A 230,686-nucleotide genomic window follows, 5' to 3' on the forward strand; every position below is an offset into this window, starting at 1 on the left:
TTTGGGATAGTGGAAGATAGGAAACGGCGGACACATCAAGAGCGACAAAATCGGCGCTTTTTCCCTGTTCAACGCCATTTCGCGACGCCAATGCCCTGGCGCCGCCTTCGAGCGCCTGCAGGAAGAGTTTTTCACCCGTGGAGCAACCGGGATCGGCGACGACATTGCGCGCGCGAAGCGAGAGGCGCTGCGAATATTCGAGGGTTCGCAACTCTTCCGGCACGGAAATCAGGATATTGGAGTCCGATCCGACACCGTAATGGCCGCCTTCAGCGAGAAAGGCCGGGGCCGGGAAGATGCCGTCACCAAGATTGGCCTCGGTGATCGGGCAGAGCCCGGCAACAGCCCCGCTTTTCGCCATACATCTCGTTTCGGTGTCCGTCATATGCGTTGAATGGATCAGGCACCAGCGACCATCGACCGGCGCATTGTCCAGCAGCCATTCCACCGGCCGGGCGCCGGAAAAGGCGAGCGAATCCTCCACTTCCTTGGTCTGTTCCGCCACATGAATATGGATCGGTCCACCCTTTGCCAGCGGCTCGATGGCCGCAAGCTCGGCGCCGGTCACGGCGCGCAGGCTATGGGGCGCGATACCGAGGACGGCGCCCGGCAGCCTGTCAACCACCGCCTGCGCGCCCTGTATCAGCTTTCCGTAACTGTCGAGCGAATGAATGAAGCGTTTCTGCCCGTCGATCGGCGCCTGACCGCCGAAACCGGAATGGGCGTAAAAGACCGGCAGTAACGTGAGACCGATGCCCGTTTGTGAAGCGGCCGCGCCGATACGCTCGGCCATTTCGGCGATATTGCCGTAATGCGAGCCGTCCCTGTCATTATGCAGGTAGTGGAACTCACCGACCCGGCCGAAACCCGCCTCGAGCATTTCCATATATAGCTGAGCGGCAACCGCCTCGACATGGTCAGGCGTCATCGAGAGCGCGAATTTATACATGACCGTGCGCCAGCTCCAGAAACTGTCGTCACCGGGACCGCGAATTTCGGCAAGTCCGGCCATGGCGCGCTGAAAGGCGTGGCTGTGGAGATTGGGCATGGCCGGAACGATGACGGCGTGGCGCTCATCCTGCGGCTGCGGGGAAACGCCGGTTTCGACGGATGAAGTGACGCCGTCATCGCAGATGATGCGAACATCCTTCGCCCATCCACCAGCCAGAAGCGCCGCGCCCGCGTGAATTGCCGTCATGCCACCGTCTCCTTTGGTTCTTCCGGCAAGGCCATTTCAAACCCGAAATTGCAGCTTGCCAAGCCGATTATTATGTATATACATTTAACTCACAAAGGAAAGGCGAAAAGCAATGCCAGGGAACAATTCTGCGAAGGGAACGGCGACGGGGAACGCCACGGCTTTGTGGCGCAACGCCCGGCTGGCGACCCTCAATCCCGCCATGGATGGCATCGGCGCTGTCGAAAACGCCGTTATTGCCGTGCGTAACGGCCGCATTGCCTTTGCCGGCCCCGAAAGCGATTTGCCCGATGACCTCTCGACAGCCGATGAGACGACCGATTGCGGCGGCCGCTGGATCACACCCGCCTTGATTGACTGCCACACCCATCTCGTCTTTGGCGGCAATCGCGCCATGGAATTCGAAATGCGGCTGAATGGCGCCACCTATGAAGAGATCGCCAAAGCGGGCGGCGGGATCGTTTCTTCGGTGCGCGACACGCGCGCGCTCTCGGTCGAGGCTCTGGTGGCGCAGGCTCTGCCGCGTCTCGACACGCTTCTTTCCGAAGGTGTTTCCACCATCGAAATCAAATCCGGTTACGGTCTCGACATCGAAACCGAGCTGAAAATGCTGCGCGTCGCCCGTAGACTCGAGACGCTGCGGCCCGTGCGCATCGTCACCAGCTACCTCGCCGCACACGCGACACCCGCGGACTATAAGGGCCGCAACGCCGATTACATCACCGACGTCGTTCTCCCCGGGATGGAAAAAGCCCATGCTGAAGGCCTGGCGGATGCGGTGGACGGTTTTTGCGAAGGCATCGCCTTCTCCGTAGAAGAGATCGACCGGGTTTTTGCGGCAGCAAAGCAGCGGGGGCTCCCCGTCAAACTTCATGCCGAACAGCTTTCCAATCTCGGCGGCGCAGAGCTTGCGGCCTCCTACAACGCGCTTTCGGCCGATCATCTGGAATATCTCGACGAGACCGGTGCGAAGGCGCTGGCAAAAGCCGGAACCGTCGCCGTGCTTCTGCCCGGCGCCTTTTATGCGCTCAGGGAGAAGCAACTGCCGCCGGTTCAGGCATTGCGCGATGCCGGAGCCGAGATCGCGCTCGCAACGGATTGCAACCCCGGCACCTCGCCGCTCACCTCGCTGCTGCTGACCATGAATATGGGCGCCACGCTTTTCCGCATGACCGTGGAGGAGTGCCTGACGGCAACGACACGCAATGCGGCAAAGGCGCTCGGACTGCTTGCGGAAACCGGCACGCTGGAAGCCGGAAAATCCGCCGATTTCGCCATCTGGGATATCGAGCGCCCGGCCGAGCTTGTCTATCGCATCGGCTTCAACCCGCTCCATGCCCGTATTTTCAAGGGACAGAAGGTTTCTCCATGACCATGAAGACCATCACGCTTCATCCCGGCGCCGTGACGCTTGCCGATCTTGCCGCCATCTACTGGGAAAACGGCACGGCAAAGCTCGACCGTTCCTTCGATGCCGGCATTGAAAAGGCGGCTGGCCGCATCGCCGAAATCGCCGCCGGCAATGCGCCGGTCTACGGCATCAATACCGGTTTCGGCAAACTCGCTTCCATCAAAATCGACGCCGCCGATGTGGCGACATTGCAGCGCAATCTCATCCTGTCGCATTGCTGCGGGGTCGGCGTGCCGCTGCCTGAAAATGTCGTGCGGTTGATCATGGCGTTGAAGCTGGTTTCGCTCGGCCGCGGCGCATCCGGCGTGCGGCTGGAACTGGTTCGGCTGATCGAGGCCATGCTGGAAAAGGGTGTCATCCCCGTCATTCCCGAAAAGGGTTCGGTCGGCGCTTCCGGTGATCTCGCGCCGCTCGCCCATATGGCCGCCGTGATGATGGGGGAAGGCGAGGCCTTTTATGAGGGTGCGCCGCTGCCCGCCGGCGAGGCGCTCGCCAAAGCCGGGCTGACGCCGGTGGTGCTTGCGGCGAAAGAGGGGTTGGCGCTGATCAATGGCACGCAGACTTCGACAGCTCTGGCGCTGGCCGGGCTGTTCCGCGCCCATCGTGCCGCACAGGCGGCGCTCATTACCGGTGCACTTTCGACGGACGCCGCCATGGGCTCATCCGCGCCCTTCCATCCCGATATTCACAGCCTGCGCGGCCACAAGGGCCAGATCGATGCGGGAGCGGCGCTTCGTAACCTGCTGGAAGGTTCGGAAATCCGCGTCAGCCATATCGAGGGCGACGAGCGCGTGCAGGATCCCTATTGCATTCGCTGCCAGCCGCAGGTCGACGGCGCCTGCCTCGATCTTCTGCGCCAGGTGGCGCGCACGCTGGAAATCGAAGCCAACGCGGTGACCGACAATCCCTTGGTGCTCTCGGATAATTCCGTCGTTTCCGGCGGCAATTTCCATGCCGAGCCGGTCGCCTTCGCCGCCGATCAGACGGCGCTTGCCATTTGTGAGATCGGCGCGATCGCCCAGCGGCGTGTAGCGCTGCTGGTCGATCCGGCGCTTTCTTATGGCCTGCCGGCTTTCCTTTCGAAAAAACCGGGCCTGAACTCCGGCCTGATGATCGCCGAAGTCACCTCCGCCGCGCTGATGAGCGAGAACAAACAAATGGCGCATCCGGCCTCCGTCGATTCGACGCCGACCTCGGCCAATCAGGAAGACCATGTCTCCATGGCCTGCCATGGCGCGCGCCGCCTGTTGCCGATGACCGACAATCTCTTTGCCATCCTTGGGATCGAGGCGCTCTCGGCCGTTCAGGGTGTGGAACTGCGCGGACCGCTGAAAACCAGTCCTGAATTGCAAAAGGTGATTGCTGTGCTGCGTGTTGTAGTCCCGTCGCTGGAAGAGGACCGCTATATGGCGCCGGATTTGAAGGCTGCGGCGGAGCTGATTGCCTCCGGCGCGCTGGTCTCGACGATTTCGGGCGGCATTCTGCCGAAGCTGGAGGCTTGAGATGATGGGCATATTTTCCTCCTCCAACTCCGTCGGTGCCTTGGGGCTACCCCCCTCTGCCCTGCCGGGCATCTCCCCCTCAAGGGGGGAGATCAGATGCCGCGCCCGCTCGCTCCTTGGGCATGGTGCTATCCGCTTGCCGATCTCCCCCCTTGAGGGGGAGATGCCCGGCAGGGCAGAGGGGGGTAGCCCCACGACAGAGAGGCGCGATCGATGAACACGCCCTTCATGCTTCACCAGGGCACATCGCCGGTCATTCTGGCTTTTCCGCATACCGGAACCGAGGTTCCGCCCGCGATATGGGATCGCCTCGATGACAACGGGAGGATTCTCGCCGATACCGATTGGCATATCCATACGCTTTATGCCGGTCTGCTGGACAATGCGACAACCGTACGGGCTACATTCCACCGCTACGTGATCGATGCAAACCGCGATCCGGCAGGCGTCAGCCTTTATCCGGGACAGAACACGACCGGCCTTGTCCCGGAAACGGATTTCGACGGAAAGCCCATCTGGAAAGAGGGAGCGGAACCGAACGAAGCCGACATCGCCCATCGACTGGAGACCTTCCACGCGCCCTATCACGCAGCCCTTGCGGCGGAAATCGAACGGGTGAAATCCATCCATGGCATCGCCATTCTCTATGACTGCCATTCGATCCGCTCGCATATCCCCTTCCTGTTCGAGGGAAAGCTGCCGGATTTCAACATCGGCACGGATATGGGCAAGACCTGCGATCCGGCCATCGAGAAAATCGCCGTCGAGGTGACCGCCGCGGCGCAGGGCTATGACAGCATTCAGAACGGCCGCTTTAAAGGTGGCTGGACAACGCGGCATTACGGAAAACCGCAGACCGGCGTGCATGCCATTCAGATGGAGCTGGCGCAGTCCACCCATCTTCAAAACGAGCACCCGCCTTTTGCCTATGACACAGGCAAAGCCGAACGGCTTCGCACCCATCTCAAGACCATTCTCACGCGCATGGAAAAATTTGCGCTCGACACGAAATGATAAGGGGAAAGCACATGAACAATCCGCGCCACAATATTCGCGACGTCCGCGCACCGCAGGGCACTGAACTCAATGCCAAAAGCTGGATGACGGAAGCGCCGTTGCGCATGCTAATGAACAATCTCGATCCTGATGTCGCCGAACGGCCGCACGAACTGGTGGTTTATGGCGGCATTGGCCGCGCCGCGCGCACCTGGGACGATTTCGACCGCATCGTCGCGACGCTGAAAGACCTGAACGAGGATGAAACCCTCATCGTGCAGTCCGGCAAGCCGGTCGGCGTGTTCCGCACCCACAAGGATGCGCCGCGGGTCCTGATCGCCAATTCCAATCTCGTGCCGCATTGGGCGAACTGGGATCATTTCAACGAGCTGGATAAGAAAGGCCTTGCGATGTACGGCCAGATGACGGCCGGTTCGTGGATTTATATCGGCACGCAGGGCATCGTGCAGGGCACTTATGAGACCTTCGTCGAGGCCGGCCGCCAGCATTACGGCGGCAACCTCAAGGGCAAATGGATCCTCACCGGCGGTCTCGGCGGCATGGGCGGCGCGCAGCCGCTGGCCGCTGTCATGGCGGGCGCCTGCTGCCTTGCGGTCGAATGCGACGAGACCCGCGTCGATTTCCGCCTGCGTACCCGTTATGTCGATGCGAAGGCGCATACGCTGGATGAAGCTCTCGCCCTGATCGACCAATGGACCAAGGCGGGCGAGGCGAAGTCCGTCGGCCTGATCGGCAATGCCGCGGAGATCTTCCCGGAACTCTTCCGTCGCGGCGTCCGCCCCGATATCGTCACCGACCAGACCTCGGCGCACGATCCGGTCCATGGTTATCTGCCGGCCGGATGGACCGTTGCCGAATGGCGCGCCAAGCAGGAAAGCGGCCCCAAGGCCGTTGCCGCCGCCGCCCGTGCGTCGATGAAAGTGCATGTGCAGGCCATGGTCGATTTCTGGAACGCCGGCGTTCCGACGCTCGACTACGGCAATAACATCCGCCAGGTCGCCAAGGATGAGGGACTGGAAAACGCCTTCGCCTTTCCGGGCTTCGTGCCGGCCTATATCCGCCCGCTTTTTTGCCGGGGCATCGGCCCGTTCCGCTGGGCGGCACTGTCCGGCGATCCGGAAGACATCTACAAGACCGACGCCAAGGTGAAGGAGCTGCTGCCCGACAACAAGCACCTGCACAACTGGCTGGATATGGCGCGCGAGCGCATCGGGTTTCAGGGCCTGCCGGCACGTATTTGCTGGGTCGGCCTTGGTGATCGCCATCGTCTTGGGCTGGCCTTCAACGAAATGGTCAGGAACGGTGAACTGAAGGCGCCTGTTGTCATCGGCCGCGACCATCTCGACAGCGGCTCCGTCGCCTCGCCCAACCGCGAGACCGAGGCAATGAAAGACGGCTCGGATGCCGTTTCCGACTGGCCGCTCCTCAACGCGCTGCTCAACACCGCATCCGGGGCCACCTGGGTTTCCCTGCATCACGGCGGCGGTGTGGGCATGGGCTTCTCGCAGCATTCCGGCATGGTTATCTGCGCCGATGGCACCGACGATGCCGCTCGCCGGCTGGAGCGCGTGCTGTGGAATGACCCGGCAACCGGCGTCATGCGCCACGCCGATGCCGGTTACGACATCGCTGTTGAATGCGCCAAAGAGCAGGGCCTGCGCCTGCCCGGCATCCTCGGCAATTGATTATCGCGCCGCGCGGTCCGTCGCCGCGCGGCTTTCCACCCTTTCCGCAGCAGAGGCGGACGTCATTATCCAAGCCGCTCCTTCATCTGAAACTTCCGGCATCTGAAACTTCCGGCTCGATTTTCTCGTTGTTAGCTGTTGATCAGGCATACGGATCATTCTCGCGCCGATAATGACACGGCAAGCTTTGATGGAGTGTGGACGACAGCATGGCACCACGGCGTATTTCACTTGCCCTCAGCTTTTTGATCGGTGCAATTTCTCCCGCTTTTTCTTTGACCGTCCCTGCAGCCGCCCAAGGCCGAAACGCCGTGCCGGTGAGAATCGATGTCGGCGGATACAAGCTCAACAGCCTGTTGATCGAACCACAAAAACAAGCAGACCTGCCGCCGATCGTTTTCCTGCATGGCGCGAGCGCAAGTCTTTATGACCCGCTGTTTTCCTTTGAGGACAAACTCCGCGGCCGGGCAAGACTGCTATTCATCGACAGGCCGGGCCATGGCGGCTCCGATATTGGCGGCAAGGACAACATACTGCCAGATGGACAGGCCGATGCCGTGGCTCAGTTGATGAAAAAGCGCGGCGTCCGCAAGGCCATCATCGTCGGCCACTCCTTTGGCGGCGCCATCACCGCGGCATTTGCGCTTCGCCACCCGGAGATGGTGTCGGGCCTGGTGTTTCTCTCTCCTGCGGTTTACCCGTGGCCGGGAGGCATTGCCTGGTACTATACGGCAGCAAGCGCCCCGGTGACCGGCCCGCTTTTTTCGACCTTCGTCGCGCCCCCCTTAGGTCTTCTTGCGCTTGATCAGGCGACGCATGGGGTTTTTGCACCCAATAATCGTCCCCCTGGCTATGTGGAAACAACGCGCGCATGGGCGGCTTTGAGACCGCAGGCTTTTCGCCATAACGCGCGGGAAGTCGCCGCGCTGAACGCATGGGCGCGGAGCACCGCGCCGAATTACTCCAAAATCAAAGCGCCGACCGTCATTATAACCGGCGACACGGACACTGTTGTATCGCCAGAGATTCATTCTCTCCAGCTTGCACGCGATATCCACAGGTCGACCTTGATCGTTGTGAAGAATCTTGGACACAAGTCGGACTATATTGCGCGTGATCTGGTTGTCGAAGCGATCGAGAAACTTGCCGGGAAAAGAGCTGATCTCCGCGCTGCACAAAAAGAGCTCGAACATCGTATCGCCGACGACGGTGGCAAATAGCGCCATCCTATTCAGCCAGATGCCCAGGGAATGAAAAAATGAGATATCTACAGAAGAGCACCTACACATCAATGCCTTGGAAAAATGGCGGCGGCATAACGACTGAGATCATCGTCCATCCCGCAAACGCCTCGATGGCGGATTTCGACTGGCGCATGAGCATGGCTGACGTAGCGCAGGACGGCCCCTTTTCCATATTTCCCGGAATTGACCGCACCCTCTGCATCCTGGAAGGGGCCGGTATGAGCCTCAGTATCGACGAACGCGAACCGGTGGTGTTGGCGATGGATAGCGATCCCCTGCCCTTCGCTGCCGATGTTCCGGTCAACGCCGTTTTAACGGGTGGTCCCATCGTTGATCTCAATGTCATGTCCCGTCGCGGACACTACGCGCATCGCGTCGAGAGACATCGCGGCGCACTCACTGTTCGTTCAGCGGCGTCAACGATGACGATCATTTTTGCAACAGACCCTGTCACTGTCTCATCGGGCGGCGAAATCATGCATTTACAGCGACGCGACAGCCTCCTGCTTGAGCGCGGTGCCGGTTTTACCGCGCAGGCCATTGAAAAAGATGGTCGTTTCTTTGTCGTGACGTTCGATCAGGTCTAAGCCCGCCTCTTCTCAATCCAGACCCAGCGGATCGGCCACCCGGGGCCAGAGTTCAAGGCTCGCCTTGCGATAGGGCGTTTTAGCGGGATCGGTGGGATAGGACGTCGGAGCCGCGATATAAACGATCTCGGAGGCGACCGGCGCAAAACCCGCATGGAAGTGGTTGGTCGATTTGACCAGCAGCACATCTTTTTTCGCAAAATCGATGCCGAGATTGGAAAAGATATCCGGCTCATAAGTCTGCGTCCGGCTGGTAATGAGGATGATATCGATGTCAGTGCCGAGCGGCCGGACGACTGCCGCCCGACCCAGCGTCACCCTGCTATTGCGGAAACTCTGCCAGCCGGCCTCGGCCGTGCGCATCACCTTGATGCGAAAATCGAGCGGCTCCCCACCTTCCGGGCTGGACTTGCCGCCGATGCGCAGATCGATCTCGGCGCCCTCACCCGCGGCGTGACAGAAAGATACCGCAATCGGATCCCAGATCGTCGCGACGGCAAAATTGTCCATGCCGCGCACCACCATGCGCCGTAAAATATGAGTGGCGTCGCCGGCGACACCGCCGCCGGGATTATCCCATATATCTGATACAACGACCGGCTTTCCCGGATTGTTGCTCCGAATGGTGAGAACGAGGTCGAGACCCGATTCCGTATCCAGCATCGGCATCGCGGTCAGCTTGCGCATGGCATAAAGCTCATGGCCGAGTTTTTCGGCCAGCGCATCGCCCTTCGCCTTGTCATTGTCGGTGACGACGACGATCCGCGTTCCCATATCCGGCACGTCGCCAGCCATGAAACCGTGAATGACGGAAATCGACAGGATGCCGTCCTTGCCCTCCATCGCCTTCAATCGGTCGACATAAGAACGCATCGGCTCCCGACTGGTCGGATATATGGTAATCATGCGGCAATCGAAGGTGGAGATGACCGGGCTGATCTCGCCGCGAAGCGTGCGCAGCGCTATTTCCACGACATGCTCGCCGCGCTCTTCGAAATCCGTATGCGGAAATTCCAGAAACGTCGCCATGATATCGAGATTCTTGACCCGAAGCGCCGTCAGATGACTATGGGGATCAAATTCCGCCGCGACCAACACGTCCGGCCCGACCATGGCCCGGACGCGCGACAGGAAATCCCCTTCCGGGTCGTCATAACCCTGCGCCACCATGGCGCCGTGCAGCCCAAACACCACCGCATCCACCGGCAGGGCAGCAGCAAGCTCGGCAAGAATGGTATCCCGCAGCGTTTCATAGGTCTGGCGCTGGATCAGGCCCGCCGGTTCCGCCCAGCAGGACGTCCCTTCGATCACCGTAAACCCTTCCGCCTTGCCGCGGCGGCGCAGGATAGGTACCGGCGACGAGCAGAGCGTCGGCGTTTCCGGATGCTCGCCCGGGCCGGCATAAAAAGCGGCGCGAAATGCATCCATATCTGTTGGAACGGGCGAAAACGTATTGGTTTCGGTGGCGAGCGACGCCGTGAAGATGCGCATGTCTTTCGATTCTCGTTGTCGGTATCCGCATTCGCGCAGCTTCCGATTCATAATTTAATTAGCCGGGTAATTTTACCAGACTGTTCCCCGTGCCGCCACCTGCTCTACCCGGGTTACAACGCCGTCTCGATGGAACACCATGCGGTCGAAAAGATTGCTGACGACGCAAGTGTGGTTCGGTACGACCTGGACCACATCACCGATTTCGGGCGTGGCCCCGGTGCAGCCGGACAAATCAACAACCGCATGTTCTTCCGAAAGCGAGATGATTTTTGCGCCCTCGTAACCCTCGAGCAGCCCATAATCATTGAAACCCAGAAGATCCGAGGTCAGGGCCTTGGAGCCGCTATCCAGCACGGCCCGGTCGGCCGTCGGTTTTGAGACGACGGTCGCCAGAACATGCATGGCGAGATCGCCAGCGCTGCAATGCCCTGCACGCAGCATCGAACGGTCATTATAGACATAGGTGCCGGCCCGATGTTCGGTGGCGGAGGCTACAAGATGGGCGGAATAGAAATCCGGCGAGCCGCCGCTGGATCGCACCGGGCAATCTATGCCCTTTGTGGCGAGCAACGCCATGGTCTCGCGAATGAACTTCTCCACCGTCTCGGCGCCACCCGGTGCCGGATAGGTCAAAATGCCCCTGAATATGAGGCCCGATGCCGCGACGATCTGTTCCGCAAGCGCCAAGGCCGCTTCCGGCGTCTGCACACCGCAGCGCTTGCCGCCCGTGTCGCACTCAACCAGAACGGCGAGCGGCCTTGCCGCATCAAATGTATCGGCAAGGCCGGCAATCGTTACGGCGCTATCGGCCACGACGCTCAGCCTGCCGATGCGTGCATTTAGCGCCTTTAACCGCGAAAGCTTTGCCGCACCGAGAATATTGTAGGTGATCAGGATGTCCTCGAAACCGGCATCCGCGAAAACCTCCGCCTCGCTGACCTTCTGGCAGTTGATGCCGATCGCACCTGCCTGAAGCTGCTGTTTGGCAATGGCGGGTATCTTGTGCGTCTTGATATGCGGCCGGAAGGCTTTACCGTGCGCATCCAGATAGGATTGTGCCCTGAGGATATTGGCGGCGAGCCTGTCCTCATCAATGACGGGCATGGGCGTCGAAATCGCATTGAGGGCTGTGCCCGCATCAGGCCAGGGATAGCTCATTATCTACTCGCAGAGTTCAAAAAATCAGGGGCTTAAGCCAGTGGCTTATAAGCGATAACGTCCATTTCCACCTTGGCATCCACCATCAGCGGCGATTGCACGGTCGAACGCGCCGGTGGATGATCGATGAAATATTTCTGGAAAACGGCGTTGAAGCTCGAGAAATCACGGGCATCGTCCAGCCAGACATTGACCTTGACCACATCGGCCAGCGTACAGCCGGCGAGCGCCAGAACATCCCTGATATTCGCGACGACCTGCTCGGTCTGCGCCACGATACCGCCGGTTACGACCTCGCCATCGACGGTCGGCACCTGGCCCGAGACGTAAACGAAATCGCCGGCCCGCACGGCTTTGGCGAAGGGTCGACGCTGTCCACCAGCCTGATTATCCGCCGTCTCGTATCTTACCAGCGTTTGATTTTCCACGCGTCCTCGCAAATTATTTTCATAGAGATCCAATACAATGAACTTTATAGCCGGTTTTTCGACTTATTTCCACAGGAGATGTAAATTATTTAGCAAATGGGCGTTCTCATACGCTATCCTGCACCGACGCCGGGCTCTCATTTGCAGTCATGAAATTCGATGGTTTGCCTGCTACAGGCGGGCTCCATTTCAAGCGAATGCTACCTTCTACGGCAGCGCGCAGCCTGCCTGATGTCTTCGCGTGCCGCTCTCTATTCCATGACCGATATCTTGCAAGTATCCATAATCACGAAAAGTTTGCCGCGGCTAACATGGTGCGAGATACATTCGGCCGCCGCCGGCGCCTATATGTTTACGCTGACCCTTAAGCCACTCAACCCCGCGCGGAAATTCGATCAATTGTTGAGGCCGACTCTTTCGGTCACGATCTGCGCAATCTTTTGCGCTTGCACGCGAATATCCGGAACAGCAGTTATCTCCCAGAAGCGGCCCGCCGTCAGCGCACCGGCAGCGAAAAGACCGGGCCAGCCTTCCCCATCCTTGCGCAACAAACGGGACTGCTCATCCACCTCGACGCCCAATCCGAAGGAATCGAGCAAAAGGACCCCATCATCACGCATGGTTTCGAGAAGCCGCGAATGGCCGATACCTGCCCGCTCCATTCCCGTGCAGTTAACGACCCAATCGACGCGCAGCTCTTTCAGTATCTGCGTATGCCTGCGGCGATAACGCACCACCATGCCCTCTTCCTGTTCGTCGATGGAACGAAGATAGCCGGCATGGATTTCCAGAACGCCGTCCGAAAGCAGTTTTGCGAAAGCATCGGAAACCTCGGGCGCGATGCGGTGCCGGTGGATATTCCACCATGGCAAAGCATGTCGAAGAAAGCGACTACGCTGCGCAGGGGTAAGGCTCTGCCAAAGCATCTGCGTTTTTGGCCGCAAACCATCCATCACGGCGCGCCACGGCGTCCCTTCTCTCACCAGCCCGCGCAGGGTCTGCAATATTGCGCTGATTTCCATCGCACAGTGGGGCAGGTTCGGATCCGCCGGAGGCGTTGGTGGGCTGATATGTGGGTGCGGCACCAGTCCGCGACGGGACAGGACATGGATTGGCCCCAGATGCCCCTTCCCGCGCAGGGTCAGGACCTGATCGATCATCGTCAGGCCCGAACCCAGAATACAGATGCGATCACCGGCTTTCACTTTGGACAGCCATCCCGGCTGCCAGCAATGGCTGATGATACGGTGCGTCTCACCTTCATCTTTCGCGACAGTTTGCACCGGCAAACTTGCTGAGCCCAAGCCGAGACATAAAATTACATTCTTCGCATGCAGCTGCCCGTCATTTTCCAGAACAAAAGAAAAGCCACTAGCACCATCGGGCCGACAGGCCGAAGCCTTGGCTCTGATGAAATCCACCCTCGCCCGTTGCTCCCTGCTTCTCAACAAGTTTGCCAACCTGTCTCGGAGATAAAGGCCATAGTCACCGCGCGAGGCGAAAGCCAAGGGGTCTGTGGCGATGCCGTTCTCCGTCAGCCAGCCGACGAAGTCATCAGGCCGATCGGGAAAAACACTCATTCTTCCTGCCGGCACATTCAGCCGGTGATAGGGCAGTTCCGTGCGATAAGCGGTACCGCGCCCGAAATCTGATTCATCACCGACGATGGCAATCGAAGCCTCTGCCGGCAAGGACGATAAAAGATGGGCGGCGGTACAGATTGCCGAGAAACCCGATCCGACAAGAGCGACATCATAAGACATGCATTCCTCCAACCTGCGACAGCTTAAGACAGCCGGGCAGTGCCCGGCAGAACAATACCCTAGTCAACAAGTAGAGATTAAACGTCTGCCAATGTCCACCCCACACTTTCCGCCATTATGATTCTCGAGCCGGCAGCAAGTCGAACCCGAAGTTAGCCGCGGCAAACTTTAAAAAGGACACGTAGACACTTCCGGAATGGCTTCATTTTCGCTCCTCCATTTGCTCACAAAAGAGGAGTTAGCCGCGGCTAACCGTCAAACCGTCACAAAAAGCAAATGTGATTCTTCCACAATGCTTTAGCGGCGGTTCTGCACCTGAGAAAAAAGCCTATTGCGCCAAAAAGAGAATCGGCGCTTATATCTCAGTTGCGGAAAAAACCGCCTTTTTCGAAAAAAACCGCTACTGCAATTTCGAGCGAAAGAAGACCGATGACACAGAGTGCCGATTTAAGACGTGCCGCGGGAGCGCCCGACCTGACGAGTCTTATACAACAGCATTCGGCTGCGTTGTCAGCCCAATTGCAGGCTCATAATGCAAATACATTTTCCCCGCACACCGAAAAGAGCATGCGGCATTTTTCTCCTGCGGAAACCGCGCGGTTGATCGGCATTGGCGAGGCCTATCTTCGCCAGATCGCCGCCGAACGTCCGGAGCTTGATGCCGCCCAGGCTTCCGGCCGTCGTTCCTATTCGGTCGAGGATATGGACGAAATCAGGAAATTCCTGGATCAGGGCGCCCGTGGCACCCGCCGTTATCTGCCGCACCGCCGGGAAGGCGAAGAGTTGCAGGTCATCGCGGTCATGAACTTCAAGGGCGGCTCTGGGAAAACCACGACCTCGGCGCACCTGGCACAATATCTGGCGCTGCGCGGTTACCGCGTTCTCGCCATCGATCTCGATCCGCAGGCCAGTCTCTCCGCCCTCTTCGGCCACCAGCCTGAAATCGATGTCGGACCGAATGAAACGCTCTATGGTGCGATCCGTTACGACGACGAGCGTCGGCCGATCGCCGAGATCGTTCGCGGCACCTATATTCCCAATCTCCATATCGTTCCCGGTAATCTGGAACTGATGGAGTTTGAACATGATACGCCGCGCGCGCTGATGCGCCGCGCCCCGGGTGATACGCTGTTTTTCGCCCGCATCGGTCAAGCCATCGCCCAGGCGCAGAATTTCTACGATGTCGTCGTCATCGATTGCCCGCCGCAGCTCGGTTATTTGACGCTTTCGGCGCTGACCGCTGCCACATCTGTTCTCGTTACCGTTCACCCACAAATGCTGGATGTGATGTCGATGAATCAGTTTCTTGCCATGACCGGCGATCTTCTCGCCGAAATCGGCAGGGCCGGCGCGCGTTCGGATTACAACTGGATGCGGTACCTGATCACCCGCTTCGAACCCAGCGACGGGCCACAGAACCAGATGGTCGCCTTCCTGCGCTCCATCTTCGGCGAAAACGTCCTCATCCACCCCATGCTGAAAAGCACGGCGGTTTCGGATGCCGGATTGACCAACCAGACACTTTTCGAAGTGGAAAGAACCCAGTTCACCCGGTCCACCTATGACCGTGCGCTGGAAGCCATGAACAACGTAAACGCTGAAATCGAAGGACTGATTAAAAAAGCGTGGGGTAGGGCAGCATGAGCAGAAAACAGATCTTCGCCAACCTTGGCACTCCCGCCGCCGACAGCAATGAGACTGGCTCCGAGCGGTCGCGTCCGCGTATCAGGCCCATCCTCGGCTCTCCGGACCTTGTCACGGATGTTCTGAATTCCCCTGTTGGTATGATCGGCCAGTCGCTCAGCGAAGTATCGGAACGCGCCAAGCGGGCGGAAGAGATCGAAAGGCAGCTCGCGGAAGGTCTGACGATCGTTTCCCTGAACCCTGCCGATATCGATCCATCCTTCATACCGGATCGCATGCCAGCCTCCGAAGAAGCGGATGCGGGCCTTGTCGAGGCTATTCGCGAACAGGGCCAGCAGGTTCCCATTCTGGTGCGCCCGCATCCTGATTTTCAGGGCCGTTATCAGGTTGCTTTCGGCCATCGCCGTCTGCGTGCCGTGTCGAACCTTGGTATTCCAGTCAAGGCAGTCGTTCGTGACCTCAGTGACGAGCAGCTGGTTGTCGCCCAGGGTCAGGAAAACAACGAGCGCCGCGACCTCACCTATATTGAGAAGGCGCGGTTTGCCCAGAAACTGCAGATACGGTTCCCGCGCGATACGATCATGGCCGCCATGTCTCTCCACAAGGGCGATCTCTCCAATATGCTGTCGGTTGTCGGCCGCATTCCGGAAGATCTCGTCGATCTCATCGGTCCGGCTCCAGGCGTTGGCCGTCGCAACTGGATGGATCTTGCCGATCAGCTTTCCTCCTCTCAGGTGAAGGAAGCGGCTCGCGCCTATGTGAAGGATGCGTCCGTCGCTGCCCTGACATCGGAAGAGCGGTTCAAATCGCTGCTGGATTTCCTGAAGCCCAAGGCACAGGCCAAAAAAGCCGGCGTCTGGTCATCAGAAACCGGGGGACGACTGGCAAAGGTGGTCGAGAGCGACCGCAAGCTGGATATCTCTATCGACAAGAACGAAGCGCCGGAGTTTGCCGAATTCGTTCTCGAACATCTTCAAACGCTGTTTGCCGAATACCGGTCCAAGCAGTGAGTTTTAACGCGAACCACTAACAGGAGACGCATCACAAAAGAAAAAAGCCCCCGAACGTTGCCGCACGGAAGCCTTTCTTTGATCTAAGCAACCAAAGAATCTCATTTCCGCGAATCATAGTCAAGAGTCTTGGCATCGAATTTTTCGGTGAGCGATTTTCTTTTGCCTTGTGAAAGGTGAAAGACATGGACAGCACATGTGTAACGACGCCCTTTGGGCGGCGAGCGATGTCGTTTGGCGTCCTCGCAACTCAGTTTGCCGCGCAGAAGACCAGAAAGGTCGAAGCCGTCGACAAATGGAAACTTTATCGTTCGGTCTGTGAAGCCCGGCCCTTGCTCGGTGTGACCGATCGCTCCCTTGCGGTTTTGAACGCGCTTTTGAGTTTTTATCCAAAGAATGAGCTTTCCAGCGAAGCCAGTCTGGTGGTGTTCCCATCAAACACACAATTGTCTCTGCGCGCGCACGGCATGGCCGAACAGACATTGCGCCGGCATCTTTCGGCACTTGTCGAGGCCGGTCTCATCATTCGCAAGGATAGCCCGAACGGAAAACGTTACGCCCGCAAACATAGGGGAGGCGAGATCAGCGAAGCCTATGGCTTTTCACTGGCTCCGCTTCTTGCCCGCAGAACTGAAATCGAGGAACTGGCCGAGCGCATCATCAGCGAAAGGCTCGATCTTCAGCGCCTTCGAGAGAGCATCAGCCTTTGCCGCCGCGATATCCAGAAACTTTGCGAAATGATCGCAGCGCGTGGTGATGTCAAAACCTTCGACGGGTTTCAGACCCGATACAATGCCATTGCAAACTCTCTTGGTCGCAATTCTAAGGCCGCGGAACTCAAGGAAATCGCCGGATTCCTGGCCTCTTTGCGTGCAGAAGTGACCAACTATCTGGAAAATATTGAAAAATCGGAAAAATCGGGCGGCAATGACTGTCAAAATGAGCGCCTCATAAAGAATTCAGAATCCGAATCCATATCTGAACGGCAGGATTTGCGTGAGGCGGTTACCGTTGCACCTGCCAGCACCGCCATCGCTCAACCGGCATATGTGGCACCCATCAGTGCGAAACCTGTACCGCCATCACCAAAGGCTGTTCTTCATAAGCAATTTTTTGTTCCTGATATTGTTTTGGTTTTGAAGGCTTGCCCTGACATTTCGCTCTACGCACCGGGTGGAGCCATCACCGGCTGGCGCGATCTCGAAGTCGCGACCTCCGTGATCAAAACCATGTTCAACGTCAGCCAGTCCGCCTATCAGGAAGCGCTCACCACCTTCGGACGACAGGGAACAGCGGCCATCCTTGCCTGCCTGCTGCAGAAAGCGGACCAGATAAGCTCGCTCGGCGGATATCTGCGCAATCTGACGCGTAAGGCCCAGGAAGGTTGTTTCGATATGCAGACCATGCTTCTGGCGCAACTGCGTGGGCGTCAAGACAAGATGGAGGTGGGCATGGCGGGTTAGCTTGCGGAAAAACCGGTCCGACGGTACATTAACGCTGCTTCAGCAATTACCGCGAGATTCGCTTAAGGCGGCTAATATCTAGCGTCAAGCGGGCTTCCTATGGTTAATGCAAAGTAATGAAAGTTAAGTGCCAATTAGCTTTCGTTTACGTTTTTCAATGATTGGTTTCAATCGCTTGAGTCTGCGTTGTTTTTCCAGCAATTGAGCCGTCAACGGCTGAAAAAAGCAGTGTGCGTCTTAAACAGCCATCTGAAATTCGTATATGAAGCCGGTTGAAACGCGGATCCGGCGCCATCTGCAACAGGATTTGATCGTCGGAAAACAGCCCTTCAATAGGAAGGCAATCTATTCATCGTCCCAGCGGGCTGGTTGAACCTTCTGCAAGGTTTCGCGTTTGCCTCGACTGTTTCGAAGGATTGCTGAGGTGATGATTTTTCCGGATGATGTCGAACTGGCTATTGCTCTTTACATGGCGGACCACGCTTTGCCACGGCATAGGGCCATTGAAAAACTCGTGAGAGCTGAGCTTGAAAAAACTGGCCATCTGCCGGGTGGCGAGGGCCGGCCACCGGAAATCATCGACGGCCGACCGAGCGCTGACTATGTCCAATATAGATCCTATCTTGAGGGAGACGGCTGAGAGGCGGCGGAACCAAAGCAGCGGCCGGCTGTTTACGCGCAAATAAATGTGCCCGGATATTTGCCCATGCGTCTCAGATCATCTCTTCTCGTCCCTGCTTTCGCCCTTGCGACGGCTATGCCAGTAAAGGCCCAGCCAATTGAGGTCAGCACGCTCGAAGCGTCGAAAACTCAGAGCAGCCAGATCGTTGCCCCGGTAACTGCCCCGAACTACATCACCGATGTTTCGGGAAAGAAAATCCGTCTGGTGGGACCGCGTTTTTATCCCGACAGTGCGCGGGCGCTCGAATTTCCGGGACGAGGGGTGCAGTCCTTCTCACCAGCAAGCGAAGAAGCGCTGTCGCAACGATGAGGGATGGTGGTGAGGAAATGGTTCTCACCGACCGGTATCAGATGGTTGGGGCGGAATGAACACGGGAAACAAGACGTCCAGAGGCAAACCGGGGGCTGACAGCTGGATAAAGCAGGAGGGGGAGGATGCCGAAAAGGCGAGCTTTCCCGAACTATTCTTCGATCTCGTTTTTGTCTTTGCGCTCATCCAGCTTTCCCACGCACTTGCCAAGGATTTTGGGCCGACAGCGGCGCTTGAGGCCGGCATCCTGATCCTGTCGCTGTGGTGGTTATGGATACACACCACCTGGATCACCAATCTCCTGAATACGGAAAAGGAGCCGGTCCGGCTGCTTTTGTTCGTCCTGATGTTCGGCGGGGTTCTGCTGGCCATTGCCTTGCCGAAGGCCTTTGCGGAACAGGGTCTCGTCTTTGCGCTGATCTACAGCGCCATGCAGGTGGGCAGGAGCCTTTTTGCGCTCTACGCCTTCAAGGGTGAAGATCGGCAGTCCTTTCTGGTATTGGTGCGAGTGACGATCTGGCTCACCCTATCAAGCCTGTTCTGGCTGGCTGGCGGTCTGGTCGATCTGGCCGACCGTATTCTGCTCTGGGGCATCGCCCTTGCCATCGAATATGCCGGTCCCGCCTGCCGTTACGTCGTACCGGGCGTGGCCTCGAGCAGTGAGGACAGGCTTCATGTTTCCGGCGAACATCTGGCGGAACGCTGCGCGCTCTTTGTCATCATCTGCCTGGGGGAAACAATCCTCACCACGGGCCGCACGGCGACCGAATATATGAATTCGGCTTTGACCTTTCTCGTCTTCTGCTCGGCCTTCGTTAGCACCGTGGTGATGTGGTGGATCTATTTTCACCACGGGCAGGAAGAGGCTTCCCGAAAGGCCGAGAATGCCGAGGAAAAAACGAAGATCGCGCAGAATCTTTTCAACTATGGGCATCTGCCCATCGTCGCCGGCATCATCCTGACGGCAGTGGGAGAGGATTTCAGCCTTTCCCATGCCCGTGAGGGTGCAACGATGCGGGAGGCGATCGCTATTCTCGGCGGCCCGGTTCTGTTTTTGGCCGGCAATATTGGCGTCAAGATCGCCGCCGCCTATCAGCGACCCGTTTCGCATTTCGCCGGCGTTGCGGCGCTGTGCCTGCTTTTGCCGGTGCCGGGCATTCCGCTCTTCGTGCTGCAACTGGCCAGCACGGGAATTCTGCTCGCCGTTGCCCTATGGGAATATCTGGCGCTGAAAAGAGCGGTGGCCAATGCCTGATCAGATCAGGCGTGGGCCAGATTGCGCGCCCTGTCATTCCAGAGCTGCAGGCTACGGGCATAAGCCTCCTCGAAGGACAGGGCCATATCGTTGACCAGCATCAGCGCGATGGCGGCCGTGGAAATGATGATGGTTTCCGCCCGCTCGTCCCTGGCCGCACCTGTCCAGACGGCGCGCCAATATTCGAAGGTGGTGAACATGGTCGGCATTTCGGCAGGCGGGGTTTCGCGGGCGGGAATGAGCCATTCGACATCCCTGCCTTTTGAAAGGCCGAAAATCCGGGTGGTGCGGAACGGTGTGAATTGCGCAAAATCCCGGGTATTGCCGAGAATGGCGAGGTTCTCCACCGAAAGCAGCCGCGCGGTATCGCGGTGGAGTTCCTGATAGGAGGGGCGGGCCACGCCGATCATGGTGCTTTTGGCGCGAAGCGGATTGAGAAGATGGACGACCGTGTTGAGCGGCAGGCGCATTTCCAGAATGCCATGCAAGCCAAGCAAGCTCTGGAATTGCGGAGATAAGCCGCCGATTGGCAGATAGGCGATGCGCTGCGAGGATGTGGCCTCCATCGCGTCGGAAAGAGAATGGCAAAGGGGAATGCCGCAGGCCCGTGCGGCGAGTTCCAGCTTGCCGCCATTGTCTCCCTCACCGACATGGCCGTGCAACAGGACACTATGGCCCGCCATCGAAACCAGACGGGCGGAATGCAGGAACCACGGCGCATCGCGATGTTTTGGCGACATATAGGCCGGCCAATCGAGATCGACGGATGCGGGGCGCTGCCGGTCTCTCTCGATATGCTGCCACATGGCTTCGATGAAACCCGCAAGTTCCGCCGCGGTCACGCCGCGATAATGCATGGTGGCGAGCAGCGCGCCGACCTGTATGGGGTCGGCTTCGCCCTCAAGAATGATCGACAGCGCATCCATCGCCTCCCCCTGGGCGAGCGGACGGCTGTTGCCGATGCCCATTGCCGAGGTTGCGATATATTTTGCGAGCCGGTGCCGCGGATCGGCATTGTGGCCGATGCGGGCGAGACGGTCGGCAATGTGTTCCGGTGTCGGCTGGCCTTCCAGAACAACGCTGGGACGAAGCGAAAGCGGTGGCGCTTTCATCAGCAGCGGTTGTTCCCAACCGCTTTTATCCGGGGCGGCTGGTCTTTCCGGTTTCTGCTGCGAATAATCCATCAGATTTTCGGCTTCCGCCGCCAGCGAGCGAATGCGCAGCCGCATGTTTTCAGCAAAGGGGGTGGGGCGCAGGCCTTGGCCGGTGCGCAGGAAAAGCTGGTCGCCATATTTTTCCCTGAGCTGCTGCAATATCCGGCTCATGGACGAGGTCGGCAGTCCCATGCCGGCCGCAGCCCGGCTGACGCTGCCTTCCCGCAACAACGCATCGAAAGCGACAAGTAATTTCAGCTGTCCAAGCCTGTCGGGCTTTGCCGTTGAGACTGGTTCTGCTTTTCTCTTGCCGGTTGTCATCTTGGGTTTTTTTACTCCGCCGAAGCATCCGGGGAGCCCTCTTTGCAATTTCTGGAATTTAGAACTGTTCGAAAACAAACGCGTTGCGCCCGCTCCCCCTCCTAAATAAGTGGTGCTTAATTCTCAAGTTAAATGCGGGGGCGTAACATGGAATTGAAGTACCGCGGCCAGAACAGGACTGCGACAATAATAAAGGCCGGCGTTTCGGCAGCAATGGCGGGAACGGCGTTGGGTTTTGCCGTGCCGGCTTTCGCGCAGCAGGCCTCCGAGGGAAACACGGTTCTTCAGCAGATCGTTGTCACCGCATCCGGCTTCGAGCAGAATGTGAAGGACGCACCTGCCAGCATCACGGTTGTTACGCGCGAGGATCTGGAAAAGGGGTCTTATCGCGATCTGACTGATGCCCTGCGGGAAGTGCAGGGTGTGTCCGTCACCGGCATCGCCAATGAAAAGGATGTTTTTATTCGTGGCCTGCCCGGCGCTTACACGCTGATCCTCGTTGACGGCAAAAGGCAGAGCACGCGCGATGCACGCACCAATGGCAATTCCGGTTTCGAACAGAGTTTCGTGCCGCCGGTCTCGGCAATCGAACGCATCGAAGTGGTGCGCGGTCCAATGTCCTCGCTTTATGGTTCGGATGCCATGGGCGGCGTCATCAACATCATCACCCGCAAGGTCGGTGATGTCTGGTCCGGTTCCGTCACCACCGAGGGCACGGTCCAGCAGCATTCCAAGTTCGGCAACAGCGGTCAGGTCTCCTGGTATGCCAACGGGCCGATCCTGAAGGATCAGCTTGGTCTGCAGCTCTGGGGCAGGGGTTTTACGCGCGGCGAAGACCGTATTCTGAACGGCACCACGGGCGCCAAGGAATATGATTTCAACGGCCGCCTGACATTTACGCCGAATGAAGATCACGACATCTATCTAGAAGGCGGCAAGACCCGCCTGCGCCGCGACGCTGAACCCGGCGATACGCTGGCTGCGACGGATGCCAATGGCACCTACAACACCAATACCCGGGATCACTGGTCGCTTTCGCATACTGGCCGCTGGGGACCGACCACGTCCGAATTCTCGTTCCAGCAGGAATGGGCCGAGCGTACAAATTTCACCAGAAACACCCGTACCGGCAGGGTAACCGAAAATCCGCGCTCACCGGAAATCCGTAACACCGTTCTCGACGGCAAGTTCACCACGCCGTTCGAACTATTCGGCAACCACACGCTGGTGACCGGCGGGCAATATTTCGAGGCGCGGCTGACCGACCAGAATCCGGGCCGCCGCATCGACCGCGACGAAACCTTCTCCGCAACGCAGTGGGCGCTTTTCCTCGAAGATGAATGGCGCATCGTCGATAATTTTGCGCTGACGGGCGGCCTTCGTCTCGATAATCACGAGAAATACGGCAATCATTTCAGCCCGCGGCTTTATGGCGTCTGGAGCGCCACCGAAGAGCTGACCATCAAGGGTGGGGTTTCCACCGGTTTCCGTGCCCCGGAAATCCGCCAGATCGCGCCGGGTTACGCCTATACTACCGGTGGCGGCGGTTGCAGCTATGGCCCGAGCGGCACCTGCGGCGTGATCATCGGTGATCCCAATCTGGAAGCGGAAAAAAGCACGAGTTACGAAATAGCTGCCCTCTGGGACAATGGCGACATTGCCCTCGGCGCCACCTATTTCTACACCGATTTCAAGGACAAGATTTCCAATGCGCTGGTGCTCAATCCGGATGGAACGCCGGCCCGCTGGAGCGAGGACCGTAACTATCGTCTCTGGTACAACTACAACATCGACGATGCGATCATTCAGGGCGTGGAGCTGACTGCGACTTGGTATGCGACATCGGAACTGACGCTGCGGGGTAATTACACCTATACACATTCCGAACAGAAGACCGGCGATTATGAAGGTTTCCCGCTGGCGCGGACGCCCGAACATATGGCCAATCTGCGCGGCGACTGGGTAACCCCGATCGATGGGCTGGAAGCCTGGGTTTCACTGAATTACCGCGGATCGGAAATTAATGCCGGCCCGCGTATCGGCGCCAACGGCACGCCGGTGACGATCAACGGCCAGTCCGGCCGTAAATACGATGCCTACACCACGCTGGATATCGGCGCGAAATATGCGGTTGCCGAGAATGTCGACCTCAATGCCGCCGTCTATAATGTCTTCGACAAGGACGTCGGCACCGATGATTTCAACACGGTCATGGAAGGCCGTCGTTTCTGGATCAGCATGACGGCAAAATTCTGACTGAGCCTTAGTGACTGAGCCCCTTAGTAGCGGAATTTCAGCGCGCCCGCCGGGCGCCTCTTTTTTTGCCCATTCGCCTATTGACCTCAACTATAGTTGAGGAATTATACCGGCTGCTCTTCGACGCTTTTCCGCATTTTCCGAGCGGAAATCATTCCGGAAGCAGGAGCCAGAATGGAAAATACCATCTTCAAACACAGCCTGTCGGTGGGGGATGTTGCGCGCCGCAGCGGTATTGCTGTTTCCACCATCCATTTTTACGAGGCGAAGGGGCTTATCGAAGGCTGGCGCACCGCCGGCAACCAGCGTCGTTATCATCGCGCCGTCCTGCGGCGCATCGCCATCATCCGCATCGCGCAACGCGCCGGCATCCAGCTCAGCATCATCAGGGAGGCGATGGCTGATCTGCCGCAGGACCGCGTGGCGACGACGGCGGACTGGCGCAGGTTCTCCCAGTCCTGGCGGGAAATGCTCCAGACGCGTATCAACAATCTGGTCATGCTAAGGGATCAGTTGACCGGCTGCATCGGTTGCGGCTGCCTGTCGCTGGATGATTGTCCGCTGCGTAATCCGAATGATGTTCTGGCCGATGACGGCGCTGGCCCGCGCCGCCTCGTCTCCGCTGAATAAGCGGCTGAGCCGCCCCTTATTCGGAATCGGCGGGAACCCAGACGCTGACGCTGCCGCCATTTGTCGGGAAGGTGCCTTTGCCGCTCTCATCGAGGGTGATGTGTTCCTCCCGGTGACCGAGAAAATCGCGCCAGACCGATCCCGCACGCTCGGGGCCGAGGTCAGCCTGTTTTTCACCCGGTTCGCCATTCGACATCACCACCACGCAGCCCGGCGCATCGGCAGTGCCGTGGCGGATAAAGGCGATGCAGCTCGCATCGTCAAAAATATCCGTCTGGGGACCGTTGGCAAAGCGGCTGCGGGCCTCGATGAGCTTTGGCAAGCATTCGATGGCGGGTATATCGATCTTATACTCGTTGCCGTCATTGCCGGTGTCGGTGTAGCTCGTGCCGAACAGATCGGGATAAAAGACGCAGGGAACGCCCTCTTCGCGCAGCAGGATGATCGCGTAGGCGAGAGGTTTGAACCATGGCTCGACCGGCGCTTCCAGCGATTGCAGCGGCTGCGTGTCATGATTGTCGACCAGCGTGACGGCATGATCCGGAACGGCCGATACAAGCGAGCCGTCGAAGATGCTGCGCATGTCGAAATCGCCGCCCTGTTTTGAGGCGTCATGGAAACTGTGGTGGAGCGCGACGTCAAAGAGCATCAGCTGCTTGTCGACCAGCTCGAGATAACTTTTCAGCGCCTCCAGATCGGGGTGCCAATATTCCGCCACGACGAAAAGATCGGGATCGACGGTCTCGCGCATATGGCCCACCCAATCGCGGAAGAACCATGCCGGAATATGTTTGGCAGCATCCAGGCGGAAGCCGTCCACCTGCACCTGCTCGGAGAGCCAGCGGCCCCAATATTTGAGTTCCTCGTAAACCGCCCGGTTTCTGAACTCGACATCAGCACCCATCAGATAGTCGAAATTGCCGTTTTCCTGATCGACTTCCTCATTCCATTCACCATCGCCATATTCATTGACGAGGCGGAATATGCCGTCTTCGGTCGGCTCCTCAATGTGGTCGACGCCGCTGAAACACTTGAGGTCCCAGATGAATTTGGAATGTTTGCCGTTGCGGCCGGGAAAGGTGAAGCGCGTATAGGCGAGCGCCGGGAAATCCTCATCGTCGATATCGGTGCGATCGTCTGGATTGACGCGGCGAACCCGCACCTTTTCCTTCTCGTCGGCACCCATCTTGTGATTGAGAACCACGTCATGGATGACGCGGATCCCATTGTCTTTCAGCGTCTTGCCCGCATGTTCGAGCGCGCCACGATCACCATATTTGGTGGCGACGGTGCCCTTCTGGTCGAATTCGCCGAGATCAAAAAGGTCGTAAGTGTCGTATCCCACCGAATAACCGCCGGCGGCGCCCTTGTAGGCCGGCGGCAGCCAGACGTCGGTGATGCCCATTTTGGCAAGGCTTTCGGCCTTTTCGGCCACCTCGCTCCACAATTTCCCTCCGTCCGGATAATACCAATGGAAGAATTGAAGCAAGGTGCGTCCGGCCATATTTCCCTCACGATGGTTAGCAGGTCGCGCCATAAACGGCCCGGCGGCGAAAGGGTTCCGCCGCCGGTGCCGCGCGATCTGCGATTGTGAGGCCGGCGCGCCGGCTGTATATTAGCCGGCTATATCGATAAGGGTTGCTCCCGCCTGCAGATAATCGCCTTCCTTGACGATCAAGCGGACCTTTCCGGCCCTGGTGGCGACAATCTGCGTCTCCATCTTCATGGCTTCCATGACGGCCAGAAGATCACCTTCGGAAACCGTGTCTCCGTCCTTCACCTTGAAAGATTGCAGGGTGCCGGAAACGGGGGCGGTCATTTCGCCTTCCTTTTTCTCGACCGCAGCACTGGGAGCGGATGCATTGCCACCGCTGACAGTGCCGAGGCTGGAGAGCAGAATGCTGGGCAGGCCAACCGAAACACGCTTGCCGTCTATCTCGAGATAGGTGCGGGTGATAGAAGGGTCGTCGGCCGGTGCCGGTCGCTCCATCGCATCGGGCATGGCGGCGAAATCGGTTTCGATCCAGCGGGTGTGAACCTTGAACCCGTCAGTACCGATGAAATCATCCGTCTCGATCGCGGCGCGGTGGAATGGCAGAACGGTGGCAATGCCCTCGATGCGGAATTCCCTAAGCGCACGGCGGGCACGGCGCAGGACCTGATCGCGGTCGACGCCGGTGACGATGAGTTTTGCCATCAGCGAATCGAACACGCCGGGAACGCTGGAGCCGCTGACGACGCCGCTATCCATGCGAATGCCGGGGCCGGAAGGCGCATCGAAAACAGAGATCAAGCCTGGTGTCGGCAGGAAGCCGCGGCCCGGATCTTCGGCATTGATACGGAACTCCATCGAATGGCCACGCGGCTCCGGCGTTTCGAGCACACGAAGCTTGTGCCCTTCGGCAATACGAAACTGCTCGATGACGAGATCAATGCCGGTGGTTTCCTCGGTAACGGGATGTTCCACCTGCAGGCGGGTATTGACCTCAAGGAAGGAAATCGTGCCATCGACACCGAGCAGGAATTCGACGGTGCCGGCGCCGGAATAACCGGCTGCAGCGCAGATCGCCTTGGCGGCATCATGGATCTTCTGCCGTTGTTCATCCGACAGGAAGGGGGCGGGTGCTTCTTCGATCAGCTTCTGGTTCCGGCGTTGCAGCGAGCAATCGCGGGTGCCGAGCACCAGCACATTGCCGTGCTTGTCAGCAATAACCTGCGCCTCGATATGACGCGGCCGATCGAGGAAACGTTCCAGAAAACACTCGCCGCGGCCGAAGGCGACGGTCGCCTCGCGCACGGCGGATTCATAGAGCTCTGCGATCTCTTCCATCTTCCACGCGACTTTCAGGCCGCGTCCACCGCCGCCATGGGCCGCCTTGATGGCGACGGGCAGGCCGTGCTGTTCGGCAAAGGCGGTGACTTCGGCGGCGGAAGAAACGGGGCCATCGCTGCCGGCAACCAGCGGTGCGCCAACACCGGTGGCGATGCGCCGCGCCATGACCTTGTCGCCCAATGCCTCGATGACATCAGGGTCGGGACCGATCCAGATCAGTCCGGCATCGATGACAGCCTGGGCAAATTCGGCGCGTTCGGACAGGAAACCATAACCGGGATGCACGGCATCAGCACCGGCGCGTTTGGCAATCGCGATCAGCTTGCTGATATCGAGATAGGTCTCGGCGGGACGCACGCCCTCCAGCGCATAGGCTTCATCCGCCAGCCGGACGAAAAGCGCGTCCTGATCGGGGTCGGCATAAACGGCGACCGATTGCAGGCCGTAATCGCGACAGGCCCGGATGATGCGCACCGCGATCTCGCCGCGATTGGCAATCAGCACTTTTTTCATCGATCTTCTCCTCCGAATTCTGTGTTTTTGGCCGCGATTTCGGCAAAGGGGCCGATCGGGCGGAATTTGATTTTAGCGTTGACCGGGATTTGCCCGGCAAGATCGAGATGATATTCCGCTACCGCGCCGATGACGGGATAACCGCCGGTCAGCGGGTGATCGGCAAGGAAAAGAACCGGCTGACCGCTATGGGGAATCTGGATCGCGCCCGTTGCCGTGCCTTCGCTCGGCAACTCGGCGCTGTCCTTGCGTTCCACTGGCACGTCACCGGCAAGGCGGATGCCAACGCGGTTCGATTGCGGGGTGACCTGCCAGAGCTGGCCGGTCAGCGTCTCGATACCCTTTTGCGTAAACCAGTCAGCTCGGGGGCCGAGGACGACGTCCAGTGTCACGACCTCGCCGGTTGCCGGCGGCTCAAAAGCCGGAATCTCGCTGATCGAAACGCTGGAAAGACCGGCCTTTTCGCTCTTAAGCGGCAGAACGGCACCGGCACCCACGGGATCGGGGCCGACGACAGCCAGCGTATCCGTCGCAAAACTGCCGAGCACCGGCTCGATATCGAAGCCGCCACGGACGGCAAGATAACAGCGCATGCCCTTCGGCGGCTGGCCGAAAGTGACGACATCACCAGCCTCAAGGGAGACCGGTCCATCAGTCTTTGCGACGAAGCTGCGATCCACCGTCTTGATCGTGACGGGGCAGGGGGCGCCGGTTATGCCGATGACGGCGCGGCTTGTGCTTTTAAAAGAGAAGCCGCCGAGCGTCAGTTCAAGGCACGGCGTGTTGGCCGGATTGCCGACGATGCGGTTTGCGCCGTTGAACGCGCCGCGATCCAGCGCGCCGGAGGCGGAAACGCCTTGTCCGGTCTGGCCGAAACGGCCGAGATTCTGAAAGATGGCGGGCATCGGTGCGGCAAGCACCTCGAAATGCGGGCCGTCCTTTTTCGGTTCTTTTTTCGCCGGTGCCGGTGCCGGGATATCGACCGTTCTGCCGGCCTTGTCCATGTCGAAGAAACGCACCCGGTAGCCCGGCTGGAACAACGCGCCGGGATCGCGGTCAATATCCCACATCTTCACCGGCGTGGTGCCGATGATCTGCCAGCCGCCGGGGCTGTTTTGCGGATAGACACCGCTGAAGGCGCCGGCCAGCGCCACGGAGCCGGCTGGAATGCGGGTGCGCGGGCTTTGCCGGCGCGGCACATGCAATGCCGGATCGCCGCCGACCAGATAACCGAAACCGGGGGCGAAGCCGCAGAAGGCCACGGTAAATTCGCTTTCGGTATGGCGACGGATGACCTCTTCGACGCTCATGCCAGTTAATTCGGCGACGTCTGCAAGATCCTCGCCATCATAATGGACGGGGATCTCCACAAGGTTGTCCGAAGGCGCGATCTTTGCCGAGAGATCGCGGCTTGCCAGCCGCGCGGCCAGTGCTTGGACATTGATCTTCTCAGGGCGGAATCGGATCATCAGGGTACGGGCAGCCGGCACCGTTTCTTCGATGCCCTCGACGGGATCACTCTGAAGCGAGGCGAACAGCGCCAGCGTTTCATCGAGATCGGCGAGTTCGACAAGAATGGTGGTGAGGCTGACGGGAAGAAAACGCATTATATCCTCACGCGTGATAGGCGGTGTCGGGGATATCGGTGATGAACATGTGGCCCGGCGCATGGGTAATGGCAAAGGGTGCGCCGGATGCCATCACGGCGGCCTGTGGAGTGACGCCGCAGGCCCAGAACACCGGCACCTCGCCCGGCTCGATCCGGACCGCATCGCCAAAATCAGGCTTGGATAGATCGGAAATGCCGATCTGTTCCGGTGCGCCGACATGCACGGGCGCGCCATGCACTGCCGGAAAACGCCCGGAAATCGTGGCAGCATCGGCCACGCGCGATGCCGGGATAGGCCGCATGGAAACGACCATGTTGCCCTTCAACCGTCCGGCCGGGCGGCAAGGCCGGTTGGTCAGATACATCGGCACATTGCTCTTGTCGGTCATGTGGCGGATTTCGATGCCCGCCTCCACCATCGGCGTCTCGAAGGTAAAGCTGCAGCCGATGAGGAAGGCAACGAGATCGTCACGCTCCGCCCAGGCGGCCGTCGCATCCGCGGTTTCCTCGGCAAGCTTGCCGTCCCGCCAGATGCGGTAAAGCGGCAGATCGGTCCTCAGATCGGCACCGGGCGCCAGAAGCGTGGTGGGAGAGCCGGGATCGGAGACATCAAGCACCGGGCAGGGTTTTGGATTACGCTGCGCATAAAGCAGGAAATCGAAGGCCCAGTCACGCGGCAGCACGATCATGTTCGCCTGCGTGAAGCCGGGTGCAATGCCTGACGTGGGGGCGACAAGGCCATCGCGATATGTCGCACGGGCCTTTCGTGCGGCCTCGGCATCGGTGTGGTTGAGATAGGATGTTGGTATCGTCATCGGCTACCCTTTCAGCGATCGGATGCGAAGGAGCGGATTGCGATACCGTCAGCTTCGAAACGGCGGCGGATTTCCTGGGCGATGGCGACCGCACCGGGGCTGTCGCCATGCACGCAGATGGATTGCGCCTCGATTTTTATGATGCTGCCATCGATAGCCTCCAGCGTGCCTTCGCGGGCAAGCTGCACCATGCGCTCGGCGATTTTTGCTGCATCATGCAGCACGGCACCGGCTTCGCGGCGGGAGACGAGCTGGCCTTCACGCGTATAGGCGCGGTCGGCAAAGGCTTCGGCAACGACGGCAAGACCTGCCTTGCGGGCAAGATCGAGGATGGGCGCGTTGGCAAGGCCCATCAGTACCAATGATGAATCGATGGCCTTGATGCCGTCGATGACGGCCTGCCCCTGTTTCGCGTCATTGGCGATGCGATTGTAAAGTGCGCCATGTGGCTTCACGTAACGCACCGTGGTGCCGGCAGCGGCGGCAACGCCTTTCAGCGCGCCGATCTGGTAAATGACATCGGCGATCAGTTCTTCCGAGGTCGCGTCCAGATCGCGGCGACCGAAGCCGACGCGGTCCGGATAGGAAACATGGGCGCCGACGACCACGCCTTTTTCGGCAGCGGCCTTGACGGTGCGGTAAATGCCGGCCGGGTCGCCTGCGTGAAATCCGCAGGCGATGTTGGCGCTGGAGACGATGGCAAGCATTGCCTCGTCATCCCCCATGCGCCACGCGCCGTAACTTTCGCCAAGATCACTGTTGAGATCGATAGCGGCCATGTTTGCCTCCCTTTAGAGCATTTCCAGCAAAAGTGCGTAGCGGTTCTGCGTCCGGAAAATGCGTAATAACAGATATGTAGAGCGTTTCCGCTTTTCTGCGAAATGCGGAAACGCTGTAGTTTATTACAGGCCGAGCAGGCCGAAGATGGTGCCGGCGGACTTGTAGCCCATGTACCATGTCAGTGCGCAGGTCAGAACGCCAAGCCCGAGCAGAATGCGCGAGTAGCGATGGCCCCCCATCAGGTCTTCGCGTTTCCACGCGGCAAACAGGAAAATGCTGAGGCCGATGGGCAGGATAAGACCGTTCAGACCGCCGACGAAGACCAGCATGGCCGCGGGCGGGGTGGTGATCAACAGGTAGCAGACGAGCGAGACGGCGATGAAAACGACGGTCGCCATATTGCGGGCGCGCTCGCTCATGTCCTGCTTGAAGACGGGCAGGAACGAGACGGAGGTATAGGCCGCGCCGATGACGCTGGTGATGGCCGCAGCCCAGAAGATGATGCCGAAGAGGCGGAAGCCGAGATCGCCCGCGGCCGACCGGAAAGCCTGTGCGGCGGGATTGGCGGCCTGGCCCGATGTATCGATGACGACGCCGCTGGCGACGACACCGAGAATGGCGAGGAACAGCACATAGCGCATGATGCCGGTGACGGCGATGCCGGTCAGCGCGGCGCGGTTGACGGCGGGCAGGTTTTCAATGCCGACCATTCCACGGTCAAGCAGGCGGTGCGCACCGGAATAGGTGATGTAGCCGCCAACGGTGCCGCCGACGATGGTGGTGATGGTCGCGAAATTGATCGTATCCGGCAGGAAGGTCTGGCGGAAGGCATCACCCACCGGCGGTGCCGAAACGAATGCCACATAGAGCGTCAGCACGATCATCAGGATGCCGGCGAAGATAATGAACCGGTCGACTGCCAGCCCTGCGCGCTTCGAAACGAAGATGGCGATGGAGAATATCGCGCTGATGGCGCCGCCTATTTTCGGGTCCAGCCCGAAAATGGCGTTCAGGCCAAGCCCGGTGCCGCCGATATTGCCGATGTTGAAGAACAGGCCGCCGATGATGACGAGAATGGCCAGGAAATAACCGGCCCCGGGAATGGCGGCATTGGCGATATCGGATGCGCGCATACGCGTCAGCGTTACAATGCGCCAGATATTCAGCTGCACGACGAAGTCGATGAGGATGGAGGCGAGAATGCCAAAGGCAAAGGCTGCGCCAAGCTGGGTGGTGAATGTCGCCGTCTGAGTTATGAAGCCGGGACCGATGGCGGATGTCGCCATCAGGAAGATCGCTCCCAGAAGAGATGCGCGTTTTGACATTTTGAGATCGGCAGTCGGGGTGAGCTTTTTCTGCTCCATGGATTTTCTCCGCTTCACTCGCTATCCGCCCCTCGCGGATGCTTTATGCGAAGAAGTTTGTCCTGTTCCGTGAAATTGTCAATATTGTTCAACAATAAATAATAATCGTTCTCTTATTTTGTTCATTTGTTGGACGTTATGCGCATGAATTCATCACGTTTTTTTCGTGCTTTGCTAATGCTTTGTGCTATGGGCAGAACATGCCGTGTCCGAACATGCCTGTCACGGAATTCCCGATGCTGCATTGCTCTTCAGAAAGGAGCGCCATGACGGAAACGATAGAGGGTCTGCCGCTTGCGGATCGATTGGCCAAGGGTATTCGCACCCTGCTGATATCAGGTGAGCTGGCGCCGGGGCAGCGCCTTTCCGAGGCAGCCTTCAGCGAACGTTTCGACGTCTCCCGCAACTCCCTGCGCGAAGCCTTCCGGCTTCTGACCAAGGATGGGTTGCTGCGCCATGAAGCCAATCGCGGCGTGTTCGTCGCCGTGCCCACCATGTCTTCGGTCATCGATATCTATCGCGTGCGGCGCATGGTGGAATGTGGTGCGCTGCGTCAGGCCTGGCACAAGCATCCCGCCATCAAGGCGATGCGCGCAGCCGTCGAGGATGCCAAGATCAGGCGTGAAGAGGCCGACTGGCTGGGCGTGGGCAGCGCCAACATGAAATTTCATGCAGCGGTTGTCGATCTTCAGGACAGCGCCAGGATCAGCGATTTTTACGAACGTATCGCCGCGGAACTCAGGCTTTGTTTCGGCCTCCTAAAAGACCCCGAACAGCTTCATTCCCCTTTTGTCGACATGAACAGCAAGATCCTGTCGTTGATGGAGGAGGGCAAGGCGCAGGAAGCGGGCAACGAGATGGAACTCTATCTCAATCTTTCCGAGCGCACCGTCCTGAAGGCGCTTGAACGCGCCGTCGAACACACATCCTGACATGACAGTCGGCAGGCGGGAAAACACCCCTTGCCGCTCCGCGCCATTTTTGCCGGGTCAGGCAATTGCCAAGTTTGCTGCGCTGCGTCATCAATGCTGACATGACGCTTCGCGACCTCACCATTCTTGTCATAGACGAAAACGCAATCCGCGCCTCCATCATCGAGGAAGGGCTGCGCGAGGCCGGCTACCAGCGCGTCACCGTCATCCATGAAGTGAACGGGGTGGCGCGCACCATCGAGACGCTGCAGCCCGACGTTATCTTCATCGACCTTGAAAATCCCAACCGTGACATGATGGAGCATCTGTTCCAGCTCACCCGCACGGTGGGACGACCCATCGCGATGTTTGTCGATCGTTCCGATACGGCCTCCATCGAGGCGGCCGTCGAGGCAGGCGTTTCCGCCTATGTTGTCGACGGGCTGAAGAAAGAGCGGGTGAAACCCATTCTCGATATGGCGGTCAGCCGCTTCAACGCCTTCAGCCGCCTGCAGCGGGAACTCGCCGATGCCAAATCGGCGCTGGAGGAGCGCAAGGTCATCGAGCGGGCCAAGGGCATTCTGATGAAGATGCGCGGTCTTTCCGAAGAGGAGGCCTTTGCGCTTCTGCGGCAGACGGCGATGAACGAGAAAAAGAAGATTTCCGAGATCGCGCAAAGCGTGGTCACCGCGGCGGGTCTGTTGATGTAACGACACCGCCGGCCGGACAGTGTGGAGTGTAAGATATGGCGGCACCGGAAAAAACCGCAGGATCGAAGGGCGAAGCAACGCAAATGCGCGACGCACCCGCACTGGTGGGCAGCGACCGGCAGAAGATTCTGCGTGCGGGCTTCATTCCGCTTGTCGATGCATCCGTGCTGATTGCCGCTGCCGAATTTGGTTTTGCCGACCGCGAAGGGCTGGTGCTCGATCTCGTGAAGGACGTCTCCTGGGCGAATGTGCGTGACCGGCTGGCCTTCCGGCAATTCGATATCGCCCATATGCTGTCGCCGATGCCGGTTGCCTCCATGCTCGGACTGGGTTCCAATCCGTCACCGACGATAACACCCTTCTCGCTCGGACGCGGCGGCAATGCGATTACGCTTTCGACCCGGCTTTTTGCGCGGATGAAGGCATTGACAGGGCTTTCGGAGACGGCGGGTGCACTCGAAAATGCCAGGGCCCTGAAGCTTGTGCTTGACGATATGCGGGCGCGCGGCGAAGCGCCGCCGACGCTCGGCATGACCTATCCGTTTTCCTCGCACAACTACGAATTTCGCTATTGGCTCGCCGCCGGCGGTATTCATCCCGATCATGACGTCAAGCTGGTGGTGGTGCCGCCGCCCATGACCTCGGATGCCCTGGCCGCAGGCGCCATCGATGGCTTCTGCGTCGGTGCGCCATGGAACATCGTCGCCGCCGAGCGCGGTGTCGGCAGGATCGTCGCCGCCAAGCAGGATTTGTGGCCTTCCGCACCCGAAAAAGTGATCGGCATGCGGCCCGAATGGGCGGAAAGCCAGCAGGAAACGGTCGGGCGCCTGCTGACGGCACTCGATGCCGCCGCAAGCTGGTGTGATCTCGCGGATAATCACGACGCGCTGAGTGGCGCACTGGCGGATCCACGTTATATCGGCGCGCCGCAAAGCATCATCCGCCGCGTGCTTGCGGGAGAATTCAGCATCGACAGCCAGGGCAACCGCCGGGTCATCGACAAATATTTCACCTTCCATGGCGACCACGCCAATTATCCGCGTCAGAGCCAGGCCTTGTGGATTTACAGCCAGATGATCCGCTGGGGGCAGGCGGAATTGTCTGAGACCGGCGTGAACGCCGCTCTCTCCGCCTATCGGCCGGATATTTATCGGGCGGCCTTAGGCGACGGGAAAGCGCCTGGTGGTGCCGATATCCGCATCGAGGGGCGGGACGAGGGAGACCGTTTCGTGGATGGCGTCGTGTTCGACCCTGCCGATATCGCCGGTTATGTGAACAGCTTTGCCGTGCGCACATCTGTACCCATTTCCGCTCCTTCGGGTGAGGCATGATTGGCCTTGCGCCTTTCAGACTGCGCAAAATTCAAGCGCGAATTTTTCCGCTCTGCACAAAAGAAAGACGAAGAAACGGCTGATTAAAATTTAATCGGGCGCTTTATTTTTGTGAATTAGTTTTTATTTTCAATAGTTTATATTTGTTTTTGTTAACTGGCACGCCTCTTGCGTCCTATTTTTTGCACCGGTCAACGGCGATCGGAGCAAGCAAGGCGCGGCATAGGCGCTTTCAGAGACATAGACGTCGCAAGGTTTTGCTGCCCGGAACAACTCCTGTTCCGAAGGCGCAAACACCGAGCGGCGTTTTTTTTATTTTCAGGTTTTTTCGCAAGCGAAGACGTCATCCAAAGCGGTGGCTCAATAAGGGGAACATGCGAATGAAGAAGATATTTTCCGGCACCGTCAGCCGCCGCACGATACTGAAGACGACAGCCACCGCAGCTCTCGTCACTGCCGTTCGCACCGCGTTTCCGTCAGGCGCTTTCGCGGCCACCGCAGAGCCGGAAGTGAAGGGTGCAAAACTCGGTTTCATCGCGCTCACCGACGCCGCGCCGCTCATCATTGCGGCCGAGAAGGGACTTTTCGCCAAGCACGGCATGCCTGAGGTCGAGGTTCTGAAACAGGCCTCCTGGGGGGCGACGCGCGACAATCTCGTGCTCGGCGGCGCCTCGAACGGCATCGATGGCGCGCATATCCTGACGCCGATGCCCTATCTCATGCATACCGGCAAGGTGACGCAGAACAACGTGCCGGTGCCGATGACGATCCTCGCACGCCTTAATCTCGACAGCCAAGGCATTTCCGTCGCCAAGGAATATGCAGAGACCGGCGTCCAGCTCGATGCCTCCAAGCTGAAGGCGGCTTTCGAGAAAAAGAAGGCCGAAGGCAAGGAAATCAAGGCCGCCATGACCTTCCCCGGCGGCACGCATGATCTCTGGATCCGCTACTGGTTGGCTGCCGGCGGCATCGATCCGGACAAGGACGTCTCCACCATCGTCGTTCCGCCGCCGCAAATGGTCGCAAACATGAAGGTCGGCAATATGGACGTCTTCTGCGTGGGCGAGCCGTGGAACGAGCAGCTCGTTAATCAGGGCATCGGCTTTACTGCCTGTACCACCGGGGAACTCTGGAAAGGGCATCCGGAAAAGGCGCTCGGCATGCGCGCCGACTGGGTGGAAAAGAACCCCAACGCCACCAAGGCCTTGCTGATGGCCGTGATGGAAGCGCAGCAATGGTGCGACGAGATGGCGAACAAGGAGGAGATGTCCACCATTCTCGGTAAACGCCAGTGGTTCAACGTGCCGCCGAAGGATGTTCTCGGTCGCCTCAAGGGCAATATCAATTACGGCAACGGCCGGGTGCTGGAAAACACCGGCCTGCAGATGAAGTTCTGGCAGGAGCACGCCTCCTATCCCTTCCACAGCCACGACAGCTGGTTCATCACTGAAAACATCCGCTGGGGCAAATTTGCGCCGGATACTGACGTGAAGGCGCTGGTTGCGAAGGTGAACCGCGAGGATATCTGGCGCGCAGCGGCGAAGGATCTCGGCGTTGCCGATCTTCCCGCCTCCACCTCGCGCGGCAAGGAAACCTTCTTCGACGGCAAGGTCTTCGATCCCGAAAACCCGTCCGCCTATCTCGAAAGCCTTTCCATCAAGGCGGCCTCCTGAGGAGGAGACCGGGTGTCGCCCCTCATCCGCCAGTGCCCGCCTTTCGGCGGCCGAGACTGAAGACCGGATGAGGGGTGAGCCCAGACCGCAACCGACATCAAGAGGAAATGCCCATGTCCGCATTGGCCCGAAAATTCAACGAAGAGCCGCAGCAGCCGGCGGTGCAGAAGGCAAACGTCGTGGCACTTTCGCCCAAACATCTGCCGCGGATCGATCTGCGCAAATGGGGTGCTGCGGTGGCCCTCTACACCATACCACCGCTTGTCGTCCTTGCCGTCCTGCTCGGCGTCTGGCAGCTGCTCTGTTCCGCCCCCGGCTCATCGCTGCCGCCGCCTAGCCAGGTCTTTGAGGAAAGCTACGATCTTATCGTATCGCCGTTTTTCCATAATGGTTCGCAGGATATCGGCCTTGGCCTGCGTGTGCTGGTCTCGCTGGAACGGGTGGCTTACGGTTTCGGTCTTGCCGCTATCGCGGGCATCATCCTTGGCGCTGTGATCGGCCAATCGGTCTGGGCGATGCGCGGTCTCGACCCGATCTTTCAGGTACTGCGCACCGTGCCGCCGCTGGCCTGGCTGCCGCTGTCGCTCGCTGCCTTTCAGGACAGCAATCCGTCGGCCATTTTCGTGATCTTCATTACTTCGATCTGGCCGGTCATCATCAATACGGCGGTCGGCGTGCGCAACATCCCGCAGGATTATCGCAATGTCGCGAAGGTGCTGCGGCTGAACCAGATCGAATTCTTCTTCAAGATCATGCTGCCATCGGCAGCGCCCTATATCTTCACCGGCCTGCGCATCGGCATCGGCCTCTCCTGGCTCGCCATTGTGGCTGCCGAAATGCTGACCGGTGGCGTCGGCATCGGCTTCTTCATCTGGGATGCGTGGAATTCCTCGCGCCTGCCCGACATCATCGTAGCGCTCGCTTACATCGGCGTTGTCGGCTTCATGCTCGACAAGCTGGTAGCGGCGCTCGGCAAGGTCATCACCCGCGGCGCTGCGGCCAACTAAAAGGGCGACCATCATGAACGCTTATCTGAAGCTCGATCATATCGACAAATATTTCGACAAGGGCGGTTCGCGCGCCGAGGTGCTTAAAGGCATCAACCTGACCATCGAGAAAGGCGAATTCGTCTCCGTCATCGGCCATTCCGGCTGTGGCAAGTCCACCATGCTCAACCTCATCGCCGGGCTGACGAAGGTTTCGGCCGGTGCCGTTCTGCTCGAAAACCGTGAGGTTAACGAGCCGGGTCCGGAGCGCGCCGTCGTGTTCCAGAACCACAGCCTGCTGCCGTGGCTTTCGGTTTACGAAAACGTCAATCTTGCCGTCGACAAAGTCTTCCGCAACACCAAGACGCGGAGTGAGCGGCACGACTGGGTCATGCGCAATCTCGACCTCGTGCAGATGGCCCACGCCAAGGACAAGAAACCGTCCGAAATTTCCGGCGGCATGAAGCAGCGTGTCGGCATTGCCCGCGCGCTCGCTATGGAGCCGAAAATCTTGCTGCTGGACGAGCCTTTCGGGGCGCTCGACGCCCTGACCCGCGCCCATCTTCAGGATGCGGTGATGGAAATCCACGCCCGGCTTGGCAATACCATGGTGATGATCACCCATGATGTGGACGAGGCGGTGCTGCTTTCCGACCGCATCGTGATGATGACCAACGGTCCCGCCGCCCACATTGGCGAAGTGCTTGACGTGCCGCTGCCGCGCCCGCGCAACCGCATCGAGCTTGCATCCGACAAGATCTACCTCAAATGCCGCGAGGCCGTGCTGAAGTTCCTTTACGAACGTCACCGCTTCGTCGAAGCCGCGGAGTAATCACCATGACGCAAAAACTCGTCATCATCGGTAATGGCATGGCGCCGGGGCGCATGCTGGAAAACCTGTTCGAAACCGCACCCGGCCTCTACGACGTCACCATTTTCAACGCCGAACCGCGCGTCAATTACGACCGCATCATGCTCTCGCCGGTGCTCTCGGGCGAAAAGAGCTATGAAGACATCGTTATCCATAATGACGAATGGTATGCCGCTAACAATGTGACGCTGCACAAGGGCGCGAAAGTTACCGGCATCGACCGGGACAACAAGACCGTCACCAGCGAAAACGGCATCACGGCTTCCTACGACAGACTGGTGATCGCCACCGGCTCTCTTCCCTTCATCATCCCCGTTCCTGGCCATCAGTTGCCGGGCGTGCTTGCCTATCGCGATCTCGATGACGTGACAAAGATGCTCGAAATCGCAGAGGGGAAAGGCCGCGCCATCGTCATCGGCGCGGGCCTTCTTGGGCTGGAAGCGGCTTATGGCCTCAAGCGTCAGGGCATGGAGGTCACCGTCATCCACCTGATGCCGACGATCATGGAGCGCCAGCTCGATCCGGCAGCCGCCTATCTTCTCGAAAAGGCTCTGAACGAGCGCGGCATCGACATCATCACCAAGGCCAATACCAAATGCATTCTTGGTGAGGAGAAGGTCGAGGGCATCGAGCTGGAAGACGGCCGCGTTATCAAGGGCGATATGGTGGTGATGGCGGTCGGCATTCGCCCCGCCTCCGGCCTCGCAAAGGAAGCCGGCATCGCCGTCAATCGCGGCATCGTCGTGGATGACGGCATGATGACCTCGGACGCCTCGATCTACGCGCTTGGCGAATGCGCCGAGCATCGTGGCATGTGCTACGGGCTGGTTGCGCCGCTCTATGAATCGGCGCGGGTGCTGGCTGACCGGCTGTGCGGTGGTTCGGCGGAATATCACGGCTCCGTCACCAACACGAAGCTGAAGGTCACCGGCATCAATCTGTTTTCCGCCGGTGATTTCGCGGAGGGCGACGACCGCGAGGAAATCGTGCTGCGCGACGCCACCGCTGGCGTCTACAAGCGCCTGATCCTCAAGGAAAACCGCATCATCGGCGCGGTTCTCTACGGTGAGACGGCTGATGGCTCGTGGTTCTTCGACCTGATGAAGAAATCGACCGATATTTCCGCCATGCGCGAAACCCTGATTTTCGGCCAGGCCTATCAGGGAGGGTCTCCGCTGGACCCTATGGCGGCCGTTGCAGCCTTGCCGGATGATGCGGAAATCTGCGGCTGCAACGGCGTTTGCAAGGGTAAGATCACCTCGGCCATCACCTCCAAGGGGCTGACCTCGCTGGATGATGTGCGCGCCCACACCAAGGCGTCCGCCTCCTGCGGCAATTGCACCGGCCTTGTCGAGCAGTTGATGACGCTGACGCTCGGCGATACCTACAACCCCGCCGCCGTGCAGCCCATGTGCAAATGCACCGATCTCGGCCACGACGATGTGCGTCGTCTCATCAAGGCCAAGGGCTTAAAGACCATTCCCGCCGTGATGCAGGAACTGGAATGGAAAACCTCCTGCGGCTGCGCCAAGTGCCGTCCGGCACTCAATTATTACCTCGTCTGCGATTTCCCGGACGAATATGCCGACGACTACCAGTCCCGTTACATCAACGAGCGCGTTCACGCCAATATCCAGAAGGACGGCACCTATTCGGTCGTTCCGCGCATGTGGGGCGGCGTCACGAACGCCGACGAGCTTCGCGCCATCGCCGATGTCGTCGACAAGTTCGAGATTCCCCTGGTGAAAGTCACCGGCGGCCAGCGCATCGACCTTCTCGGCATCGAAAAGGAGGATCTGCCAGCTGTCTGGGCTGATCTGGGCAAGGCCGGCTTCATCTCCGGTCAGGCTTATGCCAAGGGGTTGCGTACAGTGAAGACCTGCGTCGGCGAACAATGGTGCCGGTTCGGCACGCAGGATTCCACCGGGCTTGGCATCCGCATCGAAAAATTCATGTGGGGCTCGTGGACGCCGGCCAAGCTGAAGCTCGCGGTTTCCGGCTGTCCGCGCAACTGCGCCGAGGCCACCTGTAAGGATATTGGTGTCATCTGCGTCGATTCCGGTTTTGAGATCCACTTCGCCGGTGCCGCCGGTCTCGATATCAAGGGCACGGAAGTGCTGGGGCTCGTCCACACCGAGGATGAGGCGCTGGAGCATATCGTCGCGTTGACCCAGATGTACCGTGAGCAGGCGCGGTATCTTGAGCGCATCTACAAATGGGCCAAGCGCATCGGTTACGACGAGGTTCGCCGCCAGATCATGGGCGATACTGACAAGCGCAGGGCCTATTTCGAGCGCTTCGTCTTCAGCCAGAAATTCGCGCAGGTCGATCCCTGGTCGGAACGTGTGTCCGGCCACGACAAGCACGAGTTCAGGCCCATGGCGGCAATCGGTTTCAGCGAGGCAGCGGAATGAGAACGATGGACAGCAACTGGATCGATATTGGCGATATTTCCGACATCCCGCTGCGCGGTGCGCGCTGCGTAAAAACGCCGATGGGCAAGATTGCGGTGTTCCGCACGGCAGAAAATCAGGTCTTCGCGATTGAGGATCATTGCCCGCACAAGGGCGGGCCGCTCTCCCAGGGCATCGTGCATGGGGCGTCGGTGACGTGTCCGCTGCACAATTGGGTCATCTCGCTGGAAACCGGCAAGGCGCTGGGGGCGGATGAGGGGGAGGTGCGGACGATTCCCGTGCGTAATCTGGATGGGCGGCTGTCCATCGCGCTTGAAACTCTGATGATTGCGGCGGAGTGAATTGTAATGGCGGCGAAGATACCCCCCTCTGTCCTGCCGGACATCTCCCCCACAAGGGGGGAGATCGACAAGCGGAAGTCTCCTCGTTTCCCGTCCACCGGCGACGACGCCAGTTGTGAAGGGAAGTTTGTGCCGCGATTGATCTCCCTCCTTGTGGGGGAGATGCCCGGCAGGGCAGAGGGGGGTAAGCGTCATACGCCGAGAGGGCAACTCGATGCCCGCTGAAACCAAAACCACCTGTCCCTATTGCGGCGTCGGCTGCGGCGTCATCGCAACTGTTGCCGATGCCGGCATCATTTCCGTCAAAGGCGATCCGGACCATCCCGCCAATTTTGGCCGACTATGCTCCAAAGGCTCGGCTCTCGCCGAAACCATCGATCTCGACGGCCGCCTCCTCTACCCGGAAATTGCCGGCAAACGGGCGGCATGGGACGAGGCGCTCGATCTCGTCGCTTCCCGGTTTTCCGAGGCCATCGCAAAGCACGGCCCGGACTCGGTCGCCTTTTACGTTTCCGGCCAGTTACTGACGGAAGATTATTACCTCGCGAACAAGCTGATGAAAGGTTTCATCGGCTCGGCCAATATCGACACCAATTCAAGGCTCTGCATGTCGTCCTCCGTCGCCGGCCACCGCCGCGCCTTCGGCGCGGATACGGTGCCGGGAACCTACGAGGATATGGAGCTTGCCGATCTGGTGATCCTCACCGGTTCCAACCTCGCCTGGTGCCATCCCGTTCTTTATCAAAGGCTGGCGGCGGCGAAGGCGGCGCGGCCGGGGATGAAGGTCGTCGTCATCGATCCGCGCCGGACGATGAGCGCTGATATTGCCGATATGCACCTTGCAATCCGCCCGGATGGCGATGTGGCGCTGTTTACCGGCCTGCTGGCGCATCTTTTCGCCAGCAGCGCAATAGACCGCGGCTACGTTGAAAACCACACGGCCGGTTTCGAGGCCGCCACGCAGGCCGCAAGTGAGCATAGCCTGCCGGAAATTGCCGAGGCCACCGGCCTGACCATCGCCGAACTGATTCCCTTTTATGAATTGTTCGAGCGCACGGAAAAAACCGTCACCTGTTACAGCCAGGGCGTCAACCAGTCGGAGAGCGGCACCGACAAGGTCAACGCCATCATCAATTGCCACCTCGCCACCGGTCGTATCGGCAGGCCGGGCATGGGGCCGTTTTCGCTGACTGGTCAGCCGAACGCCATGGGCGGGCGCGAGGTTGGCGGGCTGGCAAACATGCTGGCCGCCCATATGTCCATCGAAAGTGCTGAAGATCGCGACCGCGTGCAGCGCTTCTGGGCCTCGCCCGCCATCGCGCAGAAACCCGGTCTCAAGGCGGTGGATATGTTCCGGGCGGTGGCTGATGGCCGCATCAAGGCGCTGTGGATCATGGCCACAAACCCAGTCGTATCCATGCCGGATGCCGGTGCCGTCGAGGCGGCGATCAAGGCCTGTCCTTTCGTCGTCGTCTCCGATGTCATGGCCAATACAGACACGGCCCGCCATGCTCATGTTCTTCTGCCCTCGCTCGGTTGGGGCGAAAAGGACGGTACCGTTACCAATTCCGAACGACGCATTTCCCGTCAGCGCAGCTTTCTCGATGCACCCGGCGAAGCGAAAGCCGACTGGTGGCAGATGGCGGAAGTGGCCCGACGCATGGGCTTCGACGCTGCTTTTGCTTACCAGCAGCCCTCGGAGATTTTTGCAGAACATGCGGCCCTTTCGGGTTTCGAGAATGCGGGGCGTCGTGATTTTGATATCGGCGGAAGCGAACGCGATTCCTACGAGACGATGACACCCTTCCAGTGGCCGAAAGCCGGGGCCGGCGAGGCCGAGGTGACCCGCTTTTTCGCGAATGGCCGGTTTTATCATGCCGATGGCAAGGCACGCTTCATCGCCACCGCCCTGCCGGAGACGGACAGAACATCGGCGCACTATCCGCTGACGCTAAATACCGGCCGCATTCGCGATCAATGGCACACGATGACGCGCACCGGCAAAAGCGCGCGTCTCACCGCCCATATTGCCGAACCTTTTGCAGAAATTCACCCGCGCGACGCAAAGGCACTAGGAATAAAAAGCGCCGATCTGGTGGAGTTGGAAAGCCCGCACGGCAAGGTGCTGTTGCGGGCCCTGATCAGTGAAAGGCAGGCGCGCGGGTCGGTTTTCGCGCCGATGCACTGGAACGATCAGTTCGCCCCGCGGGCGCGGATCGACGTCATTGTCGCGCCGGTCACGGACCCGCATTCCGGCCAGCCCGCTTCGAAAAACGTGGGCGTGAGGGCAAGGCGTTTCGAGGCGAGCGCCTACGGTTTTGCCATCTCCAATACCCGGCCGGCTGCACCGGACTGCTCCTACTGGGCGATCGCCAAGGCCGAGGGAGGCTATCGCATGGAGCTTGCCTTCGCGGAAGCGCCTGAAGACTGGACGCTCTGGGCGCGGCGGGTCTTCGGCATCGATGTCCGGATCGAGCCGCTGGGGTATAGCGACCGGCAGACGGGGGATCTGCGCCTTGCCTTTTTCGACGGCGATACGCTGCTTGCAGCGCTGTTCATCGCGCGGGAGCCGGTGGCGGTCGCCCGCAACTGGGCGATATCGCAGCTTTCCGAACGGCATGAGGATTTGCGCATGCGTTTTGCGCTGGTCGCCGGTCGTCCGGGGGCCGGGCGGGCCGATCCGGGCGCCACGGTCTGCTCTTGCTTTAATGTCGGGGTGAACCAGATCACCGCTGCCATTCGTGATGGTTGCCACAGCGTCGAAGCCATCGGCAAGACGCTGAATGCCGGAACCAATTGCGGCTCCTGCCGCGCCGAAATCAGGGGAATCATCGATGGATGCCTTAAAACCGCAGCGGAATGAACCGGCCCGTATGGAGAGGCTCGCCAAATTGCCGGTCTTCTGGAGGCTCGAGGGTAAGCGCGTCGTTCTGGCAGGCGGATCGGACGGAGCAGCTTGGAAGGCGGAACTGTTGTTGGCCTGCGGGGCGCAGCTTGATCTTTATTGCGAGGAAAGCGGGCTTTCGGAAAGCCTCGCGACGCTCGTCGCAAAAAGCCCGATGCTGACATGGCATGACCGTTGCTGGGATGCAGATATTTTCAAAGGGGCGGAACTGGCGCTGGCAGATTGCGAAACTGAAGAGGAAGCCGGAAGATTTTATCATGCCGCGCGGGCAGCAGGCGTGCCGGTCAATGTCATCGACAAGCCGGAATTCTGCCAGTTCCAGTTCGGCTCCATCGTCAATCGCTCACCGGTGGTGGTGTCGATCTCCACCGATGGTGCCGCGCCCATTCTGGCGCAGGCCATCCGCCGGCGCATTGAGACATTGCTGCCGCTTTCGCTCAAGGATTGGGGTGCGCTTGCCCAGACAATTCGAGAGCGTGTTAATCTGCGGCTTGCGCCTGGTGCGGCACGGCGCTCCTTCTGGGAAAAATTCGTCGACCGGGCTTTTACCGAAAAACTGGACGAGGATAGCGAAGAACGGCTGCTCACGGATATCGGCGCGCAGCCCGTCCGGGCAGAATCGGGACGTGGTTTTGTGACGCTGGTGGGCGCGGGACCGGGCGATGCTGAGCTTTTGACCCTGAAAGCGGTGCGTGCCCTGCAGGCGGCCGATGTCATCCTGTTCGACGATCTCGTCTCGGCGGAGGTGCTGGAACTGGCGCGGCGGGAGGCCAAGCGCATGCTGGTCGGCAAGCGCGGCGGTCGCGAAAGCTGCAAACAGGAAGACATCAACGACATGATGATCCGCTTCGCCAAGGCCGGTAAACGGGTGGTGCGGCTGAAATCCGGCGATCCGATGATTTTCGGACGTGCCGGCGAGGAGATCGCGGCGCTGGAAACCGAAAATATCCCGGTCGAGGTTGTGCCTGGCATCACCGCCGCAAGCGCCATGGCCTCACGTCTCGGCGTTTCCCTGACCCATCGTGACCATGCCCAATCCGTTCGGTTCGTCACCGGACATTCGCGGCAGGGAAAGCTGCCGGAAAATATCGACTGGCAGTCCCTGTCGAACCCTTCGGTGACCACGGTGTTTTACATGGGCGGGCGAACCGCCGCGGACATCCAGTCTTGCCTGCTCGCCCACGGCATGCCCGCCTCGACCCCCGTGGTTGTGATGATTTCCGTCAGCCGGGTGAATGAACAACCCTGGTGCGGTTCGCTCGCGCAACTGGCTGCTGCAGTCGAGAGGCTGGGCGTGAAAGAACCCGTGCTGATCGGTGTCGGGGATGCGTTCCGTTCCGCTTCTGTCAACCGCGGAGAACAGACCCCTGCTGCGCCTTTTCAAAAAGCCGGCTAATAAACTTTTTGATCAGGCCCCTGCATTCTTCAGGAAAATCCGCAAAGTGGTGGCTAACGCCGCTATAAAACCCTCCCTTGACATTGGTTTTTCGTTCGCTCTTCAATAAAACGAAAAAATTGGAAGAGGAGGGAAGCTGAAATGCTGCTCACACCGCGTCAGGATGAAATCGTTGCGCTGGCGAAAGCGAACGGCCGGGTGCTGGTCGACGAACTGGCGGCGCGGTTTTCGGTGACCCCCCAGACGATCCGCAAAGACCTCAACGATCTCTGCGATACACGGGTGCTGACCCGCATTCATGGCGGCGCGCTTTTTCCGAGCGGCAATGAAAACGTCAAATACGAGGCGCGGCGGGCGATTGCTTCTGTCGAAAAACAGGCGATCGGGGCCGCTGCCGCGGCCCTCATTCCCAACAATTCTTCGCTTTTCATCAATATCGGCACGACTACCGAAGCGGTGGGTGAAGCGCTGGCGGATCATCATGAATTGATGGTGATCACCAATAATATAAACGTCGCCAACAGGTTAAGGGTGTTCCCGGGCATTGAGGTGGTGATTGCCGGCGGCGTGGTGCGTGGCTCCGATGGCGGTATCGTCGGTGAGGCGGCAGTGGATTTTATCCGTCAGTTCAAGGTCGATTTCGCCGTAATCGGTGTTTCGGCCATCGATGAGGACGGGGCTCTGCTGGACTTCGACTTCCGGGAGGTCAAGGTGGCGCAGGCGATCATCTCCAATGCCCGCCATGTCATTCTGGTTTCGGATTCACTGAAATTCGAACGCACGGCCCCGGTGCGCATCGGCCATCTTTCGCAGGTTCATACCTTCATCACCGATCATTGTCCGATTGATTCCATCCGCAGCATCTGTGCCGATCATGATGTCCGGCTAATCGAAACCGAGGCCCGTGACGCCTGATCGAGCGGCGTCGGAATTTCGTTTGACATTCGTTTTGTCTTCGAATTAGATAGCTGTGCTTTCAATATATCGATGGGGAGAGCGTCGATGAAAGCGCGGGAGGGTGCATGTCTGACGAGGCAATTCACGATATTTTCGTGATCGGCGGCGGTATCAATGGCTGCGGCATTGCGCGCGACGCCGTCGGCAGAGGCTATTCCGTCGCACTTGCGGAAATGAACGATTTCGCCTCCGGCACGTCATCGGCTGCCACGAAGCTCATCCACGGCGGTTTGCGGTATCTCGAACATTATGAATTCCGCCTCGTGCGAGAGGCCTTGATGGAACGCGAGGTGCTGTGGGCCATGGCGCCGCATATCATCTGGCCCATGCGTTTCGTGCTGCCGTTTCAGAAGGGCGGGGTGCGCCCGGCCTGGCTCGTGCGTCTCGGGCTTTTCCTTTACGATCATCTCGGCGGCCGCAAGCTTTTGCCGGCCACCCGTTCGCTCGACCTGCGCCGCGATCCCGCCGGAAAACCGCTAAAGCCGATTTTTGCCCGCGCCTTCGAATATTCCGATGGCTGGGTGGATGATGCCCGTCTGGTGGTGTTGAACGCCCGCGATGCGGCCGATCGTGGCGCCGTGATCCTTAACCGCACGCAGGTGGTTTCCGCGCGGCGCGAAGGTGCCTTCTGGCGGGTTGAAACGAAAAATGCCGCCGGCGAAAGCAAGACCTACCGGGCGCGCATGCTGGTAAATGCCGCAGGCCCGTGGGTAGACAAGGTTCTGGCTGCGACATTTGGCAAGAACAATGTTCATAATGTCCGCCTCGTGCAGGGCAGCCACATCATCGTGCGCAAGAAGTTTGCCGATCCGCGCGCCTATTTTTTCCAGAATCCGGACGGCCGCATCATCTTCGCCATCCCCTATGAGCAGGATTTTACCCTGATCGGCACGACGGATCGCGACTATACCGCCGATCCCCGGGCTGTTAAGATCAGCGATGAGGAAATCAGCTATCTCTGCAATGCCGCGAGTGAATATTTCGCTGAACCGGTAAAGCCCGCCGATATCGTCTGGACCTATTCCGGTGTGCGGCCGCTTTTTGATGACGGCGCATCGAAGGCACAGGAAGCGACCCGCGATTATGTGCTGAAAACCGAAGGGGCGGAAGGTGAAGCGCCGCTCCTCAATATCTTCGGCGGCAAGCTCACCACCTATCGGCGGCTTGCCGAACATGCTCTTGAAAAAATCGGCGATGCGCTGGGTGAAAAGGGCACGCCCTGGACAGCGGATTCGCATTTGCCGGGCGGAAATTTCGGTGCCGAGGCCTATGCGGAAGAGGTCAAGGCCTTACGGTCGCGCTATCCCTTCCTCGATAGGCGTCATGCCGAGCGGCTGGTTCGTTGTTATGGAACGGATGCGGTGGCCATAATTGGCGCAGCTGCGGATATGGCGGCGTTGGGTCGGCATTTCGGCGGCACGCTTTACGAGGCCGAGGTTCGTTGGCTGATGGCGCGGGAGTGGGCGCTGACGGCGGAAGATATTCTCTGGCGCCGCACCAAGCAGGGGCTTTTCCTGACGCCTGAAGAGGCGCGCGGGCTGGAGGGTTATATCGAAGGCATTGCAGGTGGACGCTTGAAGGCAATCTGACGATCCGATCGAAAAGCGGAGGAGGCTTTGGATCACCATGCTTGAATTGCGAAACGTCTCGAAGATGGTGGGTGGTGACTATCATATTCACCCGACCGATCTGACGTTGCAGCGCGGAAGCCTGAACGTCCTGCTTGGACCGACGCTTTCGGGCAAGACGACGCTGATGCGGCTGATGGCCGGGCTGGACAAGCCGAGCGGCGGCTCGATCCTCTTTAATGGCGAGGATGTGACCGGCTGGCCGGTACAGAAGCGCAACGTCGCCATGGTCTACCAGCAGTTCATCAATTATCCGGCGCTCTCCGTTTATGAAAACATCGCTTCGCCGATGCGGGTTGCCGGCAAGGACCAGTCGACCATCGACCGGGAGGTGAGAAAGGCCGCCGAGCTTCTGAGGCTGACGCCCTATCTCGACCGGACGCCGCTCAATCTTTCCGGCGGCCAGCAGCAGCGCACGGCGCTTGCCCGCGCCATCGTCAAGAACGCCAATCTGGTGCTGCTCGATGAGCCGCTGGCCAATCTCGACTACAAGCTGCGCGAGGAACTGCGCGAGGAGTTGCCGCGCATCTTTGCCGAGTCCGGTGCGATCTTTGTTTATGCCACGACGGAACCTTCGGAGGCGCTGCTTCTGGGTGGCAATACGGCGACGCTCAACGAAGGAAGGGTGACGCAGTTCAACCGCACGATCGAGGTTTACCGGCAGCCGGTGGATATCGTGACCGCGGAAATCTTTGCCGATCCGCCGCTCAACACCATCGAGGTCATCAAGACGGGTAACGCTTTCACGCGCGCCGACAAGGCGGTGGTTGCGGTGCCGGCGCATCTTGCCGCCGTGCCGGATGGACCTCTGACCATTGCCTTCCAGCCGCATCATCTTTTCCCGTATGCGAAGGGTGAGGCGCGGCAATCCATCCGGGCGCGGACGCTGATTTCGGAAATCGCGGGCTCGGAGAGTTTCGTGCATGTGGAATTTTCCGGCCGGCGCTGGGTCATGCTGGCACATGGTATCCACGACATCGAACCCGACAGGGATATCGAGCTGTTTCTCGATACAAAACACCTGATGGCCTTTGACGCGAATGGTCGCGCCATCGGCAAAGCGGCCTGAGGGGGAGATCGGTCATGGCACGCATCACGCTCGATCATATCCGCCACGCCTATAATGCCAAGGCGCAGGCTGCCGGCGATTATGCGCTGAAAGAGGTGCATCACGAATGGGAGGATGGCGGCGCCTATGCGCTGCTCGGACCTTCCGGCTGCGGCAAGACCACGCTGCTCAACATTATTTCCGGCCTGCTGCGCCCCTCCGAAGGCCGCATCGCCTTTGATGGAACCGACGTGACCGATTTTGCGACTGAAGATCGCAACATCGCTCAGGTCTTCCAGTTCCCAGTCGTTTACGACACGATGACGGTCTACGACAATCTCGCCTTTCCGCTGCGTAACCGGCAGGTGCCGGAAGCCGAAGTGGATCGTCGGGTGCGAGAAATTCTCGAAATGACCGACCTCTCCGGCATGGCCAAACGCCATGCGCGCGGATTGACGGCAGACCAGAAGCAGAAGATTTCGCTGGCGCGCGGTCTCGTGCGCTCCGACGTCAACGCCATACTTTTCGACGAGCCGCTGACGGTCATCGATCCGCACATGAAATGGGTTCTGCGCTCGCAGCTAAAGCGCCTGCACCGTCAGTCCGGTTTCACCATGGTTTATGTCACGCATGACCAGACCGAGGCACTGACCTTCGCCGACAAGGTGGTGGTCATGTATGACGGGCAGATCGTTCAGATCGGCACGCCCGCCGAGCTTTTCGAGCGGCCGGGACACACATTCGTCGGTTATTTCATCGGCTCGCCGGGCATGAATGTATTGCCCGCCAACATCGAGGGGACGACGGCTGTGGTCGGCGGTCTTGGTGTGCCGCTGGCAGGCGCGCCGAAGGTCGATGGAGCGCAACGCATCGAGATCGGCATCCGCCCGGAATTCATCCGGCTGGAGCGCGGCGGCATGCCGATCAGCATCGACAAGATCGAGGATATCGGCCGGCAGAAGATCGTCCGCGCCCGGTTTGCGGGCCAGAAGCTGGCAATCGTTGTCGCCGAAGACGAGGAGATTCCGGCGGAAGCGGGTGTGCGTTTCGACCCGGCTGCGGTCGGCGTTTTCGCCGATTCCTGGCGCGTGAAGATGGGAGCCTGACGATGGAAAAAAGCTGGAACAATAAGGCGTGGTTCATGGTGCTGCCGGTGCTGGTGCTGGTCGCCTTTTCCGCCGTCATTCCGCTGATGACCGTCGTGAATTATTCTGTGCAGGATACCTTCGGCAACAACCAGTTCTTTTGGGCGGGAACACAATGGTTTCAGGAAATTCTCAGCTCCGACCGCTTCTGGAACGCGCTCGGACGCAATCTGGTCTTTTCCGGCGTCATCCTGGCAATCGAAATTCCGCTCGGCATCTTCATCGCACTCAAAATGCCGAAATCCGGCATCGGCGTGCCGATCTGCCTCGTCACCATGGCGTTACCGCTGCTGGTGCCGTGGAATGTGGTGGGCACGATCTGGCAGGTCTTCGGCCGCAGCGATATCGGGCTGCTCGGCTATTATGCCAATCAGCTCGCGCTTGACTATAACTATGTCAATGATCCCGTCGATGCCTGGATTACGGTCGTTATCATGGATGTCTGGCACTGGACGAGCCTTGTCGTGCTCCTGTGCTACGCCAGCCTCGTTTCCATTCCGGATGCCTATTATCAGGCGGCACGGATCGACGGCGCATCACGTTTCGCGGTGTTCCGGTTCATTCAGTTGCCGAAGATGAAGCGGGTGCTGCTGATCGCCTTCCTGCTGCGCTTCATGGACAGTTTCATGATCTATACCGAGCCCTTCGTCGTCACCGGCGGCGGCCCGGGTAACTCCACCACCTTCCTGTCCATCGATCTCGTGAAGATGGCGCTCGGCCAGTTCGACCTCGGCCCGGCGGCGGCCATGTCGCTGATCTACTTCCTCATCATCCTGCTGTTGTCCTGGGTGTTCTACACCGTGATGACCAGCCACGACGCGGAGACTTGAGACATGAGCGCCTCCAATGTCACCACCGGCGTGGAACGAAATGGCTTCGGCACTGGCTCAGCGGTGTCGGTAAGGCCCAGCTTTGCCGGAACAGCACGATCACGCCGCCACCATGGGCCGTCCAGGTTTTCTTGGCTGGTGCCGACGATCTACATCATCCTTCTGCTGGTTCCGATCTATTGGCTTATCAATATGAGCTTCAAGACGAACGCGGAAATCGTCTCGTCGATGACGCTTTATCCGCACCAGCCGACGTTGCAGAACTATCGCACGATCTTCACCGATTCATCCTGGTATTCGGGTTACATCAACTCGATCATCTACGTCGTCATGAACATGGTGATTTCCGTCGCGGCGGCGCTTCCGGCAGCCTATGCCTTCTCGCGTTACCGTTTCCTGGGCGACAAACACCTGTTCTTCTGGCTTTTGACCAACCGCATGGCGCCGCCCGCCGTCTTCGCGCTGCCGTTCTTCCAGCTCTATTCGGCTTTCGGGCTGATCGACACGCATATCGCGGTCGCGCTGGCGCATTGCCTATTCAACGTGCCCTTGGCGGTGTGGATCCTCGAGGGTTTCATGTCCGGCGTGCCGAAGGAAATCGACGAAACCGCCTATATTGACGGCTATTCCTTCCCGAAATTTTTCGTGAAGATCTTCATGCCGCTCATCGCCTCCGGCATCGGTGTTGCCTGCTTCTTCAGCTTCATGTTCTCATGGGTCGAACTTCTGATCGCCCGCACGCTGACGACGACGGACGCCAAGCCGATTGCTGCGACGATGACACGCACCGTCTCCGCCGCCGGCATGGACTGGGGCCTGCTTGCCGCTGCCGGTGTGCTGACGCTGATACCGGGTGCGCTGGTGATCTGGTTCGTGCGCAATTACATCGCCAAGGGCTTTGCGCTGGGGAGGGTTTGACCATGATGAAGATGCCCGATTTTACCTGGATGGCGTGGACCTGGCAGACGGCGGCTTTTTTCGCTGCCATCGCTGTGCTGCTGGTTGGCATGTGGGTCTGGGAACGTCTCTCGCCCGGCGGCAATCCCCGCTTCGGCCTGTTGCGGTTCGAAACGACGCGCGGCGACAGGCTGTTCATTTCGCTGCTCGGCAGTGCCTTCATTCATCTCGCATGGCTCGGGCTGGTCGGCCCGAACCTGTGGTGGGCTCTCGCTCTATCCTTGGTCTACGCCATCGGCGTTTTCCGTTTTGTCTAGAGCGGGATGGCGAAAAGTGTGAGCGGTTTTCGCCTGAAATCCCGCTCTAACTTTATGATGTAGATCAGGATTCAGATTTTAGGTCGATCTGACCTAAAATCATCCTGATCTAGAGCAGAAAAAAGGTGCGGCGGAGGAAAACCGCACCCGCAGACTTCATGCAATCGCAACCCTTGGGAGGACTGATATGCGACGGCATCTGATGACGACGACGGCAGCCATGCTGCTGGCAATGACGGGTTCCGCTTTCGCCGGAATGGAGGAGGCAAAACAGTTTCTGGACAAGGAAATCGGCGACATGTCGTCGCTTTCCCGTGCGGAGCAGGAAAAGGAACTGCAATGGTTTGTCGATGCGGCGAAACCCTTTTCGGGCATGGAAATCAAGGTGGTTTCCGAATCCCTGACAACGCATGAATATGAATCCAAGGTTCTGGCTCCGGCCTTTACCGCCATTACCGGCATCAAGGTCACGCATGACATCATCCAGGAAGGTGACGTCGTCGAAAAAATCCAGACCCAGATGCAGACCGGCCAGAACCTTTATGACGGCTGGGTCAACGACAGCGACCTTATCGGCACCCATTGGCGTTACCAGCAGGTGCGCAACCTGACGGACTTCATGGCCAATGAGGGCAAGGACGTCACCAATCCCGGTCTCGACCTCAAGGATTTCATCGGCAGCGCCTTTACGACGGCACCGGACAAAAAGCTCTACCAGCTTCCCGACCAGCAATTCGCAAACCTCTACTGGTTTCGTTACGACTGGTTCAACGACGACAAGAACAAGGCCGATTTCAAAGCCAAATACGGCTACGACCTCGGTGTGCCCGTCAACTGGTCTGCCTATGAGGATATCGCGGAATTCTTCACCGGCCGTGATGTCGGCGGCAAGAAGGTCTTCGGCCATATGGACTACGGCAAGAAGGACCCGTCGCTCGGCTGGCGCTTCACCGATGCCTGGCTTTCCATGGCCGGCAACGGCGACAAGGGTCTGCCAAACGGCCTGCCTGTTGATGAATGGGGCATCAAGGTCAATGACAAGTCGCAGCCGGTCGGCTCGTGCGTCGCACGCGGCGGCGATACCAACGGTCCCGCTTCGGTCTATTCCATCGAGAAATATCTCGAATGGCTGAAGAAATACGCGCCGCCGGAAGCACAGGGCATGACCTTCTCCGAGTCAGGTCCGGTGCCGGCGCAGGGCAACGTCGCCCAGCAGATATTCTGGTACACGGCCTTCACTGCCGATATGGCCAAGCCCGGCTTGCCTGTCGTGAACGAGGACGGTTCGCCGAAATGGCGCGTCGCACCTTCCCCGCATGGCGTCTACTGGAAGGACGGCATGAAGCTCGGTTATCAGGATGTGGGTTCGTGGACACTGATGAAATCCACCCCCGACGACCGCGCCAAGGCCGCATGGCTTTATGCGCAGTTCGTGACCTCCAAGACAGTGGATGTGAAGAAGAGCCACGTCGGTCTCACCTTCATTCGTGACACCACCATCCATCACAAGAGCTTCACGGACCGGGCTTCCAAGCTCGGTGGTTTGATCGAGTTCTACCGTTCGCCGGCTCGCGTGCAGTGGTCACCGACCGGCACCAACGTTCCTGATTATCCGAAGCTGGCACAGCTATGGTGGCAGGCAATCGGCGATGCGTCGTCGGGTGCCAAAACCGCTCAGGCTGCAATGGACTCACTCTGCGCCGAGCAGGAAAAGGTCATGGCCCGTATCGAGCGCGCCGGTGTGCAGGGCGATATCGGCCCGAAACTGGCGGAAGAACATGATATCGACTACTGGAACAAGGACGCCGTTTCGAAGGGCAATCTGGCGCCACAGCTGAAGATTGCCAACGAAAAGGAAAAGCCGGTCACCGTCAATTACGACGAACTGGTCAAAAGCTGGCAGAAGTAATTTCTGCATCAAATCTGAACAAACCGGGGCGGCTTTGCCGCCCCGTCATTGCGTCTGAAAGGGAGTGACATAATGGGCGGTTATATTCTGGCGATCGATCAGGGAACTACATCGACGAGGTCGATGGTCTTTGATCGCGACATGCGGGTCATCGGTGTCGGCCAGCGAGAATTTCCGCAGCATTTCCCGGCCTCCGGCTGGGTCGAACACGATGCCGAAGATATCTGGAAAAGCGTGCTCGAAACCATCCGGCTGGCGCCTGCCGATGCCGGCATCGCCGCATCCGATATTGCAGCAATCGGCATCACAAACCAGCGTGAAACAACCGTGCTGTGGGACCGCAACACCGGCGAGGCCGTGCATCGCGCCGTGGTCTGGCAGGATCGTCGCGCCGCGCCGGTCTGCGAGGACCTGAAGCGCCGAGGGCTGGAGCCGCTGTTTTCGAAAAAGACCGGACTGCTGCTCGATCCCTATTTTTCCGGCACCAAGCTGAAATGGCTTCTCGATAGCGTCAGCGGCCTTCGCGAAAAAGCCGTGAAGGGAGAAATCTGCTTCGGCACCGTCGACAGTTTCCTGATCTATCGCCTGACTGGCGGCCGGCGTCATGTGACTGACGCCACTAATGCCTCCCGTACCTTGATCTACAACATCGAAGACAACGCCTGGGATGACGAATTGCTGTCTATCCTCGACATTCCCCGCGCCATGCTGCCGGAGGTGCTGGACTGCGCTGCCGATTTCGGCGTGACGGATAAGGCGCTTCTCGGTGCGGAAATTCCAATCCTCGGTGTGGCCGGCGATCAGCAGGCCGCCGTTATCGGCAATGCCTGCTTCGAGCCGGGCATGATGAAATCTACCTATGGCACGGGCTGCTTTGCCCTTCTCAATACCGGCACAGACCGGGTGGCATCCACCAACCGGTTGCTGACAACGATTGCTTACCGCCTCGATGGCGTGACGACCTATGCGCTTGAAGGTTCGATTTTCATCGCCGGTGCCGCCGTGCAATGGCTGCGTGACGAGCTTGGTTTCATTTCGGTCGCGTCGGAAGTCAGCGCGCTCGCCGAAAAGGCCGATCCCAAGCAGCGGGTTTATCTCGTGCCGGCCTTTACCGGCCTTGGCGCGCCGTATTGGGATGCCGAGGCTCGCGGGGCGATTTTCGGCCTGACGCGCGGTACGGGACCTGCGGAATTTGCCCGCGCGGCGCTCGAAAGCGTTGCCTACCAGACTTTCGATCTTCTGGACGCCATGCGCAAGGACTGGGCGGGTGACAATGGCAAGACGGTGCTGAGGGTCGATGGCGGCATGGTCGCTTCCGATTGGACCATGCAGCGGCTGGCGGATATTCTTGCCGCCCCGGTCGATCGTCCGGTCTTTCTGGAAACGACCATTCTCGGCGCAGCCTGGCTTGCGGCCTCCCGCGCCGGCATCTGGCCGGACCGCAAGGCCTTTGCCGACCACTGGCGCCGTGACCGCCGCTTCAGCCCCGACATGGAAGAAAGCGAGCGGAAGAACGCGATCGCGGGCTGGCGTGACAGCGTTGGCCGTTGCCTCTCGAAACGGGACAATTGAGACGCGTTAGACGAAGCTGCCGGGTGCGATGCTCTTGCTGGACACGAGATCGGAAAGGGCGCGCACCAGCTTCGTATCCGTACCCTTGCTCGGCTGAAGCACGAATTCCACATCCTCAAGCGCCGGCAGCACGCCGGCGGCAATTTCCTTGAGGCCGGCCGGCGCCATGCTGCGGGGCTGCACCAGAATGCCCATGCCCGCTCTTGCCGCTGCGGTCAGTCCACTCAGACTGCCGCAGGTGCAGACGATCCGCCAGGCGAGACCGGCCCGGTCGAGCGCTTCCTGCGCCGCCTTTCTGGTAATGCTCGGCGGTGGAAAGGCGATGAGCGGCAGGGCATCCGGCTGGTTCAGCATGCGTTCCGGGTCGCGCGCCAGCCACACCAGCGGTTCGCGGTAGAGAAAATGGCCGAGCTTATCGCCGAGACGGCGTTTGGCCAGCACCACATCCAGCTCGCCATTATCCTGCATCTGGTAAAGCACGCCGCTCAGCGAAACCGTCAGCTCCAGATCCACCAGCGGATAAAGGCGGATGAATTCCTCCAGAATGGCTGTCAGCCTGCTGGCGACGAAATCTTCAGACACACCAAGCCTCAGCCGTCCGCGCAGGCGGTTTTCGCTGAACAGCGATGAAACCTTGCTGTCGATATCAAGCATGTTGCGGGCGTAACCCAAAAGGGCCTCACCCTCGCCGGTCAGTTTCACCTGATGGGTGCTGCGCGCGATCAGCCGGCGGCCAAGCGCGGCCTCAAGCCTTTGGATATGCTGGCTGACGGTGGATTGGCCAATGCCGAGCCGCTCGGCAGCAAGCGTGAAACTGCCGGTTTGCTGAAGCATGACGAAGCTGGCAAGATGTTGAAGGTTCAGCATTATCTCAAATCATGATAACTGTTAATCTTTGCATCGGAAATCATGATGAGCGATAGTAACGCGCGTTTCAAGCAAAACCGATGCCGGAAAGACCTCTTATGACCCGCTTTTTGCCCGACCGTTTTACCATGATGCTGGTGGCCACCGTGATTTTGGCTTCCATCCTGCCGATCAGTGGTGAGCCGGCGGTGTATTTCGGACTTGCGACAAAACTCGCGATCGCTTTGCTGTTTTTCCTGCACGGCGCGCGGCTTTCGCGGGATGTGGTGATTGCGGGCATCCTGCACTGGCGGCTGCATCTGGTGATCCTTCTCGTCACCTTTGGCCTTTTTCCGCTTCTCGGTGTGGCGATCGGCTTTATTCCCGAAAGCATCCTGCCGGCCCCGCTTTATATGGGTGTGCTGTTTCTCTGTGTGCTGCCGTCAACAGTGCAGTCCTCCATCGCCTTTACCTCCATGGCAGGCGGGAATGTTCCGGCGGCGATCTGTTCGGCCTCGGCTTCAAATATTTTCGGCATGTTCCTGACACCATTGCTCGTCGGCCTGCTGTTTACGGTCGGCGGCCATGGCGGCGGATTTTCGCTGGATGCATTCCTGCAAATCTTCCTGCAGCTGCTTTTGCCCTTCATTATTGGCCAGGCGCTGCAGCCGTGGATCGGCGAGTGGATCCGGGCGCGCAAGAAGCTTTTGTCGCCCGTCGATCGCGGTTCGATCCTGATGGTTGTCTACCTGGCGTTTTCCGATGCCGTCATCGAGGGTATCTGGCACACGTTTTCTCTCCGGGATATCGGCGTGGTCATCCTCATCAACATCGTGCTGCTGGCGATTGTTCTCTGCGTGACGATGTTCGGCAGCCGTCTGCTCGGTTTCGACAAGGCGGATGAAATCACCATCACGTTCTGCGGCTCGAAGAAGAGCCTTGCCAGCGGTGTGCCCATGGCAGGTGCCATTTTCGCCGGCCAGAGCATTGGCGCGATCGTTCTGCCGATCATGCTCTTCCACCAGATCCAGCTGATGGTCTGCGCGGTGCTGGCCCAACGTTATGCCCGCAAGGCGCATGAAAAGGCAGCAATCGCGGAAACGGCGGCTGCGGAAGGCGCGGCGGCATCTGCTCGCTGATATCAGCTCCGCAAACAAAACGGCCCCGTAAAGGGGCCGTTCGTTTTACATGTCAGAAAGCTTAGTTGACCTGAGCCGGGGTAATCTGGGCTTCGATCGTCTTCGGCGCCTCGGCGCTGTCGGACGAGATCGCGATGCGGCGCGGTTTCATGGCTTCCGGAATATTGCGGACGAGGTCGATGTGAAGCAGGCCGTTCTTCAAGGAAGCGGTCTGGACTTCGACGTGATCAGCAAGCTGGAAGCGGCGCTCGAAAGCGCGGGTAGCGATACCGCGATACAGGAATTCGCCTTCGGTCGTTTTTTCGTCCGTGGCCTTCTCGGCCTTCACCGTCAGTGCATTGGCGCGGGATTCGATGCTGAGTTCGGTTTCATCGAAACCGGCAACCGCCATGGTGATCCGATAGGTGTTTTCACCTGTTCGTTCGATATTATAGGGCGGATAGGACTGGGCCTGTTCAGGCTGGCCGAGGCCGTCGAGCATCGAGAAAAGACGGTCGAAGCCGACGGTGGAACGATAGAGGGGGGAAAAATCAACGTGACGCATGGTGTCCTCCTTGAGAAGCGACTGTTTGCGGTTAAGTCCGGCATCCCATTCTGGCGATGGCAGGACATTTGGCGCGGTCCCGTTCTGGCGACCGCATGAAGAAAATGGGAATGGTCATGCGCGGCTTCAAGGGGGCACGAAAAGACGAAGGCAACATGAACCATGGCTGAACATCCGGTTCCGGCATCGTTCAGTTTGAGAGCCATAAAACTGCGGTCATCGGAGACATTCTCCGTCGGCAGAAGCAATAACGTCCCTTCTTCTTCTGTCTTATTCGCCGGAACCGCGACTGCTTTAACCGACGGTTCCGGCAATTTTTTCTTTGACCTTCCCGCGCCGCCGACCTATCCCGAAAGGGCAGAAAAGCCGGAAAAGACCGATGATCGAAGCCACATTGCGCGCCAGCGAAGACAACCCGGTTCCTGGCAACCACACCGTCGGATATTTTACCGGCCATGGCGGCAAACAGCTTCGTTATGCGATCTTTCGCGCCACCCGCTCCATTGCCCGCGGAACAGTGGTTCTGCTTCACGGCAGGAACGAATGTATCGAGAAATATTTCGAAACGGTCGCCGATCTGACGGCCATGGGCTTCTGGGTCGCGACATTCGACACGCGCGGGCAGGGCGGTTCCGAAAGGCTCCTGAAAAAGCCGGGCGTCGGACATGTGCGGCGCTTTTCCGATTATCAGCGCGATATCAGTCTGTTTCTCGAGCAGATGGTATTACCAGATACGCGGCTGCCCTTCTTCATGATCGCCCATTCCACCGGCGCGCTTGCGGCCCTTGCGGCGGCGCCCGGCCTGTCGAACCGGATCGACCGTCTGGCGCTGTGTTCGCCCTTCATCGAGCTGGATAGTCAGCAATCGGTTCCACGCTCCGTCATCCGGCTGGTTGCGACGGCCTTGAGTCTTGTCGGCCTGGGCAGAATTCAGTTGGGCAGAGACCAGCGCGAGCGGGATTTCGATGGCAATCCATTGACCTCGGACGCGAGGCGTTTTGCCAGGAATCTCGCTTTGCACCGGCAGTTTCCAGAACTGTTCATCGGCGCGCCGACGGCGCGCTGGGTCTATGAAGCGCTGAGGACCATGGGCCGCGTAACCCGTCAGGATCACCTGACGAACATCACCGTTCCGACCCTCATTCTGGCGCCGATGCTGGATACGATCACGCCCTATAAGGCGCAGGAAGAGCTTTCGCGCAATTTCCGGGCAGCACAGCTTCTTCCGATAACCGGCGCGCGCCACGAATTGCTGCATGAGCGCGACGTTTTCCGCAAACAGGCGCTGGCGGCCATCGACGCGTTTTTCGCGCCGGAGTGATGGCCGCTTGAGCCAAGCTGCCTAGAGTTTTGAGAGAATGGCAAGGGCTTCTTCGTGCACGGCCCTGGAGCCAGCTGCCACAATCCGACCGCCATTTTCCGGGCGCCCACCATCCCAGGTAGTCATGATGCCGCCGGCCTGTTCGATCACCGGGATCAACGCACCGACATCATAGGGCTTCAGTCCGGATTCGATCACCAGATCGACATGGCCAGCCGCGAGCAGGCAATAGGCGTAACAATCCACGCCGTAACGGAAAAGGCGGACCTGATCCTGCACCTTTTCATAAAGGGGCTTTTCTTCCGCGGTGAAGATATGCGGGGTGGTGGTGAACAGCACCGCATCCGAGAGAGACGCGCAATCACGCGTGCGGATTTTCTTTTCACCGTCGGGTCCGAAATACCAGGCGGCTTTGCCATCGGCGAAATAACGCTCTTTCGTAAAGGGCTGGTCCATGATGCCCATCGTGGCGCGGCCGGACGACTGGAAGCCGATCAGCGTGCCCCAGACCGGTACGCCGGAAATGAAGGCGCGGGTACCGTCGATCGGGTCGATGACCCAGATATGGTCGCGGTCAAGACCGACATTGCCGTGTTCTTCGCCAAGAATGCCGTGCTGCGGAAACCGTTCTTCGATGAGCGCGCGGATCGCGGTTTCCGCTGCCTGATCGCCTTCCGTCACCGGATCATAACCACCATCCTGCTTATTGGTGACGGCAATGCCCGTGCGGAAGCGGGGAAGCGTCTCGGCGCTGGCGGCATCGGCAAGTTTGAAGAAGAAATCCCGGTCGGGCAGCATGCGAAACCTCATCGCTTGGAACGTGGTCTGAATTCTGTGGGCAATGCATAGACTGGAATCGCATCAGCCGTCCACTCATACGGATACCGGAGCCCGCGTTTCCATATTTTCGGCATAAGCCTAAAAAATATGCAAAAAATAAAATGATTGACAATTGTGCAGTTAATGCGTAGCGTGACCCTGCAGTCTTTGACTGTAAATACCCTCCTTGGGTGTTTCCTCCCTAGACTTGACCGCGCTCAGGCGCGGTTTTTTTTGCCCGGCGCGCGGCCAGACAATCCAGGGAAGGTATTGAAATCGCGGATAATTCGGGGTGCTATTCGGCGGCGAGCGAGGTTTCGATCGCGTATTCTGAAACGAAGGCGCCGAGCTGGCGCATGAAGATTTCAAGCGATGCCTGAATGGCGGGAAAATCGGCTTTTTTCAAAAGCGTCTTTTCATCCACGTAAAGCGCCCGGTTGACCTCGATCTGCAACGCATGCAGCGAACGGATCGGCCGACCATAATGTTCGGTTATGAAGCCGCCGGCATAGGGTTTGTTGCAGACGGCGACGAAACCCAGTTCCTCCAGAAAATGCAGGGCGGCGCGGGATACTTCCTGGGAAGCGCTGGTGCCGTAGCGATCGCCGATGATCACATCGGGCTTCAGGTTCGATCCGGCGACGCGGATATTGCCGGGCATGGAATGGCAGTCGATCAGCACCGCCATGCCGAAATGCGCGTGGGTGCGCGAAAGCAGCCGGCGCAGGCAGGCGTGATACGGCTTGTAGATCGTCTCGATCCGCGCCAACGCCTCGTCCACCGGCAGGCGGTGTGCATAGATATCCATATTCTCCGCAACGATACGCGGCACGGTTCCAAGACCGCCGGCAACACGCATGGAGCCGATATTGGCATAAGGCGGCAACGTGCCCTCGAACATGCGGGGATCGAGCTCATAAGGCTCGCGATTGACGTCGAGATAAGCCCGTGGAAAATTCGCTTTCAGGAGCGGCGCACCGATCTCGGGGGCTGCGGCGAACAGCTCGTCGACGAAATGATCTTCGGAGCGGCGAATCTCATGCGAATCGAGCCGTGCCGATTCCAGGAAGGAGATGGGATAGCACCGGCCGCTATGCGGGGAATTATAGACAAATGGCAGGGTCTGAACGGCAGGTTCCGTTACTTCGAACAGCTCGTATTCACCCGTGACCCAGTCCATTCAGTACCATTTACCATGTCGCAAACTATCAGGGTGTTCATGTTGCCAGTTACGGTGCGGCAAGTCCATACTATCGCCCAAGCAGCGCTATACCGATTCACGCGTTCACAGGATATTTACCGTGAAAATCCTATAATCGGGCTAGGATATTCCAAACATTGAGCAGTTACGGTCACTTATGATGAATCAGAAAATTCTTCTTGCTGAAGACGACAATGATATGCGCCGCTTTCTCGTGAAAGCGCTGGAAAAAGCCGGTTACAAGGTTTCTTCCTTCGACAATGGCGCCAGCGCCTATGACCGGCTTCGCGAAGAGCCTTTTTCGCTGCTGCTGACCGATATCGTCATGCCTGAAATGGATGGCATCGAGCTTGCGCGGCGCGCCACCGAACTCGACCCGGACCTGAAGGTGATGTTCATCACCGGCTTCGCAGCCGTTGCGCTCAACGCCGATTCGAAGGCTCCAAAGGATGCCAAGGTGCTTTCCAAGCCGTTCCATCTGCGCGATCTCGTGGATGAAGTGAACAAACTCCTTGTGGCATAAGGCCTCTCAAAAAACCTTCACAAAACCGAAAAAAAGCAGTTGACGCATGAACCGGTTTTGTGGTCTATCCGCCGCCACGGAGGGCGTGTAGCTCAGCGGGAGAGCACTACGTTGACATCGTAGGGGTCACAGGTTCAATCCCTGTCACGCCCACCATCCGAATTCAAGAAAAGGGTTTCTGAGCAATCAGAAACCCTTTCTTCGTTTCTGGTTCAGCCATAACCCAGACTTTCATATCCCCCCTGAGCTATTCAAGTCACCGATTGCGCATATCGTCATTTCCCCCGGCCAGTGTTGTGGCGGGTAGCTGGTTGCGTTCCGTGTTGTGCCGCAATAAATTTCATAAATCAAAATAAAATTCAAAGCTGTTGACGCGGCCGGTTTTTCAGGCTACCTCAAGTGACATGCAATAAATTACAAACGTCAAAATTTATTGCGATTAAGTCTTTATCCTTGGGAGGGGATTATGTTGGCTTTTCTGAAATCGACTGCTGCTGCGGGAGTTCTGGCCGTGGCGATGAGCGCTGCTGCAACAGCGCCGGCCACCGCTGCAGGTAAATTCGCCTGCGAGCCGGGTGAGACCTATGTGATGAATGTCATGGTTTCCAGCCACCCCTATTGGGTGCCGGTTTTCGAGGGGTTCAAGCAGGCCGCCAAGGCGCTGGGCTGCGAGGCCGTCTTCACCGGTACGCCGGAATATGACATCACCAAGCAGATCGCGTCCTTCGAGCAGGAACTGGTGAAGAAACCGAAAGGCATTCTGCTGCACCCGATGCAGGCCGATCCCTTCATCGAGCCCATCAACAAGGCCATTGCATCAGGTGTTTCCGTGACGACTTTCGCGGCGGATTCTCCGAAGTCGAAGCGCACTGCCTATATCACTTCTGATAATGTTGCCGAGGCGAAATTTGCGGCCGATGAAATCGTCAAGAAGCTCGGCGAAAAGGGTGAATATGCCGTTCTGGAAAATCCGGGCCAGAGCAATCACGATCTGCGCGTCACCGCCCTCGTCGATTATATGGGGCGCACCTATCCTCAGATGAAGTTGGTCGGCCGGCAGGCGACGAACCAGGACGCCAACGTCGCCTATCAGGCGGTCGGCGCTCTCCTGCAGGCAAACCCTAATCTGGGCGCGCTCTGGATTCCCGAGGCCGGCTCCGCCGAAGGTGCGACGACTGCGGTTCTGGAAGCGAAAAAGAAGGTCCTGATCCTGCACGCGGATATTACGCCGGCAACGCTGGAACACATCAAGCAGGGCAATATCTATATGTCCATCAATCCCAACCAGGGGGTTCAGGGCTTCATGGGTTTCATGAACACGTTTCTGGGCGCCCATTCGGACCTGATCGATCCGTTCAACGACTATAAGGTCTCCGGCTTCAACCCGATGCAGGTACCGTCGATGGATAATGGTTTCGCCGTCATCACCAAGGCGAACGCCGCTTCCTTCGATCTCAATGAGTATATGAAAGGACGCTGAGGCGTCGCTCTTAAAAAACCGGCGAGGTTTTGGCTTCGCCGGTCACGAGGGAAGCAGGTTCGGGAGGGCGTTATGGGTGAGGTCATTCTCAGCATGACGAATATTCACAAGGCGTTCGGCCCTGTGCGGGCATTGCGGAGTGCCGCACTCGAACTGCGGCGCGGCGAAATCCACGCGCTTGCCGGTGAAAACGGTGCGGGTAAGTCGACGCTGATGCACATTATCGACGGCATTCTGCAGCCGGATGGCGGTGAAATCCTGCTGGATGGCAAACCGGTTCGCATATCTTCGCCGAATGCGGCGAACAGGCTGGGCATCGGTTTCGTGCATCAGGAGATCGCGCTCTGCCCGGAGATTTCGGTCGCTGAAAATATGTACATGTCGGAGACCGGCCAGAGCCGTTCCTGGTTCATGAATTATCGCGATCTGGAAAAACGGGCGGCAACGGTGCTGCGGGAGATCGGCGATATCGATCCCACCCACCGCGCCGGCGACCTGTCGATTTCGCAGCAGCAGATCGTCGAGATCGCCAAGGCGCTGACGCTCGATTGCCGTATCCTGATCCTCGATGAGCCGACGGCGGCGCTGACCGAGACCGAGGCCCAGACACTTTTCAAGATCATGCGTCGGCTGGCGGCGCGCGGCATCGCCATCATCTATATCTCCCACCGTATGGCGGAGATTTTCGAACATTGCGACCGCATCACGGTCATGCGCGACGGTTGCCATATCAGGACGGAAAATATTGCCGACATTTCCCCGGAAGAGGTCGTCAACAGCATGGTGGGCCGGGTGCTCGACAAGCTCTATCCACCGAAACTGGCGGATGATGAAAAATCCAATGAGGTCATTCTTTCGGTTCGGGGACTGAACGAAGGAAAGCGTGTTTTCGACGTCGGTTTCGATCTGCGTCGCGGCGAAATCCTAGGGTTTGCCGGGCTGATCGGCGCGGGCCGCAGCGAGATTGCGCGGGCCGTCTGCCGGCTGGAAGGAAAACCGAAAGGCGAGGTTGTGCTGCGCGGCCGGTTGCTGAAGCTCAGGGATTATCGCGACAGCATCCGCGAGGGGATCGTTTATCTCTCCGAGGATCGCAAGGGCGACGGATTGTTCCTCAACATGTCCATCGCTGCCAATGTCTCGGCGCTCGATATTGGCAGGATATCAAACGGCATGGGTTTCATCGAGCGGCGCAAGGAAATGAAGCGTGCCGATGAGCTGGGACGCCGGCTGAAACTGCGGGCGAACAGCGTCGGTGACGCGGTGTCAACCTTGAGCGGCGGTAACCAGCAGAAGGTAGCGCTGGCCAAGATGCTGTCGGTGGAACCCCAGATCATCTTTCTGGATGAGCCAACCCGCGGGGTGGATGTGGGCGCCAAGGCGGAAATTCACCGCCAGATCCGGGAGCTGGCGCGGGAAGGGGTTGGCGTGGTCGTCATCTCCTCGGAGCTGCCGGAACTCATCGGTGTCAGCGATCGTGTGCTTGTCGTGCGCGAGGGTCGCATCACCGGCGAGGTCGAGAGGGACGACATGACGGAGGAAAAGATCATGCAGCTCGCATCGATCACCATCATGCAGAATGTGGCGGAAGCCTGAAGGAGCGGGAAAATGGCAACATCGGAAACACCTTCAAGCCTTGCCGAGACGGCGGTTCGCCGCACGGCATGGTGGGAGCCGGCGATCAAGGCGCGCGAAACCGGGCTGATCGTCATCATTCTCGCCCTTTTTGTGGTGATGTCGTTCATATCGCCCTACTTCCTGACGGTGGACAATCTGCGGGCCATGGCCATGGTCTTCGCCATCGAAAGCATCGTCGTGGTGGGCATGACGATCCTGCTGATCTCGGGTGGTATCGATCTTTCCGTTGGTTCCGTTACGGCACTTGCGATGGTGGCGGCCGGCTGGCTGTTCCTCAACGGTGTCGATCCCTGGGTCGCGGCAGGTCTTGCAATCTGCCTCACGACATTGGTCGGCATGGCAATGGGATTTTTGACCACCGTCGTCGGCCTGCATCATTTCATCGTTTCACTTGGCGTCATGGTGATTGCGCGCGGTGTTTGCCTCCTGGCAACCGGCGGCCGGCCGCTGGGGCTCTATTCCCTGCCGCCGGAATTCAAGTTCATCGGCCAGGGTGCGCTTGGCGGCATTCCGCTGGTGCTCATCATCTTCTTGGTTGTGGTTGTTGTCTTCGACCTGCTGCTGCGGCGCACGACCGCCTTCCGCAAGGTGTTCTATACCGGCAGCAATCCCAAGGCAGCGGCCTATTCCGGCATTCGCGTCGGCCGGGTGGTGTTTGCCACGACCACGCTTTGCTCGATGTTGTGCGGCGTTGCCGGCGTCATCTACATGGCCCGCTTCGGGTCCGCCCAGCCGAGCTTCGGCGTCGGCATGGAGCTGAATGTCATTGCAGCGGCAGTTATCGGCGGCGCGAGCCTTTCCGGTGGCTCTGGCACCATTCTGGGTGCCATCCTCGGGGCGATCCTTTTGTCCGTCGTTTCCAGTTCGCTTGCCTTGCTCAACGTGTCTGTCTACTGGCAGGACATCATCAGGGGAAGCATACTGCTGGCTGCGGTCCTGTTCGACCACTATCTGGTCAGGCGCCGCCGTTGAGCGCCCTTCGTGCACCCGAGGGTAACTGGAGAAAGACGATCATGCTGGATATCAAGGACGACTTCGACCAACAGCGGCAGATGTATTCCGTCCTGGTGCTGCATTTCATCGAGGGGGTGAAGCAGTCGGAGATCGCCGAGCGGATGAATCTTTCCCATACCAAGGTGAACCGCATGATCGCGGCGGGCCGCAAGGCGGGCATGGTGAAGATCACCATCGCCAGTCCCTATCAGCGGCTGGTGGACCTCGAAAACGAGATCAGCCGCCGTTTTGGCCTCACGCAGTCGGTGGTGACGCCAACGGTCTCCGACAATCCGGAAACCGTCTTGCAGATGGTTGGCCGGGTGGCCGCGAACCATTTACTGGAGACAATCCGGGATGGCGACGTGATCGCGATTACCGGCGGCAAGGCGGTCAGCGCCGTCGTTGATAATCTGGAGGCGGAGCGGCGCTTCGACGTGCGGGTGGTGCCGCTGACCGGCGGCGTGCAGGGCAAGCATTATACCGATGTCAATCATCTCGCCACGCAGCTTGCGGAAAAGCTCGGCGGTAGCGCCTCGCTCCTGCATGCGCCGCTGTTTGCCGAGGATGAAGAGCAGCGCGATCTGCTGATGAATGTCGCGTCGATCCGCGAGGTTTTCGACTTAGCGCGGCAGGCGCAGGTCGCACTGGTCGGTATTGGTTCGGTGGAGGCGCCTGGCTCTGGGTATTACGATCTTCTGCCGGATGCGGCCCGTGGCGGGCAGGCGCTGATGGATGTGGGCATTGCCGGTGAATTCCTCGCCCATCTCACCATGGCGGACGGGCAACTGGCGCGGATCGATCTCAACTCACGCGTGGTGGCGCTGGACCCCAGGCAACTTGCCCGGTGCCCAAACATCATTGGCGTGGCGGCTGGCGCCATCAAGGCCGGACCGGTGGCGGCCACGCTTGCCGGCCGTTATCTGACCTCGCTCGTCGTGGATGAGGCGATTGCCAGTTATTTATTGAATCAAGGGGAAGGGGAAACGTCGTGACGGAGAACGCAATATTGACCCGGACGATCGGCGGCAGCGGCATCAGCGCATCCGCCGTGGGGTTGGGCACCTGGGCCATCGGCGGATGGATGTGGGGCGGCACCGATGAGCGGCAATCCATCGCCGCCATCCAGGCCTCCATTGATGCCGGCATTTCCCTGATCGATACCGCCCCGGCCTATGGCATGGGGCTTGCGGAAACCATCGTTGGCAAGGCGATTGCCGGCCGGCGCGACAAGGTGGTGCTGGTCACCAAATGTGGTCTCGTCTGGCATGTGAACGAGGGCGCCTATTTCTTCCATCAGGACGGCAAGCCCGTTCACCGTTATCTCGGCGCTGCGTCGATCCGTTACGAGGTCGAAGAAAGCCTGAAGCGGCTCGGAACCGATTACATCGACCATTACGTCACCCATTGGCAGGACGCCACGACGCCCGTTGCCGAGACGGTCGAGGCTTTGGTGCGGCTGAAGGAAGAGGGGAAAATCCGTTCCATTGGCGCCAGCAATGTCTCGCCTGATGATCTGGAGGCCTATATTGCCACCGGCGCGCTGGATGCCATTCAGGAAGAATATTCCATGGTGAAGCGTGATATCGAGAAGACGCTTCTGCCGCTTTGCCGGAAGAATTCTGTCTCCGTCCTCAGCTATTCGTCGTTGGCACTCGGCCTTCTCTCGGGCAAGGTCGGGCCAGAACGGGTGTTTGCAGAGGATGATCAGCGCCATGGCAATCCCCGTTTCAGCCAGGCGAACCGTCAGAAGATCGCGCGGTTGATGGCAGTGCTGGAACAGCTGGCGGCGGCGCATGGAGCTTCGGTCGCGCAGGTGGTGATTGCCTGGACGGTTGCCCAGCCGGGCATAACATTCTCGCTTTGCGGCGCGCGCGATCCGGCGCAGGCGGTGGAAAATGCCGCCGCCGCTCGCCTGCGGCTTACGGAAAGTGAACTGGCCCTCATCAGTGCTGGCGTTACCGAATATCTTGTCGGGCTCGATGGCTAAAACATCCCGGTAAGGCGGGGCTCCTGGCGAACAGCACACAATTTTCGCCTCCCGTCTTTCCCGTCGCATTAAACGATCAACACCATTGGGACGCTGGTCATTAGCCGGCGAACGGTATTGCTATGCCCAGTTTTCGCGAGGACGCTCTTCGCAGTATCCGGCACGACGGTGATTTCGACGCCGTCGTCATCGGTGGCGGTATCAACGGCATTGCCGCCTATCGCGATCTCGCCCTGCAGGGGTTGCGGGTGCTGCTGGTCGAGCGCAATGATTTTTCCTCCGGCTGCAGCGCAGCGCCGTCGCGCATGATCCATGGCGGCCTGCGTTATCTCGAAAATGGTGAATTCGGCCTCGTGGCGGAATCCTTACGCGAGCGCGATGCGCTTTTGACGCTTGCGCCGCATATGGTGCAGCCGCTGCCGACGACGATCCCGATTTTTTCGATGTTCAGCGGCCTGTCCAACGCGGCGGTGACGTTTTTCGGCTCCGGCGGCAAACCCGCTAGCCGGGGAGCACTCGCCATCAAGGCGGGCCTTACCCTCTATGACTTCGTTACCCGCAAGAACCGCATCCTGCCCCGCCACGAGTTTCGCGGCGCGGGCAAGACGCTGAAACGCTGGCCGTGCCTGACGCCCGACATCAGATATTCGGCCACCTATTACGATGCGTGGATAAGCCAGCCGGAGCGGCTGGCCCTGGAACTACTGATCGATACCTCGGCCGACGCGCCGCAAAGTATCGCGCTCAACTATGCGGAGCTTATCCGCAACGGCGACGACTATCATCTCCGGGCAGAGGAAACGGACGAAACACTGCCCATCCGGCCGCGCATCATCGTGAATGCCACGGGCGCATGGATCGACGAAACGATCGGCACGCTTTCCGCCGGCCCGGCCGCGGAAAAGCAGAAACCAACGGTCTCCGGCACCAAGGGGTCACATCTCATCATTGCCAATGACACGCTCCTCAAAGCGTTGAACGGCCACATGATTTTCTTTGAGAACGCGGATAACCGCGTCTGCATTCTCTTTCCTTATCTCGGCCGGGTTCTCGCGGGGTCGACCGACATCAAGGTGGATCGCCCCGAGCGGGTGCGATGCGAGCCCGATGAGCGGGATTACATTCTGGACGCGATCAGGCAGGTCTTTCCGGACATCACCGTCGATCATTCAGACATTGTCTTTAGTTTCAGCGGCATACGCCCGCTGCCGCGCAGCGATGCCGCTTTTACCGGGAGAATTTCCCGCAGCCATTTTATCCACCGTGTCGCCGGCGATCCGCCGCAGCTTTGCATGATCGGCGGCAAGTGGACGACCTTCAGGGCCTTCGGCGAACAGGTGAGCGATGAGGTTCTGGCCTTTCTAGGGCGCAAGCGACTGACCGGCACGATGAACCGCCCGATCGGCGGCGGCAGGAATTTTCCCACTGGTGCAGGACGCCTGTCCGCTTTGCTGTCGGAACAGTTTTCAATCGACCGGCGCCGGGCGGAGCATCTGGCCCTGGCTTATGGCTCCCGTGCCTTCGAATTGATGGGCTTTTGCCGGGGACGACCGGATGACGCGCCGCTTTCGCAAAAGTCGCCGATAACGGCCGCTGAAATCCTCTGGCTGATCCGCTGCGAACATGTGCGGCACCTGACGGACCTCATTCTGCGGCGCACGACACTCGCCATCGCCGGTCTCATCGATGCCGATCTTATAGACGCCATCCTCGGCGTCGCCGCGCGCGAATTGGGCTGGACACCCACCCGGGCCGCCGTGGAACGGCAGCAGCTCACCCAGGAGCTGGAAACTTTTTACGGGGTCACCCCGGCAATGCTTCAAAACAGATGCAAGGAGAATGCATGATGATGCGGATTTCGAAAAAGGCACGCATGAACCGGCTATTCCGCAATGGCGGCTGCCTTGATGTGGCGATCGATCACGGAGTTTGCAACGAGCCGAGCTTCCTTGTCGGGCTGGAGGATATGGCGCAGACGGTCGAGAAGCTAGTGGAGGCTGGTCCCGATGCGATCCAGATGACCTACGGGCAGGCAGATCTGCTGCAGCAGAGATCGGAGCGCGACAAGCCGGCTCTCGTCATGCGGATTGACATGGGAAATCCCTATAATTCCACCCGTCACAGAACCATGTGGTCGCAGCTCCAGAATTATCATGATCCGATCATCGGCGCGCTGGAAATGGATGCGGCCTGCGTCGTCGTCAATCTGTTCATGCTGCCCGACGAGCCGGAACTGTTTCGCCAATGCGTCGAGAATATCAGCCGGGTGCGGGCCGACTGTCATCGTTTCGGCATGCCGCTGATGATCGAACCGCTGGTGATGTTGCCCAACGATGTGCGCGGTGGTTACCAGGTGGATGGCGACGCAGAGAAGATCGTCACGCTGGTACGCCTTGCCTCGGAAATGGGAGCCGATATCATCAAGGCTGACCCGACCAGCAACCCGCAGGATTTTCACAGGGTGATCGAGGCGGCGCGCTGCCCGGTGCTGGTGCGGGGCGGGGGACGTGAGGACTTGCGCAATGTGCTGGCAAAATCGGCGGCCTTGATGGCCGAAGGTGCAAACGGCATGGTCTATGGCCGCAACATCTACCAGCATGACAATCCCAAGGCCGTGGTGGCGGCCTTGATGGCCATCATCCATCAGGGTGCGAGCGGCGAAGAGGCATGGGATATCTATAATCGTGGCTGAGAAAAATCTTATATTGGGTCTCGATGTCGGCAACACGGTCATCAAGGCCGTCTTGTTCGACACGACGGGACGACAGATCGCCGAGCACGCCATAGACGGGCATTCGACATACCCACAGCCCGGCTATGTGGAGCGCGATCTCGAGGAGTTGTGGCGCAACGGCTGTGAGGCGATCCGCCAGCTTCTGGTCAAATCGGCGGTCGATCCCCACAGCATTGCGGGTGTGGGCTGTGCCGGCCATGGCAATGGTCTCTATCTTCTGGATAAAGAACAGCAGCCGCTGCTCGGCATCCAGTCGCTCGATAGCCGCGCCGCCGATATTGCGGCCGAGCTTGACCGGAAAAGCGGAGACCTGCTGCAGGCGCGTTGCCTGCAGCGCCCTTGGCCCGCGCAGACGCCCACGCTTCTCGCCTGGGTGAAACGGCATGCGCCCGATCTCTATGCGCAGACTGGCACCGTGCTGTTCTGCAAGGACTTCGTCAATTTCCGCCTGACAGGCTGCCTTGCCAACGATATTTCCGACCTCAGCGGCGCGGGGCTGCTTGCCCTGCCGGAAGTGCTGCTCGACCGCGAGCTTCTGTCACTCTATGGCCTTGAGGATGCCTTCGCGTTCTTCCCCCGTTGCGTGGAATCGGCTGACATTGTCGGCCAGGTGACGCGGGAGGCTGCCGGCCTGACCGGGCTTTCGGAAGGCACGCCGGTCATTGGCGGCTTCTTCGATGTCGTTTCGAGTGCCATGGGTTCGGGAGTCATCAATGCGGGTGAAGCCTCCGTCATTGCCGGTACCTGGAGCATCAATCAGGTGTTTGCGGACAAACCGGTCGTCAGCCCCGATGTCTTCATGGTCACGACCTTCGGCCGCGACCGCTATGTCAATATCGAGTCCAGCGCCACCTCCGCCGCCAATCTGGAATGGTACGTGCATCGTGTCCGCGCCGACCATGGCGACCATGCCTTTGAGCGCTGCAACGAACTGGTCGGTTCCGTGACGCCGCGCGCAGACGATCCATTTTTTCACCCGTTCATCTTTGGCTCACGGCTCGGAGCGGAGTTTCGTGGCGGGTTTTATGGTCTCGCCGGCTGGCATGGTGAAGGCCACATGGTGCGCGCCCTGTTCGAGGGCGTGTGTTTCGAGCACCGCCGCCACATCGGCGTCCTGAGAGAGGCGGGGCTGCCGGTCGAAAGCGCGGTCATGTCCGGCGGCGGTTCCCGCAGTCAGCACTGGCCGCAGATCATGGCGGATGTTCTGGAGATTCCCCTTCGCGTCGCCGAGGCCCGGGAAACGGGCGCGCTCGGTGCGGCGATCGGTGCAGCCGTGGCGACGGGGCTCTACCCGAACTACGAGGAGGCCGTTGCTGCGATGACGCGGGTTCAGAATTCCTATCAGCCGGATACGGCGCGGGTCTCGCACTACAGGCGGCGTTACGGACTCTATCAGGAATTGACCGGACAGTTGCGGAGCTTCTGGAGCGCGTTGCGGTTACCGCAATAACGAGATTCGGCATCATCGGGACGATCGGCGTGATACCCTTCCAGAGGAATTTGCTGGCGCTCAACGCTGGGGTAGAAACGGCGCGGGCCGACGAGGCCGGCAACGGTTTTGCCGCCGGGGCGCAGGGGGCGTGATTGCGGATACATATCACCGCTTGAGGGAGAAATCTCGCGAGAGTGCCCTATATGCTGCATGCTGCCCGGCCGCCTCCGAGCCAATGACTGGTCCATTCGGGCGGCTATCACCTCTGGAGGGTCATTCGGGGCGTGGCCGGATAAAGCGCTGTTCCAAAACCTCGCTTCCCCATTGGCTGCCCGGATATTCCTCGGTGCATGTGAATCCATGGGTTTCGTAAAGATGCCGTGCGGCCAAAAGGCCGTTGAATGTCCACAGATGGGTTTCGGCAAAGCCCGCCTGGTCGGCGAAGGCGAGGGCGGTTGCGAGTAGCCTGCGTCCGACACCGCCGCCACGGATGCCGTCGTCGACGATGAACCAGCGCAGATGGGCAATATCCGCTCCAAGATCTTCACCGTCGATGGCGACGGAACCGATGATTTCCTGTCCGCGCATGGCGACCCAAATCGCATTTCTCGGGTTTTCAAGCCGGTTGCAGAAAGCTGCGAGGCCTTCGGCCACGACGGATTCAAAACGCTGGCCGAAGCCGGATGTCCGCGCATAATAAAGCGCGTGCATCTGCGTGATACGGGCAATAATGCCAGGCCTGTATCCCTGTTTGATGTCGACGGTGGAAGCAGGCGTGCCGGTCCTCGCTCCCAGCGCACCGGCATAAAGACGAAGCCCTTCGAGAATGGTGTGAGCATCCGTCGCCGTCAGTTGCGCCAGAGCGCCCGATACTTGACGGTTCGCAAAGCCATTGATGGCACTGACCTTCTCCCGGCCCTGTCCCGTGAGACGCAGCCGCTTGATGCGGCTATCCACATCGTCCGTTTGTTCGACAATATCGCCGGACAGGATGAGCTTGCGCAACATGCGGCTGACGCTCGATTTCTCAAGCCGCAACAGCTTTCCAAGATCCTTTGCCGTGATGCCGGGGCATACCTCGATCTCGATCAGCGCATGCACCGACGAGGGTGGCAAATCGGTACCGGCAAAATCACCCCCCATGAAACCAAGCTCGCGGACAAGCTGGCGTGAGGTGGAGCGAATATCGTTTATGGGGGGAAATTGTTCGGTCAAGTTCGATCCATTATGGTTGCATCTTGCAACTATAACCATATTGCACCTGGCTTGCCAAGATTGCGGCCGGCGTAAAAAGCTGGCCTTCTGCGCAAAAGCGGGCAATCTGCTCGCCAGGAGACTGACAATGGGGGCGAAACCGTCCTTGTTAGTAAGGTGGGTATTCTCCGAGGTCGTGCGTGGAGCTCTCCCGCGGTATTCGCGAGTGTTTATTATCCGGTTATGGAGAAGACATGCCCGATACGCCTCGATTTTTCCGCTACGCGGTTTTGGCCGCCATGTTTCCCATCGCGGTTCTGGGCCAGGTGGGAACACCGAATGAATATCGGGCGATCGGTATCGATGCCGTCGATTGCGACGGGCCGATATCCGTCCTGATTGCCGCCGCGCCGGCATTTGTCGCCTATGCGATCATCGGCTGGATGTTCATTTCCGGGGCCAAGCACCACCGCTCGCATGTCGCAGCGGTTTTCTGCGGCCTTGTCTGCCTGGCCCTCGCTTGGAATATCAGCATGGCGCTTCGGGAGAATCAAAGGAACGCGGCGGAGACGGTGTGCGGTTCCAGCAGTCGATTATGACCGAACGCCGCCCTTTGCCGTTCGGTGTACTTAGTGGAAGCGCAGATTTCGCCGCGTGAGCTGATCGACTGTGGTGCAGCCCATGAGTTTCATGCCGCGCTCGATTTCGATCCGCATTGTTTCCAGCGCCCGTTCCACACCCGGCTGCCCGGCGGCGGCAAGCGGGAAAAGGTAATAACGGCCAAGGCCCACGGCTTTTGCGCCGAGGGATAGTGCTTTCAGAACGTGGGTGCCACGCTGAACGCCGCCGTCCATCATCACGTCGATCCGGTCGCCGACCGCATCGACAATTTCGGCCAACTGGTCGAAGGCGCTGCGGGAGCCATCGAGCTGACGGCCACCGTGATTGGAAAGCACGATACCGCTGCAGCCAATCTCGACCGCGCGGCGGGCGTCGTCCACGGACATGATCCCCTTCAGGCAGAAAGGCCCACCCCATTCGCGCACCATCAGCGCCACATCGTCCCAATTCATCGAAGGGTCGAGCATCTCGGTGAAATAACGGCTGATGGAAAGGGCGCCGCCGTCCATTTTAATATGGTCGTCGAGCTGCGGCAGGCTGAAGCGCTCATGCGTGAGGTAATTGATACCCCAGGCGGGCTTCATGGCAAATTGCGCGATACCGGAAAGATTGAGCTTGAAGGGAATGGCAAAGCCGGTGCGCTTGTCACGTTCACGGTTCCCGCCGGTGATGCTGTCCACCGTTAGCATCATGGTCTCGACCCCGGCGCTTTTCGCCCGGGCCATCATATCGCGGTTGAGGCCGCGATCTTTGTGGAAATAGAATTGATAGACCTGCGGGCCACCGCTGATCCGGCGTGCTTCCTCGAGGCTGGTGGTGCCGAGTGAGGAGACGCCGAACATGGTGCCGAATTTCCCCGCGGCGGCCGCGACCGCCTTCTCACCCTGATGGTGAAAGAGGCGTTGCAGCGCTGTTGGGGAACAATAGACCGGCATCGCGAGCTTCTGCCCCATGACCGTGACCGACATATCCACATTGGCCACACCCTGCAGCACATCGGGAACGAGATCGCAGTTTTCGAAGGCGGCCGTGTTTCGACGATAGGTCACCTCGTCATCGGCCGCCCCATCTATGTAATTGAAGATCGGTCCGGGAAGGCGCTGTTTGGCCATGCGTCGGAAATCGTGGAAATTATAGCAGTCTTTGAGTTGCATCTGTCGCTCGGCCGGTCCGCTTTGAAAGCTCGAAAAAGATGGATTGAAACCTATACCGGGGATTGCGGCCGGGCAATTCTATCACCGGCGATTTTCTCCGTTCTCAGCTACGAAACTGCACCGGCAAGCTGCTCCGTGGAGACGGCGTGCAGGGCTTTGCCGGTATCGACAAAACTCTCGATATTGCCGATCGTCGTGTCCGCAATGTTCTTCAGCGCTTCCTGCGTGAAGAAACCCTGATGGCCGGTGACAAGAACATTGGGGAAAGTCAGCAGTCGCGCGAAGACATCGTCGCGCAGCACGTCATTGGAAAGATCTTCAAAAAAGAGATCGGCTTCCTCTTCATAGACATCGATGCCGAGAGAGCCGATCGTGCCGTCCTTCAGACCCGTGATCGCGGCCGGAGTGTCGATGATGGCGCCGCGGCTGGTATTGATGAGCATCACGCCCTTTTTCAAAAGCGGCAACGTCTCCCTGCGAATGAGGTGCCGGGTCGCGCGCGTGAGCGGACACATCAGCGCGACAATATCCGATGTACGGAACAGCTCTTCCCGCGTCCCATAGGTCATGCCCAGCGCCTCGCAATCGGGATTGGGATGAAGATCGTGACCGATGAGACGGCAGCCGAAGCCGGCCGCAATGCGTGCAAAAATCGCGCCGATCTTGCCCGTACCGACGATGCCCATCGTCTTGCCATGCAGATCGAAGCCGAGCAGGCCATCAAGGGCGAAATTTCCTTCGCGGACGCGGTTATAGGCGCGGTGAATCCTGCGGTTGAGCGACAGGATGAGCGCCATCGTATGTTCGGCGACCGCATAAGGCGAATAGGCCGGCACGCGGGCAATGGTGAGACCAAGCTTTTCGGCAGCAGCGAGATCGACCTGATTGAACCCGGCGCAGCGAAGAGCAACGAGCTTCACGCCCATCCCAGCCAGTTTCTCGAGCACTGGCCGCGACAGATCGTCATTAACGAAGGCGCAGATCGCCACCGCTCCATCCGCCAAAGCGACCGTTTCAGGTGACAGGCGGGCTTCGCAATATTGCAGGTCCGTGCCCGGCCTGGCGGCCTCGTCAAGAAACTGCCTGTCATAGGGTTTGGCGCTATAGACCACGATCCGCATCTGTCTCTCCAGTTTCGAAACGAAAGCTGCCGTTACAGGGCGATGTGTCCTGCATGCACCTTAGCTGCGAAGGCCCGGTGCTTCCTGTCCGGTGCTTTCGACATATTCGGTATATCCGCCACCAAACTGATGGATACCATCAGGCGTCAGTTCGAGCACTCGGTTCGAGAGCGCGGCCAGGAAATGGCGATCGTGCGAAACGAACAGCATCGTGCCTTCATAATCGGACAGGGCCTTGATCAGCATTTCCTTGGTGTCGAGATCAAGATGGTTCGTCGGTTCGTCCAGCACCAGGAAATTCGGCGGATCGAACAGCATGGCCGCCATGACGAGGCGGGCTTTTTCACCACCGGAAAGAACACGGCAGCGTTTTTCCACGTCATCGCCCGAGAAACCGAAACAGCCGGAAAGGGCGCGCAGCGGTGCCTGCCCCGCCTTCGGAAAACGCTCCTCCAGCCATTCCAGAATGGTGCTGTCACCGTCAAGAACATCCATGGCGTGCTGGGCGAAATAACCAAGCTTGACGCTGGCGCCGAGGGTGACATTTCCGGAATCCGGCGCGGTCGTGCCGGTCACCAGTTTCAGCAAGGTCGATTTTCCGGCGCCGTTGACGCCCATGATGCACCAGCGTTCCTTGCGGCGTACCATGAAGTCCAGTTCGCCATAAATCGTGCGGCTGCCATAGGCCTTGTTGACTTTCTTCAGCGCGACGACGTCTTCCCCCGATCGGGGTGCCGGGGCGAACTCGAAAGCCACCGTCTGGCGCCGTTTCGGCGGCTCGACACGGTCGATCTTTTCAAGTTTCTTGACGCGGCTCTGCACCTGCGAGGCATGCGAGGCGCGCGCCTTGAAACGTTCGATGAACTTGATTTCCTTGGCGAGCATGGCCTGCTGGCGCTCGAATTGCGCCTGCTGCTGCTTTTCGTTCTGTGCCCGCTGCTGTTCGTAAAAACCGTAGTCGCCGGAATAGGTGGTGAGGCTGCCGGCATCGATCTCGATGATCTTGGTAACGATGCGGTTCATGAATTCGCGGTCATGCGAGGTCATGAGCAATGCGCCGTCATAATTCTTCAGGAAGTCTTCGAGCCAGATCAGGCTTTCGAGATCGAGATGGTTCGACGGTTCGTCGAGCAGCATCAAATCCGGGCGCATCAACAGGATGCGGGCGAGCGCCACGCGCATCTTCCAGCCGCCGGACAGTTTCGAAACATCGCCGTCCATCATTTCCTGGCTGAAGCTCAGCCCGTCCAGCACCTCACGGGCGCGGCCTTCCAGCGCGTAACCGTCCAGCTCTTCGTATCGCGCCTGCACTTCGCCGTAACGTTCGATGATGGCGTCCATCTCGTCCATCCGGTCGGGATCGGACATGGCGGCTTCCAACTCGCGAAGTTCCGCTGCCACTTCGCTGACCGGGCCTGCACCCTCCATGACTTCGGCCACGGCGGAGTGGCCGGACATTTCACCGACATCCTGATCGAAATAACCGACCGTCATGCCCTTTTCGACGACGACCTGTCCTTCATCGGGCTGGTCTTCCCCAGTTATCATCCGGAACAGCGTGGTCTTGCCGGCGCCGTTCGGGCCGACAAGGCCAATCTTTTCCCCACGATTGAGCGCGGCGGAGGCCTCGATATAGAGAATGCGGTGACTGTTCGACTTGCTGATATTTTCGATGCGGATCATGACAGGGCCTGTGAATGGAGCGGCCCTCCTATGCCACGGGCCGCTGCCGCTGTCACCTGCCGTGCTTGTCCTGCCAGCCATGCAGGGAGGACAAGCTTCGCTCCGAAGCCAGACAATCAGGGGAAAGGACGGTTCAGGCCTTTGCCGTCAGTTGGTGAGCGTGGCTATGCTGCCGGCGGCCTTGCGCGCGATTTCACCAAAGGCGGTGACGATCTGCTCCATATTCTCGGGCGCGTAATAATTATCGGCGCTGGAAGCGCAATATTGCAGCAGTGACTTGCCCTTGTCCGGGGCCATGAAGGCGACGCTGAAAATCTTGATGCCGTCTTTCTTGGCAGTCTCGCAGGTGGTGCGCACCGACTGGTCGATGCTGGAATTCCACGCGGCGCTATTTCCCGTCATTTCACCGTCGGTCATGAGGACGATATAGCGTTCGAAGGATTCACTGCCTTTCTCTTTGTGGTATTTCGCTTCGTCAGGATTGGCTTTTTTAAGGGCGTTGTAAGCGGCATTAAGGCTGCTGCGGGCATCCGTACCACCAGAGGGAAACTCCGGGATCTGTTTGTCGACATAGCTGGCAACGCCGCTCGTACCCCAGCCAATCGACTGAGCCGCATAGGTCTCGTGCGTATAGACCGAGGCACCCGTGCGAACGAGGTCGGAACCGCCGTTTGCGGTATAGGTCGGATCTGCCTTGTTCAACGTTGCGACGAGGAACCCGACGGCGGTCTTGAGCGATGCGGCCTTGTTGACATAGCAGGGCGATGTCTTGGCCAGGTTGGGATATTTGATCCAATTATCAGTCGTATAGTTCTGGCAAGAGGTCTTGGTCGTATCGACCGTATCCGTCTTGAAGGACATCGATCCCGAGCGGTCGAGCGCGAGATACATGGAGATAGGTGCGCCCTTGTTAATGGTGCTTTTTGCGGTGCCGGTCACCGAAAGGTCGAGTGTTTTTGCCCCGATAAAACCGAGCATCGGATTCAGCTGTATCTGGTGTTTGATCGTGGTTTCAACGGCGTAGGTCTTGCCGCGTGCATTTTCCGTAGCCGTGACACGGGTTGGAGAATTCTTCTCCAGTTCGATTTTCTCTTCCGCGGTCAGGTTCTTTTCCATCTGGGCCGCGATGAAGTTCTTGGCAATTTCCTTGATCTGTTCGTCGCTGAGCTTGCCCTCTCTCAGACGCGCTTCGGTGGCTGCCGCGAGTGCTGCAGAATCCGCAGTATTCTGCATATCCGCTTTTACCTGCATGACATTCGCAAGCTCCATGCCGGCACCGGCGACACCCAGCAACACAGGCAGCAATATGGCCGTCATCATGCCGAAATTACCGCTGGTATCGGCAAGGAAACGACGCTTGGATTTGTGAGGTGCGGGCACGGTCATTGGAGGCTCACCGATTAGAATATTCTATTGAGCGCAGGAAACCCGCAAACGATGTAAAATCCGCTAACGCGATCGGTTCAATTTTACGCAGCGTTCAAATTGACGCAGTTTTCGAAGTATTTTCAAGAATTGTTTGGCGCGGGGGTCGCAATAATACACATCGTGTCATTATTGGACAGGAATGACGTCGACGGCCTGTTTTATCTGCTGGTTGCCGTAACTCTTCAAGACGCCGATAACAGGCGCGACATCGGAATAGTCCCGCCCATAACCAACGACGATGTGGTCACTTCCGGCGACGATATTGTTTGTTGGGTCGAGTTCCAGATAACCGGTTGCCTCGCCGCACCAGATACGGACCCAGGCATGCATGGCATCGGCCCCTTCCAGCCGCTCCTTGCCTGGCGGGGGAATGGTGCGCAGGAAGCCGCTGACGTAACCGGCGGGAATGCCGAGGCTGCGCAGCGCCATGATCATGATATGTGAAAAATCCTGGCACACGCCGCTCTTCAGCTTGAAAGCTTCCGAGGGTGTCGTATCCACTGTCGTCGCCTCGCCATCATAGGTGAAATCCCCATGGATGCGTTTGCACGTCGCCAATGCGATTTCGCGAATGGTCATTCCCGGCTTCAGCAACTCCCGGGCATAGGCCGATATCGCCGCGTCCGAGCCTATTCTGGGACTGGTACCGACGAAATGGTGCGGCGACTGGAAATCGAGCGACCAGACCTCGGCAAGTTCCTGCGGCAGGCGGGAAAGCTCGGGCGAAAAATCGGCCGTCAGCGCCGGTGCCTCCACCATCACGCGTGCCTGCATGCGGATGTCGAGTTTCTCATGCGGCGCGCGCAGATGCACCGAGGTGGCCGACTGATGAAAGAAGTCCTCGAAACCGACCCGTTCTTCGGGCGTGGGTGAAACGTCGATGGAACCGGCAACAAGCCGCTGCCGGCCGGGAATGGAGAGCGGCAGAACGCGGATGATGTGGCGCGCGCCGTGGGCCGGCGTGTCGTAGGTGTAACCCATATGCAGGGAAAGATCGTAAAGCATAGGATTATCCAAGATAGGTGCGGGCCAGAACATCGGAAAGATGTTCCATGTCGGTTTCCAGCTGGCGATAGATTGCGCCGTTCATGTTTTCCGGCGTCATCACGGCGAGCCCGGAATGCAGACGCATCGCCTCGCGATAGAAGGGCGACATCTGGCCGTTGACGAAGGCATTCGGAAGCTGCTCCACTTCGGTGCGGATTTCGTTCAGCTGAAACAGGATCGAGCGGGGATTGAGCGGATCGAGTGCCAGGAGATCGGTTACGGTCAGACCCGCTGTATTGACGTTGTAGCGGCGGCGATGGGTCATGACGCTGTCGCCGATTTCAAGCAGCATGTCATAGGAACCATCGGGCGCATCCGGCCCGGTCATATGGCCGAGAAGCCGCGTCATATGCAGGCCGCGTTCGAGATAACGGCCGATCGACAGGAAACGCCAACCGGTGAAGCGATACATGTTTTCGTGCACAAGACCGGCAAAACCGGCAAGCTTGCGCAACAGGATCGTCATGGCATGGGTGGCGTCATCACCCGGCGCCACCTTGGCATGGAAACGGCGGGCGGTCTTGGCAAGATCGTTCAGCGCCAGCCATCCGTCCGGCGAAAAGCGGTCGCGAATGTTGCTGGCGGAATAGAGCGCGCTGTTGATGTTGTTGAGCAGGCTTTCCGGCACGGCATCGTTCATCTCAACGTCGAGCGCTTCGAGATAACCCGTCACATGGGCGAGCAGCGGCTGGCGCGGATCGGCGGATTCCGCATAACGTCCGTGCCAGGCACGCAGGATGCGCAGCGCGCCTTCCGAACGTTCGATATAACGCCCGAGCCAGAAGAGATTGTCTGCAGCCCTGCTGGGCAGGCTGCCCGGCATGTTGCGGATAAAGCTTTCTTCCGCCGGCAGAAGCGTGGTGCGTTCCACGGGTTTGTCGCTGACGATCCAGACATCCGCCGCGCTGCCGCCAGATTGCATGGCGATGGCGGACACATCGTCACCGCTGCCGATGCGGGCAAAACCGCCCGGCATGATCTGCCAGCCATCCTGGGTACGGGCGGCAAATACACGAAGGCTCATCGGCCGTGGCACGAGCTTGTTGTCGATATAGGCCGGGGTGGTTGAAAGCTTCACCACTTCCTGGCCCACCAGCCTGTGGCCGTCGGAGGCAAGCCAGTCGCTGATCGATTCCTTTGCCGTTTCGCGCAACGAGGAGCCGAGCACGGATTGGCCGTTATCATCAAAGAAAGGCAGCCGCGAATAGGCCGGGCCGATGACCATGCCTTCAATATTGCCGGCAACGTGGCGGCGTTCGGATTCCTGTCCGCACCACCAGGTGGCGATGGAGGGCAGTTTCAGTTCCTCGCCCAAAATGTGGCGGCAGACGCGTGGCATGAAGGCGAGCAGCGCCCGCGTTTCGAGAATGCCGCTGCCAAGCGCGTTGACGACGGTGAGCGCCTCATTGCGCAGCGCCTGCACCATGCCGGGCGTGCCGATATGGGAGTGCTGGTTGAGTTCCAGCGGATCGGAATAGGAGGCGTCGAGACGTCGCCACAACACGCCGATCGGTTTCAGTCCGGCCACGGTTCTGACCATGACGCGGCCGTTGACGACGGTCAGGTCCTCGCCTTCCAGCAACATGAAACCGAGATAACGGGCGATATAGGCGTGTTCGAAATAGGTCTCGTTGGCGGGTCCGGGCGTCAGAACGGCGATCCGTTCGTCGGGATGCTTCCTGTGCGCCTGCAGTGCATCGCGGAAAGCGCCGAAAAACGAGGCGAGACGATGGACATGGGTTTCCGCGTAGATATCGGACAGCGCACGGGTGGTGGCTACCCGGTTTTCAAGCGCAAAACCCGCGCCGGAAGGTGCCTGGGTGCGGTCGGCCAGCACCCACCAGTTGCCGTCGGGTCCGCGGCCGATTTCAAACGAACAGAAATGCAGATAATGCCCACTTGCCGGCTTCACGCCGACCATTGGTCGCAGATATTCCGGATTGGAGGCGATCAGCGCCGGCGGCACGTAACCTTCCTTCACCAGCCGGTTCTCGCCGTAAAAATCGGCAACCATGGCTTCGAGAAGATTGGCGCGCTGTTTCAGCCCTTCGGAAAGAACCGTCCATTCCCGGTCGTCGATCAGGACAGGAATATGTGAGATCGGCCAGTTTCTTTCGCTGCTGCCCTTGCCGTAGTCGCGGTAGAACACGCCGGCATCGCGCAGATAACGGTCGGTGCGGGCAAAACGCTCGTGCAGTTCCCGCTCCGACATGCGTGACAGGGCGGCTAGCAGGGTCTTCCAGACCGGCCTCACCTCACCGTTGGTATCGAGCATTTCGTCGGCAACGCCAGGCAAGGTAGAGTAATCCAGCCCGCGCGGTCGCGCGGTCGTTTCCGTCTTGCGTTCCGTTGCCGGGGCTTTGGACAATTTACACTCCGTATGGCCGGCGCAGATCGAGCGTCAGCGGAAATTCTGGCGACACGGTTTCCGCCATCAGCGGATATTGCCCGGCCGTATGTCCCCATGGTTCGAAACGGGCAAGGCGGCGAGCCTCGGCCTCGTTGCCGTTGACAGGAAACGTCTCGTAATTGCGCCCGCCCGGATGAGCAACATGATAGATGCATCCGCCGATCGATCGCCTCGACCATGTATCATAAATGTCAAAGGTCAAGGGTGAATTGACGGGCAGGACGGGATGCAGACCGGAAGAGGGCTGCCACGCCTTGAAGCGCACGCCGGCGACCGCGACACTGCGGTTTTCCGTTGGCGTCAGCGGCACGGCACGGCCGTTGCAGGCGACGTTGTAACGAGAAGGGTTGGAGGTTTCCAGCCGCACCTGCAGGCGCTCCACGGAGGAATCGACAAAACGCACGGTGCCGCCGATTGCGCCCTGTTCACCCATCACATGCCAAGGTTCCAGCGCCTGACGCAGCTCAAGCTTCGCACCCTCATATTCCACTTCGCCGAAGAAGGGGAAACGGAATTCCTGCTGGGCTGTGAACCATTCCGGTTTCACGTCGAAGCCGTTTTCCCTGAGGTCGGCGAGCACATCCTGGAAATCCGTCCAGATATAATGCGGCAGCATGAAACGGTCCGCGAGCGCGGTGCCCCAGCGCACGAATTTGCCGGCGGCCGGATTTTTCCAGAAGCGGGCGATCAGCGCGCGCACCAGCAATTGCTGGGCGAGCGACATGCGCGCATTCGGCGGCATTTCGAAACCACGGAACTCAACCAGGCCGAGACGACCGGTCGGCCCATCAGGCGAAAACAGCTTGTCGATGCAAATCTCGGCGCGGTGCGTATTGCCCGTTACATCCGTCAGCAGATTGCGGAACAGCCGGTCGACCAGCCATGGCAAAGGCGGAACGCCGTCGCCGGGGGCGGGCACCTGCGCCAGCGCAATTTCCAGCTCGTAGAGACTGTCGTGGCGGGCTTCGTCGATGCGCGGCGCCTGGCTTGTCGGGCCGATGAACAGACCGGAGAAGAGGTAGGAGAGCGACGGATGCCGCTGCCAGTGCAGCACGAGGCTTTTGAGAAGATCGGGCCGGCGCAGGAAGGGGCTGTCATTCGGGTTCGCGCCGCCCACCACCACATGGTTACCGCCGCCGGTGCCGGTGTGGCGGCCGTCGATCATGAATTTGTCGGCGCCGAGACGCGTCTGGCGCGCCTCCTCATAAACTGCCGTGGTGATATCGACGCAATCCTTCCAGCTTGCGGCGGGGTGGATGTTGACCTCGATCACACCGGGATCGGGCGCGACGCGGATGACATTGATACGTTCGTCATGCGGCGGCGCATAACCCTCGATATGGACTGGCAGTCCAAGTTCGGTTGCAGCCGCTTCCGCTGCCGCGATCAGTTCGAGATAATCCTCGATGCGCTCCACCGGCGGCATGAAAACGCAAAGTCTTCCGTCACGCGGTTCCACCGACAGGGCGGTGCGCACCGCGCCGCCGATTTCACCCAGCGTCTGCTCGATGCGTTCCTGCCCGGCTCCTTCGTTCGCATGGAACGAGGCTTCGGGCATGGCGCGGCCGGAGGGCGTTAAGACATCTGGAAGCGGCCCTCTGGGGATCGAAGGGTCGGCCTCATGGATATAGGGGTAGGCCGATGGTGGCACATAGGGCAGGGTGCCGAGCGGCAGGCGGTAACCGACCGGGCTGTCGCCCGGAACGAGGAAAATCTTGCCGCGCCGCGTATTCCATTTTTCGCTGATCCAGCGTTCGCCGGCGGCGCGCGCATTCCATGCCTGTACCGGCAGGATGTAGCCGGTAGGCGTCGTCAAACCGCGTTCGAAGACGCGGGCGATGCGGTTGCGCTCTTCCGGGTCTTTCAGTCTGGAATTGGACGGGTCGACATTATCGGGCAAGCTGCCTTCCTTGATGATCCATTCTGCAGGATCCTCATAGGCTGGCAGCACCAGATCAGGCTCAATGCCAAGCTGTGTGGCGATACCGCCCAACAGCTTCTGCGCATCCTCGGCCTTGACGCCGGTATCTGCGCCTTCCTCGGCTATCAGCGCCGGGTTCTGCCAGATCGGCAGGCCGTCCTTTCGCCAGTAGAGCGAAAAGGTCCAGCGCGGCAGGGTTTCACCTGGATACCATTTGCCCTGACCGTAATGCAGAAAGCCGCCGGGGGCGAAACGCTCGCGCAGACGGCGGATCAATTTGTCCGCCTTCTCTCGTTTCGTCGGCCCGACCGCGCCGGTGTTCCATTCATCGGCCTCGAAATCGTCGATGGAAACGAAAGTCGGCTCGCCGCCCATGGTCAGGCGGACGTCCTGCGCGTTCAGAACCCCGTCGACCTTTTCACCGAGTGCGTTGAGGTTCTCCCAGCTTTCATCCGAAAAGGGTTTGGTGATACGCGGTGTCTCGGCAACACGCCGGACCTGCATGTCGAAGGCGAATTCCGTATTGGCATGGCCGAAATAACCGCCCGAAATCGGTGCGGCATTGCGATAATGCGGTGTCGCCGCCAGCGGAATATGGCTTTCACCCGTCAGGAGCCCGGAGGTCGGGTCAAGACCGATCCAGCCGGCGCCGGGCATGTAAAACTCGGCCCAGGCATGCAGATCGGTAAAATCCACCTCGGTACCCGAGGGGCCGTCGAGCGCCTTGAGGTCGGGTGTCAGCTGGATGAGGTATCCCGACACGAAACGGGCAGCAAGGCCGAGATGCCGCAGCACCTGCACCAGCAGCCAGCTGGTGTCGCGGCACGATCCCTTGCCGGAAGCGAGCGTCTCCTCTGGCGTCTGGACGCCCGGCTCCATGCGGATGACGTAACCGATTTCCTGCTGCAGGCGGGCATTGAGACCAACGACCATGTCCACCGTCGGCTGCTCCGGGGTTCGGTCGACGGTGGCCATGAAGGCGGCGAGCAGAGGGCCGGTCGGCTCCGGCTTCGTGTAGATGGAGAGATCATCGCGCAATTCCTGCGGATAATCGAAGGGCCATTTTGTCGCCTCTTCCTCCACGAAGAAGTCGAATGGATTGTAAACGGTCATATCGGCGACAAGATCGACCTCGATCTTGAACTCCGTTGCCGGCTCGGGAAAAACGAAGCGGGCGAGGTAATTGCCGTAGGGATCCTGCTGAAGGTTCACGAAGTGATTGGAGGGTGAAACCTTGAGCGAATGGCTGATGACGTGGGTTCTGGAGTGCGAGGCGGGCTTTAATCTGATGATTTGTGGTCCAAGGCGAACCGGATTGTCATATTTATAATGCGTCAGATGATAGATGCTCGCTTTGATCGCCATTAATCTGCCTTGCCCGGTTTTCCGGTTTATGCGGTTGTCCGCCCCTCTGAAATTAACGGGATTTTGTGCAATGCAGGAAAAGAAAGCAAGGATCATTTCCGGGGGTAGAACATTGTTGGTTGAGGCCGCGCTGTCTGCCGCAGAAAGAATGGTCCGGGCTTATCAATCATCGCCGCTGAGATTTCGCCGGGATTGTGGACAAGGTCGAACGGCGTGTTATTGCTTGGCATCGCAAGGCGCAGAATCGCGACCCGCTTTCTTTGCCGATTGACGTTTCGGAATGGAATGAATGGCAACAACGGTGACCGACGACCAGCGCAAGAGCGCGGCGAACCTTTCGGGTTTCGATCTCGATTTTCCGGCGCAGCTGCGGATGATGGGGAGTGCCTTCTGGACATCGCCGGTGCGCAACCGGCTGATCTTGCTGTCGATTGCGCTGCTCACGGTGATATTGCTCACCGCCTACGGGCAGATCAGGCTCAATGAATGGAATGCGCCGTTTTACAACGCGCTTGAGCGGCGCGATCTCGATGCCTTCATTCATCAGCTCGAAGTTTTCGCAATCATCGCCGGGCTGCTGCTTCTCCTCAACGTCATCCAGACATGGCTCAACCAGATGACGGCGCTGAACATGCGCGAGGGTCTGGCCAAGGATATGGTCGATCAATGGCTGAAACCGGGTCGCGCCGCGCGTCTGGCCGGTTTCGGCACGATTTCGATCAATCCGGATCAGCGCCTGCATGACGATGTCCGCAATCTTGCGGAAAGCAGCACGGCGCTTTCGATCGGTCTGGTGAATGCGACTATTATTCTCGTCAGCTTTATTGGCGTCCTCTGGTCGCTCTCGGCCGGTTTTGCCATCACCATCAGCGGCGATACCTATGCGATCCCAGGCTATATGGTCTGGGCGGCGATCTTCTACGCCGGGTCCGCCTCGCTGCTCAGCAACCTCGTTGGTTACCGGTTGGTGGGGCTGAATGCCGAGCGTTATTCCAAAGAGGCGGAATTGCGCTTTTCCCTGATGCGGGCCAGCGAAAATCTTGCCGCCATTGCGCTTGCTCGCGGCGAAAAGAATGAACGGCGGCGGATCGGCATCGATATCGATGCGGTGCTCGGCGTCATTCGCGGGCTTGCCATGGCGCTGACGCATCTCACATGGGTATCGGCGGGTTACGGTTGGCTAGCGGTGGTGGCGCCGATCCTGATTGCCGCGCCGGTCTATTTTTCCGGCAACCTCACCTTCGGCGGGCTTATGATGGCCGTTGGCGCTTTCAACCAGGTCAATACGGCGCTGCGCTGGTATATTGACAATTTCGGCCCTATCGCCAGCTGGAAGGCGACCTTGCAGCGCGTTTCGGTGTTTCGCAATGCGCTTATCCAGATGGACAGCGTGGAGCAGCACGGCCTAGCGATCGACCTGCAGCGCAGCGTGGAGAATGAAAAAATCCGCCTGCAATCGGTGATCATCTGCCGTGATGCGGGCGGGCAGGATGTGGAACGCGGCTTCCGGCTGCGGGAGAACGAGGTCGGGATCGGGCCTGGCGAACGGCTGATGATCAACGGCGAACAGGGTGTGAACCGGCGGCTGCTGTTTGCCGCCATGGCGGGCCTGTGGCCCTGGGGGCAGGGCAGGATCGAGATGCCCGAACAATCCGACACGCTGTTCATTGCCCAGCACGGTTATCTGCCGGCGGGTTCGCTGCGCGAAATCCTGGCCTATCCGCGTGCGCCCCAGCGTTTCACCGATGCGGATTACGTCGCGGCACTGACCGCATGCGGGCTCGGGGAAATGACTTCCCGTCTCGACGAAAACATCCGCTGGGACAAGAAACTCGATTCGGATGAGCAGGCCAGCATCCGCATTGCCAATGCCCTGCTTTTGAAGCCGAAATTCGTTGTGATCGACGATTTGCTGGAAGGTCTGGAAAAACAGACGCAGGATACGTTGGCGCAGGTTCTGAACGGGATGGAAGGCGCGGCGATCATCTATATCGGCCGGTCGGAGACTTTTCTTTCAGTCCTTGCTCCGGCTGTGGCCCATCTTGACCACGCCTCCCAGAAGGAAACCAGCCCGAAACAAGACGGCACGTCGCAATAAGTCGCGAGGCCACGGGTCGGCTCATGGCTGCTGATCAGAGCCGCAAATGCCATTTTTCTGAGTTAAGCCGCGGCTGTTTGTCGAGGCTTACCGTGGTTGTCGGCTCCGTCTGCGGTCGTAGCGCAAGGGTGCCTGTCGCCAGGCTGATGGCGAGGATGCCGGCGACCGCCAGGACAATCTGGTCGTAGCGCCGCTGTATCGTGTTATTTCCACTCCAGTCATAGGCCATTTGCACGCCCCCGCGTTTTTTGGAATCGTGCCCCATCATGGTTAACCGAAGCTTACGATGGCTCTGTTATTCCTTGCTGTTTTGGAGGGGCTGCCGCGACAAATCGGCTATTGGCTGAAAGGACGGGGTTGTTTAAGTCCGGCAGCGGGAGGTTTGTGAAAGGAATTCAAGACATGGATCAGCAACCGCCCGCCGATATGGAACTCACGCTCAGAACGCTTGCCATGCCCGCCGATGCCAATCCGGCCGGCGATATTTTCGGCGGCTGGGTCATGTCGCAGATGGACCTTGCCGCTTTCGTCCGCGCCAATGATGTGGCCGGTGGCCGCACCGTGACCGTGGCAGTCCATGAAATAGTCTTCAAGAAGCCGGTCAAGATCGGCGATACGCTGTGTGTCTACACGCGGATCGAAAAGATCGGCCGCACGTCCGTCACGCTGAAGATTGAGGCATGGACCCGCAGGCACTATCAGGATTCACGCGACAAGGTCACGGAAGCCGTCTTCATCATGGTTGCCGTGGATGAGAATGGCGAGCCACGCCCGGTGCGCAAGGAGGCGTGAAGCCCCCGTTCTTTTCAAAGCAAATTCTCAAGCGCCGGCTAAAACACCGAAGAGCATGGCGCTTTTGCCTTCTCGCGAACGGATAATCATTCACTCAATACTTTAGAAATATCCAATTTATTTATCAATTTTTGCGATCAAGATGTGGAATAGGACGGGGATCAGGCTTTGACCATTCCAGGTGTTGTTATTATCGGCGGCGCTCACGGCACGCTTGCCCTTGCCCGCAGCCTCGGTGTCCTGAATGTGCCCGTCTATTATCTCACCCATGATTCACCGCTGCCGGGCTGGTCGCGCTTCGTGCGGGAAACAATCCGCTGGGCCGGTCCGCATGATGACGGGGCGATGGCATTTCTGCGTGAAATGGCTGAAAAACCGGGCCTGAAGGGCTGTCTGCTGGTGCCATCGGGCGATGGTGAGGTTCAGCTTGTTTCGCAGCATCGCGAGGAGCTTTCGGCGCTTTACAAAATCATTCTGCCGGAGTGGACGAACCTGCAGTGGCTGTGTGAAAAACCGCTGCTCTATAAACGTGCGGCGGAACTCGGCGTCAGCATCCCCCGAACCTATGCGCTGACATCGGCTGCCGATATCGACGGGCTGGATGTGATGTTTCCCGTCATTCTCAAGCCGCATATGGGGGGCGGCAACACTTCGATCGCCCGGGCGAAAGTTATCCGCGCCGATGACCGAGAGGAGTTGAAAGCGGCTTTCGTCGATGCGAGTGAAGAGATCGGTCCTGACAATGTCGTCGTTCAGGAACTCATTCCGGGTGGAGGCGAAAGCCAGTTTTCCTATGCGGCCCTGTGGCTGAACGGTGAACCTATCGCCGAATTTACCGCGCGGCGCGCAAGGCAATATCCCGTTGATTTCGGTTATACCAGCACCCGTGTCGAGGTCGTTGATAACCGCCAAGCGATCGAGGCGGCCCGGAAAATATTGAAATCGGCGGGCCACAGCGGGCTGGTCGAAGTGGAATTCAAACTTGACGGCAGGGATGGGGCGCTGAAACTCCTCGATGTCAATCCACGCCCTTGGTCGTGGTTCGGCCTTTGTTCGGCTGCCGGCATCGATCTTGGCGGCCTATTGTGGCGGGTGGCCAATGACATGCCCACCGGGCAGGCGGTCATCGCGCGGCAAGGTACGTCCTGGTCCTATCTTGTCCGCGATGCCGTTGCCGCTTTCACGTTAACACGAAGAGGGCAGGCGAGACTTGGCGATTATCTCGCCTCCCTTGGCAGGATCCGCAGCTGGGCCGCTTTTGCACCGAACGATCCCTTGCCGGGCATGATCGATCTGCCGCTGACGGCCTTGCGGGTGTTGAAAAAACGCATCCTTCCCGCCCTGGCGTCAGGACAATCGGCAAGGGCCATGTTGCCGCCGGTCAAACGCTTTGTGAAATATGGGGCCATAAGGGCGGGGCTGGAGGTGAGTTCTCTTCCTCCTGTCCGCTCGGCATTTCCATCACTTGCCGGGCGTGGCGTGATCTTCACGCTTCACCATGTGCGCCCGGGGCAGGCGGTTTCGGCTTTTGCGCCGAATGTGCAATTGTCCGTCACGCCGCAATTTCTGGAAGAGGCCATAAAGGCCGCGCTCGAATCCGGTCTCGTGCCCGTTCATCTGCATGATCTGCCGGCTCTGCTTGCCGACACCAGCGAAGTCAGGTCGTTTTGTGCTTTTACGCTCGATGACGGCTATCGCAACAATGCCGAACATGCTGCGCCGATCTTCCGCAAATACGCCGTTCCCTACACAATTTTCATCACGCCGGGTTTTATCGAGCGGAGCCGCAGTGTGTGGTGGGAAACGGCGGCGGCTCTGACGAAGAAGGTCACATCGTTCGAATTTGATTTTGGTGCAGGGCCGGAGCAGGTGGAATGTGCCACGCCGTCACAGAAGGTGGAGGCGTTCGCCCGGCTTGAAAACTTCGTCCAGGAATCCCCGGAAGATGAAGCGGTGGAAAGGATCGATCGCGTCGCGAGGCAGTATGGCATCGACCCCATCGCGATCGTGGATGACCTCGTCATGGATGCGGCCGAACTCACGACGCTGTCGAACGATCCGCTCGTGCATTTTGGCGCGCATACTATGACGCATGTGAATATGCGCAAGATCGATGCAACACGCCTCGTCCATGAGATCGAGGAATCGACACGCCGGGTAGAGGCTTATGTCGGCCAGCGGCCGCAATCCTTCTCTTATCCCTATGGCTGGGTCAGGGCCGTGGGTGAGCGCGAAGCGAAAGCGGTGTCGGAGGCGGGCTTTTCCGTGGCGGTCACCACGCAGGCCGGTGTTCTCGGTCCACATAGCCTCGAAAAGCCGGCGCAGCTGCCGCGCGTTTCGTTGAACGGGCGCTTTCAGAAAAAGCGTTTCGTCAAGGCGCTCATCTCGGGCCTGCCTTTCCGGTTTATCTAGCGGCTATATCTCCCTTTCTTCTATTGCCGGCCCTGAGGCGATGAGTGGCTTTGGCAGGACTTCGCCATGCGTATGGTATTTTTTATTCACATTCTTTTATCTATTGATTCCTGCGGCGCTTTAAGCGGCATGTGAACATGCCGTAAGAACGCGGCGTGCAACGTGTAATGCCAATGCGCGTCACCCGAAAAATACTCACTCAACAACCAGACTCCCAAGCCGTCTTCCTGACCTCGTGCATGACGAATAATTTGTGACATAAACACCAAATTCCGCTTGTCAGTCTGGCCATTGATGTTTATGAGGAGCGCGCAACGCAAGCGTTCGCGCATGCGGAGAGGTGGCAGAGTGGTCGAATGCACCGCACTCGAAATGCGGCATACCTGCAAGGGTATCGTGGGTTCGAATCCCACCCTCTCCGCCATTCTGAACCGTTGAATTTCTCCTTTAAAATGGGCTCGTGACTGGGTTTTGTACCTCACGTTGTACCAGGAAATTCGATGTATTTGACGAGATCGGGCAGTCGCTTCCGCTTTCAGATACGCGTTCCCTCTGATTTGACAGACAAGCTGGGTAAGACACCAATTCGCCTTGCGTTGGGTTGCGTCGGTGTCAGTCGAGCACAAAAGATCGCGCGTTTACTCGCTGGTCAGGCGGAACAGTTATTCATCGCCGTTCGAAGCAATGAATTGAGCGGGATGAAAATGGTGGACTTGCGCGGTCTCATAATCGAGCAGCTCGTGGAAATGCTTACCGCTACCGTTGATGAAGCGGTGGAAACGCTCGCTCTCCAGGAAAATGTTCGTCAAAAGGAACTGAAAGCCTTCAGGCTGAGGCATCAGAAGGAGTCGTTCCAGCGCGAAAAGGAAATCGAAGCCAAATTGAAAATAGTCGGCGAGCAAATCCGAGAGGTCCAGGAGCGGGCTCGGACGATTGAGGCTGGCGGCATAAAGGACGTGAGAGCTGAGCTTGATGGCCTTGCAAAGATGGTTGCTCTATCGCTCGATGGGGGACCTGCGCGGCCCCTACTCTCGGATGCATTGGAAGAATGGACGAACGACATTCGATACCACGAGGGTATCGATGCCAAGAAGGTTCGAACAGACCAGAATCGAATAACTGACTTCAAGGATTTTGCCGGAGACAGGCCGGTCAATAAGTATGAATTTTTCGATTTTCAGAAATTTGCGAACCTCCTTTCGCGCGTTCCATCAAATTATTCCAAGATTCCTGAGTTGCGCGGTAAGACTAGGCAAGAAGCGGCAGATTATAATGCGCAGCTTGATCCAGACAAACGATTAGACACGCTGGTTGGAAAAAGTATCGAAGATAATTACCTGTCTCCGCTTAGGATGTTCTTCCGGGATATGGCAGCACAGCATCAGTTTCGTTCGCCTTTAACCGATGTAATTATTCGTATACCGCGCGATGCAAAGGAATCTACAGATCGACTTCCTTTCGAGGTGGATGATTTGAACAAGTGGTTCGTACATGCGGTCAAGCAAAAACGCGCGGACGAGAAATGGCTGCCACTCCTGGGCGCGATTACCGGTGCCCGCGTAGGCGAACTCATTTTCCTTCAAGGGAAGGATTTGTATCCGATGATGGGGCCGAGTGGGGAGCGGTACTGGGTCGTCGATCTCAGGACCGACTTGACGGGGGAGAATGGGGCTAAGGAAAAGCGCCAGATAAAGAACAAGCCGAGCCGTCGACTCATCGCGTTGCACGAAATATTTGAGCAGACCGGGTTCATCGACTATGTCCGCAGCCGAGACGCCTCAGACTATGTTTTTCCAGCCGCATTCTATCATGGGAAAGACCGCGTAGAGGACCCCGCTGATGCAGCTAGCAAGCGTATGAATCGCATGCTGAAGAAGGTGGGAATTCACAAGACGCTCGAAAATACGTTCCACAGCACTCGACACAACGCGAAAGATGCCATGCGTCTCGCTCACGTTGATGAGCGCACCCATGACCTGCAAAGTGGTCACAGGCTTAAAACGGTGTCGCGTAGATATGGCAAGAAGCACCTGAAGACAGAGGAAATCGAAGTCCTTCGGGCAATGCCATTGCCGACCGGTCTTGACTTGAGTCCGTATCTTAAGGCTTTCCAAAAGGCTTGACTGTGGCCACACCTGCGGTGACGCTATTCCATCGCGTTACAAAAACCACAGTACATGAGCCAGAAAAAACGACATTCGAAGCAGGCGGAAGGAAGACGTCCGGCAAACCACATCCTTGTCCGACAGCTTGCAGATCGCCTCGAAGGCTTGGGCTTCAAGCCGTTCAGGTCGGAAGCGGAACGGTATCTGATCACAGTACCCCAAGACGGTGCCAGGCCGGAACTCCTGGAGATCGGTAGAGCGTCTAAAGGGGGGCGCATCTTTCGAAACAACGCCGTTGGCCGGGACATCGAACTGGTCAGCCAGTTCGGCGAATTTGCCAAAGAAGATGGGCTTCGAGATTGCCACTTCTGGAACATCTCCCTGACAGGCTGCAAAGCCAGAGTGTCCGAGCTTGTCACTGATGTCGAACGCTTCAATGCCGATATCAATCAGCACTTCAGTGAGCTGCGCAAAAAGCACCATTTTGAGTTATTGGCGCTAGCTTTGCATTTTCGATATGACGAAAATCAAAAAGCCATCGACTTGCATGCACATTTCGTCTGCCGATTGCCTCCTGGTGATCTGAGCGCAGCGCAGGCGTATTTGAGACGAAAGTTTTCTTTGCCCTACGTCGAAACGGACCCGATTGAAAACGCGGAAGCGGTTCTAAACTACATGTTGTGTGGAATATTCGACAATCACGAAATGGTTGATTGGCCGGATGAAGCGCTGGCTGCGGTCTGGGAGATGACGCAACAAAAACGCTACCGTTATCTTCGCGTTGGCGGAAGCTTTGCACGCTGGCGCAAGGAAAGGGCTGCCGGGAATGACAATGTTTCAGGCTATCAGAGACCCCGGAAGCCTAGCTACGTCCTCGCGCCTGGGCAGAGCCGCTTCTTAGCGCGTGTCACGGCAAAGATAAGAGGCAAGCGGGTTTCAGCCCTCCTGTACGAACGTCCTATCGACGATCAATACTGCCCTGCCGCCGATAGGGTGTATTCTACAGCGAGTCGCCGCGTAACTCAGGACCCGGGACAAGTTTCGATTGTGAGCGTCCGGCGGACGCATTTTCGGCTGTGGAGAGATGGATGCTATAGGCCGCGTTTCATCTCATCGACCATGATGCGGTCGATTATCTCAGGATCGCATTGTGTCTCGATGAGGAACTCGCGGATACCGCCGTCCCACGTCCTGATGTCGGCGAGCAGGCTTTGAAGCTCTTCGATGCCGTTCGGGGTCAGACCCTTCGTGCCATCCTCACTGCCATCACTGACGTAAACCAGTTCGCCTTCGGAGATGTTGTCGAAGTTTGCGGTGATTTCCTCGATCAGTTCGAGGTTCTCGCTGATCATGCCGGCGACTTGGCTGAGTGTGTAGATAAACCTTGAGCGAGCCATCAGACAGCCTCGTGTCGAGCTTTTGCCGACGCCCAGTTCCAGGGCAGCAGGTCTTCAAGTCGATCCTTGGGGTGATCCCGGATCCGGGTCAGGACGTCTGTCAGGTAGACCTCCGGATTATGGCCGTGCAGTTTGCCCGTCTCGATGATGGTCAGAATGTTGGCGATGCGCTCACCGCCCTTATCCGAGCCGGCAAACATCCAGTTCTTCCGGCCAATTCCAAGCGGTCTCATGGCTCTTTCGGCGATGTTGTTGTCGATTTCGACCCGGCCATCGTCGATGTAGACGCTCAAGGCTGCCCATCGCGACAGGGCGTATCGCATCGCCTCGGCAAGCTTCTGCTTCTGCGGCAAAGTTGAGAGTGTCGCCTCGATCCAGGCCTTGAGTTCGTCCAGAACGGGTCTCGCGTGGTGTTGGCGCAGGGTACGACGCTCATCAGCCGACATGCCGCGGATCCGGTTCTCGATATCGTAGAGCGCTCCAATGCGCGACAGCGCTTCCTCCGCGATCGGTGACGACTTCAGCTTGATCACATCATGGAACTTGCGGCGCACATGCGCCATGCAGGCGGCCTCAACGATCTGGTTGCCGTAGAGTTTTTTGTAGCCCCCATAGCCGTCGGCATGCATGACGCCGCTGAAGCTTGCCAGGTGGTCAGCCGGATGCGCCCCCTTGCGGTCAGGGCTATAGTAATAGGCGATGGCTGCGGGAGTGGCGGATTGATAGCCACTGCCGTCGAAGACGTAGACCCAGACCCTGCCGGTTTTTGTCTTGCCCCGTCCGGGGTCGAGAACATCGACCGGGGTATCGTCCGTATGTATTCGGTCGAGTGCTGCGATATGGGCCCTGATCAACAAGATGATGGGTGTCAGCAAAGCGGATACGCGGCCGACCCAGTCGGCCATCACGGAGCGCGATATGTCTATTCCCAGCCGATCATACATCTCTGAGAGACGGTAAAGCGGAATGTGATCATCGAACTTGGAGACCATGATATGGGCGAGCAGTCCCGGCCCGGGCTTGCCGCGCTCGATCGGCAAGGTCGGCATCTCGCCAGCCACCGTCGTATCGCATTCCCGGCAGATCATGCGCTTTTCCACATGCCGGACAATCTTGACCGACGCCGGCACGTGTTCCAGCACCTGAACCACCCTGTCGGGCGCCTTCAGGAACGAGGTGCCACCGCAGGTCGGGCAATTACAGGGAGCCTCATAGATCAGCTCTTCGGTGGCGAGACCATCGGGCAATGGTTTGCGCTTCGGCTTGTCCGGCGCGTCGTCCAAATCCGGCAAGGGTGTTTTCCCGGCGCGCAGTTCAGCCTCGGCACGGGAAGCCTCAATCTCCTCCAGCATCAGTTCGAACTGCTCTATCTTCCGGTCGATCTTTTCCGAAGAGGCGCCATGCTGCCGATGTCGGAGAAGCTCCAGTTGCGCGCGAAGAAGCCCTATGATGGAGTCTCGCTTGATGACCTCGGCTTCCTGGCTCTCAAGCTTTGCCGCCTGTTCGGCGACCAGTGCGCGCAAAGCAGTGAGTTCGTCCTGACTGTCCAGCGGCGCTGTTTCCATATCCGCGAATCTAGCCGATTTGCCTCTGACGCGCCAGCGTTAAGCCTCGGATGCCCTTGCAAAATATAGCTTTTATCCCGTTCGGCCAGGAGCGGACGTCCATGCCGGGCGGCGCCAATCAATCCCCTCGATGAGCATGGAAAGCTGCGCCTGCGTCAGGTGCGCGACACCTTCTTTCGCTGTCGGCCAGGGAAAGTATCCACGCTCCAAAATCTTGTAGAACAGGCAGAACCCCTGGCCGTCCCACCAGAGAAGCTTGATCCGGTCAGCGCGCTTTCCGCGGAAGCCGAAGATCGCGCCCGAGCCCGGCGCCTCCTTCACCACCGTCTCGACCAGCGCGGACAGACCATCAATGCCACGCCGCATATCGGTCACTCCGCAGGCCAGATAGACCCTTACATTGCCCGATGGCCCGATCATGCCGCCTCCACGCAAGCGACCAGCGGACCGAGCAGCTTCAACTCAACGTCAGCAGGAACCTTCAGGCACCGACCGTTCCGCAGCAATATCTCAACGATCGCCGGCCTCGCTACCGTGGTAGACGCCTGACTTACGCCAGCCTCCTCCATGATTTCCACTGGAAGGAACACCGTCGGTCGATCAACATAGTTGAACGACTTCCGCCACAAGCGAATCTGGCCTGGATGAATGTCGTGCCGACGCGCCACATCGCCAATGCGAGCACCGGGTTCATCAGCTTGCGCCAGTATCCTCAGCTTCGCCTCGTCCGACCAGCGCCGCCTGCGCTCGGTACCGGACATGATCTCCATGCGAGCCATGAAACCTCTTTGTTCTGGTATTAATGTCAGCACTAATGCTGGTTCGAATGCCAGAACATCGCCTGATTTGCCCGATCAGCAAAAACAGCTCACCGGACGCTTACTTTCGATTTCGCCTTCGCTGACTACAGTTGTGCACCATCCGGATGAGAGGACACCTCTGCAAGCGTTAGACGACGTTCTCAGGCGCGTTACCGAAAGAATTAGATCGAAATTAAACCGGCTCAAGAACGCTGCTGTCTCCCGGATACGGACATGGCTGCACTAGGTCGCGGTCACCTTCAAGGAATTTTCAGTACACGATTGCCATCCGGGCGAAGCTCCCCCGATGGGGATACATGTCGGTAGAGGGTTTGCCTGGTAATCTGAAGCTCGTCGCAGAGATCACCTACAACCGTTCCAGGCTTGCCCATAGCGGCTTGAGCCAGGCGGAGCTTTGCAGGCGTCATCTTCGGCTTCCGCCCCCCAATACGACCGCGAGCCCTGGCGGACTTCAGACCGGCAATGGTCCGTTCCCGAATTAGCTCCCTTTCGAATTCCGCCAGTCCACCAAATATGGCAAAAAGCAACTTCCCTTGTGCCGATGAGGTGTCGATGGGTGTTTCGCCGGACAAGACACGGAAACCAACGCCGCGTTTCGACAAGTCATCGACAGTGTCCACGAGATGGCGAAGATCGCGCCCCAGACGGTCGAGCTTCCAAATCACAAGCGTATCGCCAGGACGGAGCGATTTGAGGCAGGAATTTAATCCTGGACGATCATCCCGTTTTCCCGATGCAAAATCCTCATAAACCATCGATGGATTGACACCAGCACTGAGCAATGCGTCCTTCTGCAGGTCGAGCACCTGAGTGCCGTCCGCTTTCGAAACCCGAACGTATCCAATCAGTTCACCCATATCATTTCCTGTCACTAAAACGGTCGTTTAAGTAACAATGATGATGCAGCGTTTTACGGGCGGCAACCTTGTAACCTTTCGCGTCACTTTTTTAATGTCACTATTACGCAAAGAAATAACATACGTTACGACGATGTCATGTATCAAATTGGTTTCAACCCGGTAACAAACTCAAGCCTAGTTCGTTGAGAAATCCGTTGTGTTTGCTCCGTGCGGCACTGATTTCCATTTCAATGGCTTCCAGCTTTTCGTGAACTTCCTCAAGAGCGATTTGCTCCTCAGCCGCTGTCATGCTGACATATCGCGATATATTGAGGTTGTAGCCGTGGTCCTCTCGGATCGTTTCGATTGGCACTCGCTTTGAATAACGATCCTCTTCTTTCCGGAACTTATATGTCTCTACGATCTTTTCGATATGCTTCGGTAAGAGCTGGTTCTGCCGTTTGCCCTTTTCGAAATTCTCGTCGCTGGTTGCGTTGATAAACAGCACGTCATCTGGCTTTTTGCACTTCTTTAGAACGAGAATGCAAACGGGAATGCCAGTGGAATAAAACAGGTTGGCGGGTAGGCCGATGACAGTGTCGATGTGGCCGTCATCCAGGAGCTTTTTGCGGATGTTCGCTTCTGCACCTCCTCGGAACAAAACACCGTGCGGAAGTATGATGGCCATTGTTCCCTGATCGCTCAGATAATGGAAACCATGCAGGAGGAAGGCAAAGTCTGCAGCCGATTTTGGCGCGAGCCCATGGGACTTAAAGCGGACATCGTCCGCGACCGCGTCAGAAGGCTCCCAGCGATAACTGAATGGAGGATTGGCAACTATAGCGTCAAAGTAGGGTTTCTTTGCGGGGTTTGCCTCTCGCAGTTTGTCCCAATCATTGAGTAGCGTGTCCCCATGGAAAATTTCGAACTCGGAATCCTTTACCCCGTGAAGCAGCATGTTCATGCGGGCGAGGTTATAGGTGGTAATGTTCTTTTCCTGGCCGAAAATCCGTCCGATGGTGCCGCCATCTTTGGTTATCCGATTCCGCACATTCAGCAACAACGATCCTGAACCGCAAGCGAAGTCGAAAACACTGTCCAGGTGCTTCTTTTTGCCAAGGGCGGGGTCCTGGCCGTCTAGCGTCACAATTGCCGAAAGGATGTCAGAGACCTGCTGCGGCGTGTAAAACTCTCCAGCCTTTTTGCCCGAACCCGCAGCAAACTGGCCGATCAGGTATTCATATGCATCGCCAAGGGTGTCTTGTTGCGACGAAAATCTTGAAAGGCCATCCGCTATTTTGGAAATGATCTCGTGGAGCTTCTTGTTGCGGTCGGTGTAAACTTTGCCGAGCTTGTCCGACGCGAGATTGATCTCCGAAAACAATCCCTGAAAGTTCTGACCGAACGACTCTTCTTCGATGTGGGTGAACGCCTTTTGGAGCGTATGCAGCAGCTCATCGTCCTGCCGACGCGCCATGTCAGCTATGTTGCCCCAGAGGTAATCAGGTTCGATTACATAATGCACCCGGCGACGCATGAGGTTCTCAAACTCATCGACATCGTCAGGATTTTCCTCGTACCAGCGTTGCAGCGGCGTTATGTGACCGTTCGGCCCAGGATACTCTTTTCCCAATTCCTTCTTGGCTGCGGCCTCGTAATTGTCGGAGAGATAGCGCAAGAAGAGGAAGGAAAGCATATAATCGCGAAAATCGTCGGCATTCATTGCGCCGCGCAACTTGTCAGCAATAGCCCAAAGAATTTTGCCAAGTTCTTTTTGTTGTTCTTCGGTCACTTCGCGGCCTCCTGCTGTCCTGTTATCTCTGGCAGTTCAAACCGATAGCGGTCGATGAATTCAGAGTAGATTTTTTTGAACAATTCTTTCGTATCAGCCACCATCTCACGCGGCTCATAAATAGAATATTTTCCGTGGCTCAAAAGGTTCAGTGCACGCGCGTAAAGCACTTCGTCGTCCAGCCCATGAATGCAGCTTGAAAAATCCTTCGAGCCGAAGAAAAGGGCTGTTTTCTCCATGATGCTCCGCAGCATATTGAAATGGTACGTGTATATCTGGTCGGCTTCGACGGCATTTTTCAATTCCCCCAGTGTTGCAACGTGGTGGAAGAACGGAGTCTCGTCGGTTCCCCTCAGCGTGTATGTGTCAACGCCAGTTGGACGATGGTAAAAGTGAACCTTCGTGCTTTGATGCTTTAGCTCGTTCACCATCACATTGAAAAATAGGCCATGATGGGTGGAGACGACTGCCTTAATCTTACCTTTGCCGCTCTTCAAGAGCTGCGCCAGATCGTTAGCTACTGCAATAGCGTTGTTGTCGTCCAATGAGGAAATTGGATCGTCAATATAGAGGTTCTTCACCCAGGAATAGGAAACATGCCCATCGATCACCAGCTCACAAATGGCAAGGAACATGCACCAAATGAAAAGATTTTGCTCACCGCGAGAAACCTTGATGTTATCTTCTCGGTCTCGCGAAAATCGGACCTGCCATTTTTCATAATCAATCCTGAAGTCAAAGTCGGCGTATCGTTCCAGGTATGCAAAAATCTTCTCCTCCAGGGCAAGTTCCTTGAATCCTGAAAAGAACGCTGACCCTGAGTTGATTATCAAGTGCCGATCAGCATCGCCCTGAAGGTCATTATGCCAGTAAAACAAATCTTCAGTGAAAGCGTTGAAATAAAGAGTATCCTTTCCTGTGGCCATCTTTTTTGCGGTCTCTTTAAACTCCATCGAGAGCCGCGTTTTTCCTGTGCCATTGTAAGCAAAAAGCAGAACGTAATCGAAATCTTTCAAATCGCTTCGAATCCGGGTCACGACGTGGCTAAGTGCCGCGTAATCGTAGACTTTGGGCTTGTTAGCCATGATCCACCTCAGAGACCGCAGGGAACAGACGTTGTATCAACCCCTTTTTGTGCATACGCAGATTTTTAAGCTTTTGTCTCTGTTGTAAAATCAGTTCGTCAGCGAGAGAAAGACAATCCGCAATGCATCGTTGCTCCTCGTAAGAGGGCAAACCAATTGGCATGTCCGTGATCATCGCCATCCTCACGGAGTCGACCGAGTTTTTTGCGCTTAATTGGCTTACTCTGGAATAGAAATAATTGGAGAAGTATAAGTATACATACTTCGGTAATACGTTTTTATTGAAATCGCAGATACAGTATACTCTTTGATGGAAGTCGAATTTCCCGTTGATATAATGGAAATTCTTCCCGACTCCTACTCCGTCTCCTGAAGTCAGGATTGCCTCTCCGTCATACGAAAAGGTATCAATACGCTCTACAGTTTGCGACCTTACAAAGAATGGATATGCGCCGCCCTCTTTTTTGTTTTGTGTATCCTTCCCCCCTGTTGTCACTCGCGCCACTTTGCCAATCGTTGAGGTAACCCAGCTGTCTGCGAAACCAGGAAAACGTCGCCCAGGCACAGTTTCGCCTTCAACGGGGAAAAGCTCCTGCATCAGCCCTTTTTTGTGGCGTTGCAGGACCTTTAGCTTCTGCCCTTCCGCTTCTATCAGCTGATCGAGCGACGACAAACAATCTGCGATTTTTCGCTGTTCATCTTTATCTGATGGGTAGCTGACTCTGACGGAGGCCAGTCTACTCGCCGAGATGCCGAGCACCTTAGCTCCTTGAGCCTCGTTCTTGATCTGAGTTCGGGGTGAACTGGATTGAAATAGATGTCCGGCGAAGCCAACCAGCAGCTTCTTGCTCTTCTGCCGTGCTGGAGTTGCCCCTTAAAAACCGGACAGGATCAGGTTTCGGTTTGACGGTTTAAGAACTCACGAGGCGAGCAATAACCCAATGCCTTATGCGGGTGAAGGGTGTTGTAGTGTTCGAACCATGAGGGCAGTTGCGCGATGACGGTCATGGCGTCCGGCAAGGGGTTCACCGAGACGTAATCGCGCTTGAAGGTTTTGACGAAGGCTTCGGCCATTCCGTTGGATTGGGGGCTTCGAACGGGCGTTGAACACGGCTCCATGCCGATATCGATGAGCAGCGATCTGGTGTCCTTTGCGATGAAGCAGGAGCCGTTGTCCGTCAGCCATTCGATTGGCTTTGGAAGGGTGTTGATGAGACCGAAACGGTTCTCAACAGCCGTGATGACAAGGTCCTGGACGTCCTCGCTCTTGATGCCCCCGGTTGTCGCGACATGGGCGATGGCCTCGCGATCACAGCAATCGAGAGCGAAAGCAACGCGCACCTTCTCCTTGTTTTCGCAGCCGATTTCAAACCCGTCTGAACACCAGCGCAGATTGGATTGCTCGACGGCGACACGGCCATCGTGGCGACGAGTGTCACTTGCACCGGTGTGGCGCTGAAGAAGCATGCCGTGGACCTTCATCACCCGGTAGACGCGTTTGGCATTTGGCCATGGACGGTTTTCGCTGCGGGCTTTACGGCGCAGGATCGCGTGAACCCGGCGGTATCCGTAGGTCGGCATGTCATCGATGATCGACTTGATCTCTTCCAACAGTTTCTGATCAGCGAGCGGCGGCCGCCCTCTGGCTCGAGAAGGACGTTGCCTCACACGTTCCGCTATGTTGGATCGGGCGACACCCAGGGTCTCGCACACCGCCGTCATCGCGAACCGTCCTTCGGCAACGAGAGCGAGCGCAACAGGTGTTTTTTTGACCCTGATGCTATCTCAAGCGCTTCCTTGAGGATTTCGCCTTCCATCGTCTTTTTGCCGAGGAGGCGCTGCAGTTCTTTTACCTGGTTCTGAAGCGCTCTGTATTCGGATGCCGGGACGACCTCTTCCTGCGATGCCGTCGCCGTCAGCGCACCTTGCGCCGCCAATTTACGCCAGGCGAACAACTGGTTCGGCTGAATGCCATGCCGTCGAGCAACGATGCTAACCGTGACGTCAGGCTCGTAGGTCTCCTGGACTATCGCGAGCTTCTCCGCTGTCGACCAGCGACGGCGGCGCTCAGGGCCGGACAGCACTTCTATCTTAGGTATGTGACTGGTCATAATGGGCACATTACTCCTAACACTTAACAAGTGGGAGATCGTGTCCGGAGATTTAGGGGGCCACTACACGTGCGTGGAGCGTATGCAGTCCCGCAACGAGCTTTTGGCCGTCGACATTTACAATCTCGATGCTTTTACCGACATCGTCTAAGTCCTCAGAGGCGTCGGCAAATATGACATCGCCTTCAACGCAGAGTTTGCCCTCCTTCTGCACGTTTTCAGGTTCGCTGATGAATGGGACATTCTCATTCCTAATGTCGAAAAGGGCCCTGAACTTCGTGTGTATGTCGCCATAATGGATATTTTTGACTGTTCCATACTCATAGTTGAGCTTGTCTCTAGACAGAGAATTAGTCGTGACAAAACCGTACAGCTCACCAAAGATATTTTCAGCCCAGTTTCCTGAATTACGAAATTCTGGAAAACGCAGCTGCGGTTGCAAACTGATCTGCTTGGAATTATTGCTCATAGGCATTCAGTCCCGCTATTTCGCGCCCACCGCTCAATTTGTTGAGCAAGGGAGACAAGTCCTCCACCAGCTCCAGCTCTTTTCTATTCTTCGCTTTCCAGCTCAATTCCAACGGTTCAAGAAGCTCGCTCAGCTGCTCGCCATCAAAAATCATCCGGCGCAAAATCCCGTCCACAAAGGCTTGCAAGGGAGCAGTTGCAAGCCCATGCTTTTCAGCAAGTGCAGCAAGTTCCCTGGTCTTCTTTGCTTCCTTGAATCTCCCGTAACCCTCGCGAATTTCCTTCTCACTCAGGCCTTCGCCTTCTGTCAGGGTAAAGATATAATCTTTGATATCCTCACGCTCGTCCATGAACTTGGCGTCGGACGCAATGAGGCCAATGAGCTGCTCTCGGCTCATGCTGGTTCGACTCGGTTCCTGGGCCGAATACTTTGCGATGAGTGCAATAATGTAGTCGTAGTCGATTATTGCTGACGCAAAGAGAACAAATTCAAAATCCAACTGCTGGACGTCTGGCGTGGCATTCCCACCAGCCTTGTCCTGCACAGCTTTGAGTTGTTGCGCAGTGGTGATATAAACTCCCTTGAACCCCTGTAACCTTTCCTTCGTAATCACATTCTCAACTTTTTGCTTCTGATCCTCGTTCAGGTCGGTATATTGATCAAGCTGGGTTTTGAGGCGCTGCACTTCTTTGAACAGGTTGACGAACTGACCACGCGCGGCATCACCCTTCAGGTTTGCGACCTGTTCGGGCTTGGCGTCTAGTCCCTGCGATTTCATGAAATTGCCGAGTTCTTCAACGGCCCTACTAAGCTTCCCGATCACAACGGGCGCTTGATCCACCAACCATATTTCCTTGGCTCGGTCAGACTGATCCCCCGAGAACAGGGCAATGGCATCATTCACCGCGTCCTGCTGTTGCCGGAAATCGAGAATGTTGCCGTAAGGTTTTGTGTCATTAAGAACGCGATTGGTGCGTGAGAACGCCTGAATCAAGCCGTGATACTTGAGGTTCTTATCAACATACAGGGTATTCAGGAATTTAGAATCGAAGCCAGTCAGCAACATGTCAACGACGATGACGATGTCAATTTTTTCCGCATGCTTCAAATCCTGGTTAGGGTATTGCTGATCCTTAATGCGCTTCTGAACATCCTGATAATAAAGATCGAATTCGCCAATGCGGTGGTTGGTGTTGTAGTGTCTGTTGTAATCGGTGAGGATGTCGCTAAGTGCCGCCTTCTTCTCATCCGGCGCAACCGAGTTGTCCTCCTTTTCCTGTGGCAAATCTTCTTGAATCTGCTTTATGTCCGGGCTGCCTTCAGCGGGCGGGGAGAAGACGCAGGCGATATTGAGCGGCTGAAAAGCCGGGTTTGCCGAAGACTTGTCTTTCTGAATGCTTTTGAACAGCTTGTGATATTCGATTGCGTCATTGATCGAAGCGGTAGCCAGAATGGCATTGAACTTGCGCCCGTTGGTGGCGGCATCGTGCTTGTTCAAGATGGCTTCTACGATTGCCTTTTTCGCCAAGGCTTCCCCCGGCTTTGGCTTGCCCTTTCCATCCGGCTTGTAATAGTCGATATGAAATTTCAAGACGTTGCGATCATCAATCGCGTCTGTGATCGTGTAGGCGTGGAGCTGGCTCTGAAAGATATCAGCCGTGGTCTTATAGGTGGCCTGACCGCCTTCGATTTGCTGATAGCTGGCATTTTGCTCGAAGATCGGTGTTCCAGTGAAGCCGAATAGCTGTGCGTTCGGAAAGAATTCCTTGATGGCTCTATGGTTTTCGCCAAATTGTGAGCGGTGGCACTCGTCGAAAATAAAGGCGATGCGCTTGTCGCGGAGCGGCTCAAGACGTTCTTTATAGTTCTGCCTGTTGGTTCCATCCAGAGCCAGGCCGAGTTTTTGGATCGTGGTGACAATCACCTTGTCGGCATAGTCGCTGGAAAGGAGGCGCGTCACCAGCGTCGACGTATCTGTGTTCTCCTCAACGCAACCTTGTTGGAAACGGTTAAACTCTTCGCGGGTTTGCCGGTCAAGGTCTTTACGGTCCACGACAAAAAGACATTTCTCAATGTCCGGATTGTCTTTGAGCAAGGTCGACGCCTTGAACGAAGTCAGCGTTTTACCGCTGCCCGTGGTATGCCAGACATAACCATTTCCTGTCTGCTGGTGAATGCACTCCACAATCGCCTTCACCGCGTAAATCTGGTAAGGACGCATCATTAATAGCTTCTGCTCGCTGGCGACCAGAACCATGTAGCGGCTTATCATCTCTCCCAGGGTGCACTTCGCAAGGAATTTCTCGGCGAAATCGTCGAGCTGTCCGATTTTTTTATTTCTCTCGTCGGCGAATTGATAGACTGGCAGGAAACGCTCGTCCGCATCAAAGCTGAAGTGACGATTATTGTTGTTTGCGAAATACCAGGTTTCAGAGCGGTTGCTGACGATGAACAACTGGATGAAGCACATCAGCGTCTTACCGTACCCGTTCCCGGGAACGTTTTTATAATCGACGATCTGCTGCATTGCCTTCCGAGGAGTGATTTGCAGAGATTTAAGCTCAACCTGAACGACAGGGACGCCGTTGATCAACAGGAGGACGTCATATCGATGATGGCTGTTCTCAGTGTTGATACGGAGCTGGTTGACGACTTCATAGGTGTTTTTGCACCAGTCCTTGATATTCACCAGGGTGTAATTAAGCGGTGTGCCGTCGTCCCGTTCAAGGCTGTTCCGTTCTCGGAGTGTCCGAGCAGCTGTATAAACGTCAGGCGTGATAATGGTTTCAAGGAGTCTAGAAAATTCGCTCTCGGACAGCTTAACCTTGTTCAGCGCCTCAAATTGTTGCCGGAAATTGGTTTTTAGCGCGTCGAGATCGCGGATGTCTGCCCGGTATGCGTATTTAAGGTCGGCGAGTTTGCCGATCAAAATTTGTTCGATCTGTTGCTCGTTCATGAACGACTTGCCTCATTTCCTTCCCGCTGAACGATCCACTTTTCCAGTGCGCTCTTGCGAAAACGCCATGAGCCACCGACTTTGAAGCCAGGAAGTTCACCCTTGGCCGCCAACGCATAAGTGGTTTTCTCCCTGAGCCTCAGATACTCAGCGACTTCCCTGATCGTGATTATGTCATCGTCCATGACTTAAGCCTCAACTTTGAGTCGCGAACGTAACATGAAGGATGTCGGAAAAAACAGGAAAAAGCAGGAAATGAAATTGGCTATTGCCAGCGAGGAAAATCTGCCGAACACTTCTATGTGGCCACCTAATTTCGAGTGACCTGCGGTTGCCAGCCATGCCGTCGTGTGCACGACGGCAGTAGGCCAGGGGGCTTCGCCCCCGTGGACCCCCAGAAGTTTTAGGCAGTGTAAAATGAAAGAAGCGTTCGTAAAAATCCGGATTTCCAATACCGACAAATTGCGGCTGGAGCATTTTGCGGACGTTGCCGGTAAATCTATCTCCCAAATTGTCCGTTCCGCCATAGAAGAAACGATACAAGGCCGCGTTGCCGGTCATCAGCGCCGCGAGGCAATTGCCAAACTTCGCCGTTCAATAAATCAGATGCTTCAGGCGTTCGCCGGTAAACCAATCGACGTCGCAGCGCTTAAAGAGATCGCAGCGCAGGTACGGTTGGACGCGAACAGGGTCCTGACATGATCTGTGCCATGATTATCAAAATCTGTGCCATGATTATCAAAGCCGTCCGTTTTCGGACAACGTCGAGTTTGAACAAGCTGATCAGCCATCTCCAAAACGGGGATGACAACGACGCAGTTGAATTTCTGCGCGGCACTGCAACGGATATCGCCGACATGCATCGAGACGCTCTGACGAAGCGCTCCAAATACTCTATCCGACACTGGATCATCGCCCCGCGTGAAGCGACGTCTCGGATACAGATGCGCGAGGTCTTGACGATGATTGCCGAAGAATTTGGCTTCAACCCTGAGCGAGCGGTGATCATCGAGCATAGGAAACCGCGTGCGACAGCGGAGGCGCATTCTGCACACTGGCATGTACTTGTCGGTGAGATTGATCCTGCTTCCGGAAAGGTTCTGAAGTGCTCGTTTGATCGTATTATCCACGAGCTTATTGCCCGATGGTCCGAATATAAATTCGGGCACCGGTTCATTTCTGGAGCGCATACGAAAGCGGTTGTCGCGGGTCTGCGAGAGCGCGGCGCTATTGAGGTAGCAGAGAGTATTGACGCCCAACTTGGTGGAGTGGAACGCCCTCCAAGAGAAGCCTTTACAAATGCGCAACATCAGGCTGCGAAGCGAGTTGGAAACGATGTTCCAGCTATTAGGCAGGCTGTGCAGCACGCCTTGGCTACAGCGTCCAAAAGAACCGAGCTGGAGGCCACCTTGGCCGCGTCAGAGCTGAAGGTCATGCCTGGAGAGAAGCCTTCCACATGGATCGTGACCGACATGGGCGGACAGTTCATCGGCTCCCTTGCACGATTGGCTGGAAGGAAAAAAACTGAAATCAACAACATAATGAAAGTGGTGGACGATGAGCCAGCCAACGACAAACCCGACAATCGAACAAGCGATTCTCGCCGAAGCGAGAGCCATCCGCAGCCTGCTTCAACCGTCAAGCAATCAGCAGATGCCCGGTCCAGACATGCTGATCCAGATACAGGTGAAAATCCTGGAAGCTCTCGAAAACGTGTCGAACCAGATCGAACTGCTAAACCAGAGACTGAATTGCCCGACGCTGTCATCTCCAGCCCCATAGGCTGGCTCACTCGCCTCAATAGCTACAAGGGTCAGCTTTCTCTGCTGATGGGCAAGGTCAACGTTTTGGCCATGACACCGGAGGAACGCATTGCTGTGTCCCTTTGGGAGATTGAGGAACAGGCGAGAGCTGATCTCAATCGCCGAATTCCCGACCTCAAAGCTTCCGAAAAGACGACGCGCATGCGTGGCGAAGTTGCTGACCTGGAGACGAGCGTCGGAAAAAAATGGGACATACTTTTCGATGCCGAGCGACGACTTGCGAAGGCCCCTCGTCCGCGATGGTGGCACTACCTATTAGGAATTTCTTTTATCTTTGAGCGGCAGCAGCGGCAATGCATGTCAGCGGTTCAGCAAGCCTCCGAGGTGTTGCAAACTTGTAACCGCGACCTTGAGGCGTTGAAAACAAAGCTGGTTCGTCAGGAATTTCAGGACAAACAGAAGCATGCCAATCTTGTGCGCGACATAGCTCAGCGAAAGCAGGCTGCTGGCCCACTACTTGAACAAGTTGCTGCTGCAACTGGGATTATCCGCGTGCATCCAGCCATGGCATTTTGTGGTCTCAAATTCATCCTCACCCATGCGCGTTTAAGGGTCGATGAACTGAAGCGGATCAAAGCGAAGGCCGAGAATGACCTGGACAATGGCGGCTTCGGGTATGGCCTATAGTCGGAAATCGACTGCTGCATCAGTGGCATAAAAAGTCTTGTGCTGCTACCAGAACGGCCTGAAAGCGAAAACCTAGCTGGGGCTACTGGCGTTGGGACATGTTGTTTACAGGGTGTCAACTCCGTAGTTGTTCAACCGTATGGGACGGGGCGGACTTTCCCGACTAATCCGAGGCCTTCCTCCGTAACGTTCAACATCGATAGAAGCATGACGCAGAGCGGATCATACCCAGTATGTTGACATTGGGTTCGAAAATGTGTACCCAAAACCGTACCAGGCGTACCCCTTGTTTCAAGGTTTATCAATAGGTTATGGCCAACTTGGTAGAGGGTCCCACCCTCTCCGCCATTCGGCCGAAACTCCTTTAATGCCACTAGCATCGAAATTAGCTAAGGCCCCATGATCGGGTCGGCAGTAACAAGACCGACGCCACCTGTGATAGAGGGAATGCTGCGGACGCTGGCCTGAATACGGTCGCGTTCCTCGGCGCCTGGATTTCAAGATCCTATCTCACGGCGAACCGGTTTGAGCTTTCGGCAGGCGTGGGGACGAGATGGCGAGCGGTATCGCGGTCGCAACTACCGGCACGATCAGTGCTGACCAGGCTGCCCCATAACCAAAACTATCGACCAGGAGCCCGAACAGGTAGGGCCCAATAGCCATGACAGCCAGACAGATCGTGGATGCGAAGGCGATTGTCGATGCTATCGAGCCTTTCGGCGCGCTCTCGGCGATCTGCAGAAGGTAAAGCGGAAACCAGCCGATCCCGAATATCCCCAATATGATAAGCACGAGCAGGATAACCGGTGACGGCGTGCCGATGGGAAGAAGCGCGAGCAGTGCTGCGGCGCTGGCAGCAATCACGGATACCAGTCCAAACGATTGGCCGCGAAGACCGGGCCGAAAGCGATCGCTGAGCCAGGGCAGGAGAATGCGGCCGGGAATGCCCGCAAGCTGTGTTGCGGCAAACATCGAAGAGGCGACGAAGAGGCCAAGCCCCAGGCCGTCCGCCATGAAGCCGATGACGTGTGCGGTCAGGGTGAATTGAAACGCCGACATGGCAATACCAAGCCGCAAAACGGGCCAGAAGCTGCGATCCTGCCCGACGATGCGGGCGAGTTTTGCCAAGGGGAGCGGACGCTCTGTTTTGGCCGCAACGTCGCCTGCCTCGCGGTATAGCCCCCAGAAAAGTGCTGCGCCGACGATGGAAACACCGGCGCACAGCCATGCAGCCGCATGCCACCCGTAACGAACTGCCATGAACGGCAGGAGGGCCGCTGCGATCATCGTTCCGAAGGGAACCGCGGCCTGCCGAAACCCTGTGGCTATTCCACGTTTGGCGGGCGGGAACCAGCGCATGATTGCCCGCGTGCCGCCCGGTTGGACAGCTGCATAGGTGCCGCCCAGAAATGCGATGCAAACAAGCAGCGCGGGCAGACTGTTTGCGAATGTTGCCGCGCAGGCCATGGCGATCGCCATACCGAGCATGGCAATGCCGACGATACGGCGCTCGCCGTGAATGTCGATGGCACGGCCGAGCGTGAACATCGTTGCGATCTGGACACCGTTCATGACGGTTACGGCAAGTGACGCGGATGCGAGCGACACGCCGAATGCTTCCCGCCAGAAGGGTACGAGAATGTAAATTCCCTGCGATACGAACGAGCCTGCGGTCTGCGTTCCGACCGCCACGGCAAGCACTGCCCATATGCGGGGATCGGCGGCGGGGGCAGGGCCAGGCGACGATGAAGAAATCTGTGACGACACGAAAAACTCCTATCAAGATTTTCGTGCAATAGCCGTCTTGAAGGGTCGATAGAATTAGGGGCTTGCAAGTTTCAGCGATAACAGTTTGTTATGAGTGCCATGCGCTCATTGGATCCCGAGGCCGTCGAGGCTTTTCTTCTCGTTGCCGAACTGCAGTCGTTCACGCAGGTTGCAGGCGTGATGAATACATCGCAGGCGGCAATATCCCTCCGTTTGCGCCGGCTTGAGGACATGCTGAGACATCGCCTGGTCGAACGGACTCCGCGCCGCGTGCGTTTGACGGCAGCAGGCGAACGCTTTCTGGAACCCGCGCGCGCCTATGTCGCTGCCGGCCGCCGTGCGCTTGATGTCTTTGGTCAGGAGCCGACGCGGCTGGCGATCGGTGTCACGCATCATCTGATCGGTGCCGACCTACCGCGGATACTTCGAGTGGTCAGCGAGCGCGTGACGAGCGTTACGCTTCATCTTCGCACCGCCGGCACCAGAACGCTGCTTGAACTCTATGATGCCGGAGAACTCGATGCGATCGTCGTGTTGCGGCACGATGATATCCGCCGGGATGGAGAGCCGTTGTTTCAGGAAAGCTTTGGTTGGTATGGCAGTGCGGATTTCGATCTGCGTTCAGACGTTCCCGTGCCTCTTGTGCTTCAGCCGGAACCTTGCAATTTGCGAGCCACGGCCCTTCGGGCGCTGGAGAGCGCTGATATCGCCTGGCGCGAGGTGTTCGTCGGCACCGGGGCAACGGCGGTGGGAGCTGCAGTCGAAGCCGGAATTGGTGTCGGGCTTCTGGCACAAAGTGCTGCTCCCGCCGGTGTGCGGCAAGTCAGGAGCCGCTCGCTCCCCGAACTTCCGAAACTGGATGTCGTGATGATTTCCACGGTCACCGGCGACCACGCGAATGCCGTGCTTCGACGGATCACAGGGGCATTTCGTCCCTCGTGAAGCGGTGGGTGTTTTGCGGCCCGAGGCGAAAAGTCTTCGATTGAAACACAAGGACATCCTTGTCGTTCATTCAGCATCCTCTTGGAGAGACTTCTCGAAGTCCACGCTGCTATCCGTTCCTCTTGGTGACGGATAGGAGAACCGGCCGAACTCGCTGTATCCCTGGCTTCTCCAGAAGCGAAGGGTGTCAGGTGTTTCTGCATCGGCATGAAGATAGGACGTGATGTAGCCCAGTTCGCGTGCTCTAGTCTCAAGAGCTGCCACGACCGACGACCCCATTCCTTTCCGCCGAGCGCCTGGCTCCAGATAGACCCGGGCGATCTGACACACCCCGTCCGCGTCGCGGTAGCGATCTCGCAACCGGTCTCTCGTGGACGGCTTTTTTTCCAGACCGTAGAGACCTCCAGAGGCGATGATGTGTCCTGCGTCGTCCCGGACGATAAGAAAACCTCCTCGCTCCCCGTTCGAAAACCAGTTTTCGGGAGCTGCTTTCAACAGTGAGTCCAGATCCGAGTGCCAGGCTGGCGTGTAACCGATCCCGTAGAATTCATTGATCATCCGTAGACAGAAAGCGCGCGCTTCCGCTTTTATCTCACTTGCAGTGTCATCTGCCAGCCATGCCGACGATGAGTTCTCAACATGCATATAGGTGCTTCCTCCTGCCAGGGCTGGCGAACTGATCGAAAATCGGCGCGTCAGGCTAATGTTTGACGCGACGTCTCGAGAAACCCGGCGATGAAATCGACAGTATCGTCACCATCTCTTAAACCGAGATGGATGCTTTTCTGGATACCGCTCTGACCGATGCGGACGGCGCGGACACCGAGTGTCGCCGCTTCCCGTCGCACCAGCCAATCGGGAATGGCGCTAACCCCGCGGCCTGCCGCCACGAGCTGGAGCATCATTTCCGTCGTTTCGATATTTCGGTGATGACGCGGGCGGCAATTGGCAGGCACCAGGAATTGCGTGAACACATCCAGCCGCTCAGGCGGTACCGGATAGGTGAATAGCGTCTCATCCAGCAGATCCGCAGGTTCGGCATGGCGTTTCAACGCCAGCGGATGATCGACTGGCACCGCGAGCACCAGTTCGTAGTCGAACACCGGCAAATAGTGGACCCCGGCCATCTCAATCGGATCCGGTGTGATCAGGATATCGATTTCATATCCAGCCAGTGCCGCCACGCCGCCGAAAGCGAACGAGGTCGTAAGTTCCAAGCCCACATCCGGCCATTCCATGAGGTAGGGTTTTGTAACACTCATCAGCCACTGGTAGCATGGATGGCACTCCATGCCGATCTTGAGCGAGCCTCGCTGCCCGTGGCGATAATCCGACAGAACATTCTCAGCCCTCTCGATCTGGGGCAGAACGCGCTGTGCCAGCGTCAGGATGTAGCGGCCTGCGTCGGTGAGACGAAGGTTGCGGCCATCCTTTTCCCACATCGCCACGCCGTACCGATCTTCCAACTTGCGGATGGTGTGGCTGAGAGCAGACTGGGAGACATTCAGCCGCTCGGCCGCGGCCGTGAGGCTGCCCATGCGATCAACTTCACGCAGTATAGAAAGATGTTGCCTGTCCAGCATGGCTATGCTCCTCCCTTGTCTAGGGAAACGACTTCGGCCGGGTCGCGAATGGGAGCCGGCCGGTGGTCCTTGTCGACCGCCACCATAGTGAAGTGTCCAGTGGCCGTGATGTGTCTCTCGCCTGTCAGAAGATTTTCGGACCAGAGTTTTGTCTGGATCGACATGGAGCTGCGGCCCACGCGTTCGACGTGTGCCTGCGCCTCGACAATTTCGCCGATCTCGATTGCCCTTGCAAAATCGATGCGCTCAGATGAGGCCAGCACCACCAGCTTGCCGCAGTAGCGCGACGCTGCAACAAAAGCGGCTTTGGTCATATAGGCAATAGCTTCGCCCCCGAACATCCGGCCGACGCTGTTTGCCTGATCCGGAAAGACGATCTCGACCATGGTGACGGCATCGCTTGGATCAGGTGTCTCTTCAGTGAGGAGTTCGGGCAGGACATAGCTCGCGGCGTCCTCACCTTCCGGTATGGCCACCATATGGAAGATGCCCCGCGTACAGGTGTGTCGCTGGCGGCCGATAATGGTTTCCGCCACCATTTCCACCTCGACCGTCAGGGAACGGCGTCCAGCCTTCACGGGTCTCGCCGTGAATTCGACGATATGCCCGATGCGTGCGGGTTGTCTGAAGTCGATACGTTCGCAGGAAGCGGTCACGAAGGGTGTCCGTCCGAAGCGGGTCGCCGCGATGAAGGCGACGCGATCCATAAGGGCAAGGCCGGTCCCCGCGAAGAGAGTGCCGTGATGGTTGGTATCTCCGGGAAAGACGATATCGATGAGACGGGTTGTCGCGCCGTGCTGAGCAGGCTTTTCTATCGTTGCGATCTCTGTCATCGGCTCTGCCTCAGGTTGCGGCAGGGCGGGACATGACGCAGAGGCAAAGGCACGGGAATACCTATCGCGAAAGCGGCACTCCGGGACACCCCGCCCGCGGACGTTATCTATCGCGGCAGGTCTCCTGGCTTGCGGGTCATAGCTTTGGTCCGTCTTCCCGAGGCCGGCCTCAGTGACATGATGGACTTTCGCTCGTCGCTTACAGTTGCGGGGGCAGCTTCGGATTCAGGCTGTGATTAAAGCCCTCACCGAATTCCCTCTTAGCTCCGGACCTTCGTCCGCAGAACCACGATGGCTAACCAATGTCGCATGTCGTTGAACTGGTCAAGGCATCTATCACCGGAATGTCATGGAAGCGTTGAGGGGTTCGCAGCAGAGGATCTTTAGTCCGGCGCTACGCCAAATCATGAACGTGGCTCATGCTTCAATGAGATAAAACCATTTTTACTCGATCAATGTCTCAGGCATATATCACGCACAGTCTCAAGTATGAGCAGCAGGAATGTTGCAGGCTGGAGATAATTGAAAATAATGTTTCATATATCCTGAAGCATAAGTCAAAAACTTCAGGTTTATATCGGGAGACAAGGACGTCGGATCGCGATGAGTAGAGATTTTAATTTTGATATTAAGAGAGTTACTTTTAATGAGGATTATTATCCTTCAGAAAACACGCGTGTTACGACCAACTTCGCCAATCTGGCTAGGGGAGAGAACCGTCAGGAGAACCTGCGCAATGCCCTGAGGATGATTGACAATCGTTTCAACACACTGGCGCATTGGGATAACCCTGAAGGCGACCGCTATTCTGTCGAGCTCGAAATCATATCCGTCGAAATGAATATTGGTGCTGAAGGCAGGAATGATGCTTTTCCGCTGATTGAAATCCTGAAAACGAACATCGTTGATCGAAAAACCAACGAGCGCATTGATGGCATTGTCGGCAATAATTTTTCTTCCTATGTCCGCGATTACGACTTCAGCGTCTTGCTGCCGGAGCACAACAGGGACCGGCCCCAATTCAGCACGCCAGACAAATTTGGCGATCTGCACGGAAACCTGTTCAAGTGTTTCCTGAACTCGGCTGCTTACAAAGAGAATTTCAACAAGCCGCCAGTCATATGCCTGAGTGCATCAAGCAGCAAAACCTATCACCGAACTGACAATCAGCATCCTGTACTGGGTGTCGAATACCGGCAGAATGAGTTCTCTTCGACCGACCAGTATTTCAAAAAAATGGGGCTGCAGGTCCGCTATTTCATGCCTCCGAATGGCGTTGCGCCATTGGCTTTTTATTTTGTCAGTGACTTGCTTGGCGACTACACCAATCTCGAGCTCACCAGCACCGTCAGCACGATGGAGACTTTTCAAAAGATCTATCGGCCCGAGATTTATAACGCCAATTCTGCGGCGGGCGCACGCTATCGGCCGGACCTGAACCACCAGGATTATTCACTCACTCGAATTGTCTATGATCGGGAAGAACGTAGCCGGCTAGCCATCGAGCAGGGCAGGTTTGCGGAGCAACATTTCATCACACCATACAGGACCATTCTCCAGCGATGGTCTACCGATTGCGCTCGTTGACGACCAAAACACAAGGTAACCTATCATGAAAACACTGTTGCCCACGTCAACCGCCGGCAGCCTGCCAAAACCCTCTTGGCTTGCACAACCTGAAAAACTCTGGTCACCCTGGAAATTGCAGGATGAGGAATTGATTGAGGGCAAACGAGATGCCCTGCGTTTGTCCCTGAACGACCAGCAACAGGCAGGCATCGATATTGTCAGTGACGGCGAGCAGACGCGCCAACATTTTGTCACGACGTTTATCGAGCACCTCAGCGGCGTTGATTTTGAAAAACGTGAGACCGTCAGAATTCGTAATCGCTACGATGCCAGCGTGCCGACGGTCGTTGGCGCAGTGTCTCGCGAAAAGCCGGTTTTTGTTGAAGACGCCAAATTCTTGCGTCAGCAAACCAGGCAGCCCATCAAATGGGCCCTGCCAGGTCCCATGACCATGATCGATACGCTTTATGATAGCCACTATAAAAGTCGCGAAAAACTGGCCTGGGAATTTGCCAAGATCCTCAATCAGGAAGCCAGGGAACTGGAGGCTGCTGGTGTCGACATCATTCAGTTCGACGAGCCCGCATTCAATGTCTTTTTTAACGAAGTGAATGATTGGGGCGTTGCCACGCTCGAGAAGGCAATCGAAGGGCTCAAGTGCGAGACTGCCGTGCATATTTGCTATGGTTACGGCATCAAGGCCAATACGGACTGGAAAAAGACTCTCGGGTCGGAGTGGCGGCAATATGAGGAAGCTTTCCCCAAACTGCAGAAGTCCAATATCGATCTGATCTCGCTGGAATGCCACAACTCCCGTGTTCCGATGGATCTCATCGAGCTCATTCGGGGTAAGAAAGTGATGGTTGGTGCCATTGACGTGGCAACCAGTGCAATCGAGACTCCCGAGGAAGTCGCGGATACACTGCGAAAAGCGCTTCGGTTTGTAGATGCCGACAAGCTTTATCCCTGCACCAATTGCGGCATGGCCCCCCTGTCGCGTCAGGTCGCAAGAGGCAAGCTGAATGCTTTGGTTGCAGGAGCGGACATCATCCGCAGGGAGCTTTCGGCCTAGTGCTCACGGATGCATGCTGTCTCACCCCTTAGGGCGAAGACCAAATTGGAGCACGGGGCGAATGCCGGCGGGTGCGGGGTCATATCCGCCATTGCCTCTCACGGCAGAGGCGCTATCATGGTCATGCTGTAAGATGGTAAGCTTTGGGAGGAGCGATACGTGAGACGGATGTGGCCAGACGAATTTGCCTTTCTGCTTGATGATGCGGAAGAGGTAGACCTTCATATTCCACCGGTAGCACATGACGATGGTTCGCCCGGCAAAGCGATATCCAGAAGGGCCCTGAAAGCCCGTATCAGCCAGCAGGATTTTGAGAAAATCTGGCCTCTCGCAGAGGTTCGCTATCGGTTGAACGGAAGGTTTACGGGTAAGGCGATTACGCTGATCGCCAACAACCCTCATTACCAGAAATGGCACCCCTCCGATGGTGGCAGTGTCGAGAACGTGTCCGATAGCGGCCAGAAACACACGACGTCCTATGTGATGGTGCACTTTCTTCTGGATGATGTTCGCGAACATGCTGAAGCCTGAAGGCCGCGGAGCCGTTTTCTGCCGATGACGATGGAATAAGCCGCGCAACCCAGATAGTTGCGCGGCCTGCTTTACATGCTGGCGCGTGACGCCCGCTTTTGTCCGTGTTGCATCATTCAGAAGGCGGGTTTTTCCTTTTCCACATTCGCCTTCGTCACAACCGTCAGCGGAATGGGCAGACGGGCGTCGATTTTCTTGCCGTTCAGGACATCTGCCATGGCGTTGATTGCCAGGAGGCCGTCCTCGATCGGGGATTGTACGATTGTGGCGTACATTTCACCGTTCCTGATCGATTCGAAGGCGTCTTTCTGGCCGTTGATGCCGACGATCGGCGGTGTCGCCTTGCCGGATTTTGCTTCTTTCCACGCGTCGATGAAGCCGCGTGCCATGGTGTCGTCATTGGCGTAGACGCCGGCGATCTTGTCGCCGAAACGGGTGATTAGGTCGCGGCTGGCGACTAGCGCCTTCTGCTGGTCGAAATCCGCATTGACCGTATCGAGAACTTCGATCTTGCTGCCGAGCGCCTTCAGCTTGGCGTTGAAGCCGTCGACGCGGCCGATGGTGGTGCCGTTACCGGCTTGGCCGGCGATGATGACGATGGAACCCTTGCCATCCAGCGCCTTCTGAAGCGCCTCGGCCGCCATTTCACCTTCGGAATAGACATCCGGGCCGGTGAAGGAGGTAACAAAGGGTTTGGCCGCATCATTCATCGGCGAATTGATGAGATTGACGGGAATGCCGGCCGCCTTGGCCTTGGCTAGGCCGGGAATATAGGCTTGCGGATCAAGCGGCCATAAAATGATGCCGGCCGCCTTGCGGGCAATGCAGGTGTTGATCTGCTGCACGCCGGTCTGGACATCGAAATTCTGGCTGAGGCTGAGAACCTCAACGCCGAGTTCCTTGGCCCGCACATCGATGGCCTTGTTGGCCGGCGTGACATAGGCGTGGGAATCGGCGGCCGTGACGTAACATACCGTCTTGGCCTCGGCGAAGCCGGCCGAGGCGATAAGCGCCGCCACACCAGCAAACAGGGTCTTTTTATTCATGATCACAAACTCCTCCTTAAGTGACATGTCTGGTTAAAGGGATTTCAGTATCGGTATTGCCGGACGCGGTCTTGCGCGCACGGTACGGTCAAGCACGACCAGCAGGATCAGGATCAGTCCGTTGACGATCTGCTGGACGTAGGCCGGCACGGACTGGAACTCCATCGCCGTGGTCAGTGCCGCAATCGTGAGAACACCGCCGAGCGTGCCCAGTGCCGACCCGCGGCCGCCTTCCAGCCGGGTGCCTCCCACTACGACGGCGGCAATGATGACGACGGTGATTTCCGCACCGAAGACGGGCGAACCCGTATTGGTCGTCAGGCTTTCGAAAACGCCTGCCAGGCCGGAGAGCGCGCCCGCGAAAACGAAACCGAGGAACAGGGTTCTGCCCGATGATATGCCGCTCGCCTCGGCGGCGACGGGGTTCGATCCGACTGCGAAGAGGTTGCGGCCTGAAACGGTGCGCCGCAGCCAGAAATCGAGCATCACGATGCCGGCCATAAACAGGGCGCTGCGGGCCGTGAAAATTTCCGCATAGACCTGCGACAGGGTGACGGCGAAGGTAATGTCGGTGCCGGACACCGGCTGGCTGCCGGTGATCCAATGCGCCAGCGACCGGAAGATCAGCATGCTGGCAAGCGTCGCTACCAGCGCATTGATCTTGAAGACAACGGTAAGAATGCCGTTGAAGACACCTGCGGCGATACCGGTCAGCACCCCGAGCGCTGCCGCCGGCCATATGCCGAGCTCAGCCTGCAGCGAAATAGCCACGATGCCGGAGAGCGCAAAGACCGCGCCGACGGAAAGATCGATCTGCCCGGCGATGAGCAGCACCGTCAGGCCGATGGCGACGATGCCGATCGACGCGCCGCGATCGAGACCGAGGCTTGCGGTGGTGAGACTGACAAAGCCGGGCACGGTCAGCGCGGCAATGACCAGCGTCGCTCCCAATATGATCGTCACGCGATAGCGCGACAGTGCAGACAATAATTCATTCATGCCACGGCCCTCCGGCGAAGCGCGACGTCGAGGGCGACCGCAAAGGCGATGAGCAGCCCGAGGACGAAACCCTGGATCGGGGTGGGAACACCCTGCAGCACCATGACATTGGTCAAGAGCTGGACGAGGACGAGGCCGGCGATGGCGCGCGGCACCGAGCCGAAGCCGCCCATGATCGAGATGCCACCAACCACGACGGCGGTGATGGCGCTGAATTCATACCCCGTTCCGACCAGTGGACGTGCGCTTTGCAGGGTGAGGCCGAGCAGGCCACCGCTGAGGCCGGATGCCAGCCCGGTGATGACGAAAGCGCCGGCCTTGACTGCCCGGACCGGCACGGTGCTGGCCCGCGCCGCCCGGTAATTGCCGCCGGTGGCGAGTGTCCATCGGCCCCAGACGGTACTCGACAGGACGAAATGGCCTGCCACCGCGACGGCGAGAAACACCAGCACGACCAGCGGAATGCCGAGAATGCGGCTTTTGACGAAGGCGGCGATGGCCGGATCAGTCCCATAAACGATCACGCCGCCGACCGCCGCCTGCACGATGCCGAGAATGATGGTGCCGAGGCCAAGGGTGGCGATGATCGGATTGACGCCGATATAACCAATCAGCAATCCATTGATGAGACCGCAGGCGCCGGCGAGTGCGATAGCGACCAGAAAGGCCGGAACCGCGCCGATCTCCGGCTGCAACGCCAGAGACAGGATCGCGCCGCAGGCGATGGTTGCCGGCACCGACAGGTCGGCGAGCCCGCCGGTGACGAGGACGAAGGTCATGCCGACGACCACGATGCCGACAATGGCCATGGATGTCAGGATATTGATGAAATTGCCTGTCGTGAAGAAGACCGGGCTTGAAAACGAGCCGTATAGGATCACGAGAAGAATGGCCAGCAGAAGGCCGCCTTTGGCGAACAGGCCCGCCAGCCGCCCGCCGCGATGAAAGCGCGGGGCGACATTGTGCTTTTCGGTGGTTGCGGTGATGTCGCTCACGCTGGTTCTTCCCCTGTTGCAAGCGCCATGATGCGCTCTTCCGTCAAGTCTCCGCGTGCAATCGGAGAGGAGGCGCGTCCATCGCGCATGACCACCACCCGGTCGCAGACCCCCATCACCTCAGGCAGTTCCGACGAGATCATCACCACCGCCATGCCACCGGCCACGAGTTCGCCGATGATGCGGTGGATTTCCGCCTTCGCGCCGACATCGACGCCGCGTGTCGGTTCATCGAGGATCAACACCTTCGGTCCCGCCGCCAGCCAGCGCGAAATGATAGCCTTCTGCTGATTGCCACCCGAAAGCAGGTTGATGCGCCGCTCCGGATCGGGCGGGACGATGGAAAAATCGCGCGTATATTTCGCCGCCAGTTCCCGATCCCCGCTCATGCCGATGCGCCCGAGACGGCTCAGACGTCGCAGCACCGGCAGGCTGATGTTTTCGCGCACGCTCATGGACGGCACGATGCCATCGCCTTTCCGATCTTCGGGAACATAGGCGACCCCCGCCTTGACGGCCGCTGCCGGTGAACCAATCGTAACGGCCTTGCCGTTTATCTCGATCCTGCCCGCAGCCAGCGGCGCAAGGCCGAAAATCGCCTGGGCGACCTCGGTGCGGCCGGCGCCCACCAGACCAGTTAGCCCAAGGATTTCGCCCGATCGGACATCGAAACCGATGTCATGGAATTTTTCGCCGTCGCTCAGTCCCGTGACCTTGAACGCCACCAGGCCGATCTTCGATGGTGTTTTGGGAAAGACATTGGCAACTTCGCGGCCGACCATGAGGCGGATCATTTCGGCGGCGGTGATGCCGGCGGCCGGTCGGGTGTCGATCATGCTGCCATCGCGCAGGATGGTCACGTCATCAGCGATATCAAGCACTTCTTTCAACCGATGGCTGATATAGATGATGGCGATGCCCTGGCTTTTCATCTTGCGAAGGATGGAAAACAGCGCCGCGGTCTCATGCTCGCTCAGGCTGGACGTCGGCTCGTCAAGGACGATGATACGCGGATCGGCGGAATAGGATTTGGCAATCTCGACGAGCTGCTGCTGGCTGATCGGCAGATCACCGAGCCGCGCCTTCGGGTCGATCGCCGCTTCCAGTTCTTTCAAAACCGCAGCCGCCTTGCGCAGCATGGCCTGCCTGTCGACCAGGAAGCGGCGGCGCGGCATGCGGCCGAGATAGATATTTTCCGCAACGGTAAGGTCCGGAACGAGGTTCAGCTCCTGATGCACCATGCGGATGCCGAGTTTCTGGGCGTCGGCCGGCCGGCGCATCTGCACCTCCACGCCCGCGATTTCCGTCGTACCGGTGGTGGGAGCATAGCTGCCGCTCAGGATTTTCATCAGCGTCGATTTACCAGCGCCGTTTTCACCGACGACGGCGTGGATGCGACCGTATTCGACTGTGAAATTGACGTTGGACAGCGCTTTTACACCGGGAAATATCTTGCTGATCCCCCGCATGCGCAGCGCACTCGCCGTTGCCGTCATATTCTCCTCCCAGAGCATTCAAAGTTTTGTTACATTAATATAATAGTTGTGGCAAGCGAATGCCCCTTGCGTCTTTCCTTGTTGCCAGGCCTTTGGCTCAGGCGTTTTCCGAAACCTCGGGCCGGTCGCTTACATCGTCGCGCCGATGGACCATGGGACGAATTCATTGTCGCCATACCCCAGAAGCTCGGATTTTGTGCGCTCGCCGGAGGCGACGGCTAGGATTCTCGTGAAGATTTCTTCGCCCTTCTGCTGCAGCGTCGTGCCGTCAAGTACGTCACCACAATTGATGTCCATATCTTCTCCCATTTTCTCAAAGATGTAGGAATTGGAAGCGAGCTTGATTGAAGGGGTGGGCTTGCAACCAAACGCCGAGCCCCGCCCGGTGGTGAAACAGAGAATATTGGCGCCACCCGCCACCTGGCCCGTGGCTGAAACGGGGTCGTAACCGGGCGTATCCATGAAGACCAGCCCCCTGGCGTCCACCGGTTCGGCGTAGTTGAATACTGCCGTCAGATTGGTCGAGCCGCCCTTCATCGCCGCTCCCAGCGATTTTTCGAGAATGGTCGTCAGGCCGCCCGCCTTGTTGCCGGGGGAAGGGTTGTTGTTCATCTCCATGTCGTGCCGCCGGGTATAGTTCTCCCACCAGCGGATGCGTTCGGCCAGCTTCTCGCCGACCTCCGGTCGTTCCGCCCGGCGGATCAAAAGATGCTCCGCGCCGTATATTTCCGGGGTTTCCGAGAGGATCGCGGTTCCGCCTTCGGCGATCAATATATCGGCGGCAATACCGAGCGCCGGATTGGCCGTGATGCCGGAATAACCGTCCGAGCCGCCGCATTGCAATGCCAGCATCAGTTCCGAAGCGGGGGCGGGGACACGAATGGCCTTATTGACCACCGGCAGCATCTCGCGGATGGCCACGACGCCGGCCTCCACCGTTTTGCGCGTGCCACCAAGTTCCTGAATGGTAAGCGTGCGAAAGGTCTCGCTTTCCCTTAATCCGTAAGCATCCATCCAGCGCGGGATCTGAAACGCCTCGCAACCCAGCCCCACCATCAGCACGCCGCCGACGTTGGGGTTCTGTGCCACGCCCCATTGGGTGCGCTTCAGCAATTCGTAGGCCTCGCCATGGATATCCAATCCGCATCCGGTGCCGTGGACGAGCGATATGACACCGTCCACATTCGGGAACTGGTCGAGAATGCCGGAGCGGTTGATCTCATCGGCGATAAAGCGCGAGGCGGTGGCGGAACAGTTCACCGAGGTGAGAACGGCGATGTAATTACGGGTGCCGAAGCGTCCGCTGGGGCGTCTGAAACCGTTGAAGCTGCGGCGTTTCTCCGGCTCGACATAGCGCGTCGGCCTTGCTTCCTCGCCACTCGCATAACCGCGTTCGAAGCTCTGCATCGTCACGTTATGTTCGTGGACCCATTGCCCCGGCTCGATGTCCTGCGTGGAAAAGCCGATAATCTGGCCATATTTGACGATCGGCGTCCCGTTTGCGATCGCCTGCAGGGCCATTTTGTGACCGCGCGGAATACGCTCGCGCGCAGCAACCTCTGCCACGCTCTCACCCGGCGCGATCGGTTCGACGGCGACGATGATGTTATCGGTTTCAGTCAGTTTGATGTAGCGAGCCATGATTTCTCTGCGTGAAACAGGCGGAAGCCAGAAATTCGTTGTTTGCTGTATATTGGAATACTAGTATAATGCATCGTGGTCAAGGGACTTGAAGAGGGTTTGATTGCGAGCACTTCAGGCAAATGGAAGTTGGGCTCCGCATCTCAAAATGTGCGAAACCATGAGAGCGAAATTTGCGCCTGAGGACGGCTCAATCCGTCCGGGGGCTTGCTGGAACCGTTCTTAATGAAGTACCACCCAACAATCTTGATCGATCATTATATTAGTGTAATTGTCGGCGAATGCACGGGAGATTGCGATGCGGGCAGGAGATAAAAGACGTCTGGGAACTACAAATCTGTCGGTAACGGCGCTCAGCATGGGCTGCGCGTCGCTTGGCGGGCTTTATACGCCGGTGAGCGCCGCCGATGCGCTGGCGACGCTTCAGGCGGCATGGGATAGCGGCATCCGTTATTTCGACGTGGCGCCGATGTACGGTCTTACCCGGGCGGAGCATCTGCTCGGGCAGTTTTTGCGCGAAGAACCGCAGTGCCATGAAGCCGTCGTCAGCACCAAGGTCGGCAGGCTTTTCAGCAATGACCGTCCGGGTCACCGCCTGCCGCCGGAGCCGCCGAAAAACCCGTTGGATCCGGGCTGGCAAAACGGGCTACCGTTTCGCGAGACCTTTAATTACAGCTATGACGGCATCATGCGCAGCTTCGACGACAGCCAGCAGCGCATGGGCACCAACAGGCTGGATATTCTCTTCATACATGACATCGGCGTCCTCATTCATGGTGAAAGAAATGCCGCGCTCTGGCGGCAATTGACGTCGGGCGGCTTCAGGGCACTCGGCGAGTTGCGTGAGGCCGGCCTGATCGGCGGTTTCGGGCTGGGGGTCAACGAGGCAGAGGCGATCGCCGCCGCCATGGATGAGGTTCATCTCGATTGCTGCCTGCTGGCCGGCCGGCACAGCCTGCTGGAACAGGATGCGGTGCCGTTGCTGGACCGCGCCCATCGGCAGGGCACGGCCATCGTCATTGGTGGCGTATTCAATTCCGGCATTCTTGCCACGGGCACGGCTTCTAACGCCAAGTTCAATTACAAGGATGCGCCCGCCGAGATCGTACGGCGCACGGAGGAGCTGGCGCGGATCTGCGCCGCCTTTGACATGCCGCTGGGAGCTGCGGCGGTGCAGTTCCCGCTGTTTCATCCCGCGGTCGCTTCGGTCCTGGTGGGAGCCAAACGTCCCGATAAGCTGCTGCAATCGGTCGGATGGTTCGAGACGAACATACCGGAAGAATTGTGGCAGGCCTTACAGGAAAAGGGCCTGCTGGCGCCGATGCCGGTTTTGATGGAGACGTGAGGATCATCAACGCCAGCAATCGTAACCGAACTGCGCGGGACCGAGGGTAGTGGCGAAAATCGACGGCCCCCATTATTTGCCTCTTTCATGAACGACCTGCTTGGAAATCATGGGAGAGGTTGGTTGCGGGCGTGAAACCGGCTAAAGAATTTTTTACCGGTGAGTCCGGTTTTTGATGGGAGACGACGGACGTGTCAAAACAAGAGGCGAATGCGGGCCATTCCTTGCAGGACAAATCCGATTTGACCGGGTTTCTCAATGGCGTGACCATCACGCGGAACATGCCGCTTCGCGACCAGATCTATCAGCTCGTTCGCCGCGCCATCGTAACCGGCAGGCTCGCGCCCGGTTCGCCGGTCAATGAAATAGAGATCGCCGAGCGTCTCGGGACGTCGCGGACGCCGGTGCGCGAGGCCGTCAAACGTGTTGAAGATGAAGGGCTGATCGATGTCCGCGCCCAGGCTGGAACCTTCGTGACCCGCATCAGCCGCAGGCAGGTGCAGGAAGCCTATATCATCCGCATCGCGCTGGAGCGGGAAAGCGTTCGCCATGCGGCGCAAACCATCACGGCGGATGGAGTGCAGCGCCTGCGCGACATTATCGATCTCCACGCCCTTGCGGTCAAAAGAAGCCGCTTCGAGGATGCGATCGATCACGATGACGCTTTTCACAGGGTCATTGCCGAGGTCAATGGTTATTCCATGCTGTGGCGTGTGGTGGACATTACCAAGGCACAGATGGATCGCTGCCGCCTTCTGTCGCTGCCTTCGCCGGGAGCCGGTGAAACGACGATCGAGCAGCACGGCGCCATTGTTGACGCTTTGGAGGCGCATGACTTGGAAGCGGCCGAAAGGGCGATCAAGGAGCATCTGGAGACGTCGCTCAGCAATACGCTGAAACTGCTCGGCAGTATCGAAGCCAGCGGATTGGCCGGCATTTGAAACGCGTTTGAAGAGGACGACAGGCGCAGTCACTGCATGTGGAAGACTTCGGTCATCTGCGCCCACCATTCTTCCGGCCGGCGCGTCGGGAAGGGCAATTGCAGGGGTTCGCAGATTGCCCACCATTGCCGCATCCGCTCGCCCTTGGCCATCTCCGCCATATCGGCGGAGAAATCATCTCCCGTATATTCCCAGTAGCCGAAGAGCAGGTTTTCCGGCTCTTTCAGAAAAATCGAATAATTGGTGATATTGGCGCGGGCGATGGCGTCGAGCACCTCCGGCCACACATTGGCGTGCAACCTTTTATATTCCTCGACCGTACCGGGCCTGAGGTTAAGGCAAAATCCCATGCGCGGCATCGAACGCTCCTCAATAGGTCGTCCGGCCACCGGAAAGGTCGAAAACCGAGGCGGTAGTGAAGCTGTTTTCACGGCTCACCAGCCATGCGACCATTGCCGCAGCCTCTTCGACTTCCAGAAAACGGCCACGCGGAATACGTGTCAGCATGTAATCGATAAATTCCGGTGTCAGAGTTTCGAGGATCCGTGTGCGCGCCGTCGCCGGCGTGATCGCGTTAACGGCAATATCGTGTGCCGCGAGTTCCTTGCCGAGTGATTTGGTCAAGCCGATCACGCCCGCCTTGGCTGCGGAATAGGCTGAGAGCTTGGGATTGCCCTCTTTGCCGGCAACCGAGGAGATATTGACGATCCTGCCATAATTCCTGGCCTTCATGGAGGGGATCACGGTCTTGTTGACATAAAAGGTGCCGTTCAGATTAATCTCGACGACGCGCCGCCATTCCTCGATGTCATAATCCTCAAGGGTCGCATTGCTGCCCGCAATTCCGGCGGAATTGACGAGGATCGACACCGGTCCGGTCTCGGCTTCGACCTCGGCGTGAACGCGGGCGAGGCCGGCAAAATCGGTGACATCAACAACCTTGCCGCTGGCGCCCTCTCCAAGCACGCCGCAGGCCTGCTCAATCGCCGTCTCGCTCATATCCCAAAGGCTGACTTTCGCGCCGGATTCAATAAGCCGCCTTGCGATGGCAAGGCCAATTCCCTGTGCACCGCCGGTCACCACCGCCGCCTGTCCGTCGAGATCAATCCTGTTCATGTCATTCCTCCGTCTGACTTTTGGATAACTATTATACTAGTATTTTGATTCCAGAAAGAGGAAATCGCAGTCCCACGCACACAGGTGATCGGAGAGGGTTTTGTCTGGCATGATGTGGAAATGGCTGAGGTATCTGTCTGGAGCAACGTGGGTGTCTCCGACGCAGCATAAGGTCCATTCGGAACCATCATTCTTTTTCTTTGTTAGTGCATTAGCGTTCTAAAAAAGCTTTTGATCGGTATCCGGGCTGAGGGGATACGGTGTGTCATGAACAAGGTCTTCACTCGCTTCGCAACCGGCATAGCGTCCTTTTCCGGCTCTCCGACTGCTTTCGTCGTGGCGCTTGGCACTGTCCTCGTCTGGGGGATCAGCGGACCGTTATTCGGGTTTTCGGAGGTCTGGCAACTGGTCATCAATACCGGTACGACCATCGTTACCTTTCTCATGATTTTTCTCGTGCAGAACTCACAGAACCGGGATTCTGCGGCGATGGAAGCAAAGCTGGACGAATTGTTGCGGGCGGTGGAGGAAGCGCGGAGTGATTTCATCGGGATCGAGCATCTCACCGAAGAGGAAATCGAGGACATCCGCGCACGGCTGGAAAGAGATAGCGGACCGGAAAGTGGCAAGCCTTCCCCGCATCACGCGATGGCTCGATTGCTTTCCCGGCGTTAAGCCGCGGCAGTAACCTGGGTTAGGCTATAAGGGTATCCGGGGGACCGGGTTGATTTAGGCGGCTGCTTTCATGATTGCCTTGGTCCATCACCCCTTGCCTGGGGGCGTGCGGCATGAAGGCGGTAAGGGCCGATAATGACGGTTCCGGTCCTCACCGAAATTTTTGCCATACTGGCTGGGATCAGCCAGCCACTGTCGTGTTGAGAAGCTGCTGCTCCCAAAGATAGGCGATGCCGCTGCCGCCGAAGTGCTGGATGAGAATCTCGGTCAGCGCCTCGACATGCTCCGTGCGTGCCCAATCACGTTGCCATTCGCCGGCGAGTCCCATTACGGTCATGACATTCGCGCCGGCCGTGATCATTCGCTGGATGGCAACTTCATGAGATTCCTTCGAAATTCCGCCCGACGCGTCGGTGATCACGGTCACGTCCCAGCCTTCGCCGGCGGCCTGGATCACAGGCATTGCGACGCAAACCTCGGTCCAAAGGCCGGCGATGATCAGCTGCTTGCGGCGGGTCTCCTTGACGGCGTTCACCACATTCTCGTCCTGCCAGGTGTTCACCCAGGTGCGATCAATGACGTCCTGATCCGGAAATACGTCGGTGATATGCTTGAAGAGAAGTCCACCACGCGCCGCGATCACGCTGGTGAGAATGGTCGGAACGTCGAAGGCTTTTGCCAGCTTCGCCAGCGCGGTCGTGTTGTTGACCACCATGTGCGGATCGTGGCTGTTGAGATTTGCGAGCTGGTAGGGCTGATGGTCGATCAGAACGAGGACCGAATCTTCGGGACGAAGAAGAGAATCGAGGCCGTTACGAAGGGTCATCAAGACTTCCTTTCTCTGCCGCCATGGACGGCGATGGGTTCGAGAGAGACACGCGCCAGCGGGCGGCGTTGCCTGGAAGCAATTTGCTGTTCCTTTTGGCGGTGAGATAGTGCCACAATCTGGCAAACTGTGTCGCGAAACGAGGAACGCTGGAATGGACATCGAAGATCTACGGACATTTGTCGCAGTAGCCGACGCCGGTGGCGTCTCGGCCGCAGCGCGCCGGCTCGGCATCTCCAAGTCAATCGTCAGCCGTCGGCTCTTTCGGATAGAAGCGGAGCTTGGCGTCCAGCTTCTCGCTCGGACAACGCGCGGTGCCGCGCTCACGGAGGCGGGGATCACCTTCAGGGACCATGCCGCTCGGGCCAGCGCCGAGATCGATACAGCCCGGGAAACGATTCTCCCCGCCGGCGAGCTGCACGGCCGTTTGAGGATCGCAATGCCACTTACTTTCGGCCCAACGCACTTCGCCCCCGTGCTTGCGGAAATGGCGCATCAGCACCCGCAGCTTCACATCCACACCTCCTATAGCGATCGTTTCGTCGATCTCATCGCTGAGGGTTTTGATTGCGCGATTCGGGGTGCCTATCTTCAGGACTCGAACCTGATCGCGAAGCGCGTCGGGCCGATCCATGGCAAGCTTGTCGCCAGCCCCGCTTATATCAAAGCGCACGGTTCCCCTGACATTGTCGAGCAGCTCGTCAATCATCAGGCTTTGATGCAGGGAACGGAAGCCTGGCAGTTCATGGATGGCGACAGGATCGTCACGGTTCAGCCGCAGGGCAAGTTCAAGGCTGACAGCGCCACGGCGCTTGCCGCAGCGGCGGCTGCAGGTCTCGGCATCGCCTGGCTTCCCGACTGCATCACACATGCATATCTGGCCTCCGGCGCGCTGGTTCCCATCATGACGCGCTATCCGGTCCCTCCGGGCGCCGTCTATGTCGTCCGCCCACCGAGCCAGCATCCCGCTCGCAAAGTACGGGTGCTCACCGAGATGCTGACTGAGTATTTTAAACGGACGCCGGAACTCTGGGGTGTAGACGGCTGAAACGCGTACGGAGGAAGCTTCGGCAAGAACCTGCATGGTGGGATGCATCGGCTTGAAGGCCAACTCCGGTCACGGTGTCAGATGCTCTTTTCCCGAAACTGTGGAGAATTCATCCGCCGATCGCCGCAAGAGCGGTCATGGCACTGTCCGGAAGATCAAGAGATGCAGCCGCAAGGTTCTGTCGCAGATGCACGCGCGAAGACGTTCCAGGAATAACCAGAATATTGCTGGATCGCTTCAGGAGCCAGGCGAGAGCCACCTGCAGCGGCGACGCGTCCATTTGCGTAGCGACGTCTGAGAGCACTGTCGATTGCAGCGGAGAAAAGCCACCGAGCGGGAAGAATGGAACATAGGCGATGCCCTGTGCTGCGAGCGTGTCTATCAGGGCATCGTCCTGTCGATGCGCCAGATTATATTGGTTCTGCACGCAGACGATCTCCACGATTTCACCGGCTTCCGTGATCTGTCGCGGCGTCACGTTCGATACACCGATATGCCGGATCAACCCCTGCCGTTGCAGGTCTGCCAGAACTTCAAGCGGTGCAGCGAGCGATCCCTCGGCAGGGCCGTGAACGTCGAACATGGCCCGGAGATTGACGACATCGAGTACCTCCTTACCCAGATTGCGAAGATTGTCGTGAACTGCCTGGGTGAGCTCTTCCTTCGAGAAAGCCGCATTCCAGGAGGCATCCTCACCCCGGGTCGCACCAACCTTTGTGACGATAAGAAGGTCATCCGCATAGGGATGCAGTGCCTCGCGAATAATCTGATTGGTAATATGGGGGCCGTAGAAATCGCTCGTATCAATATGATTGACGCCGCTATCCACGGCTTCCCGAAGTACCGCGATCGCTTCCTCGCGATCTTTCGGAGGGCCGAAGACGCCTTTACCGGCTAACTGCATCGCGCCATAGCCCAGCCGCCTGATATTGCGGCCTGCAAGGTGAAAAGTTCCAGACTGGTCGAGTGTCGACATTTGAGCTTTCTCCGCTGTGTCTGTCCCCACTATAGAGGCGATGTCATTGGAGTCACAATTCGCTATAGTCAGAACAGCCTGTCCGTCATTCCGGACAATATAGACGCCGCAGAGGGATACAGTCATGCCGGACTTCAACGATATCGGCGCATTCCTGCTGGTCGCCCGCGCCAGTGGTTTCCGCCAGGCTGCCCGTGCGAGTGGTATGAGTTCGTCGGCGCTGAGCGATGCGATCAAGCGTCTTGAAAACGAACTCGGGGTGCGCCTGCTGAACCGCACGACCCGCAGCGTTCTGCCAACCGAAGCCGGCGCGGAACTGCTTCGCCGGGTGGATCCCGCCTTTGCCGAAATCCGCTCGGCGCTCGACCAGATAAGTGGCGACCGGGACCAGGTGGCCGGCTCGCTGAAGCTCAACGTTCCCGTCAGTGCCGCCCGGCTGGTTCTGCCTGACATCGTTCCGCCTTTTCTGGCAGCCTATCCGGATATCCGCCTGGAAATCCTCACCGACGAAAATTTTGTCGACATCATTTCCGCCGGCTGCGACGCCGGTATCCGCTATGATGAGCGGCTTGAACAGGACATGATTGCCGTGCCGATTGGTCCGCGCGCACAGCGCTTCGCGCTTGCCGCAGCACCGGGCTACATTGCAGCGCGAGGGCGCCCCACCCATCCGCGGGAACTCCTTGAGCATGCATGCATCCGGGGTCGTTTCGCCAGCCGGGCAATCCCCCCGTGGGAATTCGAGCGGGACGGCGAGACGATGATCATCGATCCGCCGGGCCAGCTTCTCGTGCAATCTGGCGGAGGCACGGATCTCGGCGTCAGCGCCGCCATTGCGGGCATGGGTGTCATCTATCTCTTCGAAGATTGGCTGGAACCGCATCTGGCGAGCGGCGCACTTGAGCCATTGCTGGAGCCCTGGTGGCTGAGCTTTTCGGGGCCCTATCTCTATTACCCCGGTCGCCGCCTGGTGCCCGCACCTCTTCGCGCCTTCATTGATTTCGTCAAAGGCGGAAGAAAGGTAGAATAGGGATCGGTCCGACAGCCGAAGTTCCGCATTTCACATTGCTCCACCCGGAGCGCCAGGATCGGAGTAATCAGATGCGACGCGCCTTGATCGTGTTCATTACGAAGCTGGTCTCAATGGTGTCGACGCATTTCAGCTTTGCGATCTTTTCCTTGATGAAACGCTCGTAATCATCCAGCCCGCCGCACATGATCTTGAGCATGTAATCCCTCGAACCCGTGACCAGATGACATTCGAGAACCTCCGCCCAGTCAAGAACGGCCGCCTCAAACATCCGGATTTCGTCATCGTGCTGACGGCTGAGGCGGACGGACGCGAGAGCCGTCATCGTCCATCCCTCGAACGCCGGATCGATGATGGCGGAGTAACCCTTGATAACGCCCAGTTCCTCCAGCCGCCGAAGCCGTCGCAAACATGCCGATGCTGACAGCCCGACCCGCTCGGCGAGTTCGTTGTTCGTGATTCTCGCGTCAGCTGACAATTCTCTCAGTATCCGCCTGTCGATCGGATCCGCAATTTTCTGCGACATAAACGTTCATTCTCCGCAATATCTTGCTTCAAGAGACATTTCCACGCTCCAGAATGCAAGATATTTTGGTTCCATCGCGTGTAACCTGCAACCAGTTCAACGCCAGCTGAGGGATCATCGGAAATGACCGCGCCGCATCCGTCCAAAACCCATATCGGCAACCACGCCCTCCATCCTGAAACCCAGATGCTCAATTACGGGTATGATCCGGAATTGTCGGAGGGTGCCGTCAAGCCCCCGGTATTCCTGACGTCGACCTTCGTCTTCAAATCGGCAGAGGACGGGCGTGACTTCTTCGACTACGTTTCCGGCCGCAAGGAGCCGCCGGCGGGCAAGGGTGCGGGTCTCGTTTACTCCCGTTTCAACCACCCCAACAGCGAAATTGTCGAGGATCGCCTTGCCGTTTACGAACGTACGGAGAGTTGTGCGCTTTTCTCGTCCGGCATGTCCGCCATTTCAACGACGCTTTTCGCCTTCGTCCGGCCCGGTGACACCGTGCTCCATTCCCAGCCGCTGTATGGCGGCACTGAGACGCTGCTGGCAAAGACCTTCCATAATTTTGGCGTCTCGGCGGTGGGTTTTGCCGACGGTGTCAGCGAGGCATCGGTGATGGCCGCCGCAGAGACCGCGATGGCGAAGGGCAGGGTGTCGGTCATTCTGATCGAAACGCCGGCCAACCCGACAAATAGCATTGTCGATGTTGCGATGATGAGGCGTGTCGCTGACGTGATCGGCGAAAAACAAGGCCACAGACCGATCATCGCCTGCGACAACACCCTTCTCGGCCCAGTTTTCCAGCAGCCCATCGAGCACGGCGCCGATATTTCGCTCTATTCGCTCACGAAATACGTCGGCGGGCATTCCGACCTCATCGCCGGGGCGGCGCTCGGGCGGAAGGATGTCATGAAGCAGGTGAAGGCGCTGCGCGGAGCAATCGGCACGCAGCTCGATCCGCACTCCTGCTGGATGCTCGGACGTTCCCTCGAGACGCTGCAAATCCGAATGGAGCGGGCAAACAGCAACGCGAAAATTGTTGCGGAATTCCTGAAAGCGCATCCGAAGGTCGAGAAAATTCACTATTTGCCGTTCAGCGATCCGGCATCCGCAGTCGGCAAGGTGTTTGCCGCTCAATGCTCCGGTGCGGGATCGACCTTCTCGTTCGACATTGTTGGCGGGCAGCCGGCGTCTTTCAAATTCCTCAATGCGCTGACCATATTCAAACTTGCCGTGAGCCTCGGCGGTACGGAATCCCTCGCGTCTCACCCCGCAACGATGACGCATTCAGGCGTTCCCGCCGATGTTCGCCAGCGCATTGGTGTACTTGATTCCACGATCCGCCTGTCGATCGGCATCGAACATCCCGATGATCTTATCGCCGACCTGACCCTTGCTTTGGACATGTCCTGACCGCGGCCCTGAGCGCGCCTGCCACAAGGGTGTGAAACGGTCGCCATCCGCCTGAAAAGAACCGGACGGCAACCGTTTAGCTTGTGCACAATGTTATTGCTTCGCCGCTGTTGTTTGCGCGGAGGCGAGAGCCTCTTTCACTGCCAGTTCCGCCATGGCCAAAATCGCGTCGCGGGTTTTGGCTGCGGCGATAAAGCGGCCATTGTGGCAGAAGCTCGCGCCTTCGACGCCACAAACCGCTTCCAACTCTTTGCCCGTCAGGCCGGCCCAGGCCGCTGGCAGGTCGGCTCGCAGTTCAAAACCTTCATCCGCGCGGCGGATGCCAGTAAGGCACCAATCGTTGTCCCGGGGATGGACGACAAAGAGCAGGTGGTCGGCGCCGGCTTTTACGATGGCGGACCGAAATGGCATGCCCATCGGCAGCTCAAGGATATGCCCTTCGCCAGTATCGGCGATCGCCTTCTGCACCAGTGCTTCGGCGCGCAATTTGGCAGCGCCTGTGGCCAGTTTCGCCTCGACGAAGCTGCGCGCGACTGCCAGCGCGGCTATAAAACCGCGATCATCCGCTTCGGGATCGGTGTCGTCGAAGACAGGCTTTAAAGTCTCCAGCAGGACGGGCAGCGTGAGCCCGGCAAGTGGTCCGGCAATGGAGGGGCTGAGGGCGCCGTTATCGACCAGATCCACCGGCAATACAAATCCTGCATCGAAAGACGCGTGCAGAGTTTCGATATGGTCGTCAGGAATGCCTGATGTGGCAAGGTAGTCGCGTCCGAAATGCTTCCAGATCAGGCCGAACGAACTATAGGGCTGGCCGTCCTCGCGCAGCGGCGCACCACGCTGATGGTGATCGAAAATGCATTTTTCGGCGTCATAAGCGCCGCCCACGTCGTAGATGATGCGGTCTGCACCAGGCGTTATCCATTCGGGGGCTCTGCTGCGGACGAGCCGGGCCTGCGGAAAAAGCCGTGTCAACACGACGCTGGACAGCAGTTCGTCGGCGTGAAAGCCGCCGGAATGGGTGACGAGGAAGTCGGGGGTCATGTCAGGATATACCTTGTTGCTTGCCGAAGGTCCGGCGAGGACCGGAGCACCTGATACCCTCTGCTGGACACCATCTCAAGCCGGCAGTCTCACCTCGACATCCTTGCGGGAGAAAAAAGCAGCGGCTGGGCGATAGAATGTCGTTCGCCTGCCGTGATGGCGCGAGAATATCCTGAATTCTCGCGCCATCACGGCAGGCGTTGGACACTGTTCATTTCATTGGCGATCATCGCCGGGAGATCAGCGGCGCCGCTGCACCAATACAAGGGCAAGCGTTGCTGCAGCCAGCACTGCGGTCAGGGACAGTGGGGCGGTGGCGCCGTAATAATCAACGATGTAACCACCGAAAACTGCACCAATACTGATGGCTACCTGAAAAGACACCACCATCAGGCTGCCTGCCGCTTCAAGTGCATCCGGCGCGCCGCGAGACAGGTTCGTCGGCAGGACCACTGGCGCCATGCCGAAGGCAAAACCCCAGAGTGCGACGAGCGCAAAAGCGGCACTGGTATGCGCGCCCCAGAACACCAGGAAGAGCGCGGCAAATCCCATCAGAGCGGCAGTGACTGCGAGCGCCAGGCGAATGCTGTTGTCGGCCATCCGGCCACCCGCGACATTGCCGAGCACCGAGGCCACGCCGAACCCGAGCAGGGCGAGTGCGATCGGCGTGGTATCGAGATGTGTGACCTGTTCGAGGAACGGACGGACATAGACGGAGCCGGCGAAATGGCCCGTCATCAGCAGCAGGATGGCAAGCATCCCAAGCTGAACGCTCGGCCGCCGCGTCAGCCGGAAAACATCGGCGAGACTGTTGCTTGTGCTTGCCGGCAGCGTTGGCAGGCTCAGAATCTGCAGCAGCATGGCAATGGCGGCAAGTCCCGCCGTCATCGACATGGCGACCCGCCATCCCACCCAGTCGCTGATCAACGCCCCCATGGAAGGCGCCGCTATCGTGGCGAGCGAGACACCGAGGGTGACGATGGCCATGCCGCGCCCGGTTGCGTTCGCCCCGACGAGCCGCGCCACAACCGCAACCGAGAGCGCCCAGAAACCGCTCAGCGCGATCCCAAGTCCTGCCCGACCGACCAGCAACAGCCAGAAATCGGTCGCGAATGATGCAAGGATATTGGAGCCGATTGCCAGCGCGCTAAGACCGACAAGCACGGTTTTGCGGTTCAATTTGCCGATGAGAACGTTACTGAACAGCGCCGTCACGGCGCCTACCGAGGCCGTGGCCGTGACGACCTGCCCCGCCGTTCCCTCGGTAATTCCAAGATCGCGCGCCATGGGCGTCAGAAGGCCCGCCGGCAGGAACTCGGCCGATACGAGTGCAAAGCTGGTGGCCGCCATCGAAAGGACCGCGAACCATGTCGCTGCGGTCCATGCCGGCTCCTCGGCGGCCTCCAGCACGATCTCTGCCCCGTCGAACTGTGATGTTGTGTCCGTCATGGTGTCTCTCCTTGAGTTGGGAGAGTTTTAGACGAATTTCTCTGGATGATATGTATCTAAAAATCCGAATTTCATGCCCATTCCTCCGAAATTTGTGCAGCGCACATTTTTCGTCAGGGACATCAGATGTTTTTTCACGGTGTGAAGACTGCTTTGCAAAGCGGCCGTCACACTCCCATGGCACGCCCGTTGTCGGGAAGCCTCAAGAAGAATTAGGGGTGTGCCGGTAGAGTATCAGCGAAAGATCGAGGATGCGATGGTCGCCTTCAGGGAAGGCTTTCAATCGCATCCGCTCTTTGCAGCATTTCCTGCACTGCTGCCACCATATCGTTGAGCGGGCGGTCGTCGCGGTAAAACGGCGTCGTCGTCCGGACGCGGTGGTAGAGTACATCGGTGCCGGGCGCGCGGCGGCTCTCATCGGGCTGCATATCGTAAGCCTGTGCCGCGCACATGATCTCGATCGCCAGAATGGTTTCCAGATTGCCGATAATCGACAGCGTCTTGTCGGCAGCGGCGGTGGCGTGCGTCAGTAGATCCTCCTGTAATGCGGAGGTGATGCCGCCAGCGAGGCTGGCGGGAGCGGCGAGGCGGCGGTTTTCCGCGACAAGCGCTGCGGCCGTATACTGGATGATCATGAAACCGGAGCAGACGCCGTCACCATCCGCGAGAAAAGCGGGCAATCTGCTGACAAGCGGATTAACGAGCCGGTCGATACGACGCTCGGAAATCGCGGCGAGTTCGGCGGCCGCCGTTGCCAGCCCATCCATGGCGAGCCCAAGTGCCGCGCCGACGGCGTGGGCCTGGGAATGAACCTCGGGTGCCTGCGGTGTCCCGGCGACGACCGGGTTGTCGGTGACGCTTGCGAGCTCGCGGTTCACGACATCAGCACTCTGCGCCGCGCTGTCGCGCACGGCGCCATGCACCTGCGGCACGGCGCGCAGGCTGAGCGGGTCCTGCGTGCGCGACCCGGCCGACCGGGCGAGAAGCGGGCTTGCCACTAAAAGGCGACGCAGGTTTTCGCCAACGGTCTGGATACCGGGCGAGACGCGCAGCGCCAGCGGCCCGGCGGCGAAGGGATCTGCCTGTGCGCCAAGGTTTTCATAGCTCATGGCTGCCGCCGCATCGGCCCAGTCAAGCAGGCGGCTCGTGCGGGCAAGCGCAAGGCTGGCAAGGCCGGTGGCGCAGGGTGTGCCATTGACGAGGCTTAGGCCTTCTTTCGCTCGCAAAACGATGGGTTCAAGGCCGAGTGCTTCGAGCCCCTGCCGGCCGCTGATCAATTCGCCCTGATGGCGGACCCGGCCTTCGCCGATCAGCACAAGGCCGATGGCCGCGGCATGGGTTAGATAACCCACCGAACCCTTCGAGGGAATGACGGGAAGAATATCGCCATTCAGCAGGGCCAGTAGCGTTTTCACCGTCTCCACCTGCACGCCGGAATAACCATGCGCGAAGTTGTTGATCTGGGCGGCCATGATCGCGCGTGTTTCTTCGCGCCCCAGCGGTTCGCCGACGCCGCAGGAGTGGCTGAGCAGGATATTGCGGGAGAGGGCCTGCTGCTGGGGAATATCCACGATCACATCGCAGAGCGCACCCACACCGGTATTGATGCCATAACCACGCACACGCTTTTCGACGAGCGCATCGACAATGGCGCGCGCCCGGGCGATACGTTGCCAGGCATCATCCGACAGGTAAAGCGTCGCACCCTTTGCGACCGCGGCGATCTGCTGCCAGGTGAGAGGGCGATCGATGGTGACCGTATCAGCCATGCCGGCTTTCTCCCGCCGCACCCGCGCGACGTTCGACGAAACGGGCGACATAGTCGTTTGCGGGGCTGTTGAGAATCTGGTCGGGAGTTCCGACCTGTACCAGCTTGCCGTCCTTCAGGATCGCGATCTGCGCACCGATGCGAAGCGCCTCGTCGAGATCGTGGGTAATGAACACGATGGTCTTGTGCAGGTTCTTCTCAAGCTGCAGCAGCTGGTCCTGCATGTCGGCGCGGATCAATGGGTCGAGCGCCGAAAAGGCCTCATCCATAAGGATGACATCGGTGTCGGCCGCGAGCGCCCGGGCGAGACCGACACGCTGTTTCATACCGCCGGAAAGCTGGTGCGGAAACTTGTCCTCATAGCCGGAAAGGCCGACGGTCTCGATCCATTTCATGCCGATGGGCCGCGCATCCGCCTTGGTCAACCCGCGCACGCGCTGGCCATAAACGACGTTCTGCAACACGGTACGGTGCGGCATCAGGCCGAAATTCTGGAACACCATGCTGACGCGACGGTTGCGGAAATCCCGCAGCTCCTTCGCCTTGAGGGCGAGAACATTGTCTCCGCCGACGAGAATCTCGCCGCTTGTCGGTTCGATCAGGCGGTTGATGTGACGGACGAGCGTCGACTTGCCCGAGCCGGACAGACCCATGATCACAAAAATGCGGCCGGCTTCGATGTCGAGGCTGACATTATCGAGGCCGACACTGCATCCCGTCTTTGCCAGGATTGCACTTTTCTCTGCGCCCTGCTGGGCCATGCTCAGCGCAGCTTTCCAGTTGCCGCCGAATATCTTGGACACGTTGCGGATATGGATATCAGTCATTGCCCATTTCCTTCCGGCTGGATTGGCCAAAACTCTGCGTGATGCGATCGAGCACGATTGCGAGAATAACGATGCCGAGACCTGCTTCGAGGCCCTTGCCGACATCAAGTGTCTGGATGCCGTTCAGCACTTGCTCACCGAGACCGCGCGCGCCGATCATCGAGGCGACGACGACCATGGAGAGTGCCATCATGATCGTCTGGTTGAGACCGGCCATGATGGTCGCTGTGGCAAGCGGCAGTTCGACACCGAAAAGGATCTGTCTCGGGCTACCGCCAAAGGCGGTCGCGGCCTCCACCACTTCCCGGTCCACCTGCCGAATACCGAGATCGGTCAGGCGGATCAGTGGCGGCGCGGCATAAACGATGGTGGCCAGCACGGCCGGGACCTTGCCGAGGCCGAACAGCATGATGGCGGGGATGAGATAGACGAAGCTCGGCATGGTCTGCATGACATCGAGGATCGGCAGGGTGATGCGCCGCGCCCATTCGCTTTTCGCAAGCAGGATGCCGATGGGCACGCCGATGACGATGGAGATGAGGCTGGCAATCAGCATCAGCGCCAGTGTCTGCATCGTCAGGTCCCAGAGACCGAGCGCGCCGACGATGAACAGCATGACGGCGACCATGATGACCAGCGAAATCTTTTTCGCGGCGAACCAGGCGAGCACCAGAAAGACCAGAAAAATGGCCCACCACGGCAGTCCGCGCAGAGCCCATTCCACGAAGAGGATCGCCTGCAGGATCGTCTGCGAGATCGCCTTGAAAACATAGCCGTAGTTCACCACCAGCGAGCGCACGATTTCATTGATTGGGCCGCGGATGGAAATATGGAAAACTTCAGGAAACATCGGTGTAGTCCTCGCGCATGCCGGTCCCTGTTCCCGGAACTGGCCCCTGTCCTGACGGGAAAATGCGCGCCGGAAGACCGGCGCGCCTGCCAACATTACTTAACGGCAGCTTCGATACGCGCCTTGGCGTCGGCCGAAACCCAGCCACCCCAGATATCGGCCTTGGTCTGCAGGAAGGTCTTGGCGGCGGCCGTCGCATCGACCTGCTTGTCCGTCATATAGGCGAGGCTGGCGTTGATTTCCGTCAGCGGGAAGGTCGCCTTTTCAAGGATTGCGATGATTTCCGGGGCATCCTTCGCAAAGGTGCTGTTCACGCCATAGGCCACCTCGACGGAGGGGAAGGCGCAGCCGGTATCGCGTTTTCCATCCGCGCTTGTCAGCTCCTTCCAGCAGGATTCGCTATAGGCGGGCTCCTGCAGCTGGATGAGCTTGTATTTGCCCATGATCGCCGTCGGGCTCCAGTAATAGAACAGCATCGGCTCGCCCTGGAGGTAGCCGGCGGCGATTGCGGCATCTAGCGCCGTGCCGGTGCCGGGGCGGAAGTTCACATAATTTCCGTCAAGTTTGTAAGCCTGAAGCTTGGCGGTGTTGACGCCTTCGCAGGTCCAGCCCGACGGGCAATTGAGGAAGCGGCCCTTGGTCGGCTCTTCCGGATCCTTGAACAATTCGACGATCTTCGGATCGGAAAGCTGGTCGACGCTCTTCAGATCCGGGGCCTTCGCTTCGATACCTTTGGCGGGGTCGCCCTTGACCAGATATTCCGGCACGAACCAGCCTTCGGCCGCACCCACGAAGGTCTTGCCGACCGACTTCACCTGACCGGCTTCGGCGGCCTTGTTCCAGACATCGGAGCGGCCGATCCATTCTTCGGCGAAAATCTGCACGTCGTTATTGGCGGTCGCCTGTTCAAGCGTCACGGAATTGCCGGGAATGGAATCGACCTTGCAATCATACCCCTTGGACAGAATCTCCTTCATGACCTCGGTTATGAAGGAGCCGCTTTCCCAGTCGATGCCGGCGAAGGTGATGGTTTTTCCGGCGCTGCAATAGCCTTCCGCCCTGGCGGCGCCGGCATATGCTCCCATGACAAGCGCGGTCGTGGCCAGCGCGATTTTCAGTTTTGAATTCAGCATTGCATTCCCCTTTTGGTTTGATGATTGGCAAATTGCTGGCATGCGTTTTGAGGTTTAGCAGGGCGCGCCGATCAGACGATTGTCGCGGAGGCCGCTCGTCATCGAATCAAGGTGCAATCCGCTGCTTGCATTGAAGCGGCTTGTTGAAAGTTCACTATACAACTTCGCGGTATTTGAGGTGGTCAGGTATTCTGGAAACGTCGCATCTCCGGCGCATACGGTGAGCCGGCTTTGGAGAGAATGATCTTCGCGCGCGCGTCGACCCTGCTCGCCCTCTTGCACCTTGCCGGCTTTGTCAGGAAAGCTCCTGCCACGGCGCTGGGCAGGCGCGGGGCTATCGCCCCGATCGTCAACGGCTGACTTGCGGCTGCTAGAGATCGAGTCTTCGCTCGCCATTATTTTCCCCTCAAGTTGTATATGTAACTTCACACATTTGCATAAGACAAGCAAGATAGGATGTGATAATTTTGTGCTCGTGCAGATTCTGGCTGCGTTTTGTGCAGTCGCCCGATTTTTAGGAGTTTCAATGCTGCCCGTCATCGAAAGCGAATTTCCTGTTTCGGGCGATCGCTCCTCCCTGCCGCTGTACGAGCGCGTTAAAGAACAGATCAAGGAAAAGATCGCCAGTGGACAGTGGTTGACGAACCACAGGATACCTTCGGAAAACGAGATGGTCGACATGCTGGGTGTCAGCCGCATGACTGCAAACCGAGCGTTGCGGGAGCTGGCAACCGAGGGGGTGATCGTTCGTGTTCAGGGGCGTGGATCCTTCGTCGCTCCGAAAAAACGAAGCGCCGGCTTGATGGGTGTGCGCAACATCGCTGACGAGATCAAGGAGCGCGGGTCGACGCATCGACCGAGCCTGATACTCGCCCAGACGGAAGTTTGCGGCCCCGATCTCGCAACGGCGCTGGAGATTGGTGTAGGAACGAAGGTCTTTCATTCCATCATCGTCCACCACGAGGACGACGTGCCAATCCAATTGGAGGATCGTTTCGTGAATGCCGAGATCGCACCGGATTATCTGATGCAGGATTTCACGACGCTCACGCCCAATGCCTATCTGACGGCGGCGGCACCCATTTCCCGGACGGAGCAATTCATCGAGGCAGCATCACCCCAGCCCTGGGAATGCAAATTGATGGCCATCAGCCGAAATGAGCCTTGCCTTCTCGTGCGCCGTCGAACCTGGTCGTCGAGCCGCGCAGTGACGTCGGTTCGGTTGCTGTATCCTGGTTCGCGATACCGGCTCGAAAGCCAGGAATAGCTCCGATACTGGGATGCGATGACCGGTTGTGGCGATCAGGCCAGTAGACCGCGCATGATCAGCTCCAGATGGATCGTCAGGACGGCGCGCTTGTCCAGGCTGCGCCTGTCGTCGAAGATCAGCCGGAACACCAATGTTCCGACCATGGGCGACATCACCACCTTGGCGAGTTCCGGGGGGTTGGCCCTGAATCTTTTCTTCGCCACGCCCTCATTCAGGATCGCATCGATGCGCGCGAAAACCGGGACCATCAACGTGTCGTGGTGCTGGTCGATGAGTTCAGGAAATTTTGCGCCTTCCGCGACGATCAGGCGGAACAGTTCGCGCATTTTTCGGTTGTCGACCAAGGCGTCGAACAGGAATTCTAGCAGCGAGCGAAGCTCCTCGACGGGGTCGTCGGATTTATGGGTATAGGCCTTAAAAGCCTCCTGAAACGGCACTGAGGCATGTCTGACCATCGCCTCGAACAGCGCCTCCTTGGTCTCGAAATAGACGTAGACCGTGCCCTTCGTAACTCCCACCCGTTCGGCAATGTCCTCCACCCGCGTCGCCGTGAAACCTCTTTTGGTGAATTCCTCGAATGCAGCGTCGAGAATTTGTAGCGGACGTTGTATCTTCTGTTCAGCGCGTGTCAGTTTTGCTTTCGCCATGGCCCCGGATCCTCCTTTATTTTTGGCGCGTGCCTGTCTGTCCGTCGCGAGTGGCGGCAATGAGTGTTGGTTGCCTATAGCACCGGCGCAAAAACCGGAACGGATTTTTGTGAAGGCGCACGCATGCTTCAATATGCCGGAACATTGCCGATGCGCCCGCAGGGATGTGCCGGACGAACAGGGAATGATCACTTGGGGGAGTTGGCCCGATACCCCGGACAAATCCCCGATCAGCGGCATGAAAATTTCATTGACTATTCGGTTAGTCAAATATTATAGGATGAGGCGAAGATCAAGAGGTCACTATGAAAACCATCCTTATCGCGGCGGCGCTTGGCGGCATTTTCGCCCTGGCATCCTGCAATAGTGAAGAACCGCCTGCCGAAAAGCCGCTGCGCACAGTCGATGTGGTGGCGGCTGAGAAAAAGCCCGTCGATCGTGGTAGCGTCATCACCGGTGAAGTGCGCGCAAGGGTCCAGACGGATCTGTCGTTCCGGGTCAGCGGCAAGATCATCGAACGGCTGGTGGATGTGGGTGCGCGGGTGAAAACCGGACAATTGCTCGCCCGTATCGATCCCGAAGAGCAGAAGGCCGACATTGATGTCGCCTTGGCAAACCTGCAATCGGCGGAAGCGCAGCAGACGCAGGCGCAGCTGACGTTCGACCGCCAGCAGAACCTGTTCAAGACGCAGGTGACTTCGCGCTCCGCAGTCGACAAGGCTCAGGAAACGCTGCTTACCACGCAAGGGGCGGTGCGATCGGCGCAGGCCCAACTCGATACGGCGCGGGATGCGCTGTCCTATACCGAGCTCAGGGCCGATGCGGATGGTGTTATCACGGCGCGCAATGTCGAGGTTGGCCAGGTCGCGCAGGCCGCCCAGCTTGTCTTCACGCTGGCGCATGACGGGCCGCGCGATGCGGTCTTCGATGTCTACGAATCCCTCTTCCTCGAGCGCGATATCGACAATCTCGTCAATGTCAGCCTCCTGTCGGATCCTGCTCAAATCGTTGCGGCGCCCGTGCGCGAGATTTCGCCGACGATTGATCCGGATAATGGAACGATCCGGGTCAAGGTCGGTCTGAACGGCGACATGACCATGCCGCTCGGCGCGCCCGTCTCCGGCCATTTCCGGTTCAGGCAGGTGGATGCTTTCGAGCTTCCGTGGTCGGCGATGACCTCGCAGGATGGCGTCCCCGCTGTCTGGCTGGTCGATCCGCGATCGTCGGAAGTCGCCATGCGTCCGGTTCAGGTCGCCGATTACGAGACCGGTCAATTCGTCGTCACGGAAGGGCTCAATCCGGGTGATCTCGTCGTCACCGTCGGGACCAAATTTCTCCGCACCGGTGAAAAGGTCGCCTATGAAAAGGGGCAGGCACAATAATGTTCAGGATAAACAGAAGCTTGTTTTTGCTCATTCCGGCAATCGCGCTCTCGTCCTGCCAGGAAAAGCAGGAGGCGGCGGCTGAAGCACCACGCCCGGTGCTTTCCGTTGTCGTGGAAGAAAAGTCGGCCGATGCATTGCGGCTGACGGGTACGGTGGAATCGCGCATTAAGACCGATCTTGGTTTTCGCGTTCTCGGCCGCATCATCGCCCGTAATGTCGATGTGGCCGATCTGGTCAAGAAAGGCGACGTGGTGGCCTCGATCGATCCGCTGGCGCTGGAACTGTCGGTGAAAAGCGCGCAGTCCGATCTTTCCAATGCCGAGGCGCAGCTGGCCAATGCGGTGACGACGGAACAGCGCCAGCGTGTGCTGGCCGAAGCCCGCAGCGGCACGGAAGCGGCACTGGAAGAGGCGGAACAGGCCATGCGCACGGCCAACGCCTCTGTCGCCAAGGCCCGCGCCAATCTTGACAAGGCCGAGGAGCAGCTGGGTTATGCGCAGCTGCGAGCGGAATTTGACGGTGTGGTGACCGCCACCTCGGGCGAAATCGGCCAGGTCGTTTCCGCCGGCCAGACGGTGGTGACCATCGCCCGCCCGGAAGTGCGCGACGTGGTGGTGGATGTTCCGCAATTTGCGGCGCAGCGGCTGGAAATCGGCTCGACCTTCGAGATTGCCCTGCAACTCGATCCAAAGATCCACATGACCGGTGTGGTGCGCGAGATCGCTCCGGAAGCCGAAACGGCAACGCGCACACGCCGCACGAAGATCAGCCTGCAGGATGCGCCGCAGGCATTCCGGCTCGGCTCCGTTGTCACGGCTCTGGCGCTTGCCGCCTCCGAACCGCAGATCACGCTTCCCGCGTCGGCACTGTTGAAAACCGATACTGGCTGGGGCGTCTGGATCGTTAATGCCGATACGGCAACGGTGACCTACCGTCCGGTCACGATAGACGGCGAGCCCGCCGAGGGCGGCAGCGTGCGCATTACCGGCGGCATCAAGCCCGGCGAGCGCGTTGCCAGCGCCGGGGTGCACAAGCTTAAGGATGGACAAGCCATCAGGATCGATCAGGAGGTCCGTCAGTGAAGAAATTCAATCTTTCCGACTGGGCGCTCGAACACCGTTCGCTCGTCTGGTACTTCATGCTGGTCTTCGTTCTCGCCGGCGTTTTTTCCTATCTCAACCTCGGCCGCGAGGAAGATCCGAATTTCACCATCAAGACCATGGTGATCAGCGCGCAATGGCCGGGCGCTTCCGCCGAGGAGGTGGCCCGCCAGGTGACCGACAGGATCGAGAAGAAGCTCGAGGAACTCGACAATCTCGATCATCTGCGCAGCCAGACGGTGGCCGGCCGCACCACGATCTTCGTTGAACTGGTGCCAGAAACCAAGGCGCGCAACGTCGAACCCACCTGGGTGCGGGTGCGCAACATGATCGGCGACATCAAGGGAGAGTTTCCCTCTGGTGTCGTCGGCCCCTTCTTCAACGACCGCTTCGGTGATGTCTATGGCAATATATATGCCTTCACCAGCGACGGTCTCAGCCAGCGGCAATTGCGCGATCTCGTGGAAGATGCCCGGGCGAAGGTGCTGACCGTCGACGATATCGGCAAGGTCGATGTCATCGGCGCGCAGGATGAGGCAATCTATCTGGAATTTTCCACCCGTCAGATCGCAGCGCTCGGCATCGATCAGCAGTCGATCATCAAGACGCTGCAATCGCAGAACGCCGTCACGCAATCCGGTTTCGTCAATGCCGGGCCGGAGCGCGTGGCCCTGCGCGTCAGCGGCCAGTTCACCTCGGAAGACAGCCTGCGGTCCATCAATCTGCGCGTCAACAACCGCTTCTTCCCGCTGACGGAAGTGGCGACGATCCGGCGCGGTTATGTCGATCCGCCATCCTCGCTGTTCCGTTTTAATGGCCAGCCGGCCATCGGTCTTGCAATCGGCATGAAAACCGGCGCGAACCTCCTGCATTTCGGCGAGGCGCTGGATGCGCAGATGAAACGCGTCGTGGCAGATTTGCCTGTCGGCGTCGATGTGCACCGGGTATCCGACCAGCCGGCCGTCGTCGATGAAGCTGTCTCGGGCTTTACCTCCGCCCTTTTCGAGGCCATCGCCATCGTTCTCGTCATCAGCTTCATCAGCCTTGGTCTCAGGGCCGGCATGGTGGTTGCCGTCTCGATCCCGCTCGTGCTGGCGATTACCTTTGTCTACATGGAATACACAGGCATTTCGCTGCAACGCATCTCGCTGGGTGCGCTCATCATCGCGCTCGGACTTCTCGTCGACGATGCGATGATTGCGGTGGAGATGATGGTGGCACGGCTCGAGGTTGGAGACGATCTCAGGAAAGCAGCGACCTATGTCTATACCTCCACCGCCTTTCCGATGCTGACCGGCACGCTGGTCACCGTCGCCGGCTTCATTCCCGTTGGCCTCAACAACAGTGCGGCCGGCGAATTCACCTTCACGCTTTTTGTGGTGATCGCCGTTTCGCTGATCGTGTCGTGGATCGTCGCAGTATTGTTTACGCCATTGCTCGGGGTGACGATCCTGCCGAAGACGATGAAGTCTCATCATGAAAAGAAGGGGCGATTTGCCTCCGCCTTTTCCTCGCTTCTCGGCCGGGCGCTGCGCTGGCGCTGGGTGACGATTGTCGCCACGGTCGCGTTGTTTGCCCTGTCCATCGGCGGCATGAGCCTGGTGCAGCAGCAGTTCTTCCCGTCATCCGACCGCGTGGAACTTATCGTCGACTGGAACCTGCCGCAGAACAGCTCGATTGCCGAAACCAATCGGCAGATGGCACAGTTCGAACAGGAAATGCTGGCGAAAAATACGGATATCGATCACTGGACAACCTATGTCGGTGAAGGCGCACCGCGTTTCATCCTGTCCTTCGACGTGCAGACGCCTGATGTGACCTTTGGCCAGACGGTCATCGTCACCAAGGGGCTGGATGTGCGTGACAAGGTGCGTGCCGAGTTGCAGGATTACCTCGACCGGACATTCACCGGCACCGACGCCTTCGTGAAATTGCTCGATATCGGCCCACCGGTCGGCAAACCGGTGCAATATCGCCTGAGCGGCCCCGACATCCAGAAAGTCCGCGAGCTCGGGCAGCAATTGTCGGGCATTGTCGGCGAACACCGGCTGCTGTCCAATCTGGTCATGGACTGGAACGAGCCGACGCGTGTGGTCAAGGTCGATGTTCTCCAGGACAAGGCCCGCCAGCTCGGTGTTTCCTCGGAAGATATCGCTAATGCCATGAACAGCATTGTCGAGGGCTCCACCGTTACCCAGGTTCGGGATGACATCTATCTCGTCAATGTGGTGGCGCGGGCGCAACTTGCGGAGCGCGGTTCCATCGAGACCCTACAAAACCTGCAATTGCCGGCGACGAACGGCAAGGCCGTACCGCTCTCGGCCATTGCCAATTTCCGCTATGAACTTGAACAGCCAACCATCTGGCGTCGCGACCGGATCCCGACGGTTACCGTCAAGGCTGCCATTATTGGCCCGACCCAGCCTGCGACGATTGTGGAACAGCTGAAGCCGAAACTCGAGGCTTTCGAGAAGATGCTGCCCGTGGGTTACAAGCTGGAGACGGGTGGTTCGGTTGAATCCAGCGCGGATTCGCAAGCGCCGATCGTTGCGGTGGTGCCCTTGATGCTGTTTGCAATGGCAACGATCCTTATGGTTCAGCTGCAAAGTTTCAGCCGGTTGTTCCTGGTCTTCGCCGTGGCGCCAACGGCCCTGATCGGCGTGGTGGTAGCGCTGCTCTTCTCCAATGCTCCGATGGGGTTCGTCGCCATTCTCGGCGTGCTTGCGCTGATCGGCATCCTGATCCGCAACTCGGTTATTCTCGTGGTGCAGATCGAGCATCTGAGAAGCGAAGGCGTCTCGGCCTGGCGTGCCGTCATCGAAGCGACCGAGCACCGCATGCGGCCGATCATGCTGACGGCAGCGGCAGCCACACTTGCCCTCATTCCCATCTCCCGGGAGATTTTCTGGGGGCCGATGGCTTATGCCATGATGGGTGGTATCGTGGTGGGCACGGCGCTGACGCTGCTTTTCCTGCCGGCGCTCTATGTCGCATGGTTCCGTATTCCGCGTGAGGATGACAAGCCGGAAGGACACGACGTCACGGCCTGATATCCGAAACGGTGTGAGGGCATCACGTCCTCACTCCCATAAAAATATCCGCCGTCGTTGTTCCCATGGGCAGGATAATGTTAGGAAGGTCGGCTTAGCTGCGAGAGCGGCGGCCGTCCTTTCGTTTTCAGACAGCCGCGTGATCTTGCATATCGAATCCGTATGTCGCCGATATTGCGGATCACATTGGGGTGCCGGAGGGTTTGAAGATGGGCGGGTTGTCGGATTGGCTAACGGAGGCACAGCCGATCAATCGCAAGAATGCCGCGGAAGCGGTGTTCGATGATATCCGTTCCGCCATCACCTCGGGTCAGCTTGCGGTCGGTACCCGGCTGCCTGCCGAGTCCAATCTGGCGGTGCGATATGGTGTCAGCCGGCCGATCATCCGCGAAGCGCTGCGCTCGCTTCAGACCCTGGGACTGACACAGACCCGCACCGGCAGCGGCACCTATGTGATGACGCCGACACCGCCGTCCGAATTGAATTATGGCGCCTATTCCGCCCGCGATCTGATCGAGGCCCGGCCATTCATCGAAGTGCCGGCCGCCGGCTGGGCGGCAGTGAGGCGGACGGATGCCCAACTGGCCGCCCTGCTGGACCTCTGCGACCGGATGGACGCCGAAGAGAGGCCGCATCCCTGGGTGTTGCTTGACGGGCAATTTCATTGCGCCATCGCGGAAGCTTCGGCCAATGGACTATTCGCCAAGGTGGTGGCCGATGCCCGCGAAGCGCTTTCCCAGCAGTCCGAGATGGTCAATCTGATGGCGGGCCGCCGTGTTGCCTCGAATTTCGAGCACCGCCGGATCGTCGAGGCGATCCGGCGGAATTCAGCACCCGAGGCGCGTGAGGCAATGGAGCTTCACCTCGGCCAGGTGAAGCAGGTGGTGACGACGATCATCGGCGAAGATCGGCTTCGCCAGCCGTAACTGTAAGGGCGGGCAGGTTGGCAAGATGACGCGGGCTGAGCGCCTGCTGCAATTGCGCTTCCGTCAGATAACCCCGTTCCAGAACGACCTGCGGCACGGTGCGGCCGCTGGCAAGCGCTTCCTTCGCCACTTCCGTCGCGGCGTAATAACCGATCAGCGGATTGAGCGCGGTGGCGAGACCGATCGATTCTTCCACGCGCTGCGCCATGATGCCGGGGTTTGCGACGATGCCCTCAACGCAGCGTTCCGCCAATGTGCGGCAGGCGGCGCTGAGCTGGCTGATGCTCTGCGACAATGCCCGCACGATGATAGGTTCAAAGGCGTTCAACTGCAGCTGCCCGGCTTCTGCCGCCATGGTGATGGTGATGTCGTTGCCGATCACCGCATAGGCGACCTGGTTGACCACTTCGGGAATGACCGGGTTGATCTTGCCCGGCATGATGCTGGAACCTGCCTGAACGGAGGGCAGGGTGATCTCGCCGATGCCGGCGCGCGGACCGGAGGAGAGCAGGCGAAGGTCGTTGCAGGTCTTCGACAGCTTGACGGCAACGCGCTTCAGCACGCCGGAAAGGTGCACGAATGCACCGGGATCCTGTGTGGCTTCGATCAGGTCTGCTGCCGTGACGAGTGGCCGTCCGGTCAGCGCAGCCAGATGCTGGCAGGCAAGCTCGGCATAACCGCGCGGCGCATTGAGCCCGGTGCCGATGGCGGTGGCGCCGAGATTGATTTCGTGCAGCAATGTGGCGGATTCGATCAGGCGAGCCTGATCTTCGCCGAGCATCACCACGAAAGTGCGGAATTCCTGGCCGAGTGTCATCGGCACGGCATCCTGCAGCTGGGTGCGACCGATCTTGATGAAGCCGGCAAATTCCTGCGCCTTGCGGTCGAAAGCGTCTTTCAGAACACCCATGGAGGCCGCCAGATCGTCGATCGCCTCGATCAGCCCAACATTGATCGCCGTTGGATAGGCGTCGTTGGTGGACTGGCTGAGATTGACATGGTCATTCGGGTGAAGACGGGAATAATCGCCTTTTTCGTGGCCGAGCAGTTCCAGCGCACGGTTGGCAATGACCTCGTTGGCGTTCATGTTGGTGGAGGTGCCGGCTCCGCCCTGGATTTCATCCACCACGAATTGCTCGTGCAGCGCGCCGGCGCGGATTTCGCGGCAGGCCTCCGCGATCGCTTCCATGCGCTCCTTGTCGAGCAGGCCGAGTTCGTGATTTGCGCGTGCGGCCGCCTCCTTCACATAGGCCAGTCCCCTGACAAGATAGGGGTTATGGCCAACGGTCACCCCGGTGATCTTGAAGTTTTCCACGGCGCGCGCCGTGTGCACACCCCAATAGACATCAGCCGGAATTTCCTTCGTTCCGAGCAAATCATGCTCCCTGCGCGTCACACTCACTTTTTCCTCCACTAGCTTTTAAGTGTTGTAATATCTGTAAAGCTGTCTTACAGATTTTTCGACCTTAATCTTGGTGGAGAAGAAGGTCAATCATATCGAATACCCTTGACGAACGGCATTATCTGCCATTATGAGGGCGAAAATCTGTCATGCAGCTTTACAGCGTGCATGCATTCGCTGGCCATATTTCCAGCCCTGGGGACGACGCCAGTTCCACTTTGATTTCCGGCTTATTGCCGATTACAAGCGTTTTATCGGGAGGATAAATCCATGCATTCTGGAAAAACGGCACCCGCCGAACGTGAGGTCTTCGTCGAAGAGGATCTCGGTTACCATAAAGCCCTGAAGCCGCGCCAAATCCAGATGATCGCCATCGGTGGCGCCATCGGCACGGGGCTCTTTCTGGGTGCCGGTGGGCGTCTCGCGCAGGCAGGCCCGGCGCTGGTTTTCGTGTATGCGCTCTGCGGTTTTTTTGCGTTTCTGGTGCTGCGCGCGCTCGGCGAGCTGATCATGCATCGCCCGAGCTCCGGTTCCTTCGTCTCTTACGCCCGTGAATTCTACGGCGAGAAAATGGCCTTTGCGGCCGGCTGGATGTATTGGCTGAACTGGGCCATGACCTCGGTGGCTGATGTGACCGCCGTCGCGCTCTACATGAATTTCTTCAAGCAATATGTTCCGTGGCTTGCAGGCATTGATCAGTGGGTATTCGCCATGACCGCGCTCGTGGTCGTGCTGGCGATGAACATGCTGTCGGTGAAGGTCTTCGGCGAACTGGAGTTCTGGTTCAGCCTGATCAAGGTTCTGGCTCTCGCCATTTTCCTCGTCGTTGGCGTCTATTTCGTTATTTTCGGCACGCCCATTGAAGGCCATGTCACCGGCTTCAGCCTGATTACGGACAATGGTGGCTTTTTCCCGAACGGCATTCTTCCCGCCTTCGTGATCATACAGGGTGTTGTTTTCGCTTATGCCTCGATCGAGCTGATCGGCACGGCTGCCGGCGAAACCGAAGACCCGCGCAAGGTCATGCCGCGCGCCATCCGCGCCGTGGTTCTGCGCCTCGTCGTCTTTTACGTCGGCTCCGTGCTACTTTTCACGCTGCTTCTGCCCTACACCGCCTACAAGGCCGGCGAGAGCCCCTTCGTCACCTTCTTCGGCTCCATCGGTGTAGAGGGCGCTGACGTGATCATGAACCTCGTGGTTCTGACCGCCGTATTGTCCTCGCTGAATGCCGGCCTTTATTCCACTGGCCGCATTCTCCACTCCATGGCGGTTTCCGGCTCGGCTCCGGCAGCGCTCGCGAAGATGAACAAGAACGGTGTGCCCTATGGCGGCATTGCGGTCACCGCCGTCGTCACGGTTCTCGGCGTGGCCTTGAACGCGGTCGTCCCATCCTCCGCCTTCGAGATCGCGCTCAACCTTTCGGCGCTCGGCATCATTTGCGCATGGGCCGTCATCGTGCTCTGCCAGCTGAAGCTCTGGCAGCTGTCGCAGCGCGGCGAGATCGTGCGTCCGGATTTCCGCATGTTCGGCGCGCCCTATACCGGCATCCTCACGCTCATCTTCCTGTTCGGCGTGCTGGTGCTGATGGCCTTCGATTATCCTGTCGGGTCGTGGACGATCGCCTCGCTGATCGTCATCATACCGGCTCTGGTCATCGGCTGGTATCTGCTGCGCGACCGTATCTATCGACTGGCCGCTGAACGGGCAGGATCGGGAGTGTCGCATTGAGTGGGCAGGGTACAGCCCCGCTGGTGGCGGTCATCGCCACCGGTGGCACCATTGCCAGCCGGCGGGGCGCCGATGGCGCCAGCACTCCCAGCCTTTCCGGCGAGGATCTGCTGGCGCTGGTTCCGCAGGTCAATGCACGGCTGAAGCCCGTCGATCTGATGGCGAAGGATTCGTCCAGCCTGACCTTGGCCGACATGCAAAGCATCAGCGATGCCGTTGGCATCGAACTTAGCGATCCCGCCGTGGCGGGCATCGTCGTTCTGCATGGAACCGATGCGATGGAAGAATCGTCGCTGCTCGTCCATCTGCAGCACGCCCTTCCCAAGCCCGTGGTCTTCACCGGCGCGCAATTTACGGCGGACCACAGGCAAGCGGACGGACCGGCCAATCTGGCCCGGGCCATAGAAACAGCGCTCGATCAGCGGAATGCTGAAAAGGGAGTGCTTCTTTCCTTCGGAGGTCGCTGTCTGCCGGCCTGGGGGCTTTACAAGCTGAGTGCGGATGCGGCGGACGCCTTCCGTTCGGCGCGACCGCAGGTCCAGACCGCAACACCGAAACTTGCTGCTCCCGTCACGGATATCAGGGTCGATATCGTCGTCATCCATCCCGGCTGCGACGCGACCCATATCGATGCCAGCCTTGCAGCGGGTGCGAAAGGTATCGTGCTCGCCGCACTCGGTTCCGGCAATGCCAATCCGCTCATCGCTGAAGCGGTGAAGCGCTGCGCAGAGCGCCGCGTTCCGGTCGTGGTTTCCAGCCGTGTGCCGGAAGGCCTGCTGGTTGCAAGTTATGGCGGCGGTGGCGGTGGGCATGATCTCGTCGCGGCCGGTGCCGTGCATTCATCCACGCTTCGGCCGGGGCAGGCCCGCATTCTGCTGGCAGCGCTGCTCGCCGGCAACAGTTCGGCGGAAACCATTGTATCCGCCTTTGGTGAGCCGCTCTCTCATTAAGAAGCGGATTAAGACATGGATAGGGTGCGCGTCTCCGCGGGCATCGAAATTCCTATAGGATTCCTATTTTATTCCATCGGCGGCCGTCTCGAACCTTTATGCGGTTCGGGTGCATTCTTCTGTTCGGGAAGGGATGGTGTTCCCTTTCCAGCCAGAAAGATTGAAAAGCGACGTCCCACATGACGGCGCTTTTCTTCCTGTCCGGCTCCCAGAGGAAAAAGGAGTCTCATCGATGATGGACGTTATTCTGATTGGCGCAGCGACGGTGTTTTTCGCCCTGTGCTTTGCCTATACGCGCGCCTGCGACCGGCTTTAGACGGAGGCCGCGATGATATTCGATTATGTCCTGAGCGGTGCCGTCACCGTCTTTGTCGCCGCCTATCTCACTTACGCTCTCATTCGCCCCGAACGCTTCTGATCGTGAAGCGGCGGCTATTGAAAGTTCAATACCATGACCCTCAATGGATGGTTTCAGATTCTGCTGTTTTGCGGGATCATTTTTGCGCTGGTGAAGCCGCTCGGCTTCTATATGGCGCGTGTCTTTAATGGCGAACGCACCCTGCTGTCGCCGGTTCTCGCACCCGTCGAGCGCGGTCTCTACGCCCTTGCCGGCACCAGCGAGCGCGAGGAGCAGCACTGGACGACCTATGCGTTCTCCATGCTCCTCTTCAACCTTTTCGGTTTTGCCCTGCTTTATGCGCTGATGCGCTTTCAGGCCGTGCTGCCCTATAATCCGCAGGCGATGCCGGCCGTCGGGCCAGAATTGTCCTTCAATACGGCGGTCAGCTTCGTCACCAATACCAACTGGCAGAATTACGGTGGGGAAAGTACCCTGTCCTATTTGACCCAGATGTCCGGTCTCACCGTGCAGAATTTCGTTTCGGCCGCGACGGGGATGGCGATCGCGATCGGCCTCATCCGCGCTTTCTCGCGTGCCTCCGGCAAGGCCATCGGCAATTTCTGGGTCGATATGGTCCGCTCCACCCTCTACGTGCTTCTACCGCTCTGCATTATGCTGACGCTCGTTTATGTGTGGCTTGGCGTGCCGCAGACGCTCGGCGCCTATGTCACGGCGCAGACGCTCGAAGGCGCGCAGCAGACGATTGCCCTCGGACCCGTGGCATCGCAGCTGGCGATCAAGATGCTCGGCACCAATGGTGGCGGTTTCTTCAATGCCAATTCCGCGCATCCCTTCGAAAACCCAGACGCCATTTCCAACATGATCCAGATGGTGTCGATCTTCGCGATCGGCGCGGCCTTCACCAATGTCTTCGGTCGCATGGTCGGCAACCAGCGCCAAGGCTGGGCAATCTTCGCCGCCATGGGTGTGCTGTTCATCGCCGGCGTTGCCGTCACCTATTGGGCGGAAGCGGCTGGAAACCCGCTGATGCATAGCTTTGGTCTCGCTGGTGGCAACATGGAGGGCAAGGAGGTCCGCTTCGGCGTGGCGCTCTCGTCGCTCTTTGCGGTGATCACCACGGCCGCATCCTGTGGCGCGGTCAATGCCATGCATGGCAGTTTCACGGCGCTTGGCGGTCTCGTCCCGCTCATCAACATGCAGTTGGGTGAGGTGATCGTGGGCGGTGTCGGCGCGGGTTTCTACGGCATTCTTCTGTTCATCGTCATCGCCATTTTCGTGGCAGGTCTGATGGTCGGCCGCACGCCGGAATATCTCGGCAAGAAGATCGAAGCGAAGGAAATGAAGATGGCGGTTCTGGCCATCCTCTGCCTGCCGCTCGCCATGCTGGCTTTCACCGCCACAGCTACCGTCCTGCCTTCGGCGGTGGCGTCGATTGGCACGGCCGGGCCGCATGGCTTCTCCGAAATCCTCTATGCCTATACCTCGGCGGCCGCCAATAACGGCTCGGCTTTCGGTGGCCTGACAGGCAATACCAGCTGGTACAACATTACGCTTGGTTTCGGCATGCTGATGGGCCGTTTTCTGGTCATCATCCCGGCACTCGCCATTGCCGGCTCCCTCGTCACCAAAAAGACCGTTCCCGCCTCGGCAGGCACCTTTCCGACGGATGGTCCGCTCTTCGTCGGCCTGCTTGTCGGCACGATCCTGATCGTCGGCGGTCTTACCTTCCTGCCAGCACTCGCGCTCGGCCCCGTTGCCGAACACCTTGTCATGGCGGCAGGCCAGCTCTTCTGAGGTGATGCCATGAATGATGACGTATCTCGACGTAACCGCATCGTTCCCGCCCGCAAAGGCGCTCCTTTCAAAGGGAGCGCCATGCCCGGCGGCTGGTGCGCCTCCAATCTCATTCTTGCGATGATGGCGGCTCTGTTCGCCGCCGTTGTCGCCCTCGAAGTTATCACGGGCTGATCGACCTCCTCGGTCGCCCTGTTTCAAACGCTGGAGCCTCTTCATGAGCCAGTCCAAACAAGCGAGCATCCTCGATTCTCGCATTCTCGTGCCGGCCATTGCCGACGCATTCAAAAAGCTCAATCCACGCACGCTTGCGCGCAACCCGGTCATATTCGTGGTGGCGACGGTGTCGGTGCTGACAACGGTGCTGTTCATCCGCGATCTCATCACTGGCGGCACCAATCTTGCCTTTTCCTTCCAGATCAATCTCTGGCTCTGGTTCACCGTGCTGTTTGCCAATTTCGCCGAAGCCGTCGCCGAAGGGCGCGGCAAGGCGCAGGCGGATTCCCTGCGCAAGACCCGCACGGAAACCCAGGCGAAACTTCTGAACGGCGATGATCGCAGCCAGTATAAAATGGTTGCGGGCGACAGCCTGAAGGTGAACGATGTCGTTCTTGTCGAGGCGGGAGACATCATCCCCTCCGACGGTGAAGTCATCGAGGGTGTCGCCTCCGTCAACGAGGCGGCGATAACGGGTGAATCCGCCCCCGTCATCCGCGAATCCGGCGGCGACCGCTCGGCGGTTACCGGCGGCACGCAGGTTCTGTCGGACTGGATCCGCGTTCGCATCACCGCCGCTGCCGGCTCCACCTTCCTTGATCGGATGATTTCGCTGGTCGAAGGTGCCGAGCGCCAGAAGACACCGAATGAGATCGCGCTCAACATCCTGCTGGCCGGTATGACGCTGATCTTCGTTCTCGCCACAGCGACCATTCCAAGTTTCGCGGCCTATGCCGGCGGTTCCATCCCGATCATCGTGCTGGTGGCGCTGTTCGTCACGCTTATCCCGACCACCATCGGCGCGCTTCTGTCCGCCATCGGCATTGCCGGCATGGACCGTCTGGTGCGTTTCAACGTTCTCGCCATGTCCGGCCGCGCCGTCGAGGCGGCGGGTGACGTGGATACGCTTCTGCTCGACAAGACCGGCACGATCACCCTTGGCAACCGGCAGGCGACCGATCTCCGCCCCATTCCCGGCGTCTCCGAGCAGGAACTTGCCGATGCCGCCCAACTCGCCTCGCTCGCCGACGAAACCCCGGAAGGCCGCTCCATCGTGGTTCTGGCCAAGGAAAAATACGGAATCCGTGCCCGGGACATGCAGAAGCTGCACGCTACTTTTGTGCCCTTCACCGCCCAGACCCGCATGAGCGGTGTCGATTTTGAAGGTGCCTCTATCCGCAAGGGCGCGGTTGATGCGGTTCTTGCCTATGTCGATGGCGGCGCTCTGCAACATGGCAATGCGGCGCTTGCCCTCAAAACCGAAACGGATGCCACGCGGGCTATCCGCGCAATAGCGGAAGACATTGCCAAGGCCGGCGGCACACCGCTCGCCGTCGTGCGCGATGGCAAGCTGCTCGGCGTCGTGCAACTGAAGGATATCGTCAAGGGCGGTATTCGCGAGCGCTTCGCCGAGCTTCGGCGCATGGGCATCCGCACCGTGATGATTACCGGCGACAATCCGATGACCGCCGCCGCCATCGCGGCGGAGGCAGGCGTCGATGATTTCCTTGCCCAGGCCACGCCGGAAAACAAGCTGGAGCTTATCCGCGAGGAACAGGCCAAGGGCAAGCTTGTCGCCATGTGCGGCGACGGCACCAACGACGCGCCGGCGCTGGCGCAGGCTGATGTCGGCGTCGCCATGAACACCGGCACGGTCGCAGCCCGCGAAGCCGGCAACATGGTCGATCTCGACAGTGATCCGACCAAGCTCATCGAGATCGTCGAAATCGGCAAGCAGTTGCTGATGACGCGCGGTGCGCTGACGACCTTCTCCATCGCCAACGATATCGCCAAATATTTCGCCATCATCCCGGCGATGTTCCTAGTGCTTTATCCGCAGCTTGGCGTCTTGAATGTGATGGGGCTTTCGACGCCGCAGAGCGCCATTTTGTCGGCGATCATCTTCAACGCACTCATCATCATCGCGCTCATCCCGTTGTCGTTGAAGGGCGTCAAATACCGTCCGATTGGCGCTGGCGCGCTGCTGTCGCGCAATCTGGTCATTTATGGCCTCGGCGGCATCATCGTTCCCTTCATCGGCATCAAGCTCATCGACCTCGCCGTCACGGCGCTCGGTCTCGCCTGAGGAGTAAAGACAATGTTTAGACAGCTTCGTCCCGCACTGGTGCTGATCCTCGCCACCACGGCCATTACCGGCCTTGCCTATCCGCTGGGCATGACGGGTCTGGCGCAGGCGCTCTTTCCCGTTCAGGCCAATGGCAGCATGATCGAAAAGGACGGCAAGGTGGTCGGCTCGCAATTGATCGGTCAGGCCTTCACCGGCGAGACCTATTTTCACGGGCGCCCCTCCGCCGCTGGCGACGGATATAACGCCGCCTCCTCGTCCGGATCCAATCTCGGCCCGACGAGCGCCAAGCTCATAGACCGGGTGAAGACGGATTATGAGGCCGCAAAGGCCGAAAACCCGGCGGCGGAAGTTCCGGCAGATCTGGTGACGGCGTCGGGCAGCGGTCTTGATCCGCATGTCTCGCCCGAGGCTGCCTATTTCCAGGTGCCGCGCGTCGCCAAAGCAAGGGGCATGGATGAAACCGCGCTGCGCGCCCTCGTCGACCGTCATGTCGAAGCGCCGGAACTGGGTTTCATGGGCGAGCCCGTTGTAAATATACTGGCGCTCAACATGGCACTTGACGCAGCCGGCTCATAAACTGAAATGGCTATGGCTTCTTCGGAAGCCATAGCCTCGACCACTGGTGGTTAAATGCCTGACGATATCAGCGATATGCCAAGCCGACCGTCGCCCGATGCGCTGCTGGAAAATGCCCAGCGCGAGGCAAGAGGCCGGCTGAAGATTTTTCTGGGCGCCGCACCCGGCGTCGGCAAGACCTATGAGATGCTGATGTCCGGCCGGGCGAAGCTCGCGGATGGCGTCGATACCGTTATCGGTGTCGTGGAAACCCACGGCCGCCGGGAAACCGAGGCGCTGGTCGAAGGGTTGAGCGTGATCCCGCGCAAGCGCATCGATTATCGCGGTCAGGTACTGGAGGAGATGGATATCGATGCCATCCTCGCCCGTCGCCCCGCTCTGGTTCTGGTCGATGAACTTGCCCACACCAATGCCGCCGGCAGCCGCCACCCCAAGCGGTACATGGATGTTCAGGAAATCCTCGCGCAGGGCATCAATGTCTATACGACGCTCAACATCCAGCATGTCGAAAGCCTGAATGATGTGGTGGCGCAGATCACCCGTATCCGCGTGCGCGAAACGGTGCCGGACAGCATCATCGACCGCGCCGACGACGTCGAAATCATCGATATCACCCCCGATGATCTGATCAAGCGGCTGCAGGACGGCAAGGTCTACCTGCCGCGTACCGCCCGGCGCGCCATCGAGAATTATTTCTCCCGGGGCAACCTGACGGCGCTGCGCGAACTCGCACTGCGACGCACGGCGCAGCGGGTGGACGAGCAATTGCTCAACCACATGCAGTCCCATGCCATTTCCGGCCCGTGGGCGGCGGGGGACCGGGTTCTGGTCTGCCTCGACCACGGCAGCAACGGGCCGGGTCTTGTGCGTTATGCCCGAAGGCAGGCGGACCGACTGCGCGCGCCGTGGACGGCGCTGCATCTCGACACGCCGCGTTCGCAGCAATTGTCGGAGGTGGAGAAGGACCGGCTGGCGGGCACCATGCGGCTTGCCCAGCAGCTTGGCGGCGAAACGGTAACCCTGCCAGCGCTTGACCTCACACGCGAAATCATCGCTTACGCCAATGCCAATAATTTCACCCACATCATCATCGGGCGCCCGCGAAAATCCTGGTGGCAGCGGATTTTTCAGCGCTCGCTGACGCATGATCTGATCGATCACGCCGGCGATATCAGCGTGCACGTCATTTCCGGCGACAAGAACGAGGAAAAGCCGGGCCAGGCCGTGAAGCTCGCACCGGCGCGATCCCGCCAGTCTTTCCGGTCCTATCTCAACAGCACTTTGTTCGTCGGGCTGGCGATCATCGTTGGCATCGTGCTCGATCAGACGCTCGACGTTCAAAACCTCGCGCTTGTCTTCCTGATGGCCGTTCTGGCCGCCGCCGTGCGCGGGGGTCTCGGACCGGCGCTTTATGCCTCGCTGCTTGGCGCGGTTGCGTTCAACTTCTTCTTTCTGGACCCGCGCTACACGCTAACGGTCAGTTCTCCGGACAGCCTTGTCGCCCTGCTGTTCTATTTCGGCGTCGCGCTGGTCGCTTCCAATCTCACTGTCGCGGTGCAGCGGCAGGCGGCCTCCGCACGCTCGAGGGCACGCACCACCGAAGACCTCTATCTGTTTTCGAAAAAGCTGGCCGGCACGGGCACGCTCGATGATGTGTTATGGGCAGCTGCATATCAGATGGCGTCAATGCTGAAGGTGAGGGTGGTCCTGCTCATGCCGGAAAACGGCGCCATCGCCGTCAAGGCGGGTTATCCGCCTGACGATACATTGGTGGATGCCGATATCGCCGCCGCACAATGGGCATGGGAACATAACAAGGCGGCAGGTCGTGGCGCGGACACTTTGCCGGGGGCCAAAAGACTTTATCTCCCGCTTCGCACCGGCAGCGGTGCGGTGGGTGTGGTGGGCCTAGATGACGACCGAAGCGGACCGCTTTTGACGCCGGAACAGCAGCGGCTTTTTGATGCGCTGGCCGACCAGGCCGCGCTGGCGGTTGAACGTATCCAGCTTGCCTCCGATGTCGACCGGGCAAAGCTGGCGGCTGAAACCGACCGCCTGCGCACGGCACTTCTGACCTCCATTTCCCACGATCTTAAAACCCCGCTTGCCGCTATTCTGGGCTCGGCCGGAACGCTCAAGGATTTCGCCGATGACATTCCGCCCGATGCGCGCGCCGAACTGCTGTCGACGATCGTCGAGGAATCCGAACGGCTGAACCGTTTCATCTCCAATCTTCTCGATATGACGAGAATTGGGTCGGGTGCGATGGAGCCGAATTACGGGCTGCATTTCCTCGGCGACATGGTCGGAACGGCGCTGTCGCGCGCGGCGAAGATCGTTGTCCGGCATGAGGTCGTTCTCGATATCCCCTCCGACCTGCCGATGCTGAAGGTTGATCCCGTGCTTTTCGAACAGGTGCTGTTCAACCTCATCGACAATGCGGCCAAATACGCTCCCGAACACACGACCATTGCGATACGCGGCTGGCGGCAGGGAAAAAACATCTTCCTCTCGGTCGCCGATGAGGGACCGGGCATTCCGTCCGATGATCTTGAGCGGGTCTTCGACAGTTTTTACCGAGTGCGCAAGGTTGACCATGTGCAGGCGGGAACGGGGCTCGGTCTTTCCATCTGCAAGGGGTTCATCGAGGCGATGGGCGGCTCGATCCGCGCGGAAAACAGATCGGATCGCGGCGGAGCGCAATTTACCATAGGCCTGCCCGTCGCCGTCGATACCCCGGTGCTGGATCATGATTAAGGCGCTATTGCTGGCGACAGAGGGTTACGCATTGCGCCGTGCCGCTGAAGGAGATCGGGAATGACCAATTCCGCCGTTCGTATTCTGATCGTCGATGACGAGCCGCCGATCCGCAAGCTCCTGCGGGTGGGCCTGTCGACCCAGGGATATGCGGTGAGCGAGGCGATGAATGCGAAGGTGGCGATGGAACTGGTCCGGGAAGACAAGCCGGATCTTGTCGTGCTTGATCTCGGGCTCCCTGATTTATCGGGCCATGATCTTCTGGAGAAGTGGCGCAGCGACGGGCTGGCGTTGCCGGTCATCATCCTCTCCAGCCGCACGGATGAGGCCGGTATCGTCAGGGCGCTGGAACTGGGGGCGGATGATTATATCAGCAAGCCGTTCGGCATGAACGAGCTTGTCGCCCGCATCCGTGTGGCGCTCCGCCATCGCCTGCAAACACAGGGCGAGAAGCCAGTCTTCCAGACCGGCGATCTCTCGGTCGATCTCGTCCGGCGCATCGTGAAGGTGGAGGATCGGGAGGTGAAGCTCTCGCCGAAGGAATACGATATTCTACGGGTTCTGGTGCAGCATGCCGGCAAGGTGCTGACGCACCGTTTCCTGCTGGAACATGTCTGGGACGAGCTGACCGACGTGCAATATCTCAGGGTCTATGTGCGCCAGCTGCGCCAGAAGATCGAAAAAATCCCGGACCAGCCGCGTTATATCCTGACGGAAACCGGGGTGGGTTACCGCCTGCAGGAGGTTTGAGGGCGTCGCAAAGGGACGCCCTCCGATAGTTCAAACGGCAGCGCAGATCGACAGGAATTCGTCCACATCAGCTTCGGTCGTCGCAAAGCTCGTGACCATGCGGATCAGTACTTCGTCCTTGCCGACATTTTCCGGCATGTCGCGCGGCTCCAGCCAGTCATAGAACTTCGCGCCTTTTTGCGTCGCCGCTTCAGCGGCTGCCTTGGGCAGAATGGCGAAAACTTCGTTGGCCTGTGTCGGCCATGCCAGGCGGGCGCTGTTCAGTGAGCCGAAACCGGCGCGCAGCCGGTTGGCCATGGCATTGGCGTGGCCGGCGAGACCGAGCCACAGATCGTCCTGCAGGTAGGCTTCGAATTGCGCGGCGATGAAACGCGATTTCGAAAAAAGCTGGGCGGTACGCTTGCGCAGGAAGGAGAAGTCCCGGGCAAGCGAAGGATCGAAAAACACGATCGCTTCCGCGCACCAGCAGCCGTTTTTCGTGCCGCCGAAAGACAGGACGTCGACGCCGCGTTTCCAGGTCATTTCAGCCGGCGTCGTGCCGAGTGCGGCAAGTGCATTGGCAAACCGCGCGCCATCCATATGCAACGGCAGGCCGTTTTCCTTGGCGATTTTGGATATAGCGTCGATTTCGTCTAGCGTATAGACGGTGCCGGCTTCAGTCGCCTGCGTCATGGTAATGGCTGCGGCGCGCCCATGGTGCACGGCATCCTGCGGATAACGCGCAATGCGCTCGATGAGGTTCTCCGGCAGCATCTTGCCATCAGGCCCCTCGACGGCGACCATGCGCATGCCTGAAAAGAAATCCGGCGCGCCACATTCGTCCTCGATCACATGCGCTTCCGAATGACAGAAGGTCAGGCCGCCGGGACGGGCGATGCTTGCCAGCGAAAGCGAATTGGCCGCCGTGCCGGTGGCGACGAAAAATACCGCGACTTCGCGTTCGAAGATTTCGTTGAAGCGTTTTTCGATGGAGAGATCGAGTTCGCTGGTGCCGTAAGCGGCGGCAAAACGCGTGGATTCCCGCGACAGCCGTTCATTGACGGCCGGATGGGCGCCAGCCCAATTGTCTGAAGCAAAAAACATCTCTGAAGGCTTTCTGATAGCTGAAGGTCTGTGTTGGGCTGCGTGAAGCTATGACGGAGAAAGTTCTAGGACCTAAGATTGCGATTGGCAAATCGGGCAATGAAAGCAATGGCCCAGTGGCTGTTTCGACAAGAAAGTTTCGCACAATAGGTCAGTATCGAAACTTCGCTGCAAACAGGGGTATTCACTAATTGAATTCGGACCCTTGCAAAATCCAGCTGTTTCTGCCAAAATCAACAAGAATTGAGACAGTCTTGCTGTCCTAAATTTGATCCAGCCGGCCTGAATGCGGATTTTGCGGGAAGCGGAAATTCGTATCGAGCCGGATCTTCGCATGAAACCATGCAAGTAATTTTGCAGGAGGGACAACATGACGCACAAGCCGCAGGCAGATATCGCCGCCGCAACCCTGACCACAGACTGTCCCACCGCGGCTGCGGCCGCACCCGTTTCTGCGAAAGCGCGTTTCGCGGGCGGCTTGCCGGAAAGGCAGGGTCTTTATAATCCCGCCAATGAACATGACGCCTGCGGCGTTGGCTTCGTTGCTCATATGAAAGGCGTCAAGTCGCATCAGATCGTCAGTGACGGCCTGTTCATCCTCGAAAACCTCACGCATCGCGGTGCGGTTGGCGCTGACCCGCTGATGGGTGATGGCGCGGGCATTCTCGTGCAGATACCCGACCGTTTCTTCCGCGAGGAAATGGCGCTACAGGGTGTGACGTTGCCGAAGGCCGGCGAATACGCGGTCGGCCACATCTTCATGCCGCGCGATCCTTCCCGCATCGAGCACTACAAGAAGGTCATCGTCGACGTCATCGGCGAAGAGGGGCAGCAGTTCCTCGGCTTCCGCGACGTGCCGGTTGATAATTCCTCGCTGTCGAAGGCGCCGGATATTGCCGCCACCGAACCGCACCATGTTCAGGTCTTCATCGGCGCCGGCCGCGATGCCGCGACCAATCATGATTTCGAGCGCAAGCTGTTCCTGATCCGCAAGGTCCTCTCCAACCGCATCTATGATGAGGGCGGCGGCAAGGAAACGCAGGATTTCTACCCGGTTTCGCTGTCGTCTTCGACCATCGTCTACAAGGGCATGTTCCTCGCCTATCAGGTCGGCGCCTATTACAAGGATCTGGCGGACCCGCGTTTCGAATCCGCCGTTGCGCTGGTGCATCAGCGTTTCTCGACCAACACCTTCCCCTCCTGGAAGTTGGCGCATCCCTATCGCATGGTCGCCCATAACGGCGAAATCAACACGCTGCGCGGCAACGTCAACTGGATGGCGGCGCGTCAGGCTTCGGTTTCGTCCGCCCTGTTTGGCGACGACATTTCCAAGCTCTGGCCGATCTCCTATGAGGGCCAGTCGGATACCGCCTGTTTCGACAACGCGCTCGAATTCCTCGTGCGCGGCGGCTATTCCATGGCCCATGCCGTGATGATGCTGATCCCCGAAGCCTGGTCGGGCAACCTGTCCATGTCGGCGGAACGCAAGGCGTTTTACGAATATCATGCTGCGCTGATGGAGCCGTGGGATGGCCCCGCCGCCGTTGCCTTCACCGATGGCAAGCAGATCGGCGCGACCCTCGACCGCAACGGCCTGCGTCCGGCGCGTTATCTCGTCACCGATGACGACCGCGTCATCATGGCATCCGAAGCCGGCACGCTGCCGGTGCCGGAGGAGCGCATCATCAAGAAGTGGCGTTTGCAGCCGGGCAAGATGCTGCTGATCGACATGGAAAAGGGTGCGATCATTTCCGACGAGGATGTGAAGCACGAGCTTGCCGCCAAGCACCCTTATCGCACCTGGCTCGACCGCACCCAGCTTATTCTTGAGGATCTGAAGCCCGTTGAGCCGCGCGCGCTGCGTCGTGACGTGTCGCTGCTCGACCGTCAGCAGGCCTTCGGTTACACCAGCGAGGACACCAAGCTCCTGATGTCGCCGATGGCGACGACCGGGCAGGAAGCCATCGGCTCGATGGGCACCGATACGCCGATTTCGGCCATGTCGGACAAGTCGAAGCTACTTTACACCTATTTCAAGCAGAACTTCGCGCAGGTCACCAACCCGCCGATCGATCCGATCCGCGAAGAACTTGTCATGAGCCTCGTCTCGTTCATCGGCCCGCGCCCGAACCTTCTCGATCACGAAGGCGCAGCCCGCGCCAAGCGTCTGGAAGTGCGCCAGCCGATCCTGACCAATGGCGATCTGGAAAAAATCCGCTCCATCGGTCATACGGAAGACCGGTTCGACACCAAGACACTCGACTTCACCTATGATGTTGAGCGCGGTGCCGAAGGCATGCCCGAGATGCTCGACCGCCTGTGCGAGCGGGCGGAATCGGCCGTTCGCGGCGGCTACAACATCATCGTTCTTTCCGACCGCCAGCTTGGCCCTGATCGCATCGCGATCCCGGCGCTTCTGGCGACGGCCGCCGTGCATCATCACCTGATCCGCAAGGGTCTGCGCACCTCGGTTGGTCTTGTCGTCGAAACCGGCGAACCGCGCGAAGTCCATCATTTCTGCCTGCTCGCCGGTTATGGTGCGGAGGCGATCAACCCCTATCTCGCCTTCGACACGCTGCTCGACATGCACAAGCACGGTGCGTTCCCGAAGGAAGTGTCCGACGATGAAGTTGTCTATCGCTATATCAAGGCGGTCGGTAAGGGCATCCTGAAGGTCATGTCCAAGATGGGCATTTCCACCTACCAGTCCTATTGCGGCGCGCAGATTTTCGACGCGATCGGCCTGTCTTCGCAATTCGTCGAGCAATATTTCTTTGGCACCGCCACCTCCATCGAAGGTGTGGGCCTGACGGAAATCGCCGAAGAAACCGTAACACGCCATACCGCGGCTTTCGGCAAGGATCCGATCCTTGCCAATACGCTCGATATCGGCGGCGAATATGCCTATCGCATGCGCGGCGAAAGCCACGCCTGGACGCCGGATGCCGTTGCCTCGCTGCAACATGCCGTGCGTGGCAACAGCCAGGACCGTTACCGCGAATTCGCCGGCATGGTGAATGAGACGGCGCTGCGCATGAACACCATTCGTGGCCTGTTCAACATCAAGTCCGCGGAAGCGCTCGGTCGCAAGCCTGTTTCCATCGATGAGGTCGAACCCGCAGCAGACATCGTCAAGCGGTTCTCGACGGGCGCCATGTCCTTCGGCTCGATCAGCCGCGAGGCGCATACGACGCTCGCCATCGCCATGAACCAGATCGGCGGCAAGTCCAACACCGGTGAAGGCGGCGAAGAATCCGACCGTTATCTGCCGCTGCTGAACGGCAAGCCGAACCCGGAACGCTCTGCCATCAAGCAGATCGCCTCTGGCCGTTTCGGTGTGACGACGGAATATCTCGTCAATGCCGACATGTTGCAGATCAAAGTCGCGCAGGGTGCCAAGCCCGGCGAAGGCGGTCAGCTGCCGGGTCACAAGGTGGATGCGACGGTTGCCAAGACCCGTCACTCCACGCCGGGCGTCGGCCTCATCTCGCCGCCGCCGCATCACGATATCTATTCCATCGAAGATCTGGCGCAGCTGATCTACGACCTGAAGAACGTCAATCCGGAAGCCGATGTTTCGGTAAAGCTGGTGTCGGAAGTTGGCGTCGGTACGGTTGCGGCCGGCGTTGCCAAGGCACGTGCCGATCATATCACCGTTTCCGGCTTCGATGGCGGTACGGGCGCTTCGCCGCTCACCTCGCTCAAGCACGCCGGCTCGCCTTGGGAAATCGGCCTTGCCGAAACCCAGCAGACGCTGGTGCTGAACGGCCTTCGTTCGCGCATCGCGCTGCAGGTGGATGGTGGTCTGAAGACCGGCCGCGACGTCATCATCGGCGCGCTGCTTGGTGCGGATGAATTCGGCTTTGCCACCGCGCCGCTGATTGCTGCGGGCTGCATCATGATGCGCAAGTGCCATCTGAACACCTGCCCCGTCGGCGTCGCAACGCAGGATCCTGTTCTGCGTAAGCGCTTCAAGGGCACGCCGGAACACGTCATCAACTACTTCTTCTTCGTGGCTGAAGAGGTGCGCGAAATCCTCGCCTCGCTTGGCGTTACCAAGCTGGACGAGATCATCGGCGCTTCCGAACTTCTCGAAAAGGATGAGATGCTGGCGCACTGGAAGGCCAAGGGTCTGGATTTCAGCCGCATCTTCCACAAGGTAGAGGCTCCCAAGGAGGCAACCTTCTGGACCGAGCGTCAGAAGCACCCGATCGACGATATTCTCGATCGCAAGCTGATCGAGAAGTCGCTACCGTCGCTGGAAAACCGCGAGCCTGTCGTTTTCGAAGTGCCGATCAAGAACGTCGACCGTTCCGCCGGTGCCATGCTGTCAGGCGCGCTTGCCAAGCGCTGGGGCCATAAGGGTCTGAAGGACGATACGATCCACGTGACGCTGCGCGGCACGGCCGGTCAGTCCTTCGGCGCGTTTCTCGCGCGCGGCATCACCTTCGATCTGGTGGGTGACGGCAACGACTATGTCGGCAAGGGTCTTTCGGGTGGCCGCATCATCGTGCGCCCGCCGGAAAACACCCGTATCGTCGCGGAAAACTCGATCATTGTCGGCAACACCGTTCTTTACGGCGCCATCACCGGCGAGTGCTATTTCCGCGGTGTTGCGGGTGAGCGCTTTGCAGTGCGCAACTCCGGCGCGGTCGCGGTTGTCGAAGGTGTCGGCGACCACGGTTGCGAATATATGACGGGCGGTATTGTCGTGGTGCTCGGCGAGACGGGCCGCAACTTCGCGGCCGGCATGTCCGGTGGCGTGGCTTACGTTCTCGACGAGAAGGGCGATTTCGCCACCCGCTGCAACATGGCCATGGTCGAGCTGGAGCCGGTTCCGGAAGAGGACGACATGCTCGAGAAGCTGCACCATCACGGTGGCGACCTCATGCACAAGGGACGCGTTGACGTATCCGAGGACATGACGCGTCACGATGAGGAGCGGCTCTACCAGCTGATTTCCAATCACTTCCACTACACCAACTCTGCACGCGCCAAGGATATACTCGACCGCTGGAGCGAGTTCCGTCCGAAATTCCGAAAGGTCATGCCGGTCGAATACCGTCGTGCGCTTGAGGAAATGGAGCGCATGCGCATGGGCGTGGCGGCGGAATAATCCGCCGCGTGAGGATACTACACCAACTGGTCTCGCTGATGATCGCGGTCGCCGTTCCCATGGTGATCTATTGGACAAGCGGCGAGATCGGATTTGAGTTCATCGTGCTGGGGGCGGCTTTCGGTTTCGCTTACTGGTACTGGGGCCCGACAGGCGCTCCGCTTTGATGTGAGGACATAAACGTGGGCAAGGTTACAGGTTTTCTGGAGATCGACCGGCAGGTGGGAAAGTATCAGCCCGCATCGGATCGTATCCGCCATTTCCGCGAATTCACCATTCCGATGTCGGATGCCGAGGTGCGGAAGCAGGCGGCGCGCTGTATGGATTGCGGTATTCCCTACTGTCACGGCCCGACGGGCTGTCCCGTGCACAACCAGATCCCGGACTGGAACGATCTGGTCTATAACAACAATTGGGAAGAGGCGATCCGCAACCTCCATTCCACCAACAACTTCCCGGAATTTACCGGCCGCGTCTGTCCTGCACCTTGCGAGGAAGCGTGCACGCTGAATCTCGAGGATGCGCCGGTCGCCATCAAGACAGTCGAACAGGCTATCGCCGACAAGGCTTATGAGCTGGGCTTCATCGTGCCGAAGCCGGCGACGATCCACACCGGCAAGAAGGTCGCCATCATTGGTTCCGGCCCCTCGGGCATGGCGGCTGCGCAGCAGCTTGGCCGCGCCGGCCACGAGGTTCACGTTTATGAGCGTGAATCGAAGGCTGGGGGCCTGCTGCGTTATGGCATTCCGGACTTCAAGATGGAGAAGAACTTCATCGACCGCCGCGTCGAGCAGATCAAGGGTGAAGGCGTCACCTTCCATTGCGGCGTTAATGTCGGTGTGGATGTGACGGTCGAAGCGCTTCTGGCCGATCACGATGCGGTTCTTTATTGCGGCGGTTCGGAAACCCCGCGCCCGGCCGGCATCGGTGGTGCCGATTTTAATGGCGTTTATGATGCCATGCCTTACCTCGTGCAGCAGAACCGCCGCGTCGGCCGCGAAAACATCGACAGCGTCGGCTGGCCCGCCGATCCGATCCTTGCTGGCGGCAAGCATGTCGTGGTCGTCGGCGGCGGCGATACCGCATCTGACTGCGTCGGCACGGCGTTCCGTCAAGGTGCGGTAAAGGTCACCCAACTCGACATCCGTCCGATGCCGCCGGAAAAGGAAGACAAGCTTGCGGTCTGGCCCTTCTGGGCAACCAAGATGCGTACCTCGTCCTCGCAGGCCGAAGGCGCGATTCGCGAGTTCCAGGTGGCGACGCTTGAATTCGTCGGCGAAGACGGCGTGTTGACGGGCGTGAAATGCTGTCAGGTAGATGACCGCCGCAAGCCGATCGCCGGCACGGAATTCATCATCAAGGCCGATCTCGCCTTCATCGCCATCGGCTTCTCCGGTCCCTTCACCGATAGCGTGCTGAAGGAAATGGAAGGCAAGCTGACGCTCAACACCGATCGTCGCGGCTCCACAAATGTTGTCGCCAACGAAACGGACTACAGGACCTCGGTCGATAAGCTGTGGACGGCGGGCGACGTTCGCCGTGGTCAGTCGCTGGTGGTCTGGGCGATCCGCGAAGGCCGGCAGGCGGCACGGGCAATCGATGAAGCGCTGATGGGAGCCACCGTTCTGCCGCGCTGAGCAGGCGGAATCGATAGGAAACGGAAAGGCCTGTTGCAGACGCGACAGGCCTTTTTTGTTTGACTGCTGCGTTCTCAGCAATAGGGAAGCGCGATGCGGAAGCAGGCGCCGCCGGTCGGGGAATCGCTGATGCTGATCTCGCCGCCGTGATAACCGATGATCTCCTGCACGAGGTTGAGCCCAAGGCCGGTGCCGCGATCCTTCGGTCTCATCCGGTGAAATGCATCGAAGACGAGCTCCCGTTCCGTCTCGGGAATACCATCGCCGTCATCGGCTATCTCGATCACTCGGTTTGAGGCTACCCTTATGGTGATGGTTCCGTGATTGCCGCCATGTTCGATGGCGTTCTGTATGATGTTCATCAAAGCGCGCTGCAGCGAGGCGTCATCGGCAAGGGCGAGGATCGGTTCTTCTTCCGGCTCGAAGGACAGATTATATCCTTGTGAGATCGCAAGCGGCGCCATATCCGCGACCACGGACCTGCACAGGCCGACGATATCAAGCGGAACAAGGGGTGCTTTCTGCCCGCCGAGGCGTTGCAGATCGAGCAATTGTTCGGCCAGCACGGCGATGCGGCTGGCATCCGCCAATATCCTGCTGCGGGCGGGACCTTCCAGTAAGGTTTCAACGCGGGTCTGGAGAATGGCGACGGGGGTTCGCAATTCATGGGCGGCATCGAGAATGAAACGCTTGTGCCTTTCATAGCCATCGTCCAGCCGCTGCAATGCGCCGTTGACGGCATGCACGAGCGGCTGCACCTCCCTTGGAATATTGCCATCCGGCAATCGATATCCTCGTTTGTCGATATCGATGGACTGGGCAGTGCGCGCAATCGTGGAGAGCGCGCGAAATTCCCGGCGAATGATCCAGGGAATCGCCGCGATGGTCGCGATTGAAACGAGAACGAGAACCGGCAGGATAAGGATGTTGGAGAATAGCAGGACCGGAAGGGTCATGCTCAATGGACCGCCTTTTCCTATCATCGCGAATTCCCCGGCCGGCCCGGACACGCGGCGAACGACGGCGACATATAGGACGGCGAAGTACGAATAGGACATTCCTGCTTCGCGTATATTGGAGATTTTAACATCGTTCATCTTTTGGTCCATGTCGCTGAAGGCTTCGGGCACCGGTCCGCCCTGGATGATTTCGTCCTTTTCGGACAGCGCAACGAACCAGAAATCAGGCATCTCTTTGCACAACTCAAGGTATGCTGGCGTCTCTTTGAGTGCAATTTTTCCGCTCTGTTCACGAATTAAAGCGTTCGCTGTGATCTGCGCCGCCTCTGAGCTGATGAGCGCGCTCCCGGTGCCGTCGGTCAGCAAATAAACGATGAAGGCGACTGTCACGATGACGAGGCTGCCGATCTGGAAAAGCAGCAATTGAATTGTCAGTCGGCGTTTGAGTGATCTCGTTTTAGCCGGCTTCATACGGTCGTCCTCATAAGGTAGCCAACGCCTCTGATGCCGTGAACCTCGACACCCGCATCCGCGGCCGCCAGTTTGCGGCGCAAGCGGGAGATATGGGAATCGAGTGCATTGGACTGGATTTCATCATCGAAATTATAGACGGCCTCCTCGAGCATCGAGCGCAGCACCGTTCTGCCCTGTCGCCGCAACAGGGCCTCAAGGATCAGCAATTCCCGTCTCGTCAGCGGAAGAAATTCCCCCTTGATGCGCACCTCACGGGTTTCGAAGCAGAATTCCAGCCCGCCCAGTCTCGCCGTCATCTTCACGGTGCCGGCCGGCCGGCGCATCAGGGCGCGGATGCGGGCAAGCAGCTCCTCAACGGCGAAAGGTTTGGCCAGATAATCGTCCGCGCCGAGGTTCAGGCCATTGATCCGGTCCGCAAGCCCCCCCTGCGCCGTCAGCACAATGACGGGTGGGGTGACGGGCAGGAGACGCAGATCCTCGATAAGCTGGATGCCGTCGCCATCGGGCAATTGCCGGTCAAGCACAACAAGGTCGTGAACGCTGTCCATGATGGCGTGACGCGCCAGATCGAGCGTGCCGACCGTATCCACGATAATATCGAACCGGTGGAGCGCCGCGGACAGGGCTGCTGCCATTTCGCGTTCGTCTTCAACAAGCAGCAGGCGCATGAAATCGTCTCGACCGTATCCGGCGTCGTCTCCCGGGAGGAAGAACACGCGTGAAGTCAAAAAAAGACGGCGCCGTTCACGCTAAAGGCAAGCGATGTGTCGCCGTCAAGTCAATATCGCCTTGCCGGAGAGGGATCAGAGATGACTGATGGAACCATCCCCGCATTCCTGCAAAGCGGTCCTCAAACTGTCATGTTGGGATTGCATCAACATTACGCCCCAGCGGGGCTACTGAAACGCAGGGACAGCGCCTATTGTTTTGCCTGTGCGGTATCCGGCACCAGACGATAGTCGTCGATACGCCCTGCCGGCGCATCAGACATTTCTCCCCGCTTGGTCAGCCTCTCGCGAGGCGATTCCACCACCGATACGCGTGTCGGTCCGGCCGCAAGGGGGGCATCGCCCAGAAGCTTGTCGCCACCATCGAGATTGGGATCGGTTAGGCTGATCGGCTGGGTGCGAACCAGACCTGCGTCAATGCCGAGCGCCGGCAGGGAGGTGAGGGCGGGCAGATTACTGCCGTCCAGTTTCACCAGATCGGGCCCCGCGCTATCCAGGTGCCTGCGCACGAATTTCTCGACGTAGAAGGCGAGCTTGCGTTTGCCGGCCTGCGTCATTCCGATGCCATCGGCCTCACGCAGACGGGCCTGCTGGCCGTTCATGTCGTAGCCGGTAATGACGAATTTTCCGGCCTCATCGACAAAACCGTCCCATACATCCACAAATTCACCGCCATATTTTTCGACATGGCTGCGATAGAGCCGGTTGAAGCCGACGAGATCGGCCGAAAGCGAAGGCGACTGGAAGGCGGGCACGCCAACCCAAAGCACCGGCACCTTCGGGCGACCGGCAAGGGTCAAAAGCTCGTCGATCCGCCGTTCATATTCCTTGAACCAGACTTCCGTGCCGAATTTTTCCCTGACATCACCGATCTGCATCTGCTGGCGATCGTTCGACCCCATCATGATGACGATGGTGGCCGGATTGGTCTCGCTGATGAATTGCGGCAGATTGGCGAACCAGTCGTAATAATCCTTGCGCACGAGGCCGGAAGAACCGTTGGCACGTACATCGACGGTGATCGCCGGCGAGCTGGCAAAGGCATTGACCAGCTCTTCCCCCATCCCGCCGGCCAGGAAATCGCCGATGACCAGAACGCGTCTCGCATTTTCAAGCTTGGCGGCAGGTTCCGGTTTTGCAGTTCGCATCTGAACCACCGAGGGTGCTTTTCTTGTGGGCTGTGGGCGGGTGACCGATCTTTCCCGCGGCGCAGCCGGAAAATCCCGGCGGCTGCGGGGCTGATATTCCCGGCCGGAGCTACCATCGCGCCCCACCGGCTTGCCAAACAGCATTTCGAAAAGGGTGCGCCGCTGCTCCTGTGCGAAGGTTTCTGAAGGAACGAGCGGCACACAGAGGACAGCGGAGAGAACAATGGCGCAGAAATGCCAACCCATCTTTCCGTTTCTCGCCGCAGGTTTCCTACTCATCACATCAACCTTTCCGGATGCATCGGCGGCGTCCGTGACGTCGCCGAATTCGCCGGCACATTATCAATTGCGCAGGGCTCTCAGCAATCGCTGCGACGGCTCGCCGTCATTTTGCATGCCCATGCGGGACTGGATGGCGCTGATGGCAGCTTTCGAACCGGAACCGAAATTGCCATCAATCTCGCCATCGTAATAGCCGAGTTCCTTCATGCGCGTCTGAAGCTCGAATTTTTCGCGAATATCCAGCGTACCGTCCGGGCGCGGCCATTTCTGCTGCATGCCGCCATAACCGGCGATCTCATCCGCGAGCAGGCCAACGGCCAGCGCATAGCTGTCGGAGGCGTTGTATTTCTTGATCGTGAAGAAGTTCTTCATCATCAGGAAACCGGGGCCGTTTGCACCACCCTGCAGTTTCAGCATGGCGCGATCGGAACCGCGGGTGAAAGTCTTGCCGTTGGGGCGGGTAAAGCCGAGCTTCGACCATTCCGCAATGGACTTTGTCTGCCCCTCGTAACGGGCGCCGCCACGCGGCACGGCGGTTTCGTAACCCCAGGTCCGGCCAGGTTCCCAGCCGTTCTTGGCCAGAAGATTGGCGGCCGTCGCCAGGGCGTCCGGAACGGAATGCCAGATGTCGCGCTTGCCATTGCCGTCAGCATCGACCGCATAGAGCAGGTAGCTCGTGGGAATGAACTGGGTGTGGCCCATCGCGCCGGCCCAGGAGCCCGTCAGCTGTTTGGGGGTGACATCGCCGGACTGCAGAATCTTGAGCGCGGCGATCAGCTGCGTGCGCGCGAATTTGGCGCGTTTGGGATCGGAATAGGCGAGTGTCGCCAGCGCCTGCGGAATGTTGTGCAGTCGCTCGGGCTTTTCAAGAACCGCGCCGTAATTGGATTCCATCGACCAGATGGCAAGAATGATGTGTTTGTCGACGTTGAAGTTTCGCTCGATCCAGTTGAGCGTCGTCGCATGTTTCATCTTCATTTCGCGACCGATCCGCACCGTATACGGATTGACGCGGGAATCGACATAATCCCAGATCTGAGTGGTGAATTCCGGCTGGAAGGTCGCCTTGCGCAGCGCGTCCGGATCCGGCTCGCTGACACCGGCAAAGGCCTTCTGGTAGGTCGCCTTGCTAATGCCTTCTTTGGCGGCTGTTGCGTAGAACTGGTTGATCCACTGCTTGAACCCCTGATCGGCCCGGGCCGAGACGGGGGAAAGCGAGATCGCCAAGCCTGCAAACATCATGCAACCGAATTTGCGGACATTTGAAAGGGTCTTTGTCATCGTCAGTCTTTCGTTCTCTCGAATATCATTTCGATTGCGAAAACGCATCGGGCGTCGTCATGGATAACAAAAGAATGTCAACAAATTCTTTACCATTAATAGATGGTAGCGTCACCCTTTACAAAACGTTGTTATTTTTGAAATAACAACAGTGTGCGGGGATTGTGATCAAGTTTTATCTCTCAGGAGGGATATGTGGTAGAACAGAAGAAAATTCGGAAGGCCGTATTTCCGGTCGCAGGTCTCGGTACACGTTTCCTGCCCGCCACCAAGGCAGTTCCGAAAGAAATGCTCACCGTCGTCGACAAGCCGGTCATTCAATACGTTGTCGATGAGGCGGCGGAAGCGGGCATCGAGCATTTTGTATTTGTCACCGGCCGCGGCAAGGCAGTGATCGAAGATTATTTTGATATTCAATTTGAACTTGAACAGATGCTGCGCGAGCGCAACAAGAATGCCGAGCTGACATTGCTGGCCGGCCTTCTGCCCAAGGCGGGCACGGCAAGCTTCACGCGCCAGCAGGTGCCGCTCGGTCTCGGCCATGCGGTTTGGTGTGCGCGTGATATCGTCGGCGATGAGCCTTTTGCCGTGCTTTTGCCCGACATGATCATGCATTCGCAAAAAAGCTGCCTGAAGGGCATGGTCGAACTTTACGACCAGACCCAGGGCAACGTCATCGCGGTGCAGGAATGCGCTCCCGACCAGACGCATAAATATGGCATTGTCGGCGTGGGAAATGCCGTCGGCGAAGGCTTCAAAATTACCGAAATGGTCGAAAAGCCAGCCAAGGGGACGGCGCCGTCGAATTTCTACATCAACGGTCGTTATATCCTGCAGCCGGAAATTTTCGATATTCTCGAAAATCAGGAACGCGGCGCCGGTAACGAAATCCAGTTGACGGATGGCATGCTGACGCTCGCCAAGTCGCAAGAATTCTCCGGCTATCATTTCCGTGGGCAGACCTTCGATTGCGGCGCCAAGGATGGTTTCATCCTTGCAAACGTCGCTTTCGCACTGGAACGCGGCGATATCCGTCCGGCGATTGAGGAGCCGATCAAGGCTTTGATCGAGGGTCTGAAATAATCGACCGCAACACAGGGAAATCCCGGCCTTCGCGCCGGGATTTTTGTTTTGGGGCTCATTATCGTTTCAGGACAAGTCCCGCGCCGACACGCAATTCATTGCTGTCATAAACCGGGGTCCATTGGTAGCTGACATCTGCGGTCAGGTCGAGATAACGGTTCAGCCCCCAGGTCAGGCCGGCGCCTGCCGTATATTCCACGGCGTCCTCTGTGCTGGAGGAGGGGAATGTGCGATGCACGATCTGCCCCGTCAGGCGCGCGACCAGGTTGTTGCGCATTTCATGGGTCAGGCCGGCATCCAGGCGATAGGAAATCCAGCCGCCCTGCGGACCGCCGGCAAAGTCCTCTATCGTCGTGCGCAGCCCGAGATTGACATTCGTGCCACGCTGGGGAGACCAGTTGAGTTTGCCATCCAGCGTCAAGGCGCCGATTGCGGCCAGGCGATCGTCGTCATATTCCTTGCGCAGATAGCCGATTGCAGCCTCGCCGCGGGTCTTTTCGCCGAGATCGACTTCTGCGCCGATCTTCGCTCCATAGGCATTGGAGGAGCGGGCATAGCCCGAATTGTCGAGGCGACTATCATATTTGGTTGTCCCCACATTCAGTTCGAGGAAGGGGATCAAAGCAGGCGACAGTTCATAACCGATGCGTCCGCGCAGGTTCGCTCCGTTCTGGTCGCGATCGCTGAGGCTGATCGGCCGGCCATCGAGGCCCTTTGCATCCGTATAGACGGTGCGTGAGAGATCGAGCGCTGCAAGCCCCCGCAGCTTGCCGAAATCCCGCTCTATCGATGCGCCGGCGGTGAAGCGGTGCTCACCACCCTGCACGGCAGCGCCGGTCAGAGCATTGGGGTCCGTGGTGCCTTCACGGCTGAATTCATAACCCGCCTTGAGATTGGCGGTCGTTTGCGCACCGAGATCGAGGCGCAGATTGGCCTCAATATTTGCCCGGGGTTCTTCGCCATTCTTGTTGCCGCCGAAGTTTCTCTCCCAGGCGCCATCGCCGGTCACCGTCAGTGCGTGCCGGGACCAGTCGCTGGTGAGCGTACCGCGTATGCCCGTCGTCAAATAGTTGCGCCGGGAGGGGCCGCCCGTATTCGTCTGTTTTTCCGTATTCACCGTCTGGCTGATCGAAGGCCTGAGCACGAATGTGCCGAGCCGGATGCCGGGTGTCTGGCCGGGTTCGGTTGCTATCCGCGGATTTTCCCCGCCGTCCATTGTCGGCTCATAGGGGTTTTCAGCCTCGGCAGAGGGTTGGCCGGCTTCGTCCGGCTGTTCGTAGATCGGGTCGCCGGGATTGCTGGAGGGGCGCCAGAGTTGCGGAGCGGGAGCGGGTGTGGCCTGCGCTGTGCCTGTGCCCGCTGCGCCGCCCGTCGCCGGGGTGGTTGAAACCGATCCGTCAGCAGAGGAAGTGGCGCTCGGCACCATTGGTGTGGCTGTCGCTGCAGTCTGCGCGAAGGCGCTTTCGTGCGGGTAAAAAATCGTGCAGGCGAGCAGCAGGGTTGCTGCTTTCCGCGACGTCGGCAGACGTGTGGCGGTGCCCTTCACTTTCATTCCTTTTCACCCGGCGAGTTTGGCCGATGCCGGATCGAAAGCCCACCAAGGCATCTCTTCAGACCCGATGAGTGGCAGGCTGATGAAATGACGTGAAGAAACCAGGGACCAGACAGGCGACGCAAGTTTTAACATCGCTTTAACAATAGGTTTTTTATGGTTAACAGTTGATAAAGATCGGCGGGGATTTCGGCGTTGGGGCGTGGGTGAAAAATCAGCTGCGCCTGCCGAGCGAACTGGCGCCCCTAATTGTACCGATGCGGATTGCCGTGCGGACCCGACGTAACAGCAAAATATTTCTATATGCGAAGATTAATACGTTTCAATTTGGCACGGAATTGTCCTATGCTTGCAAAGAGCGACCGTAAATCGTTCAACAAATCGTATTGAATTTTATTTTATGTGACAGCATCGTTTCATGAATCGCGTTTTGAACATCCGGCAAGTCGGTTTTTATTGTTGGGATATTACCAATGACCGCTTCTATCTCGATGAAATATGCGCGGAATTCTTCGGGATTTCGCTGAAACAGGCGATGCAGGGCATCAGTATTTTTCAGATGCTTGAAAAAGTGGATATCGATCATCGAAACCGTGTGATCGAGACGGCGCTGCTCACCCTGAAGGCCGCGAGCTTTTACGACCAGGAATATGCCGTGCGCCGCAGTGATGGTTCCATCTTATGGGTAAGGACGCTCGGGCGATATCTGGTCGATGAGGAAAACATTCCCTTCAAGCGGCTTGGAACGATGGAAGAGATTTCCCCGCCCGATCTGCGTCACTAAAAACAGGGCTGAATGGCGGGAGAGTGGACTTATTCCGGCTGAAAGAGTAACAGTCGGCCATGATTACGCGCGCTGTCAAACTGGTCGAAGACAATGCCATCGAATCCGCCGTGCGGACGATTTCGATGGAGCGGGCTGGCCTTGCCGCCCTTGAGGATGCCCTGAGAAACGGCCTTTCCGAGCCCTTCTGCAAGGCGATCGAGACCATCGGCCAGTCGAATGGCCGTCTCATCATTACCGGTGTCGGAAAAAGCGGTCACATAGGCGCAAAGCTTGCCGCCACCTTCGCCTCTACCGGAACGCCTGCCTTTTTTGTGCACGCGGCGGAGGCAAATCACGGCGATCTGGGCATGATAGGCGGCGATGATGTGGTGCTGGCTATTTCCAAGGGTGGTGAAAGTGCTGAATTGCGCAGCATCATCAATTATTCCCGTCGGTTCTCCATTCCGCTGCTCGCGCTCACCTGTTCGGAAAATTCATCGCTGGCACGGGCCTCAGATATCGTGCTTCTGGTGCCCAATGAACAGGAAGCCTGCCCTCTGGGCCTTGCACCCACCACCTCCACATTGATGCAGTTGGCGCTGGGCGATGCCCTTGCGGTCGCGCTTCTTGAGGCGCGCAATTTCACTGCGGGTGACTTCAAGGTGTTCCACCCCGGCGGCAAGCTGGGTGCGAGCCTGACGCTGGTCAGCGATATCATGCATACGGGTGATCGTGTGCCGCTGGTCAACAAGGGAACGGCCATGCCCGAGGCGGTGGGCGTTCTCTCGCGCAAGCATTTCGGCTGCGTTGGCATTCTGGACGAGGATGGCCGTCTGTGCGGCATCGTCACCGAGGGCGACATGGCACGCAACCTGTCGCGCAACCTCGCCGAGCTGGTGGTCGACGACATCATGACCCGCAGCCCGAAAACCGTCAAAAAGTCGGTGCTGGCGACCAGTGCGCTGGCGACGCTGGAAAAATTTCACATCGGCGCGCTGATCGTCGTTGATGACGACAACCGGCCGATCGGGCTGGTGCATTTCCACGATCTCCTGAGAATCGGTGTCGCTTAAGCCATTCCGCGGAAACTGGACTTCAGGCTTCTGTCTGGAAATGCGGCGCCAACGCCACCGCGCGGCCCCTGGCTTACCGATCTATCGGTTCGATTGTCAGCGTGCGCCCGCGTGCCGAGGCAATCCTGACGCGGGTTCCGGCCGGCAGGTCTTCGCCATTCACCGGCCACCAGGTATCATCCAGCCTTATCCGGCCTCGACCCTCGACGATTGGTTCCTGCAGAGTTGCGGTGCGGCCGACAAGGCTTGCTTCGCGCTGGTTCAGGAAGGGCTCGTCGCTTGTCGCGTGGTTTCGGCCGAAATATCTCCGGCCGAGCAGGGCGAACACCACGGAAAGTGCGGCAAACAGCACCAGCTGCAATTGCCACGCCCAGAATGCCGCTTCCCAGAAAAACAGCGAAACCACGCCGATGACAAGTGCGGCAAGCCCGATCCATATCAGGAAGACGCCGGGCGCGATGAGTTCGGCGGCCAGCAGCACGAAGCCGACGATCCACCAGCTCCAGGGTCCCAGCTCAGTGGCAAGCCGTTGCAACATCGTTACTTCTCCGATGAAGAGCCGAAGGGATTACCCGGGATGGTAACGTTGATGCTCTGGCCGGAAGGCCGGGTCGGCGGCACGGAGCGGGACGAGGTGGAGGGGGCAGGCGCGCTCGGAGTATCGCCCTTGTCGCCGAACACTTCTCTCGCAATCGTGCCGATGCCACCGAGGGAGCCGATCAGCGCCGAGGCTTCCATCGGCATCAACACGATCTTGGAATTCTTGGCCGTACCGATCTCGGCAAGCGCTTCGGTGTATTTCTGTGCGACGAAATAGTTGATGGCGTGGACATTGCCCGCGGCAATGGCTTCCGAAACCATGCGGGTGGCGTTGGCTTCGGCCTCGGCAAGACGTTCGCGTGCCTCGGCATCGCGGAACGCCGCCTCGCGCTGGCCTTCTGCTTCCAGAATGGCGGATTGTTTTGCACCTTCCGCGCGCAGAATCTGGGCGTTGCGGGCGCCCTCTGCCTCCAGCACCTGTGCGCGCTTTTCACGCTCTGCCTTCATCTGCCGCGCCATGGAATCGACGAGGTCCTTCGGCGGCGCGATATCCTTGATCTCGATGCGGGTGACCTTGATGCCCCAGGGTCCCACGGCCTCGTCGACCACGCGCAGAAGGCGATCGTTGATGGCATCGCGGTTCGACAGCAACTCATCGAGATCCATTGAGCCCATCACCGAGCGGATGTTGGTCATGGTGAGGTTTTCGATCGCCATTTGCAGATTGGAAATCTGGTAGGCGGCCTGTGCGGCGTTCAATACCTGATAGAAGGTGACGGCATCGGCCGAAACACTGGCATTGTCGCGGGTAATGACTTCCTGCGTCGGGATGTGGAGCACCTGCTCCATCACGTTCATTTTCGAGCCGATGCTTTCGAAGAACGGTATGATGAGGTTCAGGCCGGGTTCGAGCGTGCGGGTATAGCGTCCGAAGCGTTCAACCGTGTAACGATGCCCCTGCGGCACGGTCTTGATGCCGGCAAACAGCACCAGAATAACCAGAACAACCGCCGCTATGACGACGATGTCGAAACCGCCCAATGCAATCATCACTTTCCTCCTAGGATCAGAACGTCCGGGATTTATCCCAACAACCTTATGGCAAGATTACACCCAGCCTTGCAACTCCCGCCTTACAACCTTTTCGAGAACGTTCATGCCTTCGGTGCTGTCATTCAGACAGGGGATATGGGTAAATTTCTCTCCGCCATTATGCAGGAAAATCTCCCCGGCTTCACCGGCAATTTCTTCCAACGTCTCAAGACAATCCGATACGAAGCCGGGATTCATGACGGCAATGCGCTTGATGCCCTCCGAGGCCAGCTTCTCCACGGTCTTGTCGGTATAGGGCTGCAGCCATTCTTCCGGTCCGAAGCGGGACTGGAAGGTGATCATGAAATTCTTCTCGGTCCGCCCCAGAGCCTCCCGCAGCAGGCGGGCGGTTTTCTGGCAATGGCAATAATAGGGATCACCCTTTTTGAAATAGGATTGCGGAATGCCGTGGAAGGAGGTGATCAGCATCTCCGGCTCCCAGTCCAGCGTCGCCAGATGGTTTTTCACGGAGGTGGCGAGCCCCTCGATATAGGCCGGATCGTCATGATAGGGCGGCACGGTGCGGATGGCCGGTTGCCAGCGCAGCTTCATCAGATGCTCGAAAGCCTTGTCGTTCACGGTTGCCGTGGTCGAGGCGGCATATTGCGGATAAAGCGGGAAGAGCAGGATTTTTTCGCAACCCTGTTCCTTCAGGGCATCGATCTTGGATGCGATGGAAGGCTGCCCGTAACGCATCGCCCAGTCGACCACGACATTGGGCAAGTCCTTCAGCGCCGCAGCCATCAGCTCGCCCTGGCTGCGGGTGTAAGTGCGCAGATAGCTTTCATTGCGCTCGTGGTTCCAGATTTCCTCATAGGCCTTGCCGACCTTCTGCGGGCGCTTGTTGAGGACGATGCCGTAGAGGATCGGATACCAGTAGAGACGAGACCATTCGATCACGCGCTTGTCGCTCAGAAACTCCGCCAGATAACGGCGCATCGGCCAATAATCCGTGCCGTCAGGCGTGCCGAGATTGACCAGCAGGACGCCGACCTTGCCAAAACTTACACGGGGATGGTTTGCGGGGAGTGCGGATAGTTCTGTCGCCATGAATGACACCCTGAAACTCGGACTGGTTATGTGAGGAGCGGTTTCGCCTCGGATAAAGGCCTAAACACTCCATCTTCTGTTAGCGCCTAAACACAAACCGTGACGCGGCTTGGCCGGAAATGCCCGGTCTATACGCATAGGCCGATAGTTTGTTCATCGTGTTCTAGACGAAATTCTTCAAGATTAAACCACCGGCGGAGGCTATTTCCGGGGCCGGCGCAGCCGCAGGCTGTCTTTTGGCAAAATTTGATCTGCAGATGTCTGTTTTCATAGGGAAAATAAGAAACCGGCCCCGTTGTCCGGAGCCGGTGTTATGTGTGCGGCAAATTGCCCTGTCCGTTCCCGTTCGGCTTATTGAGCCGGCAGTTCCAGCTCTTCGCCGATCTCGATGTGGTTCGGCTGCTTCAGTGTGTTTGCCTTGGCAATTTTGTGCCAGAGAGCACCGTCGCCATATTTCTCGGTAGCGATCTTCCAGAGCGAATCGCCTTTTTCGACGACATATTTGCTAACGGCGGCAGCGGCCGCAGCAGGTGCCGGGGATGCCGGTGCCGTTGCAGCCGGTGCGGTGGCGGTGGGCGCAGCAGGCGCCGGAGCAGGCGCGGTTGCGGCTGGTGCCGGTGCCGCTGGCTTCGCCGGAGCGACATAACCGGCAGGCGTCACTTCGCTGATGCGGCCGTCGGTATAGGGCTTGTAGGGGCTGTTGGCGGTGATATAGGCCGCAACTGCGTCTTCGAGATTGGGGCCGAAGTCATAGGCGTTGATGGCGTTGGTCGCAAAGACCTTGAAGCCATCACCACCGGTGCGCACGTAATTATTGGCTGCGACAGTATAGGTCTTTGTGGGATCGAGGGGCACGAAGCCGTCGCCTTCCTTGACGTCGACCGAAACGATGCGGCTGCCGGCCGGCTTGGAACGGTCGAAGGAGTATTTCATGCCGGAAACCTGCATGAAGCGGCCCGCGACATCATCGATCTGGCTGACGCCATTTTCGAGGGCGGCGCGAATATCCTCGCCCTTGAGCTGAAAGGTCGCAACGGTGTTCTGGAACGGCAGAACCGTGAGCACTTCACCCATCGAGACGTCGCCGCCATCGATGGAGGAGCGCAGGCCGCCGCTGTTTGCAAAAGCGATGGTGACGCCCTGATCCTTGACGCGCGCCAGTGTCGCATCGGCCACCAGATTGCCCATGGAGCATTCTTTCACGCGGCAAACCTTGCGGTCGCCTTCGATCGGACCTTCCGAGGTGCCGACGACCTTGGATTTCAACGCCTCGATCGGTGCCTTCAGCTCATCGATGCGCTTCAGCGTGGCTTCGTCAGGTTTGAAGGTGGAGTCGATCAGGATGGGGTCGCCCTTGCTTTCCTTGACCACGCCATTGTCGTCGAAGACCACTTTGAGGTCACCGAGATATTTGCTGTACTGACCGGCCTGAACCACCGGAACCTTATAGCCGCCGGGATTGTCAACGAGGGTCGGGTAGGGGCCTTCGGCCTTCTGGTCGGTATTGGACAGCAGCGTATGCGAGTGGCCGCCGACCACGACGTCGACATCAGGGATTTTGGCAATGAATTCGAGGTCACGCGGATAACCGACATGGGTGAGCGCGATGATCTTGTTGACGCCGTCCTGCTTCAGCTTCTGCACCTGTTCGCCGATCTTGGCGACATCTTCTGCGATGGTGATATTGGGACCGGGTGTTGCCAGTTCCGCCGTGTCGTTGGCGACGGCGCCGACGATGCCGATTTTCTGGCCGCCGACTTCAAGCACGATGGAGGGCTTGACGCGGTCGCCGATTTTCGAGGCGGCGGTGGCCACCACATTGGCGGTTACGACGGGGAACTGCACCTTGTCGAGGAAGCCGGCGAGACCGTCTTCGCTATCGTCGAACTCGTGGTTGCCGACAGTCATGGCGTCGAACTTCATGGCGTTCAGCACTTCCGCTTCCACCGTCCCCTTGTAGGTGGTGTAGAACAGCGAGCCCTGGAAATTGTCGCCGGCATTGAGCAGGAGAACATTTTTCCCGCCTGCCTTCAGCGCGTCACGCGTCTGGTTGATTGCGGTCAGCAGGCGCGCGGCGCCGCCGAAGCACTCGTTTTTGCCTTCCTCTTCCGCTGAGCAAGTCGAATCGAATTTGTTGATCGATTCAATACGGGAGTGAAAATCGTTGATGTGAAGAATGTTGAGCTCGTAATCGGCAAGAGCCGCTCCGGCCGAAAGCGTGATCGCCGAAACGCTCAGCATACCCAGTCCCAATATTTTCTTCATGGTCCCTCTCTCCTGTTCAAAGCGGAAGCCCGGGCCGGTTGATCATCCGCCGGCCGTGCTCATTCTCTAATCCAAAATCATGTCAGTCTTTCAAAACGGGATGTTTCCATTTAGCGGCAGTCGCCGCAAGCGAAATATGACAGTTGCGCAATAAAGAAAAACGCACGCCGGAGGCGCGCGTTTCAGAAGGTCATCTCATTGAAAAGGCGGGGTTATCAGCCTTGACGTGTCAGCGAGAACTGGCTGTTCGCGTCCGTCGTGCAGTTCAATTGTGACGGCGAGACGAGCGCGCAGTTGACACGCGACTGTGTGTTGCGCACCAGCGAGGTCATGTTGATTTCATAAAGCGTCGGCGAGATCGTCACATAGGTGCCCGAGGCCAGAAGCGTGTTGGTGTCGGTCGAACGGGTGGAGAAGGCTCCGTTCTGGAAGGTCGATATGATGCCGTTGCGGTCGATCCAGCGGCCGTCGACAGCCGGTCCGCGGGAAAGCGAAGGCGCCATCGAGGTCTGCTGCGAGGGTCCCGGTGCGACGCATGAAGACACCGCGATGGCGGCACTAAGCAATGCAGCGCTTGTCTTGAAGTTCATGAGCCTGTTCTCCTGCGATTCGATGAAACCTTCTATGCTTCGACCATGCCGTGAAGCGTTCTTTATTTCAAGGCAACGTTGTTCGCTCTCCCCGGTTCCTGATATTGTTCAGGAAAGCCCCGGCGTGGCAAATATGAGACGCCGATCCGTCAGCGCACCAAGATGTTGCGGAACTGCCAGGGATCGGACATGTCGATATTGTCGGGGAACAGTCCCGGCCGGCCGTCAAGCGGTGTCCAGTCGGTGTAATGCCCCTCTACCGGGCCAAGATAGGGGCGCTGCACCTCGAGGCAACGGCGATAATCCATCTCATCCGCCTCGACGATGCCGGCCTCAGGGTTTTCGATCGCCCAGGCCATGCCGGCCAGAACTGCCGAACTGACCTGCAATCCGGTGGCATTCTGACTGGGGGCAAGCGACCGCGCCTCCTCGAGGCTCAGCCGCGAACCGTACCAATAGGCGTTCTTGTCGTGGCCATAGAGCAGAACGCCCAACTCGTCTGCGCCGTCAACGAGTTCGTCTTCGCCAAGCACATGCTGGATCGGCTGCGGGTTGCCGCCATTGCCGAAAAGTTCGTGCAGGGACAGAATGGCGTCGTTGCAGGGGTGGTAGGCATAGTGGCAGGTGGGCCGATAGGTCACGTCGCCATCATCGTTGCGGACGGTGAAGTAGTCCGAAATCGAGATCGCCTCATTGTGGGTGACGAGAAATCCATATTGCGCTCCAAGCCCCGGGCACCATGTGCGCACCCGCGTATTGGCGCCGGGCTGGTCGAGATAGATCGCCGCCTTGCTTCCCTTCTTCTGCTTTTTCGCATTTTTCGGCATCCAGTTTTCATGCGTTCCCCAGCCGAGTTCGGCCGGTTGAAAACCTTCGGCGATAAAACCTTCCACGGACCAGGTGTTCCAGAAAGCGCCGAAAGGTTTCGGCTCCTTCGCCCGCTGGGTATCGCGCTCGGCCACGTGTACGCCCTTGACGCCAAGCTGCTGCATCAGCTTTGCCCAGCCTTCCCGGTCGTGCGACTGCGGTTCCTCGATGTCGAGGCCTGTATCCTTTGCGAGATTAACGAGTGCCTGCTTCACGAACCAGGACACCATGCCGGGATTGGCGCCACAGGTGGAAACCGCGGTCGTGCCGCCGGGCTTGCGTGCCCTTTCCTTCAGCATGGTCTCGCGCAGCGAATAATTGGTTCTGGCACGATTGTCGGCGTCGGCGTCGAAATAGAAGCCGGGCCATGGCTCCACGACGGTGTCGATGTAGAGCATGCCATGTTTGCGGCAGATCCGCATCAGATCGACCGAGGCGGCATCGACCGAAAGATTGACGCAGAAGCCCTTACCCTGCACGCCTTTGAGAAGCGGCTTGAGAACGTCCTTATAGTTCTCCTTGGTCAGATGTGTCTGGACGTGACGGATATTTCTCTCCGCGAGAAACGCAGCGATGTCCTCGCGCGGATCGATGACGACGAGCCGGGTTCTGTCGAAATTGAAATGACGCTCGATCAACGGAAGAGTGCCGCGCCCGATGGAGCCGAAGCCAATCATGATGATGGGGCCGTCGATATCGCCATAAATCGGGTAGTTTGCGTCCGTCATTCGTCAATTTTCCTTTTTCAGCCAATAAGTAAGCTAGATCATAAAAGCGTGCCACAATAAAGGGCAGGTGGATGACGGACATATGACGGTGATGACGCCGAGATGGGTCTACACATTCTTTCCACCATATTCTGCCCCTTCGCATTTTAGAGAGTGCGTTTATAATTAAGCCCTGATTTTCGTGCAGGCGTCCAAAGGCTCGGGGGCTAGGGCCGCATGACGACAGGGAAATTTTTAGCCATCGCAGGGGAGCTACCTGTTGAATGATCTTTTAGAGCGTGTCGCAGCGCTTCAGAGCGCCACCCCCGTTCTTATCGCCCTTTACGATTCCAACGACCGGCTGCGCCATGCCAATCCGTCGTTTCGGGAAAGCTTTCAACTTGCCGATGGTGATTTTCCGACCTGGGCAGACATCATGCGGCTGAACCACCGGCTGCGCACCGGTGTCGTCATCCGCAACAATGATTTCGAGGGATGGCTGCTCTCGGCACAGTCCCGGCGTGGCAAGCTGCCCTATCGTGCCTTCGAGATGGACCTTTACGACGGTCGCTGGTTCTGGATGACGGAAACGGTGCAGCAGGATGGCTGGATGCTCTGCGTCGCAAGCGATGTTACCGAATTGCGTCAGGGTTACAGGACGCTGCGGCAGGACCGCGATCTGGCAGTGCGCGCCTCGCAGACGGATGAATTGACGGGTACGGCGAACCGTCGCTTCGTTTTCGCCAAGCTTGCCTTACAGGTGGAACAGGTTTCCAAGGGGCTTGAAGCGCCCTTTTGCCTTTGCACGCTCGACATCGATTTTTTCAAGCAGATCAACGATCGCTTCGGCCACAAATGTGGGGATGCGGTGCTGCGCGACTTTGTCGGCATAGCCCATTCCGTCATTCGGCGGGTGGATTGTTTCGGCAGGATCGGCGGGGAGGAATTCATGCTCATCCTGCCGCGCAGTTCGATCGCCGAGGGCCGGGAGATCGTCGAGCGGCTGCTGCAGAAGGTGCGCCTTTCCAGACCGCTCTCGGAGTTCCCGGATTTCTCCTACAGCTGCTCGGCCGGCATGACCGTTTTTCGGATGATGGAAAACGCCGACGATGTTTTCATGCGCGCCGATCAGGCGCTTTATGCGGCCAAGGAAAAAGGCCGCGACCGGCTTCTGGCGGTCACGGTTTAAATCAGTTCCGCTGCAATCAATCCCTGCAGCGAATTGCCGACGAAGAGCTTCCGACCGGCAATATCCTCCGGTTTCAACGCCTGTCCACGTGCCCGGCGTTCGCGGATCAGGTCGGCGCGCAGCACACCCGGCAGAATGCCGCTGTCGAGCGGCGGCGTCAGCATCGGCCCTTCAGGCATTTCGACGAAAATGCTGGTCGACGATCCCTCGCACAATTCGCCGCGTTCGTTGAGCAGCAACACCTCGTCTGCCTCCTCGGCTGAAAATTCGGCGCGAGCGGCATCATAGGGCTCCCGGCGAGACGACTTGTGGCGATAGAAGGTATCTGCGGAATCGAGTGTGGTCTGTCTGGCAATGCGGACGCGCCAGACGGCATTTTCCGGCAACGGACGGAATTCGGCCGTTTCGATATCCAGCTCGCCCTTGTAGTTCATGACCAGCCTGACGCAGAGCGGCTTTTCACCGCCCACCTGCTTTTCCAGCACCTGAACCGCATTGACGGGCGCGCGAAAACCCAGCGCATCGGCGGAGCGCAATAGCCGGCGCATATGCTGGTCGATGCGCTGAAAGCCGGTTTGCGGCTCCCATCGCAGGGTTTCCCTCAGGGTCAGATCTGCGGGTTTGCGTTTCATGGCCTGTGCTCGTCGCCTGGAAGGTTTACCGGTCTCTCCGCTGGCAATATCAACCGGCAAAGCTTGTCCGAAATAGGTTAGCTTTGCCGGTCGAAGAGATTAAGCCTGTTTCCTGTCCAGCTCTTCCAACTCGTCGATCAGTCCTTCGATCATCGAAAGGCCCTTGTCCCAGAAGGAAGGATCGGTCGCATCGAGGCCAAAGGGTTTCAGAAGCTCCGAATGGTGTTTGGTGCCGCCGGCTTTGAGAAGTTCGAAATATTTCTCCTGAAAGCCCGCTTCGGCCTTCTGGTAAACCGCATAGAGCGAGTTCACCAGGCAATCGCCGAAGGCATAGGCGTAAACATAAAAGGGCGAGTGGATGAAATGGGGGATGTAGGTCCACCATGTCTCGTAACCTTCGGAAATCCGAATGGCCGGGCCGAGGCTTTCGGCCTGAACGGAAAGCCACAATTCGCCGATCTGTTCCGAGGTCAGCTCGCCTTCTTTGCGGGCGGTGTGCAGCTTGCGCTCGAATTCGTAAAAGGCGATCTGGCGCACCACTGTATTGATCATGTCCTCGACCTTGCGGGCGAGCATGGCCTTGCGTTCCCGGATATCTTTCGTGTCGTCGAGCAGCTTGCGGAAGGTCAGCATTTCGCCGAAGACGGAAGCGGTCTCGGCAAGCGTCAGAGGCGTTGCGCACATCAGCGCGCCCTGCTGGCCGGCCAGTACCTGGTGAACGCCATGGCCAAGCTCATGGGCGAGCGTCATCACGTCGCGCGGTTTGCCGAGATAGTTGACGAGCACGTAAGGATGGGCCGAGGGCACGGTCGGATGGGCGAATGCGCCCGGCGCCTTGCCGGGGCGGGCGGGCGCGTCGATCCACTCTTCGTCGAAAAATCTGCGGGCGATATCAGCCATTTCGGGGGCGAAATTGCCATAAGCGGAAAGCACCGTATCCTTCGCTTCATCCCAGGGGATGATCGTATTCGACGTATCGGGAAGCGGCGCGTTGCGGTCCCAATAATTCATCTGCTCCATGCCGAGCCACTTCGCCTTCATGGCATAATAACGATGCGAAAGGCGCGGATAGGCCTTTTTGACGGCCGCAGCCAAGGCATCGACCACGTCGCGCTCGACACGGTTGGCCAGATGACGGCTGTCGGCAATATCCTCGAATTTGCGCCAGCGGTCGGAAATATCCTTGTCCTTGGCAAGCGTATTGGTGATGAGGGTGAAGACCCGCAGATTGTCCTTGAAGGTGGCGCTCAACGCTTCCGCCGCCTTCCTGCGGGTTTCCGGCTCCGGCTCCTGCAGCATGTTGAGCGTCACTTCCAGCGAAAGGCTTGCGCCATCAATGTCGAAACGCAGGTCGGCCATCGTTTCGTCGAACAGGCGGTTGAAGGCTGCCGCGCTGGTCATCGATTTTTCAAGAAACAGCTGCTCGAGCTGATCGTCGAGCTGGTGCGGCTTGTCCTTGCGCAGGTCTACCAGCCAGGGACGGTAGTGGCCCGCTGCGGCATCGTTCGCCATGCAGGCATCCATCACGGCATCGTCGATACGGTTGAGTTCCAGCGTGAAGAACAGCAGGTGCGCGGAAATCTCCGTCAGTTTCGCCTGGGCATCACCGTATAGCTTGCCATTTGCCGGATTCGACGTATCGGAAAAATAAGTAAGGCCGGCAAAGGAGCCGATGCGGCCGATAAGGTCGTCCAGCGCTTCATAGTCCTTCAGCGCCGCGCCGATACCGTCATCGCCTTTGGCCTTTGCGGTGGATTCGAGCTTGCCCTTCCATTTTGCCTCGAATGTCGCTGCCATCGAAGCCGCCTTTTCGAGATCGCCCTTATATTCCGGCGAAACCCCCGACGGATAGAGATCCGAGAGCTTCCAGGCGGGTAGATCGCCGAGCACCGGGCCGGAGGTTTCGGCAAGCGAGAATACGGGTTGCGGAGCGGGGCGGTGGAGGGTCATCGGACGTATCCTTCTGGTTATGCTTTCAAAGCATATGGGGACCCTGTTTCCCGCGGCAATGGATAAAATGCAAGCAATTCTCAAAACTGGATGTTCAAATCTCCCGTGCCAAAGTGCGGCATAAGGGCCCGCATGAAGCAGGTCCATAAACCGGAAACCGGAGCTAAAAATGACCGCGCATGTTCTCGTGATAGACGATGATCCCGTCCAGCGCCGCCTGCTCAAAAATGCGGTGGAACGTTATGGGCATCTGGCCTTGCTTGCCGAAAACGGCAGGGCGGGGCTGGAGTTGCTCAAGCAATATAGCGGCGAGATCAATGTCATTGTCCTCGATCTGATGATGCCGGAGATGGACGGGCTTGCCTTTCTGAAAGCTGTAGGCGAACTCGGCACGGATGTTCCGGTCATCGTACAAACCGGACAGGGCGGCATCGACACCGTTGTGCAGGCCATGCGCGCCGGCGCTTTCGATTTCGTCGTGAAGCCGGTTTCGCCGGAAAGGATCGGCGCCGCCATCTCCAATGCGCTCAAGCTCGACAGGAAAGAGGCAAAGGCCCGCACGGGCAGGCGCGGACGGAGCAATGCAGTGAATTTTACCGATATCGTTTCCGCAAGCCCCGCAATGCTGAGGGTCATCGAACTGGCGCAGCGCGCCGCCCAGTCCAGCATTCCCGTGGTGCTGGAAGGCGAATCTGGTGTCGGCAAGGAAATGGTCGCCCGTGCCATCCAGTCGGGCGGCGACCGGGCGAACAAGCCGTTCATAACAGTCAATTGCGGTGCCATCCCCCATAATCTCGTGGAAAGCATCCTCTTCGGCCACGAGAAGGGCGCCTTCACGGGTGCGACGGAAAAACATGTCGGCAAATTCATGGAGGCGGATGGCGGCACGCTGTTCCTCGATGAAATCGGCGATCTGCCGCTCGACGTACAGGTGAAGCTGCTGCGCGCCGTGCAGCAGGGCGAAATCGAAACCGTCGGCTCCGCGCGGGTGCAGAAGGTCAATGTGCGGCTGATTTCGGCCACCAACAAGAACCTTATCGAAGAGGTAAAGGAAGGCCGCTTCCGCGAGGACCTCTATTATCGCCTCAACGTCTTTCCGATCACCATTCCGGCGCTGCGCCGGCGCAAGGAAGATATTCCCCATCTGGCGCGGGTTTTCGCTGAACGCTTTTCGGCGGAGCAGAAACTGCCCAATCCCGTCGGCCTCGATGCCAGTGCGCTGGCGCTGCTGACGGCCTATGACTGGCCCGGCAATATCCGCCAGCTGGAAAACGCCGTTTTCCGTGCCGTGGTTCTGTCGCAGGGTTCGGAACTGTCGGATTCCGATTTTCCGCAGATCGCGCTGCAGCTGCCGGAATTTTCGAACGGTGATGATGGGGACGATATTATCCGCTCACCATCCGGATCGTCGTTGAAGCTTGCGGCCTATTCACCGCCGCCGGCTGCCGAAAGCCATGCTGTTATCGAGGAGCCGTCGGATATCTCCACCACGATCTATCGTGGCGGAAACCTGATCTCCAGCACGGACGATTCGGGCAATATCCGGAAACTGGCAGAGATCGAGGAGGAGCTCATCCGTTTCGCCCTGCGTTTTTATCGCGGTCAGATGAGCCAGGTCGCGAGAAAGCTCGGCATCGGCCGCTCTACGCTTTATCGCAAGCTGAAAGATTATGGCATCGATCCGGATGATCCGCTTCGAGACGTCGCATGAGAGTCCAAACCGTTTATTCCAGGGCAGATCGTGAAATTCGTTAACTTCTGAGCAAGGATATCCGCTTACCGTCTATAAACCTCTTGTTAGTGGCTGATTCACTATGTAGAGGAAGGTTGCATGTGTGTGGTAATTTTGCCATCGTGTCACCGTATTTGACGTTCATTTGAGGCAATGTGACAGAAATTGTCTTCCAGGCGGGGATCGAATTGCCATATCTGCATCGGAATAACGCGCTTTCGACAAAGATCGCGCGCGGCTTGATCAAGGATATATGCACGAAGCTGTCGGCACGCGCTGTCACCTTTGCCTGCCTGATGCTCGCCGCTATGCCTTTCGTAGGTGTTTCGGCGACGGAAGCCGCCGCCGAGACGCGAAGCCTCAAACTGTATTACATCCATACACGCGAGAAGGCGGTCATCACCTTCAAGCGCAATGGCAAATACGACCAGAAGGGCCTGCAGGAACTGAACCGTTTCCTGCGTGACTGGCGCCGCAACCAGCCGACGCGGATGGACCCGCGACTTTTCGATCTTGTCTGGGAAGTCTATCGCCGCAGCGGCGCGACCGATTATATCAATGTCGTTTCGGCCTTCCGTTCGCCTGAGACCAATGGCCTGCTGCGCACGCGCACCAAGGGTGTCGCGGAAAAAAGCCAGCATATGCTTGGCAAGGCCATGGATTTTTACATCCCCGGCGTAAAGCTCGCCACCCTGCGTGAAATCGGCATGCAGATGCAGATCGGCGGCGTTGGCTTTTATCCGACCTCCGGTTCTCCCTTCGTGCATATGGATGTCGGCGGCGTTCGTGCCTGGCCACGCATGAGCCGTCAGGAACTCGTGCGCATCTTCCCGAAGGGCAATACACTGCATGTGCCCTCTGACGGTAAGCCGCTGCCCGGTTACGAGCAGGCGCTCGCCGATTACAAGAAGCGCGTTAGCTCTTCCTCAATTCAGGTTGCTTCCAGCGCCGGCTCCGGCCCTGCTTCCTCCGGTGGTGGCGGCAAGCGTAAGACCCTGTTGCAGGCCCTCTTTGGTGGTGGTGACGAGGATGAAGATCCCGATAGCATCGCAGCGCCGGAGCCCGCAGAGCGCCCGGCTGTCGCTCGCCCGGCTCCGCAGCAGGCGGCTCCCGAGCCTGAACCCGCCATCGCTGTTGCTTCGGCGCAGGCCCTTCCCGGCGTGAACGATGCGCCGCTGCCGATGGCTCGTCCAGCATTCGGCAACCAGCCGCCTGCCAATGCCGGCCTTGCGACCGCGCTCTATTCTCCGGCCCGCAATGCCGCGCAGGATGCACTACAGGCGGCGACCATGCCGACGCCGACGTCAGCTCCGGCTGAGCGCCAGCAATTTGCCGATCTGGCTGAGGTTTCGGTGCCCGTGCCCACCCTTCTCGGCCCGCGCGGCATGAAGGGTGACGCGGAAGGATCGATCCTGACGGCTTCCGCCGATGGTGCGACACCGGCTGCTACCGGCGAACTCGCTTCTATCCCGGTTCCGGCCAATCGTCCGGCCGTGGCGGAAGCCCTGCTGGCGGCGGCAAAAACTGATCAGGAAGGCGAAGACGATCTGGCCGAGGCGCAGCGGGATACGCTTTCGCCGACCGTGGTTGCGGCTCTCGAACAGAGCGGTCAGGCTGCCCGGTCGCAGGTCCAGTCCGCGGCCATGCCGACGGCGGCCCCATTCCCTGCTGCCGTCAATCACAAGGTTACCGTCGCGCCAGCCGAAACGGCCAAGGCCGCGCCGCAGCCTGGTTTTGGGGATGCTTTCGATCTGAAGCCCGCCATCAATGGTGGCCTCAGCGCCGGCCTTCCAACCAAGGGTTCGCGCCCGAGCAAGCAGGATGCAGTCGTTTCCGAGCAGGCCATGGTGGGCGGTGGACGCCTGACGCAGGATCTTATTTCGGATTGGGCGCTCAACCAGAACAAGGGCACGACCGGACGCTCGGTAAAGGCGCCACGCGTTGTCGCCAACCGTATGCTCAGCAAGGAGATGTCGGCTTCGGCGACCTCGGCGAGCTTCAAACCGGGTGCCGTGGCGATCGAATCCAGCCGCTTCAGCACGCCGGTGAAGATGCACTGAGCCAGTTTTATCAGACGGCCGAAAGGCCAATAAAAAACCCGCCGGTGACGGCGGGTTTTTTATTGCTTGGTATTTGTCTATCAGACGCCGCTCTGGCCGTCCGAGCCGATATAGGCGATGCGCACCATGTTGGTTGCGCCGGGGGTGCCGAGCGGTACGCCGGCGGAAATGATGATGCGATCACCGGGCTTGCCGAAACCTTCGGAAACAACGATACGACAAGCGCGGTTCACCATGTCGTCCAGATCGCTGGCATCGCCGGTGACGACGCAGTGCAGGCCCCAGACGACCGACAGGCGGCGTGCGGTCTGGATGATCGGCGACAGCGCAATGATCGGCACCTGCGGCCGCTCGCGCGCGGCGCGCAGGCCGGTCGTGCCCGAGGACGTATAGGTGACGATCGCCGCAAGCTTCAGCGTTTCAGCGATCTGGCGGGCGGCAAGCGAAATGGCGTCGGCACCGGTTGCTTCCGGCTGCGGACGCTGCGCGTAGATGATGTTGGAATAATAGGGGTCCTGTTCCACCGTGCTGGCGATAGACGCCATGGTCGATACGGCTTCGATCGGATAATCGCCGGAAGCGGACTCAGCCGAGAGCATGATGGCGTCGGCGCCTTCGAATACGGCCGTTGCAACGTCCGATACTTCCGCGCGGGTCGGAACCGGTGCTGTTATCATCGATTCCAGCATCTGGGTGGCAACGACGACGGGTTTGCCGGCGCGCCGGCAGGCACGGGTCAGCTGCTTCTGGATGCCCGGAACGGCTTCCAACGGCATTTCCACGCCAAGATCGCCGCGCGCAACCATCAATGCATCGGAAAGCTCGATGATTTCCTCGATGCGTTCAACAGCCTGCGGCTTTTCGATCTTGGACATCAGGCCAACGCGGCCGCGGGAAATCTTGCGCACTTCTGCCAGGTCTTCAGGGCGCTGAACGAAGGAAAGAGCAACCCAGTCCACTTCGTTGGTCTCGAGAACGGCATCGAGGTCGACGCGGTCCTTGTCGGTCAGAACGCCGACGCCGAGCAGGGTGTCGGGCAGGCTGATGCCCTTGCGGTCGGAAATCCGGGTGCCGGAAACGACCGTGGTGACGATGCTCTTGCCGTCGCTCTTTTCAGCGCGCAGATGCAGCTTGCCGTCATCGATCAGCAGGCGGTGGCCGGGCTTGACCGCCTCGAGAATTTCAGGATGCGGCAGGAAAACGCGGGTGTTGTCGCCGGGGGTGTCGTTGTTATCAAGCGTGAAGGTCTGGCCCGGAACCAGATCGACCTTCGTCTCGGCGAATTTTCCGACGCGCAGCTTGGGACCCTGCAGGTCGGCCAGAATGCCGATGGGACGGCCGTTGCGGCTTTCGACAGAGCGGATGCGCTGAATGAGCGTCCGCATCACGTCGTGGCTCGCATGGCTCATGTTGATCCGGAAAAGATCAGCGCCAGCAAGATGCAGCTTTTCGATCATGGCCTCTTCGGAAGAGGCCGGGCCGAGAGTTGCAAGAATTTTGACTTTGCGGTTACGCTTCATCAGTTTTGATTTCCCTGTGTGCCTGGCGTATCGGAAAGCTGGACCATCCAGCTGCCCTGTCTACCCGTGTCATATTCCTTGAAACCCATTCTCTGGAAGCTGCGGGCAAAACAATCGTCCACGCCGTTGATCTTGAACTCGTTTTCCGCCACGCACATGTTGACGTCACCGGTCCAGCGGCCGCCATGGGCGGCATCTTCGGCATAAAGATAATAATAACGTGACTGCAGCTCACCCTCGATCAGCGTTGCGCAGGTCGAGGAGGGAACCTGCCACCAGCCTTCGCTGACCCAGCCATCCTGCGCGCGGTAGCCGATTGCGACCCCGACGAGATTCTGCGTGCTGTTGCACACGCGGAAATCCGCATGCGCGGACTCCACGATAATGAACGGGGTCAGAAACAATGCCGCTGCGGAGAAAAGACGGGCGATATGCCTGAAGTGGCGAGGAAGAGCGAGAGATGACTGAGTCACGGCTTCCATCCGGATTCCATGGTTATAATGAACACACTTCTTGGCGTGGCCGCCAAAGAAAGTCAACGCGAGTTTAATCGATTATATTGTTCGTGGGATCGTGAGTGCGATAAGGTAGATGGCTGTTCTTCCGCCTGAACTTGCGCCCGGCCTCAAGCCATGCCATCAAGTTTCTCTCCTTAATCCTGCCCCAGAAAATCATCGATGAACGACTTCATACCCTATGAAATCATAGAAGGCGATTATGACAAAGGCATGGTTCTTCTGGCGGACCATGCCATGAACCTCCTGCCGGCACACTACGGCAATCTTGGCCTTCCGCAAACCGCTTTTCACCGCCATATCGCATTTGATATCGGGATAGAAGGGCTGACGTGCTCGCTGGCTGCGCGCCTTGGCGTGCCGGCCGTGCTCGGGCGGTTCTCACGGCTGCTGATCGATCCGAATCGCGGCGAGGATGATCCGACCCTCATCATGAAGATTTCGGACGGGGCAATCATCCCCGGTAATCATCCGATTGCGGATGAGGAATGGCAAAGGCGGATCGAGGTTTTTCATCGGCCCTATCACAATGCCGTGGACCGCGTGCTGACCGGTGTTGCCGAAGCATCGGAAGAAGCGCCGCTCGTCCTGTCGCTGCATTCCTATACGCCGTTCTGGAAAGAAACGCCGCGGCCATGGCATGCGGCGGTCCTGTGGGATACTGATCACCGTGCGGTCGATCCACTTCTGGCCCATCTGCGCGCCACCGGCGACATCCTCGTTGGCGACAATGAACCCTATGACGGCGCGCTCAAAGGCGACACCATGTATCGGCATTGCATGATGAAAGGCATACCGCATGCGCTTCTGGAGGTTCGGCAGGATCTGATCGCGGATGAGAAGGGGATCGCCGAATGGTCGGACCGGCTCGCTCCCATTTTCGCCGCAATGAATGACGATCCCGTCCTGCATGAATATCAGCTGTTCGCCTCTCGCACCGGCCCCTATTGAGCCTGGAGTTTTGCCATGACGAATGAGAACGACAACAGTCAGATAGAGTTCGAGGCCGCCGCCTTCCGCCGCCTCGTCCAGCATCTTCGTGAACGTCACGATGTGCAGAACATCGACCTGATGAATCTCGCGGGCTTCTGCCGCAATTGTCTTTCCAACTGGTATCGGGAGGCAGCCGAGGAAGCCGGCGTTCCGCTCAGCAAGGATCAATCCCGGGAAATCGTCTACGGCATGCCCTATGAGGATTGGAAAGAGAAATATCAGGCGGAGGCAAGTGATGCCCAGAAAACCGCCTTTGAGCAGAACCGGCCCAAGGAATAGCTGCCGATCGACGGAAACGACTTGACGGGACGCCTTTCAATGGGCAGTTCACAGGCCGGAATTTTGTTGCCCGCTGGCAGCGACCGGCGAGGACTTCGCCCGGATATAATGAACAGGGCTCAGATGCGGGCCGCCAATAAAGGATGATATGATGGACGAAACAAGCACCACCGAAACCGTCGCCGCCGCAGAACTGCGCCAGTTCATCGAGCGCGTCGAGCGCCTCGAAGAAGAAAAGGCTGCCATTCAGGGTGATATCAAGGATGTCATGGGCGAGGCGAAGGGCCGTGGTTACGACACCAAGGCGATCCGCACCATCATCCGCCTGCGCAAGAAGGATGCCAATGAGCGCATCGAGGAAGAAACCATTCTTCAGACCTATATGGCCGCGCTCGGCATGGAATGATCGGCTGAGAACGCCTCAATGAAAAATCGCCGCTTTTGCGGCGATTTTTGTTTGTGCTTTTATCAGATTCAGCCGCGCGTACCCGCCAGTTTCTCCGAGAGGTCGACGGCTTCCTTGCGGGCGTCCTTGTCTGCGGGGTAAACCGTCAGATATTGTTCCCAGGCCTTCAGTGCCAGATCGTCGCGGTCTGAGGCTTCGAGGATGTTGGCAAGGCTTGCCAGCGCCGGGAAATAGCGCGGTTCCTTCTCCAGGGTCAGGTTGATGTCCGCCATCGCCTTGCGGGTATCGCCATCGGCGAAATGCACCATAGCGCGGCGATAGGGGGCCTGCACATAGTTGGGGTCGAGCAAAATCACCTGGTCGAGAAAATCATAGGCGGCCGCGTTACGCTTTTCGTCCGCCGCTTCACCTGCCCATTGCATCAGGAGATTGACCGTCGCACTGCCGGAATCATTCCATTCGGCGGCGATCTGGTTGGCGATGCTGCGCGCCTTGACCGCGTTGCGCTCTTTCTTCAGCGATGCGAAAAGAGTGTCGATGGTTCTGGCGGGGGAAGGCGCGGCTTCTGCCGCAGCACGCTGCTGTCCGTCCGCCGCATGACCAAGAGCGGCCATTCCGGGAATCAGGAGGCCGGCAAACAGGAAACCCTGAGCAAGAAGAATAGTCGTGCAAAAATGATTTGGGCGCATGAGTTAAAGCTTAACCCGGCTGCGCCCAATATCAAATGCAAACTTCTGCACTATCAACAAAGTGATCCGCGCGTTCAATCGCGAACCGCAGTCGCGATCAATCAGCCCTGACGAGCCTTGAAACGCGGGTTCTGCTTGTTGATGATGTAGACGCGGCCCTTGCGGCGAACCAGGCGGTTATCGCGATGACGGGCCTTAAGCGCTTTAAGCGAATTCTTGATTTTCATTTTACTGGTCCGCAGTTTTGCATGGCTTTTGCCGTGCTATTCAAACAATCAAAAGCGCGCAACGGGGCGCGCTCTTTTCGGTTGGCAGGCAGATACCTGTTTGAGCCCTGCCTGTCAACACTTGGCCGTGCCTTTGCCCTAAAAGACTAGGCCTTTCCTGTGTGCAGAAGCTCGGTCACATGGCCCATCTTGCGGCCAGGCCTTGCTTCGGTCTTGCCATAGAGATGCACGAGACAGTCTTTTTTCGACAGCCATGCGGGCACGTCGTTGATGTCATCCCCGATCAGATTGGTCATCACACAATCGGAATGGCGATCCGTGCTGCCAGGGGCAAGGTCCGACACGGCCCGGATATGCTGCTCGAACTGCGAGATCGCACAAGCCGCTTCCGTCCAGTGGCCGGTATTGTGGACACGCGGCGCCATTTCATTGGCAACCAGAGAACCATCTGGCAGAACGAAAAATTCGATACCGATGACGCCGACATACTCGAGCGCGGCGAGAAGCTTTTCGGCCGATCGCACGGCGACAGCCTTTGCGGCATCGGAAAGTGCTGCCGGCACCGTCGATGTGTGCAGAATGCCGTTCAGATGGACGTTCTCGGCTGGATCGTAACAGGTGACGGTGCCGTCCTGGAAACGGGCGGCGATGATCGAAACTTCACGCTCGAAGGCGACGAAGCTTTCGAGGATCAGCGGCACGCCGCCGAGCGCCGCAAAGCTGCCTGTGAGGTCTTCGCCGCCCCGGAAGACACGCTGGCCCTTGCCGTCATAACCCATACGGCGGGTTTTCAGCACACCCTTGCCGCCAAAGGCGGTCAAGGCAGCTTCCAGCGCGTCCTGGCTATCCACGGCGCGAAAATCGGCGGTCGGAATGCCGCAACCATTGAGGAAGCGTTTTTCCGTCAATCGGTCCTGCGAGGCGCTGAGCGCCTGCGCCGGCGGGTAGACGGGCACGGAGGCGCTGAGTTTTTCGGCGGCTGCGACAGGCACGTTTTCGAATTCGTAGGTCACGACATCGCAGCGGCTTGCGAGTTCGGCAAGCGCCTTTTCGTCGTCATATTCTGCAACGATCTGGTCGTTGCAAACCTGCGCGGCCGGACAATCGGCCTGCGGCTCCAGCACTATGGTGCGGTGGTTGAGGCGGGCCGCAGCCATGGCTAGCATCCGGCCAAGCTGCCCGCCGCCGATGATGCCGATGGTCAGATTATTCGCCTTTGCCATCTCGTTTTTCGTCACTGGGCGCTGTCCATCGGATATTCCGCGACGGCTGCCGACTGGCGGGCACGCCAGGCATCCAGCCGGTCGGCAAGATCCTCGTCGCTGAGCGCCAGGACCGCAGCAGCCAGAAGGGCGGCATTGATGGCGCCGGCCTTGCCGATAGCGAGCGTGCCGACGGGAATGCCGGCGGGCATCTGCACGATGGAATAGAGGCTGTCCTGACCGGACATGGTCTTCGACTGCACCGGAACCCCGAAAACAGGAAGCGGCGTCATGGCGGCCGTCATGCCGGGCAGATGGGCGGCACCGCCCGCACCGGCGATGATGACCTTGAAACCCTCGTCCTTTGCGCCATTGGCAAAGTCATAAAGCCGGTCCGGAGTGCGGTGGGCGGAAATAATGCGGGCTTCATACTCAACGTCGAGCGCATCCAGCGTATCGGCGGCGTTCTTCATGGTTTCCCAGTCGGACTGGCTGCCCATGATGATGGCGACGGGGGGCGTTTCTGCTGTCACGTAATCTCTCCGGCTCAGGCGATGATATCGGGAATGACCTGATCTTCGATCTGGGTCATCTTATCCTTGACGGCCAGCTTCTTCTTTTTCATGCGCTGTATTCTCAACGCATCGCAGCTGGTCTGGATCATCGCGTTGATCGCCGCGTCATAATCCTCATGCTCCTGGCGCAGCCGCGCCAGCGTGAGCCTGATGTCCGCCTGGTCCTGATCGGGCATCTCGTCATCCCCATTTTATGCCGCCGGATCAGCTCCGGCGCGTATGTGATCGTTCACGAGCCTCTATCATCAAATCGCGGTAACGGGAAGTTATCCGTTGCGACCAAATTGCCCACATATTGCCTTCATTTCGCCTTCGACAAGCGGCGCGATCCATGTCACATTGCCGTCGTAAACCTGAAACTCCAGCGATGGAGAGCTGGAGGTAGGTTCAAAAAGGAAGGACGTGCCGCATGACCATTCAGGCTCATATTGCATCGCTCGAAAAGAAACACGGTGCTCTGGAGGAGGAGCTCGAGAGTATTCTTGCTTCCCCGTCGTCTGACGACAAAGAGATCGCGGACCTTAAACGTCGAAAACTGCGCCTGAAGGATGAGCTGCAGAGGCTCAAGGCCTCAACGAGACATTGATTTATGCCAGATCGCCGGCCCTCGACAAATGAAGGGCCGGCGGTCTGAGCCTTTTGAGCTCTGGCGGCGAAAACCTGCTGCCAGAGCTTTTTATTGCCGGATTTAGAACGGCAGCCCGTCCCACAGGAGTTTCAGCGCTGCAATCAGCGCCATGGAATACATTAACGGGTAGAACACGGCCGGTTTCAGATATTTCACCACCCTTGCACCGGCGAGCGTCGCCAGCATGGCCACCGGTAGCAGGCTGGCCGAGGTCTTGAGGTTCGTGGCGTCGAGCGCGCCGAGCGCGAAATAGGGGATGAGCTTGATCGCGTTCATGATGGCGAAGAAACGCACACTCATGCCGGTATAGGTCTTTGGATCGAGCTTCAGCGGCAGAACGTAGATCTGGAAAGGCGGACCGCCCGCATGGGCGACGAAGCTTGCGTAACCCGAGAGGCTCGACCAGAGCGTCGCGGCGGCCGGTCTTTGCGGTTTGGCCGGGATTTCCTGGCCTCTTCGACTTTTGAAGCTCTCATAAAAATAACGCAGTACGAACAGGATCGTGACCGAGGCGACGACGAGTCGCATGGCGTTTGCGGAAATGAGGCTGGATGTCGCCCAGCCGAGCGCGATGCCGGCGATGGCGCCGGGCAGCATGATGAGCAGCGTTTCGCGGTGATTGTGCCCTCGCCACGCCCAGAGAGCCACAAGATCCATGACGATCAGGATCGGCAGGAAGATCGCCGCCGCCTGTACAGGCGAAACGGCAAGCGCCATCAGCGGCACGCCCATCAGCGCCAGTGCGCCGCCAAGCCCCCCCTTGGAAAGGCCGACAAGCACAACTGCGGGGATGGCGACGAGATAAAAATGAAAATCGGTCAGCATGGATGTATGGTTGATCCTTTCGCCGGTCCGGTTTATCGGATTTGTCATATGAAAACGAGTGCAGATCGCGCCATAAGCGTCCTCTGCCTGAAATGGACGAAACGATGAGCATTGTTGAAGACCGTTGCCGCCTTGTCCTGATCGTTCCGCAAAGGGACGATGCGCAAAAGCAGGTGACAGAGGTGGAAGACGCATTGCGGGGCGGCGATGTCGCTTCGGTCATCATTCCGCAATACGGTCTGGATGACGCCGCTTTCCAGAAATGGGCCGAATTGATTGTGCCGATCGTCCAGGCCGCCGGTGCGGCCGCCCTCATCGCCGGCGACAGCCGCACGGCTAGCCGGGTGAAGGCCGATGGCCTGCATGTGGGGGGCAATGCCGAGGCGCTTGCTGAGGCGGTGGAAAACTTCACGCCGAAGCTGATCGTCGGCGGCGGCAATGCCGATGATCGCCACAAGGCGCTGGAAATGGGTGAGTCCAATCCAGACTACGTCTTTTTTGGAAAGCTGGAAGGCGACATCAAGCCGGAGGCGCATCCCAAAAATCTGGCGCTCGGCGAGTGGTGGGCGTCGATGATTGAAATCCCGGCCATCGTTATGGGCGGCACGGATACGTCGTCAGTGGTTGCCGTTTCCGAAACCGGCGTGGAATTCGTGGCAATGCGCAGCGGCGTTTTTGACAATGCATCCGGCGCTGCCCAGGCCGTTTCCGAAATCAACGCTTTGCTTGACGAAAAAGCGCCACGGTTTGGCGGTTGATACAGGCGATGTTCATGCGCTCGGTTCCTCTCTGCCTTTCCGTTTCGCTGTTGGCGCTCGCTTTCGGCGCGCCAGCGGGTGTCGCCTTTGCCCAATCGGGACCGCAGAGCGAAAGCAATGCCATGTCCCGCCAGCTGGAAAATGAGGCCCAGCCTACCCGACAGGGCCGGGTGCAATCGGAAGAGCAGAAGGATCTTGAACCGTCTTCCGGCGTCAACGTTTATCAGCGCATGGGCGCGGATCTGCCGGCTCTGCCGCCGGAAAAGGAATTCAAAGGCCGGGTGGACGAAGCCTATGGCCATTTCCAGCGCGGTGAATATGTCCAGGCGCTCGACAAGGCGCTGACCCGCGCGCAGAGCGGTGATGCGTCCGCACAGACTCTGGTGGCGGAAATGATGTCGCGTGGCCTCGGTATCGCCCGCGACGAAAAGACTGCCGCTTTCTGGTATCAGCAGGCCGCTGAGGGCGGCGATCCCGTCGCCATGTTCAAATTCGCGCTGATCCTGATGGAAGGAAAGTTCGTTACCCGCGACAAGGCGAAGGCCGACGATTTCATGCGGCGTGCGGCGGAAGCCGGAAATGCCTCTGCGCAGTTCAACTGGGGCCAGATTCTGGTGTCGGAAAATCCCGGCGCCAAGGGGCTCTTGATGGCCTTGCCGTTTTATGAAAAATCCGCCGAGCAGGGCATTGCCGACGCGCAATATGCGGTGTCGCAGATCTACTGGTCGGTCAAGGATGTGCCGACTGACAAAAAGGCCAAGGCGCGGGACTGGCTGATGCGGGCGGCAAAGGCGGGTTACGATACGGCGCAGGTCGATCTCGGCGTCTGGTTGGTCAATGGTTTCGGCGGTGAGCGTAATCTGGATGAGGGTTTTCGCTGGCTTTACGGTGCGGCGCAGCGCGGCAATGTCGTGGCGCAGAACAAGGTGGCACATCTTTACGTTCAGGCGCTCGGCACCCGGCCGGATCCGGTGGAGGCGGCCAAGTGGTATGTGCTTTCCCGCCGCGCCGGTTTGAAGGATCCGAGGCTGGAGGATTTCTATCTCGGCATCACCGACGAGCAGCAGAAAAAGGCGATCGAAGCGGCAAATCGCTTCCGCCCGACGTGATGCCGTCGCCTTTCCTTTGCCGCCGACATTCTCATTCGGGCTTTTTACCTTGAATTTCCGCGCGTTTTGTGGTCTTGAACCGCAAACTTTCAATTCAAGAAAATAATGACGTGCCTGCCCGTTGCGCTTCGGGCGGTTCGCAAGCTTTCCAGGAAACAACATCGATGGCCCGTTCAGCCCTTCTCAATGTCATGGTTCAGGCCGCCATCAAGGCGGGTAAGTCTTTGTCGCGTGACTTCGGTGAAGTGCAGAACCTTCAGGTTTCGGTCAAGGGACCGAGCGACTTCGTTTCTCAGGCAGACCTCAAGGCCGAAAAGATCGTGCGCGAGGAACTGATGAAGGCCCGCCCGACCTACGACTTTCTGGGCGAGGAAGGCGGCGAGGAAAAGGGCACCGACGGCGCACATCGCTGGATCGTCGATCCGCTTGATGGCACGACCAATTTCCTGCACGGCATTCCGCATTTCGCGGTTTCGATCGCGCTGGAGCGGAACGGCGAAATTGTCGCTGGCGTGATCTTTAACCCGGCCACCGACGAACTCTACACCGCCGAGCGCGGCGGCGGCGCGTTCCTCAACGATCGTCGTATCCGCGTTGCCGCACGCAAGGCGCTGACCGATTGCGTCATTGGCTGCGGTGTACCGCATCTTGGCCGTGGCAATCACGGCAAGTTCCTGGTCGAGCTTCGCCATGTCATGGGCGAAGCGGCCGGCATCCGCCGAATGGGCGCAGCGTCGCTCGATCTCGCTTATGTCGCGGCCGGCCGTTTCGACGGTTACTGGGAAGCAGACCTTTCGCCCTGGGACGTCGCCGCAGGTCTGGTGCTGATTCGTGAAGCCGGCGGCTTCGCGTCCGACGCCAAGGGCGGTACGGATATCTTCGGCACCGGCAGCGTCGCTGCAGGTAACGAATATATCCACAAGGCACTCGTCGAGGTCGCCAATCGCCCGATACCGGGTCGCTGATGCATTTTCGGCAGATAACCTGCCGTTTTCAGCAAGTTTTAGACGCCCGGTGAATTTTCGCCGGGCGTTTTCGTTTTCCGTTGCCGGGTACTCATTCATTTTCCTAAAATGCCTGTGACGAAAGACCGGCTTTTCGCTTCAAATCGTCGCAATTTTCAAATAGCTTCCGCTTGATACGTGACCAGAGGGAATGCGAACGTTATGGCGGATTCGGAGCTGCTCGATCTTGGTGTCGAGAAACCGGTGACCACGCGGCAATACAGCCACAAGCTGTCCAGCCCCACACCCTTTCTCTGGACGATGGTTCTGTTCCTGATCCTCGTCGGCTTTCTTGCGGCCATTCTCTATCGGCAGGCGCACACCGCCTTCATGACCAATCCGGGGCTCAACGGCTTCATTCTTGGCGTGCTCGTCATCGGCATCATCCTTGTCTTTACGCAGACCATGAGCCTGCGTTCGGAAGTCCGCTGGTTCAACGCCTTCCGCGCCGCCGGCAGCGTCGAAAAGGTCGGCCGTGCACCAAAACTGCTGGCGCCGATGAGCACGCTGATCGGTAAGCGCGGCGAAGTCCGGCTTTCCGGCGTCACGCAGCGGACGATCCTCGATTCCATTGCGACACGCCTTGATGAATCGCGTGACACATCGCGTTATCTCGTTGGCCTGCTGGTGTTTCTCGGCCTGCTCGGCACCTTCTGGGGCCTGATCGGCACCATCGGCGCCATCAGCAATGTCATCCAGTCGCTTGATCCTAGCGCGGGTGACAGCAACGATATTCTGAGCTCGCTCAAGGCCGGTCTCACCGCGCCGCTGGCGGGCATGGGAACGGCCTTCTCCTCCTCGCTGCTCGGTCTGTCGGGTTCGCTGATTCTCGGTTTTCTCGATCTTCAGGCCGGCCGTGCGCAGAACCGTTTTTACACCCAGCTCGAAAACTGGCTGTCGTCGGTAACGGATACCTCGGTCGAGGGGCCAAGGGAGTTCAGTGCCGCGGAGCCGGGCTCCATCGTCAGCACCGAACGGTCGCTGGCGGCGATGACCAGCCTTGCCGAGGGCATTCAGGGCCTCGTCAAGAACATGCGCAGCGAACAGCAGATGCTGCGGGACTGGATCGAGGGGCAGCAGGAAGAGTCGAAATCGCTCCGCCGCACGCTCGACCGTCTGTCGGCGCGGATTGACGGCGACACGAAATCCCCCGGACGTCCCCGCCACGATAACGGGAGCGAGTAGCCATGGCGCTTGCGCGCAATCGCCGCCGCGACAGGGGTGTGGACTATTGGCCGGGTTTCGTCGATGCGCTGTCGACGTTGCTCATGGCCATCATGTTTCTGCTGACGGTTTTCGTGCTGGCGCAATTCGTGCTATCGCGGGAAATTACCGGCAAGGACGAGGTGCTGACCCGCCTTAATAGCCAGATTGCCGAATTGACCGAACTTCTGGCCATGGAAAAAGGAAACAAGCAGGATATCGAGGACGCGTTGGCGAGCCTGCAATCCACACTTGCGTCATCGGAAAACGAGCGCTCGCGCCTGCAGGCACTTCTCGATGCGGGTTCGGGCAACAATGCCAGCGCCAATGCCCGGATCGGCAGCCTGACCGGCGAACTGGACAACCAGAAACAGGCCAATGCGCGAGCCTCCTCGCAGATCGAATTGCTGAACCAGCAGATCGCGGCGCTGAGGGCGCAGATCGCTTCCGTCGAAGCCGCCCTGCAGGCATCGGAGGCCAAGGATACCTCGTCCCAGGTCAAGATCGCCGATCTCGGCCGCCGCCTTAATGTCGCGCTGGCGCAGCGCGTGCAGGAACTGAACCGTTATCGCTCGGACTTCTTCGGGCGGCTGCGGGAAATCCTCTCTGACCGCGAAAACATCCGCATCGTCGGTGACCGTTTCGTCTTCCAGTCGGAGGTGCTGTTCCCGTCCGGCGGTAACGACCTCAATCCGGAAGGGCAGGCGGAAATGGCGAAGCTGGCGACCGCGTTGCTCGATCTTGCCAAGGAAATTCCGGCGGAGATCAACTGGGTGCTGCGCGTGGATGGCCATACGGATAATGTCCAGCTTACCGGTTCCGGCCGCTACCGCGACAATTGGGAGCTTTCTTCTGCCCGCGCGACATCGGTGGTGAAATTCCTGATTTCCAAGGGCGTACCGGCGAACCGGCTGGTTGCCGCCGGTTTCGGCGAATATCAGCCGATTGCCGAAGGTGACTCACCGGAAGCGCGCCAGCAGAACCGCCGCATCGAACTCAAGCTGACCGAGCGCTAAATTGCGGCCGGTATCGTGACCGTTGCCTTCTGGCGAAAGTAAATTTACGTTCGCGTAAAAGTAATTCCGTCATATCTGGGAGGGGCTGATGGAACGCTATGATGTGATTGTCGTCGGTGCGGGGCTTGCGGGGCTGGTGGCGGCCACCGAGGCGGCTGAGCGTGGTTTCAGCGTCTGCGTTGTGGATCAGGAGGGCGAGCAAAATCTCGGAGGCCAGGCATTCTGGTCGCTGGGCGGGCTGTTTTTCGTCGATAGTCCCGAGCAGCGCCGGATGCGGGTGCGCGACAGCCTCGATCTTGCCCGGCAGGACTGGTTTGGTTCGGCCGGTTTCGATCGCCCCGAGGATCATTGGCCGCGTCGCTGGGCGCAGGCCTATCTCGATTTTGCCGCCGGTGAGAAACGCGAATGGCTGCACCGCATGGGCATGCGCTGGTTTCCCGTGGTCGGCTGGGCGGAGCGCGGCGGCTCTTTGGCGGACGGTCACGGCAATTCCGTTCCACGCTTTCATGTCACATGGGGCACCGGTCCCGGCGTGCTGGCGCCGTTCGTCAAGAAAGCGCAGGACATGGCGGCAAGCGGTCGATCGACCTTCCGCTTCCGCCATCAGGTCGACCGTCTGGAAACGACCGACGGCCGGATCACTGGAATTTCCGGCGTCGTGCTCGCCGCTGATTCGGTTCTTCGTGGTCAAAAAAGCAGCCGCAATCCTGAGGGCGACTTCCGTTTTTCTGCCTCCGCGGTCATCGTCAGTTCCGGCGGCATCGGCGGTAATCAGGAACTGGTGCGGCGCAACTGGCCGGTGGAGCGATTGGGCAGGCCGCCGGAAAATATGGTCTGTGGCGTGCCTGCCCATGTGGATGGCCGCATGATCGGCATCACCGAGGTGGCCGGCGGAGCCGTCATCAATCGCGATCGCATGTGGCACTATACCGAGGGCGTGAAGAATCATGATCCGATCTGGCCAAACCACGGTATCCGTATTCTGCCAGGCCCGTCATCCTTCTGGTGCGACGCGGATGGCAACCGGCTCGATGCTCCCGCCATGCCGGGCTTCGATACGCTCGGTACGCTGAAGATGCTGGGCGAGCGTGGCAGCAGCCACAGCTGGTTCATTCTGACCAAGGCGATCATCAAGAAGGAATTCGCGCTTTCAGGCTCCGAGCAAAATCCTGATCTGACGGGCAAGGATATGCGGCTGTTGTTGAAGCGGCTAGGCAAGGAACCACCGGGGCCGGTGCGGGCTTTCATGGAGCGGGGCGAGGATTTTGTCGTTCGCGACACGCTGGAGGAGTTAGTGGCGGGAATGAATGCCATCGGCGGTAATCGGCTCAACATAGATCACATCCGCCGGCAGATAGAAGCGCGGGACCGCGAAATTGAAAACGGCTTCAGCAAGGATGCGCAGGTAACGGCAATCCATGGCGCGCGCCGTTATCTCGGTGACCGGCTGATGCGGACGGCGAAACCGCACCGGCTGCTTGATCCGACCAGGGGGCCGTTGATTGCCGTGCGCCTGCATGTGCTGACGCGCAAGACGCTCGGAGGCCTGCATACCGACCTTGAGGCGCGGGTGCTGGATGCCGCGGGTCAACCGGTGCCGGGGCTTCATGCCGCCGGTGAGGTGGCCGGTTTCGGCGGCGGCGGTATGCATGGTTACAACGCGCTGGAGGGCACATTCCTTGGCGGCTGCCTGTTTTCAGGCCGCGTTGCGGGACGCAAAGTGCTGGGCTAGAGCAGTTCCGGTGAATAGCTTTTCACCTCCATTGCTCTAACTCATTGCTTTTGCGCATTTCCGGACCCAAAACCGAGTACAGTTTTGCTGGAAATGCTCCAGATCAGGCCTGGGCGCGCAATTCGTCCGGTCCGGTCTGGAATTGCAGCCGGGCGAGGCGGGCATAAAGGCCGTTCTGGCGAATGAGGCTCTGATGCGTGCCTTCCTCGATGATACGGCCTTCATCCATCACCAGAATGCGGTCAGCCTTCAGCACGGTGGCGAGGCGATGGGCGATGACGATGGTGGTGCGGGTTTTCATCAGCTCATCAAGCGCCTTCTGCACCAGCGTCTCGCTTTCCGCATCGAGTGCCGAGGTCGCTTCGTCAAGCAGCAGGATCGGTGCATCCCGCAGAATGGCGCGGGCGATGGCGATGCGCTGCCGCTGGCCGCCCGACAGCGTCACACCGCGCTCACCCACCTGCGTATCGTAACCATCGCCGAGACGCTCAATGAAGCCGTCGGCCTGCGCGGCGATGGCGGCGGCGCGCACCTCCTCGCGTGTTGCTTCGGGCCGGCCAAAGGCGATATTATCGTGGATGGAGGAGGCGAAGATCGCGACATCCTGCGGCACGATGGAGAGCCGTGCGCGCAGATCGGCAAGGCTGACGTTGCGGATATCCACGCCATCGATGGTGATGCGGCCCTGCTGCGGATCGTAAAACCGCATCAGCAGCGAAAAGACCGTGCTTTTGCCGGCGCCGGAAGGTCCAACGATGGCGACGGTTTCGCCGGCGGCGACCTTCAAGGAGAGGCCGGAGATAATCGGCCGCCCTGTTGCAAGTGGATAGACGAAATCGACATTGTCGAACTCCGCCTCGCCCCGCGGTGGTTGCGGCATGGCGACGGGGGCTGCGGGCTCTGCAACGGGTGAGCGTTCATTCAGAAGCTCGGAAAGCCTTTCGGCCGCGCCGCCCGCCTGTGCGAGTTCGCCCCAGACTTCCGAAAGCTGGCCGAGGCCACTGGCTGCGATGACGGAATAAAGCACGAACTGGCCAAGCGTACCCGCGGTCATGCTGCCGGCCAGAACGTTCTGCGCGCCATACCAGAGAATGCCGACAACGCTGCCGAAAACGAGAGCGATGGCGACAGCAGTCAGGACGGAGCGCGCGCCGATCGCCGCGCGTGCGCCCTGATAGGCGGCTTCCACGGAGGCGCCGTAACGGGCATTCGCCAGCACCTCGGCATTGAAGGACTGCACGGTGCGGCTCGCCGCGATCGTTTCCGAAGCATAGGCGGCGGAATTGGCCAATGTATCCTGCGTGGTGCGGGAGCGGGCGCGGACGGACCGCCCGAAGGCGATCAGTGGAAAAACGATGAAGGGAATGGCAAGCAGCGCAAGGCCGGAAAGGCCGGGGCTGGTATAGATCATCATCGCCACAGCACCGCAGCACATGATGATGTTGCGCAACGCGACCGAGGCGGAGGAGCCGAAGGCGGAACGAATCTGCACCGTATCGGCGGTCAGCCGCGAAGTGAGCTCGCCCGATCGATTGCTATCAAAAAATTGCTGTGACAGCGTGGTGAGGTGGGCAAAGACATCGCGGCGCAGATCGGCGACGACCCTTTCGCCTATGGTCATCACGTAATAATAGCGCATGGCGCTGGCGAGCGCGAGGATAACGGCAATCGCCAGAAGCATGGCGAAATAGCTGTTGATCATGCCGCCATCCGGCGTCTGGAAACCGTGATCGATGATGCGGCGAACGGCAAGCGGCAGGGCCAGTGTTGTGGCGGAGGAAAGTACAAGCGCAAAAAGGGCTGCCGCCATCAGGCCACGATACCGCCTGAGATAGGGAAACAGGCCAAGAAGCGGCTTCAGGCTTCTCTGTTTCGCCGCTTTCTGCTCGTCAATGTCTGCCACGTCCTCTATGCTCCTCGTTCAGTGCCTTTTTTGGGCCTTTAGCGGGTGAATTTCCGGCATCCGGTAAAATTCCAGCCCTTGCGGCCATCTCCTTTCACAAGGGGATAGCAGGCTCTTGTTATCTGGGCGACCTTCATGTATAGGCTCCGCATCGAATTGGGAAGCCATAGCCCATCTGGTCTATGGCTTCATTTATTGAAATGGCTCAGTTGACGCAATTGCGGCAAATGGACCGCACGTCACTTAACCAGGAAGATTGTCATGAAGGCTGATATCCATCCCGCTTATCACACGATCAAGGTCGTCATGACCGATGGCACCGAATACGAAACCCGCTCTACCTGGGGTTCGGAAGGCGCAGTCATGAACCTTGAAATCGACCCCAAGTCCCATCCGGCATGGACGGGCGGCAACCAGCAGCTTATGGACCGTGGTGGTCGCGTTTCCAAGTTCAACAAGCGTTTCGGCGGCCTCGGCCTCTGATCCCTTGCGGACGGATCGTTTAAAAAAGCCCGGTTTTACCGGGCTTTTTTGTTGCCCGCTTTTTGCGGCGGTATTCGTGACTGTGACGGGAAAAACAAAAAAGCAGGCCGGTGAGCCTGCTTTTCAAATTGTCCGGATATAGTCGTCTTTTCTCAGTTGATCGAGAAAGCCGTGCGCAGCAGGTTGAGCTGCGCTTGTACGCTGTTTTCGTTATCTGGCACCTTGGTCGCTTCCGCCGGGCGATAGATTTCGCGGTCGAGCAGTGCGACGCGGTTCTGGAGGCGCAGCGACCGCTCGATAAGATCGCGGAAGGATTCCGGCAGGTCGTTCCAGCCGGGCGCGTTGCGGTCAACGTTGAAGCTGTCGAGCCGCACCTTGTTCTTTTCGCTCAGAACCTGATCGCGCGTCATTTCGCCATTGTTGACAGCCCGCTGCAAAAGCAGCCAGGATGCCATCTGCATCAGGCGGGTGGTGAGGCGCATCGATTCCGCGGCGTAAAGGACGGACGCCATACGCGGCAGAACCTTTGAGGCAGTGCGACCGGCGCCATCGAGATAGCTTGCCGTTTCCTCAACCAAGGTCATGCCTTCAGTATAGAGGGTCTTGAACTGGTTGGAAGCAGCCGCGCGACCCGCAAAGCTTATGGTATTTAAAACCTGTTCCGACATTTTCTTTAAATCCCTGCTCACGCACCACACTGTCAGGCAACGACGACCGGGATATTTTGTTCCGGCCTTTAGTGTTTTCAGGATGGTATCTTTACCTGAAATGCGCAAGGCAATTATTAAAGAAGGGTTAATACCCACAGTTTTACGAATTGCGGCGACCGGCAAAAAAAGAGCCGCGAAAGCGGCTCTCAAGGTAAAACAGGGAGAAAAATCAGACCAATTCGCCGTATGGAGAAGATGCCTGAGGTCCAGAAGAACTGGACATGTATAGTAATCTCTCAGAAAGCTTAATTTTTGGTTAATGGTAAACGAAAGACTGCGCCAGAATCTTTAATCTGGTTAGCGTTTACACTCCCGGCATGTCGTTCGGCCGGTCTTGCCCCAGTTTATTAAAGCCCCGGGTCAGGAGCGAAACAGGTTCTCCGCCGCCTGTCTGCCCGCGGACTTCCTTTTTTTCTCGTCCTCAAGCCTGGCAATTTCCGCCTGCAAAAGTTCGATTCGATCGCTCAACTCGTCCACCGAAAGAAGGCTGAGATCGCTGCCAATTTCATGTCCGCGGGGTTTCTGCGGACGATCATCATCAAAGAGGCTCATATGCCTGCTCCTTTTTCCACATAGTCGCCGTCGTCGCCTGGATATTGCGGCGCGCGCGGGTCAAGCGCAATACTCTCCGGCGTTACCAGCGGCGAGGGCGTCGTTGGCATCATCGTCGAGAAATTGTCCTTTTCCGCGGTCGAAAGGGCGGCACGCTGGCGGCTTCTGATGATGGCATAGGCCGTTATCAGCACATGGGCGACGGCCGTCACGAAGAAGAGCGCATAGGGGCCGGAATAGGTCATGACCGCGCCGCCAAGCGTCGGGCCGATGATGGTGCCGATGCCGTAAAGCAGCAACAACCCGCCGGATACCTTGACGAAGTCTTCCGATGCCGCAAAGTCGTTGGCATGGGCCACCGCGATGGGATAGAGCGCGTTGGCAGCGGCACCGTAAATGGCGATCATGGGGATGAGCACATAGACTTCGTGCGGCTGCACGGCTGCAACGGCAAGGCCCGCGACCGCGCCTAACCCCGCCAGTCCGGCAAGGACGTAACGGCGGTCTATCCGGTCCGAAAGGCGGCCCGCCGGGAACTGGGCAAGCGCGCCAACGAAGATCGTGACGGAAACCATGATGGCGATCATGGTCGGGTCGAGCCCCGCCCTTGCGCCGAAGACGGCACCGAGCGTGCCGTAAGCGCCGTTGGCGATGCCGATCATCAGGATGCCGACGAAGGAGACCGGCGAGTTGCGATATAGGGCCGGTAGATCCAGTTTGACCTTCTGCAAGGGCTGGGGGCTGGCAGCCTTGGAAAGCGTGGCCGGCAGAATGGCGATGCAATAGATGATACCGCAGATCATGAACAGCGAGGTATTGCTGACATCGCCCATCGGCACGATCATCTGCCCCGCCACGACGCCAAGCAGGGTGATGGCGATATAGAGGGAAAAGATCATGCCGCGGCTCTCATTGGTCGCGCGTTCGTTCAGCCAGCTTTCGATGATCATGGAGGTGCCGGCCGTGCAGAAGCCGGTGAGGGCGCGCAGCGTGATCCACCAGACGTCATCGACGACGAGGCCGGTCATCAGCACCGTCAGGCAGACCAGCGCGACGAAGGAGCCAAACGCCCGCACATGCCCCGCGCGGCGCACGATGGCGGGGGCGACGAAGCAGCCAATGACAAAGCCTGCCGCCCAGGAAGTACCGAGGAAGCCCAGAATCTCGTTGGAGTAACCTTCCGCCGAGCCACGCATCGGCAGGATGAGGCCCTGAAGGCCATTGCCGAGAAAAAGAAACAGAGTGCTGGATAAAAGAGCGAATACGGGTAGAAGATTTCTGCTCATGAAGACACTCTCATGCGTTCGGACGGACGGTCGGACAGGCCATTGAACGGGGTTACCCGAATGAGTTGCACTCTTCTGGTGAACGCTAAAAATGTCCAGCCTGTGACGATGCAGAAATAAAGAAAAGGCTCATTAAATGACGAAGGCGATCGGCCTTTTTTTACTGCTGGCCATGGTGGTCCAGATCATCCGGCCTTTGGGCTTGCCGGGCCTCAAGAAAAGAGGCGATTGCTGGAAGATTGCGGTTGCCGCCTTTGTGATCTGGTCGGCGACGCTGCTTCTGCGGCCGTAAAGAAAAAGCCGCCCATCTGGGGCGGCTTCAATTGCACAATTTGCCTGCGAGCGATGGCTCAGGCTGCCTTTTCGAGTTCCTGTTTCCAGTTGCCCTTGGCGGCAAGGCTGTTCATGGCGGCGCGGTGCGTGAAGGCACGCTGGCCGGCGGCGACGTTTTCCGATTTGCCGCCCCAGGTCTTGAGAGCGGTATCCTGAAGAGCGCGGCCGTAGGAATAGGTCAGCGACCAGGGCAGGTCGTAACCGGCATTCATGGCAGAGAGATGCGCCGTAGCCTCTTCGGAGGATTGGCCGCCGGAAAGGAAGGCGATGCCGGGAACGGCAGTTGGTACCGTCGCCTTCAGAACCTTGACGGTCTTTTCCGCCACTTCCTCGACGGACGCCTTGCGAGCGTTCTTGCCGTCGATGATCATGTTCGGCTTGAGGATCATGCCTTCGAGGTTCACACGGGCATCGAACAGATCCGCGAACACGGTCTGGAGAACCCATTGCGTGACTTCGGCGCAGCGGTCGATGTCATGCGTGCCAGGCTCGCCGTCCATCAGCACTTCCGGCTCAACAATCGGCACGATATCGGCCTGCTGGCAGAGGGCAGCATAACGGGCAAGAGACTGGGAGTTTGCCTTGATCGAGCCCCAGCTCGGACGCTGCTCACCGATGGTGATGACGCCGCGCCACTTGGCGAAACGCGCGCCGGCCTCATGATACTTGCGCAGGCGCTCATAAAGGCCATCAAGGCCTTCGGTGATGAATTCATGCGGGTGGAAAGCCATCGGCTTGGCGCCGATATCCACCTTGATGCCCGGCAGGCTGCCGGCGGCCTTGATGATATCAACGAAAGGCGTGCCATCGGCAGCCTTCTGGAAAAGGGTTTCTTCATAAAGAATGACGCCGGAGATGTACTTCTTCATGGCGTCGTCAGAGCGGAACAGCATTTCGCGATAATCGCGGCGGGCGGTCTCGGTGGATTCCAGGTTGATGCTGTCGAAACGCTTTTTGATCGTTCCTGTGGATTCATCGGCTGCGAGCAGGCCCTTGCCGTCGGCAACCATTTTGATGGCGATGTCTTCGAGACGTTCGGTCATTTGCTATTCTCCCAAGGCACAATAAATTTCCGATAACAGAAGTTCCAGGGCAGGGAAATGGCACGCTAACTCATTGAAACGATTGAAATGATTTCAATCGTTTGAAACTTTTCCTCCCGGTGCCACTTACCAAAAAACAAGGCCGGACAAGCATCGCTTGTCCGGCCTTTTGTCAGGCAAGTGAGATGAGTTTACTTGGCAGCGGTCAGGATGGCAACGCCTGGCAATTCCTTGCCTTCCATCCATTCAAGGAAGGCGCCGCCCGCCGTCGAGATATAGGTGAAATCGTCCGAAACACCGGCATGGTTGAGTGCAGCGACGGTGTCGCCGCCACCGGCAACGGAAACGAGCTTGCCGGCCTTGGTGCATTCCGCAGCGTGTTTTGCCGCTGCCACGGTTGCGGCATCGAAGGGTTCGATTTCGAAGGCGCCGAGCGGGCCGTTCCAGACCAGCGTTTCCGCCCGCGAAATCCAGGCCTTGATGCTTTCAACCGATTTCGGCCCGACATCGAGAACCATGGCGTCGGCGGGAATGGCGTTGATATCGACAATTTCATTGGCCGCGCCGGCCTTGAATTCGCGGGCGACGACGCCGTCTTCCGGCAGGACGATGGCGCAACCGGATGTCGCCGCCTCGATCATGATCTGCTTTGCGGTCTCTGCCAGATCGTGCTCGCAGAGCGACTTGCCGACATTGGTGCCGCGGGCGGCGAGGAAGGTGTTGGCCATGCCGCCGCCGATGACGAGGGCATCGACCTTCTTGACGAGGTTCATCAAGAGATCGATCTTGCTCGAAACCTTGGCACCGCCGACGATGGCGACGACCGGGCGAACGGGCTGACCGAGGCCTTTTTCCAGCGCCTCAAGCTCGGCCTGCATGGTGCGGCCGGCATAAGCGGGCAGATGCCGCGCCAGGCCCTCGGTGGAGGCGTGGGCACGGTGGGCGGCGGAGAAGGCGTCGTTCACATAGATATCGCCATTCGCGGCCAGTTCTTCGACGAAGGCGGGATCGTTCTTTTCCTCACCCTTGTGGAAGCGGGTGTTCTCCAAAAGCAGGATATCGCCATCATTCATTTTCGCGACCGCATCCGCTGCCGGAGCACCGATGCAGTCCGTTGCGAAGGAAATGGCGTGATCCAGCACGTCCTCGACCGTGGGGACAATCTGGGAAAGCGACATCTCAGCGACAGGTTCGCCCTTCGGGCGGCCGAAATGGGCGAGCAGAATGACTTTTGCGCCCTTTGAAGAGAGTTCCAGAATGGTCGGCGCAACGCGTTCGATACGGGTTGCGTCCGTCACCTTGCCATCCGCGACCGGCACGTTGAGATCAACGCGGACGAGAACGCGCTTTCCGGCAATGTCGTTAAGGTCGTCGATGGTCTTGAAAGCGGGCATGGGTCGATCCTGATTTGTTGCGAGTTCGGGACGGACCATACTATGCCTGATTGCCGACGCAAGCCGGTCAGGCCTCATTTTCTGTCACCGTCTTCGCAGGTGCGGAAACGCCCTCGCCGGCATCGGCGGAACGCAACTGACGCCGTTGTGCCAGATGCGTGCGCGCACGGCGGAGGATGTCCGAAAAGCTGATGAAAATCGGCAGGCCGATGGCGGGTTCGACAGGTTCCAGCGAGATGCCGACGCCGGTGATTGCTTCTTGTTCGTCCAGCGCCCGGACGATGAGAACGAGGGGGCCGAGGCGCACCCGGTCGGCATAACCCGCCTTGCCGGCAAGGCGCGTCTCGATGAGTTCAGCGATGGTCATGGCGTGTTCGGCGGGCGAAATGAGGCCGGGGCCGTAGGCAGCCTCCATTTCTTTCGCAGGGCGCGAAGGCGAGATCGTAAAGATACCGAAGAAATCGGCGTCGTCATCGGCAACGGGCAAGGCGCTGGCGAACAGTCTGTCGATCAGGCGGGTGTAGTTCGGCGCGATAAACAGATAGACGAGATCGTTTTCGCGCAGCCGCCCGGCATATTGGTAACGGATCGACTTGCCGTCTCGCACCACCAGCGATGGCATCGCCCAACGGGGAATGCGCTCACCCTGCATGATGGCGCTGCCTTTGGCCACGCGGTAGGAAATCAGCTCGTGATTGGCGGTGCCGGGAAGATCGACCTCCAGCTTGTCCACCTCGCCCATGCGCGGTGGCACGATCAGCCCGAGCCTCGTTGCCACCGGCTTGATGGTCCAGCCCTGCACGAGGAGCGATACAAGAACGATGATGAAGGCGGCGTTGAAATAAATCTGCGCATCGTCCAGTCCGCCGAGGATGGGCATGATGGCGAGCAGGATGGAAACCGCGCCACGCAGGCCGACCCATGCCACGAAGGAGGTCTCCTGCTGGGTATAGTTGAACGGCATCAGGCTGAGCCACACCGCGAGCGGGCGGGCAACAAAGATCAGAAAAAGCGCCAGCAGCACGGCCGGAATGGCGATTGACGGAAATTGCGACGGCGTGGCGAGCAGGCCGAGCATCAGGAACATGATGATCTGGGCAAGCCAGGTCAGCCCTTCATGGAAACGGCGGATGGTTTCCTTGGCGAATATCCTGCGGTTGCCGGCAACGATGCCGGCCACATAGACCGCGAGAAATCCGCTGCCGCCAATTGCGCCGGTGAAGGAGAAAACGAGCAGCGCCAGCGCCAGCACGAAGATCGGCGCCAGCCCGCGGTCGGCGGCGAAGCGATTGACGACGGTGGCGATCATGAGGCCGCCGAGCAGGCCGAAAATCACGCCGAGCCCCATTTCCTCGACGAAGAGCAGCAGGAAGCCGCTGTCGATGCCGGCGAGACCCTGACCCTTGGCGATGATCTCGACCAGCGCCACGGTGAGAAAGATGGCCATCGGATCGTTAGTGCCGGATTCCACTTCCAGCGTGGAGCGCACCTGATCACGGATATGGATGCCGCCGATTCGCAGCAGGAAGAATACGGCCGCCGCATCCGTGGAGGCGACGATGGCGCCGAGCAGCAGGCCCTCCAGCCAGGAAAGCCCGAGCAGCAGAGCGGCAGCCCCTGCGAAGAACACGGATGTGAGGATGACACCGACGGTTGCGAGGGCGACGGCGGGTGCCGCAGAAAGCCGGAAGGATTGCAGGGAGGTGCCGAAGCCGGAGTCGAAAAGGATGACGGCAAGTATGAGCGAGCCGAGCATATAGGCCAGCGGATTGTTGGTGAACTCGATGCCGAGGCCATCCACACCCGCCGCAAGGCCGATAACAAGGAAGAGCAACAACAGCGGCGCGCCGAAACGGAAGGCGATAAGGCTGGAAAAGGCCGCGACGAGAACCAGAACAGTTGCGACCAGCAACAGAAGATAAAATGATTCCACGTCCACCGCCTCTTTCACACCGCGCTGGCCGCCGCAACGAATGCTCTGCACGTCCGCAGTCAATGCGCCACGGGTTGCGGTCTGTCAGCGCTGTCTGGGTGGCGTTGAAAGGCGACGCAAGGCGGGGTGTATCGAAAGATACGGCAGGGCCGAAGTGCATTGCGCACGACCATTATCCCTGTCCCTCTTGTCCGTTTCAAAATGGACCAGACAAAGGCAGGAAATTGAAAACTTGGCGGCATAGGGGAGGAAAATCGAGAATAAAAAATCCGGCGGGATTGCCCCCGCCGGACCTCAATCATCAAACTGTTTTAATTAGATGGTCTTCGCGAAGGCGACGGCCGTGTCCGACATGCGGTTGGAGAAACCCCACTCGTTGTCGTACCAGGACAGAACGCGCACGAAATTGCCTTCCATCACCTTGGTCTGGTCGATCGCGAAGATCGAGGAATGGCTGTCGTGGTTGAAGTCGCGGGAGACCAGCGGCTCCTCGGTGTAGCCGAGGATGCCCTTGAGCTTGCCGTTGGAAGCGGACTTTATCGCTTCGTTGACTTCCTCAACCGTCGTGTCGCGCTTGGCGATGAACTTGAAGTCGACTACCGAAACGTTCGGGGTTGGAACGCGGATCGACGTGCCGTCCAGCTTGCCCTTGAGGTGCGGCAGAACGAGGCCAACGGCCTTGGCCGCGCCCGTCGAGGTCGGGATCATGGACAGGGCTGCGGCGCGGGCGCGATACAGATCCTTGTGCATGGTGTCCAGTGTCGGCTGGTCGCCCGTGTAGGAGTGGATCGTCGTCATGAAGCCATGATCGATGCCAATGACGTCATCGAGAACCTTCACGACCGGCACGAGGCAGTTGGTGGTGCAGGACGCGTTGGAAATGACCAGATGGTCCTTCGTCAGTTGGTCGTCGTTGACGCCGAAGACGACGGTCAGGTCAGCGCCGTCAGCCGGTGCCGAAACGATGACGCGCTTGGCGCCGGCCGTCAGGTGAGCGGCAGCCTTGTCGCGGGCGGTGAAGATGCCCGTGCATTCGAGCGCGATGTCAACGCCGAGTTCCTTGTGCGGCAGGGTTGCCGGATCGCGAACAGCCGTGACCTTGATCGGCTTGCCGCCGCCAACGATGATGGTGTCACCTTCGACTTTGACGTCAGCCGGGAACTTGCCGTGGATCGAATCGTAGCGCAGCAGGTGAGCGTTGGTTTCAACCGGGCCGAGGTCGTTGATGGCAACGACTTCGATATCGGTACGGCCGGATTCGACGATGGCGCGCAGAACGTTGCGGCCGATACGGCCGAAGCCGTTAATGGCAACTTTTACAGTCATTTACAGTCTCCCGAACAAGATATGTGCTTGGTCTATGCGGAATGTGAGGGCCTTGGGAGCCCTCATGCAAGTTTTGCCTCGACTGCGGCGACGACGGCTTCCGCCGTGATGCCGAAGTGCTTGAAGAGATCCTTCGCCGGCGCAGAGGCTCCAAAGGAGTGCATGCCGACGAAAGCGCCGTCATTACCGATGAAGTAATCCCAGCCCTGGCGGATGGCGGCTTCCACCGCGATCTTGACCGGAGCCTTGCCGATGATGGCGTTGCGATAGGTTTCCGGCTGTTCCTTGAAGAGTTCGAAGCAGGGAACGGAAACGACGCGGGCGGAAACACCCTTGTCCTTCAGCGTCGCAGCAGCTTTCAGCGCCACTTCGACTTCCGAACCGGAAGCGAAGATCGAAACCTTGGCGTCGCTGGCGGAGACGAGTTCGTATGCGCCATAAGCGGACAGGTTCTTTTCTTCATATTCCTTGCGCGAAGGCGTGAGATTCTGGCGGGTAAGCGCCAGTGCGGACGGACGGTGCTTTTGCTCGAGAGCCAGCTGCCAGCATTCCGCCGTCTCGGTTTCATCCGCCGGGCGGAAGACGAGCAGGTTCGGAATGGCGCGCAACGCTGCGATCTGCTCGACCGGCTGGTGGGTCGGACCATCTTCACCGACGCCGATGGAATCGTGCGTCAGAACGTGGACGACGCGGATGCCCATCAGTGCTGCAAGACGGATCGACGGACGGCAATAATCCGAGAAGATCAGGAAGCCACCGGCATAGGGGATGAGACCGCCGTGAAGAGCGATACCGTTCATGGCCGCAGCCATGCCGTGCTCGCGGATGCCGTAATGCAGGTAACGGCCGGAGAAGTCCGTCGGCGTGATCGACTTCATCTGGCTGGTCTTGGTGTTGTTGGACGGCGTCAGGTCAGCCGAACCGCCGACCATTTCCGGCAGGATGCCGTTGATGACTTCGAGCGAATCTTCCGAGGCCTTGCGGGTGGCAACCGTCGGGTTATTCTCGATGATCTTCTTCTTGAAGGCATCGATGGAGCTGTCGAAGTTGCCGGGCAGGTCGCCGGCGAAACGGCGCTTGAATTCGGCCTTCTTGGCCGTCTCGGTGGCTTCGAGGCGGGCTTCCCAGTCCTGGCGGGTCTTGGTGGAGCGCAGGCCGGCGAGGCGCCATGCATCGAGCACATCTTCCGGAATGACGAAGGCTTCGGCTTCCCAGTTCAGGCTCTTGCGGGCAGCGGCGATTTCTTCGGCGCCGAGCGGGTTGCCGTGCACCTTGTGGGTACCCTGCTTGTTGGGGGCTCCGAAACCGATGACGGTCTTGCAGGCGATGAAGGTCGGGCGGTCGGATTTCTGCGCTGCCTCGATGGCGGCAGCAATCGCGTCGGGATCATGGCCATCCACACGGATAGTGTTCCAGTGAACGGCCTGGAAGCGGGCGATCTGGTCGGTGCTGTCGGACAGGCCAACTTCACCGTCGATGGTGATGTTGTTGTCGTCCCAGAACAGAACGAGCTTGTTGAGCTTCAGATGGCCGGCAAGCGCGATGGCTTCGTGGCTGATGCCTTCCATGAGGCAGCCGTCGCCGCACAGCACATAGGTGAAGTGGCTCTGCAGGTCGGAGCCGAACTCCTCTTCGAGCTTGCGTTCGGCGATTGCCATGCCAACGGCGTTGGCAATGCCCTGGCCGAGCGGACCGGTGGTGGTCTCGATGCCGGTGGCGTGACCGTATTCGGGATGGCCGGCGGTCTTGGAGCCGAACTGACGGAACCGCTTGATCTCGTCGATCGTCATGTCCTCGTAGCCCGTCAAATAAAGCAGCGAGTAAAGCAGCATGGAGCCATGGCCGGCAGACAGCACGAAGCGGTCGCGGTCCGCCCACAGAGGCGCCTTCGGATCGAATTTCAGGTAGCGGGTGAAAAGAACGGTGGCGACATCGGCGGCGCCCATCGGCAGTCCGGGATGGCCGGAGTTGGCCTTCTCCACTGCATCCATGGCAAGAAAGCGGATCGCATTGGCCATCCGGTTGTGTTTGTCGCGAGAAATCATGGCTTTTCCGTCTGTTCCGGGTGAAAGGAGATAGTTTTACGCAACTATCCAAAAAGCGGGTTGATCCATAGCAGGTGAGGCAGGCAAGTCAATAAATCCACGGGCAATTGCGGTTCGCCCGAGGATAAAAATCGTTTAGAAAATCGGCTGTCCCGCCAAAAATCGTGCGATGGGGCCCGGCGCTTCTTCGTTCATCCACAGAGCAAAATGCCTCAATGCACTGGTTTGATTGACGGGATGGTAAATCGGGTAATAACCTCGTGATTGTTGGGAAGGCCTGAAACCGGACGATTCGGCCGGTAGCGTGCGAGTTGGAAAAAACGATGTCGGCTGAGAAGACCGTACAATCTGCGCTGACGGAGCTGAATGCTGCCATCACAAATCTCGAAAATGCCATCGATATGCGTATCGAGCGGCAAAGGGAGACGGGCGAGATCGATAATGAGGTCAAGCGGGTCCATGTCGACCGCGCCAGGCTCGCACACGAGCTTGATCAGGCCGAGTTTCGCGCCAACCGTCTTGAAGAAGTCAATCGCGAGGTGTCCCGCCGGCTGGTAACCGCCATGGAGACGATCCGCGCGGTGCTGGATCGATAGGGAGCGGTTTCATGGCGCAAGTCACTGTTATGATCGACGGCAAGGCCTATCGCATGGCATGCGAAGCGGGGCAGGAAGACCACCTGACCGATCTCGCCACCCGTTTCGACCGTTATGTCGGGCATCTCAAGAGCCAGTTCGGAGAAATTGGCGATCTGCGGCTCACCGTCATGGCCGGCATCATGGTGATGGACGAGCTTTCCGAACTCAACCGCAAGATCGACAGGTTGGAGAGTGAAGTTGCATCCCTTTCCCACAACCGTGACGGTATGGCCGAACACAAGGCGAAATCGGATGAAATGGTGGCTGTTGTCATCGGCGATCTGGCCGACCGGCTGAACGGCATTACCGAAAAGCTCCTCGCACGCCCTAAACCCGCGGCCCATTGATCGGGCGACTTTCTGCGCCGGCAAAATTCGCTGTCCGCCCTCTGGCGGTTTCCTCCAATCCGTCCTATATCTGGGATGCGTTCTGCGCTTCCCGACAGGAACCACAATCCCTGGGGCCATACTCGATCCAAAGGGAGCTGTCCCTGGCCAGTCCCGTGGGACTGGACACACGGCGCCCACCTACTTTTGTAGGCACCCAGGATCGTAAATCTCCATCGGTCGCCGCGGATCGCACTTGAAGTTTCGGGTCAACCCCGGTCCTTCGCCTGATCATTTTTTCGTCGACAGTTATTTTTCAATGCTGCCGGGCATGGCTTTTTTATATTGCTGTCATTGCAATGGCGGAACAATTGCCTATTATCCGGATTGGTATGTCTGTCATGCCCTTTTACATAAAGGGCGCTGCGGCCAAAACCGCGACGTGCCGTTCAACAGCCCAAAGAGCTAAACTTGTTTACTGAAATTATGATCGTGGTCCTGCTCACCGTATTGAACGGTGTGCTTGCCATGTCCGAGCTTGCCGTTGTCTCCTCCAGACCGGCGAGGCTCAAGGTGCTTGCCGCGCAAGGCAGCATGGGCGCCACCATGGCGCTCGGCCTTTCCGAAAATCCCGGTCGGTTCCTTTCCACGGTCCAGATCGGCATCACGCTGGTCGGCGTTCTGTCCGGTGCGTTTTCCGGTGCCACGCTCGGCGCCCGGTTCACCGGATGGCTTCTGGAGCAAGGCGTTCCCGATCGTGCCGCCGATGCCATCGGTGTCGGCTCGGTGGTCGTCGCCATTACCTATCTGTCGCTGATCGTCGGCGAGCTGGTGCCCAAGCAGATCGCCCTGCGCGATCCCGAAAAGATCGCCGCCCGTGTCGCGCCCACCATGGTGATGCTTTCACGCATCGGCGCGCCGCTGGTGTGGCTGCTGGATAAATCCGGCAAGGTCGTTCTGGCAATTCTCGGCCATAGCGGTGAGTCCAACGCTTCGGTGACGGACGATGAAATCCGCACGGTTCTGGCCGAAGCCCATAGTGCCGGCGTGATCGAGACCGAGGAATCGGCGATGATCACCAGCGTCATGCGCCTTGCCGACCGCAATGCGCGCGGCCTGATGACGCCGCGTCGTGATGTGGAAGTGGTCGATATCGAAGACAGCGCCGAAGAAATCCGCGAGCAGCTTCGCCAGACACAGCGTTCGCGCCTGCCGGTGCGCAACGGCGCTTCGGACGAAATTCTGGGCGTGCTTTTTGCCAAGGACGCCTTCGATGCGCTAGCCTCCGGCAAGGAGCTCGATGTCCGCGAGCTTCTGCGCGAGGTTCCCGTTGTCTCGGATCTGACGAGCGCGGTGGATGTCATCCAGTCGCTGCGCCGCTCCACGGTGCATATGGTGCTGGTCTATGACGAATATGGCCATTTCGAAGGTATCGTCAGCTCCGGCGACGTTCTGGAGGCCATCACCGGTGCCTTCCAGGAAGATAATGACGAAGAACCGGCCATGGTTGAGCGCGAAGACGGTTCGTTCCTGGTCGCCGGCTGGATGCCGGCCGATGAATTCGCCTATCGCATGGGATTCCAGATCGATGAGGATGCCGAGTTCGAGACCGTTGCCGGTCTGGTTCTCGATGAATTCCGCCGTCTTCCGGAACTGGGCGAGCACATCACCCGTAATGGCTGGCGTTTCGAAGTCATCGACCTCGATGGCCACCGTATCGACAAGGTTCTTGTGAGCCGGGCCGCGTGATGCAGGCCGATGCAGCGGAAAAAGCAAGGTTGCGCGGCGAAAGGCTCGCCGCGCGCGATGCTTTGACGCCAGCCGAGCGGCAGCAGAAGAGCCTGTCGATGACGGCTCATGGTGCCTCCGGCATTCCCTTTGCACCGGGCACTGTCATTTCCGGTTTCATGCCCATCCGCTCCGAGGTTGATACCAGGCCGTTGATGGAAGCGTTGCGTGTACGCGGCGGGCGTCTCGTCCTTCCCGTGGTACTTGACAGGGAAACCATCGTTTTTCGCGTCTTCGAAGCGGATACGCCGCTGGTGAAGACCGGTTTCGGCACGACCGGACCGGGCGGGGATGCCGAAATTCTCGATCCGGACATTTTGCTTGTGCCTCTTTCCGTCTTCGATGGGGAGGGCCAGCGGATCGGTTATGGCGCGGGGCACTATGACCGCGCCATTGCGAGATTGCACGCCAAGGGCCGTCAGCCTGTTCTCATCGGTATCGCCTTCGATTGTCAGGAGGTAGCGTCGGTGCCGGCGGAGCCGCACGATGTGGCGCTTCACGCCGTGTTGACGGAGAGCGGCCTGCGCTGGTTTTCCGCGCAGCGCTGATGTCTGATAATGGGCACACGGCGTTTTAGCACTTTTTAAAACACGGATTACCCGCTAGAGGGACGCAATCCAAAGAACATACGCAAAACGGGGCGGTGAATGAGACTTCTTTTTCTCGGGGATATGGTTGGCAAGACCGGGCGCACGGCTGTCTGGGACAGGTTGCCGGGGCTGATTTCCGATCTGAAGCTCGATTTCGTCATCGTCAACGGTGAAAACGCCGCCGGGGGTTTCGGTATTACCGAGGATATCTTTCTCGAAACCATCAACGCCGGTGCCGATGTCGTGACGACCGGCAACCACGTCTGGGATCAGAAGGAAGCGGTTTCCTTCTGCGAGCGCCACGACCAGTTCCTGCGGCCGGCAAATTATCCCGATGGCACGCCGGGCAAGGGCTCGGGCATTTTTTATGCCCGCAACGGCGCGCGTATCCTCGTCGCCAACATCATGGGCCGGGTGTTCATGCATCCGGAACTGGACGATCCCTTCAAATCGGCGGAAACCATTCTTGCCGCCTGCCCGCTGAAGGAACAGGCCGACGCCATCATCTTCGATTTCCACGCCGAGGCGACCAGCGAAAAGCAGTGTTTCGGCCATTTCGTCGATGGCCGTGCGAGCTTCGTCGTCGGCACCCACACCCATGTTCCAACGGCTGACGCGCAGATATTGAATGGCGGCACAGCCTATATGTCTGATGCCGGCATGTGCGGGGATTATGACAGCTCGCTTGGCATGGAAAAGGAAGAGCCGATCAATCGCTTCATTTCCAAAATGCCGAAGGGCCGTTTCGAGGCGGCAAGCGGGCCGGCGACGATCTGCGGCGTCGGTGTTGAAATTTCCGATCGCACTGGACTTGCGGAAAAGATCGCGCCGTTGCGCATCGGCCCGCGTCTTTCGGAAACATTGCCCTCCTTCTGGGCCTGAATGTCCGCGGAAGCGTTCACAATGACGAGAGTCTGAGCCTTCCGCCGTTCTTGTAACTGGACGCCCTGCAAAACCTGCCCCATCCTCTCAACCTTCGCAAGTTCAGGGGAGTGGCATGATGCTGCGCGTGCTAATGCTTGCAATGACAGGGCTGATTGCCTGTGCGGGAGCCGCCTTTTCTCAGACGGCAAGCCGGCCACCCGTCAGCCAATGCCAGGCGATTGCTCAAAATATCCCCGGAGTGATGTTCGCGAGCTTCAATACGCCAGGTGTCCAGCTGGCGCAGGCAACGGCGAAGGAAGAGGTGAAGATCAGCTTCATCGGCCATTCCACCTATCTCATCGAAAGTCCCGATGGCGTGACGATCGCCACCGATTATAACGGCGTCTACCGTCCGCCCGTCATGCCGACTGTCGTGACGATGAACCGGGCGCATTCTACCCATTTCACCCTCACCCCGGACCCGGCCATTCAATATGTGCTGCATGGCTGGAGTGATACGCCCGGCGAAAAGGCCGAACACAGGGTGCTGGTGGGTGACGTCTATATCCGCAATGTCGCGACAGATATCCGCAACCGCTGGGGTGACTACGAGTCGTTTCAGGAAAACGGCAATTCCATCTTCATCTTCGAGGTCGCCGGGCTGTGCATCGGCCACCTCGGCCATCTGCATCATGAACTGACGGATACGCATTATGCCGAAATCGGCCGGCTGGACGTGCTGATGGTGCCGGTGGATGGCGGTCTGACCATGGGGGCTGACAGCATGAGCAGGGTTGTGAAGCGCCTGCGCTCCGCGCTGATCTTGCCGATGCACCGCACCGGTCCTCCGCTTGAGCAGTTCCTGACCATGTTCGGGGGGAGTTTCCGGATCGCCTATGCCACGGATCCGGTGATCCGGGTCTCGATGAGAAACCTTCCCCGCCAGCCGCAGATACTGGTGCCGAAGGGCATGTAGCTGGTGGCAGGCGAGGAAGGGCGGGGGAGCTGTCGATCAGGCAAAGGTGAGGTGCTGGCGGACGCCGACATCAGGCGTCTTGTCGTCGGACATGTTGGCCTTGGCGATTTCCCAGCCGAATTTCAGCGTGCTGTCCGTCGAGGCCCAGATATCGGCATCATCGACATGAAGTGCCAGCATCGTCAGCTGCGGATCGCTCTTGCCATGTTCATACCAGGCGGCGGTGACGGAATTCCAGTATTCGTCAATCTTCGCCTTGTCGTCGCGCGCCTCCACAATTCCGGAGAGGCAGGCATGGTAATCATGGTCCTTGCCGACAAGGCAGAAATGCGCGCGCGAGCCTGGTTTCAGCGATTTTACGAGATCGGTGTCCTTTTTGGAGAAAAACCAGATCGTATTGATCTTGGGGTCAGCATGAGGTGCCATGGGCTGCATATGCGTGTGCAGGCCTTCGAGACCGAGCATGCCGGCATGGACCGAGTTGATCTCGTCCCAGAGCTGGCGGGCCGGGGCTTCTCTTGCTTCAGTCAGGCTGACCATCTGTTTTCTCCTTCCGGGTTTAACGCTGCGACGGAGAGACAACAAAGGTTCTTCCGCCGTGTTCATGATCAGAACGAGGAGCGGATAAATCAGTTCCTTCTATTGTTTGCGGAAGAGAAAGTGCTTGCGGGCTTGAACGACGGGCTTATCGCACTTATAAGGCCCGCAATCTCCAAATTAAGACAATCGGGTTTTCCATGGCTGGTCATTCACAGTTCAAGAACATCATGCACCGCAAGGGCAAGCAGGACTCCGTTCGGTCCAAAATGTTTTCCAAGCTTGCACGCGAAATCACCGTTGCGGCAAAGACGGGCATGCCCGACCCCAACATGAACGCGCGCCTGCGTCTGGCAATCCAGAACGCCAAGGCACAGTCCATGCCGAAGGACAATATCGAGCGTGCGATCAAGAAGGCTTCCGGCGCAGACAGCGAGAACTACGATGAAGTCCGTTACGAAGGTTACGGTCCGGGCGGTGTCGCCGTCGTTGTCGAGGCCCTGACCGACAACCGCAACCGCACCGCTTCCAACGTGCGCTCCATCTTCACCAAGGCCGGCGGCGCGCTCGGCGAAACCGGCTCGGTATCCTTCTCCTTCGACCGCGTTGGTGAAATCACCTACAAGGCTGAAGTCGGCGATGCCGACAAGATCATGGAAGCGGCTATTGAAGCCGGTGCCGATGATGTCGAATCGTCTGAAGACGGCCACACCATCATCTGCGGTTTCGAAGCCATGAACGAGGTTTCCAAGGCGCTGGAAGGCGTGCTCGGCGAAGCCGAAAGCGTCAAGGCCATCTGGAAGCCGCAGAACACGGTGCCGGTGGATGAAGAAAAGGCGCAGTCGCTGATGAAGCTCATCGACAATCTCGAAGATGATGATGACGTGCAGAACGTCTATTCCAACTTCGAAGTCTCAGAAGAAATCCTCGCCAAGCTTTCCGCCTGACGTTCATGTTCAAGAAAAAGCCCCGGCAGCGACATCGCTCCGGGGCTTTTTTGTTTAAAGCATTTCCAGGAAATGCCAGAAATTCTAGGCGGCCTTTCGGATGGCGGTCCGTACATCGGCGAAAATTTCCACGGAACGTAGCCGCTTTTCGATGTCATGGATCGGCATGGAAACGATCAGTTCATCCGCCTGTGTTTCAGCGAGAAAACCGTCGAGATGGCGCTCGATCGTTTCGGGTGAACCAACGGCGGCGAAACGCAGCGTGTGTTCGACGGAGAAACGTTCCATCTCGTTCCAGTAATCGTCCATGCTGTGCACCGGTTTCGGAAACTGCGTGCGCACATTGCGGCGCAGGTTGACGAATTGCTGCTGGGACGAGGTGAAGAGATGCTGCGCCTCTTCGTCCGTATCGGCGCCGACACCCATCACACCGACCATCACATAGGGCTTGTCCAGCACTTCCGAAGGCTGGAAACGCTCGCGATAGATATGGATCGCTTCCATCAGCATATCGGGGGCAAAATGCGAGGCGAAGGAATAGGGCAGGCCGAGCGCTGCGGCGAGATGCGCGCTGTAGGTGCTGGAGCCGAGCAGCCAGAGCGGTACGTTGGAATTCATGCCGGGCACGGCGAGGATCGCCTGATCCGGCTGCGGCGGGCCAAGGTAACGCTGGAGTTCGACGATATCGTGCGGGAAATTTTCCGCGCCGGCATCGAGGTTGCGGCGCAGGGCTCGCGCTGTGCGCATATCGGTTCCGGGAGCGCGGCCTAGGCCGAGATCGACACGACCGGGCAGAAGTGCCGCCAGTGTTCCGAACTGCTCGGCAATGACGAGCGGGGAGTGGTTGGGCAGCATGATGCCGCCGGAACCGACACGGATATGTTTGGTGGCGGCACCCACATGGGCGATCACCAGCGAGGTTGCAGCACTGGCAATACCGGGCATGCCGTGATGCTCTGCCAGCCAGAGGCGATTATAACCGTGTTCTTCGGCCTTGATGGCCATGCGGCGGGAATTTTCGAGCGCCGCGCTGACGCTCTCGCCTTCGCCGATCGGCGAAAGGTCGAGAATGGAAAAGGGGATCATCGGACGCTCCTGCAGAAATTCAAATCTTTGCTGCGGATGTAAGGCGCGCGTCCCGATTTACCAGAGAAGTCGCATAGAATTGATGGATCGTTCAAAAAAATTGGGGCCTCAGCAGAGGCCCTGCCTTTCTTCAGCCAGCTGGCTCAGCCCGCCCGCCGGAATTGTGTCTTTTCCTGATACCGCACTGCTTCGTTTTCTGAAGCCAGCACGAACTCTCCGAGCCTGCCGTCCATTTCACCGGCTTCGGAAGCGAGATTGTGGATGGCCGCCGTCGTCTCTTCCACCATGGCGGCATTCTGCTGGGTCATGGTATCGAGGCTGGTGACAGTGCTGTTGATTTCCGAGAGCGTATGCGCTTCCTCGCGGGTGGATTCCATGATCTCCTCGAGGCGCGCGCTGATGGTCTGCACATGTTCGCCGATGCCGGTCAGCGAAGCGCCGGCTTTCTCCACCAGCACCACGCCGGCGGAAACCTCGTCGGTGGAGCGTTTCAAAAGGCTGCTGATTTCTTTCGCGGCGGCAGCCGAACGTTGCGCCAGTTCGCGCACTTCCTGCGCCACGACGGCAAAACCCCTGCCTGCGTCGCCCGCGCGGGCGGCCTCTACACCTGCGTTCAAAGCGAGCAGGTTGGTCTGGAAGGCGATTTCATCGATGACGCCGATGATCTGGTTGATCTGGCGCGACGAGGTCTGGATCGCCTCCATGGCGGCGATGGTCTGCTCCATCACGCGACTGGATGCAGTTGCTTCGGTGCTGGCGTCGCGCGCGATCCGCGTTGCCTGCGCCGCGCGTTCGATCTGGTCGCGGACCGCTTCGGTAATCGCCTTGATGGCGCTGGCCGTTTCAGTGATGGAAGCCGCCTGCCGCTCGGTGCGTTCCGCCAGCTGGTCCGCCCCCACACGCATTTCCTCGGAGCCGCCACGAACGGCGGCGGAGTTGCCGCCAATCGCTTCCATGGTCTCGCTGAGCCGGGCAAGTGCGGTATTGAAGTTGTGGCGCAGGCTTTCGAGATCCTCAGGGAAAACGGTCTCTATGCGATAGGCGAGGTTGCCGCTCGCCAACTGGTCCAGCCCCTCATCCAGAGACTGCACGACCATCTGCAGGGTGCCGGCCTCGGCCTCGCGCTCGGCAAGATGCGCGCGCCGCGCCGTCTCGGCTTCCTCGCGTGTACGCGATGCTGTTTCTTCCATTTCCCGCTGCAGAATGAGTTTTTCACGGAAACTGCCGAGCGCACGCGCCATCCTGCCGATCTCGTCGTTCCTGTCCTGATTGCCGATGTCGGCATCGAGACGGCCCGCGGCCACTTCGCCGGTCAAGCTCGCAAGCTTTTCCAACGGAGCAAAGAGACGTCGTGCAAAAAATGCTGTCGCCGCACACATGGCGGCAAGAACACAAAGGCCGATAACGGCCAGCGTGCCGGCGATCGAGACGGAGCCTGCGTTCAACTCGCTACGCAGCATGCTTTCCACCGCGAGATATTTCTCACCGGCGAAGGAA

Annotated in this window: 198 protein-coding genes, 2 tRNA genes, 1 other RNA gene, 2 pseudogenes and 1 riboswitch (2 of these 204 running past the window's edge); of the genes and pseudogenes, 107 read left to right on the plus strand and 96 right to left on the minus strand. The window is 58.8% G+C overall.

All coding sequences use genetic code 11. The features are described 5' to 3' along the window. Positions 1 to 1,198: the 5' portion of a formimidoylglutamate deiminase gene (locus tag GSF67_RS18975; protein WP_006315467.1), read on the minus strand. 149 nt of this gene lie to the left of the window's left edge; the window shows 1,198 of its 1,347 coding nt (coding positions 1-1,198); its start codon is at positions 1,196 to 1,198; the stop codon falls past the left edge of the window. 112 nt (positions 1,199 to 1,310) lie between these two features. Between GSF67_RS18975 and hutI the strand changes: the two genes are divergently transcribed. The 6 genes from hutI to GSF67_RS19005 all read left to right on the plus strand — a co-directional run bounded on the left by hutI (position 1,311) and on the right by GSF67_RS19005 (position 8,644). Then, positions 1,311 to 2,570: an imidazolonepropionase gene (gene hutI, locus GSF67_RS18980; protein ID WP_006315468.1), complete on the plus strand. Its 1,260-nt coding sequence runs from the start codon at positions 1,311 to 1,313 to the stop codon at positions 2,568 to 2,570. Then, positions 2,567 to 4,111 carry a histidine ammonia-lyase gene (hutH, locus tag GSF67_RS18985; RefSeq protein WP_006315469.1) on the plus strand — a complete coding sequence of 515 codons (1,545 nt, stop codon included), beginning with the start codon at positions 2,567 to 2,569 and terminating at the stop codon, positions 4,109 to 4,111. Before hutI ends, hutH (GSF67_RS18985) begins: the two co-directional genes overlap by 4 nt. A gap of 213 nt (positions 4,112 to 4,324) precedes the next feature. Next, positions 4,325 to 5,125 carry an N-formylglutamate deformylase gene (gene hutG, locus GSF67_RS18990; RefSeq protein ID WP_006315470.1) on the plus strand — a complete coding sequence of 267 codons (801 nt, stop codon included), beginning with the start codon at positions 4,325 to 4,327 and terminating at the stop codon, positions 5,123 to 5,125. Between the two features lie 14 nt (positions 5,126 to 5,139). Further along, positions 5,140 to 6,813 carry a urocanate hydratase gene (hutU, locus tag GSF67_RS18995; protein ID WP_006315471.1) on the plus strand — a complete coding sequence of 558 codons (1,674 nt, stop codon included), beginning with the start codon at positions 5,140 to 5,142 and terminating at the stop codon, positions 6,811 to 6,813. A gap of 209 nt (positions 6,814 to 7,022) precedes the next feature. Continuing rightward, the gene (locus GSF67_RS19000; RefSeq protein WP_006315472.1) at positions 7,023 to 8,033 is read left to right on the plus strand and encodes an alpha/beta fold hydrolase; all 1,011 of its coding nucleotides are present in this window, start codon (positions 7,023 to 7,025) and stop codon (positions 8,031 to 8,033) included. Between the two features lie 38 nt (positions 8,034 to 8,071). Then, positions 8,072 to 8,644, plus strand: a complete 573-nt coding sequence (locus GSF67_RS19005) for a HutD family protein (RefSeq protein WP_035216415.1) — start codon at positions 8,072 to 8,074, stop codon at positions 8,642 to 8,644. Positions 8,645 to 8,656: 12 nt separating this feature from the next. Here the strand turns inward: GSF67_RS19005 and GSF67_RS19010 are convergent, their stop codons facing one another. The 4 genes from GSF67_RS19010 to GSF67_RS19025 all read right to left on the minus strand — a co-directional run bounded on the left by GSF67_RS19010 (position 8,657) and on the right by GSF67_RS19025 (position 13,487). After that, complete coding sequence (locus GSF67_RS19010; protein WP_006315480.1) at positions 8,657 to 10,135, minus strand: M81 family metallopeptidase; 1,479 nt, start codon at positions 10,133 to 10,135, stop codon at positions 8,657 to 8,659. A gap of 72 nt (positions 10,136 to 10,207) precedes the next feature. Then, the gene (locus GSF67_RS19015) at positions 10,208 to 11,296 is read right to left on the minus strand and encodes a D-TA family PLP-dependent enzyme (RefSeq protein WP_006315482.1); all 1,089 of its coding nucleotides are present in this window, start codon (positions 11,294 to 11,296) and stop codon (positions 10,208 to 10,210) included. Positions 11,297 to 11,328: 32 nt separating this feature from the next. Then, a complete protein-coding gene (locus GSF67_RS19020; RefSeq protein ID WP_083816009.1) occupies positions 11,329 to 11,724 on the minus strand; it encodes a RidA family protein in 396 nt (131 codons plus the stop codon). Between the two features lie 395 nt (positions 11,725 to 12,119). Further along, entirely contained in the window at positions 12,120 to 13,487 is a 1,368-nt protein-coding gene (locus GSF67_RS19025; protein WP_006315486.1) for an FAD/NAD(P)-binding protein, read from the minus strand. Between the two features lie 429 nt (positions 13,488 to 13,916). Between GSF67_RS19025 and repA the strand changes: the two genes are divergently transcribed. The 6 genes from repA to GSF67_RS19050 all read left to right on the plus strand — a co-directional run bounded on the left by repA (position 13,917) and on the right by GSF67_RS19050 (position 19,850). After that, positions 13,917 to 15,131 (plus strand): plasmid partitioning protein RepA, encoded by a 1,215-nt coding sequence (gene repA / locus GSF67_RS19030; protein ID WP_080813418.1) that lies wholly within the window; start codon positions 13,917 to 13,919, stop codon positions 15,129 to 15,131. After that, on the plus strand, positions 15,128 to 16,141 hold the full coding sequence (gene repB, locus GSF67_RS19035) for a plasmid partitioning protein RepB (protein WP_006315490.1): 1,014 nt from the start codon (positions 15,128 to 15,130) through the stop codon (positions 16,139 to 16,141). The genes repA and repB overlap by 4 nt, the downstream gene beginning before the upstream one ends. Positions 16,142 to 16,326: 185 nt before the next feature. Beyond that, positions 16,327 to 17,604, plus strand: coding sequence for a plasmid replication protein RepC (gene repC / locus GSF67_RS19040; protein WP_083816010.1), 1,278 nt, complete (start codon positions 16,327 to 16,329; stop codon positions 17,602 to 17,604). A 427-nt stretch (positions 17,605 to 18,031) separates the two neighbouring features. Next, complete coding sequence (locus tag GSF67_RS26310) at positions 18,032 to 18,244, plus strand: hypothetical protein (protein WP_006315493.1); 213 nt, start codon at positions 18,032 to 18,034, stop codon at positions 18,242 to 18,244. Between the two features lie 66 nt (positions 18,245 to 18,310). Then, on the plus strand, positions 18,311 to 18,595 hold the full coding sequence (locus GSF67_RS19045) for a hypothetical protein (protein ID WP_006315495.1): 285 nt from the start codon (positions 18,311 to 18,313) through the stop codon (positions 18,593 to 18,595). 55 nt (positions 18,596 to 18,650) lie between these two features. Beyond that, entirely contained in the window at positions 18,651 to 19,850 is a 1,200-nt protein-coding gene (locus GSF67_RS19050) for a low temperature requirement protein A (RefSeq protein WP_006315498.1), read from the plus strand. 5 nt (positions 19,851 to 19,855) lie between these two features. Here the strand turns inward: GSF67_RS19050 and GSF67_RS19055 are convergent, their stop codons facing one another. Beyond that, a complete protein-coding gene (locus GSF67_RS19055) occupies positions 19,856 to 21,325 on the minus strand; it encodes a glycosyl transferase family protein (RefSeq protein ID WP_006315499.1) in 1,470 nt (489 codons plus the stop codon). Between the two features lie 147 nt (positions 21,326 to 21,472). Between GSF67_RS19055 and GSF67_RS19060 the strand changes: the two genes are divergently transcribed. Together GSF67_RS19060 and soxR are read left to right on the plus strand one after the other, a co-directional pair. Next, entirely contained in the window at positions 21,473 to 23,581 is a 2,109-nt protein-coding gene (locus tag GSF67_RS19060) for a TonB-dependent siderophore receptor (RefSeq protein WP_006315500.1), read from the plus strand. Positions 23,582 to 23,755: 174 nt separating this feature from the next. Further along, on the plus strand, positions 23,756 to 24,211 hold the full coding sequence (soxR, locus tag GSF67_RS19065) for a redox-sensitive transcriptional activator SoxR (protein ID WP_006315501.1): 456 nt from the start codon (positions 23,756 to 23,758) through the stop codon (positions 24,209 to 24,211). A gap of 16 nt (positions 24,212 to 24,227) precedes the next feature. On the opposite strand, the gene amyA is transcribed toward soxR, so the two are convergent. From amyA to GSF67_RS19095, 6 genes are all read right to left on the minus strand, one after another. Next, complete coding sequence (gene amyA, locus GSF67_RS19070; protein ID WP_006315502.1) at positions 24,228 to 25,715, minus strand: alpha-amylase; 1,488 nt, start codon at positions 25,713 to 25,715, stop codon at positions 24,228 to 24,230. Between the two features lie 111 nt (positions 25,716 to 25,826). Continuing rightward, on the minus strand, positions 25,827 to 27,557 hold the full coding sequence (locus tag GSF67_RS19075) for a biotin carboxylase N-terminal domain-containing protein (protein WP_006315504.1): 1,731 nt from the start codon (positions 27,555 to 27,557) through the stop codon (positions 25,827 to 25,829). Next, entirely contained in the window at positions 27,554 to 29,164 is a 1,611-nt protein-coding gene (locus GSF67_RS19080) for a 5-oxoprolinase/urea amidolyase family protein (RefSeq protein ID WP_176072066.1), read from the minus strand. The genes GSF67_RS19075 and GSF67_RS19080 overlap by 4 nt, the downstream gene beginning before the upstream one ends. A gap of 7 nt (positions 29,165 to 29,171) precedes the next feature. Beyond that, entirely contained in the window at positions 29,172 to 29,981 is an 810-nt protein-coding gene (locus GSF67_RS19085) for a putative hydro-lyase (RefSeq protein WP_006315506.1), read from the minus strand. A gap of 11 nt (positions 29,982 to 29,992) precedes the next feature. After that, positions 29,993 to 30,760, minus strand: coding sequence for a LamB/YcsF family protein (locus tag GSF67_RS19090; protein WP_006315507.1), 768 nt, complete (start codon positions 30,758 to 30,760; stop codon positions 29,993 to 29,995). Positions 30,761 to 30,883: 123 nt separating this feature from the next. Further along, complete coding sequence (locus GSF67_RS19095) at positions 30,884 to 32,125, minus strand: NRAMP family divalent metal transporter (RefSeq protein ID WP_006315508.1); 1,242 nt, start codon at positions 32,123 to 32,125, stop codon at positions 30,884 to 30,886. A gap of 266 nt (positions 32,126 to 32,391) precedes the next feature. On the opposite strand from GSF67_RS19095, the gene GSF67_RS19100 reads away from it, so the two are divergent. From GSF67_RS19100 to glpK, 19 genes are all read left to right on the plus strand, one after another. Next, positions 32,392 to 33,057, plus strand: coding sequence for a GntR family transcriptional regulator (locus tag GSF67_RS19100; RefSeq protein ID WP_010973419.1), 666 nt, complete (start codon positions 32,392 to 32,394; stop codon positions 33,055 to 33,057). 101 nt (positions 33,058 to 33,158) lie between these two features. Further along, entirely contained in the window at positions 33,159 to 33,746 is a 588-nt protein-coding gene (locus GSF67_RS19105; protein ID WP_006699921.1) for an ANTAR domain-containing response regulator, read from the plus strand. A 35-nt stretch (positions 33,747 to 33,781) separates the two neighbouring features. Continuing rightward, complete coding sequence (locus GSF67_RS19110) at positions 33,782 to 35,077, plus strand: CmpA/NrtA family ABC transporter substrate-binding protein (protein WP_006315511.1); 1,296 nt, start codon at positions 33,782 to 33,784, stop codon at positions 35,075 to 35,077. A gap of 380 nt (positions 35,078 to 35,457) precedes the next feature. Then, positions 35,458 to 36,750, plus strand: coding sequence for a CmpA/NrtA family ABC transporter substrate-binding protein (locus tag GSF67_RS19115; protein ID WP_006315512.1), 1,293 nt, complete (start codon positions 35,458 to 35,460; stop codon positions 36,748 to 36,750). A 113-nt stretch (positions 36,751 to 36,863) separates the two neighbouring features. Next, positions 36,864 to 37,757 carry a nitrate ABC transporter permease gene (gene ntrB / locus GSF67_RS19120; protein ID WP_006315513.1) on the plus strand — a complete coding sequence of 298 codons (894 nt, stop codon included), beginning with the start codon at positions 36,864 to 36,866 and terminating at the stop codon, positions 37,755 to 37,757. Positions 37,758 to 37,770: 13 nt separating this feature from the next. Continuing rightward, complete coding sequence (locus tag GSF67_RS19125; RefSeq protein ID WP_006315514.1) at positions 37,771 to 38,568, plus strand: ABC transporter ATP-binding protein; 798 nt, start codon at positions 37,771 to 37,773, stop codon at positions 38,566 to 38,568. 5 nt (positions 38,569 to 38,573) lie between these two features. Continuing rightward, entirely contained in the window at positions 38,574 to 41,021 is a 2,448-nt protein-coding gene (gene nirB, locus GSF67_RS19130) for a nitrite reductase large subunit NirB (protein ID WP_006315515.1), read from the plus strand. 5 nt (positions 41,022 to 41,026) lie between these two features. Beyond that, positions 41,027 to 41,362 carry a nitrite reductase small subunit NirD gene (gene nirD, locus GSF67_RS19135; protein ID WP_003519747.1) on the plus strand — a complete coding sequence of 112 codons (336 nt, stop codon included), beginning with the start codon at positions 41,027 to 41,029 and terminating at the stop codon, positions 41,360 to 41,362. A 214-nt stretch (positions 41,363 to 41,576) separates the two neighbouring features. Next, on the plus strand, positions 41,577 to 44,225 hold the full coding sequence (locus GSF67_RS19140; protein ID WP_006312921.1) for a nitrate reductase: 2,649 nt from the start codon (positions 41,577 to 41,579) through the stop codon (positions 44,223 to 44,225). Next, the gene (cysG, locus tag GSF67_RS19145; RefSeq protein ID WP_006312920.1) at positions 44,197 to 45,663 is read left to right on the plus strand and encodes a siroheme synthase CysG; all 1,467 of its coding nucleotides are present in this window, start codon (positions 44,197 to 44,199) and stop codon (positions 45,661 to 45,663) included. Before GSF67_RS19140 ends, cysG begins: the two co-directional genes overlap by 29 nt. 141 nt (positions 45,664 to 45,804) lie before the next feature. Beyond that, positions 45,805 to 46,578 (plus strand): DeoR/GlpR family DNA-binding transcription regulator, encoded by a 774-nt coding sequence (locus GSF67_RS19150; protein WP_006312919.1) that lies wholly within the window; start codon positions 45,805 to 45,807, stop codon positions 46,576 to 46,578. A 107-nt stretch (positions 46,579 to 46,685) separates the two neighbouring features. After that, positions 46,686 to 48,209, plus strand: coding sequence for a glycerol-3-phosphate dehydrogenase (locus GSF67_RS19155; protein ID WP_006312918.1), 1,524 nt, complete (start codon positions 46,686 to 46,688; stop codon positions 48,207 to 48,209). A gap of 37 nt (positions 48,210 to 48,246) precedes the next feature. Next, on the plus strand, positions 48,247 to 49,317 hold the full coding sequence (locus GSF67_RS19160) for an ABC transporter ATP-binding protein (protein ID WP_006312917.1): 1,071 nt from the start codon (positions 48,247 to 48,249) through the stop codon (positions 49,315 to 49,317). A 14-nt stretch (positions 49,318 to 49,331) separates the two neighbouring features. Next, complete coding sequence (locus GSF67_RS19165; protein WP_006312916.1) at positions 49,332 to 50,402, plus strand: ABC transporter ATP-binding protein; 1,071 nt, start codon at positions 49,332 to 49,334, stop codon at positions 50,400 to 50,402. 2 nt (positions 50,403 to 50,404) lie between these two features. Next, positions 50,405 to 51,271, plus strand: coding sequence for a carbohydrate ABC transporter permease (locus GSF67_RS19170; RefSeq protein WP_006312915.1), 867 nt, complete (start codon positions 50,405 to 50,407; stop codon positions 51,269 to 51,271). Between the two features lie 3 nt (positions 51,272 to 51,274). Beyond that, positions 51,275 to 52,189, plus strand: coding sequence for a carbohydrate ABC transporter permease (locus GSF67_RS19175; RefSeq protein WP_006312914.1), 915 nt, complete (start codon positions 51,275 to 51,277; stop codon positions 52,187 to 52,189). A gap of 2 nt (positions 52,190 to 52,191) precedes the next feature. Beyond that, positions 52,192 to 52,485 carry a DUF2160 domain-containing protein gene (locus GSF67_RS19180; protein WP_006312913.1) on the plus strand — a complete coding sequence of 98 codons (294 nt, stop codon included), beginning with the start codon at positions 52,192 to 52,194 and terminating at the stop codon, positions 52,483 to 52,485. 187 nt (positions 52,486 to 52,672) lie between these two features. Next, positions 52,673 to 54,394 (plus strand): ABC transporter substrate-binding protein, encoded by a 1,722-nt coding sequence (locus GSF67_RS19185; protein ID WP_006312912.1) that lies wholly within the window; start codon positions 52,673 to 52,675, stop codon positions 54,392 to 54,394. Between the two features lie 72 nt (positions 54,395 to 54,466). Then, positions 54,467 to 55,966 (plus strand): glycerol kinase GlpK, encoded by a 1,500-nt coding sequence (glpK, locus tag GSF67_RS19190; protein WP_006312911.1) that lies wholly within the window; start codon positions 54,467 to 54,469, stop codon positions 55,964 to 55,966. A gap of 6 nt (positions 55,967 to 55,972) precedes the next feature. Here glpK and GSF67_RS19195 read toward each other — a convergent pair whose 3' ends face one another. Continuing rightward, a complete protein-coding gene (locus GSF67_RS19195; protein ID WP_006312910.1) occupies positions 55,973 to 56,833 on the minus strand; it encodes a LysR family transcriptional regulator in 861 nt (286 codons plus the stop codon). Between the two features lie 98 nt (positions 56,834 to 56,931). On the opposite strand from GSF67_RS19195, the gene GSF67_RS19200 reads away from it, so the two are divergent. Further along, positions 56,932 to 57,951: a bile acid:sodium symporter family protein gene (locus GSF67_RS19200; protein WP_006312909.1), complete on the plus strand. Its 1,020-nt coding sequence runs from the start codon at positions 56,932 to 56,934 to the stop codon at positions 57,949 to 57,951. A 61-nt stretch (positions 57,952 to 58,012) separates the two neighbouring features. On the opposite strand, the gene hspL is transcribed toward GSF67_RS19200, so the two are convergent. After that, a complete protein-coding gene (gene hspL, locus GSF67_RS19205; RefSeq protein WP_006312908.1) occupies positions 58,013 to 58,495 on the minus strand; it encodes a heat shock protein HspL in 483 nt (160 codons plus the stop codon). Between the two features lie 379 nt (positions 58,496 to 58,874). Here hspL and GSF67_RS19210 point away from each other — a divergent pair, with 379 nt between their 5' ends. Continuing rightward, on the plus strand, positions 58,875 to 59,816 hold the full coding sequence (locus GSF67_RS19210) for an alpha/beta fold hydrolase (protein ID WP_006312906.1): 942 nt from the start codon (positions 58,875 to 58,877) through the stop codon (positions 59,814 to 59,816). A gap of 21 nt (positions 59,817 to 59,837) precedes the next feature. Here GSF67_RS19210 and hisN read toward each other — a convergent pair whose 3' ends face one another. Both hisN and GSF67_RS19220 read right to left on the minus strand, forming a co-directional pair. Next, positions 59,838 to 60,614, minus strand: coding sequence for a histidinol-phosphatase (gene hisN / locus GSF67_RS19215; RefSeq protein ID WP_006312905.1), 777 nt, complete (start codon positions 60,612 to 60,614; stop codon positions 59,838 to 59,840). Between the two features lie 316 nt (positions 60,615 to 60,930). Continuing rightward, entirely contained in the window at positions 60,931 to 61,815 is an 885-nt protein-coding gene (locus GSF67_RS19220) for an N-formylglutamate amidohydrolase (protein ID WP_006312898.1), read from the minus strand. Positions 61,816 to 61,996: 181 nt separating this feature from the next. Here GSF67_RS19220 and cpdR point away from each other — a divergent pair, with 181 nt between their 5' ends. The 11 genes from cpdR (at position 61,997) to GSF67_RS26085 (ending at position 72,775) form a co-directional block, all read left to right on the plus strand. Then, positions 61,997 to 62,359, plus strand: a complete 363-nt coding sequence (cpdR, locus tag GSF67_RS19225; protein ID WP_003497910.1) for a cell cycle two-component system response regulator CpdR — start codon at positions 61,997 to 61,999, stop codon at positions 62,357 to 62,359. 81 nt (positions 62,360 to 62,440) lie between these two features. Continuing rightward, positions 62,441 to 62,515, plus strand: a tRNA-Val gene (locus GSF67_RS19230). A gap of 310 nt (positions 62,516 to 62,825) precedes the next feature. Beyond that, a complete protein-coding gene (locus GSF67_RS19235; RefSeq protein ID WP_006312895.1) occupies positions 62,826 to 63,839 on the plus strand; it encodes a substrate-binding domain-containing protein in 1,014 nt (337 codons plus the stop codon). A 72-nt stretch (positions 63,840 to 63,911) separates the two neighbouring features. Beyond that, complete coding sequence (locus tag GSF67_RS19240) at positions 63,912 to 65,432, plus strand: sugar ABC transporter ATP-binding protein (protein WP_006312894.1); 1,521 nt, start codon at positions 63,912 to 63,914, stop codon at positions 65,430 to 65,432. Between the two features lie 12 nt (positions 65,433 to 65,444). After that, entirely contained in the window at positions 65,445 to 66,446 is a 1,002-nt protein-coding gene (locus GSF67_RS19245) for an ABC transporter permease (protein WP_006312893.1), read from the plus strand. Positions 66,447 to 66,487: 41 nt separating this feature from the next. Further along, positions 66,488 to 67,462 carry a sugar-binding transcriptional regulator gene (locus tag GSF67_RS19250; protein WP_006312892.1) on the plus strand — a complete coding sequence of 325 codons (975 nt, stop codon included), beginning with the start codon at positions 66,488 to 66,490 and terminating at the stop codon, positions 67,460 to 67,462. Next, positions 67,459 to 68,457 (plus strand): aldo/keto reductase, encoded by a 999-nt coding sequence (locus tag GSF67_RS19255; protein ID WP_006312891.1) that lies wholly within the window; start codon positions 67,459 to 67,461, stop codon positions 68,455 to 68,457. The genes GSF67_RS19250 and GSF67_RS19255 overlap by 4 nt, the downstream gene beginning before the upstream one ends. Positions 68,458 to 68,579: 122 nt before the next feature. Next, positions 68,580 to 70,304 carry a glycerol-3-phosphate dehydrogenase/oxidase gene (locus GSF67_RS19260; protein WP_006312890.1) on the plus strand — a complete coding sequence of 575 codons (1,725 nt, stop codon included), beginning with the start codon at positions 68,580 to 68,582 and terminating at the stop codon, positions 70,302 to 70,304. Between the two features lie 2 nt (positions 70,305 to 70,306). Beyond that, positions 70,307 to 71,149: a class I fructose-bisphosphate aldolase gene (locus GSF67_RS19265; RefSeq protein WP_035215305.1), complete on the plus strand. Its 843-nt coding sequence runs from the start codon at positions 70,307 to 70,309 to the stop codon at positions 71,147 to 71,149. Continuing rightward, positions 71,142 to 72,641 (plus strand): FGGY-family carbohydrate kinase, encoded by a 1,500-nt coding sequence (locus GSF67_RS26080; protein ID WP_035215303.1) that lies wholly within the window; start codon positions 71,142 to 71,144, stop codon positions 72,639 to 72,641. Before GSF67_RS19265 ends, GSF67_RS26080 begins: the two co-directional genes overlap by 8 nt. A gap of 29 nt (positions 72,642 to 72,670) precedes the next feature. Beyond that, a complete protein-coding gene (locus tag GSF67_RS26085) occupies positions 72,671 to 72,775 on the plus strand; it encodes a methyl-accepting chemotaxis protein (protein ID WP_305852949.1) in 105 nt (34 codons plus the stop codon). 121 nt (positions 72,776 to 72,896) lie between these two features. Here the strand turns inward: GSF67_RS26085 and GSF67_RS19275 are convergent, their stop codons facing one another. Next, positions 72,897 to 73,877: a helix-turn-helix domain-containing GNAT family N-acetyltransferase gene (locus tag GSF67_RS19275; protein ID WP_050813482.1), complete on the minus strand. Its 981-nt coding sequence runs from the start codon at positions 73,875 to 73,877 to the stop codon at positions 72,897 to 72,899. Positions 73,878 to 74,071: 194 nt separating this feature from the next. Here GSF67_RS19275 and GSF67_RS19280 point away from each other — a divergent pair, with 194 nt between their 5' ends. Next, positions 74,072 to 74,416 (plus strand): hypothetical protein, encoded by a 345-nt coding sequence (locus GSF67_RS19280; protein WP_006312886.1) that lies wholly within the window; start codon positions 74,072 to 74,074, stop codon positions 74,414 to 74,416. A 30-nt stretch (positions 74,417 to 74,446) separates the two neighbouring features. Here the strand turns inward: GSF67_RS19280 and GSF67_RS19285 are convergent, their stop codons facing one another. The 7 genes from GSF67_RS19285 to GSF67_RS19315 form a co-directional block, all read right to left on the minus strand. Then, entirely contained in the window at positions 74,447 to 75,592 is a 1,146-nt protein-coding gene (locus GSF67_RS19285; RefSeq protein ID WP_006312885.1) for an alpha-hydroxy acid oxidase, read from the minus strand. A gap of 107 nt (positions 75,593 to 75,699) precedes the next feature. After that, positions 75,700 to 76,713, minus strand: a complete 1,014-nt coding sequence (locus GSF67_RS19290) for a 2-hydroxyacid dehydrogenase (protein WP_006312884.1) — start codon at positions 76,711 to 76,713, stop codon at positions 75,700 to 75,702. A gap of 60 nt (positions 76,714 to 76,773) precedes the next feature. Further along, a complete protein-coding gene (locus GSF67_RS19295) occupies positions 76,774 to 78,396 on the minus strand; it encodes an ABC-F family ATP-binding cassette domain-containing protein (protein WP_128822070.1) in 1,623 nt (540 codons plus the stop codon). A gap of 147 nt (positions 78,397 to 78,543) precedes the next feature. Continuing rightward, positions 78,544 to 79,782 (minus strand): TadE/TadG family type IV pilus assembly protein, encoded by a 1,239-nt coding sequence (locus tag GSF67_RS19300; RefSeq protein WP_006313463.1) that lies wholly within the window; start codon positions 79,780 to 79,782, stop codon positions 78,544 to 78,546. A 168-nt stretch (positions 79,783 to 79,950) separates the two neighbouring features. Beyond that, a complete protein-coding gene (locus GSF67_RS19305; protein ID WP_006313464.1) occupies positions 79,951 to 80,829 on the minus strand; it encodes a transglutaminase family protein in 879 nt (292 codons plus the stop codon). A 4-nt stretch (positions 80,830 to 80,833) separates the two neighbouring features. Then, on the minus strand, positions 80,834 to 83,239 hold the full coding sequence (locus GSF67_RS19310) for a circularly permuted type 2 ATP-grasp protein (RefSeq protein WP_006313465.1): 2,406 nt from the start codon (positions 83,237 to 83,239) through the stop codon (positions 80,834 to 80,836). A gap of 1 nt (position 83,240) precedes the next feature. After that, complete coding sequence (locus tag GSF67_RS19315) at positions 83,241 to 86,567, minus strand: DUF2126 domain-containing protein (protein WP_006313466.1); 3,327 nt, start codon at positions 86,565 to 86,567, stop codon at positions 83,241 to 83,243. Between the two features lie 289 nt (positions 86,568 to 86,856). Here GSF67_RS19315 and GSF67_RS19320 point away from each other — a divergent pair, with 289 nt between their 5' ends. Beyond that, entirely contained in the window at positions 86,857 to 88,665 is a 1,809-nt protein-coding gene (locus tag GSF67_RS19320; protein WP_006313467.1) for an ABC transporter ATP-binding protein/permease, read from the plus strand. A 34-nt stretch (positions 88,666 to 88,699) separates the two neighbouring features. On the opposite strand, the gene GSF67_RS19325 is transcribed toward GSF67_RS19320, so the two are convergent. Beyond that, complete coding sequence (locus tag GSF67_RS19325; protein WP_035215581.1) at positions 88,700 to 88,894, minus strand: hypothetical protein; 195 nt, start codon at positions 88,892 to 88,894, stop codon at positions 88,700 to 88,702. A gap of 173 nt (positions 88,895 to 89,067) precedes the next feature. On the opposite strand from GSF67_RS19325, the gene GSF67_RS19330 reads away from it, so the two are divergent. The 4 genes from GSF67_RS19330 (at position 89,068) to GSF67_RS19345 (ending at position 93,992) form a co-directional block, all read left to right on the plus strand. Continuing rightward, on the plus strand, positions 89,068 to 89,457 hold the full coding sequence (locus tag GSF67_RS19330) for an acyl-CoA thioesterase (protein WP_006313469.1): 390 nt from the start codon (positions 89,068 to 89,070) through the stop codon (positions 89,455 to 89,457). Positions 89,458 to 89,625: 168 nt separating this feature from the next. Then, positions 89,626 to 91,869, plus strand: a complete 2,244-nt coding sequence (locus GSF67_RS19335) for a polysaccharide deacetylase family protein (protein ID WP_006313470.1) — start codon at positions 89,626 to 89,628, stop codon at positions 91,867 to 91,869. Positions 91,870 to 92,203: 334 nt separating this feature from the next. Further along, a tRNA-Ser gene (locus GSF67_RS19340) sits at positions 92,204 to 92,293 on the plus strand. Positions 92,294 to 92,369: 76 nt separating this feature from the next. Then, positions 92,370 to 93,992, plus strand: a complete 1,623-nt coding sequence (locus tag GSF67_RS19345; protein WP_006313472.1) for a site-specific integrase — start codon at positions 92,370 to 92,372, stop codon at positions 93,990 to 93,992. 36 nt (positions 93,993 to 94,028) lie between these two features. Here the strand turns inward: GSF67_RS19345 and GSF67_RS19350 are convergent, their stop codons facing one another. The 14 genes and pseudogenes from GSF67_RS19350 to GSF67_RS19410 form a co-directional block, all read right to left on the minus strand. Next, positions 94,029 to 94,457: a hypothetical protein gene (locus GSF67_RS19350; RefSeq protein WP_035215578.1), complete on the minus strand. Its 429-nt coding sequence runs from the start codon at positions 94,455 to 94,457 to the stop codon at positions 94,029 to 94,031. A gap of 608 nt (positions 94,458 to 95,065) precedes the next feature. Next, entirely contained in the window at positions 95,066 to 95,371 is a 306-nt protein-coding gene (locus GSF67_RS26315) for a hypothetical protein (protein WP_006314923.1), read from the minus strand. Next, positions 95,371 to 96,936, minus strand: a complete 1,566-nt coding sequence (locus tag GSF67_RS19360) for an IS66 family transposase (protein WP_006314922.1) — start codon at positions 96,934 to 96,936, stop codon at positions 95,371 to 95,373. Before GSF67_RS19360 ends, GSF67_RS26315 begins: the two co-directional genes overlap by 1 nt. A gap of 72 nt (positions 96,937 to 97,008) precedes the next feature. Then, positions 97,009 to 97,356, minus strand: a complete 348-nt coding sequence (gene tnpB / locus GSF67_RS19365) for an IS66 family insertion sequence element accessory protein TnpB (protein WP_006314921.1) — start codon at positions 97,354 to 97,356, stop codon at positions 97,009 to 97,011. Beyond that, positions 97,353 to 97,715: a transposase gene (locus GSF67_RS19370; protein WP_006314920.1), complete on the minus strand. Its 363-nt coding sequence runs from the start codon at positions 97,713 to 97,715 to the stop codon at positions 97,353 to 97,355. The genes tnpB and GSF67_RS19370 overlap by 4 nt, the downstream gene beginning before the upstream one ends. A gap of 281 nt (positions 97,716 to 97,996) precedes the next feature. Next, entirely contained in the window at positions 97,997 to 98,614 is a 618-nt protein-coding gene (locus GSF67_RS19375) for a recombinase family protein (protein WP_006313366.1), read from the minus strand. A gap of 154 nt (positions 98,615 to 98,768) precedes the next feature. Then, positions 98,769 to 100,388, minus strand: coding sequence for a type I restriction-modification system subunit M (locus tag GSF67_RS19380; protein WP_006313367.1), 1,620 nt, complete (start codon positions 100,386 to 100,388; stop codon positions 98,769 to 98,771). Beyond that, a complete protein-coding gene (locus tag GSF67_RS19385) occupies positions 100,385 to 101,473 on the minus strand; it encodes an AAA family ATPase (RefSeq protein WP_006313368.1) in 1,089 nt (362 codons plus the stop codon). The genes GSF67_RS19380 and GSF67_RS19385 overlap by 4 nt, the downstream gene beginning before the upstream one ends. Next, positions 101,466 to 102,071 carry a restriction endonuclease subunit S gene (locus tag GSF67_RS19390; protein WP_256435177.1) on the minus strand — a complete coding sequence of 202 codons (606 nt, stop codon included), beginning with the start codon at positions 102,069 to 102,071 and terminating at the stop codon, positions 101,466 to 101,468. Before GSF67_RS19390 ends, GSF67_RS19385 begins: the two co-directional genes overlap by 8 nt. A gap of 30 nt (positions 102,072 to 102,101) precedes the next feature. Next, positions 102,102 to 102,317, minus strand: a pseudogene (locus GSF67_RS26235) (restriction endonuclease subunit S); the annotation flags it as partial. Positions 102,318 to 102,364: 47 nt separating this feature from the next. Beyond that, positions 102,365 to 103,584 (minus strand): IS3 family transposase gene (locus tag GSF67_RS19395; RefSeq protein ID WP_085944109.1). Its coding sequence is split into 2 segments (ribosomal slippage): positions 102,365 to 103,245 and positions 103,245 to 103,584, totalling 1,221 coding nucleotides; the frame shifts between segments, so codons are not numbered across the junction. A 52-nt stretch (positions 103,585 to 103,636) separates the two neighbouring features. Then, a complete protein-coding gene (locus GSF67_RS19400; RefSeq protein ID WP_176072067.1) occupies positions 103,637 to 104,053 on the minus strand; it encodes a hypothetical protein in 417 nt (138 codons plus the stop codon). Further along, positions 104,043 to 107,009: a type I restriction endonuclease subunit R gene (locus GSF67_RS19405; RefSeq protein WP_006313370.1), complete on the minus strand. Its 2,967-nt coding sequence runs from the start codon at positions 107,007 to 107,009 to the stop codon at positions 104,043 to 104,045. The genes GSF67_RS19400 and GSF67_RS19405 overlap by 11 nt, the downstream gene beginning before the upstream one ends. Continuing rightward, complete coding sequence (locus GSF67_RS19410) at positions 107,006 to 107,194, minus strand: helix-turn-helix domain-containing protein (protein ID WP_006313372.1); 189 nt, start codon at positions 107,192 to 107,194, stop codon at positions 107,006 to 107,008. The genes GSF67_RS19405 and GSF67_RS19410 overlap by 4 nt, the downstream gene beginning before the upstream one ends. A 232-nt stretch (positions 107,195 to 107,426) precedes the next feature. Here GSF67_RS19410 and GSF67_RS19415 point away from each other — a divergent pair, with 232 nt between their 5' ends. Beyond that, on the plus strand, positions 107,427 to 107,711 hold the full coding sequence (locus GSF67_RS19415; protein ID WP_006313373.1) for a hypothetical protein: 285 nt from the start codon (positions 107,427 to 107,429) through the stop codon (positions 107,709 to 107,711). Between the two features lie 8 nt (positions 107,712 to 107,719). Further along, complete coding sequence (locus GSF67_RS19420) at positions 107,720 to 109,459, plus strand: hypothetical protein (RefSeq protein WP_128822069.1); 1,740 nt, start codon at positions 107,720 to 107,722, stop codon at positions 109,457 to 109,459. Positions 109,460 to 109,969: 510 nt separating this feature from the next. Here GSF67_RS19420 and GSF67_RS19425 read toward each other — a convergent pair. Next, positions 109,970 to 111,226 (minus strand): MFS transporter, encoded by a 1,257-nt coding sequence (locus GSF67_RS19425; protein ID WP_006313375.1) that lies wholly within the window; start codon positions 111,224 to 111,226, stop codon positions 109,970 to 109,972. A 90-nt stretch (positions 111,227 to 111,316) separates the two neighbouring features. Between GSF67_RS19425 and GSF67_RS19430 the strand changes: the two genes are divergently transcribed. After that, positions 111,317 to 112,168, plus strand: coding sequence for a LysR family transcriptional regulator (locus GSF67_RS19430; RefSeq protein WP_006313376.1), 852 nt, complete (start codon positions 111,317 to 111,319; stop codon positions 112,166 to 112,168). Between the two features lie 66 nt (positions 112,169 to 112,234). Here GSF67_RS19430 and GSF67_RS19435 read toward each other — a convergent pair whose 3' ends face one another. The 3 genes from GSF67_RS19435 to GSF67_RS19445 are packed head-to-tail and all read right to left on the minus strand — an operon-like array spanning position 112,235 to position 114,584. Further along, entirely contained in the window at positions 112,235 to 112,813 is a 579-nt protein-coding gene (locus tag GSF67_RS19435; protein ID WP_006313377.1) for a GNAT family N-acetyltransferase, read from the minus strand. Positions 112,814 to 112,863: 50 nt separating this feature from the next. Continuing rightward, on the minus strand, positions 112,864 to 113,751 hold the full coding sequence (locus GSF67_RS19440; protein WP_006313378.1) for a LysR family transcriptional regulator: 888 nt from the start codon (positions 113,749 to 113,751) through the stop codon (positions 112,864 to 112,866). 2 nt (positions 113,752 to 113,753) lie between these two features. Beyond that, the gene (locus GSF67_RS19445) at positions 113,754 to 114,584 is read right to left on the minus strand and encodes an acyl-CoA thioesterase (protein ID WP_006313383.1); all 831 of its coding nucleotides are present in this window, start codon (positions 114,582 to 114,584) and stop codon (positions 113,754 to 113,756) included. A gap of 96 nt (positions 114,585 to 114,680) precedes the next feature. Further along, positions 114,681 to 114,890, minus strand: a riboswitch (cobalamin riboswitch). A gap of 297 nt (positions 114,891 to 115,187) precedes the next feature. Between GSF67_RS19445 and GSF67_RS19450 the strand changes: the two genes are divergently transcribed. From GSF67_RS19450 to GSF67_RS19460, 3 genes are all read left to right on the plus strand, one after another. Then, the gene (locus GSF67_RS19450; RefSeq protein WP_006313385.1) at positions 115,188 to 116,171 is read left to right on the plus strand and encodes a DUF1852 domain-containing protein; all 984 of its coding nucleotides are present in this window, start codon (positions 115,188 to 115,190) and stop codon (positions 116,169 to 116,171) included. 25 nt (positions 116,172 to 116,196) lie between these two features. Continuing rightward, positions 116,197 to 117,225, plus strand: coding sequence for a methionine synthase (locus tag GSF67_RS19455; RefSeq protein ID WP_035215531.1), 1,029 nt, complete (start codon positions 116,197 to 116,199; stop codon positions 117,223 to 117,225). A 168-nt stretch (positions 117,226 to 117,393) separates the two neighbouring features. Further along, on the plus strand, positions 117,394 to 117,756 hold the full coding sequence (locus GSF67_RS19460; protein ID WP_006313389.1) for a hypothetical protein: 363 nt from the start codon (positions 117,394 to 117,396) through the stop codon (positions 117,754 to 117,756). Positions 117,757 to 117,872: 116 nt separating this feature from the next. On the opposite strand, the gene GSF67_RS19465 is transcribed toward GSF67_RS19460, so the two are convergent. The 5 genes from GSF67_RS19465 to GSF67_RS19485 form a co-directional block, all read right to left on the minus strand. Further along, complete coding sequence (locus GSF67_RS19465; RefSeq protein WP_035215553.1) at positions 117,873 to 118,802, minus strand: sugar ABC transporter substrate-binding protein; 930 nt, start codon at positions 118,800 to 118,802, stop codon at positions 117,873 to 117,875. Positions 118,803 to 118,835: 33 nt separating this feature from the next. Beyond that, complete coding sequence (locus tag GSF67_RS19470; protein ID WP_006313393.1) at positions 118,836 to 119,801, minus strand: ABC transporter permease; 966 nt, start codon at positions 119,799 to 119,801, stop codon at positions 118,836 to 118,838. Next, on the minus strand, positions 119,798 to 120,796 hold the full coding sequence (locus GSF67_RS19475) for an ABC transporter permease (RefSeq protein ID WP_006313394.1): 999 nt from the start codon (positions 120,794 to 120,796) through the stop codon (positions 119,798 to 119,800). Before GSF67_RS19475 ends, GSF67_RS19470 begins: the two co-directional genes overlap by 4 nt. After that, a complete protein-coding gene (locus tag GSF67_RS19480) occupies positions 120,793 to 122,292 on the minus strand; it encodes a sugar ABC transporter ATP-binding protein (protein WP_176072068.1) in 1,500 nt (499 codons plus the stop codon). The genes GSF67_RS19475 and GSF67_RS19480 overlap by 4 nt, the downstream gene beginning before the upstream one ends. Before the next feature lie 129 nt (positions 122,293 to 122,421). Further along, complete coding sequence (locus tag GSF67_RS19485) at positions 122,422 to 123,933, minus strand: UxaA family hydrolase (RefSeq protein WP_006313397.1); 1,512 nt, start codon at positions 123,931 to 123,933, stop codon at positions 122,422 to 122,424. 292 nt (positions 123,934 to 124,225) lie between these two features. Here GSF67_RS19485 and GSF67_RS19490 point away from each other — a divergent pair, with 292 nt between their 5' ends. Both GSF67_RS19490 and GSF67_RS19495 read left to right on the plus strand, forming a co-directional pair. Next, positions 124,226 to 125,278 carry an aldo/keto reductase gene (locus GSF67_RS19490; protein ID WP_035215556.1) on the plus strand — a complete coding sequence of 351 codons (1,053 nt, stop codon included), beginning with the start codon at positions 124,226 to 124,228 and terminating at the stop codon, positions 125,276 to 125,278. Between the two features lie 191 nt (positions 125,279 to 125,469). Further along, positions 125,470 to 126,219: a GntR family transcriptional regulator gene (locus GSF67_RS19495; RefSeq protein WP_006313401.1), complete on the plus strand. Its 750-nt coding sequence runs from the start codon at positions 125,470 to 125,472 to the stop codon at positions 126,217 to 126,219. 29 nt (positions 126,220 to 126,248) lie between these two features. Here GSF67_RS19495 and GSF67_RS19500 read toward each other — a convergent pair whose 3' ends face one another. Both GSF67_RS19500 and GSF67_RS19505 read right to left on the minus strand, forming a co-directional pair. Then, positions 126,249 to 126,578, minus strand: coding sequence for an L-rhamnose mutarotase (locus GSF67_RS19500; protein ID WP_006313402.1), 330 nt, complete (start codon positions 126,576 to 126,578; stop codon positions 126,249 to 126,251). Positions 126,579 to 126,588: 10 nt separating this feature from the next. After that, complete coding sequence (locus GSF67_RS19505; RefSeq protein ID WP_006313403.1) at positions 126,589 to 127,335, minus strand: SDR family NAD(P)-dependent oxidoreductase; 747 nt, start codon at positions 127,333 to 127,335, stop codon at positions 126,589 to 126,591. A gap of 267 nt (positions 127,336 to 127,602) precedes the next feature. Here GSF67_RS19505 and GSF67_RS19510 point away from each other — a divergent pair, with 267 nt between their 5' ends. After that, positions 127,603 to 128,010, plus strand: a complete 408-nt coding sequence (locus GSF67_RS19510; protein WP_006313404.1) for a low affinity iron permease family protein — start codon at positions 127,603 to 127,605, stop codon at positions 128,008 to 128,010. A 181-nt stretch (positions 128,011 to 128,191) separates the two neighbouring features. Here GSF67_RS19510 and GSF67_RS19515 read toward each other — a convergent pair whose 3' ends face one another. After that, positions 128,192 to 128,836 carry a hydrolase gene (locus GSF67_RS19515; protein ID WP_006313405.1) on the minus strand — a complete coding sequence of 215 codons (645 nt, stop codon included), beginning with the start codon at positions 128,834 to 128,836 and terminating at the stop codon, positions 128,192 to 128,194. A gap of 154 nt (positions 128,837 to 128,990) precedes the next feature. On the opposite strand from GSF67_RS19515, the gene GSF67_RS19520 reads away from it, so the two are divergent. Beyond that, positions 128,991 to 129,884 carry a LysR family transcriptional regulator gene (locus GSF67_RS19520; RefSeq protein ID WP_006313406.1) on the plus strand — a complete coding sequence of 298 codons (894 nt, stop codon included), beginning with the start codon at positions 128,991 to 128,993 and terminating at the stop codon, positions 129,882 to 129,884. A 109-nt stretch (positions 129,885 to 129,993) separates the two neighbouring features. On the opposite strand, the gene GSF67_RS19525 is transcribed toward GSF67_RS19520, so the two are convergent. Next, positions 129,994 to 130,860, minus strand: a complete 867-nt coding sequence (locus tag GSF67_RS19525; protein ID WP_006313407.1) for an aldo/keto reductase family oxidoreductase — start codon at positions 130,858 to 130,860, stop codon at positions 129,994 to 129,996. A gap of 124 nt (positions 130,861 to 130,984) precedes the next feature. Here GSF67_RS19525 and GSF67_RS19530 point away from each other — a divergent pair, with 124 nt between their 5' ends. Then, on the plus strand, positions 130,985 to 131,890 hold the full coding sequence (locus GSF67_RS19530; RefSeq protein ID WP_006313408.1) for a LysR family transcriptional regulator: 906 nt from the start codon (positions 130,985 to 130,987) through the stop codon (positions 131,888 to 131,890). 67 nt (positions 131,891 to 131,957) lie between these two features. Here GSF67_RS19530 and GSF67_RS19535 read toward each other — a convergent pair whose 3' ends face one another. Continuing rightward, on the minus strand, positions 131,958 to 132,416 hold the full coding sequence (locus tag GSF67_RS19535; protein WP_006313409.1) for an Lrp/AsnC family transcriptional regulator: 459 nt from the start codon (positions 132,414 to 132,416) through the stop codon (positions 131,958 to 131,960). Between the two features lie 123 nt (positions 132,417 to 132,539). Here GSF67_RS19535 and GSF67_RS19540 point away from each other — a divergent pair, with 123 nt between their 5' ends. Continuing rightward, entirely contained in the window at positions 132,540 to 133,823 is a 1,284-nt protein-coding gene (locus GSF67_RS19540) for a cystathionine gamma-synthase family protein (protein WP_006313410.1), read from the plus strand. A 93-nt stretch (positions 133,824 to 133,916) separates the two neighbouring features. Here the strand turns inward: GSF67_RS19540 and GSF67_RS19545 are convergent, their stop codons facing one another. From GSF67_RS19545 to GSF67_RS19575, 7 genes are all read right to left on the minus strand, one after another. Further along, a complete protein-coding gene (locus GSF67_RS19545) occupies positions 133,917 to 134,864 on the minus strand; it encodes an MYG1 family protein (protein WP_006313411.1) in 948 nt (315 codons plus the stop codon). A gap of 240 nt (positions 134,865 to 135,104) precedes the next feature. Further along, the gene (locus tag GSF67_RS19550) at positions 135,105 to 136,313 is read right to left on the minus strand and encodes an MFS transporter (RefSeq protein WP_006313412.1); all 1,209 of its coding nucleotides are present in this window, start codon (positions 136,311 to 136,313) and stop codon (positions 135,105 to 135,107) included. A gap of 266 nt (positions 136,314 to 136,579) precedes the next feature. Further along, positions 136,580 to 138,082: a histidine ammonia-lyase gene (hutH, locus tag GSF67_RS19555; protein ID WP_006313414.1), complete on the minus strand. Its 1,503-nt coding sequence runs from the start codon at positions 138,080 to 138,082 to the stop codon at positions 136,580 to 136,582. Then, positions 138,075 to 138,908, minus strand: coding sequence for a glycine betaine/L-proline ABC transporter ATP-binding protein (locus tag GSF67_RS19560; protein ID WP_006313415.1), 834 nt, complete (start codon positions 138,906 to 138,908; stop codon positions 138,075 to 138,077). Before GSF67_RS19560 ends, hutH (GSF67_RS19555) begins: the two co-directional genes overlap by 8 nt. Beyond that, positions 138,901 to 139,758: a proline/glycine betaine ABC transporter permease gene (locus tag GSF67_RS19565; protein ID WP_006313416.1), complete on the minus strand. Its 858-nt coding sequence runs from the start codon at positions 139,756 to 139,758 to the stop codon at positions 138,901 to 138,903. Before GSF67_RS19565 ends, GSF67_RS19560 begins: the two co-directional genes overlap by 8 nt. Before the next feature lie 95 nt (positions 139,759 to 139,853). Continuing rightward, a complete protein-coding gene (locus GSF67_RS19570; RefSeq protein ID WP_006313417.1) occupies positions 139,854 to 140,891 on the minus strand; it encodes an ABC transporter substrate-binding protein in 1,038 nt (345 codons plus the stop codon). A 54-nt stretch (positions 140,892 to 140,945) separates the two neighbouring features. Then, on the minus strand, positions 140,946 to 141,287 hold the full coding sequence (locus GSF67_RS19575; protein WP_176072069.1) for a hypothetical protein: 342 nt from the start codon (positions 141,285 to 141,287) through the stop codon (positions 140,946 to 140,948). Between the two features lie 130 nt (positions 141,288 to 141,417). Here GSF67_RS19575 and hutC point away from each other — a divergent pair, with 130 nt between their 5' ends. Then, positions 141,418 to 142,158 (plus strand): histidine utilization repressor, encoded by a 741-nt coding sequence (gene hutC / locus GSF67_RS19580; protein ID WP_006313419.1) that lies wholly within the window; start codon positions 141,418 to 141,420, stop codon positions 142,156 to 142,158. Between the two features lie 35 nt (positions 142,159 to 142,193). Here the strand turns inward: hutC and GSF67_RS19585 are convergent, their stop codons facing one another. Continuing rightward, positions 142,194 to 142,808 (minus strand): TetR/AcrR family transcriptional regulator, encoded by a 615-nt coding sequence (locus tag GSF67_RS19585; protein WP_006313420.1) that lies wholly within the window; start codon positions 142,806 to 142,808, stop codon positions 142,194 to 142,196. Between the two features lie 305 nt (positions 142,809 to 143,113). On the opposite strand from GSF67_RS19585, the gene GSF67_RS19590 reads away from it, so the two are divergent. The 4 genes from GSF67_RS19590 (at position 143,114) to GSF67_RS19605 (ending at position 149,269) form a co-directional block, all read left to right on the plus strand. Beyond that, the gene (locus GSF67_RS19590; protein WP_006313421.1) at positions 143,114 to 144,190 is read left to right on the plus strand and encodes an efflux RND transporter periplasmic adaptor subunit; all 1,077 of its coding nucleotides are present in this window, start codon (positions 143,114 to 143,116) and stop codon (positions 144,188 to 144,190) included. Then, positions 144,190 to 145,275, plus strand: a complete 1,086-nt coding sequence (locus tag GSF67_RS19595; protein ID WP_035215537.1) for an efflux RND transporter periplasmic adaptor subunit — start codon at positions 144,190 to 144,192, stop codon at positions 145,273 to 145,275. The genes GSF67_RS19590 and GSF67_RS19595 overlap by 1 nt, the downstream gene beginning before the upstream one ends. Then, positions 145,272 to 148,343 (plus strand): efflux RND transporter permease subunit, encoded by a 3,072-nt coding sequence (locus tag GSF67_RS19600; protein ID WP_006313423.1) that lies wholly within the window; start codon positions 145,272 to 145,274, stop codon positions 148,341 to 148,343. The genes GSF67_RS19595 and GSF67_RS19600 overlap by 4 nt, the downstream gene beginning before the upstream one ends. Positions 148,344 to 148,552: 209 nt before the next feature. Beyond that, the gene (locus GSF67_RS19605) at positions 148,553 to 149,269 is read left to right on the plus strand and encodes a FadR/GntR family transcriptional regulator (protein ID WP_006313424.1); all 717 of its coding nucleotides are present in this window, start codon (positions 148,553 to 148,555) and stop codon (positions 149,267 to 149,269) included. Here GSF67_RS19605 and GSF67_RS19610 read toward each other — a convergent pair. Beyond that, positions 149,238 to 150,671, minus strand: coding sequence for an aspartate ammonia-lyase (locus GSF67_RS19610; protein WP_244399852.1), 1,434 nt, complete (start codon positions 150,669 to 150,671; stop codon positions 149,238 to 149,240). The genes GSF67_RS19605 and GSF67_RS19610 overlap by 32 nt on opposite strands. A gap of 270 nt (positions 150,672 to 150,941) precedes the next feature. Here GSF67_RS19610 and GSF67_RS19615 point away from each other — a divergent pair, with 270 nt between their 5' ends. The 9 genes from GSF67_RS19615 to GSF67_RS19655 all read left to right on the plus strand — a co-directional run bounded on the left by GSF67_RS19615 (position 150,942) and on the right by GSF67_RS19655 (position 161,892). Then, entirely contained in the window at positions 150,942 to 152,399 is a 1,458-nt protein-coding gene (locus GSF67_RS19615; protein ID WP_006313426.1) for an amino acid permease, read from the plus strand. After that, a complete protein-coding gene (locus GSF67_RS19620; protein ID WP_176072070.1) occupies positions 152,396 to 153,349 on the plus strand; it encodes an asparaginase in 954 nt (317 codons plus the stop codon). The genes GSF67_RS19615 and GSF67_RS19620 overlap by 4 nt, the downstream gene beginning before the upstream one ends. A gap of 328 nt (positions 153,350 to 153,677) precedes the next feature. Continuing rightward, on the plus strand, positions 153,678 to 153,767 hold the full coding sequence (gene kdpF / locus GSF67_RS19625) for a K(+)-transporting ATPase subunit F (RefSeq protein WP_006313429.1): 90 nt from the start codon (positions 153,678 to 153,680) through the stop codon (positions 153,765 to 153,767). A 33-nt stretch (positions 153,768 to 153,800) separates the two neighbouring features. Continuing rightward, positions 153,801 to 155,504 (plus strand): potassium-transporting ATPase subunit KdpA, encoded by a 1,704-nt coding sequence (gene kdpA / locus GSF67_RS19630; protein ID WP_006313430.1) that lies wholly within the window; start codon positions 153,801 to 153,803, stop codon positions 155,502 to 155,504. A 9-nt stretch (positions 155,505 to 155,513) separates the two neighbouring features. Then, complete coding sequence (locus GSF67_RS19635) at positions 155,514 to 155,678, plus strand: hypothetical protein (protein WP_006313431.1); 165 nt, start codon at positions 155,514 to 155,516, stop codon at positions 155,676 to 155,678. A gap of 43 nt (positions 155,679 to 155,721) precedes the next feature. Further along, on the plus strand, positions 155,722 to 157,806 hold the full coding sequence (gene kdpB / locus GSF67_RS19640; RefSeq protein WP_006313432.1) for a potassium-transporting ATPase subunit KdpB: 2,085 nt from the start codon (positions 155,722 to 155,724) through the stop codon (positions 157,804 to 157,806). 12 nt (positions 157,807 to 157,818) lie between these two features. After that, complete coding sequence (gene kdpC / locus GSF67_RS19645) at positions 157,819 to 158,385, plus strand: potassium-transporting ATPase subunit KdpC (protein WP_006313433.1); 567 nt, start codon at positions 157,819 to 157,821, stop codon at positions 158,383 to 158,385. Positions 158,386 to 158,439: 54 nt separating this feature from the next. Then, on the plus strand, positions 158,440 to 161,142 hold the full coding sequence (locus tag GSF67_RS19650; protein ID WP_006313434.1) for a sensor histidine kinase KdpD: 2,703 nt from the start codon (positions 158,440 to 158,442) through the stop codon (positions 161,140 to 161,142). Positions 161,143 to 161,202: 60 nt separating this feature from the next. After that, positions 161,203 to 161,892 carry a response regulator transcription factor gene (locus GSF67_RS19655; protein ID WP_006313435.1) on the plus strand — a complete coding sequence of 230 codons (690 nt, stop codon included), beginning with the start codon at positions 161,203 to 161,205 and terminating at the stop codon, positions 161,890 to 161,892. 30 nt (positions 161,893 to 161,922) lie between these two features. Here the strand turns inward: GSF67_RS19655 and GSF67_RS19660 are convergent, their stop codons facing one another. Further along, positions 161,923 to 162,975 (minus strand): low specificity L-threonine aldolase, encoded by a 1,053-nt coding sequence (locus GSF67_RS19660; RefSeq protein ID WP_006313436.1) that lies wholly within the window; start codon positions 162,973 to 162,975, stop codon positions 161,923 to 161,925. 370 nt (positions 162,976 to 163,345) lie between these two features. On the opposite strand from GSF67_RS19660, the gene gltB reads away from it, so the two are divergent. From gltB to GSF67_RS19675, 3 genes are read left to right on the plus strand one after another with little or no spacing between them, the layout of a single operon-like run. Further along, complete coding sequence (gene gltB / locus GSF67_RS19665; protein ID WP_006313437.1) at positions 163,346 to 168,091, plus strand: glutamate synthase large subunit; 4,746 nt, start codon at positions 163,346 to 163,348, stop codon at positions 168,089 to 168,091. A gap of 8 nt (positions 168,092 to 168,099) precedes the next feature. Then, positions 168,100 to 168,258 (plus strand): hypothetical protein, encoded by a 159-nt coding sequence (locus GSF67_RS19670; protein ID WP_006313438.1) that lies wholly within the window; start codon positions 168,100 to 168,102, stop codon positions 168,256 to 168,258. A 15-nt stretch (positions 168,259 to 168,273) separates the two neighbouring features. Beyond that, positions 168,274 to 169,728 carry a glutamate synthase subunit beta gene (locus tag GSF67_RS19675; protein WP_006313439.1) on the plus strand — a complete coding sequence of 485 codons (1,455 nt, stop codon included), beginning with the start codon at positions 168,274 to 168,276 and terminating at the stop codon, positions 169,726 to 169,728. A 74-nt stretch (positions 169,729 to 169,802) separates the two neighbouring features. Here GSF67_RS19675 and GSF67_RS19680 read toward each other — a convergent pair whose 3' ends face one another. From GSF67_RS19680 to GSF67_RS19695, 4 genes are all read right to left on the minus strand, one after another. Further along, the gene (locus tag GSF67_RS19680; protein ID WP_006313440.1) at positions 169,803 to 171,158 is read right to left on the minus strand and encodes a HAMP domain-containing sensor histidine kinase; all 1,356 of its coding nucleotides are present in this window, start codon (positions 171,156 to 171,158) and stop codon (positions 169,803 to 169,805) included. After that, positions 171,155 to 171,829 carry a response regulator transcription factor gene (locus GSF67_RS19685; RefSeq protein ID WP_006313441.1) on the minus strand — a complete coding sequence of 225 codons (675 nt, stop codon included), beginning with the start codon at positions 171,827 to 171,829 and terminating at the stop codon, positions 171,155 to 171,157. Before GSF67_RS19685 ends, GSF67_RS19680 begins: the two co-directional genes overlap by 4 nt. Positions 171,830 to 172,080: 251 nt before the next feature. Next, positions 172,081 to 173,316, minus strand: coding sequence for an SGNH family hydrolase (locus GSF67_RS19690; protein WP_006313442.1), 1,236 nt, complete (start codon positions 173,314 to 173,316; stop codon positions 172,081 to 172,083). A gap of 63 nt (positions 173,317 to 173,379) precedes the next feature. After that, positions 173,380 to 174,600, minus strand: a complete 1,221-nt coding sequence (locus GSF67_RS19695; protein WP_010973314.1) for a lytic murein transglycosylase — start codon at positions 174,598 to 174,600, stop codon at positions 173,380 to 173,382. A 195-nt stretch (positions 174,601 to 174,795) separates the two neighbouring features. On the opposite strand from GSF67_RS19695, the gene galU reads away from it, so the two are divergent. Continuing rightward, entirely contained in the window at positions 174,796 to 175,683 is an 888-nt protein-coding gene (gene galU, locus GSF67_RS19700; protein ID WP_006313444.1) for a UTP--glucose-1-phosphate uridylyltransferase GalU, read from the plus strand. Positions 175,684 to 175,741: 58 nt separating this feature from the next. Here galU and uppP read toward each other — a convergent pair whose 3' ends face one another. Continuing rightward, entirely contained in the window at positions 175,742 to 177,235 is a 1,494-nt protein-coding gene (uppP, locus tag GSF67_RS19705) for a polysaccharide biosynthesis protein UppP (protein WP_006313445.1), read from the minus strand. 418 nt (positions 177,236 to 177,653) lie between these two features. On the opposite strand from uppP, the gene GSF67_RS19710 reads away from it, so the two are divergent. Together GSF67_RS19710 and GSF67_RS19715 are read left to right on the plus strand one after the other, a co-directional pair. After that, entirely contained in the window at positions 177,654 to 178,019 is a 366-nt protein-coding gene (locus tag GSF67_RS19710; protein ID WP_006313447.1) for a PAS domain-containing protein, read from the plus strand. 59 nt (positions 178,020 to 178,078) lie between these two features. Further along, the gene (locus GSF67_RS19715) at positions 178,079 to 179,074 is read left to right on the plus strand and encodes an SIS domain-containing protein (protein ID WP_006313448.1); all 996 of its coding nucleotides are present in this window, start codon (positions 178,079 to 178,081) and stop codon (positions 179,072 to 179,074) included. Positions 179,075 to 179,147: 73 nt separating this feature from the next. Here the strand turns inward: GSF67_RS19715 and GSF67_RS19720 are convergent, their stop codons facing one another. The 6 genes and pseudogenes from GSF67_RS19720 to GSF67_RS19745 all read right to left on the minus strand — a co-directional run bounded on the left by GSF67_RS19720 (position 179,148) and on the right by GSF67_RS19745 (position 186,206). Next, positions 179,148 to 179,612 (minus strand): NfeD family protein, encoded by a 465-nt coding sequence (locus GSF67_RS19720; RefSeq protein ID WP_006313449.1) that lies wholly within the window; start codon positions 179,610 to 179,612, stop codon positions 179,148 to 179,150. A 431-nt stretch (positions 179,613 to 180,043) separates the two neighbouring features. Further along, positions 180,044 to 180,664, minus strand: a pseudogene (locus tag GSF67_RS26320) (SPFH domain-containing protein); the annotation flags it as partial. Between the two features lie 57 nt (positions 180,665 to 180,721). Next, positions 180,722 to 181,756, minus strand: coding sequence for a ferrochelatase (gene hemH, locus GSF67_RS19730; protein ID WP_006313451.1), 1,035 nt, complete (start codon positions 181,754 to 181,756; stop codon positions 180,722 to 180,724). Between the two features lie 351 nt (positions 181,757 to 182,107). Next, positions 182,108 to 184,021 carry a 5'-nucleotidase C-terminal domain-containing protein gene (locus GSF67_RS19735; protein ID WP_006313452.1) on the minus strand — a complete coding sequence of 638 codons (1,914 nt, stop codon included), beginning with the start codon at positions 184,019 to 184,021 and terminating at the stop codon, positions 182,108 to 182,110. Positions 184,022 to 184,236: 215 nt separating this feature from the next. Beyond that, positions 184,237 to 184,611: an outer membrane lipoprotein Omp10 gene (gene omp10 / locus GSF67_RS19740; RefSeq protein WP_006313453.1), complete on the minus strand. Its 375-nt coding sequence runs from the start codon at positions 184,609 to 184,611 to the stop codon at positions 184,237 to 184,239. Between the two features lie 149 nt (positions 184,612 to 184,760). After that, positions 184,761 to 186,206 carry a homospermidine synthase gene (locus GSF67_RS19745; RefSeq protein ID WP_006313454.1) on the minus strand — a complete coding sequence of 482 codons (1,446 nt, stop codon included), beginning with the start codon at positions 186,204 to 186,206 and terminating at the stop codon, positions 184,761 to 184,763. 259 nt (positions 186,207 to 186,465) lie between these two features. On the opposite strand from GSF67_RS19745, the gene GSF67_RS19750 reads away from it, so the two are divergent. Further along, a complete protein-coding gene (locus GSF67_RS19750; RefSeq protein WP_006313455.1) occupies positions 186,466 to 187,374 on the plus strand; it encodes a GGDEF domain-containing protein in 909 nt (302 codons plus the stop codon). On the opposite strand, the gene GSF67_RS19755 is transcribed toward GSF67_RS19750, so the two are convergent. Continuing rightward, on the minus strand, positions 187,371 to 188,006 hold the full coding sequence (locus GSF67_RS19755) for an aminotransferase class IV family protein (RefSeq protein WP_006313456.1): 636 nt from the start codon (positions 188,004 to 188,006) through the stop codon (positions 187,371 to 187,373). The two genes, GSF67_RS19750 and GSF67_RS19755, sit on opposite strands and share 4 nt — an antisense overlap. Positions 188,007 to 188,105: 99 nt before the next feature. After that, positions 188,106 to 189,956 (minus strand): M3 family oligoendopeptidase, encoded by a 1,851-nt coding sequence (locus tag GSF67_RS19760; RefSeq protein ID WP_176072071.1) that lies wholly within the window; start codon positions 189,954 to 189,956, stop codon positions 188,106 to 188,108. Between the two features lie 169 nt (positions 189,957 to 190,125). Here GSF67_RS19760 and GSF67_RS19765 point away from each other — a divergent pair, with 169 nt between their 5' ends. Continuing rightward, positions 190,126 to 191,667, plus strand: a complete 1,542-nt coding sequence (locus GSF67_RS19765) for a sigma-54 dependent transcriptional regulator (RefSeq protein ID WP_006313458.1) — start codon at positions 190,126 to 190,128, stop codon at positions 191,665 to 191,667. 176 nt (positions 191,668 to 191,843) lie between these two features. Further along, a complete protein-coding gene (locus tag GSF67_RS19770) occupies positions 191,844 to 193,748 on the plus strand; it encodes a DUF882 domain-containing protein (RefSeq protein WP_006313459.1) in 1,905 nt (634 codons plus the stop codon). 80 nt (positions 193,749 to 193,828) lie between these two features. Here the strand turns inward: GSF67_RS19770 and pyk are convergent, their stop codons facing one another. Then, positions 193,829 to 195,268: a pyruvate kinase gene (pyk, locus tag GSF67_RS19775; RefSeq protein ID WP_006314675.1), complete on the minus strand. Its 1,440-nt coding sequence runs from the start codon at positions 195,266 to 195,268 to the stop codon at positions 193,829 to 193,831. After that, a complete protein-coding gene (locus GSF67_RS19780) occupies positions 195,268 to 195,699 on the minus strand; it encodes a DUF1036 domain-containing protein (RefSeq protein WP_370363072.1) in 432 nt (143 codons plus the stop codon). Before GSF67_RS19780 ends, pyk begins: the two co-directional genes overlap by 1 nt. Before the next feature lie 246 nt (positions 195,700 to 195,945). Between GSF67_RS19780 and GSF67_RS19785 the strand changes: the two genes are divergently transcribed. The 3 genes from GSF67_RS19785 to GSF67_RS19795 all read left to right on the plus strand — a co-directional run bounded on the left by GSF67_RS19785 (position 195,946) and on the right by GSF67_RS19795 (position 197,461). Continuing rightward, complete coding sequence (locus GSF67_RS19785) at positions 195,946 to 196,734, plus strand: N-formylglutamate amidohydrolase (protein ID WP_006314679.1); 789 nt, start codon at positions 195,946 to 195,948, stop codon at positions 196,732 to 196,734. Between the two features lie 15 nt (positions 196,735 to 196,749). Further along, the gene (locus GSF67_RS19790) at positions 196,750 to 197,055 is read left to right on the plus strand and encodes a DUF1244 domain-containing protein (RefSeq protein ID WP_006314681.1); all 306 of its coding nucleotides are present in this window, start codon (positions 196,750 to 196,752) and stop codon (positions 197,053 to 197,055) included. Positions 197,056 to 197,203: 148 nt separating this feature from the next. Then, the gene (locus GSF67_RS19795; RefSeq protein WP_006314683.1) at positions 197,204 to 197,461 is read left to right on the plus strand and encodes a DUF2312 domain-containing protein; all 258 of its coding nucleotides are present in this window, start codon (positions 197,204 to 197,206) and stop codon (positions 197,459 to 197,461) included. Positions 197,462 to 197,529: 68 nt separating this feature from the next. Here GSF67_RS19795 and GSF67_RS19800 read toward each other — a convergent pair whose 3' ends face one another. The 5 genes from GSF67_RS19800 to GSF67_RS19820 all read right to left on the minus strand — a co-directional run bounded on the left by GSF67_RS19800 (position 197,530) and on the right by GSF67_RS19820 (position 200,330). Then, positions 197,530 to 198,150 (minus strand): hypothetical protein, encoded by a 621-nt coding sequence (locus GSF67_RS19800; RefSeq protein WP_006314687.1) that lies wholly within the window; start codon positions 198,148 to 198,150, stop codon positions 197,530 to 197,532. Between the two features lie 101 nt (positions 198,151 to 198,251). Continuing rightward, positions 198,252 to 198,377 (minus strand): type B 50S ribosomal protein L36, encoded by a 126-nt coding sequence (gene ykgO, locus GSF67_RS19805; protein WP_003497670.1) that lies wholly within the window; start codon positions 198,375 to 198,377, stop codon positions 198,252 to 198,254. A gap of 146 nt (positions 198,378 to 198,523) precedes the next feature. Further along, positions 198,524 to 199,600: a 5-(carboxyamino)imidazole ribonucleotide synthase gene (locus tag GSF67_RS19810; RefSeq protein WP_006314694.1), complete on the minus strand. Its 1,077-nt coding sequence runs from the start codon at positions 199,598 to 199,600 to the stop codon at positions 198,524 to 198,526. A gap of 11 nt (positions 199,601 to 199,611) precedes the next feature. Continuing rightward, entirely contained in the window at positions 199,612 to 200,079 is a 468-nt protein-coding gene (gene purE, locus GSF67_RS19815) for a 5-(carboxyamino)imidazole ribonucleotide mutase (RefSeq protein WP_035216131.1), read from the minus strand. 47 nt (positions 200,080 to 200,126) lie between these two features. Next, positions 200,127 to 200,330: a YdcH family protein gene (locus GSF67_RS19820; protein WP_006314698.1), complete on the minus strand. Its 204-nt coding sequence runs from the start codon at positions 200,328 to 200,330 to the stop codon at positions 200,127 to 200,129. A gap of 233 nt (positions 200,331 to 200,563) precedes the next feature. Here GSF67_RS19820 and GSF67_RS19825 point away from each other — a divergent pair, with 233 nt between their 5' ends. Further along, positions 200,564 to 200,740 carry a YdcH family protein gene (locus GSF67_RS19825; RefSeq protein WP_006314700.1) on the plus strand — a complete coding sequence of 59 codons (177 nt, stop codon included), beginning with the start codon at positions 200,564 to 200,566 and terminating at the stop codon, positions 200,738 to 200,740. Between the two features lie 102 nt (positions 200,741 to 200,842). Here the strand turns inward: GSF67_RS19825 and GSF67_RS19830 are convergent, their stop codons facing one another. Further along, the gene (locus GSF67_RS19830) at positions 200,843 to 201,607 is read right to left on the minus strand and encodes a sulfite exporter TauE/SafE family protein (RefSeq protein ID WP_006314707.1); all 765 of its coding nucleotides are present in this window, start codon (positions 201,605 to 201,607) and stop codon (positions 200,843 to 200,845) included. A 104-nt stretch (positions 201,608 to 201,711) separates the two neighbouring features. Here GSF67_RS19830 and GSF67_RS19835 point away from each other — a divergent pair, with 104 nt between their 5' ends. The 6 genes from GSF67_RS19835 (at position 201,712) to GSF67_RS19860 (ending at position 208,429) form a co-directional block, all read left to right on the plus strand. After that, positions 201,712 to 202,365, plus strand: coding sequence for a thiamine phosphate synthase (locus tag GSF67_RS19835; RefSeq protein ID WP_035216134.1), 654 nt, complete (start codon positions 201,712 to 201,714; stop codon positions 202,363 to 202,365). Positions 202,366 to 202,373: 8 nt separating this feature from the next. Continuing rightward, positions 202,374 to 203,474, plus strand: coding sequence for a tetratricopeptide repeat protein (locus GSF67_RS19840; protein ID WP_035216124.1), 1,101 nt, complete (start codon positions 202,374 to 202,376; stop codon positions 203,472 to 203,474). Positions 203,475 to 203,638: 164 nt separating this feature from the next. Continuing rightward, positions 203,639 to 204,439, plus strand: coding sequence for an inositol monophosphatase family protein (locus GSF67_RS19845; RefSeq protein WP_006314713.1), 801 nt, complete (start codon positions 203,639 to 203,641; stop codon positions 204,437 to 204,439). 201 nt (positions 204,440 to 204,640) lie between these two features. Further along, positions 204,641 to 205,663: a hypothetical protein gene (locus GSF67_RS19850; RefSeq protein WP_006314715.1), complete on the plus strand. Its 1,023-nt coding sequence runs from the start codon at positions 204,641 to 204,643 to the stop codon at positions 205,661 to 205,663. Positions 205,664 to 205,665: 2 nt separating this feature from the next. Beyond that, entirely contained in the window at positions 205,666 to 206,697 is a 1,032-nt protein-coding gene (locus GSF67_RS19855; protein WP_006314717.1) for a peptidoglycan -binding protein, read from the plus strand. An 88-nt stretch (positions 206,698 to 206,785) separates the two neighbouring features. Further along, positions 206,786 to 208,429 (plus strand): FAD-binding dehydrogenase, encoded by a 1,644-nt coding sequence (locus GSF67_RS19860; RefSeq protein ID WP_006314718.1) that lies wholly within the window; start codon positions 206,786 to 206,788, stop codon positions 208,427 to 208,429. Positions 208,430 to 208,532: 103 nt separating this feature from the next. Here the strand turns inward: GSF67_RS19860 and GSF67_RS19865 are convergent, their stop codons facing one another. After that, the gene (locus GSF67_RS19865) at positions 208,533 to 210,332 is read right to left on the minus strand and encodes an ABC transporter transmembrane domain-containing protein (RefSeq protein WP_006314719.1); all 1,800 of its coding nucleotides are present in this window, start codon (positions 210,330 to 210,332) and stop codon (positions 208,533 to 208,535) included. Between the two features lie 261 nt (positions 210,333 to 210,593). Between GSF67_RS19865 and rpmE the strand changes: the two genes are divergently transcribed. Then, complete coding sequence (rpmE, locus tag GSF67_RS19870; RefSeq protein ID WP_003506183.1) at positions 210,594 to 210,815, plus strand: 50S ribosomal protein L31; 222 nt, start codon at positions 210,594 to 210,596, stop codon at positions 210,813 to 210,815. Positions 210,816 to 210,967: 152 nt separating this feature from the next. Here the strand turns inward: rpmE and GSF67_RS19875 are convergent, their stop codons facing one another. From GSF67_RS19875 to GSF67_RS19885, 3 genes are all read right to left on the minus strand, one after another. Continuing rightward, positions 210,968 to 211,483, minus strand: coding sequence for a DUF1465 family protein (locus GSF67_RS19875; protein WP_006314720.1), 516 nt, complete (start codon positions 211,481 to 211,483; stop codon positions 210,968 to 210,970). A 402-nt stretch (positions 211,484 to 211,885) separates the two neighbouring features. Beyond that, on the minus strand, positions 211,886 to 212,077 hold the full coding sequence (locus GSF67_RS19880; protein WP_006314721.1) for a DUF1192 domain-containing protein: 192 nt from the start codon (positions 212,075 to 212,077) through the stop codon (positions 211,886 to 211,888). Then, positions 212,074 to 213,363 carry an MFS transporter gene (locus GSF67_RS19885; protein WP_006314722.1) on the minus strand — a complete coding sequence of 430 codons (1,290 nt, stop codon included), beginning with the start codon at positions 213,361 to 213,363 and terminating at the stop codon, positions 212,074 to 212,076. Before GSF67_RS19885 ends, GSF67_RS19880 begins: the two co-directional genes overlap by 4 nt. A gap of 136 nt (positions 213,364 to 213,499) precedes the next feature. Here GSF67_RS19885 and GSF67_RS19890 point away from each other — a divergent pair, with 136 nt between their 5' ends. Beyond that, positions 213,500 to 213,655 (plus strand): hypothetical protein, encoded by a 156-nt coding sequence (locus GSF67_RS19890; RefSeq protein WP_003497629.1) that lies wholly within the window; start codon positions 213,500 to 213,502, stop codon positions 213,653 to 213,655. 58 nt (positions 213,656 to 213,713) lie between these two features. Here the strand turns inward: GSF67_RS19890 and GSF67_RS19895 are convergent, their stop codons facing one another. From GSF67_RS19895 to tkt, 5 genes are all read right to left on the minus strand, one after another. Continuing rightward, positions 213,714 to 214,739, minus strand: a complete 1,026-nt coding sequence (locus tag GSF67_RS19895; protein ID WP_006314723.1) for a class I fructose-bisphosphate aldolase — start codon at positions 214,737 to 214,739, stop codon at positions 213,714 to 213,716. A 191-nt stretch (positions 214,740 to 214,930) separates the two neighbouring features. Then, positions 214,931 to 216,133, minus strand: a complete 1,203-nt coding sequence (gene pgk, locus GSF67_RS19900; RefSeq protein WP_006314724.1) for a phosphoglycerate kinase — start codon at positions 216,131 to 216,133, stop codon at positions 214,931 to 214,933. A 67-nt stretch (positions 216,134 to 216,200) separates the two neighbouring features. Continuing rightward, positions 216,201 to 218,066, minus strand: a complete 1,866-nt coding sequence (locus GSF67_RS19905; protein ID WP_035216136.1) for a potassium/proton antiporter — start codon at positions 218,064 to 218,066, stop codon at positions 216,201 to 216,203. Positions 218,067 to 218,381: 315 nt separating this feature from the next. Then, positions 218,382 to 219,392, minus strand: a complete 1,011-nt coding sequence (gene gap, locus GSF67_RS19910; RefSeq protein WP_006314726.1) for a type I glyceraldehyde-3-phosphate dehydrogenase — start codon at positions 219,390 to 219,392, stop codon at positions 218,382 to 218,384. Positions 219,393 to 219,454: 62 nt separating this feature from the next. Then, positions 219,455 to 221,437 carry a transketolase gene (tkt, locus tag GSF67_RS19915; protein WP_006314727.1) on the minus strand — a complete coding sequence of 661 codons (1,983 nt, stop codon included), beginning with the start codon at positions 221,435 to 221,437 and terminating at the stop codon, positions 219,455 to 219,457. A 323-nt stretch (positions 221,438 to 221,760) separates the two neighbouring features. Between tkt and GSF67_RS19920 the strand changes: the two genes are divergently transcribed. The 7 genes from GSF67_RS19920 to GSF67_RS19950 all read left to right on the plus strand — a co-directional run bounded on the left by GSF67_RS19920 (position 221,761) and on the right by GSF67_RS19950 (position 226,619). Next, positions 221,761 to 222,033 (plus strand): DUF4164 domain-containing protein, encoded by a 273-nt coding sequence (locus GSF67_RS19920; RefSeq protein ID WP_003506205.1) that lies wholly within the window; start codon positions 221,761 to 221,763, stop codon positions 222,031 to 222,033. Positions 222,034 to 222,044: 11 nt separating this feature from the next. Then, positions 222,045 to 222,422 (plus strand): cell division protein ZapA, encoded by a 378-nt coding sequence (locus tag GSF67_RS19925; protein ID WP_176072072.1) that lies wholly within the window; start codon positions 222,045 to 222,047, stop codon positions 222,420 to 222,422. 76 nt (positions 222,423 to 222,498) lie between these two features. Continuing rightward, positions 222,499 to 222,657: non-coding RNA, 6S RNA (ssrS, locus tag GSF67_RS19930), on the plus strand. Positions 222,658 to 222,887: 230 nt separating this feature from the next. Further along, on the plus strand, positions 222,888 to 224,150 hold the full coding sequence (locus tag GSF67_RS19935) for a hemolysin family protein (protein WP_006314729.1): 1,263 nt from the start codon (positions 222,888 to 222,890) through the stop codon (positions 224,148 to 224,150). Continuing rightward, the gene (locus GSF67_RS19940) at positions 224,150 to 224,737 is read left to right on the plus strand and encodes a 5-formyltetrahydrofolate cyclo-ligase (RefSeq protein WP_006314730.1); all 588 of its coding nucleotides are present in this window, start codon (positions 224,150 to 224,152) and stop codon (positions 224,735 to 224,737) included. The genes GSF67_RS19935 and GSF67_RS19940 overlap by 1 nt, the downstream gene beginning before the upstream one ends. Before the next feature lie 99 nt (positions 224,738 to 224,836). Then, the gene (locus tag GSF67_RS19945) at positions 224,837 to 225,661 is read left to right on the plus strand and encodes a TIGR00282 family metallophosphoesterase (protein WP_006314731.1); all 825 of its coding nucleotides are present in this window, start codon (positions 224,837 to 224,839) and stop codon (positions 225,659 to 225,661) included. Positions 225,662 to 225,776: 115 nt separating this feature from the next. Continuing rightward, positions 225,777 to 226,619 carry an MBL fold metallo-hydrolase gene (locus GSF67_RS19950; protein ID WP_006314732.1) on the plus strand — a complete coding sequence of 281 codons (843 nt, stop codon included), beginning with the start codon at positions 225,777 to 225,779 and terminating at the stop codon, positions 226,617 to 226,619. Between the two features lie 36 nt (positions 226,620 to 226,655). Here the strand turns inward: GSF67_RS19950 and GSF67_RS19955 are convergent, their stop codons facing one another. After that, positions 226,656 to 227,159 carry a pyridoxamine 5'-phosphate oxidase family protein gene (locus tag GSF67_RS19955; RefSeq protein WP_006314733.1) on the minus strand — a complete coding sequence of 168 codons (504 nt, stop codon included), beginning with the start codon at positions 227,157 to 227,159 and terminating at the stop codon, positions 226,656 to 226,658. A gap of 197 nt (positions 227,160 to 227,356) precedes the next feature. Between GSF67_RS19955 and GSF67_RS19960 the strand changes: the two genes are divergently transcribed. Then, entirely contained in the window at positions 227,357 to 228,103 is a 747-nt protein-coding gene (locus GSF67_RS19960; RefSeq protein ID WP_006314734.1) for a YebC/PmpR family DNA-binding transcriptional regulator, read from the plus strand. Positions 228,104 to 228,187: 84 nt separating this feature from the next. Here the strand turns inward: GSF67_RS19960 and GSF67_RS19965 are convergent, their stop codons facing one another. Further along, positions 228,188 to 229,189 (minus strand): LLM class flavin-dependent oxidoreductase, encoded by a 1,002-nt coding sequence (locus GSF67_RS19965; RefSeq protein ID WP_006314735.1) that lies wholly within the window; start codon positions 229,187 to 229,189, stop codon positions 228,188 to 228,190. Positions 229,190 to 229,332: 143 nt separating this feature from the next. Further along, positions 229,333 to 230,686: the 3' portion of a methyl-accepting chemotaxis protein gene (locus GSF67_RS19970; RefSeq protein ID WP_035216128.1), read on the minus strand. It continues 956 nt past the right edge of the window; only the last 1,354 of its 2,310 coding nucleotides appear in the window; its start codon lies beyond the right edge, outside the window; its stop codon occupies positions 229,333 to 229,335.

The sequence above is a fragment of the Agrobacterium sp. CGMCC 11546 genome, from assembly GCF_013365515.1.
GTDB lineage: Bacteria > Pseudomonadota > Alphaproteobacteria > Rhizobiales > Rhizobiaceae > Agrobacterium > Agrobacterium fabrum.

What these genes read in the sequence shown, in the direction of transcription:
- hutI (WP_006315468.1), top strand. Translation starts at nt 1,311, where the DNA reads ATGCCAGGGAACAATTCTGCGAAGGGAACGGCGACGGGGAACGCCACG.
- hutH (WP_006315469.1), top strand. Translation starts at nt 2,567, where the DNA reads ATGACCATGAAGACCATCACGCTTCATCCCGGCGCCGTGACGCTTGCC.
- hutG (WP_006315470.1), top strand. Translation starts at nt 4,325, where the DNA reads ATGAACACGCCCTTCATGCTTCACCAGGGCACATCGCCGGTCATTCTG.
- hutU (WP_006315471.1), top strand. Translation starts at nt 5,140, where the DNA reads ATGAACAATCCGCGCCACAATATTCGCGACGTCCGCGCACCGCAGGGC.
- GSF67_RS19000 (WP_006315472.1), top strand. Translation starts at nt 7,023, where the DNA reads ATGGCACCACGGCGTATTTCACTTGCCCTCAGCTTTTTGATCGGTGCA.
- GSF67_RS19005 (WP_035216415.1), top strand. Translation starts at nt 8,072, where the DNA reads ATGAGATATCTACAGAAGAGCACCTACACATCAATGCCTTGGAAAAAT.
- GSF67_RS19010 (WP_006315480.1), bottom strand. Translation starts at nt 10,135, where the DNA reads ATGCGCATCTTCACGGCGTCGCTCGCCACCGAAACCAATACGTTTTCG.
- GSF67_RS19015 (WP_006315482.1), bottom strand. Translation starts at nt 11,296, where the DNA reads ATGAGCTATCCCTGGCCTGATGCGGGCACAGCCCTCAATGCGATTTCG.
- GSF67_RS19025 (WP_006315486.1), bottom strand. Translation starts at nt 13,487, where the DNA reads ATGTCTTATGATGTCGCTCTTGTCGGATCGGGTTTCTCGGCAATCTGT.
- repA (WP_080813418.1), top strand. Translation starts at nt 13,917, where the DNA reads ATGACACAGAGTGCCGATTTAAGACGTGCCGCGGGAGCGCCCGACCTG.
- repB (WP_006315490.1), top strand. Translation starts at nt 15,128, where the DNA reads ATGAGCAGAAAACAGATCTTCGCCAACCTTGGCACTCCCGCCGCCGAC.
- repC (WP_083816010.1), top strand. Translation starts at nt 16,327, where the DNA reads ATGGACAGCACATGTGTAACGACGCCCTTTGGGCGGCGAGCGATGTCG.
- GSF67_RS26310 (WP_006315493.1), top strand. Translation starts at nt 18,032, where the DNA reads ATGATTTTTCCGGATGATGTCGAACTGGCTATTGCTCTTTACATGGCG.
- GSF67_RS19045 (WP_006315495.1), top strand. Translation starts at nt 18,311, where the DNA reads ATGCGTCTCAGATCATCTCTTCTCGTCCCTGCTTTCGCCCTTGCGACG.
- GSF67_RS19050 (WP_006315498.1), top strand. Translation starts at nt 18,651, where the DNA reads ATGAACACGGGAAACAAGACGTCCAGAGGCAAACCGGGGGCTGACAGC.
- GSF67_RS19055 (WP_006315499.1), bottom strand. Translation starts at nt 21,325, where the DNA reads ATGACAACCGGCAAGAGAAAAGCAGAACCAGTCTCAACGGCAAAGCCC.
- GSF67_RS19060 (WP_006315500.1), top strand. Translation starts at nt 21,473, where the DNA reads ATGGAATTGAAGTACCGCGGCCAGAACAGGACTGCGACAATAATAAAG.
- soxR (WP_006315501.1), top strand. Translation starts at nt 23,756, where the DNA reads ATGGAAAATACCATCTTCAAACACAGCCTGTCGGTGGGGGATGTTGCG.
- amyA (WP_006315502.1), bottom strand. Translation starts at nt 25,715, where the DNA reads ATGGCCGGACGCACCTTGCTTCAATTCTTCCATTGGTATTATCCGGAC.
- GSF67_RS19075 (WP_006315504.1), bottom strand. Translation starts at nt 27,557, where the DNA reads ATGAAAAAAGTGCTGATTGCCAATCGCGGCGAGATCGCGGTGCGCATC.
- GSF67_RS19080 (WP_176072066.1), bottom strand. Translation starts at nt 29,164, where the DNA reads ATGCGTTTTCTTCCCGTCAGCCTCACCACCATTCTTGTCGAACTCGCC.
- GSF67_RS19085 (WP_006315506.1), bottom strand. Translation starts at nt 29,981, where the DNA reads ATGACGATACCAACATCCTATCTCAACCACACCGATGCCGAGGCCGCA.
- GSF67_RS19090 (WP_006315507.1), bottom strand. Translation starts at nt 30,760, where the DNA reads ATGGCCGCTATCGATCTCAACAGTGATCTTGGCGAAAGTTACGGCGCG.
- GSF67_RS19095 (WP_006315508.1), bottom strand. Translation starts at nt 32,125, where the DNA reads ATGGAGCAGAAAAAGCTCACCCCGACTGCCGATCTCAAAATGTCAAAA.
- GSF67_RS19100 (WP_010973419.1), top strand. Translation starts at nt 32,392, where the DNA reads ATGACGGAAACGATAGAGGGTCTGCCGCTTGCGGATCGATTGGCCAAG.
- GSF67_RS19105 (WP_006699921.1), top strand. Translation starts at nt 33,159, where the DNA reads ATGACGCTTCGCGACCTCACCATTCTTGTCATAGACGAAAACGCAATC.
- GSF67_RS19110 (WP_006315511.1), top strand. Translation starts at nt 33,782, where the DNA reads ATGGCGGCACCGGAAAAAACCGCAGGATCGAAGGGCGAAGCAACGCAA.
- GSF67_RS19115 (WP_006315512.1), top strand. Translation starts at nt 35,458, where the DNA reads ATGAAGAAGATATTTTCCGGCACCGTCAGCCGCCGCACGATACTGAAG.
- ntrB (WP_006315513.1), top strand. Translation starts at nt 36,864, where the DNA reads ATGTCCGCATTGGCCCGAAAATTCAACGAAGAGCCGCAGCAGCCGGCG.
- GSF67_RS19125 (WP_006315514.1), top strand. Translation starts at nt 37,771, where the DNA reads ATGAACGCTTATCTGAAGCTCGATCATATCGACAAATATTTCGACAAG.
- nirB (WP_006315515.1), top strand. Translation starts at nt 38,574, where the DNA reads ATGACGCAAAAACTCGTCATCATCGGTAATGGCATGGCGCCGGGGCGC.
- nirD (WP_003519747.1), top strand. Translation starts at nt 41,027, where the DNA reads ATGGACAGCAACTGGATCGATATTGGCGATATTTCCGACATCCCGCTG.
- GSF67_RS19140 (WP_006312921.1), top strand. Translation starts at nt 41,577, where the DNA reads ATGCCCGCTGAAACCAAAACCACCTGTCCCTATTGCGGCGTCGGCTGC.
- cysG (WP_006312920.1), top strand. Translation starts at nt 44,197, where the DNA reads ATGGATGCCTTAAAACCGCAGCGGAATGAACCGGCCCGTATGGAGAGG.
- GSF67_RS19150 (WP_006312919.1), top strand. Translation starts at nt 45,805, where the DNA reads ATGCTGCTCACACCGCGTCAGGATGAAATCGTTGCGCTGGCGAAAGCG.
- GSF67_RS19155 (WP_006312918.1), top strand. Translation starts at nt 46,686, where the DNA reads ATGTCTGACGAGGCAATTCACGATATTTTCGTGATCGGCGGCGGTATC.
- GSF67_RS19160 (WP_006312917.1), top strand. Translation starts at nt 48,247, where the DNA reads ATGCTTGAATTGCGAAACGTCTCGAAGATGGTGGGTGGTGACTATCAT.
- GSF67_RS19165 (WP_006312916.1), top strand. Translation starts at nt 49,332, where the DNA reads ATGGCACGCATCACGCTCGATCATATCCGCCACGCCTATAATGCCAAG.
- GSF67_RS19170 (WP_006312915.1), top strand. Translation starts at nt 50,405, where the DNA reads ATGGAAAAAAGCTGGAACAATAAGGCGTGGTTCATGGTGCTGCCGGTG.
- GSF67_RS19175 (WP_006312914.1), top strand. Translation starts at nt 51,275, where the DNA reads ATGAGCGCCTCCAATGTCACCACCGGCGTGGAACGAAATGGCTTCGGC.
- GSF67_RS19180 (WP_006312913.1), top strand. Translation starts at nt 52,192, where the DNA reads ATGATGAAGATGCCCGATTTTACCTGGATGGCGTGGACCTGGCAGACG.
- GSF67_RS19185 (WP_006312912.1), top strand. Translation starts at nt 52,673, where the DNA reads ATGCGACGGCATCTGATGACGACGACGGCAGCCATGCTGCTGGCAATG.
- glpK (WP_006312911.1), top strand. Translation starts at nt 54,467, where the DNA reads ATGGGCGGTTATATTCTGGCGATCGATCAGGGAACTACATCGACGAGG.
- GSF67_RS19195 (WP_006312910.1), bottom strand. Translation starts at nt 56,833, where the DNA reads ATGCTGAACCTTCAACATCTTGCCAGCTTCGTCATGCTTCAGCAAACC.
- GSF67_RS19200 (WP_006312909.1), top strand. Translation starts at nt 56,932, where the DNA reads ATGACCCGCTTTTTGCCCGACCGTTTTACCATGATGCTGGTGGCCACC.
- hspL (WP_006312908.1), bottom strand. Translation starts at nt 58,495, where the DNA reads ATGCGTCACGTTGATTTTTCCCCCCTCTATCGTTCCACCGTCGGCTTC.
- GSF67_RS19210 (WP_006312906.1), top strand. Translation starts at nt 58,875, where the DNA reads ATGATCGAAGCCACATTGCGCGCCAGCGAAGACAACCCGGTTCCTGGC.
- hisN (WP_006312905.1), bottom strand. Translation starts at nt 60,614, where the DNA reads ATGCTGCCCGACCGGGATTTCTTCTTCAAACTTGCCGATGCCGCCAGC.
- GSF67_RS19220 (WP_006312898.1), bottom strand. Translation starts at nt 61,815, where the DNA reads ATGGACTGGGTCACGGGTGAATACGAGCTGTTCGAAGTAACGGAACCT.
- cpdR (WP_003497910.1), top strand. Translation starts at nt 61,997, where the DNA reads ATGAATCAGAAAATTCTTCTTGCTGAAGACGACAATGATATGCGCCGC.
- GSF67_RS19235 (WP_006312895.1), top strand. Translation starts at nt 62,826, where the DNA reads ATGTTGGCTTTTCTGAAATCGACTGCTGCTGCGGGAGTTCTGGCCGTG.
- GSF67_RS19240 (WP_006312894.1), top strand. Translation starts at nt 63,912, where the DNA reads ATGGGTGAGGTCATTCTCAGCATGACGAATATTCACAAGGCGTTCGGC.
- GSF67_RS19245 (WP_006312893.1), top strand. Translation starts at nt 65,445, where the DNA reads ATGGCAACATCGGAAACACCTTCAAGCCTTGCCGAGACGGCGGTTCGC.
- GSF67_RS19250 (WP_006312892.1), top strand. Translation starts at nt 66,488, where the DNA reads ATGCTGGATATCAAGGACGACTTCGACCAACAGCGGCAGATGTATTCC.
- GSF67_RS19260 (WP_006312890.1), top strand. Translation starts at nt 68,580, where the DNA reads ATGCCCAGTTTTCGCGAGGACGCTCTTCGCAGTATCCGGCACGACGGT.
- GSF67_RS19265 (WP_035215305.1), top strand. Translation starts at nt 70,307, where the DNA reads ATGCGGATTTCGAAAAAGGCACGCATGAACCGGCTATTCCGCAATGGC.
- GSF67_RS19275 (WP_050813482.1), bottom strand. Translation starts at nt 73,877, where the DNA reads ATGGTTATAGTTGCAAGATGCAACCATAATGGATCGAACTTGACCGAA.
- GSF67_RS19280 (WP_006312886.1), top strand. Translation starts at nt 74,072, where the DNA reads ATGCCCGATACGCCTCGATTTTTCCGCTACGCGGTTTTGGCCGCCATG.
- GSF67_RS19285 (WP_006312885.1), bottom strand. Translation starts at nt 75,592, where the DNA reads ATGCAACTCAAAGACTGCTATAATTTCCACGATTTCCGACGCATGGCC.
- GSF67_RS19290 (WP_006312884.1), bottom strand. Translation starts at nt 76,713, where the DNA reads ATGCGGATCGTGGTCTATAGCGCCAAACCCTATGACAGGCAGTTTCTT.
- GSF67_RS19295 (WP_128822070.1), bottom strand. Translation starts at nt 78,396, where the DNA reads ATGATCCGCATCGAAAATATCAGCAAGTCGAACAGTCACCGCATTCTC.
- GSF67_RS19300 (WP_006313463.1), bottom strand. Translation starts at nt 79,782, where the DNA reads ATGACCGTGCCCGCACCTCACAAATCCAAGCGTCGTTTCCTTGCCGAT.
- GSF67_RS19305 (WP_006313464.1), bottom strand. Translation starts at nt 80,829, where the DNA reads ATGCTTTACGATCTTTCCCTGCATATGGGTTACACCTACGACACGCCG.
- GSF67_RS19315 (WP_006313466.1), bottom strand. Translation starts at nt 86,567, where the DNA reads ATGGCGATCAAAGCGAGCATCTATCATCTGACGCATTATAAATATGAC.
- GSF67_RS19320 (WP_006313467.1), top strand. Translation starts at nt 86,857, where the DNA reads ATGGCAACAACGGTGACCGACGACCAGCGCAAGAGCGCGGCGAACCTT.
- GSF67_RS19325 (WP_035215581.1), bottom strand. Translation starts at nt 88,894, where the DNA reads ATGGCCTATGACTGGAGTGGAAATAACACGATACAGCGGCGCTACGAC.
- GSF67_RS19330 (WP_006313469.1), top strand. Translation starts at nt 89,068, where the DNA reads ATGGATCAGCAACCGCCCGCCGATATGGAACTCACGCTCAGAACGCTT.
- GSF67_RS19345 (WP_006313472.1), top strand. Translation starts at nt 92,370, where the DNA reads ATGTATTTGACGAGATCGGGCAGTCGCTTCCGCTTTCAGATACGCGTT.
- GSF67_RS19350 (WP_035215578.1), bottom strand. Translation starts at nt 94,457, where the DNA reads ATGGTGCTTTTTGCGCAGCTCACTGAAGTGCTGATTGATATCGGCATT.
- GSF67_RS26315 (WP_006314923.1), bottom strand. Translation starts at nt 95,371, where the DNA reads ATGGCTCGCTCAAGGTTTATCTACACACTCAGCCAAGTCGCCGGCATG.
- GSF67_RS19360 (WP_006314922.1), bottom strand. Translation starts at nt 96,936, where the DNA reads ATGGAAACAGCGCCGCTGGACAGTCAGGACGAACTCACTGCTTTGCGC.
- tnpB (WP_006314921.1), bottom strand. Translation starts at nt 97,356, where the DNA reads ATGATCGGGCCATCGGGCAATGTAAGGGTCTATCTGGCCTGCGGAGTG.
- GSF67_RS19370 (WP_006314920.1), bottom strand. Translation starts at nt 97,715, where the DNA reads ATGGCTCGCATGGAGATCATGTCCGGTACCGAGCGCAGGCGGCGCTGG.
- GSF67_RS19375 (WP_006313366.1), bottom strand. Translation starts at nt 98,614, where the DNA reads ATGGGTGAACTGATTGGATACGTTCGGGTTTCGAAAGCGGACGGCACT.
- GSF67_RS19385 (WP_006313368.1), bottom strand. Translation starts at nt 101,473, where the DNA reads ATGGCTAACAAGCCCAAAGTCTACGATTACGCGGCACTTAGCCACGTC.
- GSF67_RS19390 (WP_256435177.1), bottom strand. Translation starts at nt 102,071, where the DNA reads ATGCAGGAGCTTTTCCCCGTTGAAGGCGAAACTGTGCCTGGGCGACGT.
- GSF67_RS19400 (WP_176072067.1), bottom strand. Translation starts at nt 104,053, where the DNA reads ATGAGCAATAATTCCAAGCAGATCAGTTTGCAACCGCAGCTGCGTTTT.
- GSF67_RS19405 (WP_006313370.1), bottom strand. Translation starts at nt 107,009, where the DNA reads ATGAACGAGCAACAGATCGAACAAATTTTGATCGGCAAACTCGCCGAC.
- GSF67_RS19410 (WP_006313372.1), bottom strand. Translation starts at nt 107,194, where the DNA reads ATGGACGATGACATAATCACGATCAGGGAAGTCGCTGAGTATCTGAGG.
- GSF67_RS19415 (WP_006313373.1), top strand. Translation starts at nt 107,427, where the DNA reads ATGAAAGAAGCGTTCGTAAAAATCCGGATTTCCAATACCGACAAATTG.
- GSF67_RS19420 (WP_128822069.1), top strand. Translation starts at nt 107,720, where the DNA reads ATGATTATCAAAATCTGTGCCATGATTATCAAAGCCGTCCGTTTTCGG.
- GSF67_RS19430 (WP_006313376.1), top strand. Translation starts at nt 111,317, where the DNA reads ATGAGTGCCATGCGCTCATTGGATCCCGAGGCCGTCGAGGCTTTTCTT.
- GSF67_RS19435 (WP_006313377.1), bottom strand. Translation starts at nt 112,813, where the DNA reads ATGCATGTTGAGAACTCATCGTCGGCATGGCTGGCAGATGACACTGCA.
- GSF67_RS19440 (WP_006313378.1), bottom strand. Translation starts at nt 113,751, where the DNA reads ATGCTGGACAGGCAACATCTTTCTATACTGCGTGAAGTTGATCGCATG.
- GSF67_RS19445 (WP_006313383.1), bottom strand. Translation starts at nt 114,584, where the DNA reads ATGACAGAGATCGCAACGATAGAAAAGCCTGCTCAGCACGGCGCGACA.
- GSF67_RS19450 (WP_006313385.1), top strand. Translation starts at nt 115,188, where the DNA reads ATGAGTAGAGATTTTAATTTTGATATTAAGAGAGTTACTTTTAATGAG.
- GSF67_RS19455 (WP_035215531.1), top strand. Translation starts at nt 116,197, where the DNA reads ATGAAAACACTGTTGCCCACGTCAACCGCCGGCAGCCTGCCAAAACCC.
- GSF67_RS19460 (WP_006313389.1), top strand. Translation starts at nt 117,394, where the DNA reads ATGTGGCCAGACGAATTTGCCTTTCTGCTTGATGATGCGGAAGAGGTA.
- GSF67_RS19465 (WP_035215553.1), bottom strand. Translation starts at nt 118,802, where the DNA reads ATGAATAAAAAGACCCTGTTTGCTGGTGTGGCGGCGCTTATCGCCTCG.
- GSF67_RS19470 (WP_006313393.1), bottom strand. Translation starts at nt 119,801, where the DNA reads ATGAATGAATTATTGTCTGCACTGTCGCGCTATCGCGTGACGATCATA.
- GSF67_RS19480 (WP_176072068.1), bottom strand. Translation starts at nt 122,292, where the DNA reads ATGACGGCAACGGCGAGTGCGCTGCGCATGCGGGGGATCAGCAAGATA.
- GSF67_RS19485 (WP_006313397.1), bottom strand. Translation starts at nt 123,933, where the DNA reads ATGGCTCGCTACATCAAACTGACTGAAACCGATAACATCATCGTCGCC.
- GSF67_RS19500 (WP_006313402.1), bottom strand. Translation starts at nt 126,578, where the DNA reads ATGCCGCGCATGGGATTTTGCCTTAACCTCAGGCCCGGTACGGTCGAG.
- GSF67_RS19505 (WP_006313403.1), bottom strand. Translation starts at nt 127,335, where the DNA reads ATGAACAGGATTGATCTCGACGGACAGGCGGCGGTGGTGACCGGCGGT.
- GSF67_RS19510 (WP_006313404.1), top strand. Translation starts at nt 127,603, where the DNA reads ATGAACAAGGTCTTCACTCGCTTCGCAACCGGCATAGCGTCCTTTTCC.
- GSF67_RS19515 (WP_006313405.1), bottom strand. Translation starts at nt 128,836, where the DNA reads ATGACCCTTCGTAACGGCCTCGATTCTCTTCTTCGTCCCGAAGATTCG.
- GSF67_RS19520 (WP_006313406.1), top strand. Translation starts at nt 128,991, where the DNA reads ATGGACATCGAAGATCTACGGACATTTGTCGCAGTAGCCGACGCCGGT.
- GSF67_RS19525 (WP_006313407.1), bottom strand. Translation starts at nt 130,860, where the DNA reads ATGTCGACACTCGACCAGTCTGGAACTTTTCACCTTGCAGGCCGCAAT.
- GSF67_RS19530 (WP_006313408.1), top strand. Translation starts at nt 130,985, where the DNA reads ATGCCGGACTTCAACGATATCGGCGCATTCCTGCTGGTCGCCCGCGCC.
- GSF67_RS19535 (WP_006313409.1), bottom strand. Translation starts at nt 132,416, where the DNA reads ATGTCGCAGAAAATTGCGGATCCGATCGACAGGCGGATACTGAGAGAA.
- GSF67_RS19540 (WP_006313410.1), top strand. Translation starts at nt 132,540, where the DNA reads ATGACCGCGCCGCATCCGTCCAAAACCCATATCGGCAACCACGCCCTC.
- GSF67_RS19545 (WP_006313411.1), bottom strand. Translation starts at nt 134,864, where the DNA reads ATGACCCCCGACTTCCTCGTCACCCATTCCGGCGGCTTTCACGCCGAC.
- GSF67_RS19550 (WP_006313412.1), bottom strand. Translation starts at nt 136,313, where the DNA reads ATGACGGACACAACATCACAGTTCGACGGGGCAGAGATCGTGCTGGAG.
- hutH (WP_006313414.1), bottom strand. Translation starts at nt 138,082, where the DNA reads ATGGCTGATACGGTCACCATCGATCGCCCTCTCACCTGGCAGCAGATC.
- GSF67_RS19560 (WP_006313415.1), bottom strand. Translation starts at nt 138,908, where the DNA reads ATGACTGATATCCATATCCGCAACGTGTCCAAGATATTCGGCGGCAAC.
- GSF67_RS19565 (WP_006313416.1), bottom strand. Translation starts at nt 139,758, where the DNA reads ATGTTTCCTGAAGTTTTCCATATTTCCATCCGCGGCCCAATCAATGAA.
- GSF67_RS19570 (WP_006313417.1), bottom strand. Translation starts at nt 140,891, where the DNA reads ATGCTGAATTCAAAACTGAAAATCGCGCTGGCCACGACCGCGCTTGTC.
- GSF67_RS19575 (WP_176072069.1), bottom strand. Translation starts at nt 141,287, where the DNA reads ATGGCGAGCGAAGACTCGATCTCTAGCAGCCGCAAGTCAGCCGTTGAC.
- hutC (WP_006313419.1), top strand. Translation starts at nt 141,418, where the DNA reads ATGCTGCCCGTCATCGAAAGCGAATTTCCTGTTTCGGGCGATCGCTCC.
- GSF67_RS19585 (WP_006313420.1), bottom strand. Translation starts at nt 142,808, where the DNA reads ATGGCGAAAGCAAAACTGACACGCGCTGAACAGAAGATACAACGTCCG.
- GSF67_RS19590 (WP_006313421.1), top strand. Translation starts at nt 143,114, where the DNA reads ATGAAAACCATCCTTATCGCGGCGGCGCTTGGCGGCATTTTCGCCCTG.
- GSF67_RS19595 (WP_035215537.1), top strand. Translation starts at nt 144,190, where the DNA reads ATGTTCAGGATAAACAGAAGCTTGTTTTTGCTCATTCCGGCAATCGCG.
- GSF67_RS19605 (WP_006313424.1), top strand. Translation starts at nt 148,553, where the DNA reads ATGGGCGGGTTGTCGGATTGGCTAACGGAGGCACAGCCGATCAATCGC.
- GSF67_RS19615 (WP_006313426.1), top strand. Translation starts at nt 150,942, where the DNA reads ATGCATTCTGGAAAAACGGCACCCGCCGAACGTGAGGTCTTCGTCGAA.
- kdpF (WP_006313429.1), top strand. Translation starts at nt 153,678, where the DNA reads ATGATATTCGATTATGTCCTGAGCGGTGCCGTCACCGTCTTTGTCGCC.
- kdpA (WP_006313430.1), top strand. Translation starts at nt 153,801, where the DNA reads ATGACCCTCAATGGATGGTTTCAGATTCTGCTGTTTTGCGGGATCATT.
- GSF67_RS19635 (WP_006313431.1), top strand. Translation starts at nt 155,514, where the DNA reads ATGAATGATGACGTATCTCGACGTAACCGCATCGTTCCCGCCCGCAAA.
- kdpB (WP_006313432.1), top strand. Translation starts at nt 155,722, where the DNA reads ATGAGCCAGTCCAAACAAGCGAGCATCCTCGATTCTCGCATTCTCGTG.
- kdpC (WP_006313433.1), top strand. Translation starts at nt 157,819, where the DNA reads ATGTTTAGACAGCTTCGTCCCGCACTGGTGCTGATCCTCGCCACCACG.
- GSF67_RS19650 (WP_006313434.1), top strand. Translation starts at nt 158,440, where the DNA reads ATGCCTGACGATATCAGCGATATGCCAAGCCGACCGTCGCCCGATGCG.
- GSF67_RS19655 (WP_006313435.1), top strand. Translation starts at nt 161,203, where the DNA reads ATGACCAATTCCGCCGTTCGTATTCTGATCGTCGATGACGAGCCGCCG.
- GSF67_RS19660 (WP_006313436.1), bottom strand. Translation starts at nt 162,975, where the DNA reads ATGTTTTTTGCTTCAGACAATTGGGCTGGCGCCCATCCGGCCGTCAAT.
- gltB (WP_006313437.1), top strand. Translation starts at nt 163,346, where the DNA reads ATGACGCACAAGCCGCAGGCAGATATCGCCGCCGCAACCCTGACCACA.
- GSF67_RS19680 (WP_006313440.1), bottom strand. Translation starts at nt 171,158, where the DNA reads ATGAAGCCGGCTAAAACGAGATCACTCAAACGCCGACTGACAATTCAA.
- GSF67_RS19685 (WP_006313441.1), bottom strand. Translation starts at nt 171,829, where the DNA reads ATGCGCCTGCTGCTTGTTGAAGACGAACGCGAAATGGCAGCAGCCCTG.
- GSF67_RS19690 (WP_006313442.1), bottom strand. Translation starts at nt 173,316, where the DNA reads ATGAGTAGGAAACCTGCGGCGAGAAACGGAAAGATGGGTTGGCATTTC.
- GSF67_RS19695 (WP_010973314.1), bottom strand. Translation starts at nt 174,600, where the DNA reads ATGACAAAGACCCTTTCAAATGTCCGCAAATTCGGTTGCATGATGTTT.
- uppP (WP_006313445.1), bottom strand. Translation starts at nt 177,235, where the DNA reads ATGAAAGTGAAGGGCACCGCCACACGTCTGCCGACGTCGCGGAAAGCA.
- GSF67_RS19710 (WP_006313447.1), top strand. Translation starts at nt 177,654, where the DNA reads ATGAATCGCGTTTTGAACATCCGGCAAGTCGGTTTTTATTGTTGGGAT.
- GSF67_RS19715 (WP_006313448.1), top strand. Translation starts at nt 178,079, where the DNA reads ATGATTACGCGCGCTGTCAAACTGGTCGAAGACAATGCCATCGAATCC.
- GSF67_RS19720 (WP_006313449.1), bottom strand. Translation starts at nt 179,612, where the DNA reads ATGTTGCAACGGCTTGCCACTGAGCTGGGACCCTGGAGCTGGTGGATC.
- hemH (WP_006313451.1), bottom strand. Translation starts at nt 181,756, where the DNA reads ATGGCGACAGAACTATCCGCACTCCCCGCAAACCATCCCCGTGTAAGT.
- GSF67_RS19735 (WP_006313452.1), bottom strand. Translation starts at nt 184,021, where the DNA reads ATGAAGAAAATATTGGGACTGGGTATGCTGAGCGTTTCGGCGATCACG.
- omp10 (WP_006313453.1), bottom strand. Translation starts at nt 184,611, where the DNA reads ATGAACTTCAAGACAAGCGCTGCATTGCTTAGTGCCGCCATCGCGGTG.
- GSF67_RS19745 (WP_006313454.1), bottom strand. Translation starts at nt 186,206, where the DNA reads ATGACGGACGCAAACTACCCGATTTATGGCGATATCGACGGCCCCATC.
- GSF67_RS19755 (WP_006313456.1), bottom strand. Translation starts at nt 188,006, where the DNA reads ATGAAACGCAAACCCGCAGATCTGACCCTGAGGGAAACCCTGCGATGG.
- GSF67_RS19760 (WP_176072071.1), bottom strand. Translation starts at nt 189,956, where the DNA reads ATGACCCTCCACCGCCCCGCTCCGCAACCCGTATTCTCGCTTGCCGAA.
- GSF67_RS19765 (WP_006313458.1), top strand. Translation starts at nt 190,126, where the DNA reads ATGACCGCGCATGTTCTCGTGATAGACGATGATCCCGTCCAGCGCCGC.
- pyk (WP_006314675.1), bottom strand. Translation starts at nt 195,268, where the DNA reads ATGAAGCGTAACCGCAAAGTCAAAATTCTTGCAACTCTCGGCCCGGCC.
- GSF67_RS19785 (WP_006314679.1), top strand. Translation starts at nt 195,946, where the DNA reads ATGAACGACTTCATACCCTATGAAATCATAGAAGGCGATTATGACAAA.
- GSF67_RS19790 (WP_006314681.1), top strand. Translation starts at nt 196,750, where the DNA reads ATGACGAATGAGAACGACAACAGTCAGATAGAGTTCGAGGCCGCCGCC.
- GSF67_RS19795 (WP_006314683.1), top strand. Translation starts at nt 197,204, where the DNA reads ATGATGGACGAAACAAGCACCACCGAAACCGTCGCCGCCGCAGAACTG.
- GSF67_RS19800 (WP_006314687.1), bottom strand. Translation starts at nt 198,150, where the DNA reads ATGCGCCCAAATCATTTTTGCACGACTATTCTTCTTGCTCAGGGTTTC.
- ykgO (WP_003497670.1), bottom strand. Translation starts at nt 198,377, where the DNA reads ATGAAAATCAAGAATTCGCTTAAAGCGCTTAAGGCCCGTCATCGCGAT.
- GSF67_RS19810 (WP_006314694.1), bottom strand. Translation starts at nt 199,600, where the DNA reads ATGGCAAAGGCGAATAATCTGACCATCGGCATCATCGGCGGCGGGCAG.
- purE (WP_035216131.1), bottom strand. Translation starts at nt 200,079, where the DNA reads ATGGGCAGCCAGTCCGACTGGGAAACCATGAAGAACGCCGCCGATACG.
- GSF67_RS19820 (WP_006314698.1), bottom strand. Translation starts at nt 200,330, where the DNA reads ATGCCCGATCAGGACCAGGCGGACATCAGGCTCACGCTGGCGCGGCTG.
- GSF67_RS19825 (WP_006314700.1), top strand. Translation starts at nt 200,564, where the DNA reads ATGACCATTCAGGCTCATATTGCATCGCTCGAAAAGAAACACGGTGCT.
- GSF67_RS19830 (WP_006314707.1), bottom strand. Translation starts at nt 201,607, where the DNA reads ATGCTGACCGATTTTCATTTTTATCTCGTCGCCATCCCCGCAGTTGTG.
- GSF67_RS19835 (WP_035216134.1), top strand. Translation starts at nt 201,712, where the DNA reads ATGAGCATTGTTGAAGACCGTTGCCGCCTTGTCCTGATCGTTCCGCAA.
- GSF67_RS19840 (WP_035216124.1), top strand. Translation starts at nt 202,374, where the DNA reads ATGTTCATGCGCTCGGTTCCTCTCTGCCTTTCCGTTTCGCTGTTGGCG.
- GSF67_RS19845 (WP_006314713.1), top strand. Translation starts at nt 203,639, where the DNA reads ATGGCCCGTTCAGCCCTTCTCAATGTCATGGTTCAGGCCGCCATCAAG.
- GSF67_RS19850 (WP_006314715.1), top strand. Translation starts at nt 204,641, where the DNA reads ATGGCGGATTCGGAGCTGCTCGATCTTGGTGTCGAGAAACCGGTGACC.
- GSF67_RS19855 (WP_006314717.1), top strand. Translation starts at nt 205,666, where the DNA reads ATGGCGCTTGCGCGCAATCGCCGCCGCGACAGGGGTGTGGACTATTGG.
- GSF67_RS19860 (WP_006314718.1), top strand. Translation starts at nt 206,786, where the DNA reads ATGGAACGCTATGATGTGATTGTCGTCGGTGCGGGGCTTGCGGGGCTG.
- rpmE (WP_003506183.1), top strand. Translation starts at nt 210,594, where the DNA reads ATGAAGGCTGATATCCATCCCGCTTATCACACGATCAAGGTCGTCATG.
- GSF67_RS19875 (WP_006314720.1), bottom strand. Translation starts at nt 211,483, where the DNA reads ATGTCGGAACAGGTTTTAAATACCATAAGCTTTGCGGGTCGCGCGGCT.
- GSF67_RS19880 (WP_006314721.1), bottom strand. Translation starts at nt 212,077, where the DNA reads ATGAGCCTCTTTGATGATGATCGTCCGCAGAAACCCCGCGGACATGAA.
- GSF67_RS19885 (WP_006314722.1), bottom strand. Translation starts at nt 213,363, where the DNA reads ATGAGCAGAAATCTTCTACCCGTATTCGCTCTTTTATCCAGCACTCTG.
- GSF67_RS19890 (WP_003497629.1), top strand. Translation starts at nt 213,500, where the DNA reads ATGACGAAGGCGATCGGCCTTTTTTTACTGCTGGCCATGGTGGTCCAG.
- GSF67_RS19895 (WP_006314723.1), bottom strand. Translation starts at nt 214,739, where the DNA reads ATGACCGAACGTCTCGAAGACATCGCCATCAAAATGGTTGCCGACGGC.
- pgk (WP_006314724.1), bottom strand. Translation starts at nt 216,133, where the DNA reads ATGCCCGCTTTCAAGACCATCGACGACCTTAACGACATTGCCGGAAAG.
- gap (WP_006314726.1), bottom strand. Translation starts at nt 219,392, where the DNA reads ATGACTGTAAAAGTTGCCATTAACGGCTTCGGCCGTATCGGCCGCAAC.
- tkt (WP_006314727.1), bottom strand. Translation starts at nt 221,437, where the DNA reads ATGATTTCTCGCGACAAACACAACCGGATGGCCAATGCGATCCGCTTT.
- GSF67_RS19920 (WP_003506205.1), top strand. Translation starts at nt 221,761, where the DNA reads ATGTCGGCTGAGAAGACCGTACAATCTGCGCTGACGGAGCTGAATGCT.
- GSF67_RS19925 (WP_176072072.1), top strand. Translation starts at nt 222,045, where the DNA reads ATGGCGCAAGTCACTGTTATGATCGACGGCAAGGCCTATCGCATGGCA.
- GSF67_RS19935 (WP_006314729.1), top strand. Translation starts at nt 222,888, where the DNA reads ATGATCGTGGTCCTGCTCACCGTATTGAACGGTGTGCTTGCCATGTCC.
- GSF67_RS19940 (WP_006314730.1), top strand. Translation starts at nt 224,150, where the DNA reads ATGCAGGCCGATGCAGCGGAAAAAGCAAGGTTGCGCGGCGAAAGGCTC.
- GSF67_RS19945 (WP_006314731.1), top strand. Translation starts at nt 224,837, where the DNA reads ATGAGACTTCTTTTTCTCGGGGATATGGTTGGCAAGACCGGGCGCACG.
- GSF67_RS19950 (WP_006314732.1), top strand. Translation starts at nt 225,777, where the DNA reads ATGATGCTGCGCGTGCTAATGCTTGCAATGACAGGGCTGATTGCCTGT.
- GSF67_RS19955 (WP_006314733.1), bottom strand. Translation starts at nt 227,159, where the DNA reads ATGGTCAGCCTGACTGAAGCAAGAGAAGCCCCGGCCCGCCAGCTCTGG.
- GSF67_RS19960 (WP_006314734.1), top strand. Translation starts at nt 227,357, where the DNA reads ATGGCTGGTCATTCACAGTTCAAGAACATCATGCACCGCAAGGGCAAG.
- GSF67_RS19965 (WP_006314735.1), bottom strand. Translation starts at nt 229,189, where the DNA reads ATGATCCCCTTTTCCATTCTCGACCTTTCGCCGATCGGCGAAGGCGAG.